Origin of the sequence: Salipiger sp. H15 (assembly GCF_040409955.1) — a bacterium.
GTDB lineage: Bacteria > Pseudomonadota > Alphaproteobacteria > Rhodobacterales > Rhodobacteraceae > Salipiger.
Genome location: NZ_CP123384.1, coordinates 2,703,675 through 2,924,410 on the forward strand (window position 1 = coordinate 2,703,675; position 220,736 = coordinate 2,924,410).

The following is a 220,736-nucleotide window of genomic DNA, read 5'->3' on the forward strand; positions in this document are numbered from 1 at the left end:
AATATGTCGCGGTCATTGAAGAAACCGTCCTGCTCTGCCCTTGTTTTCTTGGTTTTCGAGCCTAGCGGGGCTTTTACGTCTTTTCAAACTTTTAGGTTGGACTCCGGCAGCAAAGCGCGTATAAAGACATCACTGCTCGATAGGTTTCTTGCCTGTATGAAACCTGCCTCAATGACTGAACGCCGGCCTCGTGCCGGCGTTTTTTTTTCACGCGATCTTCCGGGGCTTTCGCCGACGCCGCCATCCGGCCACGCCACAGGGCCAAGGCCCGCCGGGCGGGGCCTTCGCTGGGCCGGAGTCGCTTCGCCGGCCCGAGAGGATTTGGACGAGTCCGCCGGTGTGCGACGGTGCGCCGAGCCATACAGGGCAGGGCGCGGCTTGCCTAGGGGGGCGGCCCAACTTGTTCCCTACGAATCCGTGATGACGTTGCGAACACGGGCTTGCAGCTTCCGCCCGGATCGCAGAGCAATGACCGGGGGCGGAACCGGGAGGCGTGATCATCCCCGACCCCCGGATCCCCAGGAGGCGGCGAGCCATGTCGGTGCCGCAGAAAACGAGGAGTTTACCCATGTCTCTCAAGGGCAAGACAGCCGTCGTCACCGGCTCCAACTCGGGCATCGGGCTCGGCGTCGCGCGCGAGCTGGCGCGGGCCGGCGCGTCGCTGGTGCTCAATTCCTTCACCGACCGCGACGAGGACCACCAGCTGGCCGCCGATCTCGCGAAGGAATTCGGCGTCGACGTGCGCTACATCAAGGCCGACATGTCCAAGGGCGACGAGTGCCGCGCGCTGATCGAGAAGGCGGGCGTCTGCGACATCCTGGTGAACAACGCGGGTATCCAGCACGTCTCGCCGATCGACGAGTTCCCGGTCGAGAAATGGGACGCGATCATCGCGATCAACCTCAACTCGGCCTTCCACACCACCGCCGCGGCACTGCCGATGATGCGCAAGGCGGGCTGGGGCCGGGTGGTCAACGTCGCCTCGGCGCATGGCCTGACCGCCTCGCCCTTCAAGTCGGCCTATGTCGCCGCCAAGCACGGGATCGTCGGCATGACCAAGGTCGTCGCGCTCGAGACCGCGCGCGAGCACATCACCTGCAACGCGATCTGCCCGGGCTACGTGAAGACCCCGCTGGTCGAGGCGCAGATCCCCGACACCGCGGCCAAGTACAACATGAGCGAGGAAGAGGTGATCGAGAAGGTCATCCTCGAGCGCCAGCCGTCCAAGGAATTCGCCACCACCGAGCAGATCGGCGGCACGGCGGTGTTCCTCTGCTCGGACGCGGCGGCACAGATCACCGGTACGACCATTTCCGTCGACGGCGGCTGGACGGCGCTCTGATCCGCAGGGAAACGAAAAAGGCGAGACAGCCGCGCTGTCTCGCCTGATTTCTTCAAAAGCGCCGGGGCTCAGCCCGCGCGGCGCACCGGCTCGACCTTCGGCTTGTCGCCCGGCCGGTCGGGCGGGTAGACGAGGCCCGCCGAGATGATCAGCTTGGCCGCGTCCTCGAGCGACATCTCCAGCTCGACCACGTCCTCGGCGGGGAAGTAGAGCAGGAAGCCCGAGGTCGGGTTGGGCGTGGTCGGCACGAAGACCGACACCAGATCGCCCATCACGTCCGATTTCTCGCGGATCTCGCCCTTGGCCTGGGTCGAGATGAAGCCGATCGCCCAGATGCCCTTGCGCGGGTACTGCACGAGGCAGGCCTTCTCGAAGCTGCGCTCGGACTGGACGAAGACGGTCTCGGCGATCTGCTTGATGCCCGAGTAGATCGAGCGCACCACCGGGGTGCGGTCCACCAGCGACTCGGCGAAACGGATCAGCGAGCGGCCGATCAGCCCCTTGGCCACCCAGCCGACGACGATGGTGAAGACGAGGAAGAAGATCACGCCGACGCCGCGCAGGTTTATCCCGATGTATTCCTCGGGATTGAACCGCTGCGGCACGAGCGGCAGCACGAAGCCGTCGACCCAGCCGAACAGGGTCCAGATCAGCCAGATCGTCAACCCGACCGGGGCAATGACCACCAGCCCGGTCAGGAAGCTCGCCCGGAGGCTCGCGAAAATGCCGGGGCGGCGGGGCTTGTCGTCGAAGGGCGTGTTCATTCTGGTTCCGGAAAAAGAGGCTCTCCGGAACAACCTAGGCACTCGCGCGCCGCTTCACAATGGGCACGCGAGACTGTGATGGCGCGCCGGGATCAGCCGCGGGGCAGGGCGCTCATTTCCCTAGCGATCGCAGCACCAAGCCGGGCGTTGTTCAGCACCAGCTCGATGTTGCTGTCGAGCGAGCGGCCCTCGGTCAGCTCGAAGATGCGCTGCAGCAGGTAGGGCGTGACGTCCTTGCCGTGGATGCCGTGGGCATTCGCATCCTCCATGGCGCGCTGGATGATCGGCAGCATGGTCTCGCGCGGGATCTCGGCATGGGGCGGGATCGGGTTCGCCACGAGCTGACCGCCGGGCAGGCCGAGCGCGCCGCGCATCCGGTGCGCCTCGGCGATGGCCTTGGGCGTGTCGAGCCGCAGCGGCGCGGCGATCCCGGCCTCGCGCGACCAGAAGGCCGGCAGCTGGTCCTGACCGAAGGCGATGACCGGAACGCCAAGGGTTTCAAGAACTTCCATGGTCTTCGAGAGGTCAAGGATGGCCTTGGCACCGGCCGCGATCACGGTCACGGCGGTCTGCGCCAGCTCCTGCAGGTCGGCGGAAATGTCGAAGCTCTGCTCGGCGCCGCGGTGCACGCCGCCGATGCCGCCGGTGGCAAAGACCTCGATCCCGGCGAGCCGCGCCGCGATCATCGTCGCCGCCACGGTGGTCGCGCCGGTGCCGCCGCGCGCCATGCAGACCGCCATGTCGGCGCGCGACAGCTTCGCCGCGTGTTTGGTCTGGGCCAGCGCCTCGAGCTGGGCATCGTCGAGACCGACGCAGAGCCTGCCCTCGATCACCGCGATGGTCGCCGGGGTCGCGCCGCCGTCGCGGATCGTCTGCTCGACCGTGCGCGCCATCTCGAGGTTCTGCGGCCAGGGCATGCCATGCGTGATGATGGTCGATTCCAGCGCCACAACGGGCGCGCCCTTGGCAAGGGCGTCGGCGACGGGGGCGGACAGGTTCACGAGGGTCATGAGGTAACGTCTCCGGATACGTAGGTTGCGGCGGCGGCCAGGGCCTCGTGCAAGCCGGTGGCACGGTCGGCACCGCGCAGTTCGGCGGCGATATGCGCCGCCATGAAGGTATCGCCCGCGCCGGTCACCCGGGTGACCAGCACCTCGGGCGGGCATTCCGAGATCACCCCCTCGGCCGTGGCGTCCGCGGCGGGCTGGCCGCCGTTGGTCACCAGCGCCCGCAGCGCGCCGCGCGCGACGAGGCCGGCGGCGGCATCGCCGGCGTGCTCGAAGCTCTGCATGCAGAGCAGCCCGGCTTCCTCGAGGTTCACGTAAAGCACGCCGCGGCCCGCGCGCAGGAAGGGCGTCAGCCGCTCGGCCTTGCCCGGGCTCGCCGGGGCGATGCGCAGGTCGGCGGCGGCAAAGGCGGGCAGGCGGACGATTTCCTCGAGCAGGCCCAGCGTCAGGTTGCCGTCGAGCGCGACCGGCCCGGACCAGGGGGTTTCCGAGGTGCCGAGCGGCCCGTCGATCAGCGGCGCGAGGATGCGCGCGCCGGCCTGTTCCAGCGAATGCGCGTCGGCAATCGCCGCGATCAACCCGTTCGCGCCTTCGACCGCCATGTACATGTCGGTCGGCAAGTCCTCGGAACGATAGAGATATTCTGTGATGCAGCCGAGCCGTTCGCAGGCATCCACCAGCTCGTGCCCGTTCGGGTCCTGGCCCACGGCGCTCAGCAGGCCGGGCTTCAGCCCGAAACGGGTCAGGGTCATCGCGATGTTCATCGCGACGCCGCCGGGCAGGCGGGTGATGCGGCCGGGCACGTCGGAGCCCTGGCGCATGTGGCTGGCGGAGCGGCCGATCACGTCCCAGAGGACGGAGCCGATGCAAAGGATATCCGGGGTGCTGCTCATCCTGTTCTTGTGACCGAGGGACAGGGCCGGGGCAAGAGGATTGATGCGTGGACCGGCGGCTGCTACGCCATCGGCGAAAAAGCGCGAAATACAGGGCGATAGAGGGAGGCTGAGGATGATGAACCGCAGGTGGGTGCTCGACCATTACCCGCAGGGCGCGGCGACGGAGGACGTCTGGCGGCTCGAGGAGGCGCCGCTGCCGGACCTGCAGCCGGGGCAGATTCTTGTGAAGACCCAATGGCTTTCGCTCGATCCTTACATGCGCGGCCGGATCAGCCCGGGGGCCAACTACACCGCGGGCGTGGCACCCGGCGGCGTCATGCAGGGCGGCGGCGTCGGCGAGGTGATCGCCTCGGCGCATCCCGGCTGGACCGTCGGCGATCTTGCCGAGAGCATGGAGATGGGCTGGCAGACCCACGCCGTGCTGAGCCCCGATCTTCCCGGCGCGAAGGCCACGAACCGCGTGCCCGAGGGCGTGCCGCCGCAGGCCGCGCTGTCGTGGCTCGGGATGCCCGGGCTGACCGCCTATGTCGGCCTGACCGAGATCGGCCGTCCGCTGCCGGGCGAGACGGTGGTGGTCTCGGCCGCCTCGGGCGCGGTCGGCCAGCTTGTCGGGCAGATCGCCAAGCTGATGGGCGCGCGCGTGATCGCGATCGCAGGCTCCGAGGAAAAGCTGCAATATTGCCGTGACTTGGGCTTCGACGTTGCGATCTCGCACCGCGATCCGCAGATGGCCGAAAAGCTCGCCGAAGCCTGTCCGGAGGGTGTCGACGTGTTCTGGGACAACACCGGTGGCGTGATCCACGACACGGTCCTGGCGCAGCTTGCGACGCGCGCGCGGGTGGTGATCTGCGGCCGGATCGCCGTGGTCGACAAGGCGGCGAGCGAGGACATCGGGCTGCGCTCCAGCGCGCGGCTGATCGTGACGCGCGCGCGGGTCGAGGGCCTGGTGGTCTTCGACTGGTGGCACAAGCGCGCCGAGGCGTTCCGGCACCTGCAGAAATGGCAGGCCGAGGGACATCTGCGCTACCGGGAGGACGTGCTCGAGGGCTTCGAGAAGATGCCCGAAGCTTTCCTTCGCATGATGCGCGGCGCCAACCTCGGCAAGCAGCTGGTGCGCATCTGAGAAGGCGTAAGGTCCGCGCGGCGCGACTAGAGCGCACCGCGCGGGGCTGTGGACACGATGTTTGACGCGCGTCTTGCCTGGAAACCCGGCACGGGGCAGCGCCCATCTTCGATCATCCGCATTTCTCATAATTGGTATTATGTAGTTTAAATGGATTTCCCGGCGGGTGAAGCTGGCGCTTTATCCCTTTGACTGCGCGCCGAAACCTTCGCATTCTTGGCGCATGCGCCGCAGTCCCGCCCATTACATCCTTCTCACCGTTCTCGCTGTCGCGCTGCTGGCCGCGACTGTCGTCGGCGTGCGCACCGTGCGCCACGCGCTCTACTGGGCCGATCCCGCGCACCGCAATGTCGCGCCCGAAGGCTGGATGACGCTCGGCTATCTCGAGCGCTCGCATCATCTGCCGCGCCACAGCCTTGCGCCGGCGCTCGGGCTCGAGCCGCAGCCCGGCGAGCCGCTCAGCCTCGACGAGATCGCCGAGCTGCGCGCCGAGCCGCTGCCGCGGTTGCTGACCGAGGTCACGGAACTGATCGAGGCACAGAAACAATGACCGACGTGACCGGCAGCTTCAGCGACACCGTGCTGGCGCTGCTGCCGGAACTCGGTCTGCCGGTGCTCGGCGGCACGGTCATGCTGGCCTCGTTCGGCGTGCCGATGCTGCCGGCCTCGCTCATGGTCCTCGTCGCCGGCACGCTGGCCGCCGCCGGAGAGCTGCCGGTCCTCGCGACCATGCTGACGGCGCTCTGCGCGGCGCTGGTCGGCGACCAGCTCGGCTATCTCTTCGGGCGGGTCTTCGGCGGCAGGCTTTCGCGGCTCGAGGGTCCGACCACCGAGCGCGCGCTGGCGCTGCTGGCCGCCCGCGGCCCTATGGCGGTCTTCCTGTCGCGCTGGCTGATCGCGCCGCTCGGTCCCGCGATGAACGTCGTGGCCGGCGCCGGCGGCCTGAGCTGGCCGCGCTTCTTCATCGCCGACCTTGCCGGCGAGATCGTCTGGGCCGCAAGCTACATGGCGCTCGGCGCCAGCTTCGCGCCCTTCATTCCGCAGATCGCCGAGCTCACCAGCGACGTCACCACGCTGCTCGCGGCGCTGGCGGTCGCGCTCGCCGCCGCGCTCCTGATGAAACGACACCGCCCGCACGGCCGGCGCTGACCGGGATTTCTGGACAAGTCGTTCACGCGCGCGCTATCTGGGCGCGAACGAGCCGGAGACTTTCCCATGCATTCGCTGCTGATCCTGAACGGACCCAACCTCAACCTGCTTGGCCTGCGCCAGCCCGAGGTCTACGGTCGCACCACGCTTGCCGATGTCGAGGCCATGTGCCGCGCCCATGCCGAGAAGATCGGCGTCGCGCTCGACTTCGCCCAGAGCAACCACGAGGGCACGCTGATCGACGCGATCCACGCCTCGCGCGGCACCCGGGACGGCATCATCCTCAACGCCGGCGCCTACACCCATACCTCGGTCGCGCTGATGGACGCGATCAGTTCCGCCGAGGTGCCGACCATCGAGCTGCACCTGTCCAATGTCCATGCGCGGGAGGAGTTCCGCCACGTGAGCTACATCGCCAAGGTCGCCCTTGGCGTGATCTGCGGCTTCGGGCCGCGCGGCTACACGCTGGCGATGGACGCCCTGGTCTCGCACCTGGAGCGCTAGGAGATGACCCCGGACGATCGGGCCCATCTCCTCGCGCTGACCAACGCCGAAAGCATCGAGACCGCCTGGTCGATGCACGTGGCGCGGATGGCCGGGTACGGGTTCGATCGTCTTCTCTACGGGTTCACCCGCTACCGCACGCCCACCTCGCTGGGCGATCCCAACGACTTTCTCGTGCTGACCAACCACCGCCCCGCCTACACGCGCGAGTTCATCGGCAAGGGGCTCTACCGTCATTCGCCGATGGTTCACTGGGCGCTGGAAAATGACGGCCCGCGGTCCTGGGGCGTGACCGCCGCGGCGCTCGCGCGCGGCGAGCTGTCGAGCGAGGCGCGCCGGGTCGTGGCCTTCAACGCCTCGCAGCAGGTCACCGCCGGCTACACCATCGGCTTCAAGTCGCTCTCGCGCCGCGCCAAGGGTGCCATCGCGCTGACCGCCCGTCCGGGCATGGGCCAGGACGAGGTCGAGCGGATCTGGGCGCGCGACGGCGAGACCATCCTGCTGTGCAACAACGTGCTGCACCTGCGCGTGCTCACCCTGCCCTACATCCCTCCGGACCAGTCCCTGACGCCCCGCCAGCGTGAAGCCCTGGAATGGGTGGGTGACGGCAAGACCATGCAGGACATTGCGCAGATCATGGGGCTCACGCAGGCGACCGTGGAAAAGCACCTGCGTCGCGCCAGGGACACACTCAACGTGGAAACAACCGCGCAAGCTGTCGCAAAGGCGACATTTCTTAATCAAATGTTCATTCTGGGTATATGAGAGTGGTTAAGTTAACTGTGGCTCGCCTTCGAATCGAATGGCGAAACAATTCGCGACCCTGACGCGGAAAGCATCGACAGATGTGGATTTACTTATTTACCGTTTCCAAATTCTGAAAGATGTGACGGAAAACTCACCGGATTTCGGTCTAAATCGAGCCTTCCACCTCACGCCCCCTTCCCCTTCCCGTTACGACGATGCACACTCAGACTGTTCCGTGAGTGGTGGCTTTGGCCATGGAACTCGAGACTGTCACCCCTCGTGATTTCGAGGCCCTGCCAGTCTCCCGGTATCAACCGGAGCTGAGCCGAACCCGGGAAATTTCCGTCCGGGAGCGGTTCGGCACACCTGTCTTGGCACTCCCGCCTCATCCCCAAATGTCTTGGGGTGCCGAGGTCAGCAGGTAGCGGAGCCGTCCTTCGGGGCGGCTCCGTCGCGTTTGGCGCCCCTGTCCGCATTCGGTCACATTTATCAGCCGTGCCTGCCTGCGGTCACATTTGCCGCCTGCAAAATGACCGGCGCCCCCTGCCCTTCACGACGGGACTTCCAGCTCCGGCCAGAGACGGGCGCGCTTTTCACCGCCCGAAAAGAGAAAGGGGCACCCGAAGGCGCCCCCATCCCGATCACGTTGCGAAAGGGCGATCAGCCCTGAGCGGCCTTGGCCACCTCTGCAGCGAAATCCTCTTCCACCTTCTCGATGCCTTCGCCGACCTGCAGGCGGACGAAACCGGTGATGGTGGCGCCGGCCTCTTTCGCGGCCTGCTCGACGGTCACGTCGGGGTTCACGACGAAGGGCTGGCCCAGCAGGGTCACTTCGGCGAGGAACTTGTTCATGCGGCCGACGATCATCTTCTCGATCACGGCGTCCGGCTTGCCGGATTCACGCGCGATGTCGATCTGCACCTGACGCTCTTTCTCGACGATCGCCGGGTCGAGCTCGGCTTCGTTCAGCGAGGCCGGGTTCGAGGCTGCGATGTGCATCGCGACCTGCTTGCCGAACTCGTCGCTGCCGCCGGTCATGGCAACCAGCACGCCGATCTGGCCGAGGCCAGCCGATGCCGCGTTGTGCACGTAGGTCGAGACGACTTCGCCTTCGATCTTGGCCATGCGACGCAGGGTCATGTTCTCGCCGATCTTGGCGATCTTGTCGGTGATGACTTCCGAGACCTTCTTGCCTTCGACGGTCGCGTCGTTCAGCGCCTCGACGGTGTCGACACCCACGGCGGCGCCGGCGATGTCGCTCACCATTGCCTGGAACTCGGCGTTCTTGGCAACGAAGTCGGTCTCTGCGTTCACCTCGACGGCGACGCCGACGCCACCTTCGACGCGAACGGCCACGAGGCCCTCAGCGGCGGTACGGCCCGACTTCTTGGCAGCTTTCGCGAGGCCCTTGGTGCGCAGCCAGTCGATGGCGGCTTCCATGTCACCGTCGGTCTCGGTCAGCGCCTTCTTGGCATCCATCATGCCTGCGCCGGTCATCTCGCGCAGTTCTTTCACCTGTGCAGCAGTGATCGCCATCTCGGCTCTCCTCATCTCAAATGCGGTGGGGCGGCCCTGCCCCGGGCCACCCGCTCCTGTCATGAATACGTGACGCTTTCGCGACAATGCACGTCTGGGCGCGATGGCGCCGGTGCAGTCCCTGCCGCAAGAGCGACGTCTGCGCCCGCCCCGCGATGCGCGGCGGGCGCGATCGGCTTACTTGCCGAGGTTTGCTTCGGCGAGCAGCTCTTCTGCCGGCGCGTCTTCGAGGGCACCGAGGTCGACGCCTGCGGCTTCCATCTGGCCGGTCATGCCGTCCAGGGCAGCGCGTGCGACGAGGTCGCAGTAGAGCGAGATGGCGCGTGCCGCGTCATCGTTGCCGGGGATGATGTAGTCCACGCCTTCGGGCGAGCAGTTGGTGTCGACGATGGCGACAACCGGGATGCCCAGCTTGTTGGCTTCTGCAACGGCCAGCGACTCTTTCTTGACGTCGATGACGAAGAGCATGTCGGGCAGGCCGCCCATTTCGCGGATGCCGCCGAGCGAAGCCTGAAGCTTCGTCTGGTCACGCTCCATGCCGAGGCGCTCTTTCTTGGTGAGGCCTTCGGCACCACCGTCCATGCGCTCGTCGATGGTCTTCAGGCGCTGGATCGACTGCGAAACGGTCTGCCAGTTGGTGAGCGTGCCGCCCAGCCAGCGGTGGTTCATGTAGAACTGTGCGCACTTCTCGGCCGCTTCGGCGATCGGCTGCTGCGCCTGGCGCTTGGTGCCGACGAAGAGCACCGAGCCGCCCTTGGCAACGGTGTCACGGATGGCCTTGAGGGCAGCGTCCAGCATCGGGACGGTCTGCGTCAGGTCCATGATGTGGATGCCGTTGCGCGCACCGTAGATGAACTCGCCCATGCGGGGGTTCCAACGCTGCGTCTGGTGGCCGAAGTGCACGCCTGCTTCAAGCAGCTGGCGCATGGTGAACTCGGGGAGAGCCATGTCCGTTATCCTTTCCGGTTTCATAAATCCTCAGCGGGGGTTCATCCCTTTTGGGACAACCGGTGGACGCCCGGGGATGTCTCCCCCGGAGTGCCCGACCCCGCCTGCGGCGTTCTCGTGGCCGCGCCTATATGCCGTTTCGGGCAGCGGCGCAAGGGCCGAGAGGCGTTTTTGCCCGAAGAGCCCCGGTTTCGCGCCTGCCGGGCCGTCCGCCGCCGGGCTACCCCGCCCGGGCGCGCGGCGCAAACGCAAAAGGCGCGGCCCCGATGGCCGCGCCCTTTCGTGTTCCCCGGGCCCTCTCAGCCGAGCGCGTAACCCGCGCCGCGCACGGTGCGCAGCGGGTCCTCGCCGCCATGCGTGCCAAGCGCCTTGCGCAGCCGGCCGATATGCACGTCGACGGTGCGGGTGTCGACGTAGATGTCGCGCCCCCAGACCCGGTCGAGCAGCTGCTCGCGCGACCAGACGCGGCCGGGCTTTTCCATGAAGGTCGAAAGCAGCCGGAACTCGGTCGGACCCAGCTTCAGCTCGTGGCCGCCACGGGTCACGCGGTGGGTCTCGGCGTCGAGCACGATGTCCTCGAACTCGAGCCGCAGCCCGGCGGCGGCGGGACGGGCGCGGCGCAGCTGCGCCTTCACCCGTGCCATCAGCTCGCGCAGCGAATAGGGTTTCACCACGTAGTCATCCGCCCCGGTGTCGAGCCCGCGGATGCGGTCCACCTCTTCGGAGCGGGCCGAGAGCATGATGACCGGCAGCCCGCGCGTCTCGGAGCGGGTCTTGATCTGCCGGCACACCTCGATGCCCGAGAGGTTCGGCAGCATCCAGTCGAGCACCACCACGTCGGGGTTCTCTTCCTCGAGCAGCACCAGCGCCTCCTCGCCGTTGCCGGCGGCGGCGACGCGGAAGCCCTCGGCCTCGAGGTTGTAGCGCAGCACTTCGCGTTGCGCCGGTTCGTCCTCGACGACCAGGACGGTCGGTTGATCCGCGGCCATGGGCTTACCTCAGCTCCGCGCCGGAGCTGAGCGACGGGTCGGTGGAGGTCCGGTCTTCCTTGATCCGGTCGTCCTTCGGCATCTGCCCCGTGGCGAGGAAGATCACCTGCTCGGCGATGGCGGTCACGTGGTCACCCATGCGCTCGACGTTCTTGGCGATGAAGTGCAGGTGCATGCACGAGGTGATGTTGCGCGGATCCTCGAGCATGAAGGTCAGGAACTCGCGGAAGAGCGTGTTGTACATCTGGTCGACGTCGCGGTCGCGCTCGATCACGTCCTGCGCCAGCGCCTGGTCGCGGCGGATATAGGCGTCGAGCGCGTCCTTGAGCATGTGCTCGACGTCGCGCGCCATGCGCCGGAGCGCCGCGGCCGAGCCGTCGATCGGCGCCAGCTGCGACAGCACCGCGGTGCGCTTGGCCATGTTCTTCGACAGATCGCCGATGCGCTCGAGGTTCGAGGCCATGCGCATCACCGAGAGCACCACGCGCAGGTCGCGCGCGGTGGGCGCGCGCAGGGCGATGACCCGCGCAGCTTCCTCGTTCAGCAGCTCTTCCAGCGCGTCGATCGCCTTGTCACCGGCGCGCACCTTGTCGGCCAGTTCCTCGTCGCGGGTCTCGAGCGAGAGCGCCGCGTCGCGGATCGCCACCTCGACCAGCCCGCCCATCTTGAGGATCTGCGCCTGGATCGCCTCGAGATCGCGATCGAAGGCCGAGGCGATGTGTTTCTTCAGCTCGTCGGTCATGACTTATCCGATCCGTCCGGTGATGTAGGATTCCGTGCGCGGGTCCACGGGGTTGGTGAAGATCTGGCTGGTGTCACCGTATTCCACAAGGTTGCCGAGGTGGAAAAACGCGGTCTTCTGGCTGACGCGGGCCGCCTGCTGCATCGAGTGGGTCACGATCACCACCGAGTAGTTCTCGCGCAGCTCGTCGATCAGTTCCTCGACCTGCGACGTGGCGATCGGGTCGAGCGCCGAGCAGGGCTCGTCCATCAGCAGCACCTCGGGCTCGGTGGCGACGGCGCGGGCGATGCAGAGACGCTGCTGCTGGCCGCCGGAAAGCCCGGTGCCCGGCGAGTCGAGCCGGTCCTTCACCTCGTTCCAGATCGCACCGCGACGCAGCGCCTTCTCGACAATCTCGTCGAGCTCGGCCTTGTTGCGGGCAAGCCCGTGGATGCGCGGCCCGTAGGCGACGTTGTCGTAGATCGACTTGGGGAACGGGTTCGGCTTCTGGAACACCATGCCGACCTTGGCGCGCAACTGCACCGGGTCGACGCGCTTGTCGTAGATATCCTCGCCGTCGAGCTCGATGAGCCCTTCGACGCGGCAGATGTCGATCGTGTCGTTCATCCGGTTCAGCGTGCGCAGGAAGGTGGACTTGCCGCAGCCCGACGGGCCGATGAAGGCGGTCACGGTCTTGTCGAGGATCTCGACGTTGACGTCCTTGATGGCGTGGGTGTCGCCGTAATAGACTTGCACGTCACGGGCGGAGATCTTGCTTGCGTTGGTGTCCACTTCGGTCTTCCTCAATGGCGAGTCGTACATCTTGAGTCTCCTTATACCTTACCAGCGGCGCTCGAATTTGCGGCGCAGCAGGATGGCGAGCAGGTTCATCGCCAGCAGGAAGAGCAGGAGCACGATGATCCCGCCCCAGGCGCGTTCGTAATAGGCGGGGTCCGCCCGCTTGGCCCATTCGTAGATCTGCGCGGGCATCGCCGAGTTCGGCGACAGGAAGCCCGAGAAGACCCCTTCGGGATAGTTGGTCGCGATATAGCCCACCATGCCGATCAGCAGCAGCGGCGCGGTCTCGCCGAGCGCCTGCGCCAGGCCGATGATCGTGCCGGTCAGGATGCCGGGCATGGCCAGCGGCAGCACGTGGTGGAAGGTCGCCTGCATCTTCGAGGCGCCCACCCCCAGCGCGGCGTCGCGGATCGACGGCGGCACCGCCTTGAGCGCGGCGCGGGTCGAGATCACGATGGTCGGCAGGGTCATCAGCGTGAGCGTGAGGCCCCCGACCAGCGGCGCCGACTGCGGCAGGTGCGCGAACTGGATGAAAGCGGCAAGGCCAAGGATGCCGAAGACGATCGACGGCACCGCGGCGAGGTTCGAGATGTTCACCTCGATGAAGTCGGTGAAGCGGTTCGTCGGCGCGAATTCCTCGAGGTAGATCGAGGCGGCGACGCCGATCGGCAGCGCCAGCACCAGCACGGTGATCATCATGAAGAGCGAGCCCAGCATCGACACGCCGAGCCCGGCCTGCTCGGCGCGGCTTTCCGAGGCGTCGGAACCGGTCACGAAGTCCCAGTTGAAACCCTTGTGCACGACACCCTGCGCGTGCAGCGCGTCGACGAGGTCGAGGTGCCCGGCCGAGATGTTCTTGTCCTCGGCGATGCTCTCGCGGCTGACGCGGCCCTTGAGGTAGCCGTCGACCCGGCTCGAGGCGAGGATGCGGAACTCCACGGTCTCGCCGAGGCGGTCAGGGTTGGCCAGCACCCAGTCGCGCACCTTGGCGGCGGCCGAGGCCGAGATCATCTGCTTGACGTCGCCGGCCTTCTCGAAGGGGGTCTCGGCGCCGGAATCCACGACGACCTTCCACAGCGAGTTCTCGATCAGCGGGCCATAGCCGAAGGTCGAGACCTTGGCCATCTCGGCCGGGTCGCGGTTGCCGTTCTTGTCGAGCTTGGCCTCGTCCAGGTAGACCGGCACGTCGATGAAGGTCTGCTGGAAGGCGCCGACACCGTTGCTGATGATCGCGGTCAGCAGCACCACGAGGAAGAACACCCCTGCCCCGATGGCGGCAAGCCCGTAGAGGCGGAAGCGTTTCTCGGCGGCGTTGCGTTTCCGGGTCCGGGGGTCGGCGGTCATGAGACCATGGCGGGCCGGAACGGCCGCGCCGGAATGGGTCGCGTCGGTCATCAGTCGTACTGCTCCCGGTATTTGCGCACGATGTACAGTGCGAAGACATTGAGCCCGAGGGTCATGACAAAGAGCGTCATGCCGAGGGCGAAGGCCACCAGCGCCTCGGGCGAGGCGAAGTCCGCGTCGCCGGTCAGCTGGCTGACGATCTTGGCGGTGACGGTGGTCATGGCGTCGAAGGGGTTGAGCGAGAGCCGTGCGGCGGCCCCCGCCCCCATCACCACGATCATCGTCTCGCCGATGGCGCGCGAGGCGGCGAGCAGGATGGCGCCCACGATGCCCGGCAGGGCGGCGGGCAGGATCACCTGCTTGATGGTCTCGGACTTGGTCGCGCCAAGCCCGTAGGAGCCGTCACGCAGCGATTGCGGCACGGCGTTGATGATGTCGTCCGACAGCGAGCTGACGAAGGGGATCAGCATGATCCCCATGACAAGGCCCGCGGTCATCACGGCGGTGCCCGCCTGCATCCAGTTCAGCCCGTCGCGGCCGAAGACCGACAGCAGCAGCGGGCCGACCGTCAGCAGCGCGAAGAGGCCGTAGACGATGGTCGGGATGCCGGCCAGCAGCTCGAGCGCGGGCTTGGCCAGGGCGCGGAACTTCGGCCCGGCGTATTCCGACAGGTAGACGGCGGCAAAGAGCCCGATCGGCACCGACACCAGCAGCGCGATGACCGAGATGTAGAGCGTGCCCCAGAGCAGCGGCCAGATGCCGAGCTGCGAGCCGCCGCCGAAGCTGGGCGACCAGGTGAAGGAGCCGAAGAATTCCGAGGCCGGGTAGATGCGGAAGAACTCGATCGTGTTGAAGACCAGCGACAGCACGATGCCGATGGTGGTCAGGATGGCGATCGAGGCGGCGCCGACGAGGATCATGCGGATGCCGTGCTCGACGGCGTTGCGGGCGCGGAAGTCGGGTTTCGTCTGCGCCAGCGCCAGCGCGCCGCCGCCAAGGGCGAGGCCCAGCACGACGAGGCTGCGCAGCAGGTTGCCTGTGGCGTTCGAGCCGCGGTAGCTCTGCGCCGCGGCCAGCACCTCGGGGGTGATCTCGGTGCCGACGGCGACACCTGCCGAGCCGAGCGTGGCGCGGATGTCCGAGCCGCCGACGGTCAGCGTCGCGGCGTCGCCCGAGGTCAGCAGCCCCTGCTCGACCGCGAGATCGAGCCCGTCGGCGACGCGGCGCACGTCGGACATCACGAGGCCCAGCGTCGAGCCCTCGGGGATCGCGGCCTCGGAGAGCAGGCTCGTGGCCTTGGTGTTCACGATGAAGGGTTGCGCGACCAGCCAGACGATCAGCGCGAGGAAGGCCGGCGCCATCACCTTCATGGCGACGTTCCAGCCGTAGTAGCTTGGCAGCGAGTGCAATGCGCGGCGGTCGTCTCCGGCGCCGGAGATGGCGCGCATCCGCCCCGCGACGAAGCCGAGGACGGCCAGCGCGAGAACGATCAGGATCAGCCAAAGAACAGGCATCGGGCCCCCAGATTGGTCCGGTGATCACTCACCAAAAAGGAAAACGGAGGGCAGCACGCGGCCGCCCTCCGGATGTCGGACAGGTGTCCGATTACATGCTGTCGCCCATGGTCACTTCGTCGGCGACCTTGGCTTGGGTGTCGGCCAGCTCGGGGTCCGAGACGAGGCCGTAGTTGGCGAGCGGGCCGTCCGGGCCGGCGATCTCGTCCGAGACGAAGAACTCGGCGTATTCCTTCAGGCCGGGGATGACGCCGATGTGGGCCTTCTTGATGTAGAAGAACAGCGGACGCGACACCGGGTAGTCGCCCGAGGCGATGGTCTCGGTCGAGGGCGCGATGCCCGACATGGTCGCGACCTTCAGCTTGTCGGTGTTGTTCTCGTAGAAGGCGAGGCCGAAGACGCCGACGCCGTCCGAGTTGCTGTCGATGCGGGCGAGGGTCTCGGTGTAGTCGCCGTCGATGTCGACCGACTTGCCGTCGGTGCGGACCGAGATGCAGGCGGCCTTGGCGTCGTCCTCGGACATGCCCGAGGCGACCATGGCTTCCAGCGCGCCGGTGGCTTCACAGCCGGCCGCGAGGACCTTCTCCTCGAAGACTTCGCGGGTGCCGTGCTTGGTGCCCGGGATGAAGGCCGCGATCTCGACGTCGGGCAGTTCGGCGTTGAAGTCCGACCACTTGGTGTAGGGGTTGTCGACCACTGCACCGTCCTTCACGACCTTGGCGGCCAGCGCGTTGAACCAGTCGGCCGGCTCGAATGCGGTGAACTCGGGGCCGGTCTTCTGCGAGGCGAAGACGATGCCGTCATAGCCGATGCGCACTTCGATGATGTCGGTCACGCCGGCGTCGGCGCAGGCCTTGATCTCTTTGTCCTTGATCGCGCGGGAGGCGTTCGCGATGTCGATGGTGTTCTCGCCGACGCCTTCGCAGAAGCGCTTGAGGCCGGCCGAGGAGCCGCCCGATTCCACGACGGGGGTCGGGAAATCGAAGTTCTCGCCGAAGGCTTCGGCGACGATCGAGGCGTAGGGCAGCACGGTCGACGAGCCGGCAACCTGCACGTTGTCACGGGCGGCAGCTGCGGAGGCCGACACGGCGGCAAGCGCGAGTGCGGAAACGGCGAGTTTCACGGATTGCATAGGAATGCTCCTGTTTGGTCAGAACAAGCCCCCCGGTCGGGGACCTCGAAGCGCTGCCTAGGCGCGATGAGCAATGCTTTTGTGACATCTACGTAACAGTTTCATGACACCGCCCCATAAGCCTCATTTCAAGCACCGAAGTGCTACTCTTTAATGCGAAATGGATCCGCGCCGCTCTACCGCAGGCGCGGCCAAAGACCGGGCCCGGCGTCTTCGACCGGCGAGGAAACGACAGATATGCCGCTGACACAAAAGGATTTTCTAAGGGACGCCGGAGAGCGGTCGGTGATCTGGGTGGACCCGGCGGCCGTCGACATGACCAGCGGCAGCAAATGGCCGGTCGGAAAGCGGCGCCTGAGAAAACTCTCGCGATTCCTGCCCGGACCCGTCGTCGCGTTGGTCCGGCCGTCGGTGAAACGCCGCGAACCCTTCGTGATTCCCCGCGATGTCTTCAGCCCGCCGAGGCCGATCGCCGAGACCCCGCGCTACCACCGCGTCGCCGATTTTCTGCGGCACCGGGCGGACGTCGCGCAGAGCGCCTGGCACCGTGACCTGCTCGCCGAGCTCGCGCAGGAGGGCGTCGCCCGCCACAAGGAGGTGGAGATGCGCAGCCCGGCCGAGGTGGATGCCTTCTTCGACGGCTACGTGCTGCCGCTGATCGACAGCCTCGAGCGCGACGGCTATCGCGCCGAGGCTGAGGGCTACGCCAGCACCGCGGTGATCGGCCCCGCGGGAGAGATCATCAAGACCGGCTCGGGCAACCACCGCTTCTGCATCGCCAAGGTGCTCGGGCTGGCACGCTTTCCGCTGAAGGTCGTCGGCGCGCACGAGGATTGGGTGGCGCGCGAACTCGGCGCCGACCCCTCGACCGAAGCCGTGCTGCACGCGCTTGCCGCGCTGCCGGGCGCGGCGCCGGGGGCCTAGGCCTCCTCGCCCCGCGCCGGCCAGGCGCGCAGCGGCAGGATCACCCGGAAGGTGCTGCCCTTGCCCGGCGTGCTCTCGATCCTGAGCCGCCCGCGGTGGCGGTTGACGATGTGCTTGACGATCGCCAGCCCCAGCCCGGTGCCCCCCATCTCGCGAGAGCGGTGGCTGTCGACACGGTAGAAGCGTTCGGTCAGGCGCGGGATGTGCAGCGGATCGAAGCCGGGGCCGGTGTCGGCCACCTCGATCTCGACCCCCTCGGCGCGCAGCCGCGGCTGGTAGGCGGGCGCGCTGAGGCGCAAAGTCACCGTCGCGCCGCGGCCCGAGTATTTCACCGCGTTCATCACGAGGTTCACCACCACCTGCCGCAGCTGGTCCGAATCCCCCGCCACCTCGAGCGCCGTCTCGGGCAGTTCGGGGATGAGCGTCACGCCCGCCTCGTCCGCCACCGGCGCGAGCCCGTTCAGCACCGAACGCAGCAGCTCTGGCAGGTTCACCAGCTCGGTCGGGCGCACGCGCTCCTCGGCCTCGAGCCGGCTCAGCGACAGCAGGTCACCGACAAGGCGCTCCATGCGCTCGGCCTCGCCGCCCATGATCTCGAGGAACCGGTCGCGCGCCGCCGCGTCCTCGCGCGCCGGGCCGCGCAGCGTCTCGATGAAGCCCATGAGCGCGGTGAGCGGCGTGCGCAGTTCGTGGCTGACGTTGGCGACGAAGTCGCGGCGCATCTGCCCCGCCTGCTCCATCTGCGTCACGTCCGCGAAGGTCAGCAGCACCCCCGGCCCGCGGTCGAGCGCCACCGCGCGGCAGGCCACGTCGAAGGTGGTGTCCTGCCGCCCGTCCGAGGTCAGGTAGCGCGTCTTGCGCGCCGCGCCGTCGCGCAGCGTGCCCTCGATCGCGTCGAGCAGCGCCGGCTGGCGCAGCACGGTGATGAAATGCCGCTCCTCGAGCCCGTCGCCGAGCAGCGCCGCCGCCTCGGCATTGGCGGCGTCGATCCGTTCGTCCCAGCGGATCAGCAGCGCCGGCAGCGGCATCGCGGCGATGAGATCGCGCGCTTCGGCCCTCATCGCAGCGCTTCCGCGGCCCGCAGACCGTCCGCGAAGACCTCGAGCAGCGCCTCAGGATCCTCGAGCCCGACCGAGACGCGGAAGAAGCCTTCGGAGATCCCCAGCGCCGCCCGCCCCTCGGGGGTCAGCGCGCGGTGCGAGGACGAGGCCGGGTGCGAGAGCGTGGTACCGACATCGCCCAGCGTCGGGGCAAAGGCGATGCCCTTGGCGGCCTCGGCAAAGGCATTGGCCGCGGCCCGCCCGCCCTCGAGCTCGAAGCTCAGCATGTTGCCGGGGTTGCCGCGCAGCACCGATTGCGCGCGCGCGGCGTCGGGGTGGTCGGCACGGCCCGGGTAGAGCACGCGCGCGACGCCGGGCTTGCCGGTCAGGAGCTCCGACAGGCGCTGCGCGGTCTCCTGGCTCTGGCGGAAGCGCAGCGGGAAGGTCATCAGCCCGCGCTCGGCCAGCCAGCAGTCGAAGGGGCTCGCAGTCAGCCCCGCGGTCACGGCAAAGACGCGGATGCGCTGGGTGACCTCGGGATCCTTGGCGGCGACCCAGCCCAGCGTCACGTCGGCATGGCCGGCGAGCAGCTTGGTGACCGAGTGGATCACGATGTCGGCGCCGCGCTCGACCGGCCGGATCGCGGCGGGCGTGGTGAAGGTGTTGTCCACCGCCAGCAGCACGCCCTTCTCGCGGCAGAGCGCGGCGATGCCGTCGAGATCGGCGATGCGCAGCGTCGGGTTGGACACCAGCTCGATCAGCACCAGCTTCGTCTCGGGGCGGAAGCCGGCGGCGAAGGCCTCGACATTGGTGGGATCGGCGAAGGAGCTCGCGATGCCCATGCGCGGCAGGTCGTCGGACATCATCCGCAGCGAGCGGCCGTAAAGCTGGTCCGCGCCCAGCACGTGGTCCCCGGCCCGCAGCAGCCCCAGCAGCACGGCGGCGACCGAGGCCATGCCCGAGCCCATGACCATGCCGCCGCTCATCCCCTCGAGCGCGTCGATGCGCTGCGCCAGCACGTCGGCGTTGGGATGCCCCTCGCGCGCATAGGTGTAGCCGGAGGTGACGCCGTTGTACTGGTCGTCGAGCGCATCCGGGCTGTCCGAGGCGTAGACCACCGCCGGCATGATCGGCGTGACGAGCGCCGACGAGACCGAGCTGGGAACGGGAACCGGGCGGATGAGGGTCTTTCGGGTGTCCATGCGGCCTCCATATTTCGGCCACAGGCTTTGCACAGCGCCCCCTACAGGACAAGAGCGAGATTGTCGGCGGGATTCCGCGCAACCCGGCGGCTCGACAAACATGCGGGATTTGCATGTTTTTCAGACACAAAGCCTCCAGCCACCCACCGTATTCAGCAACAATGACAGGCAATCGGCAGGATTGTTCACTGTCGTCAGATTTACACTCGCGTAAGGAGAACTTTGCAATAATTAAGGTTGCGTTTGGCCCAAATCTTAACACATCCTAAAGAGGTAGGTGGGGGCACCTACAACCCACAGGAGCGTCGATAGAGATGCAGAATGATCCTCTCGATGTACGCTGTAGTGAGTGCGGCAAGGCTGCCCAGTTCTTCGAGCCTTTCCGGTTTACCTGTGTCGTACGGCTCCCTGAAGTGCCGGAGAACTCCCACGTCTGGGGCCGTGTTGTCGTAGAAGAACTCTTTCCCGAGCAATTCCGCTGGGAACAACCCGAGTGCGAAAAGCCGAAATTCCTGCAACCGGGCGAGACCGGCGATGGGTATCGGCTGAACGAGCGCGGGATGGTCTGGTGCAAGGCCTGCAAGACCTTCGAGGCCGCCACGATCTCCTGGCCGGAAGACGCCTTCTGGAAGCTGAACGTCAAGGGTCACGAGTTGGTCGCGCGCAACCGCGAACATGCCGAGCAGATCCTCGGCTTCCTGCAGGAAACGCAGCGCGCACCGAACCGCAAGCCGGCCCTGCGCGGCATTCCGACGGCCCTGCTCACGCGGCGGCTTCAGCAGGAAGTCAGCAGCAGGCTGGAACACGCGCTGGCCACCGCCTGATCGCCAGCGCGCGATCCGTCAGATCGCCACGAGCCCGGCGCGAAAGCGTCGGGCGTTTTTCTGGTAGCCGAGCGCCGACAGGCGCAGCCCCTCGATGGCGGCCTCGTCGAGCTGGCGCACCACCTTGCCGGGCATGCCCATCACCAGCGAGCCGTCGGGGATCTCCTTGCCCTCGGCGATCAGCGCGCCCGCGCCGATCAGGCAGTTGCGGCCGATCTTCGCGCCGTTGAGGATCGTCGCCCCCATGCCCACGAGGGAGTTCTCGCCGATCGTGCAGCCGTGCAGCATCGCCTTGTGGCCGATGGTGCAGCCCGCGCCGATCACCAGCGGGTAGCCCATGTCGGTGTGGCAGACGACATTCTCCTGCACGTTCGAGCCCCGGCCGACGCGGATCTCCTCATTGTCGCCGCGCAGGGTGCAGCCGAACCAGACCGAGCTGTCCTCTTCCATGACGATCCGGCCGATGAGGTTGGCGTCGGGCGCGACCCAGGCGCTTTCGTGCAGCTCGGGCGCGATCCCGTCGAGCGTGTAGAGCGTCATGCGTCTCCCTCCTCGAATTCCGCCTGCAGCGCGCGCACATGGGTCAGCAGCCCGGGCTGCTGGGTGCGGCGCAGGCGCGTTGCGGTGATGATGCTCTTCAGCTGCGCCTCGGTCTGGTCGAGATCCTCGTTCACCAGCACGAAGTCATACGAGCCCCAGTGCGAGATCTCGTCCCAGCTCTTCTGCATGCGGCGGGCGATGACCTCGGCCCCGTCCTGGCCGCGCGCCTCGAGCCGGCGCTTCAGCTCGGCGATCGAGGGCGGCAGAAGGAAGATCGACAGCGTGTGCAGGCCCAGCTCGGAATTGGTGATCTGCTGCGCGCCCTGCCAGTCGATGTCGAAGAGCACGTCCTGCCCGTCGATGATCGCGTCGCGCACCGGCCCCTTGGGCGAGCCGTAGAAATTGCCGAAGACATGCGCGTGCTCGAGCATGTCGCCATGCGACACCGCCTTCTTGAACTCGCTCTCGGTCATGAAGTGGTAGTCCTCGCCGTCCACCTCGCCCGGGCGCGCGTCGCGGGTCGTCGCCGAGACCGAGAAGATGATCGAGGGGTCCCAGGCACGCAGCCGCTTGGCCAGGGTCGATTTGCCTGCGCCCGAGGGCGAGGAAAGGATGATCAGGAGGCCGCGCCGTCCGTTCATGTTGGTCTTACTCCACGTTCTGCACTTGCTCGCGCATCTGGTCGATGACCGTCTTGAGGGTCAGGCCGATCTGCGTCAAGGCGGCGGAGCCCGATTTCGAGCAGAGCGTGTTCGCCTCGCGGTTGAATTCCTGCATCAGGAAGTCCAGCCGGCGGCCCACCGCGCCCTCGCCGCCGAGCAGCTCGCGCGCGGCGCCGATATGGGCGGTCAGCCGGTCGAGTTCCTCGGTCACGTCCGACTTCACCGCGATCAGCGCGAGTTCCTGGGCAAGGCGCGTCTCGTCCACGCCGTGGGACTGGTCCATGACCCGCGCGATCTGGGTGCGCAGCCGGTCGGCCTGCTCGTCCCTGCGCGCCTCGACCGCCTCGCCCGCCTGCGCCACCAGCGCCTCGATCTCGGCCAGCTGCGCCGCGAGGATCTCGGCCAGCGCCGTCCCCTCGTTGCGCCGCATCTCGCAGAACTCGGCCAGCGCCTCGGAGAAGGCCGCCATCAGCTCGGCCCGCAACGGCGGGATCTCGGCGGGCGTGGCATTGGCGCTGAGCACCCCGCGCAGGGCGACGATCTGCGCCGCGCTCGACTGGGCCAGCACCAGCCCCTGCCCGGCCGCCGCGCCCTCGATCCGTGCCATGGCCGCCAGGATGCGCGCAAGCACCGCCTCGTCGAGCTCGGCCGCGACCTCCTCGCCGCCGCCCTGCACGCGGAGCGAGACCTGCACGTTGCCGCGCGCCAGCGCCTTCTGCACCTCGCCGCGCACCAGCGGCTCGAGTCCCTCGATCCAGTCCGGAAGACGGAGCCGCAATTCGAGCCCCTTGCCATTGACCCCGCGCAGTTCCCAGCCCCAGCGAAGCCCTGCCGTCTCACCGCTGCGCGACGCGAATCCGGTCATAGATTGCCGCATTTCGGCCCCTTTCAAAATCAACTCCGGGCTAAATCCCGCGCCCTCTTTTCAACGGCCTACCGTCCCGCCGCCCGACTGTCCAGCCGCAGCACTTCGCGGGCCGTTAACCGTTCAGACACAATTGAGGCGAAAACCGGTCGCATTTGAGGTAACTTCGTCTTCAATGCAAGTCAGACCGGATTTCGGGGGTTGGGCCGGGCGGCGCAGATGTTACGATTGGAGAGCGCGAAATGTTCGGATTGGGTGGCAGCGGCGATGGTGTGGTGTCGATGACGGAGCGTGACCAGGAGCGGCGCCTCGCCCCGCTCCGCCAAATCGAGGCCTATTGGCGCGGTTTGCTCGGCGAGGACGGCAAGGTTCCCCTGCGCAGCCAGATCGACCCCCGCGGCATCGAGACCGCGCTCGAGCACGCCTTTCTCGGCGAGCGCATCGCGCCGATGCTGGCCAAGCTGCGCGTCGCGGGCACACATCTCAACGAACTCATGGGCATGGACATGGCGGGGATGCCGCTCTCGACGCTGATCACCCCCGAGGACCGCGAGCAGCTTGGCGCGGCGGTCAGCAAGCTCTTCTCCGACGGTCTCGAGGTCCGGCTGCGACTGGTCGCCGAGGAAGGTTTCGGCAAGGGACGGATGACCGGCGACATGCTGCTGCTGCCGCTGCGCTCCGACCTTGGCGACATGAGCCGGATGATCGGCGCGCTGGTCACCCATGGCCGCATCGGCCGCACGCCGCGCCGGTTCCGGATCGAGAGCATCTCGATGCGCCCGCCGCTCCGCGGTGCCGGGACCGAGGCGTCGCTGCCGGTCCCGGTGAAGTCCCCGCGCCCGCTGCGCGGCCTCGCCGAAGGGGCAACGCCGTTCCGCGCCGCCCCCGCGAAGGGAACCAAGGGCGCGAAGGGCAAGCGCCCCTCCTACCTGCGCCTCGTCATCTCGAACGACGACTGAGCGCACCCCCGGACATGCAAAGGCGCGCGGACCCTGCGATCCGCGCGCCTTTCTCATTCCCGGGTCAGCTCACTCCGCCGCGATGGGCAGCGGCTGCATCTCTTGCAGTACCGGGTGATATTCCTTCTGCGATCCCGCGTAGGCGAGCGTGGCGCGCAGCATCCCGGCCTTGGAGCCGCAGTCGAAGCGGTTGCCGGTGAAGCGGAAGCCGCAGAGCCCGACCTTGCCGGCGCCGAGCGCGATGGCGTCGGTCAGCTGGATCTCGCCGCCCAGCCCGGCGGGCAGCCCCTCGAGGTCGCCGAAGATCGACCCGTCCAGCACGTAGCGCCCGACCACCGCCTGCAGCGACGGCGCCTTCTCGGCCTCGGGCTTCTCGACCATGCCGGAGGCGCGCAGGATCTGGCCCTCGGCCTCGCCCTCGGGGACGAGCACGCCATAGGCCGAGACCTCGTCGCGCTTCACCTCCATGGTGGCGACCATGTGGCCCTTCGCGCCGGTCTCGTAGGCCGCGATCATCTCCGACAGGCACCCGGGTTCGCCGAGGATCAGGTCATCAGGCAGGATCACCGCGACCGGGCCCGGCAGCGCGTGATCCGCGGCGCAGAGCACCGCATGGCCCAGCCCAAGCGGCTCGGGCTGCATGACGAAGAACACCTCTTCCTGCTCGGGGTCGATCGCCGCCTCGTCCAGCGTGTCGGCGATCTGGTGCTTGCCGCGCGCGCGCAGCGTGGCGCAAAGCTCGTGGTCGGCGTGGACATAGCGCTCGATGGCGCTCTTCGACGGGTGCGAGACGAAGATCATCCGCTCGATCCCCGCGGCGCGCGCCTCGTCGATGGCGAATTGCAGAAGCGGCCTGTCGAGCACCGGCAGAAGCTCCTTCGGCGTCGCCTTGGTGGCAGGCAGGAACCGCGTGCCGAGTCCGGCCACGGGGAAGATCGCGGTTCTGACTTTGGACGTTCCGGTCTTCGTGTCGAGCTTGCTCACGGGGGTGTCTCCTTTCGGCGACCCGGGTCGGGCCGCGTGACTTCGGAATGGGGAGCGCGCGGTGCCGGGCCTGCCGGGTTCCGCTGCGCTGCGGCGTATAGGTAAGAGGGTATGGCCAATTTTCTGCAGGTCAAATCCGCCGGTTGCAGAGATGAGCGGCGGACCGCCAAGACCCTCTTTTTGCGCCTCGAAAGGAAAACACCGAAGGTGGGGCCCGGGTTCCGTGCCTCTTTTCCGGGCATCGCGGGGATGGAAAAACATCCATTGCGCGTCAGGGGCTTGGCCGGAAATCCTCTCGCAGGTGCAGAAAAATATCGCGCCCGGCGGTGGTCATCGCGGAACATTGCCTTATTGTCAGCGTTATCACGCGAACAGAGATGGAGAGAGCCCGACGGGCCGAGAACGATGCCGTTTCCGGCAGCGGCCCCAGATGTGTCATGGACGGTCAGAGCATCCAAACCCCGCCCGCGCCGCCGCGCAGCCTCACCGGCCCGCGCCGCGCCACGCCCTACTCCCGCCTGACGGTGATCGGCATGGGGAGCTGGGGCACCGCCCTTGCCGCCACCGCCGCCCGCGCCGGATGCGAGACCCGCATCTGGGGGCGCCGCGAGGGGCTTGCCCGCGCGCTGTCCGAGACCGGCGAGAACCCCGACCACCTGCCCGGCATCAAGCTGCCCGAAACGCTGCGCCCCAGCTCGGACCTGCGGCAGGCGCTCGACGGCACAGAGGCGGTGCTGCTGGTCACCCCCTCGCACACGCTGCGCGAGATGGCGCGCGCGCTCCGGCCCTACCTGCCCGAGGGCATCCCGCTGGCGCTCTGCTGCAAGGGCATCGAGCGCGGCACCGGCTACCTGCTGAGCCACGTGGTCGAGGAAGAGCTTCCGGGGCACCCGGTCGGCGCGCTCTCGGGCCCGACCTTCGCCACCGAGACCGCGCTTGGCCATCCCACCGCCGCCACCGTCGCCTTCACCTTCAGCCACCAGGACCGGATCGAGCCCGAGAAGGCCCCGGCGGCGCGCCTCGCGGTCACCCTGCAGACCGCGGCCTTCCGCCCCTATGTCTCGGACGACCTCGTCGGCGTCGAAGTGGGCGGCGCGGTGAAGAACGTGATCGCCATCGCCTGCGGCATGATGACCGGCGCGGGCTTTGCCGAAAACACCCGCGCGGCGCTCATCACTCGCGGCATGGACGAGATGAAGTTCCTCGCCGAAGCCCTTGGCGGAAGACGCGAAACCGTCACCGGCCTTTCCGGCGCGGGGGATCTCACGCTGACCTGCTCCTCGACAACCTCGCGCAACATGGCGCTCGGCACGCAGCTCGGGCGCGGCATGGCACGGGCCGAATGTTTCGACGGCAAACCGGTGGTGGTCGAGGGCGAGGTCAACGCCGTCTCGGTGGTCGATCTCGCCCGCCGCCTCGGCGTGCGCATGCCGATCTGCGAGGCGGTGCACGCCGTCCTGCACGAGGGCGCGCCGCTCAGCGCCACCTTCCAGCAGCTCTGGGCCGCGCCGATCGAGGGTGAGCCGCGCGCGCTCGACCTCTTCCTGCATCCCCACGAAGGAGACCCCGCATGAGCCTCGATTCCACGCAGGCCCGAGACATCGCCACCTGCCGCTTCGTGCTGGCGACCGATCTCGACGGCACCTTCCTCGGCGGCTCGGACGAGGATCGCCAGACGCTCTACGACTGGATCGAGGCGAACCGCGAGACCGTCGGGCTGATCTTCGTCACCGGCCGCGACCCCCGCTTCATCCGCGAGCTCTGCGAGGGCGGCGTGCCCTGGCCCGAGTTCGTCGTCGGCGACGTGGGGACCACAATCGCCGAGGTGCTGGAGGGCGATATCCACCCCATCGAGCCGCTCGAGGCGGAGATCGCCGAGGCCTGGGGTGACGCGGGCAACAGCGTGCGCGAGGCGCTTCATGGCCATCCCGGCCTGACGCTCCAGCCGACCGAGTTCCGCTACCGCGTCAGCTACGATCTCAACGCCGAGGACTTCGACCCCTCGGCCCATGACAAGGTGCGCGGGCTGGGCCACGACCCGCTGATGTCGGACAACCGTTATTTCGACGTGCTGCCGCGCGGGGTCTCCAAGGGCCCGTCGCTGCGCCGGCTCGTGTCGCATCTGAACATCGAAGAGCGCCGCGTGCTTGCCGCGGGCGACACGCTCAACGACCTGTCGATGCTGCAATGCGGGCTGCCGGCGGTCGCCGTCGGCGGCGCCGAGACCGCGCTTCTGAGCGAGGTGAAGGACCTGCCCCATGTCCACAAGGCGCGCCGCATCGGCGCCGCGGGCATCCTCGAGGCGATCCGCACCTTCGACATGCACGACCTTCCGGAAGGAGCCTGACCCATGCCCAGCGACCTGGTGATCGTCTACCACCGCCAGCCCTACGAAGAGGTAGAGGTGGATGGAAAGATCGAATACCGCGAGAACAAGAGCCCGAACGGCATCGTCCCGACGCTGAAGAGCTTCTTCGGCTCGGTCGAGAAGGCCGCGTGGGTCGCGTGGAAGGAGGCCGAGGATCCCTCGAACCCCGGGTTCGAGCGCGTGGTCGAGATCGAGGACAGCTTCGGCAGCTACACCGTCTCGCGCCTGCCGCTGACGGCCGGACAGGTGCGCAGCTTCTACCACGTCACCTCGAAGGAGGCGTTCTGGCCAATCCTTCACGGGTTCAAGGAGAAGTACAATTACGACCCCGTCGACTGGCCGACCTTCCGCGAGGTGAACTGGGCCTTCGCCGAGGCCGCCGCCGCCGAGGCGGCCCCCGGCGCCTCGGTCTGGGTGCACGACTACAACCTGTGGCTGGTGCCCGGCTACCTGCGCCAGATGCGGCCCGACCTGCGCATCTCGTTCTACCACCACACGCCCTTCCCGGCGGCCGACATGTTCAACGTGCTGCCCTGGCGCGGCGAGATCATCGACTCGCTGCTCGCCGCCGACGTGGTCGGCTTCCACATCCCGCGCTACGCGTCGAACTTCCTCAGCTGCGTGCGCAGCCTGCGCGATGTCGGCAGCGTGCCGCGCGAGAAGGTGGCCGAGGACATGATGTCGGAGGGCTCGGCACTGTCGGATCGCACCGTGCCGACCGCGATCCACCTCGAGAGCGGCCATGTCGTGCATCTGGGCGTGACGCCGGTGGGCGTGGACGTCGGCTATATCAAGGGCCTCGCCGCGACCGAGGACACCGACCGGCTCGCCGCGCGCTTCCGGGAGGAAATCGGCGACGGCAAGCTGCTGCTCTCGGTCGGGCGCACCGATTACACCAAGGGCGGGGCCGACCAGCTGCTGGCCTTCGAGCGGCTGCTGGAACGCCGCCCCGAATTGCGCGGGCAGATCCGGCTGCTGCACGTCTCGGTGCCCGCCAACCGCAACATGACCGTCTACGAGCCGATCCAGAAGGAACTCGAAGAGATCGCCGGGCGGATCAACGGCCGCTTCGGCAGCTTCACCTTCCAGCCGGTGGCGCTGATCTCTCGCGCCATTCCCTTCGTCGAGCTGGTGGCCTGGTACCAGGTCGCCGACGTCGCCTGGATCACGCCGCTGGCGGACGGGATGAACCTCGTCTGCAAGGAATACGTGGCCTCGCGCAAGGATGGCGACGGCGTGCTGGTGCTGTCGGAATTCGCCGGGGCTGCGGTCGAGCTGGGGGCGGCGGTGCTCACCAACCCCTGGTCCACCCGCGCCATGGATTTCGCCATCGACCTCGCGCTCGACATGCCCGAGGAAGAGCGCCGGGCCCGCATGGCGCTGCTGCGCGCCGCCGTGGCGAAACGCGACACGCGGCACTGGGCGCAGGACCAGCTGTCGCTGCTCTCGCCCGAGGATTTCGGCGGCAAGCCGAAGGAGGCGGGAGAGACCGAGGCGGCCTGACCGCTCACGCGACCTTCCCCGCCGCCGCACCAAGCGGCGGGGTCATTCGGCAAGCTCGCTCCGGCGCATCGGCATCGCGTCGATCAGCGCGAAGAGCCGTTCGGGCGGCAGCACCGCGTCCTCCTCGAGCTTCACGCCGCCATCCTTGCCGACCAGCACCAGCTTGAACCCGCCGGGCGAGAAGGCCTGGCGGATCGGGCTTGGTTTGCGCGGGTCGAGATCGCTCAGAACCACGATGTCGCGGGCGCGCATCCCCTCTTCGGCATCGCGAAACAGGTTGAGCTGCGCGAGATAGGACGCGTCGTCTCCGGACGGGGCGAAGAGCAGCACCGGCCGATGCGACCAGCGCAACTCCGCAAGGTCCGGCGCCTCGGCGGGCAGGCGGCGGTAGAGATCGCCCTCGGCGCCAAGGTCGTCGGCAGCCGCGAGGCTGGCGGCGGCGGCAAGGCCGAAGGCCGTGAGCGGGATCGGGGGGCGGAACATGGGGCTCTCCTCTTGGGTCAGGAGAGATACGCGGCGGCGCGCCCTGCGGTTCGCTCACGTTTTCCCGCACGGCGGCAAATGGCCACCCGCCCGGCGGAACGGCGCGCGGAAAAGCAAAAGGGCGGACCCGAAGGCCCGCCCTTAGAAATGCGTTGAGATCGGATCAGGCCGAGGCGGCGTCCGCCGGGGTCTGGCGCAGCGCGGTCAGCTCCTCGGCGACGAGGAAGGCCAGTTCCAGCGACTGCGAGGCGTTGAGGCGCGGATCGCAGGCGGTGTGGTAGCGGTCCGAGAGGTTCTCGTCGGACACGGCGTAGAGGCCACCAGTGCACTCGGTCACGTCCTGGCCGGTCATTTCGAAATGCACGCCGCCGGGCACGGTGCCCTCGTCGCGGTGCACCGCGAAGAACTCGCGCACCTCGCGCAGGACCGAGTCGAAGGGCCGGGTCTTGTAGCCCGAGGCCGACTTGATCGTGTTGCCGTGCATCGGATCGCAGGTCCAGAGCACGTTGGCGCCCATGTCCTTGACCGTCTTGATGAGCCGCGGCAGGTGGTCGGCCACCTTGCCGGCGCCGAAACGGGCGATCAGCGTCAGGCGGCCCGCCTCGTTCTGCGGGTTCAGCGTCTCGATCAGCACCTTGAGATCCTCGGTGGTCATCGAGGGGCCGCACTTGAGGCCGATCGGGTTCATCACGCCGCGGGCGAACTCGACATGCGCGCCATCCGGCTGGCGGGTGCGGTCGCCGATCCAGATCATGTGACCCGAGCCCGCGAGCCACTTGCCCGAGGTCGAATCGACGCGGGTCAGCGCCTCTTCGTATTCCAGCAGCAGCGATTCATGGCTGGTGTAGAAGTTCACCTGGTGCAGCGCCGCCGAGCGCGAGCTGTCGATGCCCGCCGCGCGGATGAAGTCGAGCGTGTCCGACAGGCGGTTGGCCATCTCGCGGTAGCGCGCGGCCTTCTCGCCCTCGACGAAACCGAGCGTCCAGGAATGCACCTCGTGCACGTCGGCATAGCCGCCGGTCGAGAAGGCGCGGATCAGGTTCAGCGTCGCGGCGGCCTGGGTGTAGGCCTGCAGCATCTTCTGCGGGTTCGGCTTGCGCGCTTCGGGGGTGAAGGCCAGCTCGTTGATGATGTCGCCGCGGAAGCTCGGCAGCTCGATGCCGTCGATCGTCTCGGTCGGGGCCGAGCGCGGCTTGGCGAACTGGCCGGCCATGCGGCCCACCTTCACCACCGGCACCTTGGCGCCGTAGGTCAGCACCATCGCCATCTGCAGCATCACCTTGAAGGTGTCGCGGATGGAGTTGGCGGAGAACTGGTCGAAGGCCTCGGCGCAGTCACCGCCCTGCAGCAGGAAGGCCTCGCCGCGCGATGCCTTGCCCAGCTCCTGGCGCAGACGCCGCGCCTCGCCGGCAAAGACCAGCGGCGGATACTTCGAAAGCTGTGCCTCGACTGCGTTCAGATCTGCCTGGTCCTGATAGTCCGGCATCTGAATCCGCGGCTTGGTTCTCCAGCTCGATTTGCTCCACTCGGTCATGGCTTTCTCCCGACGACACTCCGTTAGCGTAAACGTCTTCGTAAAAACGTCTTGTCGCTATACCGAAGTGAGGGTCTCAAAGCCATAGGTAAAAATGCGGCAAATGCCTTTGCGGCAGGCAGCCGTGAACGCGGCGGAAAATGGCACCCGCCGATGCAGCTTATGTCATGAAAACGACATCTCTTGACGCTGCTGGGCTTTCCTGCCCATCTGGCCTTCGCCTGCCCGTCCGCGCGGCAGGTAACGTCCAAGGATCCGCGCGATGTCCGACCAGCGAGTGCCCGCCGCACCAGCCAGCGCCACGAAGCCGCGCCGCTTCGTCTTCGTCCTGCTGCAGGACTTCACCCTGCTGAGCTTTGCCGCCGCGATCGAGACGCTGCGCATCGCCAACCGCATGGCGGGGCAGAAGCTTTACGAATGGCAGCTGACCGGCTCGGACGGCGACAGCGTGCGCTGCTCGGCCGGGGTCGAGTTCCGGCTCGACTGCGAGTTGCCTGAGCTGACGCGCGACGACACGATCATGGTCTGCGGCGGCATCGACGTGCACGTCGCCACCACCCGCAAGCTGCTCAACTGGCTGCGGCGCGAGGCGCGGCGCTGCCAGGCGGTGGGCGGGCTCTGCACGGCAAGCTGGACGCTGGCCAAGGCCGGGCTGCTCGACGGCAAGCGCGCGACCATCCACTGGGAGAACCACGACGGCTTTGCCGAGGAGTTCGAGGAGGTGGAGCTGTCGAAGCGCATCTACGTGATCGACGGCAACCGGATGACCGCTGCGGGCGGCACCGCCTCGATCGACCTCATGCTGAAGATCATCGCCAACGATCACGGCTCGGAGCTGGCGAATGCCGTGGCCGACCAGCAGATCTACAGCTCGATCCGCACCGACCAGGACACCCAGCGCCTGTCGGTGCCGACGCGCATCGGCGTGCGCCATCCCAAGCTCAGCCAGGTCATCCACCGGATGGAGGCCAATATCGAGGAGCCGATCAGCCCCGCCGTGCTGGCCAAGGAGGTCGGCATGTCGACCCGCCAGCTCGAGCGGCTGTTCCGCCGCTACCTCACCCGCTCGCCCAAGCGCTACTACATGGAGCTGCGCCTGCAGAAGGCGCGCAACCTGCTGATGCAGACCGACATGAGCGTGATCAACGTGGCGCTGGCCTGCGGCTTCGCGAGCCCGTCGCATTTCTCGAAATGCTACCGGGCCCACTACCAGACCACCCCCTACCGCGAGCGCGGCACCTCGGGCGCGCGGGCCGAGGCCTAGTCGCCGCTGCCCGCCGGGACCATGCGGTAGAGCGTGCCCGCGCTCTCGGACAGGAACCAGATCGCCCCGTCCGGCCCCTGATCGACGTCGCGCACCCGCCCCGTCTCGGGCGCCTCGATCCGCTCGACCTCGGCCAGCGGATCGCCCGAGAGGCGCGAGATGAAGTCGAACTTCAGCGAGCCGACCAGCGCGTCGCCGTCCCATTCGGGAAAGGCGCTGCCCTGCAGGAAGACCATGCCCGAGGGCGCGATCGACGGGTCCCAGTAGAAGACCGGCTGCGCCATGCCTTCCTTTTCCGTGCCCTCGCCGATCTTCGCGCCGGAATACTGCGTGCCGTAGGAGATCACCGGCCAGCCGTAATTCGCGCCCTTCTCGATCAGGTTGATCTCGTCGCCGCCCTTGGCGCCGTGCTCGGCCACCCAGAGCCGCCCCGAGGCGTCGAGCGCCGCGCCCTGCGGGTTGCGGTGGCCGTAGCTCCAGATCTCGGGCTGCGCGCCCTCGGTCCCGGTGAAGGGATTGTCCTGCGGGAAGGTGCCGTCGCGGTGGATGCGCAGCACCGAGCCGTTGTGGCGCGAGAGGTCCTGCGCAGCCTCGTCCTCGCCGCGCTCGCCCACGGTGACGAAGAGCGTGTCCTCGGACCCCTCGACGAGGCGCGCGCCGAAATGCCGCCCGCCGGTCGATCCCGGTGTCATCTCGAAGATCGTGCGCACCTCCTCGAGCGCGCCGCCCGCCTCGGGCAGCACCGCGCGCAGCACCGCCGTGCCCGCGCCGCCCTCGGGCTGCGGCTTGGCATAAGTGAGAAAGACCTCGCGGCTGGTGTCGAAGTCCTGCGGCACCAGCACGTCCAGAAGACCACCCTGCCCGGTCACCGCGATCTCGGGCAGACCTTCCAGCGGTGTCGCCTCGCCGTCCCGGACCAGCAGCAGCCGGCCGTCCTTTTCGGTGATCAGCAGCCCGCCGCCCGGCAGGAAGTCGAAGCCCCATGGCATGTCGAGCCCCTGCACCACGGGCTCGATCCGCAGCGCGGCGGCGCCGGTCTCGAGCGCGGCGGCCGGCCCGGAGAGCGTCGCGGCCGCAACGAGGGCAGCGGGTACGGCGGCAAGAAAACCATGGGTCATGCGGGGGTCCTTCCTTTGGGGAACATACCCCTGAAGATGGTCCGCGAAGCGCGTCCGACCACCCCCGGGATATTTCCGCAACGACAGGGCGAGTGACGTTGCTGGAGCGTAATATTGCTTCACTGAACGCTCTTTTCTTTTGCATTTGCCCCGCATAGGCTCGCGGCCTGAATAACAAGTAACCAACTGGGAGATACCACATGAAGAAGTGGCTTCTGGCCTCTGCGCTTCCGCTCGTCACCGCCGGTGCCGCCTTTGCCGATGACGCCAAGATCGGCGTCATCCTCGGCTTCACCGGTCCGATCGAATCCCTGACGCCCTCGATGGCGGGGAGCGCCGAACTGGCGCTGGCGGAAATCAACGAGAGCGGCAACTTCCTCGAGAATGTAACGCTGGTTCCGGTTCGCGCCGATTCCACCTGCATCGACAGCGCCGCCGCCACCGCCGCGGCAGAGCGTCTCGTGACCACCGACGGCATCGTCGCCATCATGGGCGCGGACTGCTCGGGCGTGACCGGCGCGATCCTGTCGAACGTCGCCGTGCCGAACGGCGTGCCGATGATCTCGCCCTCGGCGACCTCGCCGGCACTCTCGACGGTCGAGGACAACGGCCTGTTCTTCCGCACCTCCCCGTCCGACGCCCGCCAGGGTGAAGTTCTCGCCGGCATCCTCGGCGAGCGCGGCATCAGCTCGGTCGCGGTGACCTACACCAACAACGACTACGGCAAGGGCTTCGCCGACGCGTTCGAGGCGGCCTTCAAGGCAACCGGCGGCGCGATCACGCTCGCGGCCCCGCACGAGGACGGCAAGGCCGACTACTCGGCGGAAGTCGGCGCGCTGGCCTCGGCCGGCGGCGACGCACTGGTGGTGCTCGGCTACTCGGACCAGGGCGGCAAGGGCATGATCCAGGCCTCGCTCGACACCGGTGCCTTCGACACCTTCGCGCTGGGTGACGGCATGTACTCGGACGCGCTGCTCGCCGACCTCGGCACCGCGATCGACGGCTCCTTCGGCTCGGTGCCGTGGGCCGAGGGCGAAGGCGCCGAGAAGTTCAAGGCCGTGGCCGAAGCCGGCGGCGTGAACTCGGAAAGCTCCTACACCCGTGAAAGCTACGACGCCGCCGCGCTGATCGCGCTGGCCATGGCCAAGGGTGGCGAGCCCTCCTCGGCCGCGGTTGCCGCGAACATCCTCGACGTCGCCAACGCACCGGGCGAGCCAATCCTGCCGGGCGAACTCGGCAAGGCGCTCGAGATCCTCAAGGCCGGCGGCGACATCGACTACGTCGGTGCCACCAACGTCGAGCTGATCGGACCGGGCGAAGCCGCAGGCACCTACCGCTACTACGAGATCAAGGACGGCAAGTTCGAGACCGTCTCGTTCAAGTAAGCACGACCCGAACCGGGCGCCCGGGACACCTGTCCCGGGCGCACCACAGATCAAGAGCGCGGGAGAACACGCGCCACACAAAAATAACACGGGCAAAAACGGGCCCGCTGGGGAAACAAGATTTGATCCGCGTCGAAAACCTTCACCGCCATTTCGGCGGTTTTCGTGCCGTTGACGGGGCCAGCCTGGAGATCGCCAAGGGCTCGATCACCGGGCTCGTCGGACCGAACGGCGCCGGCAAGACCACGCTGTTCAACGTCGTCGCCGGGGCGCTCGCGCCCACCTCGGGCCGCGTGCTCATGGATGGCGAGGACATCAGCGGGCTGCCGCCGCACGAGCTCTTCCACAAGGGGCTGCTGCGCACCTTCCAGATCGCGCATGAATTCAGTTCGATGAGCTGCCGCGAGAACCTGATGATGGTTCCGGGCAACCAGTCGGGCGAAACGCTCTGGAACGCCATCTTCGGCCGCGGCCGCATCGCGCAGGAAGAGGCCGCTCTGCTCAGGAAGGCGGACGAGGTGCTCGACTTCCTGACCATCTCGCACCTCAAGGACGAGAAGGCCGGCAACCTGTCGGGCGGCCAGAAGAAGCTGCTCGAACTCGGCCGCACGATGATGGTCGACGCCAAGATCGTCTTCCTCGACGAGGTCGGCGCGGGCGTGAACCGCACGCTGCTCAACACCATCGGCGACGCCATCCTGCGGCTCAACCAGGAGCGCGGCTACACCTTCTGCATGATCGAGCACGACATGGATTTCATCGGCCGCCTCTGCGATCCGGTGATCGTCATGGCCGAGGGCAAGGTGCTCGCGGAAGGCACGGTCGAGCAGATCAAGTCGAACGAGGCGGTGATCGAGGCCTATCTCGGCACCGGACTGAAGAACAAGGAGATGATCGGCGGATGAGCGGCGAGATCTACGGCGATCGCGGCAACAAGGACCGCTCGATCACCAATCCCAAGGGCATGGGCGACGCCTGGCCCGTCAAACCCGGCGGCGAGGCCCACGCGGCCCCCGGCGGCCCCTTCCTCATCGGCGAGGCGATGACCGGCGGCTACGGCCGCGGCGCCGACATCCTGCACGGCTGCACCATCGCGGTCGAGCGCGGCGAGATCGCCGTCATCGTCGGCCCCAACGGCGCGGGAAAGTCCACCGCCATGAAGGCGGTCTTCGGCATGCTCGACCTGCGCGAGGGCTCGGTGCGGCTCGACGGCGAGGACATCACCGCGCTCTCGCCGCAGGACCGGGTCCGGCGCGGCATGGGCTTCGTGCCGCAGGTGCGCAACATCTTCCCCTCGATGACGGTGGAAGAGAACCTCGAGATGGGCGCCTTCATCCGCAAGGACGACTTCCGCGAGACCATGGAGCAGGTCTACACCCTGTTCCCGATCCTCAGGGACAAGCGCAAACAGGCGGCGGGCGAGCTGTCCGGCGGCCAGCGTCAGCAGGTGGCCGTGGGCCGCGCGCTGATGACCCGGCCGAAGGTGCTGATGCTCGACGAGCCGACCGCGGGCGTCTCGCCCATCGTGATGGACGAGCTCTTCGACCGCATCCTCGAGGTGGCGCGGACCGGCATCCCGATCCTGATGGTCGAGCAGAACGCGCGCCAGGCGCTCGAGATCGCCGACAAGGGCTACGTGCTCGTGCAGGGCGGCAATGCCTTCACCGGCACCGGCAAGGAGCTTCTTGCCGATCCCGACGTGCGGCGGAGCTTCCTCGGTGGCTGACCTTCGGAGCCGACTGCCAGGCGCGGCGCTTGGCGGGGCCCTCTGCCTCGCGGCGCTGCCCGCGCTGGCCGAAGGCGCGCGCCTGACCCTCGAGTGCACGCTTGCCACCGCCTGTTCCGAGGCGGGGGACTGCGGCGCGGGGCAAGGCCCCGTCGCCTTCGTCCTCGCCCCGGTCGAGACGGACGCGGAGGGTGCCGGCAGCTACGAGGTGAGCGTGGACGGCGGCGAGCCCCTGCCCGCGCAGGCGCTCGGCTTTGCCGGCCCGTTCCTCTGGCAGCCGTCCGAGGGCACGCGCATGGCGCTCAGCCTGACCAGCGAAACCACGGCGCTCTGGACGCGCCAGATCGTCGAGAGCGGCACCGATGCGCCGCCTTCGGCGGAGATCGATTTTCTGACCTGCGGGATCCTGCCCTGATGGACATCCTCAACGCATTCGTGGCCCTGGCCAACTTCGTCATAGTCCCGGCGCTCGCCTATGGCAGCCAGCTGGCGCTCGGCGCGCTCGGCGTGACGCTGATCTACGCAATCCTGCGTTTCTCCAACTTCGCCCACGGCGACACCATGGCCTGGGGCACGATGTGCGCCGTGCTGGCCACCTGGGGCCTGCAGGCCGCGGGCATCTCGCTCGGGCCGCTCCCGACCGCGCTCTTGGCAATCCCCGTCGGCATCGCCGGCGCGGCCGTGCTGGTGCTGGCGACCGACCGCGTCGTCTACCGCTTCTACCGCGAGCAGAAGGCCAAGCCGGTGATCCTGGTGATCGTGTCGATGGGCATCATGTTCGTCTACAACGGCCTCACCCGCTTCATCATCGGCCCCGATGACCAGAACTTCGCCGACGGCGAGCGCTTCCTGGTCTCGGCCCGCGGCTTCAAGGAACTGACCGGGCTCGACGAGGGTCTCGCGATCAAGACCACCCAGGCGCTGACCGTGGTGGTGGCGCTGGTCACCGTCGCCCTGCTCTTCTGGTTCCTCAACCGCACGCGCACCGGCAAGTCGATGCGCGCCTATTCCGACAACGAGGATCTCGCGCTGCTCTCGGGCATCAACCCCGAGCGCGTGGTGACCGTGACCTGGCTGATCGTGGCGGCGCTGGCGACCATCGCGGGCGTGCTCTACGGGCTCGACAAGAGCTTCAAGCCCTTCACCTACTTCCAGCTGCTGCTGCCGATCTTCGCGGCGGCCATCGTGGGCGGCATCGGCAACCCGCTCGGCGCCATCGCCGGCGGATTCGTGATCGCCTTCTCCGAGGTCGGCGTGACCTATGCCTGGAAGAAGTTCCTCACCTATTTCCTGCCGGAGAGCATGGCGCCCGACGGGCTCGTGCAGCTGCTTTCCACCGACTACAAATTCGCGGTCAGCTTCGTGATCCTGGTGATCGTCCTGCTGTTCCGCCCGACCGGACTGTTCAAGGGGCAGACCATATGACCCGCACCCTCGGCCTCTTCGCGCTGGTCGCAGCGCTGATCCTCGGCACCGGCTTCCTGCAGAGCTGGAACTCGGCGCTGATCATCCTCAACATGGGCCTCGTGAGCGCGATCATGGCGCTCGGGGTGAACCTGCAATGGGGCCTTGCCGGGCTCTTCAACGTGGGTGTCGTGGGCTTCGTCGCGGTCGGCGGGCTGGCCGTGGTGCTGGTCTCGATGGCGCCGGTTCCCGATGCCTGGGGCGCCGGCGGGCCGCGCGTCATCGGCGCGATCCTCTTCGGCATCGGCGTCGTCTTCGCCGCCGTGCTCGCCTGGAAGAAGCTCGGCAAGGGCGTCCGCGGCTGGGCCGTGGCGGCGATCACCGTGGCGGGCTTCTTCGCCTACCGCGCCCTGCTCGACCCGGCGGTCGATGCCATCGAGGCGGTGAACCCGGCGGCCACTGGCTATCTCGGCGGGCTCGGCCTGCCGGTGCTGCTGTCCTGGCCGGTCGGCGCGGCGCTGGCGGCGGGCGTCGCCTGGGCGATCGGCAAGACCGCCCTCGGCCTGCGCTCGGACTACCTCGCCATCGCGACGCTCGGCATCGCCGAGATCATCATCGCGGTGCTGAAGAACGAGGACTGGCTGGCGCGCGGCGTGAAGAACGTCATCGGCCTGCCCCGTCCGGTGCCCTACGAGATCGACCTGCAGGCGGATGCCGCCTTCGTCGAGACCGCCAGGGGCCTCGGGCTCGATCCCACCACCGCCTCGACCCTGGCGGTGAAGCTCGGCTACTCGCTGCTCTTCACCGCGGTGCTGGTGGTGCTGCTGATCCTCGCCCAGCTGGCGCTGAAGTCGCCCTGGGGCCGGATGATGCGCGCGATCCGCGACAACGAGACCGCCGCGGAAGCGATGGGCAAGGACGTCACCCGCCGCCACCTGCAGATCTTCGTGCTCGGCTGCGCGCTCTGCGGCATGGCCGGCGCGATGATGACCACGCTCGACGGCCAGCTCACCCCCGGCACCTACCAGCCGCTGCGCTACACCTTCCTGATCTGGGTGATGGTGATCGTCGGCGGCTCTGGCAACAACCTCGGTGCGGTGCTCGGCGGATTCCTGATCTGGTTCCTCTGGGTGCAGGTCGAGCCGATGGGCCAGTTCGCGATGAACCTCGTGACCTCCGGCATGGCCGACGGCTCCTGGCTGAAGGGCCACCTGCAGGACAGCGTGCAGCACATGCGCCTGCTGACCATGGGGGTGATCCTGCTGCTGGTGCTGCGCTTCGCGCCAAGGGGCCTGCTTCCCGAGAAGTGACCCGACGACGCTGACCCCGCCCCGCGGCGGGGTCAGCGGCCTTTGGCCGAGAGGCCGTCACCCCTGCGCGGGCATTGGCCGAGCGGACGAGGTGTCGCAGCCTAACACTATGGTAATTCCCCTGTCTCATCTTAGGTGGGTGTCACCGCCGAAGTTCCTGTCCCGGCCGGTCAGAAAGACCAAAGGGACTGCCCTCCATCCGGGGGCCGGGAACATCGGTCCGGCACAATCGTTCCACCTGGTACGCGTCCACCTGGCACGCCACTGAATCCATCAGGAGTCATGAGAGACATGAATTGGCAAAGCATCACCCGTAACTGGGGCCTCACCGTCGAACACCTGGCCCAGCGTTTTCCGCATGTCGACGCCGACGCATTGCGCGCCGAGCGCGCCGACCATGCCGAGGTCGCCCGCCACATCGCCGAGCGTCACGACCTGACCCAGCTCGAGGCCGAGCGCGAACTCGATGACTGGGTGTTTGCCCAGGGTGCCACGCAGCAGCTCGACCGTCTTGCAGGCTGACGTACCCGCCGCGCCCGTCCGGGAGCGATCCCGGACCCGCCGCTCAGGTCAGCGAGGTGACCCAGAGGATCGTCGCATCCTCGGCACTGACCGAGATCACGTTGTGCCCCATCGACGCGTCGTAATAGGCTGAATCGCCGCGGCGCATCTCGATGGGCTCGTAGAACTCGGTGTAGAGCGTCACGACCCCGGTGAGCACGTAGAGGAATTCCTCGCCGTCGTGCCGGACCCAGCCGTCGAACTCGTCGATCGACCTCGCGCGCACCCGCGCTCGGTAGGGCAGCATCTTCTTGCGGGTCAGGCTCTCGGCCAGCAGTTCGTGCTCGTAGGTCGTGGTGACCTGATGCAGCCCCTCGCCGTCCTTCACATGCACCATCCGGCCCGAGACCTGCTCGCGCTTCGGCGGGGTGAAAAGCTGCGGCACCGAGATGCCAAGGCCGACGGCCAGCTTCTTCAGCGCCTCGTAGGTCGGCGACATCTGCCCGTTCTCGATCTTCGAGAGCGTCGAGCGCGCGAGCCCCGCCTGCTTGGCGGCCTGCTCCAGCGTCCAGTCGCGTTCCTTGCGCAACTCGCGCACGCGCACACCCAGATCGAGCGGCTCGGCGGTCTGTTCCTGGCCGGACTCGCGGGCAATGCGGATGAGGGTACGGGGATCGCGCGACATGAGGTCTGCCATAGCCTTCCGCCGCGGCGCTTGCAATGGCGCTCGCGCAGGCAGCCTGCGGGCTTGTGCGACTCCGGCGCCGCGCCTAAGCCTCTTTCCATGCTGTCCGTTTTCGATGAGGGCCCCTTCGCGCCCTGTCCCGCCCCGTTCAACCTCGCCGCCCATGTGCTGGCCGCCGGCGCCGCCACGCCGGACAAGATCGCGCTGTCGATCCTGCGCCCCACCGGGGCCGAGCGCTGGTCCTACGGCCGGCTCATCACCGCCGTGCGCGGCACCGCCACCGGGCTGCTGAATGCGGGGATCGAACCGGGACAGATCCTGCTCCTGCGGCTCGGCAACACGGTCGATTTTCCCATCGCCTATCTCGGGGCCATCGCCGCCGGGATCGTGCCGGTGCCGACCTCCTCGCAGCTGACCGAGCCCGAGGTGGCGCGGATGATCGCGCAGCTTGCCCCCGCCGCGATCCTGCGCGCCGAGGGTGTCACCTGCCCCGAGACCGGAACCCCGGCCCTCACCGCCGAAACCTTCACCCGCTGGCGCGAGTTGCCGCCCACGGATTACGTGCTCGGCGACCCGGACCGGCTGGCCTATGTCATCTTCACCTCCGGCACCTCGGGTTTCCCGCGCGCGGTCGGCCATGCCCATCGCGCGATCTGGGCGCGGCAGATGATGCTGGATGGCTGGTGCGACCTGCGGGCCGAGGACCGGCTGCTGCACGCCGGGGCCTTCAACTGGACCTACACGCTGGGCACCGGGTTGATGGATCCCTGGACCCGCGGCGCGACCGCGCTCATCCCCAAGGCAGGGACCGACCCGGCGCAGCTTGCGCTCCTGATGAAGCGCAACGACGCCAGCCTCTTTGCCGCCGCGCCGGGGGTGTTTCGCCAAATCCTGAAATACCCCGTGCCGCCCCTGCCGAAGTTGCGCCACGCGCTCTCGGCGGGTGAGAAGCTGCCCGAGGCGCTGCGCGAGCGCTGGCGCGAGGCGACGGGCGGCGAAATCTACGAGGCCTTCGGCATGTCAGAAGTCTCGACCTTCGTTTCGGGATCTCCCGAAAGGCCCGCAGCTCCCGGCACGCTGGGCCGTCCGCAGGCCGGACGCCGCATCGCCGTGCTCGGGCCCGATCACGCGCCGATGCCTTTGGGCGAGCCTGGAACGCTGGCGGTGCACCGGGACGATCCCGGCATGATGATCGGCTATCTCGGTGCCCCCGAGGAGACCGCCGCCCGCTTCGCCGGAGACTGGTTCCTCACCGGCGACCAGGTGAGCATGGCGTCCGACCACTCGGTCACCTATCTCGGTCGCGGCGACGACATGATGAACGCCGGCGGCTACCGTGTCTCGCCGCTCGAGGTCGAGGCGGCGCTGGCGGACCTGCCGGGGATCGCCGAACTTGCGGTCACCGATGTCGCGGTCAAGGACGGCGTGCGGGTCATCGCCGCCTTCTACGTCGCACCCGAGGAGCTTGACGCCGACGCGCTCGGACATGCGGCCGCCGAGCGGCTCGCCCGCTACAAGCAGCCGCGCGCCTGGGTCCGGGTCGAGGACCTGCCGCGCAACGCCAATGGCAAGCTGAACCGCAAGGCGCTGCACGGGTACGCGATCGACTGAGCGCCATTTCGGGAAAACCCGAAACGGCCGTGCTCCCTCCGGTGCCGCGCCGGGCGCGATGTCGCCATCGTCCCGGCGCGATATCCGCTCAGCTGCAGCCCGAGGTTCCGCCGCAGGTGTTGCACTTCATGCAGGTGCCGTTGCGCACCAGCGTGTAGTTGCCGCACTCGCCACAGGCCTCGCCCTCGTAGCCCTGCATCCGCGCCTTGGTGCGCGCGTCCATCGCCAGCGCCGAGGTGGCGGTCGTCATCGCCGTCATCGTGGGCCGCTCGTCCGAGATCAGCGTGCCGAGCGCCGAAAGCTCCTGCGGCAGGCGCTTGCGCAGGTAGCCCGACGAGGAGATGTGCTTGAGCACCTCCAGCGACCGGGTCGCGGCGCGCTCGCTCAGTTCCTCGACATTGCCGAGCCCGTCCTCCTCGCCCCGGCCGAGATCGTCGAAGCTGGCCCCCGAGGGTTTCACATGCGCCAGATCGGTGCGGTCGAGGTAGCTGACGGCCAGCTCGCGGAACACGTAGTCGAGGATCGAGGTCGCGTTCTTGATGCTGTCGTTGCCCTGCACCATTCCCGCCGGTTCGAACTTGGTGAAAGTGAAAGCGTCGACGAATTCCTCCAGCGGCACGCCGTATTGCAGGCCGACCGAGACCGCGATGGCGAAGTTGTTCATCATCGCCCGGAAACCGGCACCTTCCTTGTGCATGTCGATGAAGATCTCGCCCAGCGAGCCGTCGGCATATTCGCCGGTGCGCAGGTAGACCTTGTGCCCGCCGACAACCGCCTTCTGGGTGTAGCCCTTGCGGCGGTCGGGCATCTTCTCGCGGTGCGAGCGGACCAGTTCCTTGACCACCACCTTCTCGATGACCTTCTCGGCCAGCACCTGCGCCTTGGCGGCGGGGGTGCCGGTCTCCAGCACCTCCTGCGCCTCCTCGTCATCCTCGACCAGCGCCGCGGCCAGCGGCTGGCTCAGCTTCGAGCCGTCGCGGTAGAGCGCGTTGGCCTTCACCCCGAGCGACCAGGAAAGCTCGTAGGCCTGCTGGCACTCCTCGATCGTGGCCGAGTTCGGCATGTTGATGGTCTTCGAGATCGCGCCCGAGATGAAGCTCTGCGCCGCGGCCATCATGAGGATGTGGCTGTCGACGCTGAGATAGCGCTTGCCCTTCTTGCCGCAGGGGTTGGCGCAGTCGAAGACGCCGAGATGCTCGTCCTTGAGGAAGGGCGCGCCCTCGAGCGTCATCGTCCCGCAGACATGATCGTTCGCGGCATCGATCTCGGCCTTGCTGAAGCCGAGGTGGCGCAGCAGGTCAAAGCTCGGGTCCGAAAGCTTTTCGGCCGGGATGCCCAGCGTGCCGCGGCAGAACTCCTCGCCTAGCGTGAACTGGTTGAACACGAAGCGGATGTCGAAGGCGGTGCCGAGCGCGCGCTCGATCTTCTCGAGCTGCGCCTTGCCGAAGCCATGGCCGATCAGCGCCGTGTGGTTGACCCCCGGCGCATTGCCGAGCGAGCCGTGGCCCACCGCGTAGGAGACGATCTCCTCGATCTGGCTGGGGCTGTAGCCGAGCCCCGCCAGCGCCGCGGGCACCGAGCGGTTGATGATCTTGAAGTAGCCGCCGCCCGCGAGCTTCTTGAACTTCACCAGCGCGAAGTCCGGCTCGATGCCGGTGGTGTCGCAATCCATGACGAGGCCGATCGTCCCCGTGGGCGCGATGACCGTGGTCTGGGCGTTGCGGTAGCCGTGTTTCTGGCCCAGGGAAAGCGCCTCGTCCCAAGCGGATTTCGCAAGCGCGACAAGGGATTGGTCGGGGCAGTTCGCGTGATCGAGCGGCACGGGTTTCACCGCCAGCGCCTCGTAGCCCTCGGCTTTGCCATGGGCCGCCGCGCGGTGGTTGCGGATCACCCGCAGCATGTGCTCGCGGTTGCGCTCGTAGCCCGCGAAGGTGCCGAGCTCGCCCGCGATCTCGGCCGAGGTCGCATAGGCGGTGCCGGTCATGATGGCGGTCAGCGCGCCACAAAGCGCCCGGCCCGCGGCGCTGTCATAGCTCAGCCCCATGGTCATCAGCAGCCCGCCGATATTTGCATAGCCAAGGCCAAGCGTTCGGAAATCATAGGAAAGCTGGGCGATCTCCTTGCTGGGGAACTGCGCCATCAGCACCGAGATCTCGAGCGTCAGCGTCCAGAGCCGGGTGGCGTGCACGTAGCTGTCCGCGTCGAACCTGCCGCCCTTGAGGAAGGTCAGCAGGTTCATCGATGCAAGGTTGCAGGCCGTGTCGTCGAGGAACATGTACTCCGAGCACGGGTTCGAGCCGCGGATCGCCCCGTCCTCGGGACAGGTGTGCCAGGCGTTGACCGTGTCGTGGAACTGGATGCCCGGATCGGCGCAGGCCCAGGCGGCGTGGCCGACCTGCTCCCAGAGGTCGCGCGCCTTGATTGTCTTGGCGACCTTGCCGTCGGTGCGGCGGATCAGCTCCCAGTCGGCATCCTCGCGCACCGCCTTCAGGAAGGCGTCGGTGACGCGGATCGAGTTGTTCGAGTTCTGCCCCGAGACGCTGGCGTAGGCCTCGCTGTCCCAGTCGGTGTTGTAGGTCGGGAACTCGATGCTGGCGTAGCCCTGCCGGGCATAGTCGAGCACGCGCTTGATGTAGGTCTCTGGGATGGCGAGCTTCTTGGCCTCGCGCACGGCGGTCTTCAGCGCCGTGTTGACCGCCGGGTCATAGGCACCGGCCTCGGCCCCGTCCCAGGCGCGGATCGCGTCGAAGATGGCGTTGAGCATCTTCTCGTGCATCTTCGAGCCGGCGACGATGCTGGCGACCTTCTGCTCTTCCTTGACCTTCCAGTTGATGAAGTCCTCGATGTCCGGGTGGTCGGCGTCGACGATGACCATCTTGGCGGCGCGGCGCGTGGTGCCGCCCGACTTGATCGCCCCGGCGGCGCGGTCGCCGATCTTGAGGAAGCCCATGAGGCCAGAGGACTTGCCGCCGCCCGAGAGCCGCTCGTTCTCGGCGCGCAGGCTCGAGAAGTTGGTGCCGGTGCCCGAGCCGTACTTGAAAAGCCGCGCCTCGCGGACCCAGAGGTCCATGATGCCGCCCTCGTTCACCAGGTCGTCGCTGACCGACTGGATGAAGCAGGCGTGCGGCTGCGGGTGCTCGTAGGCGGACTTGGACCTGGTCAGCTTGCCGGTCTTGTGGTCGACGTAGAAATGCCCCTGACCGGGGCCGTCGATGCCATAGGCCCAGTGCAGGCCGGTGTTGAACCATTGAGGCGAATTCGGGGCGGCGGTCTGCGTCGCGAGCATGTGGCGCATCTCGTCATAGTAGGCCTGCGCATCCGCCTCGGTGCTGAAATAGCCGCCCTTCCAGCCCCAGTAGGTCCAGGCCCCGGCGAGCCGGTCGAAGACCTGCTTGGCCGAGGTCTCGCCGCCGCGCGGCGTGTCCTCCTCGGCGGGCACCGAGCGCCAGAGGAACTCGGGCACCCCGGCCTCCTTCACCTTCCTCAGCGCCGCCGGCACCCCCGCCTTGCGGAAGTACTTCTGCGCGATCACGTCCGAGGCGACCTGGCTCCAGCCCGCGGGAACCTCCATGTTTTCAAGCTTGAAGACCGAACTTCCGTCGGGGTTCCGGATCTCGGAACTGGTGGTGACGAAGTCGATGCCCGCGTAGGCGTCCGCTCCCGCCGAGGTGTACCGTCTTTCGATCTTCATGGTCTCTGCCCTTGCCTGCTGGCCCCGATAAAATCCGGACTGCAAGGCACAGCGGGACCGCCGACAGGCGCGCGATCTGCGTGCCCGCCCTCTATCTCTGGCGCACCCCTATGAACTGTCCCTGCGGAAGGCCACTACATATTGTGGCTCTCGGTCCGTCACCAACAAACTGTCTCACAACATCGTCATTGGTCAACGAAAAATTCCGGGGCATCCCATATATTTGGTGATGCGCGGCCGGGCGAACACCATGGGTATGTGATTTGTCGGGGTCAGGAATTTTGATCAAACCACGCCGCGCCCCATGGCCAAAGGCCGGCACGCGGCTCCGGGCGGCAAATTCCACCGGGCTGACACAAGATGTGGCCAATTGTCTTTGATACCGCCACAGTCATATTTCGCTGATGTCGGCGGTGTGGTGCTCAAAAATCACGCGGTTTGGAAGCTGACGCGCAAGGAACGCCACGTCAACGTCGCGCGGATGCGCGATGCGCCCGTCACGGGCCGGAGCGGCGGAGAATCCTGTGGGGGAGCGTTCCTGATGGTCGGGGCGAGAGGATTCGAACCTCCGACCTACGGTACCCAAAACCGTCGCGCTACCAGGCTGCGCTACGCCCCGACGGGACAGCCAATACTAGGCTCTCCCGGGATTGAAAAGCCGAAAATCCTACTCGCAGCTCCAGGCCGCATCGGTGATCGCGGGGTGCTGCATCTGGCTTCCCGCGTCGATGCCGAGACGCGCCGCCATGCCGCCGTTGATCTCGAGCACGTATTGCGCGGGCCCGCCGCTGGGGATGCTGGTCTCGTCCCCCGGGATCGCGTTCGCGTGCACCGAAATCACCACGCCCTGCGCATCCGCGAAGACCATGTCGAGCGGAATCAACGTGTTCTTCATCCAGAAGCTGACGTCATGGGGCTCGTCGTAGACGAAGAGCATCCCGGCGCTCGAGGGCATGCTCTCGACGAACATCAGCCCCTTGGCCCGCAGCGGTACGGAATCGGCGACAACGACGCCGAAGCGCGCGCTGCCCCAGTCCCCGCGAAGCTGCAACTCGCCGGGATCGCAAGCGGCCTGAGCCGCCTGCGCTCCCAGCAAGGTCAGCGCCAGAAGGCTCAGTGCACGACCGCGGTTTCCCATGCGCAGACCTCCGTGGCCATCTGGCCCCTCTTGCCCTGGATCACCCGGATGGCGAGCGCCTCCCCGGGCTGCAGATCCGCAAGCCCCGAGCGCCGCAGCACCTCGATATGGATGAACACGTCCTGGTCGCGGCCGAACACGTTGGCAAAGCCGAAGCCTTTTGCCTTGTCGAACCACTTCACCCGGGCAGGTTCAAGCGGAGCCGCCTTGATGATCTCGGGATCGATCTCCTCGAAATCTGCAAGGGGCACCCCTGCGGGTGCCTCCGGCGGTTCAATCCGGAACACTTCCGTCGCCTGAATCCCGCGCTCGGTGCTCTGGATGCTCACTTCGATGCGCGCGGCGTCGGCCACGGAGCTCTGCCCGAAATTGCGCAGCACGTTCGCATGCAGCAATATGTCGGGTCCTCCCTCGTCCGAGATGACGAAGCCGAACCCCTTCACGGGATCGAACCACTTCACCCGGCCAAGCACGCGCCGCGTTTCACTCTCTTCTTGTGTCAAATGCGTTTCCACTGGTCGTCTTGCGTATCCCGCCACCCTCTTGCGTTAGGGTGACGCGAAATTGCAAGTCATTGAAACCTGTATTTTATACCAATCTGCATTTCGTGTAACATGAAATTCAAGGGTTTAGCCGTGTCACTGTCCACTCTTCCGAAACACTTGTGCGCCGCCAGACGAACCGGTCATGCAACCTGAACGCGCCATCGGCCCAAAATTCAATTTCTACGGGAGTGATGCGAAATCCCCCCCAAAATTCAGGCCGCGGCGGGTTCGGCCCCTTTGTCGCCGTAATCTTGGCGACTTCCGCCATCAGTGATGCCCGCGACGCGAGAGGCCTGGACTGTTTGGAAGCCCACGCCCCGAGACGTGATTTCAGCGAGCGAGACGCGTAATATGCGTCGGCCTGCGGGCCATCCTCCTTCAAAACAAGTCCACGAACTCGGACCTGACGCCGCAGTGTTTTCCAGTGTAACACAAAGGCTGCCTTACCGCTGCCCAAAATTTCACGCGCCTTAACACTTTCGTAATTGGTGTAGAAAACGAAGGCATCTGCCTCGATTTCCTTCAGCAGCACCATGCGCGCGTTGGGCATCCCGGTCTCGTCCACGGTCGAGAGCGCGATCGCGTTGGGATCGTTGGGCTCGACCGCCTCGGCCTCGGCCAGCCAGCTGCGCGCGATCGCGAAGGGATCGTCACCTGCAAAAATTCCACCGCGATCGCTCATCCGCCGTCTCCTTTTCCCGCCTGCCACTGCCCGCGACACGCGTCCAAACTCTTGATGCCCTCAAGCCAATCGCCTAAAGGACACGGACAAAATCAATGCCGGGTAGAGGTGAGAGATGTCAAATACTCTGATGGCCGGGAAGCGCGGCCTGATCATGGGTCTCGCCAACGACAAGTCGATTGCCTGGGGCATCGCGAAGAAACTGCACGAGGCAGGGGCGGAACTCGCCTTCTCCTACCAGGGCGATGCGCTGAAGAAACGCGTCGATCCGCTGGCCGAGCAACTGGGCTCGGACATCGTGCTGCCCTGCGACGTCTCGGACGAGGGCTCGATCGACGCGCTGTTCGACGGGCTGAAAGAGCGCTGGGACAACCTCGATTTCGTGGTCCACGCCATCGGCTTCTCGGACAAGAACGAGCTGCGGGGCCGCTATGTCGACACCAGCCGCGCCAACTTCAACCTCACCATGGACATCTCGGTCTACAGCTTCACCGCGGTGATGCAGCGCGCCGAGAAGATGATGAACAACGGTGGCTCGGCGCTCACCCTCACCTATTACGGTGCCGAGCGGATCATGCCCCATTACAACGTGATGGGCGTGGCCAAGGCGGCGCTCGAGGCGTCGGTGCGCTATCTCGCCGAGGATCTCGGCAAGGACGGCATCCGGGTCAACGCCATCTCGGCCGGCCCGATCAAGACGCTGGCCGCCTCGGGCATCGGCGACTTCCGCTACATCATGAAGTGGAACGAGTACAACTCGCCGCTGCGCCGCAACGTGACCATTGACGACGTCGGCGGATCGGCGCTCTACCTGCTCTCCGATCTGGGCGCAGGCGTGACCGGCGAGACGCACCACGTCGACGCGGGCTACCATGTCGTCGGCATGAAGGCCGTCGACGCGCCCGACATCTCGAAGGGCTGAGCCCTTCACGCATCGAGGGCCTCGCCCTTCCGACCGACGACAGACATCCGACAGGGAGAGCCCCATGCCCGAGATGACCGACCGCCTGCCCCATGAAAAGGGCTTCCACGTCAGCTGGGACCAGCTACACCGCGACAGCCGTGCGCTGGCCTGGCGCCTGCAGGGCCACGGCCCCGAGTCCGATGACGGCAACTGGCGCGCCGTCGTCGCGATCACCCGCGGCGGCATGGCCCCGGCGATGATCGTCGCACGCGAGCTCAACATCCGCATGGTCGATACGATCTCGGTCAAGAGCTACAACCACCAGGAGCAGTCCGAGCCCAAGGTCATCAAGTTCCCCGACATGGACGTGATGGGCGACGGCACCGGCGTGCTGATCATCGACGACCTCGTCGACACCGGCCGCACGCTCGAAGTGGTGCGCCGTCACCTGCCCAAGGCGCATGTGGCCACCGTCTACGCCAAGCCGATGGGCCGCGCGCAGGTCGACAGCTTCATCACCGAGGTTAGCCAGGACACGTGGATCTTCTTCCCCTGGGACATGGCGCTGCAATACGTCAAGCCGTTCCACGGCACCGCGGACTGATCCCGCTCGGGTTTCGAACAAGGGGGGCGCGGCCATGACGGCCGCGCCCCTTTTCGATTCCGCGCTGGCGGTCGGTCCGGCTCAGGCCGCGACCGCGACCCCGGCTTCGAGCGTGTGCTTCCACGGCGTCGTCGGGCGCCCGATGAGCCGCGAGAGCGTGTGATCCGCGCTGTAGAGCCCGCCCTTCGATGCGCCGGTGTCGCTGTCGGCCAGCATCTGCGCCACCGGGCCCGGCAGGCCCGCGCCCTCGAGCGCCCCGGCGTAGTCGGCCTCGCTCATGTTCACGTAGGGTATCTGCTTGCCCGCGATCTCTGACAGCGCCGCCGCGAATTCCGCCAGCGTGTAGCTCTCGTCCCCCGCCAGTTCGTAGACGGTGCCGCGCGCCGGGGTCTCGCCGGTCAGCACGGCCACCGCCGCCGCGGCATAATCCTCGCGCGAGGCCGAGGCGATGCGCCCCTCGCCCGCGGCGCCGATCAGCGCGCCATGCGCCAGCGCGGCGCCCGCGCCCAGCACGTAGTTCTCGGTGTACCAGCCGTTGCGCAGCAGCGCGTAGTCGAGGCCCGAGGCGGCCAGCGCCTCTTCGGTCGCCACGTGCTCGCCCGGCAGCACGGTCAGCGGCGAGGCGGCGGCGTTCAGGATCGAGGTATAGGCCACGAAGCCGACGCCCGCGGCCTTTGCCGCCGCGATCACATTGCCATGCTGCGCCGCGCGCTGGCCGACCTCGCTCGACGAGACGAGCAGCAGTTTCGCCACGCCCCGAAGCGCGGCTTCCAGCGCCGCCGGATCGTCGTAGGAGGCGATGCGCACGGTGAAGCCCTGCGCTTCCAGCGCCGGTGCCGCCTCGGCCCGGCGCACCAGCGCGCCGATGCGCGCGCCCGGCACGGCGGCCTTCAGCTGCGTGAGGACAAGCGCGCCAAGCTGGCCCGAGGCGCCGGTGATCAGGTAGTCGAGAGTGTCGGACATGGTCTTTCCTTTCCGTGGCCCCCTGCTCTGGCGCAGAGTTCCGATTCGAGATATGGTCTCATAAATAGACCGACTATTCCGACCTCGTAAGGAGGCACTTTCACATGACAAGGTTACACGCAGGGAACCTCGACCTGAGCGATCCGGTCCGCGCCATGCTCGACAGCATGGCCGCCTGGACCGGCGCGCCCGAGGACGAGGCGCAATGCCCGGTGCGCGACGTGCTCGACCGGGTGGGCCAGAAGTGGACGCTGCTGATCCTCGTCGCCCTCGAACGCTCGCCAAAGCGATTTTCCCAGCTGCAACGGCATGTTGGAGACATTTCCAAACGCATGCTCACGCAGACGCTGCGGCAGCTGGAACGCGACGGGCTGGTGTCGCGGCAGGTGTTCCCGACCAAGCCGCCCTCGGTGGAATACGCCCTGACCGACCTTGGCCGCTCCTCGCTCGCGCCGATCGGCGCGCTGCTGGTCTGGGCCGATGCCAACCACGACGCGATCCGTGCCGCGCGCGAGAGTTTTGACGCGGAGGAAGCTGCCTGAGGGCTCTTCCCCCTGATCGTGCCCGCTGCTAGCGTCCGCCCAACATTCAGGGAGAGACGTGAAATGACCAGCAAGAGCCGCACCCAGACCACCTTCGCCCCGCCGGTGATGGAGGCGCGGCGCTGGCTCGACGGCGTCGAGTTCTCTGCCGATCGCCCTCTGATCAACGTCAGCCAGGCCGCCCCCATCGACCCGCCGCCCGCGCCGCTGATCGCCGCCATGGGTGAGGCGCTGTCCGATCCCGCGACGCATCTCTACGGCCCGGTGCTGGGCATGCCCGAGCTGCGCGAGGAGCTGGCGCGCCATTGGTCGGCCCATTACGGCGCAAATGTGGCGGCGGAAAACATCGCGATTACATCTGGTTGCAACCAGGCCTTCGCAGCCTGCATCAGCGCGCTCTGCGGTGAGGGCGACGAGGTCCTGCTGCCGACGCCCTGGTATTTCAACCACAAAATGTGGCTCGACATGTCCGGCGTCACCACCGTACCGCTGCCGACCGACGCCGAACTGCTGCCTCAGATCGCCACGGCCGCTTCGCTCATCACCTCAAGAACCCGCGCCATCGTGCTGGTCTCGCCGAACAATCCCGGCGGCAAGGAATACCCGGCCGAAACGCTGCGCGGCTTCTTCGAGCTTGCGCGCCGGCACAATCTCAAGCTGATCGTCGACGAGACCTACAAGGATTTCGACAGCCGCTCCGGCGCGCCGCACGACCTGCTGAACGCCGCCGAGGGCCGCGACACGCTGATCCAGCTCTACAGCTTCTCCAAGGCCTACCGCCTGACCGGCCACCGCGTCGGCGCGATCATCGCGGATGAGAGCCTGCTGCCCGAGGTCGAGAAATTCCTCGATACCGTAACCATTTGCGCGACACAGCTCGGGCAACGCGCGGCGCTCTGGGGGCTGCAGAACCTCGGGCAGTGGGTGGCGAGCGAGCGCGACGAGATCCTCGACCGCCGCGCCGCCATCGAGGACAACATGCCGCGGCTCGAGCGCAAGGGCTGGAAGCTGCTCGGGCTCGGCGCCTATTTCGCCTATCTCGAGCATCCGTTCGAGGGCAGCTCGGCGCAGCTGGCGCAGAAACTGGTGCAGGAAGCCGGGGTGCTGACCCTGCCCGGCACCATGTTCATGCCCGAGTCCGACCCGCGCGGCGCGCGGCAGTTCCGCCTCGCCTTCGCCAACGTGAACCGGGCCGAGATCGGCGTGCTCTTCGACCGGCTCGAGGCGCTCGACTGGCCGCTCGAGTCTGCCCTTGCGACCGCGAGCCTCGCCCAGTAAACCCGGGCGCATAAAACAGACGCCAATAACGGACGATCGGGAGGCAGCGCATGGCACGCGGCAAGAGCAGCTTCGGCAAGACCCTGGTATGGGGCCTGCTGATCCTCGTGGTGATGGGCTTCGGCGCCTTCGGCACGGTGAATTTCAGCGGCGGCATGCGCGGCATCGGCAAGGTCGGCGACACCGAGATCTCGGTGAACGACTACACCCGCGCCCTGCAGACCGAGATGCGCGCCTTCGAGGCGCAGACCGGCCAGCCGATGACGCTGGACCAGGCGCAGCAGTTCGGTCTCGACCGGCAGGTGCTGGCGCAGGTGGTGACCAATGCCGCGCTCGACGACGAGGCGGCGCGGATCGGCCTTTCGGCCGGTGACGACCAGGTCGCCGAGGCGCTGAGCGAGGTGAAGGCCTTCCAGGGTCCCGACGGCAAGTTCAGCCGCGAGAGCTATGCCTACGCGCTGCGCAACGCCGGGCTCACCGAGGCCGAGTTCGAGGCCGGGCTGCGCAGCGAAAGCGCCCGCAACCTGCTGAACTCCGCCGTCTATTCCGGCACCACCCTGCCCGACACCTATGTCGACACGCTGCTCGGCTGGGCTGGCGAGACCCGTGATTTCACCTGGGCGCGCCTCGACGGCGCCGCGCTGCAGACCGGCCTTCCGGAAGCGACCGATGCAGAGCTGCAGGCCTGGTACGAGGCGCATGTGGACCAGTTCACCCTGCCCGAGACCAAGGTCATCACCTACGCCTGGATCACCCCCGGCATGATCGTCGACAGCGTCGAGCTGGACGAGGCCACCCTGCGCGCCGCCTATGAAGAGCGCAGCGCCGAGTTCAACCTGCCCGAGCGCCGCCTCGTCGAGCGCCTGGTCTTCGGCAACGAGGCCGAGGCGCAGGACGCCAAGGAACGGCTCGACGCGGGCAAGATCGACTTCGAGGGGCTGGTCGAGGAACGCGGGCTGCAGCTTGCCGACACCGACATGGGCGACATGACCAAGCAGGCGCTCGGCGAGGCCGGCGACGGCGTCTTCTCGATCGACACCGGCGAGGTTGCGGGCCCGCTGCCCTCGAACTTCGGCCCGGCGCTCTACCGCGTCAACGCCATCCTGCACGCCCAGCAGACCCCCTTCGAGGAGGCCGTGCCGATGATGCGCGACGAGCTGGCGCTGGACCGCGCCCGCCGCGTGATCGAGGGCATGGCGCAGAGCCTCGATGACGAGCTCGCCGGCGGCGCGACGCTGGAAGAGCTGGCCAAGGACACCGAGATGGAACTCGGCAAGATCGACTGGACCGAGCAGAGCGACGAGGCCATCGCCGGCTACGACGCCTTCCGCGAGGCGGCCGAGAAGGTCGCCGAGGACGATTACCCGGCGATCACCGAGCTTGGCGACGGCGGCCTCTTCGCGCTGCGCCTCGACGAGATCCGCGCCCCGGCCCCGCGTCCCTTCGACGAGGTGAAGGCCGAGGTTGCCGCCGGCTGGGACAAGGACAAGACCACCGAGCTGCTGGTCGCGCAGGCCGACGGCCTTGCGCAGCAGCTGGCGGGCGGCACGGGCTTTGCCGACCTCGGCCTCGAGCCCATGCAGGAACAGGGCCTGACCCGCGACGCACAGATCCCGGACCTGCCCGCCGGGCTGCTCGAGGCGGCCTTCGAGATGAAGTCCGGCGAGGCGCGCGCGCTTCCGGGCGACGGTTCGGCGCTGGTGATCCATCTCGACGCGGTGACCCCGGTCGACCGCGAGAGCGATGCCTCGAAGCAGCTCGAGGGCCTGCTCAAGGACCGCGCCGCAAGCAGCGTCGCGCAGGATCTCTTCCGCGCCTTCGTCACCGACATTCAGGAGCGCGCCGGGGTCAGCATCGACCAGCAGGCGGTGAACGCCGTCCACACCAACTTCCGGTAAGACCATGGCCTCTCTGACCCCCACCTACGAGGATTTCGCCCGCGCCTACGAGGCGGGCGAGAACCAGGTCGTCTACACAAGGCTTGCCGCCGACCTCGACACGCCGGTGTCGCTGATGCTGAAGCTGACCGGCGCGGCCAAGGACGCCTTCATGCTGGAATCGGTCACCGGCGGCGAGGTGCGCGGGCGCTACTCGATCATCGGCATGAAGCCCGACCTCGTCTGGAAGTGCCACGGCACCGAGGCACGGCTGAACCGCCAGGCGCGCTTCGATCCCGAGGCCTTCGAGGAGGAAACGCTCGATCCGCTCGCCTCGCTGCGCGCGCTGATCGCCGAGAGCAGGATCGACCTGCCCGAGGACCTGCCGCAGGCCGCGGCGGGTCTTTTCGGCTATCTCGGCTATGACATGATCCGTCTGGTCGAGCGCCTGCCCAACGTGAACCCCGATCCGCTCGGCCTGCCCGACGCTGTGATGCTGCGCCCCTCGGTGGTCGCGGTGCTGGACGGGGTGAAGGGCGAGGTGACGGTCGTCGCCCCCGCCTGGGTGCAGTCGGGCCTTTCCGCCCGCGCCGCCTATGCGCAGGCCGCCGAGCGGGTGATGGATGCCGTCCGCGACCTCGAGCGCGCCCTGCCGCAGGCGGGCCGCGAGCTGGGCGAGGCCCGCGAGATCGGCGAGCCGGTCTCGAACTTCACGCGCGAGAGCTACAAGGCCGCGGTCGAGAAGGCCAAGGACTACATCCGCGCGGGCGACATCTTCCAGGTGGTGCCGGCGCAGCGCTGGACGCAGGACTTCCCGCTGCCGCCCTTCTCGCTCTACCGCAGCTTGCGCCGGACCAACCCGTCGCCCTTCATGTTCTACTTCAACTTCGGCGGCTTCCAGGTGATCGGCGCATCGCCCGAGATCCTCGTGCGGGTCTTCGGCCGCGAGGTCACCATCCGCCCGATCGCCGGCACCCGCCCGCGCGGCGCGACCCCCGAGGAGGATCGGGCGCTCGAGGCCGACCTGCTGGCGGACAAGAAGGAACTGGCCGAGCACCTTATGCTGCTCGACCTCGGCCGCAACGACACCGGCAAGGTCTCGAAGATCGGCACCGTGCGCCCGACCGAGCAGTTCACCATCGAGCGCTACAGCCACGTGATGCACATCGTGTCGAACGTGGTGGGCGAGCTGGCCGAGGACCAGGACGCGCTCTCGGCCTTCTTCGCCGGCATGCCCGCGGGCACCGTCTCGGGTGCCCCCAAGGTGCGCGCGATGGAAATCATCGACGAGCTGGAACCCGAGAAGCGCGGCGTCTACGCCGGCGGCGTCGGCTATTTCAGCGCCGGCGGCGACATGGACATGTGCATCGCCCTGCGCACCGCCATCGTGAAGGACGAGAAGCTCTACATCCAGGCGGGCGGCGGGGTGGTCTACGACAGCGACCCCGAGGCCGAGTACATGGAGACCGTCCACAAGTCGAACGCCATCCGGCGCGCGGCGGCGGACGCGGCGCGCTTCACCGGCTCGGGCAATGCCTGACCGCTCGGCGGTGACGATCCGCGCGGCCACCCGCGCGGACGTGCCGGGCCTTTCGGTCATGCTGCAGGAGCTTGTCGCCGCCGGAAAGCGCACGCGCCCGGCGGACGAGGATTTCGTGCTGGCGACCTACGTGGCGCATCCGGACGGGATCAGCTGTTTTGTCGCCGAGGCCGGGGACGGGCAGCTTCTCGGCTTGCAGGCGCTGTCGCTGGCCGGGGCGGTCAATCCCTACGGCACGCCCGAGGGCTGGGGCATCATCGGCACCCATGTCTCGCCCGACGCCGCCCGCCGCGGCGTCGGCAAGGGGCTTTTCGCCGCCACCCGCGCGGCGGCGCAGGCGGCGGGTCTTCCCGCCATAGAGGCCTATATCGGCGCGGCCAATGCCGAGGGCCTCGGCTATTACGACGCCATGGGCTTCCGCACCTGGCGCACGCCCGAGGGCGTCGTCTGCAAGCGCCACGACCTGCCCGCCTGAAGCTGCACCAAGATTTCCCCGCCCCGGTCTGCTAAGCTTGCCGCGAGGGGGGAACGGGCATGGCCGCCATAGATTTCTGGTATTCCATCGGCAGCACCTACAGCTACCTCACCGTGATGCGCCTGCCCGCCGTGGCCGAGGCCGAGGGCCTCGAGTTCCGCTGGCGGCCCTTCAACGTGCGGCACGTCATGCTCAGCCAGAACAACGTGCCCTTCCGCGACAAGCCGGTGAAGACCGCCTACATGTGGCGCGACATCGCCCGCCGGGCCGAGCGCTACGGACGCTCGCCGATCCTGCCCGCGCCCTATCCGCTGGCGGGGCTGGTCTTTGCCAACGAGATCGCTCACCTCGGGATGACCGAGGGCTGGGGCATCGACTACACCCGCGCCACCTACCGGCGCTGGTTCGAGAAGGGCGAGCCCGCGGGCGAGGAGCCGAACCTCTCGGAATCCCTGCGCGAGATCGGCCAGGACCCGGAGCGGGTGATCGAGCGCGCCGGGTCGGAGGAGATCGTCCACGCCCTCGCCAGCGCCACCGCCGATGCGATGACGCTGGGGATCTTCGGCTCGCCCACCTTTGCCGTCGGGCGCGAGATCTTCTGGGGCGATGACCGGCTCGACGACGCCATCGCCTGGGCGCGGCGCAAGCGCTGAGCGCGCCTTACTGCGGCTGGAACACCCCGCAGGCCAAGCGGCTGCCGGACTCGCCCGAGGGCTGGCTCTGGTAGTCGTCGGGGCCGGAATGCACGATGAAGGCCGAGCCGTCGTTGTCGAGCAGCGCCTCGCCCACCTTGAGCCCGGGCAGGAAGGCTTCGACCGTCACCGCGCCGTCGGGTCCGATATGGGCGTTGGGCAGGTCGCCCGGATGCGGTCCGTGCGCGGCCATGACGCCATGCTCGGCCTCGCCCGCGAGGTGGCCTCCCGCCGAGCTGAAATCGCTCGCAGAGCAATCGCCGGTCTCGTGGATGTGGATGCCGTGCACGCCCTCCGGCAGACCCTGCAGCTCGGCGGTGACATGGGCCATGCCCGAGGGCGTGTCGGTGACGGTGACGGTTCCGATGTCGCTGCCATCGGTGCCCGCGAGCCGGGCCGTGGCGGTGGCGGCGATCGCCGGCGCGGCGGCAAGCCCGAGAAGAGCGGTGGCCAGGGCTAGTGTCTTCATGACGTCCTCCTGTGGCGAATGGCAGGCGGCGGGGGCGCCCATGCCCCTGCGCCTTGCCGTGCAGTCCCAACGCCGGGTGAGCGCGTCGGTTGCGCCGTCACGCAGAAAAGACCCGTTGCGAGCCACCGTGTCGCGGAGATGCACCGCTGACAGGGCGCCGGGAAAAGTCTATTTCTTTCCTTGAGGGCTGCACAGTTTCGAAAATCCCGCCGGCAAGGAGTCGCCTCATGCACTGGTCCTTTCCCATCGGCCGCCTCTTCGGATCGGAGTTGCGCGTGCACGCGACCTTCTTCCTGCTGCTGCTCTGGATCGGCGTCGCCGCCTGGTCCACCGGCGGCGCGGCGGCGGCGGTGCAGAACGTGCTCTTCGTCATCGCGCTCTTCGCCTGCGTCGTTGCCCACGAGTTCGGCCACGCGCTGACCGCTCGGCGCTTCGGCATCAAGACCCCCGACATCACCCTGCTGCCGATCGGCGGGCTGGCGCGGCTCGAGCGCATGCCCGAGAAGCCCGCGCAGGAGATCGCCGTGGCCATCGCGGGACCGCTGGTCAACATCGCGATCTGGCTGGTGCTGCTGCTGCTCGGCGCGACCTCCGACATGGGCGCGTTGGCGCGGCTCGGCGAGGGCACCGGCGCCTTCCTCAGCCAGCTCGCCTCGATCAACCTCGCGCTGGCGCTCTTCAACATGATCCCGGCCTTCCCGATGGACGGCGGCCGGGTGCTGCGCGCGGTTCTGGCGCTGCGCACCGACCGGGTGAGCGCGACGCGCGCGGCGGCGGTGACCGGGCAGATCCTCGCCTTCGGCCTTGCCTTCTGGGGGCTGAGCTCGGGCAATTTCATCCTCATCCTCATCGCCATCTTCGTCTTCTTCGCCGGGCAGGCCGAAAGCCAGGAGGTCTCGGCCCGGGCGGTGGCGCATGACCTGCTGGCGCGCGACGCGATGATCACCAGCTTCGAGTCGCTGCGCCCCGAGGATGCGCTCTCGACCGCCGGGCAGACGCTGATCCGCACGACGCAGCACGAGTTCCCGGTGCTCTCGCCCGACGGGAGGCTGGCGGGCTTTCTCACCCGCGACGCGCTCTTCCGCGGCATCGCCGGCGACCACGCCATGCGCCGGGTCGAGGAAGTCATGACCGACGTGCCGCAGCTGCCGCTCTCGGCGCCGCTGCAATCGGTGCTCGACGCGCTGGCGCAGGCGCCCGCCGTGGCGGTGATCGACGCGCAGAGCCGGGTGCTCGGCTACGTCACGCGCGAGAACGTCGGCGAGCTGATGGTGCTGCGCGGACCGGCCATGACCGGCTGAGACCCGCCCGCGACGAGCGATCCGCCGCTGCCGCGGCAGGAGGGATTGCAGCCTGCGCCGGGATGTGGAATTCCCCTCCCCGGGGGAGAATTTTCCAAGAGGCATTTCATGACCGACGCGCTTTCCAAGCTGCTCTCGGAGCGGGACTGGCTGCTCGCCGACGGGGCCACGGGCACCACGCTTTTCGACATGGGTCTGGCCGCGGGCGAGGCCCCGGAGACCTGGAACGAGACCCATCCGGACCGCATCCGCGCGCTCTACCAAGGCGCGGTGGAGGCCGGGTCCGACATGTTTCTGACCAATTCCTTCGGCGCCAATGCCGCGCGGCTGAAGCTGCACGGCGCCGAGCGGCGCGCGCGCGAGCTTGCCCGGCGCGCCGCCGAGCTCGGGCGCGAGGTGGCCGATGCCGCGGGCCGTCCCGTGGTGGTCGCGGGCTCGGTCGGACCGACCGGCGAGATCCTCGAGCCGGTGGGCTCCCTGGCCCATGCGCTGGCGGTCGAGATGTTCGAGGAGGCCGCCACCGGGCTCAGGGAGGGCGGGGCCGACGTGCTCTGGCTCGAGACCATCTCGGCCCCCGAGGAGTTCCGCGCCGCCGCCGAGGCCTTCGAGCGGGTCGGCATGCCCTGGTGCGGCACGATGAGCTTCGACACCGCCGGGCGGACGATGATGGGCCTCACCTCGGCCGGGCTCGGCCGACTGGTTGAGACCCTGCCCAACCCGCCGATCGCCTTCGGAGCGAACTGCGGCACCGGCGCCTCGGACCTGCTGCGCACCCTTCTCGGCTTTGCCGCCAGCGGCACCGAGCGGCCGATCGTCGCCAAGGCCAACGCCGGGATCCCGCGCTTCGTGGACGGGCACATCCACTACGACGGCACGCCCGAACTGATGGCGGATTACGCGGTGATGGCGCGCGACGCCGGGGCGCGGATCATCGGCGGCTGCTGCGGCACCACCCCGGCGCACCTGCGCGCCATGCGCGCGGCGCTGGAGACCCGCCCGGCCGCCCAGCGCCCGACGCTCGAGCAGATTGCCGACCGGCTCGGCGGGTTCAGCTCCGAAAGCGACGGGCTCGGCGAGGACGGTGCCGCGCGCCTGCGCCGCGGCGGGCGGCGGCGGAGCTGAGGCGCTTCACCGCGCATTAACCACGGCGGCGGCAGGCTTCGGGCATGACCGAGCTGCCGCTTCCGATTCGACCCGAGGACTGGCTGGCCCATGTCTTCCTCAGCCGCGCCGCGGCAGAGCGCGGCGTGGTCCGCCGCAAGACCCGCGACATCGAGCGGATCGCCGGGCGCGCACGCTTTCTGGCAGAGCTTGAGCGGCGCGGCTTCCGGGCGGTCGAGAACGCCGGCAGACGATCATCTTCTGCAACCGCGATCCCGTGCGGATCATCAGGTAGGCAACTTCCTTCGAAGGAAGTTGCAAATCTCTTCGAAGAGATTTGCCCCTCAGAACAGCGACAGCTGGTCCCCGGCCCGCGGCGGCGCCCGGAAAAGATCGCACCGCAGCGGCGGCTGCTCGGCGTCCAGCCCCAGCCGCCGCACCGCCTTGTCGAAGCGCTGCGCGATGAGCTGGGCATAGGTGCCCTCGCCCCGCATCCGCCTGTGCCATTCGGCCGAGTAGTCCTGCCCGCCGTGCATCTCACGCAGCCGCGCCATGACCCGCCCAGCGCGGCCCGGGTAATGTTCCTCGAGCCAGGCGCGCCAGAGCGGCGCGACCTCGAGCGGCAGGCGCAGCATGATCCAGCTGGCCGAGCAGGCGCCCGCCTCCGCCCCCGCCTCGAGGATCTTCTCGAGCTCGGGGTCTGTGAGCGCGGGCACCATGGGCGAGGCCATGACACGCACCGGGATGCCCGCGGCGCTCAGCCGTCGGATCGTCTCGAGCCGCCGCGCCGGGGACGGCACGCGCGGCTCCATCCGCCGCGCGAGATCGGCGTCGAGCGTGGTGACCGAGATGCCCACGCGCGCCAGCCCCTCGGCCGCCATATCCGACAGGATGTCGATGTCGCGCTCGATGAGCGTGCCCTTGGTGACGATGGCGACCGGGTGGCGGAAGTCGCGCAGCACCTCGAGGCAGGCGCGCATGATGCCCCTGTCCCGCTCGATCGGCTGGTAGGGATCGGTGTTGGTGCCGATGGCCAGCGGCGCGGGCGCGTAGCGCTTCGCGCGCAACTCGCGCTCCAGCACGGCGGGCGCCTCGGGCCGGGCAATGAGCTTCGTCTCGAAATCGAGCCCGGGCGACAGGCCGAGATAGGCGTGGCTCGACCGGGCGAAACAGTAGATGCAGCCGTGCTCGCAGCCGCGATAGGGGTTGATCGTCCGGTCGAAGGGCAGATCGGGCGAGCGCACGTAGTTGATCAGGCTGCGCGGACGCTCCTCGCTGACCTCGGTGCGCAGGACTGGCAGCTCCTCGGGGATCTCCCAGCCGTCATGGGCATCCTCGTAGGCATAGCGCTCGAACCGCCCGCTGTCGCGGGAGGCGGCGCCGCGCCCCTTGCGGCGCTCTTTCTCGACGGATCGGGACGCTGCGCACATGCCTCAGGTATGGAACATATCAAGAACATCCGCAAGCCCCCTCCCGCCCGCGTCGCCTCCGGCCCCGGCCATGTCGCAATCGGCCATGTGGCGGGGCGGCACGAGGCGCAGGCTGAGGGCAGCGCAAGGGAGATCGCCATGGCCGAGGACACGCCCGAAGACGAGATCATCCTGTCCGAGCTTGATGACGCGGAGCTTGTCGAGCAGATGTTCGACGACCTCTACGACGGGATGCGCGAGGAGATCGAGGAAGGCGTGCGGATCCTGCTCGATCGCGGCTGGCCGCCTTACCGGGTGCTCACCGAGGCGCTGGTCGGTGGCATGAAGATCGTCGGCGAGGATTTCCGCGATGGCATCCTCTTCGTGCCCGAGGTGCTGCTGGCGGCGGGCGCGATGAAGGGCGGCATGGCCATCCTCAAGCCGCTGCTGGCCGAGACCGGCGCGCCGATGATCGGCAAGATGGTGATCGGCACGGTCAAGGGCGACATCCACGACATCGGCAAGAACCTCGTGTCGATGATGATGGAGGGCGCCGGCTTCGAGGTGATCGACCTCGGGATCAACAATTCCGTCGAGTCCTACCTCGCGGCGATGGAAGCGGAAAAGCCCGATATTCTCGGCATGTCGGCCCTGCTGACGACGACCATGCCCTACATGAAGGTGGTGATCGACACGCTGGTCGCGCGCGGCCTGCGCGACGATTACCTCGTGCTGGTCGGGGGGGCGCCGCTCAACGAGGAATTCGGCCGCGCCATCGGGGCGGATGCCTATTGCCGCGATGCCGCCGTGGCGGTGGAGACCGCCAAGACCCTGCTGGCGCGGCGCCACAATCGGCAGGCGGCGGGATGAGACGCTCTCCGCTCCGGGCCCCGCCCGACCGGGTCCGGCGGAAATTTGCGGGCCTTTCCCGGGGCGTTTCCGGAGACATGCGGATTTCTCTTTGCTTTCCCGACCTCTGGTCCCTATCTTCAAGGCAAGGGAAAGGAGAAGCCGATGCCAGTGACCACTCTTGTTGCTCTTCTGATCGCGGTTCTTGCCTCTGCTGGTTTCACCGTCTGGGCGTTCTTGGCCTGGGGGGCAAGCAAGGTCATCCCGCTGTTGCTCGGCCTTGCCTTGCTGATCCGCTGGGGCATGGCCTCGGTGCCGGCGGATGACACCCACGCCTGACACGGGCCCACCCCCTTCGATCCATCCCCCGACGGACGACGCGCTGACCGAGGCTTGCCAGCCCCCGGATGCCGCGCAAACCCCCTCCACCCGCATCCTGCTCATCGCCTGCGGCGCGCTTGCGCGCGAGGTGCTTGCCCTGCGCGCGCAGGAGGGGCTCACCCATCTCGACCTCGTCTGCCTGCCCGCCGGGCTGCACAACCACCCGGACCGCATTCCCGGCGCCGTGCGCGGGGCCGTCGCGCGGCATGGCGCGGGCTATAGCGCGATCAAGCTGCTCTACGCCGATTGCGGCACCGGCGGGCGGCTCGCCACGCTCTGCGACGCGCTCGGCATCGAGATGCTGCCCGGCCCGCATTGCTACGCCTTCTACGACGGGGTCGCGCGCTTCGCGGCGCGCGGCGAGATGACGAGCTTCTACCTCACCGATTTCCTCGTGCGCCAGTTCGACGCCTTCGTCTGGCGCCCGCTGGGGCTCGACCGGCACCCCGGGCTGCGGGATGCCTATTTCGGGAATTACCGAAAGCTCGTCCACCTCGCCCAGACCGACGATCCCGAGATCACCGCACTGGCCGCGCACTGTGCCGCCCGGCTTGGCCTCGGGTTCGAGCGGCGGGTCACCGGCTATGGCGAGCTTGGCACGGCCATGGCCGGCTGGGCGCGGGCCGGGGCCTGAGCCGGGGCCACGCTCCCCTAGGATATCTTACTTGGAAGACCGCGAGTGGATCAGTTCCCGCCCGCCTGGCGCAGCAGCAGGGCCGAGACCGGCACGAGCTCGACGCTGCTGGCGCGGTCCTGCAGCCCCCAGAGCAGCAGCGCCGAGACCGTGTCGGCGCGCAGGCGGCCCAGCATCACCACGTTCTCGTCCTGGCGCGCCCGGAAGGCCGCCTGGTCGAGGAAGCGGCGCATCACCCGTGGGTCCTGCCCGTTGCCGTCGAAATCGCGGAACACCGTCAGGCTCGGAACCCCGGCGCGGCGCGCCAGCGCCTCGGCGGTGTTGAGACCGTTCGGCATCATCACCAGCCCGTGGCCCGAGGCGGCGAGGAAGCCCGCGGCCTGCTCGGAGATGGCGCGGTTGTGCTGCAGCGCGAGATCCGCGCCCTCGAGCACGGCGATAGCCTCGGGCACGCTGGCGAGCGCCCCCTCGAGCGCCACCTCGGCATCGGCGGGCGTCGCGTTCTCGGGCAGCGCCGCCTCGGCGAGCACTTCGAAGCCGCGCGCACGATAGGCGGCGGCGGCACCGGCAGGATCGGGATGGCCCGGGGCGATGGCGAAGCTCACCGGGAAGGGGAAGGCCTCGACCGTCTCAGGGCCGAGCGGGCCGGCGCCGTCGTCGATCAGCAGGATCGACATGGCCGGCGCGCCGGGCGCGAGGTCGTAGCTGGCGGCGAAGCGCTGCAGCGGCGTCTCGCCGCGCGCGGCGGCGGGCGGCGGCGGCGCGGGTGCGGGAGAGATCGACGGCAGGCCGCTCTCGGGCGCGGTGCCGATGCGCGGCGCGGCGGCGGGGCTGTCGCCCTCGGGGGCCTCGTCCTGCTCCGGCGCGCGGTCGATCAGCGAGGTGGCGGGCGTGCCGATGGCGGGGCGCTCTGCCTCGGGCGCCGCCGCCGGGCGGTCGGGGACCAGCGCGGTGACACGGGGCGCCGGCGGCTCCTGCGGGGCGGGAACGGGTTGAGGCGTCTCCTCCGACATTTCGGGGTCTTCCGAAACGGGCGCTTCGGTACCGGCTTCCGCGGCTTCGGGTCCCGGTTGGGGGTCCGGCTCGCTGGCGAGGCCGCTGTCCTCGGCCGGTTGCGGCGGCTGCGCGGGATCGGTGGAAAGCGCGGGTCGCGCCTCGACCAGCGGCGCCTCGGGCGGCAGGGCCGGCAGCCCGGGCTGCACCGGCGCATCGCCGCCCACCGCGAAACGGGCCGCCTCGGAGGTGCCGGGCGCATCGGGCGCGAGCGGCGCGGGGATCGCCTCGGGCCGGCGCGAGGGCTGGGTGTCGGGCGCGCTGCCCTCGGCGAGCGGCGGTGCCGAAAGCGCCGGGCCCGCGGCGGCAGTGTCGACGCCCTGCTCTTCGCTCGGACGGCGGGCGGGCGGCGGCGGCGGCGTTTCGGGAGTTCCCGAAACGGCGGCGGTCTCGGAGGCCTCGGGGGTCTCCTCCGGCGCGGCTTCGGTGGCGGTCGTTTCGGGCGGGGTCGTTTCGGAAGGCGTTGCTTCGGAGGGAGTTGCCTCTGGTGTCTCGCCCGGGGGCACCGCCGGCACCGCCGCCTCGCCGGATCCCTCAGGCGGGACGGCGCCGGGCACGGGGGTCGCGCGTTCGCTCAGGCTGTTCACCGCCTCGGCCACCGGGTCGGTGGCGATCCGCGGCTCGGGCGCTGCGGGAAGGTTCGCGGGCGGCCCCATGGCCACCGAAAGCGCCCCCGCACCGATCCCCGAGACCACGAGCCCCCAGATCGCCCCTGCCAAGAAACCGCGTGCCATGTCCCTGCCCGTCCTTCCGTTGTCCCCCGGGTCCCGTTGCCGGACCCTTTGTCGCCGTGGTACGGCGCATGTGCCGGTCCCGTTCAGATGTTCGGGACATGGCCTTGACGCTGCACCACCTGCGGGCGCATGTATACCCCCACCGCGGCTCCGCCCGCCAGCCTGAAGAGTCTACCATGCTGCTTCTCATCGACAATTACGACAGTTTCACCTGGAACCTCGTGCATTACGTGGGCGAGCTCGGCGTGGAGACCAAGGTCGTCCGAAACGACCAGATCGACGTGCAGGAGGCGATGGCGCTGAAACCCGCCGGCATCCTGCTCTCGCCCGGGCCCTGCACGCCGACCGAGGCGGGCATCTGCCTTGCGCTGACCGCCGCCGCCGCCGAGACCCGCACGCCGCTCTTCGGCGTCTGCCTCGGCCACCAGACCATCGGCCAGGCCTTTGGCGGCACGGTGAAACGCCATGACGAGATCGTGCATGGCAAGATCGGGCTCATGCACCACGACGACACCGGCGTCTTTGCCGGGCTGCCCTCGCCCTTCGAGGCGACGCGCTACCACAGCCTTGTCGTGGCGCGCGACGACCTGCCCGAGGAGTTGATCGCCAACGCCTGGCTCGAGGACGGCACGATCATGGGTCTGCGCCACCGCGAGCTGCCCATCCACGGCGTGCAGTTCCACCCCGAGAGCATCGCTTCGCAGCACGGCCATGCGCTCATCGAGAATTTCCTGAAGACCATGAAAGTCCCTGCATGAGCGATCGACTGAAGCCGCTGATCGGCGCCGCCTGTACCCGTCCGCTGAGCCGGGAGGAGGCCGAGACGGCCTTCGAGATCCTCTTTGCCGGCGAGGCCACGCCCGCCCAGATCGGCGGGTTCCTGATGAGCCTGCGCACCCGCGGCGAGACGGTCGAGGAATACGCCGCCGCCGCCGCGGTGATGCGCGCCCGGTGCAACAAGGTGATCGCCCCGGCGGGCGCAATCGACATCGTCGGCACCGGCGGCGACGGCAAGGGCACGCTGAACATCTCGACCGCCACCGCCTTCGTCGTCGCGGGCGCGGGGGTCACCGTGGCCAAGCACGGCAACCGGAACCTCTCGTCCAAGTCGGGCTCGGCGGACGCGCTCGGACAGCTCGGCATCAACGTGATGCTGCCCGCCTCGGCGATCGCCCCCATCCTCAATTCGGTCGGCATCTGCTTCATGATGGCGACCATGCACCACCCCGCGATGAAACACGTCGGCCCGCCGCGCATGGAGCTCGGCACGCGCACGATCTTCAACATCCTCGGGCCGATGACCAACCCCGCGGGCGTCAAGCGCCAGCTGACCGGCGCCTTCTCGCGCGATCTCATCCGGCCGATGGCCGAGACTCTGGGCCAGCTCGGCTCGGAACGCGCCTGGCTGGTGCACGGCTCGGACGGCACCGACGAGCTGGCGATCTCCGGCGTGAGCTGGGTCGCGGCGCTGGAAGAGGACGGCTCCATCCGCGAGGTCGAGCTGCACCCCGAGGATGCGGGTCTTCCCGAACACCCGTTCGAAGAGATCATCGGCGGTGATCCGGCCGAGAACGCCGCCGCCATGCGCGCGCTTCTGGACGGCGCCAAGACCGCCTACCGCGACGCGGTGCTGCTGAACTCGGCCGCCGCGCTGGTTGTGGCGGGCAAGGCGGGCGATCTCCGCGAAGGCGTCGCCATGGCGCGCGAGAGCATCGACAGCGGCGCGGCCAAGGCCAAGGTCGAGGCGCTCGCCAAGGCCACGCAAGCCGCCGCATGAGCCTGCCTGCCAGCTGGGGCCACCTGCCCTTCTTCGCCGAGGATTTCCCGCGCATCGCCGCCACGCTGGCCGCCGAGACGCGGGACATCCTGCCGCCCGAACCGCAGCGCTTCGCCGCACTCGACGCCTGCGCGCCGGAGAAGGTGCGGGTGGTGATCCTCGGGCAGGATCCCTACCCGACGCCCGGCCACGCCCACGGGCTTGCCTTTTCGGTAGAACCCGAAGTGCGCCCGCTGCCGCGCTCGCTGACCAACATCTACAAGGAACTGCAGGAGGAATTCGGCGCCGTGCCGCCGGATGGCGACCTGCGCTTCTGGGCAAGGCAAGGCGTGCTGCTGCTCAACACCGCGCTCTCGGTGCCCGCCGGCAACGCCGGGGCGCATGCCAAGCTCGGCTGGTCGAAGCTGACCGCGCAGGTGCTCGAGGCGCTTTCGGACCAGCCCCGCGCCTTCATCCTCTGGGGCGGCCATGCGCAGAAATTCGCGCCGCATATCCACGGCGACGGGCACCTGATCCTCGCCTCGGCGCATCCGTCGCCGCTCTCGGCCCGGCGCGGCTTTTTCGGCTCGCGCCCCTTTTCCCGCGTCAACGACTGGCTTAAAGCCAGAGGGGAGACGCCGATCAACTGGACCACGCCCGGCGCGGCCTGACGGACCGGCGCGAGAACGATACGGAGCCCGCCATGACCCAGACGATCCTCGACAAGATCAAGGCCTACAAGCTCGAAGAGGTCGCCGCCGACAAGGCCGCCAAGCCGATGAGCGAGGTCGAGGCCGAGGCCCGCGCCGCAGGCCCCGTGCGCCCCTTCGCGCAGGCGCTCTTCGATGCGGCAAAGACCGGGTACGGCCTCATCTCCGAGGTGAAGAAGGCCTCGCCCTCGAAGGGGCTGATCCGCGCCGACTTCGACCCCGCGACGCTGGCGCAGGCCTACGAGCGCGGCGGCGCGACCTGCCTCTCGGTGCTGACCGACACGCCCTCCTTCCAGGGCGCGAAATCCTTCCTCACCGAGGCACGCGCGGCCACCAACATGCCCGCGCTGCGCAAGGATTTCATGTACGACCCCTACCAGGTCGCCGAGGCCCGCGCGCTTGGAGCCGACTGCATCCTGATCATCATCGCCTCGGTCTCCGATGCTCTGGCCGCCGAGCTCGAGGACGCCGCCTTCCACTGGGGCATGGACGCGCTGATCGAGGTGCATGACGCAGAGGAACTGGAGCGCGCGCTCGAACTGAAATCGCCGCTGATCGGGGTCAACAACCGCAACCTCAAGACCTTCGAGACCTCGCTCGACACCACCCGCGTGCTGTCGCAGGGCGTGCCCGAGGGCCGCTTCCTGATCTCCGAGTCCGGGCTCAACACCCCCGCCGACCTTGCGGGTATGGCGCAGTTCGGCGCCCGCGCCTTCCTCATCGGCGAGAGCCTGATGCGGCAGGAGAATGTTGAACAAGCGACCCGCACCCTTCTCGCCGACCCGGTGCCCGCATGAGCGGCCTCACCCATTTCGACGCCAAGGGTGACGCCCATATGGTCGACGTTTCGGATAAACCCGTAACGTCGCGCATCGCCACCGCCGGGGCGTGGATCCGCATGGAGCGGGCGACCTTTGACCTCGTCACCGAGGGCAAGGCCAAGAAGGGCGACGTCATCGGTGTCGCGCGCCTCGCGGGGATCATGGGGGCCAAGAAGACCTCCGAGCTGATCCCGCTCTGCCACCCGCTGCCGATCACCAAGGTCACCGTCGAGATCACCCCCGACGCCGAGCTGCCGGGTCTTCAGATCGAGGCCACGGTCAAGACCACCGGCCAGACCGGCGTCGAGATGGAGGCGCTGACCGCCGCCTCGACCGCCGCGCTCACCGTCTATGACATGGTCAAGGCCGTGGACCGCGCGATGGAGATCGGCGGTCTGCGCGTGCTGCTGAAGGATGGCGGCAAGTCCGGGCGCTACGAGGCGAAATGATCCCCGTCTCCGAAGCGCTCGACCATCTCTTCGCCCTCGCCGGACCGCTCGAGGTCGAGGAAGTGCCGCTGCGCGAAGCCGGGGGCCGCGTGCTCGCCCGCCCGGTCGCGGCGCGGCGCGACCAGCCGCCCTTCGCCGCCTCGGCCATGGACGGCTACGGCGTGGCGACCGCCGCGCCCGGCCTCTCCTTCACGGTGATCGGCGAGGCAGCCGCGGGGCGCGCCTTCTCCGGCAGCGTCGGCCTCGGCCAAGCGGTCCGCATCTTCACCGGCGCCCCGGTGCCGGATGGCGTGAAAACCGTTGTCATTCAGGAAGATGTCACGCGCGACGGCGACGTGATCACCATCACCGACCGGCTGGGCACCGGGGACAACATCCGCCCCCACGGCAATGACTTCCGCGCCGGGATGACCATCGAGGCGCCGCGTCTGCTCGGCCCGCAGGAGATCGCGCTGCTGGCGGCGATGAACATCGCCCGCGTGCCGGTCACTCGCCGCCCGAAGGTCGCGCTGATCTCGACCGGGGACGAGCTGGTGATGCCCGGCGAGGAGCCCGGGCCCGACCAGATCATCGCCTCGAACACCTTCGGCCTTCACGTGCTGCTGCAGCAACTCGGCGCCGAGCCGCGCCTGCTGCCCATCGCCCGCGACAACGAAGCCTCGCTGCGCACGATCTTCTCGATGGTCGGCGACGCCGATCTCGTGGTGACCATCGGCGGCGCCTCGGTCGGCGATCATGACCTCGTGGCGCGCGTCGCCGAGGGCATGGGCCTCGAGCGCGCCTTCCACAAGGTCGCCATGCGCCCGGGCAAGCCCTTGATGTCAGGCCGTTTCGGCGAGGCGATGATGGTCGGCCTGCCGGGCAACCCGGTCTCGGCCATGGTCTGCGGCCATGTCTTCCTCGCCCCGGTGATCCGCGCCATGCTGGGGCTCGGCGCCGCCCCCGCGCCGCGCGAGACGCTGCACCTCGCGGCCCCCGTGGGCGAGAATGGCCCGCGCGAGCATTACATGCGCGCGGAGCTCACGCCCGAGGGCGTGCGAGTGTTCGAGCGCCAGGACAGCGCCCTGCTGAGCGTGCTCGGCGCGGCCGACCTGCTGGCCGTGCGCCCGCCGCGCGATCCCGCCCGCGCCGCCGGGGACGCGATCGAGGTCATCCGCCTCTGAGCCATTTCGGGTTCATCCGAAATGCAAGGTTTGCCGCCGAAAACCCTTGTGTCGCCGCAAGAATTACCAGCGCGTTAACCTTGCATTAAGGTTTTCGGGGATTGACACAAAACGGGAACATGGCTAGAACAAAGTCGAACATCTCATCAGTCAAAGACCCGGGAAAAGGCGCATGCTGACCAAGAAACAGCTCGATCTGCTGGACTTCATCAACAAGCGCATGGCGCGCGATGGCGTCCCGCCCAGCTTTGACGAGATGAAGGATGCGCTCGACCTGCGCTCCAAGTCCGGCATCCACCGGCTGATCACCGCGCTGGAAGAGCGCGGCTTCATCCGCCGCCTTGCCCACCGCGCCCGCGCCATCGAGATCGTGAAGCTTCCCGACAGCCTCGCGGGCCGGCCCACCGGCTTCGTGCCGCAGGTGATCCAGGGCGCGCGCGGCGCCGCACCGAAGGCCCCGGCGAACGACGCGCTCGAGGCGGTCGGCGCGATGGAACTGCCGCTGATGGGCCGGATCGCCGCCGGTGTGCCGATCGAATCCATCTCGGACATCCCGCCCAACGTCGCGGTGCCCTCCTCCATGCTCTCGAATAGCGGCCGCCACTACGCGCTCGAGGTGAAAGGCGACTCGATGATCGAGGCAGGGATCAACGACGGTGACGTGGTGATCATTCGCGAGACGAGCTCGGCCGAGAACGGCCAGATCGTCGTCGCCCAGGTCGAAGGCTACGAGTCGACCCTCAAGCGTTTCCGGCGCAAGGGCAGCAGCATCGTGCTCGAGGCGGCGAACCCGGCCTATGAGCCGCGCGTCCTGCCCGCCGGGTCGGTGTCGGTGCAGGGCCGCCTCGTCGGGCTCATCCGCTCCTACTGATCGGCGGCCTGATCGGCGGCGGCGCCGTCCCACAGGCGCGGCGTCGCGCTCCGGACGGTCTTCATGCGCAGACCCTCGGGCGTCGGCCAGAAAGCTACGGCACCGGTGCGGGCAAGCCGCTCCGGGTCGAATATCTCGCAGCCCTTGTCGGGCGGCATGGGGGCGTTCGACACAAGGATCGCGGCGCCATCGCAGCCGCTGACGCCCGCCGCGGCGCGGCTGCCCGAGACGTGCAGCACCTCATCCGTCCCGACGACTGCGCGCCGGACACGGCCTTCGGGACCCGGCCAGAGCGCGGCGGCGCGCGCCTGGTCCCCGGCCTGACCATCATTCTCCAGCCAGAGCCCGGCCACGAAACCCTCTCCCGCGGGTTGCGACAGCGCGCGCCCCTTTGCGGTCATCACCCCGACGAGGGCGCCGCTCTCGGAAATCAGCAGCGCCGGCCGCTCGGCCTGCACCCAGAGCCCAATGCCAAGGAAGAGCGGCGCCGCCCCGGCCCAGCGGCCGCTGCCCTGCCAAAGCAGCAGGACAAGCCCGCCGAGCGTGACGAGGGGCAGAACCGCCGGTCCCGGCGCCACGACCTGGCCGACCGCGCCCTCCCAGCCCGCGATCTCCTGCGCCACGCCCAGGATCCAGCGCAGCCCGAGCGCCATGCCCTGCAGCGCCGGCCCGTCCAGGCCCAGCGGCAGGAGCAGCGCCGCGAGCACCGCCATCGGCACCGCGACGAGCCCCATCGCCGGGACTGCGAGCAGGTTCGCCAACAGCCCGTAATGCGACACGAGGTTGAAATGGGCCATCGAGAAGGGCGCCGTGGCGAGCGAGGCGACGGAGGACGAGACGAGCAGCGCCAGTCCCGGCCGCGCCCAGCCCGGCAGCGCCCGCGCGCCCCAAGCGGTGCCGAACACGCTGACCAGCGCCGTGGTCGCGGCGAAGGACATCTGGAAGCCGGGGCCGAGCAGCGCCTCGGGCCTGAGGCCGAGCACCAGCAGCGCCGCGAGCGCCACGGCCCTGAGCGACAGCGCCCGCAGGTCCGCGAGGACCGCGCCCAGCATGACCGCGACCATGATGAAGGCGCGCTGTGTCGCGACATTGCCCCCAGAAAGCGCGAGGTAGCCCGCCGCCGCCGCGAGAGCGGCAAGCGCGGCGATCTTCTTGCCCGGCCAGCGGTGGCGGCTCCGCGGAGGCAGCAGGAGCAGCAGCCGCACCGCCCCGAAGACGAAGCCGGTGAGCAGCCCCATGTGCAGCCCGGAGATGGCCAGCAGATGCGCGAGGTTGGTGCGGCGCAGCGCCTCGACCGTCATCTGACCCATGCCGCTGCGGTCGCCGGTCATCAGCGCCGCGGCGAAGGCACCCACCTCTCCCGGCAGGCGCTGCTGGACGTGGAGCGAGAGCGCGAGCCGCGCGCGCGGCAGCCATTGCCCGCCGCCGGCCTCCGCGCTCAGCAGCACGGGGGTGCGGCTGTAGCCCACCGCGCCGATCCGCTCGAACCAGGCGTGGCGACGGAAGTCGAAACCGCCGGGCTCGACCGGCCCGCCGGGCGGCGCGAGATGGCCGGTGAGCATCACCCTCTGGCCAAGCTCCGGCACCAGCGCCCGCGCCTGCAGCGCGCCATCGCCATGCAGCGCAACGCGGATCCGCTCGGGCGTTCGCTCCGGCGCAACGCGCTGCAGCGCAACCCGGTCGAGCGTCAGGCGCGGCGCGTCCGAGCCCGAGCGGTCGATCGCGACGACCCGCCCCTCGATCGCGCCGTAGTAGCGGAACGCCAGCTGCGGCGCGGCGACGAGATGCGCGCGGCCACCGGCCAGAGCCAGCCCGGCCAGCAGCAGCGCCGCGCCGATGCAGGGGGGCGCCCAGTCCTCCGGCAGCCATGGGCCTAGCGCCAGCAGCGCCGCGCCGAGGAGCCCGCAGCCCAGCAAGACGAGCGGCCCCGGCTCCAGCGGCAGGGCGAAATAGCCGCCGATCCCGGCGCCGAGGCAGACCGGCACCCAGGCGAAGAGATGCCCGCGCTGGCCGCGCAGCGCCGCGCCCGCCCGCAGCGGCCCGCGTGTCAGCAGCAAGGTCAGCAGCCGGCCCATGCTTGCCCCCGCCCCCAGTGCTGTTTAAGGAACCTGCAAAACCCTAGGCCCACCACGGTTACCGCGAGGTTAATTCCCATGACGAGCGCTCAGGCAGTCGTTACCCGTTTCGCCCCTTCCCCCACCGGCTACCTCCACATCGGCGGCGCCCGCACCGCGCTCTTCAACTGGCTCTACGCCCGCGGCCGCGGCGGCAAGTTCCTGCTGCGCATCGAGGACACGGACCGTGCCCGCTCGACCCCCGAGGCGACCGCGGCGATCCTCAAGGGCCTCGACTGGCTCGGGCTCGACCATGACGGCGAGGTGATCAGCCAGTTCGACCGCGCGCCCCGTCACGCCGAGGTGGCGCACGAGCTCCTCGCGAAGGGCGCGGCCTACAAGTGCTTTGCCAGCCAAGAGGAAATCGAGGCATTTCGGGAAAAGGCGAAGGAAGAGGGCCGCTCGACCCTGTTCCGCAGCCCCTGGCGTGACGCCGATCCGGCGACCCACCCCGACGCGCCCTTCGTGATCCGCCTGCGCACCCCCGAAGAGGGCGAGACGGTGATCGAGGATCAGGTGCAGGGCACGGTGCGCATCCGCAACGACCAGCTCGACGACATGGTGCTGCTGCGCTCGGACGGCACGCCGGTCTACATGCTGGCCGTGGTCGTGGACGACTACGACATGGGCGTGACCCACGTGATCCGCGGCGACGACCACCTCAACAACGCGGCGCGGCAGATGGGCATCTACACCGCCATGGGCTGGCCGCTGCCGGTCTACGCGCATATCCCGCTGATCCACGGACCGGACGGCAAGAAGCTCAGCAAGCGCCACGGCGCGCTCGGCGTGGACGAGTACCAGAAGCTCGGCTACCCTGCCGCGGGCATGCGCAACTATCTTGCGCGACTGGGCTGGAGTCATGGCGATGACGAATTCTTTACCGATGCTCAGGCAAAGGAATGGTTCGATCTGACGGGAATCGGGAAATCGCCGGCGCGTCTCGATTTCAAGAAACTGGAAAATATCTGCGGCCAGCACATCGCTGTCGGGGACGATGCCGCGCTGCTGCATGAAATCGAGGCATATCTCGAGGCCAGCGGCTTGCCTGCCCTGACGGAAGCGCAACGGTCCGGGATGGAAAGGGGCATGTACTGCCTGAAAGATCGCTCGAAAACCTTCCCGGAACTGCTTGAAAAGGCACATTTCATCCTGACGGATACGCCCATTGTCCCGGATGAGAAGGCGGCCGGAAACCTCGATGCTGTATCCCGTGGTATACTGGCCTCGTTGACGCCGCAGTTGCAAAGTGCTAGCTGGGCGCGTGAAGAGCTCGAGGGGGTAACGGCGCGTTTCGCCGAGGAGCATGACACGAAATTCGGCAAGCTTGCCGGGCCGCTGCGCGCGGCTCTCGCGGGCCGGTCCGTGACCCCGAGCGTGTTCGACATGATGCTGGTTCTCGGCCGCGAGGAGACGCTTCTCCGGCTCGAACAGGCAGCGGCTTCCGAGGCGGCGTGACGGGCCTTTCCGACCCCGCCCCGGGCCATGTGTGACAGATACCGACCGGGCGCGCCCGACGCGCCTGGCCTTTTCCAGATGAAGGGACAAGCAAGCATGGCTGACACAGCGAAAAGCGCGAAACTGACCATCGGCGAGCAAACCTACGACCTGCCGATCTATTCGCCCACCGTGGGCCCCGACGTGCTCGACATCCGCAAGCTCTACGGCCAGGCCGGGGTGTTCACCTACGATCCGGGCTTCACCTCGACCGCCAGCTGCGACAGCACCATCACCTTCATCGACGGCGACGAGGGTATCCTGCTGCACCGCGGCTACCCGATCGACCAGCTCGCGTCGAAGTCGCACTACCTCGAAGTCTGCTACCTGCTGATGTACGGCGAGCTGCCGACCGCGGCCGAGCTCGAGGACTTCGAGAACACGATCACCCGTCACACGATGATCCATGAGCAGATGCACAACTTCTTCCGCGGCTTCCGCCGCGATGCGCATCCCATGGCAACCATGGTGGGCGTGGTCGGCGCCATGTCGGCCTTCTACCACGACAGCACCGACATCTCGGACCCGCGCCAGCGCGAGATCGCCTCGCACCGCCTGATCGCCAAGATGCCGACCATCGCGGCCATGGCCTACAAGTACTCGATCGGCCAGCCCTTCGTGTACCCGCGCAACGATCTCGACTACGCGGCGAACTTCCTGCACATGTGCTTCTCGGTCCCGGCCGAGAAATACGAGGTGAACCCGATCCTCGCCCGCGCGATGGACCGGATCTTCACCCTGCACGCCGACCACGAGCAGAACGCCTCGACCTCGACCGTGCGCCTCGCCTCCTCCTCGGGCGCGAACCCGTTCGCCTGCATCGCGGCCGGCATCGCCTGCCTCTGGGGCCCGGCCCACGGCGGCGCCAACCAGGCCTGCCTCGAGATGCTGAAGGAGATCGGCTCGGTCGACCGCATCCCCGAATTCATTGCCCGCGCCAAGGACAAGAACGATCCGTTCCGCCTGATGGGCTTCGGTCACCGCGTCTACAAGAACCGCGACCCGCGCGCGACGGTGATGAAGCAGTCCGCGGACGAGGTGCTCGACCTGCTCGGCGTCGAGAACAACCCGATCCTGCAGGTGGCGAAGGAACTCGAGAAGCAGGCGCTGGAGGATCCGTACTTCATCGACAAGAAGCTCTTCCCGAACGTCGACTTCTACTCGGGGATCATCCTCGAGGCGATGGGCTTCCCGACCTCGATGTTCACCCCGATCTTCGCGCTGTCGCGCACCGTGGGCTGGGTCTCGCAGTGGAAAGAGCAGCTTGCCGATCCGCAGCACAAGATCGGCCGTCCGCGCCAGCTCTACCTCGGCTCGACCCTGCGCGACTACACCGACATCGAAAGCCGCTGATCCGGTTTTCTGCCAGACGAAAGGCCCCGCTCGCGCGGGGCCTTTTCTCGTTTCGGCGGGATGGGTGTCAGCCCGGGACCCGGTAGCGCGCGCGGGGGCGGATCAGCTCGGCGCTCCGCGCCTGTTCGGCCGCATGGGCGATCCAGCCCGCGAGCCGCCCGGCGGCGAAGATGGTGAAGGGCGCCTCCTCCGGCAGTCCGCGCGCCAGCGCGAGGGCCGCGAGCCCGGTGTCGACGTTCGGCGCCAGCCCCAGCCGCTCCGAGAGGCACAGCGCCGCGCGGCGGGCCGGCGCTTCGGGGTCGATGCGCCCGAGCAGCAGCCGGGCGCGCGGGTCCCCCTCCGGGTAGAGCGGATGGCCATAGCCGAAGCCGTAGGGCGCTGTGCCCGCCTGTGCCGACAGGAACGCCTCTGCGCGCCCCGCCATCGCGGCGACGAGCGCCTGCCGCGCAAGCACCGAGGCGCCGCCATGGCGCGGTCCGCTGAGCGTCGAGAGACCGCAGAGCAGCGCCGCGGGCAGGCTCGCGCCGGTCGAGGCGGCGATGCGCACGGCGAAGGTCGAGGGGTTGAGCTCGTGGTCGCCCAGCAGCACCAGCGCCCGGCGCAGGTCTTCCGCCCCCTGCGCGTCCTGTCCCCAGGCCCGCGCGAGGCGCAGGTGGATCAGCCCGCCGCCGGCCTGCCCGAGCAGCGCGTTGGTCACGCCCGAGATCAGCCTGCCGGCCTCCTCCGCGATCTTTCCCGCGTTCATCCCGGTCAGCGGAGGGGCCGCCTCGACCGCGCCGGCCAAGTGGCTCAGTGCGCGCCCCAGCGGCGTGGCAGGGCCCTGCGGCGCGCCCGCCTCCGGGCAGGTCACGCTGCTGACCGCGCAGAGATGCGCCGCCATCTCCTCGAGCGTCATCGCCCCGGCGCAGTGCTCGACCGAACGGCCGCGCAGCCAGAGCATGCCGTCCCGCACCTCCGAGATTTCCGTCTCCAGCACCGGATCGCCCCAGCGGATCGCCTGCTCGGCCACCTCGGCCCGCGCGCGCGGGCGGCGGTTCTGCCGCAGCAGCGCCTCGACATCGGCGCGGGCGTAGAGGCTGCGCCGCGCGTCCCCGGCATCCGCCTCGGCGCGCACCTGCCCGCGGCTGACATAGGCACAGAGCGTCTGGGGCTTCACCCCGAGCACCGCGCAGGCCGTTCCGGCGTCGATCCAGTCCGATGAATTCATATTGATTATATTGATCAAGATTTACAGGTGGTCAATCCGGGCGCCAGATACCGGCCAGACACGCATGGAGGCCGCGATGACACCCAGTTTCGACCAGCAGATCGCCGAGGCGATTGGACGTGACCCGGCCCCCGGCCCCGAGGTGCGCGAACGCGCGCAGGCGGAGCTGCCGTCCTGCTTCCACGTCTCCGCCTTGGCCACGGCGTCGATCAAGGCGGCGGCGGGCGAGCTTGCGGCGCTGCTCGGCGCGCCGGAGGCGGCGGTCGACCGGCGCCTCGCCTCGCTCTGGTTCGACAGGACACTGCGCCCCGAAGGCTGGGATCTGCCCTCGGCATGGGACCCGATCGCCGGGGACTATGCGGCCTCGGACGGCTGGATCCGCCTGCACACCAACGCGCCGCATCACCGCGCCGCGGCGCTCTCGGTGCTCGGCTGCGCGGCCGAAAAGGCGCAGGTCGCCGAGGCCGTGGCAGCATGGGCGAAATCCGAGCTCGAGGCGGCGGTGGTCGCGGCCGGGGGCGCCGCCGCGGCGATGCATTCGCTCGCGAATTGGGCCGGGCATCCGCAGGGCATGGCGGTGGCTGCCGAGCCGCTGATCGACTGGCGCGAGAGCGGCGAGGGCACCGGCACCGCCCGGCTACAGGGCCTGCGCGTGCTCGACCTGACGCGGGTGCTCGCGGGGCCGGTGGCGACGCGCTTCCTTGCCGGGTTCGGCGCCGAGGTGCTGCGCATCGACCCGCCGTGGTGGAGCGAGCCGGGTGTCGAGCCCGAGGTCACGCTGGGCAAGCGCCGGGCGGGGCTGGACCTGACGCACGCCGCCGACCGGCAGACCTTCGAGGACCTGCTCAGAGAGGCCGACGCGCTGGTGCACGGCTACCGTCCCGGCGCGCTCGACGCGCTCGGTTACGGCGCGGAGGCGCGGCGCCTGCTCGCACCCGGGCTCATCGACGTGAGCCTCTGCGCCTATGGCTGGAGCGGGCCATGGGCTGGGCGGCGCGGCTTCGACAGCCTCGTGCAGATGAGCTGCGGCATCGCGGACGAGGGGATGCGGCGCAGCGGGGCCGTCCGCCCCGTGCCGCTGCCGGTGCAGGCGCTCGATCACGCCACGGGCTACCTGATGGCCGCCGCCGTGCTGCGCGCGCTGCGGCTGCGGCTGGCGGAGGGGCGTGTACTGTCGGCGCGGCTGTCGCTGGCGCGCACCGGCGCGCTGCTGGTCTCGGCCGGGGCAAGGGCCTTCACCGGCGCGCGCATCGAGGCGACGCCCGGCGACCTTGCCCCCGGGCACGAGCAGACCGGATGGGGCCCGGCGCGGCGGCTCGACTTCCCGGTGACGCTGGACGGCACGCCGCCGCGCTGGGATATCCCGGCCGGGCCGCTGCGGGTCGACGCGCCGCGCTGGCAGGTCGCGACCCCGGCCGCCGGCTGAGGCTCAGCGCCCCTCGAACTTCGCGGGGCGCTTTTCGTGGAAGGCGACGACGCCCTCCTTGAAGTCCCGCGTCATGCCGCATTCGCCCTGCAGCTGCGCCTCGAGCACGAGCTGGCTGTCGAAATCCTTCTCGAAGGCGCCGCGGATGGCGCGTTTGATGCGGGCATAGGCCTCGGACGGGCCCTGCGCCAGATGCGCGGCGCGGGACTTCCAGACCGCCTCGAACTCGGCATCGGGAACGGCCTCCCAGATCATCCCCCAGCGCTCAGCCTGCGCCGCGCTGATGCGGTCGGCGAAGAGCGCCGCGCCCATGGCCTTGGCGATGCCCATCTGCCGCGGCAGCAGCCATGTCCCGCCCGCGTCGGGCATGAGGCCGATGCGGGTGAAGGCCTGCATGAAGAAGGCGCTCTCGGCGGCGATCACCACGTCGGCGGCCAGCGCGAGGTTCGCGCCCGCGCCTGCGGCGGCACCGTTCACCGCGGCGATGGTCGGCCGTGGGCAATCGACGATGGCGTTGAGCATCGGCATGTACTCGTCGCGCAGCACCCGCTCGAGGTCGATGCTGGCGGCGGTCTCGCGGTCGCCGAGATCCTGCCCCGAGCAGAAGGCGCGCCCTTCGCCCGTCAGCACGACCACGCGCGCCTCCTTGCCCCCTGCCTGGATCGCATGGGTCAGCTCGGCGCGCATCGGGGCCGAGAGGGCGTTCATCACGTCGGGCCGCGCGAGGGTGATCAGCGCGATGTCGCCTTCGATCTCGTAGCGGATGGTCTCGTAGTGCATGGGCTCCTCCGGGCTGCGGTCTGCGCGCGGGAACTCTCTCCCGCGCGCGCCCGGGGTGCAAGCCCCGGCCCCGGTTTCAGCGCCGCGCCAGCGCCGCGATCAGCGCCAGCGCCTCGGCGGGCGGGCGGGTCTCGACGCGGGTGTAGACCGCGCCGTCGGCGGTGCGGTCCAGCATCCGGTTCTCGACCATGCTGCGGCGGATCTGCGCGGCGTCGCGAAAGGCGCTGAGCGCGTCGATGCGGGCGCTGATCCCGCGCTCGGTGAAGCTCTGGCGCGGCGGGATGCGGGCCCAGAGCGGCCAGAGGCAGAGCGCCTGCATCGCCGTGCGGCCGGGAAAGCGCAGCAAGAGCCCCTGCCCGTCGAAATGGCGCAGCGCCCGGGCAACGTGCTTCGGGTCCGCCTTGGGCGCAGGCGCCACCACGGCGCGCAGGTGCTGGTAGTTGCGATAGCCCGCGGCCTTGGCGATCAGCCCCAGCATCTCTTGGTGCGAGGGCGGCGCGTCGAGCTCGGCGCGCAGCGCACGGGCAAAACCCGACAGGTCGTCGATGGCAAGCGGGATATATTCCCGTTTCAGGGAATCACTCATCGGATCCTCCAGATCCTCCGGCGCTGCTGCCCGACCCCTGCGGGGCTGGAGATCCGCCCTTGTCCGTCGGGCATCGCCGGAACGTCCGGTGAGATCCACGATCCGAGAGGCAGGTTCAGCGTGCCCGGAAGACCCGGACGGCGGAGACTGGGTGGACTGCCGACCCTCCGCCCGAGGCTATCAGGAGGAGCTGCCCTCGTCCAGAATCCGCTTGAGCCGCGCCGCTTCCTCTGCCGAGAGCCCGGCCTCGGTGCTGGCCTCGGCGCGCGAGCGGCCGCGCAGGTAGACCGCCGCGAGGATCAGCGCCAGCACGAAGAGGATCGGCCCCGCGGCCCAGAGCAGCCAGTTCCAGCCGCGCGTGGTGGGCTGGAGCAGCACGAACTCGCCGTAGCGGTCGACGAGGTAGGCCACCGCCTCGTCGTCCGTATCGCCGGCCACCAGCCGCTCGCGCACGAGAAGGCGCAGGTCGCGGGCGAGCGCGGCGTTGGAATCGTCGATGTTCTCGTTCTGGCAGACGAGGCAGCGCAGGTGCTTCGAGAGGTCCCGCGCCCGCGCCTCGAGCGCGGGATCCGAGAGCATCTCGTCGGGTTGCACGGCGAAGACCGGCAGGGCCTGCGCCAGCGGCAGCGCGAGCAGCGCCAGCAGCAGCAGCGCGCGGAAGGGCTTCAGCAGGGTCATTCCGCCGGCACTCCGCGCGCCGGGGCCTGTTTCCGCGCGCCGGCGGCAACACGGAAGCGACGGTCCGACAGGCTCAGCGCGCCGCCGATCGCCATGAGGATCGCCCCACCCCAGATCCAGTTGGCCAACGGCTTGACGTAGACCCGCATGGTCCAGCCGCCGCCCGCCTGTGCGTCGCCGAGTACGACGTAGACATCGCGCAGGAAGCCGCCGTCGATGGCCGCCTCGGTCGTCGGCATCCCGGCAACCGGATAGGTGCGCTTCTCGGGGTAGAGATGCGCGATCTCGGCGCCGTTCTTCCGCAGCGAGACCTCGCCCATGTCCGAGAAGTAGTTCGGCCCCTGCACGCGCCTGACGCCGAGCAGCTCGAGCTCGTAGGCGCCGACGGTGTAGGGCTCGTTCAGCTGGGTGACGCGGATGTCCTCCTCCTGCCAGGCCATGAGCCCGGCAACGCCCAGCATGGTGATGCCAAGCCCGCCATGCGCCACCGCCTTGCCCCAGTCGGCGCGTGGCAGCCGCGCGAGACGGCGCCAGTCGCGGCTCTGGCCGATGCGGGTGAGCAGGTCGGTAATCGCGCCCGCCACCAGCCAGGTGCCGAGGAAGACGCCGATCGGCCCCATCAGGCTGCGGCCGGTCTGCATCGCCCAGACCAGCCCCGCGAGCGCCAGCGCCAGACCCAGAGCGGGCAGCAGCTGCTGCACGGCGCGGCCGATCTTGCCGCGCTTCCAGCTGATCATCCCGCCGATCGGCAGGATCAGCCCCAGGAGCACCATAAAGGGGGTGAAGGCCATGTTGAAGAAGGGTGCCCCGACCGAGAGCTTGCGGCCGAACAGCATCTCGGCGACGAGCGGCCAGAGCGTGCCGGTGAAGACGACGAAGCAGGCGACGGCGAGCAGGATGTTGTTCACCACCAGCGCCGACTCGCGACTGACGAGACCGAAGACCCCCTTGGCCTGCATCACCCCGGCGCGCGCGGCGTAGAGCGTCAGCGCGCCGCCGGTGAAGAAGACGAGGATGCCGAGGATGAAGACGCCGCGCTGCGGGTCGGAGGCGAAGGCGTGGACCGAAGTGAGCACGCCCGAGCGCACGATGAAGGTGCCGATCAGCGAGAAGCCGAAGGCGAGGATCGCCAGCAGGATCGTCCAGCTCTTCAGCGCCTCGCGCTTTTCGACCACGATGGCGGAATGCAGCAGCGCCGCGGCCAGCAGCCAGGGCATGAACGAGGCGTTCTCGACCGGGTCCCAGAACCAGAAGCCGCCCCAGCCCAGCTCGTAATAGGCCCACCAGGAGCCGAGCGCGATGCCGATGGTCAGGAACACCCAGCTGAGCAGCGTCCAGGGCCGCACCCAGCGGCCCCAGGCGGCGTCGACCCGGCCCTCGATCAGCGCGGCGACCGCGAAGCTGAAGCAGATCGAGAGGCCGACGTAACCGAGGTAGAGGAAGGGCGGATGGAAGGCGAGCCCCGGGTCCTGCAGCAGCGGGTTCAGGTCCTGCCCGTCGAAGGGCGGCACGGCGAGGCGCAGGAAGGGGTTCGACGTGAAGAGGATGAAGGCGAAGAAGGCCACGCCCACCGCCGCCTGTACCGCGAGGACGCGCGCGCGCAGGGTCGGCGGCAGGTTGCCCCCGAACCAGGCGGCCATCGCGCCGAAGAGCGACAGGATCAGCACCCAGAGCAGCATCGAGCCCTCGTGGTTCCCCCAGACGCCGCTGATCTTGTAGAGCATCGGCTTGGCGGAATGCGAGTTCATCACCACCAGGCGCAGCGAGAAGTCCGAGGTGATGAAGGCGTGCATCAGCGCGCCGAAGGACAGCGCGACAAGCAGGAACTGCGCCGTGGCGGCGGGCTCGGCGACGGCCATCCAGCCGGGCCAGCGTTTCTGCGCCCCGATCATCGGCACCACCGCCTGCACGCAGGCGACGAGGAAGGCGAGGATGAGCGCGAAATGTCCGAATTCGGTGATCATGTGTCCGCTTATACGAGGCAAGCGAACGCCCGGCCAACGGAATTCGTCGGCCGGGCGGGATCACTTTGTCGCGGGCGGAGCCGGGCTCAGTCCATGCGGCGCAGGTAGGTCCATGTGGGCACTGCGGAATTGCGCGCCACCGAGAAGGCCTCGGCGTCGCCGATGTACTCGAAACCGCAGTTGGTCAGCACCCGCGCCGAGGCGGCGTTGTCCTGGAAGACCGAGGCGAACATCGTGTCGCTGCCGAAGGGGTTGGCCTGCACCAGCGCGCGCACCGCTTCCGAGGCATGGCCGGTGTTCCAGAACGGCGGCGCGACCCAGTAGCCGATCTCGGCCTGGTTGCCGTCGGTGAGACGCTCGAGCGAGATCAGCCCCATCACCTCGGCGCCGCCCTGCTCGGAGGCGTCCATCGCCCAGACGTCCTCGACCCGCTTGGGATCGGTGGCGCGGCTGATGAAGGCCTCGGTCGCGCCCGGCGGAAGCGGGTGCGGAATCGAGGTGGTCATGCGCGCGAGGCGCACCTCCGAGGTGTAGTGTGCGATCATGCCCGCATCCGAGCGGCGCAGCGGCCGCAGCAGGAAGCGGGGTGTCTCGATGACCGGTTGCGCGGTCAGCTGGTCGTCTTCGGCCAGACTCATCGTCTTTCTCCTCTTGTCGCGAGAATTCCCGCGGGCCGCTTCGTCTCCTCCCCGAAACGGAGAAGGGGACCGGCCCGTGCCGATCCCCCCCAATTTTTTCGATCCGGGATCGGCTTACTCAGCAGCCTCCGCCACCGGCAGGACGGATACGAAGGTGCGGCCCTTCAGGCCCTTGTGGAACTTGACCGAACCTTCGGCCACGGCAAAGATCGTGTGATCCCGGCCCATGTCCACGCCTTCGCCCGGCCAGAACTTGGTGCCGCGCTGACGGATGATGATGTTGCCCGGAATGGCCGCCTGGCCACCGTAGAGTTTCACGCCGAGACGGCGGCCGATCGAGTCGCGGCCGTTACGGGAGCTACCGCCTGCTTTTTTATGTGCCATGGGTTTGTCTCCTTAATGTCTATCAGGCCAGGGTCTTGGCCTGCTCGACCCACTCGGGCTTCACCTTCACGGCGTCGAAGCTCTCGGGGTCAACGGCTGCGAGCTGTGCGAAGGTGGTGATGCCAGCTTCGTTCAGCTTCTTGGCGGCGGCGGGGCCGACACCGGTGATCTGGGTCAGATCGTCGCCTGCGGCGGCTGCAGCTGCCTTCGGAGCAGCGGCTTTCGGTGCGGAGGCGGCGCCAGCGGCGGCCTTCACGCCGGTGCCTTCGGCGCCGGATGCGAGGATCTCGGTCACGCGCAGCAGGGTGAGCTGCTGGCGGTGGCCGCGGGTACGCTGCGAGCCGTGCTTACGGCGGCGCTTGATGAAGCTGATGACCTTGTCGCCCTTGATCTGGTCGATCACGGTCGCCTGGACGGCTGCACCGGACACCAGCGGAGCACCGACGGTGACCTTGTCGCCGCCGAGGATCAGGATTTCGTTGAACTGAACGGTTTCACCCGCATCTGCAGCCAGCTTTTCCACGCGGAGCACGTCGCCCGCCTGGACCTTGTATTGCTTGCCGCCGGTTTTCATCACCGCGAACATCTGCGTCTTCCTTTGTCTACCGCGTCCTGAGGCGCCCCGGTATGTCGGGGACTTCGTGGTGCGGGTCGGCCCGCTCCGCCGTCGAACAGCGCGCCCTTTCGGGCTGTATGGATGTAAGAATCGAAAGCGGGGCGCGCAATGGCCCCGTCACGAGGCCCGGCTTATCGGGGCAAATTGCCCATGTGTCAACCCGCGCAGGGCGGTTTTTCCACCGGTTTGCACCGGTTTTCGCGCCCCGTGCGCCTGCGCCCTGCCCGGCGCGCCGCGCTCAGAGATCCTGCGCCATCATCTCGCGCGCCGCGGCGAGCCCCAGCCCGTAGGAGATTTCCTCGTACATGTGGTTGAACCCGGCAAAGAGCGCGCGGTTCAGCGCCATGCCTTCGGGAGTCGCCGAGATGTCGGTATAGGCGTCGAGCTCCGCGTCCGAAAGCGGCTCGTAGGCCTTCAGCAGGTAGGCATAGAGCCATTCACGCGTGTCGCTGCGCGTGGCCTCCTCCTGCATCCAGACCTCCTCGACGATTTCCGGCTCGGTCATCTCGAGCCCGCCGCCATCCACCAGCCCGAGGTAGAACTGGAAGCTGGAGTTGAGCGCGCCGACCACGTTGGTCTCGAGCAGGTCGTTGGCCGCGACGAAGCGGTCGAGCCGGTCGAGTCGCGAATCCTGCCCGACCTCGCGCCTGCGCAGCGCGTCGCGCGCCTCGGCCTCGACCGCCTCGTCGATCATCTCGCGCCGCGCGCCGAGCTCGAGATCGACCACCTTCTGCCCCTCGTCGCTGGTGAAATAGGCCAGCAGGGGCGTCACGTCGGTGTCGCCGAGGCTCTGCGCGAATCCGGTCCGCACCACCTCCTCCATCGCCTCGGGCGCATAGAGCCGGTCGATCGACTGGCGCCAGTTCGCGCTCTCGCCGGCCGGAAGCATGTCCTTGGCGAGGTCGGCGGCATAGCCGCGCCCCTCCTCGCGCATGATCTCGACCAGATCGTGGATCTTCATCGCGTCCAGCAACGCATCGACGGGATCGGCGTGAACGGGCATGGCGCAAAGGAAGACGGCGGCGCAGGCGGCAAGGCGCGAGAACATGGGCAGGGGGTACTCCGGGTCTGACAGGCCTGAAGCCTAGGGCGCGTCCCGGCCAATTGAAAGGTGACCAAAACCGCCGGTGGCGGAGCTTCGCCGGAAAAGATTTTCGTCCGGATGAAGAAAGTTGAATTTTCCCTGTTGCACCCCCCCGAGCTTGTCGTTAAACGGCCCCCCACGACCCCCGCGGAGAGGTGCCGGAGCGGTCGAACGGGGCGGTCTCGAAAACCGTTGACCCTGCAAGGGGTCCCAGGGTTCGAATCCCTGTCTCTCCGCCACTTTCCCTTCAACGCCCTGAAAGCGTTGGGAAAGTGACGACCCCGGCGAAAGCCGGAACAGTCTTCCGAACATCGGTGACAAAGCAAGGCTCCCCTTCCGGGGAGCTCTTTGCTTTTGTGCATCCGGCATCTGCCTCGCCCCGCGAAACCCCTGCCCCGAAATGACAAGGCGGCGCGCGGTTTCTTCCGCGCGCCGCCTGGGCCGGGCATGGTCCGCCTAGCCGGGGATGTCCGCGGATCAGGCCACCACGTCGGCTTTCGACCCTTCGCTTCCAGATTCCGTCGCGGCACGCGTGGCCGCGTAGGATTCGGCGCCGCGACGCAGGCGCAGGGCGAGGTCATCCTCCTCGGGCGCCGCCCCCATCTGCGCGATGACCAGCGATTTGACGAAGCTTTCCTGGGTCGAGATCGCCTTGGCGCGGGCCTCGGCCAGCGTGTCCGCCGCGGCGGGCTCCGCCTCGGCCTCGGGCGCGGTGATGGTGATCGAGCCGCCCGCCGCGGACGTGCCACCCCCGGCAGCCTCCGCATCCTGCACCTTCGCGGGCGCGAGGGCCGCGGGCTCGCCGGCCTCGGGCTCGGACCCGGAGTCGGGCGCCGCAGCGAGCGGCGCGATGTCCCCGGCGCCGGAGACCCCGGTCTCCTCGAGTGCCGTTTCCTCTTCAACGGCGGTCGTGCCACCCTGCCCCGAACCCGTGGCGCCCGCGCTCGCGAGCCCGCCGAACAGACCCGAATAGCTGCCCGAACCGAGCCCCGAAATCAAACCGAACATTACATGGACCTTTCTAGTCGATACCCGGCCCTTCTGGGTGCGAAAGAAGGAAGAAATGCGGCGCGGGCGCGGACTCAACACGGCGAGGCCGGGGAGTTTTGACGACAGGTCAACACCTTGGCGCATCCGTACGATGCCTCTGGGCAGCGCGCGTGACGTTTCGGGTCGTCATGTTGAGTGTAGCCCCAGGCCGATCCCGACGCGGCATGACCTCACCACCCCGAGCCGCGCGCGGCAGAGATCGTTTCGGGCGGTTTCGCCTCGTATCAACGCTGCTGGAACGTGCCGAAAATGACCTGAGGAAATCCCCGCAAGTCATTGGTACCCAAGGCCGGACTCGAACCGGCACGCCTCGCGGCGGGGGATTTTGAATTGGGCCAAAAGTGATTTCTTACAATGACATATCTGTGACCCGCTCACTGCAACAAAGCATGAACGAAACTGAAAACCGTGAGCCACATCGGGAAGGTTTGGCGGTAGGAGTTCGACATCCACGCGGACTGACCGAAACCCGAAATCTCAGAATAAAATCAACGCTCATGGGTCCCATTGAGGATGTTACGCGCGCCTAGGAAAATCAATGAGTTACGGAGAAGGTGTCCCACGCCCCTGTGAACCGTAGAGAACTTCGGCGTAAATGAGAGGACATACAACCTAACACTCTGAAGGTATGTGATAACCTCTTCCCACAGGCACCGCGGAACGTCCCAGACAAAACCATAACAAAACACGAACTTTGGAAAAGCTAGAAGACAACCTATAAGCACCTTGAACCACCCACACGCTTTCGTCATTTACTCGTTTCACAAAAGGTGTTTGGTGGAGGGTTCAGAGCGCAAATGGAGTATTTGGAAGATGTTTTCGTAACCGAAGGCGTTCCTCAGTTCACGTTCGTGAAGCCGCCGAACTACACCGCGCTGCTTGTTGACCTGCGCCGCAAGGGCAAGCCTGTCGTCGTCGAAGGGCAATCGGGCACAGGCAAGACCACGACCGTCAAGAAGGCGCTCGCCGAGATTTTCCCCGACAACACTCCCACGCTTCTTACTCCCCGCGAGCCCGCCCACCTTCCGATCATCCAGAGCATCGACGAAAGCTCCGGGGACAAGACTTTCGTCGTCGATGATTTCCATCGGCTCGACAAAGCAACGAAAGGGCGCCTAGCCGACCTCGCAAAGGTGATCGCCGAGCGGGACAACCGCGACGGCCTGCCTAAATTGGTCATTATCGGAATCAACAATGTCGGCTCTGACTTAATCCAAATGGTCCCGGACATCGCGAAGCGTATGGCCATTCACCGCATCGCCCCTGGCACGCCCGATGTGATCACCGAGATGATCACGCTGGGCAGCGGACTGCTGAACATCGAATTCTCTGCGCCCGAAGCGATCATCGAAGATAGCCGGGGCGACTACTGGCTCACCCAGCAGATCTGCCGCACTATCTGCATTGCTTCCGGCGTAGACAAAACTCAACCTGAGAAGCTCGGTATCGAATGGGATCCGGACGAGATCAAGAAGCAGGTCGTAGATACGCTGCATCACAACTACGATCCGGCAGTCCGAGAGTTTTGCCGCGGCCGACGCTTCCGCCCGACGAACGATCCGTACTACAAGCTCCTTAGAGCCGTCTCCGAGCAAGAGCGGTCGAACGTCGATCTGAACGAACTCGCGAATGCTCGACAGGACATCAAGGGCAGCATTAACAACGTCAAAGACCACAGGCTTCGCGTTCTACTTGAACAGAAGGAGGCCTGCGCCCGACTGTTCTACTATGACGCCGACACCAAGAACTTCGCGATCGAAGACCCCGCGCTTTTCTACTACATCCAGAACCTGAACTGGGAAGGGCTGCGCCAGCGTTGCGGCTTCCGCGATGACCCGCGGGATTTTGAGTGGGACGTTGCCATCTCCTTTGCCGGCGAGAACCGCCCACTTGCTGACTTCATCGGCCAGCAACTCCGAGAACTCGACATCTCGGTGTTTTACGACCGCAACTACGAGGACAACTATCTGGGTGGCGTATGGTCACAGCAGTTCAATGAAATTTTTGTAGAGAAATCGCGTATGATCGTCGCCATTCTAGACAATCATCACAAGGAAAAGGTCTGGCCCACCTTCGAGCGCGACTGTTTCACAGTGCGAGTTCCTGCGAAAGAGGTGATCCCCGTGTTCCTTGATAAAACGATCTTCCCAGGCATCCCGACGGACCTCGTGTCTATCCATTTTCAGTATGACGGGGACGTTGACGCACAGAAGGATGCGATCATTGACGACGTCGTCTTGCGCATCGCGGGCAAACTCGACGGCCTTTGAAGCCTAGCAGGCTGCTAAAGAAGTCACGGATACCACCGCCGGAGCCGCATCGAGACAAAGATGCACTGTGTGAAGTTTCTGGGGCAGCGCCTTATGGCGCGGGCCTTCGCCCGTCAGGTCGTTGAACTCCAGGTCCGCATCGCCGTCCTGAACGGATACACCGCGCTCGGCATACCCGTCACGGAAGCTGCGGGATAAGTCCCTCCGGGGAAAGGGGAACCTCGGCCAACACCCGATTTGTCAAACAGAGTCGCCTTTACATACGGACGACCGCGACCTCGACACTACTTGAAAAAGTAGCTTGCCAGAATCGAGCGTGAGACGCAGGCTCGAATGGATACAAAACATTCAGCTGTGTCCAACCTCCCGTGGATTGCAAGGCGATTACCAATCACGGTCAGCACTTGTTAGAACGCCGGGCAAGGAGCGAACACCCTCTCGGACTAAAGGCAATGAGCCCTTCATCGTGGCGCGTAACCTTTGTCAACCGAGAATGGCGTGAAAGTTCCTATATTGAGGAAAGCGCTGGGTGCGGCGAGAGAAATTCCAGTTCATGACGCCAAGATACTATCAAGTCAGTTAATTCCGAAAAAATTACGTAAAAATCTCCAAATCTCTCCAATCTTGAGTTTCACAATAGAGAATTCATCAGGGAAAACCATGGGTGATCACGTTACGCCGATCGATATGAAAATGCCAAACGGCCGTCCGGTTTTGGAGATTCCGTTTGGCACCACTGTAACTGAGATCGAATCAGTTCGCTTTGAAATTGACTCATTGCGGGCCAACGACAGTAGTGAAACCTTTGAGCGCGATCTGCTTGCGCTCGAGACCAAGCTCCGGGACGCATATGCGAAACTCGCCGCCAAAGCAGCAACGAAGGTGGCAATGTGGAAGCCCGGACCTAAGCTTAAATAATGCCACCGACCGCCGAACTAAGGGACGTAGAATTCGTCCGCGCCTTGCGAAAAGAGCTTTGGTTGCCAGCTCTCTCGTTGCGCTTGCCAGAAATTAATGTGCTGCACGTACCACTCATTTATGCGTCGCGCAGCGATCATATATTAAGAGCCTATGTGCTTGCCGTACGCAGTTTTCTCAAACAGGAGTGGGATCAATCTGATCCCACGCTAGTGGTAGATGATCTGGTGCTGCACTTTACACATGCAGCCCTTGAAATCGCGATAACTGCGCGACGAGGAAAAATATATCGCAACGCCGCTCTCATTTCCAAGTTATTGAAGGCTATAGCTGATGCAACACCGCTTCCAGAACACGTTCTGACATTTGAGGCAATGCTTTCAGAAGGAAAAGTCATTAGCGAGACAGACATAAATCAAGCCATCTTCGTTCTCTCGCGCGCGATCGAAGTCAATCTCGCTAATCCTTTCATAGCTGAAGATGCGGCGGACGCCGCAGATCAAGGCTGCCCGCTAAACTTGCCGAAATTTAATCACCTCAGTCTCTACTTGAAGGCCAGAGGACTTCTCCTCGACTCGCCCGATAGCAGCCGAGAGACAAGAGATTTATTCACTGAGCACTTCGGATTTCTAGACCGCGAAACTAGGCATCGAACTAGCTTAGCCGAGGTCGCAACCTATCGAGGAATCCCATCAATCGATACAAGCTCTACGCGGCATGGGGTACTTGATGACGTTTTGATGTTGATGCAGCCTGTAATTTCAGAACTTGACCCATTGGTTTGGATCGACAAACCCGGAGCATTGCTGGAACTCCTCCAATATCAAGAGGAATGGCGCCACTACTGGCAGACCCGCCTCGAGAGAGTTCTCCTAATTACTTTTCGGCAACACGACGAGCGCGTTTCTTGAATACACTCGAGGAATCACCTAAGGCGACCGGCCTGGCGCGGATGGCGGAACTAGGGCTGGACGTACCAACCTTCACCGTTATTAAGTGGCAAGATTTGTGCGATATTGCCGGCGGGAGCAATCCAATTAATACCTTGTCAGCGAGAATAGATTCCGCCTTACCTCCGCTGAGGCCTTCTGAGAATTACCCAGTGAGCATTCGATCCGCATCGCTCCGCGAAGGCGGTGAAAAGTCATCTGCTACCGGCCACTTTAAATCGTTTAATGGCATCACAAATTCAGTGATTGCCGCTCGAGCGGCACTAGAAATTTGGCTCGATCACCAAGAGATTACGGGTGGCGACCCGCGTTGCAGCGTAATTATACAGGAGACAGTGTGCGCCGCTATTTCTGGATTATTACGGATTGATGGAGGCAATGACTTCTATGCTGAGGCTTTCCCTGGCAGCTGTCGCAACATCACAGCCGGAAATGTTAATCCATTCGTATTGAATTTCGTCGGAAAGCGCTGGTCTGTAAACTTACCACAAATCGGAAGCAGGGAAATTTTCTTCGCTGACTGGCGTTTATTTAAAGAAGATGGTCGCTACCTTCCGCCAGGAAGCTCTCTAATTCCCACGACGTGGTTCCCTGTTAGTCGAGTGCGCCTCTACCATAACACAAGAGATGGTGAACTGGTTGTCTACGGCGAGCCGAGAGCAACACATAGGGAAATTCTGGAATTTATTGGGGAAAGACTGACAGTTCTGGGCGCCCAAATCTCATCAGCCCACACCGCTGTCGGATTGGAGTTGGAATGGGCATTTGATCCAAATGGCCGACTGCGCATTCTTCAATTAAAGAAAATCTCTAGAACCACCAAGGGTCACAATAAGGATGGCCCAGTGCAAATCTTGCAGCCGACAGCGTCGGCGGTGAGTAGCAAAGAGAAATGCCTGCTCCAAGGCTTGGCCGGCTCACCCGGGAAATTAAGGGGCGTAATATTCCACGATGACGCGCCAATCGGTGCCGGTGACGTTCTATTCCTGTATGAAGCCAGCACTGCCAATCTCGAGAGAATTCTCTCTAGCAGCGCTATTGTTTCTGCGAAAGGCGGGAGATTGTCACATGTAGCTAGCCTCTGCCGCGAACTCGGAAAGCCCTGCGTGACGGGCATCATTCACGAGTTCATTACCGGAGACGAAGTGGAGGTAGATGGAACGGCGGGCACCGTCCGAATTCTGCGGCGTTGATTAGCGTCGCGCTCTTGGCCTGTGTGTCATAGAATTTTCCAGATGCTCGAACTCAGGTATCAAACTGAGTATCATGAGAAAAAAATCATAACGACGGCTTTTGACTGATTTCTGCCGGCGCAATGTTGCAGTATTGCAGGTAGCTCTTTGCGCCGCGTGTCCCGTCCAAGTGTTATGCTGGGCATATGCTTCTAGCCAATTAGTAGGCCACTGAAAAAGTCAGCTGGGAGCAACGATGTCCCTTGAGCTGGAGCTCGATGCACCCAGGTGTGCGAGGAGGCAGTCCGAGTAGCCGCTTTCCGGCTCAGGTGGCGAGCAGTTTCGGCAGCCTCGCGAGGTTGCGGGCCGCCATGGCCAAGGTGAAGCGGGCCCGCACACGTTCGATGCCGCGATACAGGGTCTGCGCCATGCCGCCCACGGTTTCGACCCAGCCGAAAGGTTCCTCGATCTTCTTCCGGCGCCGCTGCGATTGGGCGTAGCCGGGGTGCTGGGCGGTTCTGCCGTCGATGGCGGAGTGTCGGGACTTCTGGGCGACATGCGGCGTGACCACCATTTGGCGCAGCTCGGCGACGAAGTCCGCGCTGTCGTAACCGCGGTCCGCTGCCAGGGTTAGGCGCCGGGTCGATCCCGGCGAGTGGCGGTGAAGCATGTCGATGGCAGCACGCCGCGCGGCGTGGCCGTCCGCCCGCGTCAGGTCGGACTGCACGATCAGGCCGGAGCGGTTCTCCATCAGGCGGCCTTCGCCCGTTCAGTGCTGCGAAAGCGGTGCTTTCGCGGACGCATCTCACCCATGAAGCACAGCATGGCGCTGGCGCCGGGGGACTTCTTGAACAGGCGGGCCTCCGGATTGGTTATCGAAGCATGGGTCGCGTTCGACCGTCGTTCGCCACGGAGGTCGACTTCGGCGTTGCGGTTACGGCGTGTGGGGCGGGTCATCGGGTCGGGCTCGGCGTTGGACTGGTCAGAGGAGGATGCGGGCGGCGCCGCTGCCATCTGGTGGATCGCCGGGACCCTCGCCCTGCCCGACGTCGCTTCTTCCTTCGGCTGGAAACTCTTCATAGACGCCCAGGCCTTCACCAGGGTTCCGTCGACCGCGAAAAGATCGTCCAAGAGCAGCGGCGCCACCTCGCGATGCGCCAGGATGGCGGCCATGATCTTGCGCAGCGGGTGTCGCGCCAGAACGCGCTCCTCGAGATCGACGCAGCTGAATAGCGAGCCCGTCGCCTGATCTGATCCACGCATCCCACACTCCGACTCATCGTAGTGGCGACGGTGAATCATGTACCACGTCAGACGTCGAGGAAGGAGTTTTTCAGCGGCCTGTTAGGCCTGGCTGAAGGATTCACTGCGCTAGCCACGAAAAGTAGCCCAGAACTGCAAGCGTTTGAACGGTCCTAGTCCAGAAGTTCCGGATCACTCATCCCGCCGCCGTACTTCGTACAGCGCCGCCTCCATTCACTCAGCGAGGCCCTGCTCCGGCGCTCCAGACTGCGCGAGCCACATCCAACTGCGCTCGAAACCCTGAAGCATGGCCGCGTAGATGCGACCGACCGGACGCTCATCCCTGAGTATTTCCCAGTCGTTATAGACGTCGTCCCGGCTCGCCACCATCGTTCGTCTGCGCGTCCATATGGGAGATGAGATAAAGGCAGCGCAGAAAGGAAAAGCCCGGCGGAAGGCCGGGCAGTCTGGGAAGTAAAAGGACATGGTCCTGTCTTTGCCGGAGATCAGCGTGGCCCCAGTCAAGTCTTCCCGCCAAGCGCCTTGACCCAGCGCGACCAGGCGAAGGTGCTGCCGGAGACCAGCCCCCAGATCACCACCGCCGCGGCGATCGAGGCGGCGTTGACGTCAATGCTGAGGATTCCGCTCGCCTTGTCGAAGTCGGCGAAGGGCAGCGTGGCCGCGAGGCCGGCCAGCGGCAGGAGGATGAAGACGCGCAGCAGCAGCGCGATCTGTCCGGTGAGGTTCAGCATGGGAATGTCCTTTCGGGTAGCGCTCTCGGCGCGGAGGGAAGCGGCGCGCGGCCGCGGAACGCACCAGCGCCAGTCGCCGGTCAGTGATCGGGATAAGGATCAGCACGGGCGCCAGACTCCCGCCTGGAGCCAGCCGTGCCAGTGGCTTTGCCAGTTGACCGAGGGCGCGAGCTCGGGCGCCTCGCTCGAGCCGTTCCAGCACCAGCTCGGACCGTGCCTCGGCTTGAAGCCGTTGCCGATCTTCAGCACCGAGGTCTCGCCGCAGCCGCAGGGGCAGAAGAAGAGGAATCTCTGCTCGCCATCCTCTTCCGGCCCGCTGATCCAGAACGAGCCAGGGAGCCGATCCTCGAGGAAACGGTTGCGGTCGCGGTAGTGGGCGGCCCGGGTCATGCCGGAACCGCCTTGCCGAAGACGGAAGAGAGAAAGCGCAGGAGCGCGGCTAATAGGTCGGTCTCACCGAAGGCCTTCGCGTGGGCACCGTCCTCAAAAGCCTTGGGCGCGGGGATGCTGGCCGAGCTGCGCGCGAGCATCACGCCCCGGTCGACCACGCCGTAGTCACTCTCCTGCACGCCCTCGTGCGCGCCCATGACCCGGCGGGTCCAGCCGGTGCCAAAGGTGGCGAAGGCCCTCAGGGTGCGCATCCAGCGCAGGCGCCTGGAGCAGAGCGCCACGACGAGCTGCGCGGGGTCGCGCTCGAGGATCGCCGCGAGGGTGCGCATCCCCATGACCCCATCCGCCTCAGTGCCGACGAGCTCCTGAACGAAGCGCACCGCGCGCGCCGGGCCGGAGTTCACCGCGAAATCGTAGAGCGCGTAGTCGACGCCGGCCGGGAGCCGGTCGCCCCAGACCTTGTCCCAGTATTGCTCGCGATAGATCGCGTCGCGTTCGCGGGCCTCGAGGAGGCGCACGTCGCGCGCGGGCAGACCCATGACCTTGCGCCAGGCGTCATAGGTCCGCTGGGTGATGCCCTGGTTGGTGGCGCCGCCCGGGTCTTTCGGGTGGTTCACGAGTCCTCCCTCGTGGATCAGGAGCCACGGCTGGCAGGTGTCGAAAGTCGCGCGCATGTGGTTCTCCCATGCGAATGGGCCCGCGCCATGGCGGGCGTGAAGAAAGCGAAAAAAGTCGTGGGATGTGGCGGTGATCGCGGCGGGTGAGCGTGACTTCTGGGAGGGTGTGCAGCTTCAGCTGCCCCGGATCTTCACCGCCCAATGCTCCGCCGCGCTCGCCCTGCCCTGAGGTAATCGCTTGATAACCGGCATCCGAGCCGCACCTTTGGCTTGGGCGTGGCAACCAATCCGCCTCGGCTTCGCGTCAAGTTGACGAGGCACATGCCACGCCCACCCTCGACAAGCGGCTCTCTGCTCACCGCGCCTGTTCGCAGGAACCCGACGCGGTCCCGCGGGTTTGCCCGTGGAGCGCGGCCTGAACTCTGCCAGCAGGTTCCTTCACCCCCAACCAGGGCATTCCCTGTTCCTGGAAAGCGAAGGCGGGCCGCGTTCACCTCCCCTGCTGAGACAGCCGGTCGAGCTTGCCGTCGATCTTCTGGAGCGTTGCCTGGATGCTGCGAAGGTCAGAGGCCTGTCCGGCCTGGGTGAGCTCGGCCGCCCGGAGGCGCCCGTCCATCCCCCGCCAGCCCTCCTCGAGCCGGGCGATCGACAGCGCCTGGGTCTCCTGCGTGTTCGTGAGCGTCACGTAGCCCGCCGTCACGGTGACCATCATCGCGAGGATGGAGAGGATATTGCCGGTGCTCACCGTGCTGTCGAACTTGATCTGCGGCATCATGAAGTCCCCAAAGAAAGGCCCGCCTGAAGCGGGGTCACGTCGTCTCGATTTCCGCCAGGGTCAGGCCAGCGGCCGGGCCCAGTCGATGTCCGGCAGCGCCGCGAGGATCTCGGCCGCGCTCACCTCCGCGTCCGCGTCCTGCATCTGTACCGCGCGCAGCCAGACGTCGTCGCGCCAGAGCGCGAAACGCGCGGCCTCTTCCTGGAAGCTGACCTGGTTGCTGAGCGCCCAGGAGATCAGGCTGTCGGCCGAGCTGTAGCCGCGCGCCTGCGCGGTCTGGTCGAGCCGCGCCTGGATGGCGGCGTCGATCTCGCGCCGGCGCCGGGCGGCCGCCTCCGCCTGCCGCACCTCGGCGGTGATGGCCCGTGTCCAGTCGATGGTCATTGCGCGCCCTCCGCCTGGTCTTGCGGCAGCGCGAAGGGCGGCACGTCGATCGCACCCTCCGGGGCGTCGAGCACCGGCTCGGGGAAAAAGTCCGGCCGCGCCGCGTGCGGCAGGTTGAGCGTGAGGCTCAGCACGCCGGCCTCGTCGCGCTCGATCATGCCGAAGAAGAGCCCGCCCTCGATCGCCTCGGCCGGCAGCGCCGCGCCGGCGCCGAGCTGCGCGAAGTCGAGCGCCTCGCCATTCACCGTCAGCACGTCGCCTTGCCTGTGCAGCGAGGTGATCCGGCGGAAGTCGTTCATCGCGGGCACGATGGGGTTCCAGTAGATGTTCATGGTGATGCCTTTCAGAACCAGCGGCCGACGGCCATCCAGTAGAGAACCTGGGTGCCGGTGGTGGAGGTGGCGGCGAAGAAGACCGGGGTGAAGCTCGAGGCGGTGACAGCCGAGACCGAGGCCCAGGTGCTGTTGCCGCGCAGGTTCACCTGTACCGAGGGCGCGACCGTGAAGGAGGCGGGGAAGGAGATCGCCGGCTGCGCCGTGTCGTTGAAGACGGTGCCCGTGGCGGTCGAGATTGCGATCGCCTGGCTGTCGATCCGGTTCCAGCAGAGTTGCGTGCCGTCGGCGAAGCGGACGTAGGACCCGTTCGCGTTGCTGCCGTAGGTCGGGATCAGTGGCACCCATGTCGACCAGGTCACGCCGTTGTCCTGCGAGCGCCGGATGAAGGCGACCGTGCTGTTCGCCCCGAAGACGATCTGGGTCAGCCAGCTCGCCCCGTACCGGATCACCAGTACCGCGCCGCCCGTGCTGATGGGGTTCTCGGGATCGGTCGACGCGAACTGATGCACGCCCGAACTCAGGGCCTCGCTCAGAAGCTTGGCGGTCTGCTGATTGCCGGGCTGTCCCCAGCCATATGCCCCAGCGAGAAGTCCGCGCCCGGCGGTAGTGTCGTGAATTCCGGACTGGAAGGTGACGGTGCTCGGCCCCTGCAGCAGCAGCGCCCAGTACTCGGCGTTGGAGCCGGGTGCGATGCCCTGCGACGGCTGCAGCGCCTGCCAGAGCGAGCCGTTGTGCGCGCGCGTCTCGGACATGGCGATGAAATCCCCGGCCAGCCACGCCGGGCTCTCCGGATTGTCCCTCGGGAAGTATTTCCCGGTGTTCCACATCGCGAGCCAATCGGCCTTGGAGAGCGGCGACTCCCCGGCGCCGGTGACGATCTCGACATAGGCCTGGTAGCCCCGGTCGGGCGGCGCCACCGCGCCGCCGCCGATCAGATCAACGAGCGCCATGCTCCACCTCCTTCTGCGTGGTCATGTCGGGCCCCTCAGACGAACTTGTTCATGCAGGCGCGCCAGTCCTGCGCGACGATCTCGGCGACCGGGCGGTCATAGGCACCACCGAGCTTGCAGGCGGCAGTCTTGTAGATCGTCGCCACGTGGTTGCCGGCGAGCTTGGTGCTGACCGGCCCCGAGGCCTGCAGCGAGGCTGGGCCATTGGGGTTCACATCCATCAGCACGCCGTTGACGAAGAGGCTGAGCTTCGTGCCCTCGCGCGCGAAGGCGATCTGCCGCGGCGAGCCCTGCCCCACGCCTTCGGTCCCGAGGACCGACTGGCCGGCGCTGCCGGTTCCCACGGCCCCGCGCGGGACGGTGCCGCCGAGCCCGAGGTCCATCCAGAGCGAGGCCGCGTTGGCATTGCTGATGCTGTCCCAGAGGATCGGCGCGTAGTTGGCGGTGTTGAACCCGGTGAGCGTCTGCTTGTCCCAGACCACAGCGAGGAAGTCGTCGTTATCGAGGTAGAAGTCCTGCGAGCCGTAGGTGAACTCGACGAAGTCCGTCACGTTGTGGGTGCCCGCGGGGAACACGAGGCCGCCGCGGCCGGCCACCTGCGTGATCGTCGCGCCGGCGTTGCGCAGCGTGCCGCCCCGGCCCTGCAGGGTCGGATCGCCCGGATCGCGCGCGAGGCTGACGAACTTCGTGCCGGTTGCCGGGATCGGCGCCTCGGTCGGGTTGCAGAACGGGTTGGTGAAGTCGAGGCACCAGACCCAGTCCTCGAGGCCAAGGATCGGGTCGCGCTCGATGCGCTGGCGGGAGGGGTCGGTGATCCGGTTGTCCGAGCGGAGGATGGTGGAGTTCATGGCATGCCCTTTCAGAGAACCCAGCCGCGCGCGCGCAGCTGCTCGGCGACGATTTCCGCGACGACCTGGTAGCCCGCGGCGTTGAGGTGGAGGTTGTCCGTCCGGAGGCTGGACGGCGGGACGTCGTTGGCGATGTCGGTCAGGTCCTGCGCGGTGGGCGCGATCCAGGCCCGGGTCAGCCCCTCGCTGATCAGCAGGCGGCGGATGTCGACGAACTCGCCCGGATAGGTGGCCTCGAGGTCGGCGTTCAGCCCGGTGATCGTGGCGTAGCGCGCGCCGCCAACATGCTCCTCGGCATCGTAGTCGCCGTTCAGCACCGACAGCACGAGGAAGCGGCGGTTCCCCCGGTCGAGCTGGGACACGCAAAGGGCGATATGCGCCTTGATCGTGTCCGGGTCGGCGTTGTTGTTCCGGCCGAGCCAGAGGATGTCGATGCCGCCCTGCTTCAGCGCCTCGGTAAAGCGCATCGGCGATTGCGCCGGGCAGGTCACCGGAAGGTTGGTGCTGCCCGTCGGGGTGAAGGTGTAGACTTCGGCCGTCGAGGGCGGCCCGCCCGTCGCCGTGCGCCTGAGCACGCCCTCGACGCCCTGGATCGTCACGATGGCCTTGCGCTCGAGATTGCCGGACTGGGACGAGAGCGGGAATGGCTGATCCTTGTCCGGCGCCATGCCGCCCGAGGTCGCGAGCGTCACGCCCTCGATGGCGGTGATCGTGTTGGCCCCGTTCACGATCTGGTTGCCGGCGAGCGTCACGCGCGGCACCTTCCCGCCCTGGCGCATCGAGATCTGCGTCGAGGTCTGCGCGCCGATCCCGTTGTTGAAGACCGGGATACCGAGGATGTCCGAGAGCGCTGCCGGGTAGTCGACGGTGAACCCGCCCTGGCGGCCGTAGGTCAGGCTGTCGCCCCAGGCGTTGATGCGCGCCCCCGCGACGACATCCGCCGCCGGCGCGATGAAGCTGCCGTCGGCGAGCATCGCGTACCAGGCGCGGCCGTCCGCATCGACCATCGCGTCACTGACCAGCTTGCCGGCAAAGTAGAAGGCCGCGCCGGTCTCGACGGTGAGGCCGCCGCCGAGGGTCGCACCTTTCTCGGTCTGGACGTAGGACGGGCGGTCATCCGTTCCCACGGCAGCGGTGACCACCTTCTCGCCCCGGTAGAACCACTCGCTTGCGAAGTCGACCGGCGCCCCGTCACGCCCGACCCGGGCATCGAGCGCGGCGGTGTAGTCCGCGGCAAGCGCATCGTCGGCGGCAAGCCGGGTCGCTGCCTCGCTGGCGACATCCCCCGAGAGCGCCTCGTCCGCGACCTGGCGGTTGGCGATCTCGGCAGCGGGCGCGAAGACCCCGTCAAGGCCGAGCTTGGTCTTCAGGGTTCCGTAGGAGAACTTGAACATCCCCGCGCCGGTCGTGCCGTCGATCGCGGTCAGCACGTCGCCGTTCTCGGGATACCGGCCCTCCAGCCCATAGCCGAGCGTCGAGAACTTGGTCAGCATGTTGGCATTGAGCCAGGCGACGATCGCCTGCCTGACGCGCTCCGCCGTCCAGGCGCGTCGCGTCGTCGCGGCCCCGGCCTCCGCCTCGCCCTGCGGGACCGTGAGCAGGTCCGCCTTCTGCACCACGTCGTTGTAGACATAGGTGAACGCGCCGTTGACCTGTGCCTCGAGGTTTTCCTTGGTCGCAACCTTGGGATCGCTCCCGGTGGTCGAGAGCGAGATGGTAGGCGGTAGAGCCATGATGGAGCCTCTCAGGTGATCGTGAAGGTGCCGAGCGCGGTCGGCGTGCCGTTGGCGCCGCTCGCGGTGTAGGGAACCAGCCAGAACCGCGCCTCGCCGCCCGGCAGGGCGTCGGGGGTCTGCGCTACCACCGAGAAGCTGTTGACGCTCAGGAGCTGGTTCGTCGCCGCGACGAGGCGCAGCGTGGCCGGGCTGGTCGGCGCGGTGACGGTCGAGACCTTCCTGCCGGTGCTGGTGAAGAGATCGCCGGAAACCACCGTGTCGCCGACGAGCTGGCAGGCCGCCGCGCCCGCCCCGGAGATCGCCGTGACATGCGCCGAGAGCCGGTACTGCGCCCCGGCGACCAGCGCGCCGGACGCCTGCCCGAGCGTGCCGCCCGAGGAGGCGCCATCATGCGTGGCAATGCCGCCCGAGATGCTCCAGCCGCCCCCGAGCGTCCAGCCCGAGCTGTCCGCGAAGTCGCCGTTGCTGACGAGATCGACCGCCTCCGGATCGCCGAAGACGATCGAGAAGGCCGCGTCCGGCGCAACCGGGATGTCCTCGCCCACCTGCACCGCATCGTTGAACACCCCGCCGACCGGGGCCCGGTAGAGCCGCATCCCGGCTAGGTAGCCCTCCGAGGAGGCCGTGCCGGCGACCTCGAGCCGCGCCGGGCCCGCCGTTGCCGTCACGCCCGCGACGCCGACCCCGGCGATGATGCCGAGCACGTAGGACCAGAGACCCTCGCTCGTGGGGCCCACGCCGCGCACGCGCAGGTCGTAGGAGGTGCCGAACCCGACCGGTCCGAAGCGCCCGGACACCTTGCCGGAATCGCCGATGGCCGAGCCCGGGATGTCGGGCAAGGGCGTGAACTCGGTGCTCGAGCTCGCGCGCCACGCGACCTCGTACTCGTCGATCGCGTAGCCCGTCACCGGGTCGAACTCGAAGGCGACCATGAGGATCACCGCGCCGCCCGAGTTCACCTCGACCGTCTGCGCCGCAAGGCCGGTCACCGTCCCGAGAAAGACGTTCTCCTCGGTCAGGCTCTGGGTCTGGATCTCGAGCTCGTCCGCCGCAGGGTCCCAGGCGTAGATCGCGGGCGCGTCCTCCCTCAGGGTGACCGGCACGCGGAACGCCACGCGGCCCTCCTCGCCGTCCTGCAGCCAGACGCCCGGCTGCGCCTCCTGCACCTGCCAGGTCCCATTCAGCCGGGTGAAGGGCGCAGGCAGTGCCGCCGCGACCCCCGATCCGGGGATCAGCCTCACCGCCGAGGGCGGCAGAATGCAGGTGAGGCGTTTCTGCGCCGCGCGGCGCAGGGCGTTGATCTTGACCACGCGCTGGCACTGCGTGCCGCTCGGGACCATCGGCAGCGCCAGGTCCTCGACCTCGTCGCTGCGCGTCGATCCGCCCGGAACGAGCCAAGGCTCGAGCTCGGCCGTCCCGTACTCCTGTTCCTCCGAGGTCCAAGCGCCCTTGAGCGCGAAAGGCACCTCGCGGCGCGAGCCGAGGCGCTGGAACTCCACCCCGCTGTCGCCGAGGATGTCGGTCATCGTGTAGACCGGCGCCTGGTAGCTGCCGGGGATGTAGGAGAGCTTGCCGCCCACGACGGCGAGTTGCCCTGCCCCGGCATCCGCCAGCGGCTGGATGAGATCGAGGAGCTCGCCCTTGGACCAGTCGATGACGCCGGCCACGCGGTAGCGCTGCTCGAAGACGTCCGAGCCGGCCGCCTGCGTGTCGAACCAGCGCAGCACCGCCTCGTCCGCCAGCGGCACCGCGTCGAGGAAGGTTTCCTCGAGCAGCTGCGCGCTGGTGTAGGCGCGCAGCGGGTTCTGCCGCACGGCATCGAGCAGGCAGCGCGCCTGGTTGTCGGAATAGGTCCAGCTCTCCGGATCATCCTTGTCCTGCACGGAGTCTTGCGGGTCCCAAACCTTCGACCAGTCCATCTCGAGCTCGACCATCGGCTCGGGATTGGGCCAGCGCTTCACCCTCTTCTCGAGGTTGCCCCCGGCCTGCATCCGGACCCAGAGCACCGTCTGGCCCTTCCAGGCGTCGGAGGCCTGGAAGAACTCCGGCACCTCCGAGACGATCCGGGCCGGCGGCGCGTCCTGGTCGCCGAGGCCGAGCCAGCAGACGAACTGCTCCTCGTCCCTGTCCCAGTCCGGGAACTTCTCCTTGATCTTGACCAGCTGCCCGGCGCTCCCGAAGTCGAAGAGCTCGGCCCAGTCCGCCGGGTCGGTGAGCTCGGTGCCCGAGCCGTGGTTCACGAAGGCGCAGTCCCGGCCGTCGAGCGTGAGCGACAGGTTCCCGCCATCCGAGGGTCGCGAGTTGAAGAGGATGCAGCCGTAGAGCACCCTGCCCCGGACCCGCCACGGAACCGGCGTGCCGGTCAGGCGGGTGTGACCATAGGCATAGCGTTTGCCGGGCAGAGAGGTGCGCACCGGGAACTCGCGCTTCAGCTCGGGCGTGCTCGGCATCTGCCGCGTGAGCGCCGCCCCGACCGAACTCAGCACCACCGAGGTGCCGACCTGCAGGGCCGCGGTTGCGAAGGCGCCGTAGGTCGCGGTGATCGCGCTCCAGAAGCCGACGCCATTCGCCATCAGCGCCGCCACGGTGGTGATCGGCTCGGCAGAGGCCCCTCGGGGCGCCCCGGCCAGGCCGATCACCGCAACACTCAGCAGCAGCCACTTACGCATTCCAGCATCGCTCCATGATTGCGGGGGTCAGCGCCGCCCCCTTCGGTGACTTTGCCGCCCAGAGACCCGGGCGGACGCAGAGGCCGAGCGCGCGCCCGGCCATGGTCTCGGTACGAATGACGCCGATGGCGCCGGTTTCGGGCGCCCCCGCTGCGAGCCCGCAGAGCGCGGCCTGCGCGCTCCAGAGGGCGAGGAACCCGCCCCGCGCCCGGATCAGCGCCAGCGCCTCGGCCTGCGTGCCGTAAGCGCCCCTCAGGCCGCGCATGAGGTCGAGGCCGGTCAGCGTCTCGAAGGCCGCGCAGGCGGTGGCCGAGCAGTCGCTCGCGCCGTCCCATCCGAAGGGACCCGCCATCGCGTCGAAGGCGGCCGCGACCACCTCCTCCGCCGTGATCACTCGGGCCAACGGTGCCGCAGCCCCTCGCGCTCGGAATTGATCAGCAGCCGCCCCGCGGTGTCGCCGAGGAAGCGCGATGACTGGTCCTGGAAGCTGTGACAGACCCCCGCCGTGGCGCGTTGCGACGGCCCCGAGGAGAGCGGCACCTGCACGCCGCGCGCACGCCCCATGTCCGAGGGATCGGTGAGATCGCGAAGCCCGTTGATCGTGCCCGAGAAGACCTCGAAGGGCGCGCCGATCAGGGTCGCACCGTCCCGCGAGGAGACCGCGCCGAAGTAGACCCGCGCGTCTCGGTCGCGCGCATCGACGTCGAGATAGGCGTCGAGCTCGTCGCCGAACCCCAGGAGCGCGAGCGAGGCTTCCTGCGCCGCCATGCCCGGCAGATCACCCGGCAGGCTCACCTGCCCCACCCGTCCGACCCCGGCCCAGCTTTTCCCGTCCCAGGAGACGGTGCCGAGGTTGGTGTGCGCGTAGAGCGGCGCGCCCGGCCAGTCGACGAAGAAGAGCACGATCGGGAAGAAGCCCGCGGGGTTGCCGATCGCCGCGAGCGTGGCGCTGTCGATCGCCCGCTCTAGTGCCATGGGTCGATCTCCACGAAGCCGCCCACCTCGTCCGCGAAGACCTCGCGGAACTCCCAGGTGTAGGACCAGTCACCGGCGAGCGGCTGCACCGCCCGCGGACAGGACCCCACGGGCCTGAAGACTCCGGTGTCGCTGGTGCCGATGTTCACCCGGGCAGCGGTGAAGCTCCCGGGTGCGCTCACCAGCCGGACCACGGCCGCGCCGCTCCCGTCCGAGGTCGCGGGCCGCGCGATCATCACGCGAGCAACTTCGGTCAGGCGGTCCGGGCCGAAGACGGTGACGAACTCGCCCGGACGCGCCACCGGCGTGTTGGCGGGCAGACCGTCGATCGTGATGATCGGGAAGCCCGCCGCATCCGTGCCGGTGGTGCCGCTCAGCACCGCGCCAGCGAACCAGATCATCTCGGTTCCGCCCGCCGTCCAGTCGAGGCCGGCGCTGCCCGCGGTCCAGTCGAGGAGCGCGGCGGCGCGCGTCTCCTCCTCGCCGAGCCCGGCCAGCCACCAGTTGATCGGATAGCTGTGCAGCTGGACGGCATGGATCCCGGCCAGGTACTTCTTCAGCACCTCCATGTAGCCGGCGCCGTTCATGTCCTTGCCGATGCCGCGCGCCTCGATCGTGGCAAAGCGCCGGGTGCGCTGCGCCGCCGAGCGGTACTCGGCGCCGGTGATGATCGAGCGGCTGACCTGGACCGGCGCCACCTCGGTCCATTCAGACCCGATGGCATGGACCGGCGGCCACGCGTAGACGTTGATGCTCATCGGATACGCTGCTCCTGGTTCCGCGCGTAGACGCCCGCGACCGATTTCTGCACGATGCTCTGCTCGCGCTGCGCGACCACGTTCCCGGCCTCGTCCCGGATCACCGCGCGCAATCCGCCCGTGTCCCCGAACGACAGCTCGACGCCGAGCCGCGATGGGCCGTATCCGTCCATCGTGCTGCCGAGCTCGTGATTGGGGATGACCTGCGCGCCGCGCGGCAGGTTCACCAGCTCGCGCCCCCGCTCGCCCACCCAGGCGAGCCCGCCGGGGTGATTGTCCGTCCCGTTCGCATAGGCGGGGATGCCCCCGGCGAAGACCGACCCGAGCGAGAGCGACAGCCGGCCGAAGATCGCGTTGCCGGCGTTCTCGAGCAGCATGTCGCCGAGCTTGCCGAGGACGCGCCCGACCGCCGCGCCCATGGTTTCCGCGCCGGTCACCACGCTCTTGAACGCATCGGTGAGGCTGCCCCGGATCGTGTCGGCCGCCGCCTCGGCGCGCTTCTGGACCTCGGTCAGCTCTTCCTTGACGGTCTTGTCGGGCATCTCCTTGCCATCTGCGCCGGTGCCGGCACCGTTCAGCGCCTCGGCGATCCGCCGCGCCGCACCGGCCGCGTCATCGGCATCCTCCTCGGCCACCTTGAAGACCTCGCGCAGCGCGGCAACGCTCTCGAACGGCGCCGTCATGCTCTTCTTCAACGCGAACTGGCTGTCGAGCAGTGTGCCGTAGGCATCGTTGATCTGGCCGAGCGAGGCGTTGAGCGACGCGACGGCCGCCGCCTCGTTCCCGCTCTTGACCCCCAAAGCCTCGCCGATCGACGTGCCGGACACCATGTCGAGGAACTGGCCCCACTTCACGCCCATGTTCCCGACCATGCTCGTCCACTGGAAGGCGATGTCGTTGAACACGACCTGCAGGGAGACGACAAGCCAGTCGCCGCCGATCTTGATCCGCTCCCAGACCTCGAGCGCCACGTCCTTCAGCAGGTCCATGGCCGCGCCGAACCCGCCGGCCGCCGAGACGAGGCGCCCGAACTGGTAGACCAGCTCCCCCGCCGCGACGATGAGCGCACCGATGCCGGTGCGGATCAGCGCGCCGCGCAGGAAGGTCAGGGCCCCCGTAAGGGTCAGCGTCGCAAGTTTCGCGGCGACCAGGCCGCCCACCAGGTGCACGCCGAAGGCCGCGGCCGCCGTGGCGCTGTAGCTCGCCAGCCGCGCAAGGTTGTCGAGGATGGCGGTGAAGGCCGTGCGCAGCGGCTGGCCCTCGGTCGCGAGCGCGGTGAAGGCCGTGGCCAGGCTCTCGAGGACCGGCGTCAGGCTCCGCGCGATGTCATAGGCGAAGCCCTTGAACACCAGCCCGATCTCGGAGATCGCCACCTGCGCCCGGCGCATGGTCATGATCGTGTCCGCGTCTAGCACTGCCCCGAGCGCCTCGGCCCGGTCGCCGAGCCGGTCCATCTCGGCGGCGCCGTCCTGCAGCAGCGGCAGCATCATCGTCAGGTCCGAGGCCATCGCCTCGAGATAGAAGGTCATCTCGCCCTGACTGACCCCGGCCTTCTGCAGGCTGTCCACGTAGAGCTGCAGCGCCTGCGGCCCCGAGAGGTTGCGGAACTGCTCGGCCGTCACCCCGACCTTGGGCGCGATGGTCTCGAAGAAGTCCGCCATCGGCCCGCCGCCGGTGGTGAGGAAGTCCCCGACCCGGTCGTTCACGTCCTTGAGGATGTCGGCGAGCTTGTCCTGCTCGATGCCGACACTCGCGCTCGCCGCCGCCATCTTCTGGAACTCTTCCGGCGCGGCGTTGGCGACCTGCGCGAACTGCTGAAGCTCGTTCGCGCCGGCGATGACCTGCCGCGTGATGCCGAGCATGGCGGTCCCGACGGCCACGCCGGTCGCCGCGACCGCCGCGCTGATCGCCCGGAACTCCGCCCGGGCCTTCGAGAGACCGCGGTCGAGCTCCGAGGAATCCGCGCCGAGAATGACGCGCAGCCGGCCGATGGTGGTGTTTGCCATGTCACTTCCCCTGGCGCGCTTGCCAGTCCGCAAGCGAGACCTTCGGCAGGGCCGAGGACATCGCCGCGAGCTTGGCCTTGAACTCTTCGCGGCTCTCGGCGGGACTTCTCCGCCGGAGCAGCTTCTTCAGGTCCGGGATCTTCTTCGCCCGCATCAGCGTGGCGGTCAGCCAGGCCTGCTGGACCGAGAGCATTTCCTCGGCCTCCAGGCGGCGGCGGGCGCCGCGCATCTGGGCAAGGTAGAGCCGGGGTGTCAGCGACCAGAACGCCGCGGGATCGAACCCCGCGGCGACATGGTCCTCGAGCATGTCGAGGTAGCTCAGGCCGCCGTCCCCGGCGCGGCGTTTCCCTCCGCACCCCCCTGATCGGTGCCCGGCCCATCGCCCGCCGCGGGCGCGGCGGCGCGCATCACCTTCATCACCGCGCTGAGGTCGTGGCTGATCAGGTCGCCCGCCTCCTGCAGCGTGGCCTCCGGATGGTGGCGGAGCATGCAGGCCAGCGTGAGCAGACGCAGGTCGCGGATCCCGATCTTCCCCGCCTCCACCGCCTCGAAGGCCTGCATCGCATCCTTGCCGCTGTGGTCCTCGAACTCGCACATGGCGTTGAAGTCGAAGCGCAGCTTGTAGGCCTTGCCGTCGACCGTGACGTCGACCTCGCCCAGGAACCGGTTCGACATCAGGCCACCACCTGCGCGCTGAGCCGGAAGGTCGCGACCGCCGTCATCTTGTCACCGATCGGCGCGGTGCGGCTGTAGCCCTTGAGAAAGCCCGAGTAGGTTTCCGGCGTGGCATCCTCGTCGTCGGTGAGTGTGATCTCGACGAGCACCTCCTCGCGGCTCGCGCGCAGCGAGATCAGCAGGATGTCGCTGGCGCTGCCGGGGATATAGTTCATCGGCACCGCCAACTCGCCGCTGTCGACGAGACCCGCGATGAACTGCTTGCGCCGCCCGGGCGATTTCATGTGCGTGACGTCGACCTCGTCGACCTGCTCGTCGGGCATTTCGAGATCGCCGACGAGGTCGAGGGGTGTCCAGGTCGGCGTTGCACCAACACCGATGCGGACGAGGCTTCCGTAGCCGATCTTTCCATCGGGCATCTTCTCTCTCCATGTTCAAGAGGTGTGGGGACCGGCGGCGGAGGCCGCGCGAAGGGAGGGGCCGGGATCGGCCCCTCAGGGGGTCACGGACGGGTCGTGACGGGGAAGGATGAGCGTGGCCTCGTAGCTCACGCGGCGGGCGGCGAAGACCACCTCGCCGCGCTGCACGTTCACCTCGGAGCCGACGGGCCGGATCATCATGACCAGCCCGCCGAGGTTGCCGCTCGCGGCGAGCGCACGCTCGACCTCGAGGTGCATGTCGTCGACCTGGTCGAGTGCGGTCTGTTCGAAGCCCTGCGCCTGCAGGACGAAGTCGATCAGCACCTGCCGCTTGTCGGTGCGCATGCTGTCGGGCTCGATCCGCTCCGACCGGCAGTAGCAGTAGATCGCCGGAAGCAGCTCTTCGGGCACCGCCGCGTCCGCGGGCGGATGCTCGAGCACGGTGACCTCGCGGGTCTCGCCGCCGACGATGACGGAAAGGCCCGCCGTCGAAAGGATCTCGGCCGAGGCGATGCGGAGGGCTTTAAGAGGATGCACCGATCATCTCCAACTCGAGGGTGAGCCGCGAGTCCTCCGCGGGGCTGCCCGAGGGCAGGCTCGAGAGGACGCGGTAGGTCTTGCCATTGCCCGGCGCCACCCTGCTGCCGCGCACCAGGTCCGCGAGGGCCCGGCGATCTCCCGAGAGCGTGGGCAGGACCGTGGGGACCTCCTGGCCATTCTGGCCAAGGACGAGAACGGGCCCTTCCCGGAAGACGGCCCGCTCCGTCCGCTCCGCGCCGCCCTTCGGCTGCACGGTCACGGCATCCCCGAGCACGGCGTCGAGGATCCCGGTCATGCCCGCGAAGACGCTGGGCATGGGCTCAGCGGATCGCGCCGTCGAGCAGCACCGTGCCCGTCTCGGACGGGTTCGCCGCCGCGGCAAGCGCCACGCCGCAGAGCGTGTTGCTGGTCGCCGTGGTGGTGAAGAGCTTGTTGGTGTCGTCCCAGTAGATTTTGGCACCAATGGTCCAGGCCTGCGCCGAGGTCTTGGCGACCTCGAAGACCCCGCCGCGCACCATCACGACGTCGCCGCCCGAGGCCGCGGCATCCTGCGCGATGCCGAAGAGCGCGCCGACCAGCAGCCCTGCCCCGGCGGACACGTCGTAGGGCGCCGCGACCGTCAGGTTCGCGCCCGGCTGAATGAAGTTCTTCATCTGTCATCCCTTTCGGATTGGCCGTGTTCCAGGCCGCCATGAAAGACGGGCGGCGGTGCCGCCCGCCACAAACTCGGATCGGCGCCCGATCAGGCGCCGGCGTTCTTGTAGGCGCCGCGGAACTCGCTCGCCGCCGCGCCGAAGATGTGGCGGGCGTTCATCGTGACCTTGTCGGGGTTCATGCCCTCGATCGTCTGCACGGTCGGCGCCTCGTAGCCCTCGAGGTAGGCCACCGAGATCGGCGGCAGGTCCTCGGAGACCAGGTACCAGGCGGTGTCCGAGCCACCCGCCGCCGCGCCGATGTTCGGCACGGTGATCGGGCGCAGCGTGCCTTTGTAGGGGTTGATGTCGCCGTCCCTGGCCGGAGTGGTCGCGGTGGCGAACTGCAGCGCATCAACCTCGAGAGCGGGCGGGACGATCAGCAGGTTCGGCTCGACCTGCAGGAAGTCATCCTTATCCTTGCTGCCGAAGGCGGTCTGTTCCCAGAGCGCCTTGCGGCCCGCGCCCACGGTCGTGACCGAGATCGCGCCGGCGCTTCCCGCGAGGTTCTTGTGAGTCGCGTGGAAGAGCGCCACGTTGTCGGACTTCAGCACGGCGTTGGTGCGGATCAGCGACCACACCATGCTCGACTCCATCACCCGCGCCGCCATCGCGAACTCGCGCGGGATGCGGTCGAAGGCGCCCATGTCGTCGTTCACCACCGCCTCGAAGGTGAGGTTGATGGTGCGCCCGCGGCGCTCGACCTTCAGCCCCTCAGCCTGGTCGTTCAGCGTGGCTTCCTGGTACTCGCCGTTTTCCTTCACGGTCTTGAGCTGGAAGTCCCCGCCGAACCGCACCGCGTGCAGCTCGCGGAAGTCGGCAGCCGTCATCGGCGCGCCGGTGACCACCTGCCAGTTCGCGCCGCGCCGGGCGTACTCGGCGATCAGCGAGCGGTTCATCACCTCGGTGGTGATGTAGGCGAAGTCGCTGACGCCGAGGGCGCCGCCGAGCATCGTGGTCGCGCGCATGCCGAGGCGGATCGACTCGGTGTCCGAGTAGGACCGGCCGGCCCCGGAGAGCTCCATCGCAAGGCCGCGCAGGCGCATGCCGCGGAACTGCGCGCCCGGGCCCTCGTAGTTGCGCATCATCGCCTGCACGAGGCCCTCGCGGCGGGCCTCGGTCTCGTCGCGGGTGATCTGCGCGGTCGGCGAGCTGCTGCGCCCCACCGGCTCGGCCGCAGCCATGATCGACATGAAGCGGGCCGAGGCATCGGCGACCGAGGTGCCGTCGTCGATCAGCGTATCGACGTCGGCCTGGGCAAGACGGCCCGAGGCGACGAAGGCCGCGGACATCTCGCGGATGCCGCGGGCGCGCGCACGCTCGGCCGCGACGACATCGGGCGCGGTCATGACCGGCGCCGGCTCGACGGCCGGGGTGGTCGGGGTGACGGCGTGTGCCGCCGGGTTCGGCTTGGTCATGATGATCTCCATTTCAGAGGGATTGGCCGAGATGGCCGAGGTGCCGCCATCCGGCTCGGAGCGTGCGGCGGTGGAATTGTTCGGAGGCAGGTAGCCTTCGCGCTTACGGACGTGCATAGCCCGGAAGGATTTCGCCGAGAGCGTATAGGCCTCGAGCGCGGCCTCCATCGTTGCGTACGCGGCGACCGGCACCCGATCGTCCGTCGAAGCGCCGTCGATGGAGTCGGCAAATCCTTCGGCAACCGCCTCTTCGGGCGAATACCAGGTCTCCGCCTTCATAATCTCGCGCACCTCTTCCGGGCTCTTTCCGGAGGCGGAGGCGTAGACGGATGCGTAGAGGTTCGCGGCGCGATCGAGATCGTCGGCGGCCTTGCGCAGCTCTTTCTCCGTGCCCCAAGCGTAGCCCGAGGGATCGTGGATCATCAGCTGTGAACCACTCGACATGCGCCGCGAGGTGCCGGCCATGAAGATCAGCGAGGCAGATGACGCCGCCAGACCCTCGACCACGATGTCGGTGCCGCCCGGATGTCCGGCGAGGATGGCGCGAACTTGCTCGCCGCCCCAGACATGGCCACCATCAGAGTTGAGGCGCACCGTCACGCGGCCCTCGCCCAATTCCTGCAGCGCCTCGCGCACCATGCGCGGGCAGAAGAACACTTCCTCTTCGTACATCCACGAGGCGTATTCGTCCAAAAGGACGGGGCCGCTGAGGATGAGTTCCCCCGCGACAATGAGGTCACTGGCCTTCATCGGTCTCTCCTTGGTCGGTGGTCGGTGCCGCCTTGGGCTTCGGCGAGGTCTTCAGACCCGACGCCTTGTCAGCCTCGGCGTCCTGTGCGCGCTCCTGGCGGATGGTGTCGGGGTCGCGGCCCAGCTCGCGCTGCGTGCGCTGCCGGCTGTTGAGGCCCGCGCCGATCTCCTCGATCATCGCGGGGATTTCCTTGGTCGGATCGACGAGGATCCGGCGCGGCGGCGTCCAGTCCATCTCGAAGGTGAGACCGCGGTGCCCCGCCAGCGCCAGCCCCTCGCGGAACCAGCGCTCCATGCCGAGGCAGAACTGCCCGATCATCAGGTTGCGCTGCCACATGCGCACCAGCCGGTCCATCTCCATGCGGCCCATCCGGCCCGAGGAGAAATTGACGCTGCGCAGGTCCCCCGCGAGGCTCTCGTAGGTGATGCCGAGCCCCACCGCGACGGTGGCAAGCCCGCGGCGCATGAAATCGTCGTAGCCGTCGACCGTCGGCGGCTCGGTGAAATGCGGCTTGGCGCCAACCGGCAGGTCGACCACCGCGCCCGGCGCCAGTTCCTCGAGGCCCTGCCCCGCGTTTGCCGGCCTCTGCGCGCCGTCTTCCCATTCGACCACCACCGCCATCAGCGCCGCCATGCGCTGCTTGAGGATCTGCGCCTCCTGGTAGTCCGAGAGCTCGCCCAGGGTCATCATGACCGGCGCAAGCCAGGGCACGCCGCGCAGCTGGCCGGGCCGGTCGAAGCGGCGCACGTGGATCACGTCCGACCAGTGGACCCGGGTCGAGGTCAAAGCCTTGCGGGTCTGCACCGCGCCGGGGTGCTCGTTGAAGAGGTGGTAGGCCTCGATCGCGCCCGTGGGCCCGTACTCGACGCCCTCGACCACGAGGTTGTCACCCCAGCTCTGGATCGTGGTGTCCAGCAGGTCCGCCTCGATCAACTCGACCTGGTAGGGCAGCCTCAGGTTTCGGCTGAAGCGCGTGTTGCGCATCCGCCGGCGCACCAGCACCTCGCCGTCGGTGAAGACCGTGGACATGACGATGCCCTGCATCTCCGAGAGGTCGTATTCGCCGAGCGCGTCGATGTCGGTGCTGGTCAGGTGCGCCAGCAACTCCGCCACCGTCCCCTTGGCGTTCTCGCCCGCGCGGATGCTCGGGGTGATCCCCTCACCCACGACGTTCGCGACGATCACGTCCTTGCCCCGGGCGGCATAGGCGCGGTTGCGCACGAAGTCGCGGCTCATGTTCCGCAGGCGCACCCGCGAGCCGTAGGCGGCGGCATCCGCCGAGGAGCCGGGTGCCTTCCAACCGTAGGTCCGCCGCCCGCGCGAGGCGGCGTCGTAGTTCATCAGCACCTTGGTCTGCGCCCGGGCCCGCGCCCGGCGCAGGCCGGCGCCCGGGTTGAAGAACCCGATCATGCTGTCGAGCGGGTTCATCTCAGAGCCCCCGCGACGCGCGCGGATAGGAGACGCGAAAGGCGCCCGTCGCCCGGCCCGAGACCTCGTCCTCCATCATGCGCAGCGTGGACTTCATCTCCTCGAGCGTGCGGTACTGCACCTCCTCGCCATTGAGGCGTACCCGCGTCACGCCCCTGGCGATTGCGGCCTTGATCGTGTCCACATCGGCCTGCGTCCATGCCATCGGGTCTATCTCCTCTTGAGTCAGCCGATGCTGCGGCGGGGCGCAGGCGGCGGCGTGTCTGGCCGCGCGGGCGCGGTCTCTGGTGCGGCTTGCTCGGGCGCCCCGGCGTCCTGCGCCACGGCGAAGGCGTTGCCGGGCCCGAGCACCGCCCAGTCCGGTGGCGCTTCGGGGTTGATCCGGTTGAGCCCTTTATGCTCGGCCGTCGCGAGCGCCTGGACCGAGAGGTCCAGCGTCTCGTTGCGCGTGACGCCCTGCTTCTTCTCGTAGCCCTTGGCGGTGCGCTGCTCGGCGAGCAGTTCGGCCAGCGCCTCGGTCTCCATCCAGTCCGGCACGTGCTGCGCGCCGATCCCGCGCTCGAGACGGCCGAGCGCCGACAGGACGCTGTCCTTCAGTCGGTCGACCGCCATGTTGAGCAGCTTGATGCCGCGCGCCTTCTTGCCCTTCGAGCCGCGCTCCGGGGCCTCGAGCCAGACGCGGTCGCGCTGGTGAAACCCGCCGCGCCCGATCGACAGGAACCAAAGGTGCCCCTGCCCGGCCCGGCGCCGCCCGCGCCAGAACTTCTCGGCATTGTCCGACCAGCCGGCCGGGCCGTTGAAGTCGATGGTCAGCGCGCAGGGCTTCAGCGCCCAGCTCTCGCCCTCGACCGGGAAGGCCCGATCGGCGAGTTCGAGCAGCACGTCCGCGTCCTCGGCGTAGCGGCCCGGATCGATCAGCCGGTAGCGGCCATCCTCATTCTTTGCCCGCGGCGCGTGGTCGGGCGGCTGCGAGATCGCGAAGCGGTCGATCACCGCCCGCTCGCCCTGCTCGCCCCAGCCCATCGCCAGGACCTCGAAGCGGTTGCCCTGCACGTCGATCGAAACCGTGACGAACCGGCACCAGTTCGGCGCCACGCCCTTCGGTAGCGTCACCGCCGCCTCGCGCAGCTTCGTCGTGGTCAGCTCGTCCTCGTCACCCTGCGCCGGCCGCTTGAAGGGCTCGGCCCGCTCGGTGAAGAACACCCGCGAGAGCTCGGTGTAGTCGCCGAACTGCTCGGCCTGGCGCATCGCCGCGAGGTAGGAGCTGACCAGCCCCTCCCAGCTCGCGAAGGCCGCCGCCGCGCCGTTGAGGCTGTAGCTCGCGATGTCCGTCGCGCGCAGGTCAGGATCATCGATCCGCACCAGCGCCCGCTTGCCGTCCTCGAGGCGCGAGCTTTCGTGCAGCCAGCCGCCGTGCCCGGCGAGAGCGCGGCGGTTGAGTTCGAGCTTGTGCCGGTGCGCGTAGAGCTCGCCGCAGTCCGGGCACTCCATCTGCGCCCTGGCACCGGCCTCGGCGGGCTCGAGCGCGTCGTCGTAGACCAGGCGCTCGAAGTGCGGCTCGAAGAGCTCGCCGCAGTTGCGGCATTCCCAGTACCAGCGCCCGCGCGTGCCCTCGTTGTAGATGCGCACGATCCCGCCAGAGACCGGCGGCAGCTCGTGCGGGTTCATCGGCCCCGCCTTCCAGTCTTCCTCGATCACCGGGAAGGCGGGCGAGCTTTCGAGCAGCACCCCGCCCCGGCTCATGAAGGTCCGGATTCGCTGGCGCGCCATGCCGTAGGGACTGCCCTCGGGCGCGTCCTTCGGACCCAGCACTTGCTTCATGTGGTCGTAGTCGGTCATCAGCACGAGCCGCTGGCTGCGCGACGAGAGCTGGTTCGCCACCGGGTAGCCGATGCTGAGCCGCATGCCGCGGAAGCGCTTGCGGCTGAAAGTGTCGTCATCGCGGCCCCGACCAAGCCGGTCGAAGACCTCCGGGCTGTGCCGGATCGCCGGGTTCAGCTTCTCCTCGACCCAGGCGTCGGCGTCGGTCTTGGTCATGTGGATCACCTGCACCGGGTCCGGCGCCGAGGTGATCGCGTGGAAGGCCACCGTCATCAGCAACTGTGTCTTGCCGGACTGCGACGGGCCCACGAAGCAGACCGTCTTGAACCGGCGCGACTGCGAGGTGTCGGCGGGCTCGACCGTGTAGGGCGTGACCATCCGGTCGAACGGCCGCCAGTCGCCCGCGACCGGCACCCGCATGTAGCGCTCGGCCGCATCCGTCACCGTGATCCGCGAGGGCGGATCGAGCAGCGGCAGGCAGTCGCCGAGGATCTCCGACGGCTGCCGCCAGGACGGCAGCGGCGGGATGTGCCGGACCGAGCTGGTCCGGTCGGACATGACCACCATCAGAGCAGCCCGGCCCGATCGCCGCGGCCGGGCAGCTGCGCGACCTGCGCGCCGCCCAGCATGTCGGTCTCGATGCGCTCTCGCATCTTCAGCAGCAGCGCGTCGCAGTGGCGCTGCACCATGGTCACCTCGCCCGCGTTGAGCCCGAGTTCGCGCTCGAGGTGGTCGGGCAGCGTGCTGAGCGAGGTGCGCGTGACGCCGATCAGGTCCTCGAGCAGTTCCTGAACCCGGCTGGCGCGCACCAGGTCGCCGCGCTGCTCGGCCACGCGGTTGCGGTGGTACTCGGCCTCGGACCACTCGCGCAGTTCCTTGGCGGTGAGGCCGGATTCCTCCGCCTCCTGCCCGTCGTCGAGGTTGCGGAAGAGCAGCGCGTTCTGCGCGTTGCGCTCGTCGCGGCGCAGCCGGGTGTTGCGATCCTCGCTTTCCCGGTGCTGGCGCCAGGCCCAGCACTCGGTGAGGCTGAGCTCGTAGGCGACGCCGTTGCGGCCGCCGGCGAGCACCGGCATGCCCTTGCCGATCCAGTCGGTGATCGTGTTCTCCGACACGCCGAAGACGCGGGAGAGGTCAGCGCGGTTGAGCGGCTCGCCGTCGTCGACCACGCCGTCCGGAAGCGGGTAGCGCGCGACGTCGAGCACGCTCCCGTCCGGAAGCGTGAGCCGGTCCTGCATCTCGATGTCCTCTGCAACAACAACAGGAACCCCAACAATCAGGGCTCGCCGAATTTGGCCTCTTGGATGTAACGGGGTGCGAATAACCCCTGTGCGGGGGCATGGGGGGAAGGACCCACGCCTAGATTTTTGCCTTCAGCACCCGCCAGAGCGCCCGCTCGTAGGCCGCCGGCGCCGCAGCGGTCGCGACCTGCCGGCCGTGCTCCTCCATCGGGAACCGCGCCGAGTAGCTCGGCACCGTGTCCGAGAAGGCGAGCACCTTGCGGACCGTCTCGCCCCGCCGCTCGTAGACCCCCGGCGACAGCGCGCTCTCGGCCTGCGGCACGAAGTAGCCCGCGCGCCGCCTGCCCGCCCGGCGCCGCGCGGCCGCCGTCGTGTTCTGGTGGGCGTCGCCCTGCGCCCTGACCGCCGAGAGCACCTGCTGGATCAGCCCGGGCGAGAGGTTGCCGTAGCGGTTCCGCCGGGCCGCCGCCGTCGGCAGCACCGACTGGATGATCCCCTCGTACTTCATCCGCCGCGACAGCAGCTTCTCGAAGCCGGTCTGCGGGCGCCGCCCACCGGCCTCCTGCACCTCGAGGTAGTGCCTGCCGACCGGCTTGTCCTTGCGCTGGACCGTCGCCACCTGCGTCTGCGGCGAGGCCTTGCGCACGAAGAAGGCGTTCCGCGTGTAGGGCACCGGGCTGTCGAAGACCCGCGCCATCAGCTTCCTGTTCTCGCCGAAGACCGCGAAGGCCATGTCGTTCAGCGCCCAGGCGTTGAGCTTGGGAAGATCGGTGCGCAGGTTGTCGAGGTTGCGGTTCAGGCTGCGAAGCTCGGAGGCGTCGATCCGCATGCTGACCTCCAGACATGGAAACGCCCGGCAGCGGATATGCCGCTCCGGGGGAATCTCTTGAGCCGAGGACGCCGGTCTATAGGTCGATCAAAGCGCCTTCCGAAAAGAAAGGTTGATTACTACGCGCGTCGGTGAAGAAGGAAGCGTAGCGCGGCACGAATAGGAAAGAAGATCGCGATTGCGGCGATCAGAACTCCGAAAAGGCCTGCGTACTGTACATCGAACGAACTCGGGTTTCTCAGGAACGCGACCAATTCGAAAGTGACGCCACCGAAACCACCAATGACGCCCCCAGCCAACACGCCCAAGCCAACAACCGCGAAGGCTGGGACTGCGAAGGCGGTGCCCATTGCAGCGACGCCGATACCACCCACAGTAGCCGCCCAACCGCCGCCAATGATCGCTCCGCTAAAGAACCCCGCTACCGGAGCAATTAGGCGGGAAAGGAAGCTCTTTTGTTCAATGAAGAACCCTGCCACCAAGAAAACAAAGAGCATCGATAGAAACGTTGCGAAGACAGTGGGCAGGTGTTGCCAAGACCAACTCAAGACCTTTTGCCACAGACCAGAGAACATTTTCACCTCGCCACCTAACCAAGCCAATGATCTTGGTAACTTTAAAGGACTCCGCGATCCTGCCAGCAAGTCCCAAAAGCTGTTTCGCGAGAGATTTCTTTATCGTGTCCACCGCCCACAACAAAGCATAGGTAACCGCGTCAGTTTGTGCTCGTGTACGTCGACTTTTGACCTACTACGGTACCCATGAAGACATCGCGGCCGTCTCCCGATCAATCCGGGCGCAATTGGTGATGATGACATAGTGCTACGGCCCGGTGAGGCTAAGGGTCAAGCGCCCCTTTCACATGCCATCTCATATCCCTGCATACGGTTGAGTGCGGCCCGCAGCGCCGCGCGCAGGGCATCCCGGCTCTTTGCATCGACCTTCCAGCCGTGGGCCTGGAGCACTTGGGTCAACGAGAGGCCGCCGAGACAGACCTGGTCGACGAGTGTCCTCGACCGGACCGCCATGCGCTTGACGCCGCCGGGGCGAACACGGCGCACCTCTTTCGCGAGTCCGTCGCCGATCCGGCGATGGAATTGGTGCAGGCGCTCCATGTCGCGAAGCACCGCTACCTCGCGTTCTCCGCCGCCGGAGCTCGAGGTCCGCGTTGTCTCGAGGCTCGAGCACTTGAGCCCGCTGGCGTTGCAGCGCTCGGTCAGCGCCGCATAGTCGCGCGCCGCCGCGATCTGGCCCGAGGTGAAGGGCGGAACGTAGCGCGGCTCCTGCCAGGTCGGCTCGCGCCATCCTCCTGCCGATGCCTCGGCGCAGCGCTCGAGATGCGTGCGCCGCGCCTGCGCCACAACGCCCCTGTGACGCCGCCGCGCCTGGTCATCCATCAGGTCGAAGGCATCGCCGAGCCGCGCCCGATCGCCAAGGCCCTCATCGTCGCGGACCACACGCGGGCCGCTTTCGGTCATCACGGCCTTTCGCGGCACCTCGGCGATCACGGTCTTCCGTGCCGGCGCAACGGGGATCGCCGGGCTGCATCGACGCGGCGGCGTGGCCGTGGCGATGATCTCGCGGCATGCCGCATCCGACATGGAGAGCCGATCAAGCGCGGCCGAGAGCGCCGAGCGACCGGCACTCACCATGTGAAACGCCCGCCCGACCCATGCCGCTCCGCGACTGTTCACGTAAACCACCGTCATGCTCTTACCTCCGGCAGCAGGGCCATTGCCCGCCGCTCCATGCCATCAAACCAGCGTAGCCATTGCGCATCGCCGTCCCGCGCCATGCCGCGCCGTCCCCGATCGAGCATCAACTCGCGCTGCCGCGCCCATTCCTCCGAGCGCTCACGGATTGCCCGCCGGTCACCGTCGGTGAGTGGCGGGCGCTTGCGCCTTTCGAGAAAGGCGAACTCGGCAACGAGCACCCCTTCCTCGAGAGCCTTCGGCCCACGCGCGGAGCCGAACCAGCTGAGGATGGTCGGGTGCTCCTCGACCGGACGCGGCGCCACCGCCTCGGCCAGCGCCGAGATCGTCGCCATCGACGGCCAGGCATCTCGTGCCTTGCCCTCGCCCCGGTAGCGAAGCATGTCGCGCAGCGTCCCGAGCTGCGTGTCGCTCATGTAGGCCAGCGCGTCGGCGAGCTTCACCAGGAAGCCCTCGTGCTGATCGAGCTTCACGTTGCCCGGTTTTCGGAAGCCGTGCTCGGCCAGTGGCTCGATCAGGAGGCGCCGCACCCTGCCCCGCTTGGTTTCGGTGGTGATCTGCTCTTCGGTCATGGCCAGCTCCTCTTCTCGGCCAATCCTGGGTTATCCACAGGTGGGGTCGGCGGGATCGGAGCGAACCGGAAGTATTCTTTCATTTTTTTCTCATCTCCTTTCCTCTCTGGTGACGACAGAACTTCGCAAGTTCTGTCACGCGTCTGATCGGTTCTGTCACACGTGACAAAACCGGTTGTTTGCTCATCTTCTGAAATCGGTGGTTCCGAGGTACTCCATTCCCTCGAGGATGCGCCCGGCCGTGCGGTTGCCGTGCGGATAGGTGTCTTCGAGCCAACGATGCAGTCGGACGACGTAGCGCTGGTCGGAGGCGAGCCGCTCCGAGCCGATCTCAGCGACGGCCTTGCGCAGCCGGCTGATCGCCTGCCGCTCGCGATCCGCGTCCGCCCGATCCTTCGCCTTCTGCTTCCAGTCGAGCGCATCGACGGCAACCTCGGTGACGGTCCGGTGCATCAGCCGGATTTCCCCCGAGCCGATGATGCGGCAGCGCACCCAGCCGTAGAGCGGGCTGGGATCGCGGCGCAGGTAGCCCTCCCATGTCTCGATCGGCATGCCGAGGATCCACGCCTGGCGCTTGGGCTCGACGGGCAGCGTGCCGACAGGGTCCTGCAACTGCGCCTTGCACCAAAGCGCCATGGCGAGCCCCAGCACGTCCCAGTCACCACGGCTCTTGCTGGCGAGGAAGAAGTCGCTCTCCAGGAGGCTCTGGTGATGCATCTTGAAATAGCTGTGCGCCTCCAGGCGCTCGCCGGCCGGGATCGGGTATTGCGGCAGGTCGGTCACGTCCGACACGCGGGTCAGGCTCAATGTCATGCGAGCGCCCTCCGCATTTCCTCAGCGACGAAGGGCTCGAGCATCGTGAGCACGCGCGGGTCTGCCGGGGTCATCGCGAAGGCACGGCGGGCAGCCTCGCGCAGCATGCACGTGCGCGGATCGTCCCCACCGTCCTCGAGGGTCATCTCCGCGCGCGCGTTCAGTGCCAGGCCGAAGCGCAGCCGCCAGCGCTGCACCGTGTAGGCGGACACGTTGAGGCACGCGGCGATTTCGGCGTCCTTGAGTCCCTCGGAGTGCTTCGCGCGGAGCTCGTCCTCAGAAAAGGCGATCGGGCCCTTGGGACGTCCGACGCTGCCCTCGGTCAGGTTCGCGGCCAGCCCGAGCGCCCTGCGCCGCCTTGCGATGGTCGACAGGGCGACCCCTAGCGCATGAGCGAGATCGGCGTCCGAGCGCCCTTCGGCATGGAGCGACTGAAGCTGAGCATCGTCGAACCTCTGGGCCGTGGCCACCGCCGGCAACGCGAGTTCGAGCCGCAACTTCCTGACGAGGCTCCGACCGCACCCGAGCTTCCCTGCGATCGCGCCATCGGACAGGCCGGCTCGCCAGTGCTTCCGCAACTTGCGTTTCATCGCCGCGTGGTCCGACCTATCCATGACAAACCTCACAAGAGATCATGCGCGGTGCCTGCGGACGGCGATCTCCGAACATTACAACACACAAAGAAGACGGAAGGCCGGTCATGCCGCGCACCTGTTGGCCAGAATGGCCGCCTTGGCGCGGAGCAGCGCCGCGACCGCCTCGTCGATCTCGCGCTCTGCGTCTGCGATTGACCGGCTCGAAGCCTTTTCTGCCGCCCGGATCGCCGCCGCCTGCGCCTCGCCGCACTCCCGCGCGATCTCGCCGCAATGCGCATAGAGCGAGGTGACATTTGTTGCGCTCACGACCGGCTGGAACACTCCGCCGGCCAGCCCGGCGAAGTGCCGAGCCAAGGGCACCGCGGCCGCAGGGCAGTCCATCGCCAAGCGGTGCAGATAATTGACGCCGATCCCGCCTGGGCGGTCCTCGTTGTCCTCCATCCCGTAGGACAGGGTTGAACCGCGGATGCCGAGGAAGGCCGCAACGTCCTGATGGCGCTTGCCGGTCGCCTCGACCGCCTCGCAGACCGCGTTCTGGATCGTCGCGTAACGCTGGGGTCTCATGTGAAGAGCCTCGTTTCGTTTAGCTGGAGAAATTTGCGGTGCTGACCCATGGTCACAACAAATGTCAGCACGGGTTCAGGCAGCGGTTTCAGTGGGTGGGATGAAGTCAGTGGGCTCAAGTTCGACCCCTTTCTTCCTGGCCAGCGCCACGAGTCTCGGCACGTGCCGATAAGGAATGAGTCCGTTGGTACCGCCCTTCGAGCGAGGTGCTTGCCACATCGAGACGCGTGTTCGGTGGATGCCAATCGCCTCGGCTACTGCGGTCGGGCCACCGAGGGCGGCGATTATTCGGCTTGCGGGTTCCATGTCGCAAACGTAGCGTTTTTAGCTACACCTCGCAACATGCTTTGTAGCGAATTTCGTTACAGATGAGCGCTGCGCGCACCGATAAACTGCGCTGGAACATGCTTTCGCGAACACCCATATCAACGCCACTTCACGCGTGGCTCAACAAAGCTCTGGAATTCTCAGGGCTTAGCCAAACTGCGCTCGCAGAAAAACTCGACGCGGTGGTCCCCAAGAAAGTTGATCGATCGACCATCAACAAGATGGTCCTCGGGAAGCGCGCAATTTCGGCCGAGGAGCTCCTCCGCATTTCGGAGATTACGGGCTTTGCGGTGCCCGGCGAAACGCCCATGACACCGACCATTGCCATCGCAGGAAGGGTTGGTGCTGGCGCTCAGGTACCAGTTTTCGATGCCTACTCGAAAGGTGCTGGACCCCAAGTGGAATGCCCGCCGGGCCTATCGCCACATGGAGTGGTCGCAGTTGAGGTCGAAGGTGACAGCATGGAGCCCGTGTATAGCGCCGGGGATCTTTTGTTCTACACTCGCGAGGCGCACGATGGCGTACCAGCCCAAGTGATCGGCCACAGATGCGTGGTGGAAGACGAAAATGGTATGGGCTGGGTCAAACAAGTGAAGCCAGGAGACGAGCCAGGTCTGTTTCACTTGATCTCATTGAACCCTGGCGCCAACACAATGTGGAACAAGCGCTTGAAATGGGCCGCGCGCGTTCGTCTTCACTGGCCGGCGGAGCTTGCCAGAAGGGTCTAACGATTGGCTTAGGGAGCGCTCTTCACAGCGAGGTTCGGCCTTCCACGCGGACGCGACATCGGCCTTAAGTTGCCGTTCAGGCTCTGTGAAGCAGATGACCGAAGGCAGCCCAAAGTTGCCGGTCGTGTCAGACGCGGAATGCGCCTAGTGACAGCCCAAATCTGCCGTCCATAATGGGCGCGGAGGAGTTCCACTACAAATTCAATGTCGGCGCTTGCTCGAGGAAGCCCGTATAGCTCGTCGGAGCGCATGCATGCCACAGTCAGAGTCCTGGAGCCGTCGCCAGCTTTGTGCCACCTTTCGGAAGGCACCGGTACTGCTTAGTGTTGGTATATGGAACTCATCATTTCTGACGATCATGGCCTTGGCTTGGATGCAACTGTGGAAGTTGAGCCGGGCATCATCATACTCCACAGTCGAGGGGGAGCAATTGGCTCTTCCAATGCGAGAAATCGTGATTACAGTGTCGGCCTACGCCTCATCCTCAAGCGCATTCTTACGAGTCACATCCAAATAGTCGGTGCGTGGGTAGATAGCAGTCGCGTCCAGATATTGCCTCTCACCGAGCGAGCGATATTGCATCCCAGTGATCTTCCAGAAAACCCTGATAACCTCTTCACACTTGTGAGTCGGCGCATGCAGGCTGTGGGCCGCTCGCCTCACACCGGTCGACGATACGGAAATTCCAACCGACGCATCAAGATATCGGTCGAGGTCCAGTCAATAGCCGAAATCGTTAAGGTAATCGGAGCGATAGAGAAGACCGATACCTTTAAGATGACGACACGACTTCCCACGGAACAGCTCAGAAAAATTACGCCTGAGCACATCTGGCAAGCCATTACGGAGACGGAAGAGTTCGACCCGAGTGGCGTATTCGGACCGTCCACCGATTATGATCTACTTTCTGAAACGGGAAGTCGTTTGCCGCCTAAGGCAGTTTTCGGCCGCGCAGCCAGCTTGGCTCTCGGAATTTCGGTTGGACCTCAACAATTTTCGGCTGGGAAAGGAACGCCTTGTTTCAAAATTCTGGAAGAAGCCGGCTATCGTATCGTTAGAAAAAGTGATCCAGTAGTTCTGACCGAGCTTCTCTCTGAAGAAGACAGAGTATGGGCGGAGGGAAAACCTCGTCTCGTCAGTCATCTGCGGCGCGAACGAGGGCACGGCTTGGCAAAGGCAAAGAAGGCAGAGTTCCTGCGCCTGCATGGCCGCCTATTCTGTGAGAAATGCGAAATGGACCCTATTGAGGTCTTCGGGAGCGAAGACGGGGAAGCATGTATTGAAGTCCATCACCATTCGACAGCCGTATCCGAAATGAGGGACGGGCACAAAACGCGACTCGAAGATCTGCAATGCTTGTGTGCAAACTGTCATCGATACATCCACAGAGTGATGAAAAAAAATGGCCTTAGCGAATGATGGCCTGGGAAGAGAAATAAGAGCAAGAAACTGTCTCGTTTTTTATCTACCGCGTCGCCAGAGCATGTCTGCAGTATATTGGCTGGTGACGCGGCAGCTGTCTGAATTCTGATTAGCAAGGGATTGGCGGTACGGTTCGACTGCCGAACTATGAAATGCCCGAGCTTAGCTAGGCCTTGGCGCGGATGGATAAGAAGTGAACATTCGCCGGGGGAAGTGTTGCACTATACCAGCAAATTATGCTGCTTCCGCATCTCTAATGGCTCAAGTCCGAAGGTAGCTAAAGCGGCCTGTCGCAACTGAGGCGCCGATCGGCTCGAACGCCGGAATGAGGACTCTTGCTGCGGGTTCGTAAATATTCCCGTCTCAAGGCGTAGTCGGACTGTCGGGTAGGCATACGGAGTCGGTGCCAGAAGAAGCAACGCGCAGGGTGGAAGAGTAAGAATTCGCCACTCTATTGGATGACAGCCTAACCAGCAAACGCCAGAAGGTCGCGCTCGCGATAGTAATGCGCAAGTAGACCAACTGGAAGACGCCGTGATCGCGGGCACCCGAATCTACGATCCATCGTGGGTAAATCGTATCGACTGTCGGGGCCGGAATGCATCCGGCCCCGACAGCCCGTTTTCTACAGATCGAGCGCAACCCCGAAGGTCGCGTTTCCGGTGGCGGGATCGGATTGCCCTACCATGCCCGGCAGAAGGTCGGCCACATCCGCCAACAAACCCAGTTCTGCAATCGGAATCCGTGTCGTCTTGACTACTTGGCGCGACAGGATCGGCAGTAGCTTTTTAACCACTTGTTCGAGAATCCAGCCGGCGACCGAAGAAATCGGCCATGGCAGGCTGTTGGTGAAATGGAAGTCGTGGGCCTTTGCGTGCTCCACGCGTGAAACGAAGACAATGTCTCTGCGGCGATGGTCGTAAGATATCGAGAATTTCACATCCAGATGCACACGCCCGTCGAACTGTACGCCGATCGCCTCGTGCCATATGCTGCCAATCTTGATCCCGGCCCCGGCCTGACCAGCGGCAAAGACACCGGTGGTCAGCCGGAAGACGATGGGCCACGGCTTCACCAGATTAAGGTCTAGTTGCCCATCCAGCGCGGCGGTCAGTGAATAATGGGTGAAGAATGGCCCATTGCGACTGCGGTCATTGGTATTGACGGCAGGCTTCAAGACTCCATCAAAATTAGCCCTCAACAGGTTTACGGGAGTGAACAAGAAAACGTGGCCCACATTGCTCGGTTCCTCGTTGGGCAGGGGGACCGGCCATTGGTAATCAGGATGGCCTTCGGAGATTTGCCCGGACACGTTCAGAGCTTCGGGCAAGGCTTCAAGAGCTTCGACGTTGCTTGCCGACAGGGGTTCGACGACGGCGCCGTCGAATGTAGTCCACGTCTGCACGGCACCGCTAAAGGCGGGCTTGTGGGACGGGCAATTACCGAAATTCAACGATGTCGTGGCCGTGAACATCAGAAGATTGTCTTTTGCCGCAAAACGCGAATCATTGCCGAAGGTGATGCCGACGAACATTTCAAGGAAATCCGGGAACTCGAGAGCTTCGACGACCGAACGGGCCATCGCCGGTGCGGCATTGAGAATGGCCGCACGCACCAACAGCTTCAGATCATCCCAATCGGCGTCTGAAAATTCGTAAGGATTAGATTCCAACTGAGTTTTGAGTGCATCGTCAGTTTCCCAAAGATGCTCGACGCGATCGGTGGCATGGGTTTCGCTTTGCGGCGTGATCACGATCCGACGGTCGAGGAATCCGAACAGTCCGATAACTTCGGAATAGTTCAGGCGGACCTTGGCGACGGCTTTGGCGTCGACCTTCAGTGTAAATGAGATGAACAGATTTCCAAGCGTCAGACCGGGCCGGTCCGCGCCCTGCGGTTCCTGGATATCGATAAAGGCTAGCGTGATCGCGCTCATATCGACTTCAGCATCGAATGTGACGCGGTATTTCGACTTAAACAACTCGCTGGACGGCATGTCCTGGACAGCGCTGCTGGATTGAGAGATCTGGCGCAGCAGAACGCGCCGAATGACGTCTATTGAAATACCGATCCCGGCGTTATCTTTGCAGAACGGTTCGAGGTTTGCGTGGGCGTCTTTAGGATGCATGCATCAAACTCCTTAAAAGAAACAGGCCGACATACTTAAAACGGCGTATGGCCCGAAATTAGCTTTGCTTGCATTTGCCCGTTGAACAAGTTTTTTCCGCTTCCAGGGCTGTCTACGGTCACCCAGACGGCTGCGGCCGGCCGGATGAAACTGCGAAGTGGCCTCCTCGTGGCGTTGCGGCGTCTTTTCACAGCGCGGTGGTGGTGGATTTCAATGCCAGTGAATAGATTTCTGATCGGAGTAGCCGATATTCTCTTACTGGGCTCAGGACTCATAGCCAGAAGGTCACAGTAGCGGCGAGAGCGACGGCTGACAGGAAGATCTTCGGGCATCGGTCATAGCGAGTGGCAACGCGGCGCCAGTCCTTGAGCCTGCCGAACATGATCTCGATCCGGTTTCGGCGTTTGTAGCGGCGCTTGTCATACTTCACCGTCGCCTTGCGCTGTTTCCGTCCGGAGATGCAGGCGCGTATCCGTTTGTCTTTCAAAGCTTCCCGAAACCAGTCGGCGTCGTAGCCGCGATCCCCGAGCAGCCAGTCGACATCCGGCAGACTGTCGCGAAGCGCCCGCGCGCCGACGTAGTCGCTCACCTGGCCTGCTGTGACGAACAGGTTGAGGGGACGCCCTTGGCTGTCGCAAATGGCAGGCAGTTTCGCGTTCATGCCGCCCTTGGTCCGTCCGATCAGGCGGCCAGGCCCCCCTTTTTGGCGGCCGAACTGGACGCCGTTCGGTGAGCCTTCAGGTAGGTTGCGTCAATCATCACGGTCTTTTTCTCGCCGTGCCCGGCAGCCAGTCCCGCCATCATCCTCGCGAAGATGCCCTTGTCGCTCCAACGCTTCCAGCGGTTGTAGAGCGCCTTGTGGTGGCCGTATTCCCTTGGCGCGTATCTCCAGCGCAACCCATTGCGATTGATCAAGATAATCCCGCTGAGAACGCGCCGATCATCAACGCGAGGTTTGCCGTGGGACTTCGGGAAGTAGGGCTCCAGACGCGTCATCTGCGCATCGCTCAGCCAGAAGAGATCAGACATATCACCGCTCTGTTCTCGCGCGGTGCATCATGCCCCCCGGCACAATCAATGGGTCTTGAGCCTAGTCCCTCATTCTTAGTTCAGCCGAAGTGGTCCGCACCCCGCTGCCCGCAAGCCGAAAACCTCGTATTAACAGAGATTTACGCAATTTGTAGCTAAATAAGTTACACGGTGGTTGCTTTGTGTAGCGTTTTTCGCTACATTGTGCACATCCCGCATGTTAGCCTAATGTTCCGCGGGTTCTACTTTTAGGGAGACAGCCCAGTGCCAGCTCGCACACCTGACCGCGCGCATAATAGATTTGCCCTGCATCTCACTAACCCCGGCCTTGCAGTCGATTTCCCAGATATCTGCCAGGAATCTTGGCTCGATGCCAAAGAGGCCCAAGGTAAGCCAATCATCAGTGAGCGCCTCGCACGGCTCGAGGCGATGACCTCGCACTATCCGGCCCCACCGGTGGTGGCCGATCGCGAGGATGATCTCGCTGCCGTGCTCGAGCGGGCCCGCCCCGCCATCACCGCCGCATGCGAGCGGGTGAAGGGCGAGCGGGCCGCCAGGCGCGCTCGCCTCATCCAGCGGCTGCTCGGCCAGCCCGAAGGCGCGGCCTAACCCATCCCCGTCGGTCCCATGCCCGGCGCCATCCAGCCACGGGCGCTGCCAGCCGTCCGGCGCGAAGAGACGACGACCAAGAAGAAGCCACCACTCACGCGGTCGCCGGACTCTCTACAGGCCCGCGCCCGCTGGATGCCGCCCAACATGGAACCGATCACACCGAATGCCGGGCATGAGGCCCGCATCCCCTCGCCGCGCCCAACCATGGAATCTGCGTATGCCCCGCGAATGAACGCGGCGAGGGGGCCAGTTTCTTCAACGAGGACCGAGCATGTTGATGCCTCACGAGAACGACTTTCAGCCCGACGACGTCGGCGCCGACATGGCCCGATCAGCGTCGAAGAAGCACACCCCGATGAAGGAAACCGCCGAGGACATCGAGGTGAAGAACGACGCGTATGGCGTCGCCGCGGGCGAACTGAAGCAGTTCATCGAGCGCTTCGAGCGCCTCGACCTCGAGAAGAAGGAGATCGCCGACCAGCAGAAGGCGGTGATGGCCGAGGCCAAGGGCCGAGGCTACAACACCAAAGTCCTGCGCAAGGTCATCGCCCTACGCAAGCGCGACAAGGCCGACATCGCCGAGGAAGAGGCGGTGCTCGCGATGTACAAAGCCGCGCTGGGGATGGATTGATGCAGGACGTCCTTTCAGCACCTATCGCGCCGCCGCCATCCATGGGCGAGCACGCTCATCGCAAGTCGGCCGACCTGCCCCCGCTCAAACCCCAAAGCACCGTGCGCCGCGAGCCGCTGCTGCCCGAGGGATGGTGGGTCGGCGTCCTGGTCTTCGCGATCATCGTCATCGGCGGCGTCTCCCTGCTCAGCTTTGTCCTTTCACTGCTCGCATCGGCGATCCGCTCCTTTTCGGAGGTCTACTGATGCGCGACACCTTCGACTTCCCCGAGCTGCCCGACCGCGCCCTCAACGGCCTGCCGCTGATCGTCGACAGCTTCGCCGGCGGCGGCGGGGCGAGCACCGGCATCGAGCAGGCGCTCGGCCGCGGGCCCGACATCGCGATCAACCACAACCCGGCGGCGCTGGCGCTGCACGCAGCGAACCACCCCGAGACGCTGCACCTCTCCGAGAACGTCTATCGCGTCGATCCGCTCGACCATCTCGCGGGCAAGCACATCGGCCTCATGTGGTTCAGCCCGGACTGCAAGCACTTCAGCAAGGCCAAGGGCGGCAAGCCTGTGGCGCGCAACATCCGCGATCTCGCGTGGATCATCCCCGGCTGGATCGAGCGCATCCAGAAGAGCGGCGGGCGCGTCGACGTCGTGCTGATGGAGAACGTCGAGGAGTTCGCCGGCTGGGGCCCGCTGATCGAGACCGAGCGCGGCCTGATGCCCTGCCCCGACCGCAAGGGCGAGACCTTCGCCACCTGGTGCAAGGCTATCCGCAAGCTCGGCGGCAAGATCGAGCGCCGCGAGCTGCGCGCCTGCGACTACGGCGCGCCGACCATCCGCAAGCGGCTCTTCGTCGCCATCCGCTTCGACGGCCAGCGGATCGTCTGGCCCGCGCCCACGCATAGCGCGCCGGATTCCCCCGAGGTGAAGGCGGGCAAGCTGCTGCCGTGGCGCACAGCGGCGGAATGCATCGACTGGTCGCTGCCTTGTCCGTCGATCTTCGACAGCAAGGCCGAAGTCATGGAAAAGCACGGGCTGCGCGCCGTGCGCCCGCTGGCCGACAACACGCTCGCCCGTGTCGCCAAGGGGCTGCGCCGCTACGTGCTGGACGCCGGGCACCCCTACCTCGTGAGCATCGCCCACGGCGACAGCGGCGGCCGCCGGGAATACCCGCTCACCGAGCCGCATGGCGTCGTGACCGCAGGAGGCATCTCGCACGCGGTGGTCGCGCCCACGCTAATGCGGCAGTTCAAGTGCTCGAGCGCCGCCGACATCGACATGCCTTCGCCCACCATCACCGCCGGCGGCGGCGGGAAGACCGCGCTCATCGCTCCGTCGATCGCGAAGTTCATGACCGGCGCCACTGGCAGCGACATCGCCGCCCCGCTCCCCACGGTCACCGCCAACAGCTACCTCAAGCGCCCCGGCGGCGCGGCACCGCTCGGCATCCTCGCGCCGCTGCTGGCCAGCCTGAAGGGCACCACGCGCCGTATGGACCCCGTGGCGCAGCCTCACCCCACCGTCTGCGCCGAAGGCAACCACGGCGCCGTCGTTGCGCCGGTGCTGACCTACGCGCAGCAGGGCGGCCGCTGCCGGTCGATCGAGGATCCGCACCACACCATCTGCGCGAGCAAGAAAGACCAGAACAGCATGATCGCCGCGACCATGGTGCATGTCGGGAACGGCGAGCGGAAAGGCCAGGCGCCCCGCGCGCTCGACATCACCGCGCCGCTCAACACCGTCGTGGCGGGCGGCGTGAAGCAGTACCCGGTCGCGGCCTTCCTCGCCCAGCAGAACAAGGACGGGCGCGGCGTTCACCCGGGCCGCCCCGCTGGTGAGCCGATCTCGACCGTCACCAGCTCGGGCAGCCACCAGACGCCGGTCGCCGCATGGCTTGCGAAATACTACGGCACCGGCGATGGCGCGCCCGCCACCGAACCGATGCACACGATCACCACCAAGGATCGGATCGTGCCGATGCAAGCCGCGCTCGCGGCCCCACCCTTCGACGATAGCCACGCGCCACGCGCCCGCCAGGTGGCGGAGTTGCTGCGCGAGCACGGCCTCTGGGATGACCGCGAGTTCGTCACCGTCGAGATCGGCGGTACGTCCTTCGTCATCGTCGATGTCGGCATGCGGATGCTCACCCCGCGCGAACTCTTCAACGCGCAGGGCTTCCCGTCCGACTACGTGATCGAGGGTGTCTGGCACGAGCGCGGCGGCGAGTGGGACTTCGAGGCCTTCCCGAAGGACGTGCAGGTGTCCTGCGTCGGGAACAGCGTCTGCCCGCCGTTGGCCGAGGCGCTGGTGCGGTCGAACTGCGCGCACCTGGTGACCGCGATGAAGGAGCAAGCCGCATGAGTGAGTTCGCCACACCAAATGCCCCGGAAAGGGACGAGGCCCTCACCGAGGCAGATGCTAATCAAGAAATAAAGCTTGAAATACCTACACTCCCAAGGACCCAGTCAAATGGACCGGCGAATTCCATGGAGCACTCGGACCAACGCGTCCACTCACAGACAGCACCCATGCTGTCGGCCAAAACCGAGTCTGTCGATACTAAGGGATTAGCCCATGCGGGTAGGCCTCTATCCTTTTGGGTAGGTCGGGACCCTATAGCAGCAGCCGAGATCGAGCGGCTGGGGGCGGCAGTTCGACGGGAGGCAACATGTTCGGAGGCATAGAGATCATCGCCGTAGAGCCGGGCACCGAGATCGAGCACGAGGGCGAGAAGCTCACCGTGACCGAGACCAGTGCCGTGCATCTCGGGAACCGCATGTACATGACCGAGAAGCAGGTGGCGGCGCTCAAGGCCCACCCCTCGGTGAAGACGGAGGCACCATGACTCACAGCCAGCCCCTCGCCGTCCGCGAGTCCCGCGCCGCCCAGCTGCTCGACATGCCACCGGCCTGCTTCCGCGCTCTCGTCGCCCAAGGCGCGCTCCCGCCGCCGGTGATGATCGGCGACCAGAAGCGGTGGAGCGTGGCGCAGATCGAGGCCATCCTGTCCGGCAAGAACGCCATCCCGAAAGAGGACTTTGAACTTTGAAGCCCCCGAAGCCCCGCATCCAGCGCAAAGGACTCATATGGCGCTGGGAGCGCGGAGCGTGGCAACCCTACCATCGGTCGTACTGGACCGAAGACGGCAAGCCGCGCCAGAAGGAAGTCTTCCTCGCGTGGGGCGGTGACGAGGTGGAGCTCGACCGGATGTACTGGCTCGCGCGGAGCGGCAAGCACGCGACGCAGGTACGGCCAGCAACGCACACCTGGCGCGAGTGCATCGTCGAATGGCGGTCTGACCTGACCATCCAGGGCGAGCTCGCCCCGAGCACCAAGAAGAGCTACCGCCGGGCGATGGACACCATCCTCGAGAAGAACGGCGGCAAGGATATGCGCGACCTCACGCGCAAGCAGATGCGCGCCGCTCTGAGCAACCTTGCCGCCACCCCGCGGAAGGCCAGCCGCTACGCGCAAACCATTTCCATCCTCTGGAACTACGCCGCGAAGGAACTGGACTGGCCGCTCGGGCCCAACCCGGCCTCAGGGCTCGCGAAGTACAAGCCCGCGCGCGAGTATGAGCCGTGGCCAGACTGGATGATCGCCAAGCTCAATACGGCCCCCGAGCGCGTGCAGATCGCCGCCGAGCTTATCCGGGGCACCGGCCAGCGCCCGAGCGCGGCCATCACCATGCGGCGGGACCAGTTCGCCGGGGAATGGATGACCGTGGTCGACGAGAAGAGCGACGAGATGTTCCCGGTCTACTGCCCAGACCGGCTGCGCGTCTTCGTCGACGGCCTGCCGAAGCGCGGGGCCCACATGCTGGCGAAGAACCTGACCGAGCCCGTGGGCTATTCATCGATCGAGCACGCGTTCCGCACTTGGCGCAAAGACCTCGGGGAGCGCGCAAAGCCGTTCACGCTGCATGGGCTGCGGAAGCTTGCGATCGTCGAGTTGGCCGAGGCCGGCGCGTCTGACGCCGAAATCCAAGCCGTCACCGGGCAGAGCGCGCAGATGGTGGCGTTCTACCGGAAGAAGGCGAACCGCAAGGCGCTTTCGAAGGCGGCGCAGAAGCGGCGCGAGTGACGGAGAACGAACAGGGGGTGAACAGGGAAACCGTGAGTTCACACCGTGAGTGTGTGAATTTCAGGGGTTTCTGCGAAGGTTGTGAAATCGCGGAAAGCTGAATGATTTCAGCTTGGTACCCAAGGCCGGACTCGAACCGGCACGCCTTGCGGCGGGGGATTTTGAATCCCCTGCGTCTACCATTCCGCCACTTGGGCACGGGCACCGATTTAGCCGCAGCACCGCGCCGCGTAAAGCGGCAATCGTCACGGCCCGGCGTCACACTGACGGAACTGTCAGGGCAAAAGCCCGGTCAATGGCTTGCACCCTGCCGCCGCCCGTGCTTCCTGCGGGAGACACAACCGCCGGAGACCGACCTGCCGATGCTGCGCCGCCTCTACGACTGGACCATGTCGCTTGCCGATCACCCCAAGGCGCTCTGGGCGCTGGCAGCGGTCTCCTTCATCGAAGCCTCGGTCTTCCCGATCCCGCCCGACGTGCTGATGATCCCGATGATCCTCGCGGCGCCGCGCCGGGCCTGGCTGATCGCGCTGGTGGCCACCGCCGCCTCGGTGATCGGCGGGCTCTTCGGCTACGCGATCGGGCATTTCTTCTTCGACAGCATCGGCCGCCCGATCCTCGAGACGCTCGGCAAGGCCGACGCGATGGAGAGCTTCAACGCCCGCTTCAACGGGGTGGGCTTCTGGGCCGTGCTGATCGCCGGGATCACCCCCTTCCCGTTCAAGGTGATCACCATCATGTCGGGCTGGACCTCGATGTCGCTCGGCATCTTCGTCACCACCGCCATCATCGCCCGCGCCTTCCGCTTCTTCATCGTCGCGGCGCTGCTGCGCGCCTTCGGGGCGCCGATCCGGGATTTCATCGAAAACCGGCTCGGCCTGGTGTTTACTGTCTTCGTGCTGCTGCTCGCCGGCGGCTTCTTCCTGGTGAAATACCTCTGAGACCATGACTGACCTGCGCAAGTTCCTCATCCTGATCGCCGCCGGCGGATCGGCCGCCGTGCTGCTCGGCGCGATCGGCTCGCAATACATCGGCGGGCTCGCACCCTGCCACCTGTGCATCCTGCAGCGCTGGCCGCATGCCGCGGCCGTGTTGATCGGCGCGCTGGCGCTGGCATTCCGGGCGCGGATCCTGCCGCTGCTCGGCGCGGCCGCGGCGCTGACCACCTCGGGCATCGGCCTCTACCACACCGGCGTCGAGCGCGGCTGGTGGGAAGGCCCGACCACCTGCACCTCGGGTCCGGTCGGCGGCATGTCCACCGACGATCTGCTCAACCAGATCATGAACGCGCCGCTGGTGCGCTGCGACGAGGTCGCCTGGCAGTTCCTCGGCCTCTCGATGGCCAGCTGGAACGCCTTGATTTCGCTGGGACTTGCGCTGGTCTGGATCGCCGCATGGCGGCACACGACCCGGGCCTGAGGGCGCGGAAAACCGCTCTCAACCAAAGTTGCAGGGGGCGGTATCTGCCCCCCGCGGTGCATGGCGAGCCCGCCGGCGCCACGTCAGATCGGTCCTCGTGGCACGGATGTCCCGTGCCGCTCATACAGGAGACCGATCGATGACCTACCGCCTTCTGACCACCGGCCTTGCGGCCGCCCTGCTCTCCGCCACCGCCGCGCTGGCCTCCCCCTCCGTCCCCGTAGCAACCCAGGCCCAGGTGCGCGAGAAGCTCACGGCCGAGGGCTACGAGGTGCGCCGCATCGACAGCGAGGACGGGATGATCGAGGTCTATGCGCTGAAGGATGGCAAGAAGTTCGAGCTCTACCTCGACGAAAGCCTGAAGATCGTCCGCAGCAAGTCCGAGTGATGCCTGCCGGCCCCGCCTCGCGCGGGGCCGGCGCATCCCTGCTCCCCTGAGAGAGGACCACGCCGATGCCCGACCGCATGTCCCGCCATTTCATCTGGGATCCCTTGCTGCGGATCTTCCACTGGAGCCTGGTGAGCTTTTTCGCCGCCAACGCGCTCTTCGACAATCCCGAATCCCGGCTGCACCGCTGGATCGGCTACGCCATCGGCGCGCTGATCCTGCTGCGGCTGGTCTGGGGCTTCACCGGCCCCTATTCGGCGCGCTTCGCCAGCTTCATGCCGACCCGCGCCGGGCTCGCCGAGCAGATCACCGACATGGCCACCGGCCGCCGCCGCGTGCACCTGCTGCACACCCCGCTCGGCGCGCTGATGATCTTCAACCTGCTGCTGACGCTCTGCGCGATCATCGCCACCGGCGTGATGATGACCACCGACACCTACTGGGGCGTGGGCTGGGTCAAGGAGCTGCACGAGGCGCTGGTCAGCTGGGCCGAGGTCTCGGTCGTGCTGCACGTCGGCGCGGTGCTGTGGGAAAGCCGCCGCACCGGGGTAAATCTGCCGAAGGCCATGGTTACGGGTGTCAAATGCGTCCCGGATGACGCAAAGATCGAGGCATGACGCCGCAAAGCCCCGACAGACCCCTCGTCCTCACCCTCCTGATCGCCGTGCAGCTGCTCTGCACGGCCTTCTTCGTGGTCGACGTCGTGTTCGACGCGACCGAGGCGGGCTGGAACCCGATGACCGACCCCGAGGCCTTTCTCGAGGGCAGCATGGTGCTCTGCCTCGCCGCGGCGATCTGGGTCGAGCTGCGCTTCCTCTTCAAGCTGCTGCGGCACAACGCCCATCTCGAGCAGCAGGTCTCGCTCGCCACCGGCGCCTTCCACGAGATCGTCGAGACGCAGTTCTCGGCCTGGGGGCTGACCGGGTCCGAGCGCGACGTGGCGATGTTCACCCTCAAGGGCATGACCATCCCCGAGATCGCCGCGCTGCGCGGATCGGCCGAGGGCACGGTGAAATCGCACCTCAACGCCATCTACCGCAAGGCGGGGGTGGCGGGGCGCGGCGCATTGTTGAGCCTCTTCATCGAGGAGCTGATGACCGGCGCAGCCCCCGCGCCACAGCCCGTCCCCGTTGCCGCAGAAGACAGGTGACAGCGGCGCAAGGCTCTGGCATCACGACAAAATGACCAATCGCATCGCCCTCTGGATCGGAGCCCTGCTGATCATCGCCGTCGCGGTGGATCTGACGCTGTTCGACAGCCGGCACCTGCTCTACCTCGGGCGCAAGTTCTTCATTCTGCTCGATTGGATGGCATTCTGGCGGTGAGCGCTAACAGTCCCAGTATTGACTTGCCCCGCGTATCCTGTTGACCTCTGGACAACCCAAGACTCTCGGACAGCGAGGAGACATCATGACCGTCAAGGTAGCGATCAACGGCTTCGGCCGCATCGGGCGCAACGTGCTGCGCGCAATCATCGAATCCGGCCGCACCGACATCGAGGTCGTGGCGATCAACGATCTCGGCCCGGTCGAGACCAACGCGCACCTGCTGCAGTTCGACAGCGTCCACGGCCGCTTCCCGCACCGCGTCTCGGTCTCGGGCGACACGATCGACGCCGGCCGCGGCCCGATCAAGGTGACCGCCGAGCGCAACCCCGCCGACCTGCCCTGGGCGCATGTCGACGTGGTGATGGAATGCACCGGCATCTTCACCGACCGCGAGAAGGCCGCCGCGCACCTCGCCAACGGCGCGAGCCGCGTGCTGGTCTCCGCCCCCTCGGCGGGCGCGGACAAGACCATCGTCTACGGGGTGAACGACAACACGCTGACCAAGGACGACCTCATCGTCTCGAACGCGTCCTGCACCACCAACTGCCTGTCGCCCGTCGCCAAGGTGCTGAACGACACCGTCGGCATCAAGAAGGGCTTCATGACCACGATCCACAGCTACACCGGCGACCAGCCGACGCTGGACACGATGCACAAGGATCTCTACCGCGCCCGCGCCGCGGCCATGTCGATGATCCCGACCTCGACCGGCGCGGCCAAGGCCGTCGGCCTCGTGTTGCCCGAGCTCAACGGCAAGCTCGACGGCGTGGCGATCCGCGTGCCCACGCCGAACGTCTCGGTCGTCGACCTGGTGTTCGAGGCCGAGCGCGAGACCACCGTCGAAGAGATCAACGACGCGGTCCGCGTCGCGGCCAACGGCAAGCTGAACGGCATCCTCGGCTACACCGACAAGAAGAACGTCTCGATCGACTTCAACCACGACCCGCACAGCTCGATCTTCCACACCGACCAGACCAAGGTCATGGACGGCACCATGGTGCGCATCCTGTCCTGGTACGACAACGAGTGGGGCTTCTCGAACCGCATGTCCGACACCGCCGTGGCGATGGGCAAGCTGATCTGATCCGCCGCAGGATCGGAGCGATACCGGAAGGCGGGGCCAGCGTGCCCCGCCTTTTTCCTTGCGGTCGGCCCCGTCGCCAAAGCTCAGTCGCGCACGATCCCCAGCGCCGCGCCATAGCCCTCCTGCGCGACGAGCCCGGCGGGACGCTCCTGCGGCCGGACCTGGGACAGGAGGGCGAGCGGCAGCATCTGGGTGGTGACCGGCACCGGGGGCGGCAGCGGCCCGGTCGGCGGCGTGCCCGCCGCCTCCGCCGGGGCCGGGCCCCGGGATGCCACCTGCCGCGGGCGGCCGGGCCGGGCGAAACCGGTCATGTCGCGCGGAATTTCCATCGCCTGTCTCCCTTCTGGCACTGACTTCAGGCATCGAGTCGGTCACGCTTCTGCAGCGGCCGGGAGGGGCGCGCGCCGCGCCGCCGTCCGGCAACAGGGTTAATCGACAATGGTTTACAAAGACTTGCCGCCACTGCCCCGAAAGGCCGCCGCTGCCATGCACCGTGTGCAAGGCGGGTGTGGAATTCCGTCAATTGTTCTGCGCTGCAGCAAGGCCTAGGTTAGCGCCAACGGCAGGGTGACCTTCGCATCGCCCCGACCCGGAATTTCGACCAGACCGACCCGCAGATGCGGCGCCTTCCCGATGGAGGCGTCCGCCGATGAAATGGAACAGAGCCATGACCAAAGCCATCAATGCCGTCCGTGACAGCTTCGCCCGCCGTTTCGCCTATCGCCGCACCCGCCAGGCGCTGATGTCCCTGCCGCTGCGCACCCGCATCGACTGCGACATCGCCGGCCGCGAGGCCGAGACCGCGCGCATCGCCGTCTACGGCCACTGAGAATCGAAGGCTGGTCCGCCGCCGCGGATCAGCCCTTTGCGAAGCGCGCCTTCAGCGCTTCGTTGACGGTCGGCGTGACGAACTTGCTCACGTCGCCGTTCAGCCGGGCGATCTCCTTCACCAGCTTGGACGCGATCGCCTGGTGCCGGGCCTCGGCCATCAGGAAGACCGTCTCGATGCTGGTGTCGAGCGCGCGGTTCATCCCGACCATCTGGAATTCGTATTCGAAATCGGCCACGGCGCGCAGCCCGCGGATGATGATCTGCGCCCCCACGTCGCGGGCGCAGTCGATCAGCAGGTTCTCGAACGGATGCGCGACGATCTCGGTGCCGGTCTGCTCGGAGAGCCCGGCGCATTCGGTCTCGATCATCGCGACGCGCTCCTCGAGGTTGAACAGCGGGCCCTTGTCGCGGTTGATCGCGACCCCGATCACGAGCCGGTCCACCAGCGCCGAGGCGCGGCGGATGATGTCCATATGGCCCAGCGTGATCGGATCGAAGGTTCCGGGATAAAGGCCGATGCGCATGTGGTCCTCCAGGGTCGCCAGCGGGGGCATGTCCGGCGCACGCAACGATATTGCGTCCGGGAATGCAACCCCGAAACCGGCCTTCCCTGTGTGGAGCCCCGGCTCAGAACCCCATGATCATGCCCTGGAGCGCGTCCTTCTCCATGGCCAGCTCGGCGATCTGCGCCTTCACCACGTCGCCGATCGAGATGATGCCGACCAGCATCCCGTCCTCGACCACCGGCATGTGGCGGAATCGCCCCTCGGTCATGCGGGCCAGCACGACGTTGGTGTCCTCGTCACGGGTGCAGACCTGCAGCTTGCGCGTCATCAGCTCCTCGCAGGCCATGCTCAGGACGCTGGCGCCCTGCGCGGCAAGCGCGCGCACGATGTCGCGCTCCGAAAGGATCCCCACCGGCCTCTGCCCGTCTTCCGAGATCACCACGCCACCGATCCGCCGTTCGGAAAGAACCTGCGCGGCGTCGCCGACGCTGCTGCCGGGGGTGACGGTGACCACGCCGTCGTCGGACTTGTCCTTGAGAATCTGTTGTACCTGCATGCGGCTTTCCTCCTAAGCGCTGCTGACACCTTCCAGCGTCCGCCCGCCGCGGAGTTCTGTCAACCGCGACGTCCGGTTTATGCGTCGGGCTGGCACGCCCGCGCCTTCCGCAGGGTCAGGACGCGGCCGCCTCGAGCGCCGCCAGCTCGCGGCGCATAGCCTCCGCCAGAAGCGCTGCGAATCCGTTAAGGCGGGCGTGGCGGCGGTCGTCGGCGTGGCGCACGAGGTAGAAGCTGCGGGTGAGAGAGACCTCGCCGGGCAGCACCTTGCGCAGCCCCGGCGCGGCGGGCAGCGCGAAATCGTGCACGATCCCCAGCCCTGCCCCCAGCCGCAGCCAGTGGAACTGCACCGCCACCGAGTTCGAGGCGAGCCGCACCCGCTCGAGCCCGAGATCGCTGAGGTAGTCGAGCTCGCGGTCGAAGATCATGTCGGGGATGTAACCGACGATCCGGTGCCCCTGCAGGTCGGCGCGGCTGCGGATCGGGGCGTGCCGGGCGAGGTAATCCTCCGAGGCCGCGAGGTGCAGCCGGTAGTCCGAGATCTTCTGCACCACCAGCCGCCCCGCCGTGGGGGCCGAGACGGCGATCGCCATGTCCGCCTCGCGCCGCGACAGGTTCACCACGCGCGGCAGCGAGACGATCTGCAGGTCGAGCCCGGGGTTGGCCTCGGCGATCTTCGCGCAGACCTGCGGCAGCAGGAAGTTGGCGCAGCCGTCGGGGGCGCCGATGCGAATCTGCCCGGCAAAGCCCTCGGACGCGCCCATCAGCGCCTGCGCGCCCTGCCCCAGCGCCGCCTCGGCGCTTTCCGCATGGACCAGCAGCCGCGCCCCGGCCTCGGTCAGCGTGTAGCCCTGCGGCGACTTGGCAAAGAGCGGATGCCCCAGCGCCTGCTCGAGCCGCGCGACGCGCCGCCCCACCGTCGCCGGGTCCATGCGCAGCACCCGCCCCGCCGCCGACAGGCTCTCGCCCCGCGCCACGGCAAGGAAAATCCGCAAATCATCCCAGTTCTCCCGCATGGCGCACCTGAATTTTTGCAAAACCTTTTTGCCGGATTACCCCTGTCCGCTGCATTTCCGCAAGGCTAGAGTGCCGGCCAACAGAAGGAGGCTGCAATGCAGGAACTTACCCATTTCATCAACGGCGCGCATGTGAAGGGCACCTCGGGCCGTTTCAGCGACGTCTTCAACCCCGCCACCGGCGAGGTGCAGGCCCGCGTCCCGCTGGCGACCGTGGAAGAGCTGAACGACGCCGTGGCCAAGGCCGCCGAGGCGCAGAAGGGCTGGGCCGCGACCAACCCGCAGCGCCGCGCCCGCGTCATGATGAAGTTCGGCCAGCTCATCAACGAGCACATGGACGAGCTCGCGGAGCTGGTCTCGCGCGAGCATGGCAAGACCCTGCCCGACGGGCGCGGCGACGTGCAGCGCGGTCTCGAGGTGGTCGAGGTCTGCATGGGCGCGCCGCACATGCTGAAGGGCGACTTCACCGATGACGGCGGCCCGGGCATCGACCTTTACTCCATGCGCCAGCCGCTCGGCGTGGTCGCCGGCATAACCCCGTTCAACTTCCCGGCGATGATCCCGCTCTGGAAGATGGCCCCGGCGCTGGTCTGCGGCAACGCGATGATCCTCAAGCCCTCCGAGCGCTGCCCCTCGACCTCGCTGCGGCTTGCCGAGCTGCTGATCGAGGCCGGCCTGCCCGAGGGCGTGCTGCAGGTGGTCAACGGTGACAAGGAAGTGGTCGACGCGATCCTCGACAACGAGACGATCCAGGCCGTGGGCTTCGTCGGCTCGACGCCGATCGCGCAGTACATCTATGGCCGCGCCGCCACCAACGGCAAGCGCGCGCAGTGCTTCGGCGGTGCCAAGAACCACATGATCATCATGCCCGACGCCGACCTCGACAAGGCCGCCGACGCGCTGGTCGGTGCCGGCTTCGGCGCGGCGGGCGAACGTTGCATGGCGATCTCGGTGGCCGTGCCGGTGGGCGCAGAGACCGCCGATGCGCTGATCGAGAAACTGGTGCCGCGCATCGAGAAGCTGAAGGTCGGCCCCTACACCGCGGGCGAGGACGTCGACTACGGCCCGGTCATCACCGCCGCCGCCAAGGCCCGGATCGACGGTCTCGTCAGCTCGGGTGTCGAGCAGGGCGCGAGTCTCGTGATCGACGGCCGCGACTTCTCGCTGCAGGGCTATGAGGACGGCTTCTTCGTCGGCCCGTCGCTCTTCGACAACGTGACGCCCGACATGGACATCTACAAGGAAGAGATCTTCGGCCCGGTGCTGAGCACGGTCCGCGCCGGCTCCTACGAGGAAGCGCTCGAGCTGGTGATCGACAACCCCTACGGCAACGGCACGGCGATCTACACCGCCGATGGCGACACCGCGCGCGACTTTGCGCACCGGGTGAACGTGGGCATGGTCGGCATCAACTTCCCGATCCCGGTGCCGCTCTCGTACCACACCTTCGGCGGCTGGAAGAAATCGGCCTTCGGCGATCTCAACCAGTACGGCCCCGACGCCTTCCGCTTCTACACCAAGACCAAGACCGTCACGGCGCGCTGGTTCTCGGGCATCAAGGACGGCGCGGCGTTCAACTTCAAGGCGATGGACTGACCTTCTTCCTGCCGGTGCGTGGCCCCGAGGCCACGCCGGCAGGATTTCCGCAGCCTTCAGGGCCGTCCCCATATGCGGGGCGGCCCTTTTCCATTGCTGGACGCCGGGCGCGCAGAAAAAGATGTAAATGAGAGTCATCGTTGACGCTGACAGGTGAAATAGACAACGCTCTGACGAAACAAGAAAAAAACTTGGGAATATGACAGTCAGCTTTCGCATCCTGCAAAAACACGGTCTCGTCTTCGTGCGATACGAGGGGCGCGCCCGGCTTGCGGAGACGATGGCGGCCTTCGGCGAATATGCCACCCATCCGGATTTCCGCCCCGGCCAGAAGCAGCTCGTCGACCTTTCCGGCCTGACCGGCTGGGATGGCGATTTCCTCGAGCTGATGAAGATACAGGCCCGCAAGGCCGAGGCGCTCACCTCGGTCGAGAGCCAGACCCTGCTGGTCTATTACGCCCCCACCCCGATCAGCTTCAAACTCAGCAAGCTGGTGCTCAATTCCTGGGACGGTCTCGACGGGATCGTGACGCTGGTGCAGCAAAGCGAGATGGGCTGCCTGACGCTGCTGGGGGTGGCGGAGCGGAGCTTCGCGCAATTGCTGGAAAACGCCGGGTAGACCCGCTGCCGCGGGGTCAGCCACGGGCCGAAAGTCGCCAAGGCGACATATCGTTTGACAGATCCGCCGGGACGTAGCACATGACTCCAAGGCGCGTCAGCACATTTGTCCTTCGGGGAGAGCGATATGTCGGGGGATTTCAGGATTCTTGCAGACCGCAATATGGTCTACCTGAAGTTTTTCGGTGACACCTGCATCGACGAATGCAACCGGACCGTCGCCAGCCTCATCTCCGACCCGGAATGGCGGAGCGGTCTGGGACTGCTGATCGACAATTCCGGGATTACCTCCTACCGGGGAGGTTTTTCGAAATTGCAGTGGCTCTGCGCGCAGATCGAGGAATCCGGCGCATTCGACGACTGCGCCGCTCCGGTGGCCTATTACTCGCCCTCCGATCTTGGATTCGGCGTCGCGCGCATGGCCCAGCAGGTGCTGTCCTCGCGCCTGCCGCTCGAGATCCACGTCTTCCGCGACGAGGCCCAGGCGCTCGCCCGGCTCGGCCAGCGCGAGACCCGGCTTGCCGATCTCTTCGCCGCCACCGCCTGAGGCAGGCCCTGCGCGCCGCGCGCAGATCTCCCATTGAAAGCCCCGCGCCGCCGTCCTATATGTTGGATGTCCCGCAAGGGACTATGGGCATAAACGCGCATGGAATAAACGGATCGGACCCGGGGGCGGTACCCGGCGGCTCCACCAAAAAACCCGTCGTTGGGGTTCATGGGGCCGAAATAGGATCGACGAACGCGTAAAGATGTAGCTTTGTCCCGGTGAGATACCACCGTTATCGGTTCATTAAGCATAATTGCCAACGACAATCGTGCTCCGGTTGCTCTGGCTGCGTAAGCAGTCCGAAAAACCGAACTTTAAGCCCTTGGGCCTAGCAGCTTAAGGCGGGGTTCGCAGGTACCTGGCAACAGAAACCTGCACTTCCTCCCCCCCCAGAATTCCCCCAGAATTCCCCCACCATCCCCCGACGATCAGCGGGATTGACCCCGCGTAATGCGGCTGTCAGCATCGCGCATGGCCCCTGTTCACGTCGCAAGTCTTGCCCTGCTCACGGCGCTCTGCGCCGCCCAGGCCCGCGCCTGCGAAACCGCGCTGCTGCTGGCCATGGACGTGTCGAACTCGGTCGATCCCGCCGAATATGCCATCCAGGCCGAGGGGCTTGCGCTTGCCCTGCGCGATCCGCAGATCGCCGAGATCATGGTCGAGGACCGCGTGGCGCTGGCGGTGATGCAATGGTCGGGCCCCGGGCACCAGGCGCTGGTGCTGGGCTGGACCGAGATCGCCGAGCCCGCCGATCTTGCCGCCTTTGCCGAGGCCGCGCTTCGCATGGAGCGGGTCTTCGTCCTCTCGGACACGGCGCCCGGCGCGGCACTGCACGCGGCGCTCGACGCGATCGAGATCGCCCCCGCCTGCGAGCGGCTGGTGATCGACGTCTCGGGCGACGGCACGCCCAATTCCGGCCCGCCCGCCTCTGCCGCGCGGGTCCGCGCCGAGCGCATGGGCGTGACGGTCAACGGGCTTGCCATCGAGGGACCGGGCCATGGCCTGCCGGTCACCAACTACTACCGGCAGGTGCTGGTCACCCGCGACGGCTTCGTGATGACCGCCCGCAGCCACCAGGGCTACGCCGAGACGCTGCGCCGCAAGATCCTGCGCGAGATCGCGCGCGTGCTGGGCTGAGAACGTCGTGAAACCGTCACGGGAGCCAAGCCAAATACCTGCCATGACGCCGTTTTCCCAGCTCTTCCTCACCTTCCTGCGCATCGGCCTGCTCAGCTTCGGCGGCCCCGCGGCGCAGATCGCCCTGCTGCACCGCGAGATCGTCGAGGAGCGCGGCTGGCTGACCGAACGCCAGTACCTGCAGGCGCTCTCCTTCTGCATGCTGCTGCCCGGACCCGAGGCGATGCAGCTTGCCACCTGGGCCGGCTGGCGCCTGCGCGGCGTGGCGGGAGGGCTGCTCGCCGGCGGGCTCTTCGTGCTGCCCGGGGCGCTGGTGATCGCGGTGCTGGCGCTGCTCTACTCGAGCTACGGCACGCGCCCCGAGATCGCGGGGCTGATGCTCGGGGTCAAGGCGACGGTGATCGCGCTGGTGGCGCAGGCGCTGCTGAAGCTCGCGCGCAAGGTGCTGACCAGCCGAAGCGCGCTGCTCATCGCGGTCTCGGCCTTTGCCGCGCTCTACGTGCTGCACGCCCCCTTCCCGCTGGTCATCGCCTGCGCCGCGCTGGTCGGCTGGCTCGGCACCGACCGGGCCGCCCCCGCCGAGGTCCAGCCGGTGCCCGCCCCGGTGACCGAGCGGATCTGGGTCTGGCCACTCTGGGTGACGCTCTGGTTCGCGCCCATGGTGATCGCGGGTCTTGCCGGGCAGACGCTGCTCTACGAGATCGGCATGCTCTTCTCGAAGCTCGCGGTGTTCTCCTTCGGCGGCGCCTACGCGGTGCTCGCATGGCTCGCGCAGGAGGCGGTGACCGCGCGCGGCTGGCTAGCGCCCGCGCAGATGGCCGATGCGCTGGGGCTGGCCGAGACCACGCCCGGTCCGCTGATCCTCGTCACCCAGTTCGTCGGCATGATCACCGGCTTTGCCGCCGGCGGCTGGCCGATGGCGCTGGCGGCCGGGGCGATGGTGCTCTGGGTCACCTTCATCCCCTGTTTCCTGTGGATCTTCGCCTTCGCGCCGCATCTCGAGCGGCTGCTCGCCCGGCCCCGCCTGCAGGGCGCGCTCGGCGCGATCACCGCCGCGGTGCTGGGCGTCATCGCCAATCTCACCCTGTGGTTCGCCCTGCACGTGCTCTTCGCCGAGACCCGGATCCCCGCCTTCGGCCCCCTTGCCCCGGAACTGCCGGTGCCCGCCAGCCTGCGCCCGGGCGCGCTCGCGCTGACCCTGCTTGCCGCCGTGCTGCTTGGTCCGCTGCGCCGCTCGGTGCCGCTCACCCTTGCCGTTACGGCAGGCGCGGCTTTTGCGCTGATCCATTCCTCGGCTTATTCGATAAGCTTTTATTAATTAATGCATTACCCCGAAACGGACATACCCGGCGATTTTTCGCTCCATGTCCCCTTTTCCTCGCTGTCAAATCTAATATGGTGAAACGAAAGCGACGAGGAGCAGCACATGCCCGCCGGCATCGACTACGGCAATCTCATGCACCGCGCCATGCGCGGGCTCATCAATGACGTGCTCGCGGGGGTCCAGGAGACCGGCCTGCCGGGCGACCACCATTTCTTCATCACCTTCGACACCCAGCACCCGGACGTGGAACTGGCCGACTGGCTGTCGGACCGCTACCCGGGCGAGATGACCGTGGTCATGCAGCACTGGTACGAGGACCTCGACGTCACCGAGGACGGCTTTGCCGTGACGCTCAATTTCGGCGACGCGCCCGAGCGGCTCTACATCCCCTACGACGCGATCAAGACCTTCGTCGACCCGTCGGTCGAGTTCGGCCTGCGCTTCGAGACCCACGAGGAAGAGGATGACGACGACGAGCCGACCCCGCCCGATGGCGGCTCGGACGAGTCCTCGCGCGAGCCGGTCAAGCACGACGCCGAGGTTGTCCGCCTCGATTCCTTCCGTAAATGAGCCCGCGGGGCGCCCGCCCCGCAGAGCCATGTCCGACGCGCCGGTGCCCGACAGCCCCGGCGCGTTCGCGTTTCTCGCGGTCATGCACCCGGAAAAGCCGCGTTTTCCCGGCGCTAACACCCGGTCTGCCCGCCGCTTGCCCGTTGCTCCCGGACCGCGACGCGGCTAAACGGCACACAATGGTATGCTTTGCAGGAGGCACAGATGGCCAACACCCGCACCGAGACCGATAGCTTCGGCCCGCTCGAGGTTCCCGCCGACAAGTACTGGGGCGCACAGACCCAGCGGTCGATCATGAACTTCCCGATCGGCTGGGAGAAGCAGCCGGTTCCGATCATCCGCGCGCTCGGCGTGGTGAAGAAGGCCTGCGCGATGGCCAACAAGGAACTCGGGGACATGGACGCCGGCACCGCCGACGCGATCATCGCCGCCGCCTCCGAGGTCATCGAGGGCAAGTTCGACGACAACTTCCCGCTGGTGGTCTGGCAGACCGGCTCGGGCACCCAGTCGAACATGAACGCGAACGAGGTGATCTCGAACCGCGCCATCGAGATGCTGGGCGGCGTGATGGGCTCGAAGAAGCCGATCCACCCCAACGACCACTGCAACATGGGCCAGTCGTCCAACGACACCTTCCCGACCGCCATGCACGTGGCCATCGCCATGCAGGCGCGTGACGTGCTGCTGCCCGGCCTGCGCAAGCTGCACGCCGCGCTCGAGGCGAAGTCCGAGGAATTCAAGGACATCATCAAGATCGGCCGGACCCACACGCAGGATGCCACCCCGCTGACGCTGGGCCAGGAGTTCGGCGGCTACACCCACCAGGTGAAGAAGGGCATCGAGCGCGTCGAGGCCTGCCTCGGCGACATCTACGAGCTGGCGCAGGGCGGCACCGCCGTCGGCACCGGCCTCAACACCAAGGCCGGCTGGGCCGAGATGGTCGCCCGCAACATGGCGACGATCACCGACCTGCCCTTCGTCACCGCGCCCAACAAGTTCGAGGCGCTCGCCGCGCATGACGCGATGGTCATGTTCTCCGGCGCGCTGAAGACCGTGGCGGCCTCGCTCTTCAAGATCGCCAACGACATGCGCCTGCTCGGCTCCGGCCCGCGCTCGGGTCTCGGCGAGCTGATCCTGCCCGAGAACGAGCCCGGCTCGTCGATCATGCCCGGCAAGGTCAACCCGACCCAGGCCGAGGCGCTGACCATGGTCTGCGCGCATGTGATGGGCAACGACGCCGCCGTCGGCTTCGCCGGCAGCCAGGGCCACTTCGAGCTCAACGTCTACAACCCGATGATGAGCTACAACGTGCTGCAGTCGATGCAGCTGCTCGGCGACAGCGCCTCGGCCTTCACCGACAACATGGTGGTCGGCACGCAGGCGAACGTGGCGCGCATCGACAAGCTGATGAAGGAATCGCTGATGCTGGTGACGGCGCTGGCGCCGACCATCGGCTATGACAACGCCACCAAGGTCGCCAAGACCGCGCACAAGAACGGCACCACGCTGAAGGAAGAGGCGATCGCGCTCGGCTTCGTCGATGCCGAAACCTTCGACCGCATCGTGCGCCCCGAGGACATGATCGGCCCGAAGGGCTGATCGCGACCTCACCGCGACCTGATCGAGACAAGGACGGGGCCCGCGCGGCCCCGTTCTCTTTTCCGCCGACCGGCGCGCCTCCCCGCGGAAAACCCCGCGCTTTGCCCATTGCCCGGCCCGCGCGCCACGCTATTCTCCGCTGCCATGAGCAACGTCATCAACCTCAACCGCTTCCGCAAGGACCGCGCCCGCGCCGACAGGCGCGCGCAGGCCGACGAGAATGCCGCGCGCCACGGCCGCAGCAAGGCCGAGAAGCAGCGCGAGGCGGCCGAGGCCGCGAAGTCCGCGCGCGATCTCGACGGGCACAGGCGCGACGCCCCGGCAGATCCCAAGCCCGAAACATGACGGGCCGCCCGGTCAAGCACTCGCTCACCATCCGCGGCCACCGCACCTCGGTGTCGCTCGAGGCGCCGTTCTGGGACGAGTTCCGCCGCATCGCCGAGACAGAGGGCAAGACGCTGAACGCGCTCGCCACCGAGATCGACGCCGGCCGCGGCACCGAGGCGGGGCTCGCCTCGGCGATCCGCGTGCACGTGCTCGGCCACCTGCGCGCCCGCCTCGACCGGCTGGGCTGAGCGCCGCGCCCGCCCCTTCTTCTCTTTGAAAATACGCCGGGGGTGAATTCGCCGCAGGCGAAGAGGGGGCAGCGCCCCCTCGCTTCCGCCGCCGCTCCCGCGTCCCGCAGCCGGCGGCGAGGCTCAGCGCCCTTGCCGCCGCGCCACTTCCGCCCTATGACGCCCGCGTCTGCCCTGCATGAGACGGAAGGTTAGCCGATGATCCCCCGCTACGCCCGCCCCGAGATGACCGCCATCTGGGAACCTGCCACCAAGTTCCGCATCTGGTACGAGATCGAGGCGCATGCCTGCGACGCCATGGCCGAGATCGGGGTGATCCCGAAGGAGAACGCCGAGGCCGTCTGGAAGGCCAAGGACGTGGAATTCGACGTCGCCCGCATCGACGAGATCGAGGCCGTCACCAAGCATGACGTCATCGCCTTCCTCACCCACCTCGCCGAGCACGTGGGCAGCGAGGAAGCCCGCTTCGTGCACCAGGGCATGACCAGCTCGGACGTGCTCGACACCTGCCTCAACGTGCAGCTGGTGCGCGCCGCCGACATCCTGCTCGAAGGCGTCGACAAGGTGCTGGCCGCGCTCAAGAAGCGCGCCTTCGAGCACAAGATGACCGTCCGCGTCGGCCGCAGCCACGGCATCCACGCCGAGCCGACCACCATGGGCCTCACCTTCGCGCGCTTCTACGCCGAGATGGACCGCAACAAGAACCGCCTCGAGAAGGCCCGCTGGGAAGTCGCCACCGGCGCGATCTCGGGCGCCGTCGGCACCTTTGCCAACATCGACCCGGCGGTTGAAGAGCACGTCTGCGAGAAGCTGGGCCTCCGCCCCGAGCCGATCTCGACGCAGGTGATCCCGCGCGACCGCCACGCGATGTTCTTCGCCACGCTCGGCGTCATCGCCTCGTCGATCGAGAACGTCGCGATCGAGATCCGCCACATGCAGCGCACCGAGGTGCTGGAAGGCGCCGAGTTCTTCTCGATGGGCCAGAAGGGCTCGTCGGCGATGCCGCACAAGAAGAACCCGGTGCTGACCGAGAACCTGACCGGCCTCGCCCGCCTCGTGCGGATGACGGTGATCCCGGCGATGGAGAACGTCGCCCTCTGGCACGAGCGCGACATCTCGCACAGCTCGGTCGAGCGCGGCATCGGGCCGGATGCGACCATCACCCTCGACTTCGCGCTGAACCGCCTCGCGGGCGTCGTCGACAAGATGATCATCTACCCGCAGAACATGCTCGACAACATGAACAAGTTCCCCGGCCTCGTGATGTCGCAGCGCGTGCTGCTGGCGCTGACCCAGGCCGGCGTGTCGCGCGAGGATGCCTATTCCATGGTCCAGCGCAACGCGCTGAAGGTCTGGGAAGAGCGCGTCGACTTCCGCGAGCAGCTGCTGGCGGACGAGGAGGTGGTCAAGGCGCTCGGTGTCGAGCAGATCAACGAGAAGTTCGACATGGGCTACCATACCAAGCACGTGGACACGATCTTCCGCCGCGTCTTCGGCGAGAGCTGATCCGCCGGGGATTTGGGGGCGCTGCCCCCGCCCGCGCTGCGCGCGGACTCCCCCGGGATATTTGAGCCATGTGGAAGGGGCCGGCGCGGCGCTCGCGTGAACGTGAGCCGGGGCGCCGGCCCCTTTCCCTTTGGTGCGCGGGCGGCGTCGTGCTAGCCTTGCGGCATTCGACACGGAGGATGACGCATGACGATCAAGACCCTGTTGACCGCCGCGGCGCTTCTGGCCGCGCCGCTTGCCGCCTGGGCGGAATGCGGCTCCCACAGCGAGGCCAAGATGACCTGCGCCGCCGGCTCGGAATACGATTCCGCCTCTGGCACCTGCAAGGTCGTTTCGGGCTGACGAGGCGCGTCCGCGCGCCACATCACGCGAAGGGGCGGCCCGGCACGGCTGCCCTTTTTTCATGCCCGCGCCCCCGCGCCTGCCGGAATGGCGGGCAGAGGCGCGGAAGGGACCCGCGGCACGGGTCGGGTTTCGGGGCGCGGATGAGGGATCGTTAACCTCGCTGCGCTAGCTCTGGGACCTGCAAGAGCCCGGGCCAGCCACCATGTCGCACCTGCCGTCGCGTTCCAACCCTTCGCCCCCCGGCGGGCAGCCGCCGCTGTCGCGCCGCGCCAAGGCGGCGATCATCGTGCAGTTCCTGCTCAACGAGGGGGCGGACGTGCCGCTCGCCTCGCTGCCCGAGGAGCTTCAGGCGGAGCTGACGCTGCAGCTCGGGCGCATGCGCTACATCGACCGCGCCACGCTCAACGCCGTGGTCGAGGAATTCTCCGAGGAGCTGGACGGGGTCGGCCTCGCCTTTCCCGGAGACATGGCCGGGGCGCTCTCGGCGCTCGAGGGCAAGATCAGCGCCCGCACCGCGGCGCGGCTGCGCAAGGAGGCGGGAGTGCGGCAGAGCGGCGATCCCTGGGAGCGCATCGGCGCCCTGCCCGAGGAGCGCGTCGCCGCCATCGCCGGGGCCGAGGCGACCGAGATCGCCGCGGTCATGCTCTCGAAGATCGCCACCGCCAAGGCCGCCGCGGTGCTGGCGCTGCTGCCCGGCGACCGGGCGCGGCGCATCGCCTACGCCGTGTCGATGACCGCGGGCGTCTCGCCCGAGGCGGTGGACCGGATCGGGCTCAGCCTTGCCGCGCAGCTCGACGCCGAGCCGCCGAGGGCCTTTGCCAAGCGCGCCGACGAGCGGGTGGGCGCGATCCTCAACTACGCCGCCTCGGCCAAGCGCGACGAGGTGCTCGAGGGGCTCGAGGAGACCGACAAGGCCTTTGCCGAGGCGGTGCGCCGGGCGATCTTCACCTTCGCCGACATCCCTGCCCGGCTGAAGAAGCAGGACGTGCCGAAGATCACCCGCGACGTGCCGCCCGAGCAGCTGACCCTCGCCATCGCCGCCGCCAGCGCCGCGGCCGACCTGCCCGCGGCCGAGTACCTGCTCGAGAACATGTCCAAGCGCATGGCCGCCGCGCTGCGCGAGGATGCGGCGGGGATGAGCGTCAAGGGCAAGCGCGGCGAGGCGGCGATGAACGCCGTGGTCAGCGCCATCCGCGAGCTTGTCGGCGTGGGCGAGATCGAGCTGAAGAGCGGCGAGGAGGAGGACGAGTAGACCCGGAACTTGTGCTGCGCCCCGGGTGGGCCTAAATCTGCCCTTCAGGAAAGCGGAGCGGGTTTTGACCGAGGGCAAGAAGAACAGGGCCGGCAATGAGCGGCCGCGCGGCGGCGCCGGCGACTACCTGTCGGACAAGGCGCTGCGCGCGATGATCAAGGCGGCGCTGCTGCTGCCTCCCGCCGCGCGCGGCGGGATGATGGCGGCGCTGATCTCGAAGCTGGTCGCGCCGCTCGCGGGCTACCGCGACCGTGCCATGGCGAACCTTGCCCATGTCTGGCCCGAGATGCCCGAGGCCGAGCGCCGCCGCATCGCCGATGAGGTGGCGCAGAACGCCGGGCGCACGATGATCGAGAATTACGACGTGCCGGGGCTGCTGGCGCGGATGAAGGACACGCCGATCACCGGCGAGGGCGTCGCGGCGATCGAGGCGGCCCGCGCCGAGGGCCGGCCGATCCTCTTCGTCACCGGGCACTACGGGAATTTCGAGGCGCCGCGCGCCGCGCTGGTCGCCCGCGGCTGGCGCATCGGCGGGCTCTACCGGCCGATGGCCAACCCGTTCTTCAACGAACATTACGCCGCCAACATGCATGCCCTGAGCGATCCGGTCTTCGAACAGGGGCGGCGCGGCACCATGGGGCTGCTCAAGCACATCCGGGGCGGCGGCATGGGCGTGCTGCTCTTCGACGTCTACGACAGCGCCGGCGTGCCCATCGACTTCCTCGGCCAGTCCGCGCCCACGCTGACCTCCGCCGCCGAGATCGCGGTGAAGACCGGCGCGCTCTTCGTGCCCTTCTTCGGCATCCGCAGGGCGGACGGGGTGAATTTCGACGCAGTCTTCGAGGCGCCGATCCCGCATGGCGACCCGGTCGAGATGATGCGCGAGGTCACCCGGCGGCTCGAGGCGCGGATCGAGGCGGACCCGGGTCAATGGTTCTGGATCCACCGGCGCTGGAAGCCCAAGCGCCAGCGCAAGCGGGCGGAGAAGCGCGCACGGCAGGAAGGCAAGGCCTGAGCCGGCGGCAAGGCGCTTGATCCAGGGCGAGCCCCCGCCCTAGGCTCGGCGCATTGCCTTGGTTCATCAATTTCCGGGAAATCCCACATGCCCCTTCTCAGGACAGTCTCCGCCATCGCCGCGATCGTGATCGTCCCGGCCTGCGCCGAAACCGACATGGCGCCCTCGGGCGCGACCATGGCCGCCGCGCCGGACGGCCCGCCCTTCATCGAGACAATGGCCCCCGAGGTCAGCAATGCCGCGGTCGCCTCCTGCCAGTCGGCACTCGAGAGCCAGACCAGCGGCGGCGTGTCCGTGCTCGGCAGCGAGACCTCCGAGGCCGCGACGGCGATCTACATGCGCGTCGGCGCGAACGGCGCGCCCTGGCGCTGCCTCGTGGCACCCGACGGCAGCGGGCCCGACCTGATGTTCATGGGATCCGAAGGCGCGGCCTGACCGCCGCGCCGGGGGCTCACTCGCGCCAGCGCGCCGCCGCCAGCACCGGGCCGAAGGGCGGCTCCTGCAGCAGCACGACCGCCGGATCGTCGCCCTCGAGCGGCACCGAGGTCTCGAAGGCGCCCTGCCCGTCCCAGCTGCCGATCACGCGCCAGCCATGGGCGATGTTGGTATAGGTCATCTCGAGCCCGGCATTCTCGCCGTCCTCGATCGCCACGGTCTTCTGCGGCGCGTAGCGCACGAGATGCACCACCGTCTCGGGCGGCATGCTGGCGATCGGCTCGGCCCGGATCACCAGCTGGTCGCCGTCGCGGGCGAGCAGCAGCTTCACCGGCGAGGGCGTCTCGGCGGCGGCGCGGATCGCGTCGACCACCTTCATCGGGCGCGAGCCGACCACGTCGAAGCGCCCGGCGACGATCATCTGCGGCGTGTAGAGCGAGCGGCGCCCGGCGGCGCGGGCGTAGCCCTTCTGGCGCTTGGTGAAGGCGGGATCGGCGAAGTCGTCCTTCCAGCCGATGTAATCCCAGTAGTCCACGTGCAGCGCCAGCGGGATCACGTCGTCGCGCGAGCTGAGCTCGGAGAGGACGGCATCGGCGGGCGGACAGGCGGCGCAGCCCTGCGAGGTGAAGAGCTCGACCAGAACCGGAGTGTCCTGCTGTGCCTGGGCCACGCTGCCAGCCAGCAGCATGGCGATGGGTGCCATCCAAGTCGTGAGTCGGAACATCTGGCCAGTTTTCCCCCTAGCTCTGCCATTCTTGGGGTACAAAACCCGCTCTGAAATAACCAATCAAGGTTTTGCGAGAGCGGGTGAAGCAAGTTTTTCGCGTTTTGTATACCGTAGAATACAAAAAGCGGCTCCCCCCTCTTGAACCAAGCCCTGCCATGGGGCAGATAGCCTGCGAGCGAACCCCTTTTCTCCAGCCTTTGATAGGGAGCCAGATATGCCCATTACAGTCGGTCAGGACACGTCCAAGACGCGCAAGACGCTCGAGGTGAATGGCAAGACCATCGCCTACTACTCGATCCCTGCCGCGCAAGCCGCCGGCCTCGGCGACTTCTCCAACCTCCCTGCCGCCCTCAAGGTGGTGCTGGAAAACATGCTCCGCTTCGAAGACGGCAAGACCGTCTCGGTGGACGACATCAAGGCCTTCTCGGACTGGGGCAAGCTGGGCGGCAAGAACCCGCGCGAGATCGCCTACCGTCCGGCCCGCGTGCTGATGCAGGACTTCACCGGCGTTCCCGCCGTCGTGGACCTCGCGGCGATGCGCGACGGCATCAAGGCGCTCGGCGGTGACCCGCAGAAGATCAACCCGCTGAACCCCGTCGACCTCGTGATCGACCACTCGGTGATGATCGACGAGTTCGGCAACCCGCGCGCGTTCCAGATGAACGTGGACCGCGAGTACGAGCGCAACATCGAGCGCTACGAGTTCCTGAAGTGGGGCCAGTCGGCCTTCAACAACTTCCGCGTGGTTCCCCCGGGCACCGGCATCTGCCACCAGGTGAACCTCGAGTACCTAGCGCAGACCGTCTGGACCGACGTTGACCAGAACGGCCAGGAAGTGGCCTACCCCGACACGCTCGTCGGCACCGACTCGCACACCACCATGGTGAACGGCGCGGCAGTGCTGGGCTGGGGCGTGGGCGGCATCGAGGCCGAGGCCGCGATGCTGGGCCAGCCCGTGTCGATGCTGATCCCCGAGGTCGTCGGCTTCAAGCTGACCGGCGAGATGGTCGAAGGCACCACCGGCACCGACCTCGTGCTGAAGGTCGTCGAGATGCTGCGCGCCAAGGGCGTGGTCAACAAGTTCGTCGAATTCTACGGCGAAGGCCTCGACCACCTGCCGCTGGCACAGCGTGCGACCATCGCCAACATGGCCCCGGAATACGGTGCGACCTGCGGCTTCTTCCCGATCGACGCGGAAACCCTGCGCTTCCTCGAGCAGACCGGCCGTGACAAGGACCGCATCGCGCTGGTCGAGGCCTATGCCAAGGAAAACGGCTTCTGGCGTGGCGCGGGCTACAACCCGGTCTACACCGACACGCTCGAGCTCGACATGGGCACCATCGTTCCGGCAATCTCCGGTCCGAAGCGCCCGCAGGACTACATCGCGCTCGACGCGGCTGCCCCGGCCTTCTCGAAGTTCGTGGCCGGCCAGCGCAACGGCAAGGACGCGACCGCCAAGGCCGAAGCCCGCTGGGAATCCGAGGGCGGCGCTCCCGAGCCCGTCGCGATCCCGGGTGACGAAGGCCACCACAACAAGGGTTGGTACAAGACCGAGGACGGCGCCTACCAGCTGCACGACGGCTCGATCGTGATCGCCTCGATCACCTCCTGCACCAACACCTCGAACCCCTACGTGATGATCGGCGCCGGCCTCGTCGCCCGCAAGGCGCGCGCGCTCGGCCTGAACCGCAAGCCCTGGGTGAAGACCTCGCTGGCACCGGGCTCGCAGGTCGTGTCCGAGTACCTCGAGGCCGCCGGCCTGCAGGAAGATCTCGACGCCGTGGGCTTCAACCTCGTCGGCTACGGCTGCACCACCTGCATCGGCAACTCGGGCCCGCTCGACGCTCCGATCTCAAAGGCGATCAACGACTACGACCTGATCGCGACCGCGGTGCTCTCGGGCAACCGCAACTTCGAAGGCCGCATCTCGCCCGACGTCCGCGCCAACTACCTCGCCTCGCCGCCGCTCGTCGTGGCCTACGCGCTGGTGGGTGACATGAACGTCAACATCGCCGAGGACGTGATCGGCACCGACAAGGACGGCAACGACGTCTACCTCAAGGACATCTGGCCGTCGAACGCCGAGATCGCCGAGCTGGTCGAAAAAACCGTGACGCGCGCCGCGTTCCAGTCGAAATACGCCGACGTGTTCAAGGGCGACGAGAAGTGGCAGTCGGTCGAAGTCAACGGCGGCGAGACCTACTCGTGGCCGGCCACCTCGACCTACGTGCAGAACCCGCCGTACTTCCGCGGCATGTCGAAAGAGCCGGGTGTCATCACCAACATCGAAGGCGCACGCGTCCTCGCGGTTCTCGGCGACATGATCACCACCGACCACATCTCGCCCGCCGGTTCCTTCAAGGACACCACCCCGGCCGGCAAGTACCTCGTCGAGCGCCAGGTGCCCGTCCGCGAGTTCAACTCGTACGGCTCGCGCCGCGGCAACCACGAGGTGATGATGCGCGGCACCTTCGCCAACATCCGCATCAAGAACGAGATGCTGGACGGCGTCGAGGGCGGCTACTCCAAGGGTCCGGACGGCCAGCAGACCTCGATCTACGAGGCGGCCATGGCCTACCAGGACCAGGGCACCCCGCTGGTCATCTTCGGTGGCGAACAGTACGGCGCGGGCTCCTCGCGTGACTGGGCTGCCAAGGGCACCGCGCTGCTCGGCGTGAAGGCCGTGATCGCCGAGAACTTCGAGCGTATCCACCGCTCGAACCTCGTCGGCATGGGCGTCATTCCCTTCGAGTTCACCGGCGGCGACACCCGCAAGTCGCTCGGCATCACCGGCGAGGAAACCGTGACCATCGAAGGTCTCGACACGGTGACCCCGCTGGCCGAAGTGCCCTGCACGATCACCTTCAAGGACGGCTCGTCCAAGACGATCCAGCTCAAGTGCCGCATCGATACGGCGATCGAGAAGGAATACGTCGAGCACGGCGGCGTGCTGCAGTACGTGCTGCGCGACCTCGCGGCCTCCTGATCCGGCCGGGGCCCCTCGGGGCCCCTTCCACCAGGCAGGCGGCCCGCAAGGGTGCCGAGTTGATCAAGGAAAGCCGCCCGGAGCCTGCGCTCCGGGCGGCTTTTCGTTGCGGGCGCGCAACTTTGCGGCAGGTTTCGTGGCATGAATGCCACAGCGCGACGGAGAATCGCGGAGTTGGAGGGCATTTGAGCCAAACTCGCCGCTTGCGTCGCATTCCGGACACCTGGCTTGCCGCTACGTGATGTACTCTTGCTGCAAGCTCTCCATCCAAGGGGGCAGGACAGGATGCGGGGCAACGACCCCGGACAAGCATCCGGACGAGGCAGAAGATGAAACGCATGACCCTGATACAGCTGGGCGCGCTGGTCGCCCTTGTCGTCTTTGGCGCCTATCACGGCGCGCGCGCGCAGCAACCGGCGCCGCAGCCGCCCTGCGCCGCCGGCGCAGACGCGTCCGCCGCGCAGGAGGGCTGCACCCTCTGACGCGCCGCCCCCCGGATCATTCCCGCGCGCAGGACTCCCCGGAAGCGCGACGTGTCAGGCGCTGGCGACCTGTCGGCGGGCCGGGATCGGGAAGACGAGGTCGTAGGCCCAGTTGAAGGCGAAGGCATAGACCAGGTAGAAACCGGCAAAGCCCAAGTCCATCACCAGCGCATGGCCAAGGCTCACGCCCAGTTCCCAGGCGATGTAGGGCGCCAGCCCCAGCAGCAGGCCAAGCTCGAACAGCACCGCGTGGACCACGCGCTGGCGCAGGGTCTTCTGCGTATGGCCGTGGCGGCGCGTCATCCAGAGGTCGAACAGCAGGTTGTAGAGGTAGTTCCAGCCCGTCGCGACGGTGGCGCAGACCAGCGCGACAAGGCCGATCTCGTGCATGTCGCGGTCGAAGGCCCAGGCGCCGAGCGGGGTGACGAGGGCGAGGCCGATCAGCTCGAAGCTGAGGGCGTGACGGATACGATCGGACCGGGTGCGCATGACACTCTCCATGGCATCGGGCCGTCCCGTCTGATTTCCCGTCATGGGGGAGGTCGTCCTCTCTCGGACCCGCGATCTAGGCGCTCCGGCGCGGGAAATCAAGCGCGCCGGAGGCCATGGCGGCATTGCGCCGCGGGCAGGTCAGCCCGCCTTGCGCAGCTCGGGCGCGACCTTGGTGCCAAGCACCTCGATCGCCTTCAGCATCTCGCGGTGCTCGATGACACCGATCGCCATCTGGATCGTCACCCGGTCAAAGCCAAGATCCTCGCGCAGCCCGAGGATCTTGTCGACCACCTGCGCCGGGCTGCCGACGAACATCGCGCCCTCGGGGCCCATGCCCGCGTCGTATTGCGCGCGGCTCTGCGGCGGCCAGCCGCGCTCGCGCCCGATCTGGTCCATCACCTGCTTCTGCGCCGGGAAGAAGAGGTCGGCCGCCGCCTTGGCGTCCTCGCCGACGAAGCCGTGCACGTTGAGCGAGACGCGCGCCTTGTCGGCATGACCGGACTGCGCCGCGGCCCGGCGGTAGAGATCGGCGAGCGGCGCGAAGCGGCGCGGCTGGCCGCCGATGATCGCCAGCGCCAGCGGCAGGCCGAGCGCCCCGGCGCGGACCATGCTCTGCGGCGTGCCGCCCGCGGCGATCCAGATCGGCAGCTTGTCCTGCGCGGCGCGCGGGTAGACCCCGGCGCCGTCCACCTTGGGCGTGTGCGCCGTGCCGGGCCAGCTCAGCCGCTCATGCTCATTGATCGCCAGCAGCATCGAGAGCTTTTCCTCGAAAAGCTCGTTGTAGTCGTCGAGATCGTAGCCGAAGAGCGGGAAGCTCTCGATGAAGCTGCCGCGGCCCACCATCAGCTCGGCGCGGCCGCCGGTCAGGTTGTCGAGCGTCGCGAACTGCTGGTAGACGCGGATCGGATCGTCCGAGCTGAGCACGGTCACCGCCGAGCTGAGCTTGATGTTTTTCGTCGTGCGTGCGGCACCGGCCAGCACCGTCGCGGGTGACGAGATGGCGTAGTTCGGCCGGTGATGCTCGCCGAGGCCGAAGACGTCGAGCCCGACCTGATCGGCCAGCTCGATCTCCTCCATCAGCTCCTGCAAGCGCTTGGCCGCATCGACCTTCTCGCCGGTGACCGGGTTCGTGCCGACATCGCCGAATGTGTAGAGTCCGAGTTCCATTGCACTCTCCTTGCGTTGGAGCGGAACGTAAGGCGCAAAGTCCCCGCGCGACAGTCCCCGCTGCGCCGGTCCGGCGCACAGCCGATGTGCAGGGATCCGGGGGCTGTGGTCCTGGGTCAGGCGGCAGGCAGGTGCAGCTCGGCGCGCTGGCCCGTCCCGTCGCTCGGCGGCAGCTCGATCCGCCCGCCGAGCCGCTCCATCGCCGCGCGCGCGATGGCCAGTCCCAGCCCGCTGCCGTCGCCGCCCTGCGTGCCGCGCACGAAGCGCTCGCAGGCGCGCGCGCGCAGCGCCTCGGGGATGCCCGGACCCGCGTCCTCGACCGCCAGCACCGCGCCCTCGAGGCGGATGCGCACCGCGCCGCCCTCGGGCGAGGCCTGCACCGCGTTCTCGACGAGGTTGCGCAGCGCGGCGTGCAGCAGGAAGGCGCTCGAGCGCAGCGGCACAAGCGCGCCACCCGGCACCTCGGGCAGCAGGTCCACGCCCCGCGCCTCGGCGAGCGGCGCAAGATCGGCGCAGACCTCGGTACAGAGCGCGCCAAGGTCCACCGGCTCGGCCGTGTCGCCCTCGCGCTCGACTGCGGAAAGCTCGAGCAGCTGGCGCACCAGCCGGTCGGTGCGGTCGACCGAGCGCTCGATATTGCGCAGCGCGCGGGCGCGGGTCGCCTCGTCGGGCGCGATGCGGGCGATCTGCGCCTGCGTGCGCAGCCCGGCCAGCGGCGTCTTCAGCTCGTGCGCGGCAAAGGCGGTGAAGTCGCGCTCGGCCTCGCGCGCCTGTGCCAGCCGCGCGAAGAGCCCGTCGAGCGCGCCGCGCATCGGGCGCATCTCGGACGGCACCGGCCCCGCGGGCAGCGGCCCGAGGTCGGACGGGCTGCGCAGACGCAGCGCCTCGGCCAGCCGGTGCATCGGCGCGAGCCCGCGCCCGACGCTGAGCCAGATCGCCGCCGCAAGCAGCGGCAGGATCACCGCGAGCGGCAGCAGCAGCCCCTCGATCACCCCCGAGACCAGCCGGTCGCGCACGCCGAGGCTGTCGCCGACCATCACCCGCACGCCAAGCGCCGCGTTCTCGACCGTGTAGACCCGCCATGTCTCGCCGCCGACGGTGCTTTCGGAATAGCCCGTGCCCGCCGCGCCGGTGAGCCGTGTCTGCGGCGCGCCCTCGGACTGGCCCACCAGCGTGCCCTGCAGCGACCAGATCTGGCACGAGAGCTGGTGCGCGTAATCGTGGTGCGGATCGAGCGGGATGGCGACCGGCGCGCCCTCTCCGGCCATGGCGATGCGCCGGTCCTCGAGCAGCGAGGAGACCATGCGCGCCGCCTCGGCAAGCCGGGCATCGAGCACCTTGGTCACCTGCGCGCGGGTCGAATGCTCGATCCACATCACCGCCGAGAACCAGATCGCCCCGGTGGCCAGCGCAAGGATCAGGAAGAGGCGCAGGCGCAGCGACACCGGCTCAGCCCTCGGCCGCGACGCGGTAGCCAAGGCCCCGCACCGTCTCGATGAAGCCGCGGCCGAGCTTGGCGCGCAGGTGGTGAACGTGGACCTCGACGGCGTTGCTCTCGATTTCCTCCTGCCAGCCGTAGAGCCGTTCCTCGAGCGCGGGTTTCGACAGGATCTGCCCGGGCCGCTCCATCAGCGCGTGCAGCACCGCGAACTCGCGGCGCGAGAAGGCCAGCGGCGCGCCGCGCAGTTCGCCGCGCATCCGCGCCGGGTCGAGCTCGAGCCCGTTCCAGCGCAGCACCGCGGCAGAGCGCCCCTCGGCGCGGCGCAGGATCGCGCGCAGCCGCGCCGCCAGTTCCTCGAGGTCGAAGGGCTTCCCGAGGTAGTCGTCGGCCCCGGCGTCGAGCCCGGAGATCCGGTCGCGCACCTGGTCGCGGGCGGTCAGCAGCAGCACCGGCAGGTCCGAGCCGCCGCGCCGGATCTCGGCCAGCAGGTCGAGCCCCGAGCCATCGGGAAGCATCACGTCGAGCACCATGCCGGCAAAGCCCGGCCCGGCCAGCGCCGCGCGGGCGTCGGCAAGCGTCGCCACCGGATCGGCGGTGAAGCCCGACAGGCCCAGGCCCACCGAGAGTCCCTCGGAGAGCACAGGATCATCCTCGACGATCAAGATGCGCATGAAACCTCCTTGCGCGCGGGGCATTGCTGGTCAACCTTAAGACTTACTTAAGTACCAATTCCTAGTCGCCCCAGATGACCCAGCACCGATTGCAGCGCCCTGCCGCCCCTCACGCCGGCCCAACGCCTGTTGCCCGGCGAACACACTCCCCGCTCCGGTGGCAGACAAGCGCCGATGACACGCTACCTCTGTCCCCGCGACGTGACTCCCGGCCCCAGCCGCGCCACACGCATTCCCGCGCGCAGCCGTCCTGCGCCCCAACTCAAAAGAGCAACGGAAAAGCCAGATGACCGATTTCCCCAGTCCCCGGCGCATGTCTCGCCGCCTTCCCCTCGCCGCGCTCTCCCTGACCCTCGCCGGCCTGCTTGCCGCCTGCGCCACCACCGCCGTTCCGCCCGACACGCCCGGCGCGATCTCGGACGAGACGCGGATGATGTATGCCGAGGTGCAGGATGGCGACATCACCATCCCGGCGATCGAGGACAAGTACCTCACCGAAGAGAAGAAGCGCCAGGTCGTCAGCTATTATTCGGACGAGAAGCCCGGCACGATCATCATCGACCCGGCCGCGCGCTGGCTCTACCAGGTGCTCGATAGCGGCAGCGCGATGCGCTACTCGGTCGCCGTGGGCGCCGAGGGGCTGGCCTTCTCCGGCAATGCCAGCATCGCGCAGAAGCGCGAATGGCCGCGCTGGACGCCGACCGCGAACATGATCCGCCGCGACCCCGAGACCTACCGCCCCGTCGCCAGCGGCCTGCCGGGCGGGCTCGAGAACCCGCTGGGGGCGCGCGCGATGTACCTCTACAAGGGCGGGCGGGACACGCTCTACCGCATCCACGGCACGCCCTCGCCCTGGACCGTCGGCCACGCCACCTCGTCGGGCTGCATCCGAATGTTCAACCAGGATTCGCTCTACCTCTACGACCGCACGCCCAACGGCACCAAGGTCGTCGTGCTGCCGCCCGCGCGCTCGGGCGAAGGCACGCTCGCGCCGGCGCAGGACCTGCCGCTGACCTCCGAGGTCTCGGACGCGACGGCGGGCGGCAACGCCTGATCCCGGCCCACGCCGGATCGCGTTCGCGTGAGCCGCGGCGGGTGGGGGTGATTGCTTAAGCTCCGGTTAAGCCGGGGCCGGTCTCAAGCGGCGAGAACGGGGCGTACCCCCGCCGCAAAGGAGACCTCATGAGCAAGACCTTCACCCGCCGCGCCGCGCTCGGCAGCGCCCTCGCCAGCGGTGCGCTGCTGTCCACCCCGGCGCTGCTGCACGCGCAGGAGATGCCGCGGGACATCACCCGCCGCAACACCTCGGGCTGGGTGCGGCAGGACTGGCGCGACCATTTCGAGACGCTGGGCAAGGCCACGCTGGTCGCCGACACCGCCTCGCGCACGCTGCACTACTGGAATTCCGACGACACGGATTACCGCGCCTACCCGACCTCGGTGCCGCTGACCGACGAGCTGACCAAGCGCGGCTACACCTCGATCGTGCGCAAGAAGGTCGGCCCCTCCTGGACGCCCACCGCCTCGCAGATGGAGCGCTATCCCGACTGGAAGCCGATCGGCCCCGGCCCCGAGAACCCGCTCGGCACCCATGCCATGTACCTCGGCTGGCCCGCCTACATCATCCACGGCACCCATGACACGCGCAAGATCGGCCGCCCCTCGTCGGACGGCTGCATCGGGCTCTACAACGAGAAGATCGCCGAGCTCTTCGAGCTCTGCCCGGTCGGCACGCAGGTGCGGGTGATCTGAGGCCCCGCCTCTGGTGAGGCCGCGCCCGTCCCCGCCGTACGGCTCCCTGCGCCTCCGGCGGGGATATTTTCGACATATGGAAGCGGGTGGCGCGGCGCCTTACTGGATCTCGCGGATCGCGCGGTAGGCCGGGCCGAAGCGCTGGTAGGCCTCGTCATAGGCGGCGACGAGCTCGGCCACCGGCTCGATCACCTCGGCGGTGGCGGGCGGGGTGATCACCTCCTCGGGGGCGGCGTCGGTGGCGGCGAGCCGGCCGAGCCGGGCTGCGCCGAGCGCCGCGCCGAACTCGCCCGAGGCCGGCAGGTGCAGCGGCATGTCCAGCACCGTCGCGATGAGCCGCAGCCAGTAGCGCGAGCGGCTGCCGCCGCCGATGGCGAGCATGTGGCCCAGCTGCGCATGGGCGCCGCGCAGCGCCTCGGCGCTGTCGCGCAGACCGAAGGCGACACCCTCGAGCACCGCGCGAGTCATGTCGTCGCGCCCGGTCTCGGCGCCGAGCCCGGTGAAGGCGCCGCGGATCGCGGCATCGTTGTGCGGCGTGCGCTCGCCCGAGAGATACGGCAGGAAGCGCACCCGGCCCGGCGCCATCAGCGCCTCGCCGAGGGGCGCGGTCAGCTCGGCCGGGCGCATCCCGGCGATGCGCGCCAGCCAGTTGAGGCTGTCGGTGCAGGAGAGCATCACCCCCATCTGGTACCAGCGCCCCGGCACCGCGTGGCAGAAGGTGTGCAGCGCGCTCTGCGGCAGCGGGTGGTAGCCGCCTCTCGCCGCCAGCAGCACGCCCGAGGTGCCGAGCGAGACGAAGCCCTGCCCCTCCTGCAGCGCGCCGGTGCCGCAGGCGGCGGCGGCATTGTCGCCCGCCCCGCCCGCCACGGTCACCGGCAGGCTGAGCCCCCAGTCCGCCGCGAGCCCGGCGCGCAGCCTGCCCGCCGCCTGAGACCCCTCGACCAGCCGCGGCATCTGCGCGCGGGTCATGTGCCCGGCCTCGAGCAGCGCGTCGGACCAGTCGCGCGCGCCGGTGTCGAACCAGGCGCTGCCGGCGCTGTCGGACATGTCGGCGACGTGCTCGCCGGTCAGATAGAGGTTGAGATAGGCCGCCGGCAGCAGCACCTTGGCCACCTGCGCGAAGACCTGCGGCTCCTTGGCACGCACCCAGTCGAGCTTGGGCGCGGTGAAGCCGGGGAAGACGATGTTGCCGGTGATCGCGCGGAACTCCGGCAGCGCGTCGAGCCGCGCCGCCTCGGCGTGCGAGCGGGTGTCGTTCCAGAGGATGCAGTGCCGCAGCACCGCGTCATCCGCCCCCAGCAGCACCGCGCCATGCATGTGCCCGGCGACGCCGATGCCGCGCAGCGCGGGCCACGCCGCGTGGTCCCTGAGTTCGCCCACCGCCCCCTCGAACGCGGCGATCCAGTCCGACGGGTCCTGCTCGGACCAGCCGGGATGGGGATGGCGCGCCTCGTAATGGCGCTCGGCGCTGGCGATCGGCGCGCCGCCGTCATCGGTGAGCAGCGCGCGCAGGCCGGAGGTTCCGAGATCGATGCCGAGGTAGGACATGGGTCAGCCGTTCAGGTAGGTTTCGATGCTGCGCCGCGCGCCCTGCGACCAGATCATATCGAGCCAGCGCGCGAAACTCTCTTCGAAGCGGGTATCCCCTTGAATCTCTCCGTAAACCGCGCGCTGTGTCAGCCAGAGCGCAGGTGTCTCGCGGGCCTTGGCGGCAAGGTCTGTCAGCGCCTCCCAGCTGGGGTCGTTGGGCTCGATCACCGTGCCGTCCTCGAAACTTCCGGCGCAGTAGCGGCACCAGAGCGCGCTTTCGAGCGCCAGCCCCTCGATCGGCGTGCCCTTGCGCAGCCCGTCGGCGATCGAGGGCACGATGAACTTCGGCTGGCGGTTCGAGCCGTCGAGGCAGAGCCGGCGGATCGTGTCCTTGACCGCCGGGTTGGCGAAGCGGCTTTCGATCAGCTGAAGGTAGGCGGGCGGGGTGAACTCGGGCACCGGATCGACGTGCGGCAGGATCTCGTCTTCCTCGACCTTGCGCAGGAAGGCGCTGACCAGCGGGTGCGCCATGGCGTCGTCGGCGAACTCGCAGCCGAGCAGCGCGCCGGCATAGGCGATGATCGCGTGGCCGCCGTTGAGGATGCGGATCTTCATCCGCTCGTAATCGTGCACGTGATCCGTGAAGGTGACGCCCACCTCCTCGAGCCGCGGCCTGCCCTGCGGGAAGTTGTCCTCGAGCACCCATTGCCGGAACGGCTCGCAGGTGACGGGGACCGGATCGTCGAGGCCGAACTCCCGCGCCAGCGCCCGCTCGCCCTCGCCCGTCGCGGGCGTGATGCGGTCGACCATGGAGTTCGGGAAGGCGACACTGGCGGCGATCCAGTCGGCGAACGTAGGGTCCGACAGCCGCGCCGTGCCCGCCACCGCGTCGCGCGTCACCGCGCCGTTGCCGGGGATGTTGTCGCAGCTCATCACGGTGAAGGGCGGCAGCCCTGCGTCCTTTCGCGCCTTCAGCGCGGCGACGATGGCACCGAAGACGGTCTTCGGCGCGTCCGGTGAGGCGCCATCCGCCACGATGTCGGGATGGGTGGGATCGAAGGTGCCGGTGGTGGCGTCGACGTAATAGCCGCCCTCGGTCACGGTCAGCGAGACGATGCGCGTGGCGGCATCGGCCATGCGGGCGATGAGGGGGCCATTCTCGGGATCGACCTCCACGAAATCGACCATGGCGCCGATGATGCGCGGCCGCGGCCCCGAGGGGTCGAGCTCGATCACCGTCGAGAGGTAGTCCTGCGCCGCCAGCGCCTCGCGCATCCGCCCGTCGGGCGCGCGCACCCCTGCGCCGCAGATCGCCCAGTCGTGGTCGAGCCCCTTGGCGAAGAGATCGTCGAGATAGACCGCCTGGTGCGCGCGGTGGAAATTGCCGAGCCCGACATGGACGATGCCGGCGCGCAGCTGCGCGCGGTCGTAGCCCGGAGCGGTGATGCGGGGATCGAGCGCGCCGAGCGCGCCGGTGTGGAGTTTCATGGGGGCCTCCATCAGCTCATCCATTGGCCGCCGTCGACGTTGTAGGTCTGGGCGACGATGTACTCGGCCTCGTCCGAGGCGAGGAAGACGGCCATGCCGGTCAGATCCTCGGCGCGGCCCATGCGGCCATAGGGGACGGCGGCGCCGACCTCGCGTTTCTTCTGGCCGAGCGGCTTGTTTTCATACTTGGCGAAGAAGGCGTCGACCCCGTCCCAGTGCTCGCCATCGACCACGCCGGGGGCGATGGCGTTGACGTTGATGCCATGCGGGATGAGGTTCAGCGCCGCCGATTGCGTCAGGCTGATCACCGCCGCCTTGGAGGCGCAGTAGACCGCCACCAGCGGCTCGCCGCGGCGGCCGGCCTGGCTCGCCATGTTGATGATCCTGCCGCCGCCGCCGCGTTCGATCATGTGCCGGGCCACCGCCTGCATGGTGAAGAGCACGCCCGCGACGTTGATGTCGAAGACCCGGGCATAGTCGGCGCGGGTGATCTCGACCAGCGGCGCGGCGGTGAAGAGCGCGGCATTGTTGATCAGGATGTCGATCCGCCCGAGCCGCGCGACGGTCTCGGCCACGGCGCCCTCGATGCTCGACTGGTCGGTGACGTCCATGTGCACCGCGGTCGCCCCCGCGCCGAGCGCGGCGGCGGTGGCCTCGGCGCGGGCAAGGTCGATGTCGGCGATCGCCACCGCCGCGCCCTCGCGCAGGTAGGCCTCGGCGAATGCCGCCCCGATCCCGCGCGCCGCGCCGGTGATCAGGGCGCACCTGCCCTGCAGACGTCCGGTCACAGGCGCAGCCCCTGCTTGTCGAAGCGGTGCAGCTTGCTCTCGTCCGGGGTCAGGAAGATGCGGTCGCCGTGGCGCACCGCCATCTCGCCATCCACCCGCACGGTCAGCGGCTCGGCGCCGAGCCCATGGTCATGCACGTGCAGGAAGGTGTCCGAGCCGAGGTGCTCGGCGACGCCCACCGTGCCCTGCCAGAGCCCGCCTTCGGTCGAGGCGGCAAGATGCTCGGGACGGATGCCGATGGTTGCGGCGCCCTTCGCCGCAGCCGTCTCGCCGCGGATCAGATTCATCTTCGGCGAGCCGATGAAGCCCGCGACGAACTCGTTGCGCGGCGTCTTGTAGAGCTCGAGCGGGCTGCCCACCTGCTCGATGTTTCCGGCGCGCAGCACGACGATCTTGTCGGCCATGGTCATCGCCTCGACCTGGTCGTGGGTCACGTAGATCATCGTGGTCTTCAGCGCGTTGTGCAGCTCCGAGATCTCGAGCCGCATGTTCACCCGCAGCGCCGCGTCGAGGTTCGAGAGCGGCTCGTCGAAGAGGAAGGCCGAGGGCTCGCGCACGATGGCCCGGCCGATGGCGACGCGCTGGCGCTGGCCGCCCGAGAGCTGGCCCGGCCGCCGGTCGAGGTAGTCGGTCAGGTTGAGCGATTTCGCCGCCGCCTCGATGCGGCGGTTCTGCTCGTCCTGCGGCATCCCCGCCATCTTCATCGGAAAGGCGATGTTCTTGCGCACCGACATGTGCGGGTAGAGCGCGTAGCTCTGGAACACCATGGCCAGCCCGCGCTTGGCGGGGGGCATGTCGGTGGCGTCCTCGCCGTCGATGCGGATCTGGCCCGAGGTCACGTCCTCGAGCCCGGCGATCAGCCGCAGCAGCGTGGACTTGCCGCAGCCCGAGGGGCCGACGAAGACCACGAACTCGCCATCGTTGATGGTCAGGTCCAGCGGCGGGATGACGTTCACTTCGCCGAAGCTCTTGGTCACCTTGTCGAGGGTGATGCGTCCCATGTCTGGCTCCTATCTTATTTGACCGCGCCGAAGGTCAGGCCGCGGACGAGTTGCTTCTGGCTGAACCAGCCCATGATGAGGATCGGCGCGATGGCCATGGTCGAGGCGGCCGAGAGCTTGGCGTAGAACAGGCCCTCGGGCGACGAATAGCTGGCGATGAAGGCCGTGAGCGGGGCCGCCTTGGCCGCCGTCAGGTTCAGCGTCCAGAAGGCCTCGTTCCAGGCGAGGATGATGTTGAGCAGCAGGGTCGAGGCGATCCCCGGCACCGCCATCGGCGTCAGCACGTGGATGAGCTCGTTCTTCAGCGAGGCGCCGTCCATGCGCGCGGCCTCGAGGATCTCGCCGGGGATTTCCTTGAAGTAGGTGTAGAGCATCCAGACGATGATCGGCAGGTTGATCAGCGTCAGCACGATCACGAGGCCGATGCGCGTGTCGAGCAGCCCGAGGTTGCGGAACAGCAGGTAGATCGGCACCAGCACCCCGACCGGCGGCAGCATCTTGGTGGAGAGCATCCACATCAGCACGTCCTTGGTGCGCTTGCCCGGCACGAAGGCCATGGCCCAGGCCGCCGGGATGGCGATCAAGAGGCCGATCAGCGTCGAGCCGAGCGAGATCACCACCGAGTTCCAGAAGTGCCGGAAGTAGTTCGACCGCTCCTGCACCGTGGCGTAGCTCTCGAAGGTCCAGCTCGAGGTCAGCACCTCGATCGGCGTCTTGATCGCGTCGCCCTCGGACTTGAACGACAGGATGAAGATCCACAGGATCGGGAAGAAGATCGCGATCCCCACGGCCCAGGCCAGCACGGTCACCACGGCCTTGCGCCGGGTCGTCACTTTGCGTGCCATCTCAGCCCCTCCCTTTCATTTTTCCTAAAATACTCCCGCCGGAGGCGTCAGCGGCCGCAGGCCGCTCCATGCCGCGATCCCTCATCGCTCAGGTCTCCAGGTTCTTGCCGATCATCCGCATCAGGAAGACCGCGACGATATTGGCGAGGATGATCGCCACCACGCCCCCGGCCGAGCCGCCGCCGACGTCGAACTGCAGCAGCGACTGCATGTAGATGAGGTAGGTGAGGTTGGTGGAGGCCACGCCCGGCCCGCCATTGGTGGTCACGAGGATCTCGGCGAAGACCGACAGCAGGAAGATGGTCTGGATCAGGATCACCACGGTGATCGCCCGCGCGAGGTGCGGCAGCATGATGTAGAAGAAGCGCGAGAGCGCGCCCGCCCCGTCCATCTCGGCCGCCTCGAGCTGCTCCTGGTCGAGCGACTGCAGCGCGGTCAGCAGGATCAGCGTGGCGAAGGGCAGCCATTGCCAGCTCACGATGAAGATGATCGAGCCGAGCGGCGCCTGCGCGAGGAAATCGTAGGGCTGCAGCCCGAGGAACTTGGCGAGATGCGCGAAGAGCCCGTTCACCGGGTTCATGAACATGTTCTTCCAGACCAGCGCCGAGACGGTCGGCATCACGAAGAAGGGCGCGATCACCAGGATGCGCACGATGCCCTGGCCCCAGAACGGCTGGTCCATCAGCAGCGCCAGCAGCGTGCCGCCGACCGTGGTGATGAGCAGCACGCCCCCGACCAGCTTGAGCGTGTTCCACAGCGCCGTGGTGAAGGCGGGATCGGTCAGGAAGAACCTGTAGTTGGTCCAGCCTGCGAACTCCTCCATCCCCGGCATCAGCAGGTTGTAGCGCAGGAACGAGAAGTAGAGCGTCATCGTCAACGGGACGATCATCCAGCCCAGCAGCAGCAGGACGGCGGGCGAGATCATCATGCGGGCGGCGGCGCGCGAAGCTTTGGTGGCCATGGGCTCTCTCCCTGGGATTGGAGCGCTTCGGGGGTGAAGCGCTTCCGGGGCCGTGTCGCCCGGGTGGGCGGGCGGGCAATGCCCCGGAAGCAGGAGAACCCGGCCGGATCCGCGCCCCCGGGTGAGGACGGGTGGCGCTGCGCTCCGTCGCGCGATCTTGCGTCGCGGCGTCGTTGCGCGTCCGGAACCGGCCGGGCTGGCCAGGGAAGGTGGAGGTGACGGGCCCCTGCCGATCCCCGGAGGGCCCGCCCGATCCCCTGGCCGTCGGTCGCGAGACTTACTTGATGTAGCCGGCTTTCATCATCTCGCGCTCGGTAAGCTGCTGGGCCGACTGCAGCGCCTGGTCGGCGCTCACCTGCCCGGCCAGCGCGGCCGAGAACTGCTGGCCCACCGCCGTGCCGATGCCCTGGAACTCGGGGATGGCGACGAACTGGACGCCCACGTAGGGCACCTCGTCCACGGTCGGGTGCTGCGGGTCGGCGGCGTTGATCGAGTCGAGCGTCATCTGCGCGAAGGGCGCGGCGGCAAGGTACTCGGCATTCTCGTAGAGCGAGGTGCGGGTGCCCGGCGGCACGTTGGCCCAGCCCTCCTTCGAGGCCACGAGGTCGATGTACTCCTTCGAGGTCGCCCATTCGACGAAGGCCTTGGCCGCCTCTTCCTTCTGGGTGCCGGCGGGGATGCCGAGGTTCCAGGCCCAGAGCCAGTTGCCGCGCTTGCCGAGCCCGTTGTCCGGCGCCAGCGCGAAGCCGACCTTGTCGGCGACGGTGGAGTCGGTCGGGTTGGTCACGAAGGAGGCCGCGACGGTGGCGTCGATCCACATGCCGCACTTGCCCGACTGGAACAGCGCGAGGTTCTCGTTGAAGCCGTTCGACGAGGCGCCCGGCGGGCCGTAGTTGTTCATCAGGTCGAGGTAGTCGGTGAGCGTCGCCTTCCACGCCTCGCTGTCGAACTGCGGCTTCCAGTCCATGTCGAACCAGCGCGCGCCGTAGGAATTGGCCATGGCGGTCAGGAAGGCCATGTTCTCGCCCCAGCCGGCCTTGCCGCGCAGGCAGATGCCGTAGACCTCGGAGCCCTTGTCGGTCATCGCCGCCGCGGCCTGCTTGATGAACTCCCAGGTCGGCGCCTCGGGCATCTCGAGCCCGGCCTTCTCCATGAGATCCTTGCGGTACATCACCATCGAGCTCTCGCCGTAGAAGGGCGCGGCGTAGAGGTGGCCGTCGACGGTCAGGCCGCCGCGGATGGCGGGCAGGATGTCGTTCGCGTCATAGCTCTCGGGCAGGTCGTCGAGGCTCACGAGCCAGCCGCGCTCGCCCCAGATCGGAACCTCGTAGGTGCCGATGGTCATCACGTCGAACTGGCCGCCCTTGGTGGCGACGTCCTGCGTCACGCGCTGGCGCAGCACGTTCTCCTCGAGCGTCACCCACTCGACCTTGATGTCGGGGTGCGCCTCGTAGAAGGCGTCCATCAGACCCTGCATTCGGATCATGTCGCCGTTGTTCACCGTGGCGACGGTGATGGTGGTCTCGGCAAGCGCAGCGGTGCCGAGGGCACCGATGGCGCACGCGCCCATGAGCGCGCGGATGGTAACTGACATGAGAAATCCTCCCTGAATTCCGACACTGGACAGACCGACCGATCTCCTCTCGGTGAGCAACTGCCCGCGTGATGGGCAAATGCTCACCTTAGGTCACGAGTCGAGTCAAGCTCATTTTGAGCGCAATGCCTTTAGGAAGTGCTGAGGATTTCGGCGGCGGTGAGCTCGTCGGTGATCAGGCCCTGGATCAGCCGCCCCTTAAGAGCGGCGCGCAACGCCTTGATCTTGCTCACACCTCCAGCAACGCAGATCACCGGATTCTCGTTCTGCGGCACCCGCACACCGACCATGAACCGGTTGACAGGGTGATCGAGATAGCGCCCCTCGGAATCGAAAACGTGACCGCCGAGTTCGCCCGCGGCCCCCGCTTCGCGCAGGCTGGCCAACTCCTCGGCGGTGATGAACCCGTCCACGAAGAGCGGCGCGTCATCCGCCATCTGGCCGATTCCGACCACGGTCACGTCCGCCTCCTTGGCCAGCGCGCGCGAGCTCTTCACGTGCGGCAGGCTGCGGTAGGTGGCGAATTCCTCGGCGTCGCGCGCCATCACCGGCACCGACATCGGGTAGTGCGGCGCGCCGGTCTTGTCGGCGATGCGCATGATCACCTCGTAGAACGAGGCCGAGCCGTCCGGGGCGACGTTGCCGATCAGCGAGACCATGCGGTGATGCCCGGCCGAGATGGTCTGCATCTGGTCGATCATCGCGCGCAGCGTCCGCCCGGTGCCGAGCGCGATCAGCTGCGGCGTCTCCTGCGCGAAGAGCCGCTCCATCTCGGCGGCGGCAAAGGGAGCGATGGCGCGCAGCGCGTCCTGCCCGGCGTCGGCGCGCGGCGCGACCCGCGCCCGGACCAGCCCGAAGCGCTGGCGCAGCCTGCGCTCGAGCTCGAGGCACTCGCCGATCGGATGGTCGATGCGCACCTTGACCAGCCCCTCGGCCACCGCCCGCGCCACCAGCCGCTGCGCGCGCTGGCGCGAGATGCCGAGTTCGTCGGCGATCTGGTCCTGCCGCAGCCCGCCCACGTAGTAGAGCCAGGCGGCCCGCGCCGCGAGGTCCTGGGGAGAGGCGTCGCTGTCGTCGATGCTGCGAAGGGCCATGGTCACTTGCCTGCGAGGAAGAGGTCGGGCGCAAGATGCGGGAGTTCCGCGAAACTTGCAAATTGACGGTGCGGCACCGCCTGCGGGTCCTCGGGCAGCGGCCCGTCCGCGAGGTGGCTTCCGCCGGTGAACTGCCAGACCTGCATGCCCGCCGCCAGCCCCGCGCCGATCCCGGCCAGCGAATCCTCGATCAGCAGGCAGCGGTCGGGGTCGATCCCGGCCTTCTCGGCGGCGCGCAGCGGCAGGTCCGGCGCGGGCTTGCCGCGCGTGACCTCCGAGGCGGTGGTGATCCGCCCCGCGAAGGCCTCGGTCAGCCCGGTCATCGCAAGGCTCGAGGCGACCCGCGCCGGGCTCGAGCTGGTGGCAAGGCAATAGGGCACGGCCAGCGCGCCCAGCACCTCGCGCAGGTGCGGCATGACCTGCAGCCCCTCGGCCTCGAAGGCGGCGATGAGCCGGGCACGGTAGTCGGCCTCGAAGCCCTCGGGCAGGACGATGCCGAATTCCTCGCGGATCTGCGCGATCACCGTGGGATAGCTGCGGCCGAGGAAATGCCGGGCGACGTAGGGGATGTCGACGGTGACGCCCTGCTGCGCCAGCTCGGCCACCAGCATGCGCAGCGAGATGATCTCACTGTCCACCACGACGCCGTCGAAATCGAACAGCACCAGTTCAATCTGCTTGGTCATTCCCGCTCCCCCGGTCCTCGCGCGCATCTCGCCCGAAGCCGCCCCCGGCCGCAACCTCGGAGTCGAGTATTTTTGGAAAGATGAAAGCGCGGCCGCGATGGAAAAAGGGCCGGGGAAGATCCCCGGCCCTTTCATCTTTCCGCAAATACTCAAATTCCCGGCTCAGCCCAGGGTCACGCCCTTGCGGCCCGCCAGATCGAGGAAATACTGCCAGGCGACCCGGCCCGAGCGCGCGCCGCGCGTGGCCTGCCACTCGATCGCCTCGGCCCGCATCGTGTCGTCGTCGATCGTCACGCCGTACTCGGTGCAGTAGCCGCGGATCATCGCCAGGTACTCGTCCTGCGAACAGGGGTGGAAGCCCAGCCAGAGCCCGAAGCGGTCCGACAGCGAGACCTTCTCCTCGACCGCCTCGGAAGGGTTGATCGAGGTGCTGCGCTCGTTCTCGATCATGTCGCGCGGCATCAGGTGCCGGCGGTTCGAGGTGGCGTAGAAGAGCACGTTCTCGGGCCGGCCCTCGATGCCGCCGTCCAGCACCGCCTTGAGGCTCTTGTAATGCTGGTCGTCATGGCTGAACGAGAGGTCGTCGCAGAAGAGCACGAAGCGATGCGGCGCGCCGCGCAGCAGGTTCAGCAGCCGGCCCACCGAGGGCAGGTCCTCGCGCTGCAGCTCGACCAGCTTGAGCCCCTCGCCCCGGCTGCGAACCTCGGCGTGCACAGCCTTGACGATGCTGGATTTTCCCATGCCGCGCGCGCCCCAGAGCAGGGCGTTGTTGGCGGGCAGCCCTCGGGCGAACTGCAGGGTGTTGCCGAGCAGCGTGTCGCGGCTCCGGTCGATGCCGACCAGCAGTTTCAGGTCGACCCGGCTCACCTCGGCCACCGGCTCGAGCCGGTCCGGATCGGTGTGCCAGACAAAGGCATCCGCCGCGCCGAACTCCGGTGCGGCAAGAGGCGCCGGAGCCATCCGCTCCAGCGCCTCCGCGATGCGTTTCAACGCTTTACTCTTCACGTGGTGCGGTCCTCCTGACCTTCTTCCGCGTCATCCTCGAACCACAGGCCCTCGGCGCGCAGTTCCTTCTCGCGCTTCTTCTCAACCATGCGGACGAGGAAGATCGAGATCTCGTAGAGCCCGTAGACCACCACGAAGAGGATGAGCTGCGTGGTCACGTCCGGCGGCGTCACGATCGCCGCAAGGATGAGGATCGCCACCACCGCGTATTTGCGCACCGAGGCAAGACCCCCGGCCGAGACCAGCCCCGCCTTGCCCATCAGCGTCAGCAGCACGGGCAGCTGGAAGCAGAGGCCGAAGGCGAGGATGAACTTCAGCGTGATGTCGAGGCTCTCGTTCACCTTGCCGAAGAAGGTGATCTTCATGCCCTCGGCGGTCTCGGGCACCACGGCGGCGTCGACCGGAAGGTCGGACGGCAACCCGTCGGTGGCCCGCTGCAGCAGATCGGCGAAGATCGAGCTCACGTCGGCGAAGCCGAGGAAGAACTGCATCGCGAGCGGCGTCACCACGAAATGCGCAAAGCTCGCGCCCAGCAGGAACATGATCGGCGAGGCGATCATGAACGGCAGGAAGGCGTTCTTCTCGGATTTGTAGAGCCCCGGGGCGACGAAGCGCCAGAGCTGGAACGAGATCACCGGGAAGGCCAGCGCGAAGCCGAACACCATCGAGATGCGGAACAGCGTGAACAGGTATTCCTGCGGCGAGGTGTACTGCATGGTCGGCGAGGGATCGCCAAGCGCCCGCAGCGTGTGCTCGATCGGGCCGAGCAGGAACTGCAGCAGCGGCTCGGCCACGAAGAAGGCCAGCACGATGCCCACGATGAAGGCCCCGACGGCCCGGATGAGCCGCGTGCGCAGCTCCGCCAGGTGCTCGATCAGCGGCGCGGAGCTGTCGTCGATTTCGTCATGGTCCGCCTGGCTCATGCGTCACCATCTTTCTTCAGTTGCGCTTCCAGCTCCTCGGCCTTCTTCGCGGACTCCTCGGCGCGCTTCATTGCCGCCTCCGCCTCGCGCTTCTGGCGCTCGGCGGCGGCGCGGGCGGCGCCAGCCTCGATCTTCTGCTTGTTCGCGGCCCGCTCGGCATCGAGCGCGCCGGGATCTTCCTTCAGCCCCTCGGTCTTCTTCGGGGGGGTGGGGTCGGTCATCGACTTGGCGGCGTCGCGCACCCCGTCCAGCGCCGAGCCGACGGGGTTGGTTGCCGCCTTCAGCGTCTTGGCCACGTCGCGCACGCCCGCCTCGTCCGCCGCGTCGTTCATCGCGCGGGTGAACTCGCGCGCCATGCCGCGCGCCTTGCCCATGAAGCGACCCACATTGCGGAACAGGATCGGCAGGTCCTTGGGGCCCACGACGATGAGCGCCACGATGCCGATGACCATGAGTTCCGACCAGCCAAGATCGAACATGGGATCAGACCTTGTCTTTCTCGCTCTGCGGGGTCACGTCCTTGGCCTCGGCAGCTTTTTCGTCCTCGAGTTCCTTGGCACCGTCGCTCACGCCCTTCTTGAAGGCGGTGATGCCCTTGCCGACCTCGCCCATGAGGTTGGAAATCTTGCCGCGGCCGAACAGAACCAGCACCACGACGGCGATGAGCAGAAGGCCCGGAAGGCCGATGTTGTTGAGCATGTCCTTAGTCTCCCTTGGGCCGCTCCAACCCATCATGGGTGTCCCCGAAGCGGCGCGTCGAAATCTGTTCCCGGGTTCTAGGATCCTTCGGCGCGGCGCGGAAGCGGCAAAGCCCGGCCCGGCGGGCGCCGGAGGGGGTTTTCTTTCCGCTTTCTGACGGTATTCTGTCAGGTGACATTATTTTGTCAGTTGGGGCCGCGGGGCCGCCCCGCTGAGGACCCGAATCGCCCCCGGCCCGGAGCGCCACGGATGAAGAAGTCGGACCGGCTCGCCGCCCTCATGCAGCGGCTCAAGGATGGCACGCTGCACACCGCAGAGGCGCTGGCCGAGGAGCTGGGCGTCTCGGTGCGCACCATCTACCGCGACATGGACACGCTGGCCGCCTCGGGCGTGCCGGTCGGCGGAGAGCGCGGCCGCGGCTACACCGCCCGCGCCGCCTTCACCCTGCCGCCGCTCAACCTCAGCGAGCTCGAGCTCGAGGCGCTGCACCTCGGGCTTGCCGCGGTCGGACAGGGCGGCATGGCCGACCTTGCCGAGGCGGCCGAGCAGCTCTCGGCCCGGATCGACGCGCTGCTGCCCGAGGACGGCAGCACCGGCGGGGCCTTCGGCTTTGCCACCTACCCGTTCCGCGACGCCGCCGAGGGCTTCCGCTTCATGCCCGACTTCCGCGCCGCGATCCGCGCCCGGCAGAAGCTGCGCGTCACGTTGAAGGACCGGCCCGCACCGCAGGACCTGCGGCCGCTGCACATGGACTACTGGGGCCGGATCTGGACCTGCATCACCTGGAACGAGACCGCGCGCGGCTTCGAGACGATCCGGATCGAGCAGGTGCGCGCGGTAACGCCCCTGCCCGGGCTCTTCGTCGACGAACCGGGCAAGAGCCTCGCCGACTTCCGCGCCCGGCAGGGCTGACCGCGCTTCGCGCTTGACCGGCGGGTCGCGGCATGGCGACGCTGGTGCATGGACATGCGCGCGCCTTCCCGGGGCTTCGGCCCGTCCGAATACCGCGCCCGGCTGGCCCGGGCGCAGGCGCGCATGGCCATGTCCGGCATCTCGGCGCTGCTGCTGACCACCGAGCCCGAGGTGCGCTACTTCACCGGCTTCCTGACCCGGTTCTGGGAGAGCCCGACGCGGCCGTGGTTCCTTGTCGTGCCGGCAGAGGGCGAGCCGGTGGCGGTGATCCCCTCGATCGGCGCGCATCTCATGGGGCAGTGCTGGATCCGCGACATCCGCACCTGGCGCTCGCCCGACTACGGCGACGACGGCGTCTCGCTGCTGGCGGGTGCGCTCGCCGAGGCGGTGCCGCCCGGCGAATGGGTCGGCGTGCCGAGCGGCGGCGAAACTCACTTGAGAATGCCGCTCTCGGACTGGGAGGCGCTGAAGCACCGCCTGCCCGACCGGCTCTTCGGCCCCGACGCCGGGATCATGCGCGCGCTGCGCATGGTGAAATCCGAGGGCGAGATCGCCCATATCCGCGCCGCCTGCGACATCGGCAGCCGCGCCTTCGCCCGCCTGCCCGAGATCGTCCGCCCCGGCCTGCCGCTGGCGCAGGTGTTCCGCCGCTTCCAGATGCTGGCGCTCGACGAGGGCGCGGACTGGGTGCCCTACCTCGCGGGCGCGGCGGGTCCGGGCGGCTACGGCGACGTGATCTCCCCCGCCACCGAGACGCCACTGCGCGAGGGTGACGTGCTGATGCTCGACACCGGGCTGATGCTGGACGGCTATTTCTGCGACTTCGACCGCAACGTCTCGCTCGGCCGCGCCGGGGCCGCGGTGCTGGAGGCCCACGCGCGCCTCATCGAGGCGGTGCAGGCCGGGTTCGCCGCCGCGACGCCCGGCGCGCGGGCCTGCGATCTCTTCCACGCCATGGCGGCGATCTGCGGCGGCTCCGACGTCGGGCGGCTGGGCCACGGGCTCGGCATGCAACTGACCGAGCCGCCCTCGCTCATCGCCGGTGACGACACGCGGCTCGAGCCCGGCATGGTGCTGACGCTGGAGCCGGGGATCGAGCTTTCGCCGGGGCGGATGCTGGTCCACGAGGAGGACATCGTGATCCGCGAGAGCGGGGCCGACTGGCTGACCACCCCCGCGACCCACCTGCCGGAGCTTCCGACATGACCGGACATCACTTCCCCCACGCGCTCGAGGCCACGCGCCCCGCTCAGGTCGGGCTGATCGTGCTGCAGTCGGACGAGACCATCGAGCCCGACCTGCGGCGCCTGCTGCCGCCCGAGCTGGAGCTGCTGGTCAGCCGCATACCCTCTGGCGCCGAGGTCACCCCCGCGACGCTGGCGGCGATGGAAAGCGAAATGACCGCGTCGGCCGCGCTCTTCCCGGCGGGCGCGCAGCTGGCGGTCGTGGGCTACGGCTGCACCTCGGGCACGGCGCAGATCGGCGCGGCGGAGGTTGCGGCGCGGATCCGCGCGGGGGTGGAGGTGCAGCACGTGACCGAGCCGGTTACCGCGCTGATCGCCGCCTGCGCCGAATTGGGCCTCAGCCGCCTTGCCCTGCTCTCGCCCTATGTGGCGCCGGTCTCGGAGCGGCTGCGCGCGGTGCTGGCGGAAGCGGGGATCGCAACGCCGGTCTTCGGCAGCTTCCTCGTCGAGGAGGAGGCGCGGGTGGCGCGCATCTCGGCCACGTCCATCCTCGCCGCCGGGCAGCAACTGGTCGCGGCGAGCGCCGAGCCGGTCGAGGCGCTGTTTCTCTCCTGCACCAACCTGCGCGCCCTGCCGGTGATCGAGCCGCTCGAGGCCGCGACGGGCCTGCCGGTGCTGGCCAGCAACACCGTGCTCGCCTGGCACATGGCGCGGCTGGCGGGCACGCGGGCGCAGGGGCCGGGCCGCCTGCTGCGCGGGGACGGCGGCGCGATGCGCGCCGCCGGGTAGATCTCAGAGCAGGGTCTTGGCGTAGGCCTCGAGCTGCGTCACCACCGTGCCCCAGCCGTCGTAGAAGCCCATCTCCTCGTGCGATTTCTTCGCCTCGGCGCTGCGGTGGCGGGCGGTCGCGGTATAGGTCGTGCCACCCTTGCCGTCATCCTCGAACTCGACGATCGCGGTCATGAACGGGTCGGGCGCGGGCTTCCACCCCTCGGAATAGGCGTCGGTGAAGACCAGCCTGCGGTTCGGCACGACCTCGAGCCAGACGCCATTGTTCTGCATCTCGTTGCCCTCGACGTTGAAGGTCGTGTTGAACTTCCCCCCGACCCGCAGGTCGATCTCGCAGGAGGTGACGCTGTGCGGCATCGGCACGAAGAAATGCCGGATGTGCTCGGGCGTGGTCCAGCACTCGAAGAGGATCTCCGGCGGTGCCGCGACGGTTCGGGTGAAGGACAGGTCGGTTTCGGGATCGAGGGTCATGTGTTTCTCTCCTTCATGAGCCTTGTCACGTAGTCGTCGAGCCGGTCGAGCCGGCCCTCCCAGATCGCGCGCTGTTCGCCGAGCCAGTCCTGCACCGGGGCGAAGGCCCCGGGCGAAAGCTCGCAGTGGCGCACGCGGCCCTGCTTCGTCGTCACGACGAGCCCGGCCTCTTCCAGCTTCCTCAGGTGCCCCATGAACGACGGCAGGGCCATGTCATGTGGCGCGGCCAGCTCGGACACGCTGGCCCTGCCCCGCGCCAGCCGCGCGAGGATCGCGCGCCGGGTCGGATCGGCGAGGGCCGAAAAATGCAGGTCGAGCTGGGAATCAAACTTAGCCATACGCCTAACCATACGCCACTCCGGCGCCCTGCCAAGATAAAACTTAGGAAATCGCCTAAGCAATAACGCAAGGCCGGTCGCGCTTTCCCGGCGAGGGTGATCGCGGCCCGGGCGATGCAACCAGGGCCACCCCCTGCCGCAAACAAGAAACAACCCCCGGAGCCATGGACTCCGGGGGGCACTGGTACTGCTCTTGACGCGTCACTCGTTACACAGACGCCCCTGTGCCCGCGGGGACAGGAAAAATCCGGCTCACTCGGCCTTCATCGCTTCGATCGAGATCTCGACCTCGACCTCGTCGCTGACGTAGGGCGCGAACATGCCGAGGTTGTAGTCCGAGCGGATCAGCGTGGTGGTGGCGTGGAAGCCGAGCCAGGGCTTGCCTTCCATCGGGTGGTCACCGGCCTGGGTCAGGACCGCGTCGAGCACGACTTCCTTGGTCACGCCGTTCAGGGTCAGGTCACCGGTGATGAGGCCGGTGCTGTCGCTGGTGATCTCGATCGACTTCGAGGTGAAGGAGACGGTCTTGTCCTCGGAGCCGCCGAAGAAGTCGCCGCTCATGAAGTGGTCGTAGCGCGCTTCCCAGCCGGTCAGCATGGTGGTCACGTCCCACGAGGTCTTGACGGTCGAGGCGGCCGGATCCTCGGCGTCGTACTGGATCTCGCCGTCGAAGCCGCCGAACATGCCGTAGCCGGTCGAGAAACCGAGGTGGTTGTAGGAGAAGACGATCTGCGTGTGGCTCGCATCGAAGACATAGGTCTCGGGCGCGGCGGCGGCGGCAAGGGGGGCAAGCGCGACGGCGCCGGCGAGCAGGAGGGATTTCATGACGGATATCTCCGGATGGATGCGTTTCGATGCCCGACCATGTCGTCATTCGCCGCGCCGCGGCAATTGGGGCTGCCTCCACAGGGTATGTGGAAAATCGAACACTTGCGGGATGCAGGACTGCACAGGGTGCTGCACCGCCAAAGAAAAGGGGCCCGGGAAGACCCCGGGCCCCGCGCGGGACCTGCCCCGCCGAACCGTGCTCCTAGCGCCGTTCGGCGCAGCCGAGCACCGAGGCCATGCCGCCGAGCAGCAGCACCAGCGACAGCGCGAGCCGCGCCAGCGACAGCCCCTCGCCCGCCTCGGGCACCAGCCAGAGCGCAAAGGCCGCAAGCGCGAGCGTGAAGCCGACCATCTGCCCCAGCACCCGCAGCAGCTGTCCGCGCAGCGCGCCCTCTTCGTGACTGTGGGTCTCTCCCATGGACATTGCTCACCTCCTGCGCAGTCTGTCATTCCGTCCGCCGATCTGATCCCGAAACCGGACAGAATTTGGGCGCTGCCGGGGAACTCCGCGGGCCTTTTCCGGCCCCGCCGCAAGGTCACCCGTCGCGAGTCTTAAGATGTGGTTAATCGCCCTCGCCCCGGCCCTTCGAGGGTTGTATCCCCGGCGGAACGGTGTATAGAGCCCCATCCCTCCGCGCGATCATGTGAACCGCGCAGACTCTCGTGGGCAGGAGCGGAGAGGATTGCCTGCCCTATGAAATGCGCCCCGATAGAAATGGAGCACACATGCCGCTTTATGAGCATGTTTTCATTGCGCGTCAGGATCTTTCCAACGCGCAGGCTGAAGGTCTCGTCGAACATTTCGGCACCGTCCTCTCGGACAACGGCGGCAAGGTCGTCGAATCCGAGTACTGGGGCGTGAAGACCATGGCCTACAAGATCAACAAGAACCGCAAGGGCCACTACGCCTTCCTCAAGTCCGACGCACCCGCGGCGGCCGTGCAGGAAATGGAACGCCTGATGCGCCTGCATGACGACGTCATGCGCGTTCTGACCATCAAGGTCGAAGAGCACGCCGAGGGCCCCTCGGTGCAGATGCAGAAGCGCGACGAGCGCGAGGGCCGCGGCGAACGCCGTCCCCGCAACTGATCTGAACCAGAGGAGCTAAACCAATGGCTGCAAAACCGTTTTTCCGCCGTCGCAAGGTGTGCCCCTTCTCCGGTGAGAACGCACCCAAGATCGACTACAAGGACACCCGTCTGCTTCAGCGCTACATCTCCGAGCGCGGCAAGATCGTCCCGTCCCGCATCACCGCAGTGTCGGCAAAGAAGCAGCGTGAACTGGCCCGTGCCATCAAGCGCGCCCGCTTCCTCGCCCTGCTGCCCTACGTCGTGAAATAAGGAGAGAGACCAATGCAAGTCATTCTTCTGGAGCGCGTGGCCAAGCTCGGCCAGATGGGCGATGTCGTCGACGTGAAGCCCGGCTATGCCCGTAACTACCTGCTGCTGCAGGGCAAGGCGCTGACTGCCTCGAAAGAGAACATCGCCTCGTTCGAAGCGCAGAAAGCCCAGCTCGAGGCCCGCAACCTCGAGTCCAAGCAGGAAGCCGAAGCTCTCGGCGCGAAGCTTGGCGGCCAGCAGTTCGTCGTGATTCGCCAGGCATCCGACGGCGGCAACCTCTACGGCTCCGTCACCACCCGTGACGCCGCAGATGTCGCCACCGAGGAAGGCTTCTCGCTCGACCGCAAGCAGGTCGTCATCCGCCAGCCGATCAAGGAACTGGGCGTGCACGAAGTCGAGGTGCACCTGCACCCCGAGGTGATGGTCACCATCAACCTCAACGTCGCACGTTCGCCCGAAGAGGCAGAGCTGCAGGCATCGGGCAAGTCGATCCAGCAGCTGGCGGCCGAGGAAGAGGCACAGGCCGAATTCGAGATCTCGGAACTCTTCGACGATCTCGGCGCGGCAACCTCCGACGAGGACGACGCGGAAGCAGGCGACGAGAACGCCTGATCCCTTCCCGGATCACCAAGACATCGAAGCCGCGCCGGTTCCCCCGGCGCGGCTTTTTCCTTTCCGGGGCGCCGCGCGCTTGCGGCCGCCCGTCCCCGCGCCTAGCCTGACCCGGCGGCAGACCGGAGACGCGCATGAACATCGGCCTCGTCCTCTTTCCCGACCTCACCCAGCTCGACCTCACCGGCCCGCTCGAGGTCTTCTCGCGTATGCCCGGCGCGCGGATCGAGCTCTTGTGGAAGACGCTGGACCCCGTCGCCTCGGACCGCGGCTTCGCCATGCTGCCGACCTGCCGCTTCGACGACTGCCCGCCGCTCGATCTCGTCTGCGTGCCGGGCGGGCCGGGACAGATCGCGCTCATGTCCGACGACGAGACGCTGGGCTTCCTGCGCCGCATCGCGCCGGGATGCCGGCTGGTGACCTCGGTCTGCACCGGCTCGCTGGTGCTCGCGGCCGCGGGCCTGCTCGAGGGGTGCCGCGCCACCTCGCACTGGTCCTCGATCGACCAGCTCGCGCTCTTCGGCGTGACCCCGGTCGCCGAGCGCGTGGTGCGCGACGGCAATCGCATCACCGGCGCGGGCGTCACCTCGGGAATCGACTTCGCGCTCGCGGTGGCGGCCGAGATGCTCGGCGCCGAGGCGGCGCAGGAAATCCAGCTGCAGATCGAGTACGACCCGGCGCCGCCCTTTTCCTCCGGCAGCCCGCGCAGCGCCGATCCGGCGCTTCTGGCGCGAATCGAGGCGCGGATCGCCCCCTTCATCGCCCGCCGCCGCGCCGCCTCCGAGCGCGCCGCCGCAAGGCTCGGGCCCTGAGCCGCTGAGCCGCCCGGCCTAGCCCATGCTGGTGCGGTTGCGCCTCAGCCGCGCGCGGCGCGCGTCGTCGCGCCAGCTCCAGAGCGCGGCCGCGCCCCAGACGAGGCAGTAGAGCACCCCCGCCGCCAGCACCAGCGCGCCGGGGATCGGCCCCACCGCCGCGCGCTCGACGAACTCGGCGCCCGAGGTCAGCGGCTCGGGATGGACCAGCAGCTTGCCGATGTAGGCGACGCTCTGGATCAGCAGGATCCAGACGTAGTTGCGCCGGATCCGCCGCCCGATCGCCACCCAGACCGTGACGTGGTAGCGCGGCCGCCAGTAGTCCTGCGCCAGCACCTCCTGCCAGCCCTCCTCCATGTGCAGGTCGCCATCGTGCAGCATGGGGGCGAAGAAATGCGTCTCCATCCAGCGGCAGCGCGCACGCCAGACGTTGAAGTAGCGGTAGCGCCGCGCCTCGAGCATCAGGAAGAACAGGATCAGGATGCCGACGAGGATCAGCGGCAGCGGCGAGGCCGCGGGCGAGCTGTAGGAGATCGAGAGCGCGATGCCCAGCGTCACCACCGCCCAGTTGGTCGTGGTGTCGAGCCGCGTGCGCCAGATGGTCGAGCGGTAGACCTCGCCGCGGTAGAGATGCGCCACGGCGCCGATCTCGGCCGCCTCCAGCACCTTGCGCCGGCTCTCCTCGCTGGGCTGCGCGCTGTCCATCGCGGGATCCTCCCGCGCTCAGGATCACACGCGGGCACATATTCCAGCAAGGCAATTCCTCGCCGCGGCTGCATCGCGTCATGCCGCACATGCAAAGCACGCCGCACATATGCAAAAGGGGCCGCCCTTGCAGGCGGCCCCCCGGGTCCGGCGTTTCCGCCCGGACTTATTCTTCGTCGAGTGCTTCGACGGCCTTCTGGAGGTCTTCTTTCGAGACTTCCTTCTCGGTCACCTTGGCGCCTGCGGCGATGTGATCGATGACCTTGTCCTCGAAGATCGGCGCGCGCAGCTGCTGCTGCATCTGGGCGTTCTGGCGCACGAAGTCGAAGAAGGCACGTTCCTGGCCCGGGTACTGACGCGCCTGCATCAGGATCGCCTGGGTCATCTCCTGGTCGGTCACCTCGATCTCGGCCTTCTGGCCGATCTCGGCGAGCAGCAGGCCAAGGCGCACGCGGCGCTCGGCGAGCTTGTTGTGCTCGTCGGTGGGCTCGATCTCGCCGTGGTTGTGGCCGTGATCGTCCGGGTGCTCTTCGTGATAGAGCTGGTGCGCGATCTGCTTGGCTTCCGCCTCGACGAGGCTCGGCGGCAGCTCGAAGCTGACTTCACCGTCCAGCGCGTCGAGCATGGCGCGCTTGAGCACCTGGCGTGCGGCACCGGCGTACTCGGCTTCGAGGCTCCCGCGGATTTGGGTCTTCAGACCTTCGAGATCCTCGGCACCGAACTTCTTGGCCAGCTCGTCGTCGATCTCGGCCGCAACCGGCTCCTTGACGGCCTTGACGGTCACGTCGAAGACGGCGGGCTTGCCGGCGAGATGCGCGGCGCCGTATTCCTCGGGGAAGGTGACCTCGACGGCCTTCTCTTCCTCGACCTTGAGGCCGATCAGCTGGTCTTCGAAGCCGGGGATGAACGAGCCCGAGCCGAGCAGCAGCGGGTAGTCCTCGGCGGAGCCGCCCTCGAAGGCCTCACCGTCGACCTTGCCGACGAAGTCGATGACGATCTGGTCGCCTTCCTTCGCCTTGGAGCCCTTGCGGCGGTCCTTGAAGTCCTGCGCGTTCTCGGAGAGCTGCTTGAGCGCCTCGTCGATCGCCGCGTCATCGGCCTTCACCACGAGCTTCTCGAGGGTCAGTTTCGACGCGTCGATTTCCGGAACTTCCGGCAGCTTCTCGTAGCTCATCTCGACCGAGACGTCGTCGCCTTCTTTCCAGTCCTCGTTGGTCATCTTGACCTGCGGCTGGAGCGCCGGGCGGTCGCCGGTCTTCTCGAAGTGCTCGTTCATCGCGGCGTCGATGGCTTCCTGCATGCTTTCGCCCAGCACGCGCTGGCCGAACTGCTTCTTCAGCAGCGGCATCGGAACCTTGCCCTTGCGGAAGCCCTTCATCTCGATTTCCGGACGTGCCTCGACGAGCTTCTCGTTCACCTTCGCATCGAGCTCTTCGGCGGTGAGGATGAGTTCGTAGGCGCGCTTCAGACCTTCGTTCAGCGTCTCGTTGACCTGCATGCCAATTCCCTTGTGGTCGTGATGCGAGGGCACGGAATCCGGCCGCCCGCGAAATTCGAATTTGCGGTCTTCTATGCGCCTCGGGGGGTCCTTGCAAGGCGGAAACGCGCCGCGCGGCACCTCATCTCGGCGCGGGCCGGGGCAAACCGCCGCTTTCGCGCCCCGCCCCGGCCCCGCGCCCGTGGCCGCCGCCGGATTTGCGTATTTGGAAAGAGAAGAAAACCCGCCCCTTCTTCTCTTTCCAAATACGCACTCAGGTCCCGCCAGCCGCGCCGGGCCGGGGCGGCGCGCGGCGCAGACAGGGGCCAACGGAAAAGGGGCCCGCCGGGATGGCGGGGCCCTTCCTTGTCTTTCACGTCCGCGCGGCGTCAGCCGATCTTGGTCAGCAGCTCGCCGATCGACTGCTTGGCGTCACCGTAGTACATCCGCGTGTTGTCCTTGTAGAACAGCGGGTTCTCGATGCCCGAGTAGCCGGTGCCCTGGCCACGTTTGGAGACGAAGACCTGCTTGGCCTTCCACACTTCCAGCACCGGCATGCCGGCGATGGGCGAGTTCGGGTCTTCCTGCGCGGCGGGGTTCACGATGTCGTTCGAGCCGATGACGATGACCACGTCGGTCTCGGGGAAGTCCTCGTTGATCTCGTCCATTTCCAGAACGATGTCATAGGGGACCTTCGCCTCTGCCAGCAGCACGTTCATGTGGCCCGGCAGGCGGCCCGCCACGGGGTGGATGGCGAAACGCACCTCCTTGCCCTGCGCGCGCAGCTTGCGGGTCAGTTCCGCGACGTTCTGCTGCGCCTGCGCCACCGCCATGCCGTAGCCCGGCACGATGATGACGCTGTCCGCGTCCTCGAGCGCCGCGGCGACGCCCTCGACGTCGATCGCCACCTGCTCGCCCTCGACCTCCATCGCCGGGCCCGAGGTGCCACCGAAGCCGCCGAGGATCACCGACACGAAGCTGCGGTTCATCGCCTTGCACATGATGTACGACAGGATCGCACCCGAGGAGCCGACCAGCGCGCCGACGACGATCAGCAGATCGTTCGACAGCGAGAAGCCGATCGCCGCCGCGGCCCAGCCCGAGTAGCTGTTCAGCATCGAGACCACCACGGGCATGTCGGCGCCGCCGATGCCCATGATCAGGTGGTAGCCGATGAAGAGCGCGCAGAGCGTCATGATCAGCACCGGGACGAGCCCGCCGCTGTTCATGTACCAGATGAGGCAGATCACCGAGAGCGCCGCGGCGGACGCGTTCAGGATGTGCCCGCCCGGCAGTTTCTCGGCCTTCGAGGTCACCTTGCCGGCCAGCTTGCCATAGGCGATCACCGAGCCGGTGAAGGTCACCGCGCCGATGAAGATGCCGAGGAAGAGCTCGACCTGCAGGATGCTGAGCTCGACCGGGGTCTTGTGCGCGACGAGCTCGGCGAAGGTGCCGTGCACCGCCTCACCGGCGGCGCGGGCCTTCTCGACCGTGCGCATGGTCAGGTGCGCGTTGAAGCCGACGAAGACCGCCGCGAGGCCGACCAGAGAGTGCATGGCGGCGACCAGCTGCGGCATCTCGGTCATCTCGACCTTCTTCGCCACGTAGGTGCCGATGATGCCGCCCGCCGCGATCAGGATGACCGCCAGCAGCCACAGGCCCGAGCCCGGGCCGATCAGCGTGGCGAAGACCGCGAGGCCCATGCCGACGATGCCGTACCACACCGCGCGCTTGGCGCTCTCCTGCCCCGAGAGGCCGCCGAGCGACAGGATGAACAGAACGGCCGCGACCACGTAGGCCGCCGTCGTGAATCCGAATTCCATTGTCCCCACCTCTCCTTACGATTTCTGGAACATGGCGAGCATGCGCCGTGTCACGAGGAAGCCACCGAAGATGTTGATCCCGGCCATGAAGACCGAGAGCGCGGCAAGGATGATCACCAGCCAGTTGCCCGAGCCGATCTGCATCAGCGCGCCAAGGATGATGATCGAGGAGATGGCGTTGGTGACGGCCATCAGCGGGGTGTGCAGCGAATGCGAGACGTTCCAGATCACCTGGAAGCCGACGAAGACCGAGAGCACGAAGACGATGAAGTGCTGCATGAAGCTGGCGGGCGCAACGAGGCCCACGCCGAGCAGCAGCACCGCGCCGACGGTGAGCAGGGTGACCTGGCTCTTCGTCTGGGCCTTGAAGGCGGCGACTTCCTGCGCGCGCTTCTGTTCCGGCGTCAGCTCGGGCAGCTTCTCCTTCGGCTTCTGCGCGGCGATCGCCTTGGTCTTCGGCGGCGGCGGCGGGAAGGTGACGGCCTTGCCATGCGCGATGGTCGCGCCGCGGATCACGTCGTCTTCCATGTTGTGGTTGACCGTGCCGTCCTTGCCGGGGGTCAGGTCCGCCATCATGTGCCGGATGTTGGTGGCGTAGAGCGTCGAGCTCTGCGTCGCCATGCGGCTCGGGAAGTCGGTGTAGCCGATGATGGTCACGCCGTTGTCGGTGACGATCTTCTGGTCCATCACCGTCAGCTTGCAGTTGCCGCCGCGCTCTGCCGCGAGGTCGACGATCACCGAGCCGGGTTTCATCGCCTTGACCATGTCCTCGGTCCAGAGCTCGGGGGCTTCCCGGTTCGGAATGAGGGCGGTGGTGATGACGATGTCCATCTGCGGCGCAAGTTCACGGAACTTGGCAAGCTGGGCCTCGCGGAACTCGGGGCTGGAGACCGAGGCGTAGCCGCCCGACGATGCGCCGTCGGCCTGCTCTTCCTCGAAGTCGAGGTAGACGAATTCCGCGCCCATGGATTCGACTTGCTCGGCCACTTCCGGGCGCACGTCGAAGGCATAGGTGATCGCGCCCAGAGAGGTCGAGGTGCCGATGGCCGCAAGACCCGCGACGCCGGCGCCGACGATCAGCACCTTGGCGGGCGGCACCTTGCCGGCGGCGGTCACCTGGCCGGTGAAGAAGCGGCCGAAGTTGTTGCCCGCCTCGATCACCGCGCGGTACCCGGCGATGTTGGCCATGGAGGACAGCGCGTCCATCTTCTGCGCGCGGGAGATCCGCGGCACCATGTCCATCGCGATCACGCTGGCGCCGATATCGGCGGCCTGCTTCATCAGCGCCTCGTTGGCGACCGGGTAGAAGAAGGAGATCAGCAGTTTCTCGGGCGTGAGGTACGCCACTTCCTCTTCGCTCGGCGGGCGCACCTTGGCAACGATGTCCGACTGCGCCCAGAGCGCCCCGGCATCCGCCACCACGGTCACGCCAGCGGCCTCGTAGGCCGCGTCGGCAAAGCCTGCCTTCGCGCCGGCGCCTGACTGGATCAGGCAATCATATCCCAGCTTCTGCAGTTGCAGCGCCGAGTCCGGGGTCATGGCGACGCGCGCCTCTCCCTCGAAAATCTCTGTCGGCGTTCCGATCTTCACGTAATTCGTCCCCCTTTTAGGCCGAGTCTCCGACCCTTCATGGTCTCGTGTTGGTGTCCGGTTGACGTATGGTCTACCCGTGCGGTGCCATGCTCACAACCGGAACGACCCGGTTAAACACATGGCGAAGAAAAATCAAAGCCACCTTCTAGTTTGTGTCTCATAGTTGCGGAATGCCGCAACAAACTTTCGTCTCAAACGCGCCTCTTCGGGCTCGATGAAGCGCTTTTCCAGCAGCCAGACGAAGATCGGCAGCAGGACAAGCGACAGCACCGCATCCCAGTAGAAGATGAATCCTGCAAGAATCATCACGTCTCCCAGGTAGATGGGATTGCGCGACAGGCGGAACACGCCCGAGGTCACCAGCCGGTCCGGCTCGGCATGGGGCATGAAGGTGGTGCGCGCGCGCCGCATCTCGAGCAGCGCCAGCGCCGCGATCAGCACGCCGCCGCCCACCAGCAGCCCGCCCAGCAGGTCCGCCCAGACCGGGCCGAAACCCAGCCCCAGCGGCAGCGAGGCCTTCTGCGCGCGGGCGAGGCAGAGGCAGGCCAGCAGCCAGACGGGAGGCAGATCGAATTTTCCTTGCATCGCGCCTCACCTCCTTTGCCTGGACCGGACCAACCCGCAGGTCCAACTCACGGTGCCGATAGGGCTTTTCGATGTCTAGCGCGGCGTTGCCGCGACGTCGCGCGGGCGATATGCCGCAGCCCGATCTTGCCTCCTCCGCAAATCCCCGCCACTTTCCCCGCCGACACACGGGGGCCGCTGGAGGACCCGGGCGGCGACCGGCACCCCGGCCCGCGCCGGAGACCGGCCCCGCATCGCAGGAGGCATGACTTGACCACCCCCACAGGCTCCATCTTCGACTGGACCAAGGAGCAGTTCCACATCCCGCTCGGGATGCTCTATCTCGACGGCAACTCGCTGGGCCCGCTGCCCAAGGCGACCCCCGCGCGCATCCAGAAGATGCTGACCGAGGAATGGGGCGATCACCTCGTCACCGGCTGGAACGCCTGCAACTGGATGGAGATGCCGACCCGGCTCGGCGACCGCATCGGCCGCCTGATCGGTGCCGAGAAGGGCCACACGGTGGTCGGCGACACGCTCTCGATCAAGGTCTTCCAGGCGCTGGCCGCCGCCGTGGCGCTGAACCCCGGGCGCAAGGTGATCCTGTCGGACACCGGCAACTTCCCGTCCGACCTCTACATGGCCGAGGGGCTGATCGAACTGCTCGGGGACGACTACGAGCTGCGCCTCGCCGAGCCGCACCGACTCGAGGAGGAGATCACCGAGGAGGTCGCCGTGCTCTTGGTGACCGAGGTCGACTACCGCACCGGCCGCCGCCACGACGTCGCGGCGCTGACCGCCAAGGCGCACGAGATGGGCGCGCTGGCGATCTGGGATCTGGCGCATTCGGCGGGCGCGCTGCCGGTCGACGTGGCGGGCGGCAAGGCCGATTTCGCCGTCGGCTGCACCTACAAGTACCTCAACGCCGGCCCCGGCGCCCCGGCCTTCATCTACGTGGCGCCCCGCCACGCCGCCCATGCCGAGCCCGCGCTCTCGGGCTGGCTCGGCCATGACACGCCCTTCGCCTTCGAGCGCAGCTACCGCCCCGCGCCGGGGATCGAGCGGATGCGCGTCGGCACCCCGCCGGTGATCCAGATGGCGGCGCTCGACGCCGCGCTCGACGTCTGGGACAAGGTGGACATGGAGGATGTGCGCAAGCGCTCGCTGGCGCTGACCGGGCTGATGATCGAGGAGGTCGAGACCCATTGCCCGGGGCTCAAGCTTGCCACCCCGCGCGAGAACGAGCAGCGCGGCAGCCAGGTCAGCTTCCGCTTCGAACATGGCTATGCCGCGATGCAGGCGCTGATCGACCAGGGCGTGATCGGCGATTTCCGCGCGCCCGACATCATGCGCTTCGGCATCTCCCCGCTCTACATCGGCGAGGACGAGGTGCGCGAGGCGGTCGAGATCCTCGCCCGCATCCTGCGCGGCGCGCTCTGGGACCAGCCGAAGTACCAGCAGCGCAGGCGCGTCACGTGATCAGGCGGACTTGACCCGGGGGGCCTCCTGCCCCTCGGCCCTGCCCGCCCAGGCCCGCACCGCGTCGCCGAAGGCGGTGAAGAGCGGGCGCGAGACCGGATCATTGGCGGCATCCCACTCGGGGTGCCACTGCACCGCCAGGGTGAAGCCCGGCGCGCCTCGGACGTAGAGCGCCTCGGGCGTGCCGTCGGGGGCGAGCCCCTCGATCTCGATCCGCGCGCCGGGGCGGTTGATGCCCTGCCCGTGCAGCGTGTTGGTCATCACCTCGGTGGCGCCGAAAAGGTGGTGGAACCGCCCGCCCGGCGTCAGCGTCACCTTGTGGCGCAGCGCGAACTTCTCCTCGAGCGTGCCGTCGGGCGGCATGCGGTGGTTCATCCGTCCCGGCAGGTCGCGGATCTCGGGGTAGAGCGTGCCGCCCATGGCGACGTTGACCTCCTGGAAGCCGCGACAGATGCCGAGGAAGGGCTGGCCGCGCTCGACGCAGGCGCGCACCAGCGGCAGCACGATAGCATCGCGGGCGCGGTCGAAGGCACCATGCGCCTCGGTCGCCTCTTCGCCGTATTCCTCGGGGTGCACGTTCGGCCGCCCGCCGGTGAGCAGGAAGCCGTCGCAGGTCTCCATCAGTTCCTCGACCGAGACGAAGCGCGGGTCCGCCGCGATCAGCAGCGGCAGGCAGCCCGCGACGCAGGACACGGCCTCGGTGTTCATCACCCCGCCCGCGTGGGCGGGGTAGGTCTCGTTGATCAGGTGCTGGTTTCCGATGATGCCGACGACGGGACGGGTCATTTGCATGCCTCTCCTTGCCTGTTTAGGTCAAACATAAGGCACGGAGAGGCAGTTAGAAAGGTGGCTCAGATGAGTGCGGTCAGCCCCACCGCCTCGATGCCCGCTTTTGCGGCAGCCGCGTCATTGTCCGAGGAATCCCCGGTCACCCCCACCGCGCCCAGCGTCCGGCCCTTGGAATCCTTGACCAAAACGCCACCCGGCACGGGGATCAGCTTGCCGCCGAAGGCGCCGTTGGCGGCGGCGATGAAATAGGCCTGTGCCTCAGCGCGCGCCATCTGTGCAGAGCCGGGCATGCCCAGCATGACCGCGCCGTAGGCTTTGCCGAAGGCGATCTCGAACCGCCCCGGCGAGGCGCCGTCCTGCCGCTCGAAGGCCTGCACGTGGCCGCCCTCGTCCAGCACCACCACCGACAGCGGCGCCATGCCCGCCGCCTTGCCGGCCTCCAGCGCCTTGCGGATGATGGTCCGCGCGCGGCTCAGCGAAATTCCCGCCATGATCCTTCTCCCTCATCACGGACAGACGCGCCGCGCCCGCCCCTTCCATATGTCTCAAATATCCTCGGGGGAGCGCGAGGGGGCAGACAGCCCCCTCGCTCCGGCGCGGATCACCCCGCGCCTGCCTCCCACAAGCCCGATCAGCCCGCCTTCAGCTCCAGCCGCCGCTTGTGCAGCACCGGCTCGGTATAGCCCGAGGGCTGCACCCGGCCCTCGAACACCAGATCGCAGGCGGCCCTGTAGGCCACGCTGTCGAAGCCCGGCGCCATCGGGATGTAGGCGGCATCCCCGGCGTTCTGGCGATCGACCACGGCGGCCATCTTCTCCATCACGCCGCGAACTTCGCCTTCGGAGACCACCCCGTGGTGCAGCCAGTTGGCAAGGTGCTGCGAGGAGATGCGGCAGGTCGCGCGGTCCTCCATCAGGCCGACATCGTGGATGTCCGGCACCTTCGAGCAGCCGACGCCCTGGTCGACCCAGCGCACCACGTAGCCGAGGATGCCCTGCGCGTTGTTCTCGATCTCCTCGCGGATCTCGTCTTCCGACCAGTTGGCCCCGGCGGCGACCGGGATGGTCAGCAGGTCTTCCAGAGTCCCGCGCGGACCGCCCGCGGCGATCTCGGCCTGGCGGGCGAGCACGTCGACCTTGTGGTAATGCAGCGCGTGCAGCGTCGCGGCGGTGGGCGACGGCACCCAGGCGCAGTTGGCCCCGGCCTTCGGATGGCCGATCTTCGCCTCGAGCATCGCCGCCATCAGGTCGGGCATGGCCCACATGCCCTTGCCGATCTGCGCCTTGCCGCGCAGCCCGCAGGCGAGGCCGATGTCGACGTTGCGGTCCTCGTAGGAGGCGATCCACTTCGTGCCCTTGATGTCGCCCTTGCGCAGCATCGGCCCCGCTTCCATCGCCGTGTGCATCTCGTCGCCGGTGCGGTCGAGGAAGCCGGTGTTGATGAAGGCGACGCGGTTCTTCGCGGCGCGGATGCATTCCTTGAGGTTGGCCGAAGTGCGGCGCTCCTCGTCCATGATGCCGAGCTTGACGGTGTATTGCGGCAGGCCGAGCGCGCTCTCGACGAAGCTGAAGACCTCGTTCGCGAAAGCCACTTCTTCCGGCCCGTGCATCTTCGGCTTCACCACGTAGACCGAGCCTTGGGTCGAGTTGCGCGGCCCGCCCGTCTTGGCAAGGTCGTGCCTGGCGATGAGCGTGGTGACCATCGCGTCCATCAGCCCTTCGAAGATCTCCGAGCCGTCCTTCAGCAGGATCGCCGGGTTGGTCATCAGGTGGCCGACGTTGCGCACCAGCATGAGCGCGCGGCCCTTCAGAACCAGCTCCGATCCGTCGGGCGCGGTGTAGGTCCGGTCCGCGGCGAGCGTCCGGGTGACCTGCTTGCCGCCCTTCTCGAACGTGTCGGCAAGGTCGCCCTTCATCAGGCCGAGCCAGTTGGAATAGGCCAGCGCCTTGTCCTCGCCGTCGACGCAGGCGACCGAGTCCTCGCAGTCCATGATCGCCGAGATGGCGGATTCCATCAGCACGTCCGCGAGGCCCGAGGCATCGTCCTTGCCGATGAAATGGCTGCGGTCGATGACCAGCTCGACGTGCAGCGCGTTGTTCACCAGCAGCACCGCCTCGGGCGCGGCGGCATCACCCCGGTACCCGACGAACTGCTCCGGCCTGGCGAGGGGCTTGCCGCCGACCAGCAGCGCGCCGCCCTCGACCGAATAGCCCGCCGCCCCGGCATGGCTGCCGCCCGCGACCGGGAAATTCTCGTCGAGGAAGGCCTTGGCGGCCGCCACCACCTCCTTGCCGCGCGCGGCGTCGAAGGCGCCCTTCGGCGGGGTCGAGCCCATCGCGTCGGTGCCGTAGAAGGCATCGTAGAGCGAGCCCCAGCGGGCGTTGGCGGCGTTCAGCGCGTAGCGGGCGTTGGTGATCGGCACGACCAGCTGCGGGCCCGGGATCGAAGCGAACTCGGGGTCGGTGTTCTCGGTCTCGATGTCGAAGTCCGGGCCCTCGGGCAGCAGGTAGCCGATCTCCTCGAGGAATTCGGTATACGCCACCATGTCCGGCTGGCCGGGGTTGGCCTTGTGCCAGGCGTCGAGCTGTGCCTGCAGATCGTCGCGCTTGGCCAGCAGCGCCGCGTTGCGCGGGCCGAAGTCATGCGCCAGTTCCGACAGCGCCGCCCAGAACGCATCCGCCTCCACGCCGCTGCCCGGAAGGGCCTTTTCCTCCACGAACTGGAAGAGAACCGGGTCGATCTGCAGGCCGTGGCGGTCAATGCGTGCGTTCATGGGACATCTCCTTCGGAATCGTCGTCACGTCACGTTTAGGAAACAAGTTTCCGATAGGCAACACGCGTGGTCATATAAACTAACCAAAATCCACGACAGACTATTTGCCGTGCCGATAGTCGTCACCCGGTGGGCCGAAACGCCGCCCCGCCTGCCCCCAGCCTAGGCCCCGGACAGCGCCCCGGCCAAGCCCGCAACCGCCCGGGGGCCGCGGCCCGACCGCCGCGACGCGAAAAAGGGGCGCCCGCTCCCCGCGCACGCCCCTGTTTTCATCTTTCCTTAAATACTCAAATCCAGCGGCTCAGGCAGCGCGCTCCTCGGCCTGCTGGAGTGCCCAGAGCTGGGCGTAGCGCCCGGCCCGCGCCAGCAGCGCCTCGTGGGTGCCAACCTCGACCACCTCGCCCTTCTCGAGCACGACGATGCGGTCGGCGTCGGCGATGGTCGAGAGCCGGTGCGCGATGGTCAGCACGGTGCGCCCCTCGCCCGCGCGGCGCAGCGCCGACTGGATCGAGGCCTCGGTCTCGGTGTCGAGCGCCGAGGTCGCCTCGTCGAGCAGCAGGATCGGCGGATCCTTGAGCAGCGTGCGCGCGATGCCGACGCGCTGCTTCTCGCCGCCCGACAGCTTCAGCCCGCGCTCGCCCACGGTGGTCTCGTAGCCCTCGGGCAGCGAGGTGATGAAGTCGTGGATCTGCGCGGCCCTTGCGGCGGCGATGACCTCGGCCTCGGTGGCATCGTCCTTGCCGTAGGCGATGTTGTAGCGGATCGTGTCGTTGAACAGCACCGTGTCCTGCGGCACCACGCCGATCGCGCCGTGCAGGCTTTCCTGCGTCACGTCGCGCAGGTCCTGCCCGTCGATGCGGATCGCCCCGCCCGAGACGTCGTAGAAGCGGAAGAGCAGCCGCCCGATGGTGGACTTGCCCGAGCCCGAGGGCCCGACCAGCGCCACGCTCTCGCCCGCGCCGACGGTCAGCGAGATGCCCTTGAGGATTTCCCGCTCGCGGTCGTAGCCGAAGCGCACGCCGTCGAATTGCACCGCGCCGCCGCCGACCCGCAGCGCCGGGGCACCGGGCTTGTCCGAGACCTCGGCGGGCTGGTCCAGCAGGTCGAACATCTGCCCCATGTCGACGAGGCTTTGGCGGATCTCGCGGTAGACCGTGCCGAGGAAGTTCAGCGGCATGGTGATCTGGATCATGTAGGCGTTGACCATGACGAAATCGCCCACGGTCAGGCTGCCCTTCTGCACGCCCATCGCCGCCATCACCATGACCGCCACCAGCCCGAGGTTGATGATCAGCGCCTGCCCGAAGTTCAGCATGGCCAGCGAGGTCGCGGTCTTCACCGCCGCCTCCTCGTAGCCTTCCATCGCATGGTCGTAGCGCGCCGCCTCGCGGCCCTCGGCGTTGAAATACTTCACCGTCTCGAAGTTCAGCAGGCTGTCGATGGCCTTCTGGTTGGCGTCGGTGTCCTGCGCGTTCATCCTGCGGCGCAGGCGCACGCGCCATTCGGTCACCGCGAAGGTGAACCAGACGTAGAGCGCGATGGTCACCGCCACCACTGCGAGATACCAGATATCGAAGAGCCAGAAGAGCACGATGCCGACGAGCAGCAGCTCGAGCACCAGCGGGCCGACCGAGAAGAGCAGGAAGCGCAACAGGAAGTCGACGCCCTTCACCCCGCGCTCGATGATCCGGCTGAGCCCGCCGGTCTTGCGCGTGATGTGGTAGCGCAGCGAGAGCTTGTGGATGTGGGTGAAGGTCTCCAGCGCCAGCTTGCGCAGCGCGTGCTGGCCGACCTTGGCGAAGATGCCGTCGCGCAGCTGCTGGAAGGCGGCGTTGAGGATGCGCGCCATGCCATAGGCCAGCGTCAGGCCGACCGCGCCAAGGAGCATCGGCGAGGCCTCGCCCCCGAGGCTGTCCACCGCCTGCTTGTAGAGCAGCGGCGTGCCCACGGCGATGAGCTTGGCGGCCAGCAGCAGCAGCAGCGCGATGACCACCCGGTGCTTCACCCAGGGCTCGGCGTCGGGCCAGAGATAGGGGGCGACGCGGCGGATGGTGCGCAGGCCCGAGCGGCGCTCGGCGTCTTCGATGGTGGGATCTTGGGTCTCGGGAGGCATGGCTCGGCTCTCTTGGCTTGGCGGGTCATGCCCTTATCCTGCCGGGCTCGCGAAGGCCAGAGGACCGAAACGCACAGGCCCCTGTGCGGCCTGCATCCGCGGCGGGTTGCGGGGGTCCGGACTGATCGCGCCGAGAGGCGCCCCGCCGGGCGGGGCGCCGCCGGGTCGCGGTCAGTCGGGGAAGGCGAAGACCTGCCCCGGGTAGATCAGGTCGGGGTCGCGGATCTGCGTCTTGTTCGCCTCGAAGACGCGGACATAGGCCATGCCGTCGCCGTAGCGGTCGCGCGCAATGGCCCAGAGCGTGTTGCCCGGCTGCACGGTCACCGCGGTGACCGACTCGGCGCTCGGCAGGTCGGCGGTGGCGGCGGCCAGCGTCTCGGGCGCCTCGCGGCGGAACGGGCTCTCGGCCCGGGCCGTCACCTCGCCCTTGCCGTCGAGCTGGTCGACGCGCAGCGTGTAGGTGCCCGCCGCGATGCCCGGCAGCGCCACCTGCCAGCGGCCGTTGGCAGCGACCTGCAGCGTGGTGACCTCGCTGTTGTCGAGGTAGACTCGCAGGAAGGCCTCGCCGCTGCCGCGGCCCGAGAGTTCCACCCCGCCCGCCGCATCATAGGTGATCGCCTCGATGGCGACGCCGCCCGGCGCGACGGACTCGGCGCTCTGCATGACCTCGACCCCTTCCGCATCCGACAGCAGCACGGTCGGCGCGGCCTGCTCGGGCGCGGCCCCGGCCGCGGTGCCCGCGGCGGCAATCTCGGTGCCTTCTTCCGGGGTGCCCTCGCCCTCTTCTGCCACCAGCGGCGGCTCGGGCGGGGTGAGGATGACCTCCTGCTCGGACTCGATCTGCCTGCCCTGCCAGAGCATCCGCAGGCGCAGCACCTGCGGCGCGTCGGAGCGGGGCAGATCGAAGAAGGCGGCGAAGCGCCCGTCGGTGCCCACGGGGCTGGTCAGTTCCTCGCGGCCGTCGAGCAGCAGCACGACATCGCTGCCGGGCTCGGCCCGGCCCGCGACGGTGATCAGCCCTCCGGGCTCGGCGCGGACGAGATCGAAGCTCGGCGCGGCGGGCCAATCCGCCTGCGGCGCGGTCTTCGCGGCGGGGGCCTCCGTGGTCGCCCCGGCAAGAGCGGTTGCGGTCTCGGTCGCGGGCTCTCCCTCGGCGGGAAGCGCGAGGGCGATCTCGCCCTTGGTCCCGGTCTCGGCCGTGGTGCCGGTCGCGCCGGCGACCTCGGGCTCCGCGGTTTCGCCGGAAGACTCGCTGGTGGCTTCGGTCGTCGCGGCCGCGCTTTCCCCGGCCGTCCCCGCGGCTTCGGATGCGGCGGTTGCCTCCTGCGCGGCTACGGCGGGCGCCGCGCCGGTGTCGGTCTTTGCGGGCTCGGTCTTGGCGGTTGCGGCGGCGTCCGGTGTCGTGGTCACGGGCGTGACCGCGGGCAGGCTCAGCTCGGCGGGTTTCGGGCCGATCACACCGCTCACGTAGAGCGCGCCGAGCACGGCTGCTCCACCCAGTCCGATCCAGACCCAGAGTTTGTTATTCATCTTCTTTTATCCCCAGAACGGCGCTCGAACTGTCCCCAACGAGCGCGGTTGAGAACCTATAACAATCCCGCTATCACCGGTCAAAACAGCATTTTTTCGGATTATCCACATGACCGCCAAATCTGTCTGCATTTATTGCGGCTCACGCCACGGCTCTGCATCCAGCTATGCTGCCGATGCCGCAAAGCTCGGCACTTCCATTGCACATCAAGGTTGGCGTCTTGTCTACGGCGCTGGCGACGTGGGGCTGATGGGAGAGGTCGCGCGCGCCGCCCAGCAGGCCGGCGGCGAGACCTTCGGGGTGATCCCGACGCACCTTCTGTCGCGCGAGGTGGGCAAGACCGACCTCACGCGGTTCGTGATCACCGAGACCATGCACGAGCGCAAGAAGGTCATGCTGATGAACGCCGACGCGGTGGTGCTGATGCCGGGCGGCGCGGGCAGCCTCGACGAGTTCTTCGAGGCGCTGACTTGGCGCCAGTTGGGGCTGCATGACAAGCCGATCGTGCTGCTTGACACCGACGGGTTCTGGGGACCGCTGAAGGCGCTGCTGGGTCACGTGGTGGCGCAGGGCTTTGCCGACGCCTCGCTGCTGGACTTCATCCACAGCGCCGACACCCCTGAGGGGGTGATGGAGATCCTCGCGCGGGAACTGGCCTGAGGACGTATCTCAGGTTCACCCCGCAAGAGGCTGAAACAAAAGGAAACGCCGCCCGGACGGGCGGCGTTTCGCGTTCCATGGACCAGCGATGTTCAGGCCGGCGCGAACTCTGCGCGCAGCAGTTTCTCGATCTTGTCGAGCGGGTGGTTGGTCAGCGTCTTGTCGAGCTCCGCCACCACCTTGCCGGCCACCTCCTTGTGCAGCTTGCTGCGCAATTCGCCCAGCGTGGCGGGCGGCGCGACCAGCACGAGCCGCTCGAAAGCGCCCTTGTGGGCCTGCCTGTAGAGGATCTCGGCAAGCTCGTCGGCGAAGCGTTCCTTGGCCAGCCGGTGCCAGTCGGTGTCGTCGAGCGCCGACTTCTGCCCGGACACGCCGTCGGACATTCTGCCCGGCCGATTGGCCGCCTGATCGCGGTTCGGCGGGTTTTCCTGCGTCTCGATCCGCACGACGTTCAGGTCCGGGTCAAGCGCGTCGACGTCATTGCGCAGGAACAGCGCTTTTTCGCCGTCCGCGACCAGAACCCAGGTTCCATTGGTGAGAATCGCCATGGTTGGCCCTCCTTTTCCTTGCGCGACTCAACGCCCCGCCCTCGCGCGGCGTTCCATGGAGCGGGCCCGCAGGTCCGCAGCCGGAAAGGAAAACGCCCGGCCTCGATGAGGCCGGGCGTGTCGGGCCACGGGGGCCGGACGGGATCAGATCAGGCTCAGAGCGAGGCCTGGTAGATCTTGTCGATGTTGCTGCCGAGCGCGGCGTTGAAGTCGCCGTCCGACTGCTTCTTCGACAGGCCCTCGGCCAGCGCGCGGCTGAAGGAAGCGATCATCTTGGTGTTCTTCGACAGGCGTTCGCAGGCATCGTCGGTGCTGTAGCCGCCCGACAGCGCCACGACGCGCACGACGCGCGGGTGATCGGCGAGACCGTCGTAGAGGCCCGGAACCGAGGGGATGGTCAGCTTGATCATCACGTCCTCGCCCTCGGCCAGCGTGTCGAGGTGCTTGGCGAGCGCCGCCTCGAGGATCGCCTCGGCCTCTTCCTTGGTCGCGGAGTGGATGTTCACTTCCGGTTCCAGGATCGGCACCATGCCCGCCGCGATGACCATGCGGCCGATCTCGAACTGCTGCGCCACGACGGCCTCGATCCCATCGGCATTCGCCTCGTGGATCACCGAGCGTTCCTTGGTGCCGAAGATGCCGAACTCCTGCGCGGCCTCGTTCAGGAACTCGGCGAGGCCCGGCATCGGCTTCATCAGCTGCACGCCGTTGGCCTCGTCCTCGAGGCCCTTGTCGATCTTCAGGAAGGGCACAACGCCGCGCTTTTCCCACAGGTACTGCGCCGTCGGCAGGCCCTCGATCTCGCCGCGCATGGTGCGCTCGAAGAGGATGGCGCCCAGCACCTTGTCGTTGGTGAAGTCAGGCGCGGTGATGATGCGGGTGCGCATCTTGTGGATCTCGCCGTACATTTCGGCTTCGCCGTTGTATTCGCTCTCCTCGACGCCGTACTGGAGCAGCGCCTTCGGGGTCGAGCCTCCGGACTGGTCGAGCGCGGCGATGAAGCCCTTGCCCGATGCCATCTGGTCTTTTTGCTTTGCAAAAACGGCCTTGTCCTGTGCCATGGAAGATCCTCTTCAAGATCGTTAAAATCGCTTTGCCAAAGGCTTAGACCAAGCGGATGCGGATGGGTAGATCGAAGCGCAGCTTTAACGCTACCATTAGCGCTAGCGGGCGGAGATGCGCAGCCATATGCCGTCGCGCGCCCTCACGGTGAGGAAGGCGACCGGCTCGGGGATGCGGTCGGGCAGGATGTCCAGCCTCAGGTCGCGCAGGATGAGCGAGAGCAGCAGCACCCCCTCGACCATGGCAAATCCCGCCCCGGTACAGACGCGCGGCCCGGCCGAGAAGGGCATGTAGGCCTCGCGCGCGCAGGCCCTGCCGTTCTCGGTGCCCCAGCGCGCCGGATCGAAGCCGTCGGGATTGTCCCAGAGCCGTTCGTGCCGGTGCTGGTGCCAGGGGCTCAGCACCACCTGCGCGCCCTTCGGCACGTCACGTTCGCGGAAACGCACGGGACAGGTTGCCTCACGCACCATCATCGGCACCGGCGGGTAGAGCCGCAGCGCCTCGCGGAAGACGTCGCGCGAGAGGCGCAGCCTGGCGATGTCGGAGAAGTCGGGCGCGTCGCCGAGCACCTGCGCCTCCTGCGCCAGCCGCTCCTGCCACTCGGGATGCGCCGCCACCAGCCAGAGCGCCCAGGCCAGCGCCGAGGCCGAGGTCTCGTGCCCGGCGAGGAAGAAGATCGCCACCTGGTCGACCATCTCGGAGGTCGAGAAGGTCTCGCCGGTCTGCGGGTCGGGCGTGGTCATGATCTTGGTGGCAAGATCATCCGGCGCCCGCCCCGCCGCGATCGCCGCCTGCCGCTCGGCGGTCAGCCGGGTGATGAGCGCGCGGATGCGTTTCGCCGCCGCCCTGGTGCCGCGCCGGTGAAAGCGCGGCATCCAGCGCGGCAGCGGCAGGAAGGCGGCAAGGTTGAGGATCGGCTGCGTGCGCTGGTAGGCGCGGAACTCGTCGAAGACCGCCTGCGCAACCTCGTGCTCGATCGGCAGCGAGAAGAGCGTGCGGAAGATCACGTCGGCGGCGGCGTGGCTGGTGTGCGCCTCGATCTCCACCGCCTGCCCGGCCTCGGCCTTCAGCCGCGCCAGCGCCGCCTGCGCGGCGTCCCACATGGCGGGATAGGTCTCCTTCAGCCGCCCGCCCTCGAAGGCCGGGTCGATGATCCGCCGCTGCCGCAGCCAGGTCTCGCCATTGGTCAGGAAGACCGAGTTGCCGAGCAGCGGCCTCAGCCCCTCGGCGATGCGCCCGGATTTCGGGAACTCCATCGGCCGATCCTTCAGCACGGTCTTCACGAGGTCCGGCTGGTTGACGAGGAAGGAGCGGAAGAAGGGCGTGCGGAATTCGGCCATCCACGCCCGGTAGAGCCGCGCCGGCTGCGCCGACAGCAGGTCCGCCCGGAAGAGCCGCAGGTAGCGCAGCAGCGAGACCCGGTCGGGCCGCGACGGGGGCTTCGGCGGGATCATGCGGCGCGAGCCGGAGCAGGCGTCGTCGAGGTGAAGCGGTTCACCGGTGCCTCGAGCCGGCTCGCCGAGGGCGGGCGCTGCGCGTAGCGCGCCGCCAGCGTCAAGGGCCCGGCGGTGATGCGGAAATAGTCATAGTCCAACGGCGCGTCGAAGGCGCAGAGATACTGGAAATGCAGCCGGAAGAAGCGCCAGCGCAGCGCCTTCCAGCGCGCCGGGCTGAGCGAGCGGGTGAACTGCGCCGAGAAGACCAGCGGCCAGCGCTTGCCTTCGGGCGCGACGCCCGAGACCGCCACCGGATCGCAGAGCGCGAAGGCGCAGCCGTCGCCGGGCGCGGTGACATCGACCCAGGTGAGCTCGTCCCGCGCCGAGAGGTAAGCCAGATCCGCCCGCAACCGCCACGCGCCGCGCAGGAAGGACACCATCGGCACCACCTGCCCGAGGCTGAGGAAGCCGAGCCTCGGCCCCGCCGCCGGCACTCGCCCCGCGCGGATGAGGTCGGCAAGCACCGAGACGGCCAGATGCGCCCCCGAGCTGTGCCCGACCACCAGAACCTCGTCCACCTCTTCGGTCAGCGCCGCTGCGATCGCCGCGCCGAACTCGGCCATGCGCGCCTCGAGCTCGGGCGGGTTGGCGCCCCGGTGCCGGGCGGAATAGGCGTAGTCGTGCATGAGGTAATAGGCAAAAACCCGGCCGTCCTGTTTCTGGAACCAGCGCAGCAGCCCCCAGACCAGCCCGAGCCCGCCGATGCCGCCCAACAGCCGCGCCGCGCTCCCCAGCAACGGCACGGTCAACGCCGCCAGCGCGTAGAGCGCCCAGCCCGCCAGCAGCGCCAGCAGCAGTTGCAGAAGCAGCATGCCCACCGGGTAGAGCGCCGCGATCACCGGCCCCTTGCGCAGCTTCATCAGCCGGAAGAGCGCTCCGGTCGAGATGTATTCCCACGCCGTGCGCAGGAGTTGCAGGTAGGTCGCGGGGATCGAGTTCGACATGCTCGTCCGCACGATGTCGGACCAGACCAGCACCTCGACATCGGCCGAGACCTCCGCCCCGTCCATCTCCGCCTCGACGTGCCAGCCGTAGGGACCCTTGCTGGTCTTCGGGCTCAGCGCCAGCGCATAGCCCGAGATCGCCGCCTGCGCCGCGCCCTCCTTGCGGTAGAGCTCGCGGTAGCGGCGCGGATGAATGGGATCATAGCCGGGGATGTAGAACACCCGCCTGCGCGTCACCGCTCCGCTGTCACTCATACCAAGGCCCCCGTTCCCCTGCCCGCGACGATGCCCCTAGCAGGCGTGAAGGGCAAGAGTGAGGCAGCGGCAAGGCAGCGCGCTTTCATCTTTCTCCAAATACTCATGCCGCGCGGGCCGAAAGCGCCTCCGGCGGGAGTATTTGCGGAAAGATGAAAGGCTCAGCCGAGACTGCCAAGCGCCGGGAAGGTTTCCAGCAGCCAGAAGGAGAAGGCCGAGAAGGCGCCGGTGAGCAGCGCGAAGCCGACGACGATGAGCAGAAGACCCATGATCCGCTCGATGGTCTTCATGTGGCGCTTGAGCCGGTTCATCAGCCCCATGGCGCGGCTGAGGAACACCGCCGCCAGCAGGAAGGGCAGCCCCAGCCCCAGCGCATAGACGCCGAGCAGCAGCGTGCCGCGCGCCACCGAGGCCTCGGTCGCCGCCAGCGACAGGATCGCACCGAGCTGCGGGCCGATGCAGGGCGTCCAGCCGAAGGCGAAGGCGAGGCCCAGCAGGTAGGCGCCGAAGGCCGAGCCCCCCGCCTCGCCCGCGTCGAGCCGCGCTTCGCGGTCGAGGAAGGGAATGCGGAAGACGTGCAGGAAATGCAGACCGAAGACGATCACCACCACGCCCGAGATCCGCGCCAGCAGGATCTGGTTCTGCAGGAAGAAGGTGCCGAGCCAGGAGGCGGTGAAGCCGAGCAGGATGAACACCGTCGAGAGCCCCAGCACGAAGAACAGCGCCGCGACGAAGGCGCGCCAGCGGGCGCTGCCGCCGGCCTGCATCTCCTGCAGCGACACCCCCGACATGAAGGCGAGGTAGGGCGGCACGATCGGCAGCACGCAGGGGCTGAGGAACGAGATGACGCCCCCGAAAAGCGCCACGATCATGGCGGGGAGCAGGCTTGCGTCGATGATCTCGATTCCGAACATGCCTTTCGAATAGGCGATCGCGGCGCCTCCGTCACCCGCCGCGCTCTCACGTCTGCGTTCCCCGGCTGACATGATGTGTCCGCGCCACGCCGCTGCCCGCATCTGCGCGGCTCGGAGAAAAGGAAAACGCCCCGGCGCGGCGGCCGGGGCTTTCTCTCATCTCGTGTGGCACGTGCCTTTTGGGCGGTGCCTCAGCGGTTCCACCAGCCGCGGCGCTTGGGCTTGGAGGCGTCGTCCGCCTCGGCGGCGACGGGCTCCGGCACGCGCTCGGGCTCGGGCTCAACCGGGGCTTCCTCGGCGGCGGGCTCGGCCGCGACCGGGGCTTCCACCGGCGCCTCGGCAACCGCTTCGGGCGTTTCCACCGCCGGTGCCTCGGGGGCCTCTTCGACCACCGGCTCGATCACCGGCTCGGCGACCGGAGCTTCGGCAACCTCGGCGGGCGCTTCGGGCTGGGACTCGGCGACCGGCTCCGCAGGAGCTTCCTCGGTTGCCTCGGGCTCGGCCTTCTTGCGGCTGCGCGAGCGGCGGGCGCGCTTCGGCTTCTCGGCCGGGGCCTCCTCGGCGGCGGGCGCCTCGGGAGCGACTTCGGCTTCGGCTTCGACCGGAGCCTCGACTGCGGCCTCGACGGGCGCTTCCGCGGCCTCGACCGGAGCCTCTTCGGTCACCGCGTCCGCGTCCTCGACTTCGTAGCCGGCGTCGTCGCCAGCTTCGTCACCGGATTCTTCGCCCGCCTCGTCCCCAGTCTCGTCCCCGGTCTCGCCGTTCTGGCCATCGCGGTTCTTCGAGCGCGAGCGGCGACGACGGCGGCGGCGCCTCTTGGGCTTGCCCTCGCCATCCACCTCGACCGCACCGGAACCGGCCTCGGCCTCGGAGCCTGCCTTGGCTTCGGCTTCGGCTTCGGCCTCCGCCTCGATCAGCTCTTCCTCGTCCTCTTCCTCGCCGGGGTAATCCTCGTCGACCTGGTCCATCAGCGAGGCCGTGGCCGAGACCACGGGCGTGACGACCTCGGGGACGTTGCGCGTCGCGGTCTTGAACTTCTCCATGGTGAAGTCCGGGCTCACGAGGTGCAGGTCGCCCTCGATGCGCACGGCCATGCCGTAGCGCGCCTCGATCTGGGCGACGTGCTCGCGCTTCTGGTTCATCAGGTAGTTGGCGATGCCGACGGGGCACTTCACCAGCACCTCGCGCGAGCGGCGGCGCACGCCCTCTTCCTCGATCTGGCGCAGGATGTTCAGCGCCATGTTGTCATCCGAGCGGATGAGGCCGGTGCCGTGGCAGGCCGCGCAGGGCTGCGTGGTGGCCTCGATCATGCCCGGGCGCAGGCGCTGGCGCGACATCTCGAGCAGGCCGAAGCCGGAGATGCGGCCGACCTGGATGCGGGCGCGGTCGGTCTTGAGCTTGTCCTTCAGCTTCTTCTCGACGGCGGCGTTGTTCTTGCGCTCTTCCATGTCGATGAAGTCGATGACGATGAGCCCGGCGAGGTCGCGCAGACGCAGCTGGCGGGCCACTTCTTCGGCGGCCTCCAGGTTGGTCTTCAGCGCGGTTTCCTCGATCGAGCCTTCCTTGGTGGCCCGGCCCGAGTTCACGTCGATCGCCACCAGCGCCTCGGTGACGCCGATCACGATGTAACCGCCGGACTTCAGCTGCACGGTCGGGTTGAACATGCCGCCGAGGTAGGTCTCGACCTGGTAGCGCGCGAAGAGCGGCATCGGGTCGAGGTAGTGTTTCACGTTCTTCGCGTGGGACGGCATGATCATCTTCATGAAGTCCTTGGCGTTGCGGTAGCCGCGTTCGCCTTCCACGTGAACCTCGTCGATCTCGCGGTTGTAGAGGTCGCGGATCGAGCGCTTGATGAGGTCACCCTCTTCGTAGATCTTGGCGGGCGCGACCGACTTGAGCGTCAGCTCGCGGATCTGCTCCCAGAGGCGCTGCAGGTATTCGTAGTCGCGCTTGATCTCGGTCTTGGTGCGCTTGGCGCCCGCGGTCCGGATGATCAGCCCCGCGCCCTTCGGCACGTCGATGCTCTGCGCGATTTCCTTCAGCTTCGAGCGGTCGGCGGCATTGGTGATCTTGCGCGAGATGCCGCCGCCACGGGCGGTGTTCGGCATCAGCACGCAGTAGCGGCCGGCGAGCGAGAGATAGGTGGTCAGCGCGGCGCCCTTGTTGCCACGCTCTTCCTTGACGACCTGCACGAGCAGGATCTGGCGGACCTTGATGACTTCCTGGATCTTGTACTTCCGCGCGCGCGGCTTGCGCGCCGGGCGGATGTCTTCCTCGGTGTCGTCGTCGGCGACCGACTCGATGCTGTCGTCGGACTTGACCGCGTCGAGCTCGTGCTCGTGGTCATCGTCGTGATCGTCGGCCTCGGGGGCGCGCGCCTCGGTGCCCTCTGCGGGCTCCTCGACGGGCGTTTCGGCAACGGTTTCCATCGGCGACAGGCCTTCGCCGTCGCGCGCGTCGAGGACGTCGTCCCCGAGATCGATGGTTTCCATGCCCGAGATGCTCTCGGACACGTCGCCCTCGGCCACGACCTCGCCGGTCACCAGCTTGTCGTCGGTGCCTGCCTTCTCGGCCTTGCTGCGGGTGCGCGAGCGGCGGGTGCGCGAGCGGGAGGATTTCGAGCGCGACTTCTCGCGGTCATCCTCGTCCTCTTCGGCGGCGAGCGCGGCCTCTTCCTCCATCAGCGCCTGACGGTCGGCGACGGGGATCTGGTAATAGTCGGGATGGATTTCCGAGAAGGCGAGGAAGCCGTGACGGTTTCCGCCGTAATCCACGAAGGCCGCCTGCAGCGAGGGCTCGACCCGCGTGACTTTCGCGAGGTAGATGTTGCCTGCTAGCTGGCGCTTGTTTTCAGATTCAAAGTCGAATTCCTCGACCTTGTTTCCGTCCACCACCACGACGCGGGTCTCTTCCGCGTGGGTGGCATCGATGAGCATTTTCTTTGCCATGTTTTCCGTATGCACGGCACATGCGCCAAGAGCCCGGGCGGAGCCGGGCTGCGGGGCGATGGGGCGTGGCTTGTCTGGGCGTTGAGCGGCGCGCAGGCACGGGAAGACAATCTGTCTTCGCCCGGGTGCCTCACTTGCGTCGCGCGCTTCATCGCGGTTCTTCTCCGACACCTTCGCGGCAGGATGCCCCACGGTGCCTTGTTGCGGCCCGTCGCCTTGGGCGGTCCGGGCAATGTGCTTGGCCTTGCGGCCTGATCGGTCTGCCCGAGGTCCGTTTGCGGACGGCTCAGAAGCAGCGAAACTCTTTGGCAACGCGACGCGCATCGTCGGCGTGAACGCACGTGCCTGCAGGTAGCATAGGGGCATCGCGACCCCAATGACAATATGGAATGTGACGGGTGCATGAATTCATCCACAGGGCGCCCCCTGCGCAGGCAACTGTGGACAACCCCATGACGCGCTTGCCTTGTCGGGCGCGGCGCGGTGCCCGCGACGCCCCTGCCCCGGGCATGGCCAGCGCCGCCGAGAGGCTTCGGCGAAATTGGTATACCATTTCCATTGACCTTGCGTCGCGCCCGGTATTCAACTCGGCCCTGCCCGCCCCGGCAACGGAACCGGGGCACAGACGTGGAGGATTTCATGACCGGAAGAAACAAGCTCAAGGCGCGGCTCAAGGCCGGGGAGACGGTCACCGCCGCCTGGTTCGAGCTGGGCTCGCCCGAGGTGGCCGAGCTGCTGGTCTACAGTGGCTGGGACGTGCTGGTGATCGACTGCGAGCACGGCTCGGCCGGGCTCGAGGCGGGGCTGAACCTGCTGCGCGCGGTCGAGGGCGCGGGCGGCGAGGCGGTGATCCGGGTGCCCGACGCCTCCGAGGCGACGCTGAAGCGGGCGCTCGACCGCGGCGCGCGCTCGATCATGGTGCCGATGGTGCACAGCGCCGCGCTGGCGCGCGAGATCGCCTCCTACTGCCTCTATGCGCCGCGCGGGCGGCGGGGCTACGCCGCGCCCATTGTGCGCGCCACCAACTGGGGCAACCTGCCCGGCTATGCCGCCGCCGCGCATGAGGAGCTGCTGCTCATGGTGCAGGTCGAGCACGTGGACACCGTGGGAGAGATCTCCGAGATCGCCAAGGTCGAGGGCATCGACATGGCCTTCGTCGGCCCGAACGATTTTGCCGCCTCGATGAACCTGCTCGAGCAGACCGAGCACCCGGAGGTGCGCGCCCGGATCGCCGAGGCGGAGACCGCCGCGCTCGCGGGCGGGCTGCTTCTGGGAACGATCACCGGCGTCGCCGGGCCCGGCCGCAGCTATTCCGACCTGCGGAGTGCGGGCTACCGCTTCATCGTCGGCCCGAACGACGTCGGCCTGCTGGCCGGGGCCGCCCGCGCCGCGAAGGCGCAGGCCGCCAAGGATCTGGGCGAGGCGGACACCGAGGCCGCCCCGCTGCCGGGCTACTGAGCCTCAGCCGAAGGCCTTGAGCCGCTTGATCAGCGAGGACGTGTCCCAGCGACCGCCGCCCATCTTCTGGACGTCCTTGTAGAACTGGTCCACCACCGCCGTCACCGGCAGCGAGGCGCCGATCTCGTTGCCGGTGGCAAGGCAGATGCCGAGGTCCTTGCGCATCCAGTCCACCGCGAAGCCGTGCTCGAACTTGTCGTCGAGCATCGTCTGGTAGCGGTTCACCATCTGCCAGGACCCGGCCGCGCCGCCGCCGATCACCTCGACCACCGCGCGCCCGTCGATCCCCGCCTTCTCGGCGAAGGCGAGCCCTTCGGAAAGGCCCTGCACGAGACCCGCGATGCAGATCTGGTTGACCATCTTGCACAGCTGGCCCGCGCCGCTGTCGCCGATGCGCTTGCACATCTTGGCATAGGCGTCGATCACCGGCGCGGCCATGTCGTAGTCGCCCTGGTCACCGCCGCACATCACCACGAGCTGGCCGTTCTCGGCCCCCGCCTGCCCGCCCGAGACCGGCGCGTCGACGAAGCCGAAGCCGTTGTCCTTGGCCACTTCCCAGAGCTCGCGCGTCACCATCGACGAGACCGTGGTGTGATCGACGAAGATCGCCCCCTCGCCCATCCCGGCAAAGGCACCGTCGGCGCCGAGGCAGACCGCGCGCAGGTCGTCGTCATTGCCGACGCAGGCCATGACGAACTCGGCGCCCTCGGCCGCCTCGCGCGGGGTGGCGGCCATCCTGCCGCCGAACTCGCCCACCCATTTGTCGGCCTTCGCGGCGGTGCGGTTGTAGACCGTCACCTCGTGACCGGCCTTGGTCATGTGCCCCGCCATGGGGAATCCCATCACGCCGAGACCCAGGAATGCGCATTTTGCCACGGATCAACCTCCCGTTACCGTTGTCGTTCGGGAAGGTTGTCGCCGCTCGCCCGCCCCTTGGCAAGGGGGCGGGTCTTGGGTAATCCCGTCGAAAGCGCGCAAACTCGGGACGGCTCATGGCAACTCTCTTCCGCTGGCTTCTCAGGCTCGTCAGCGTGGCGATCCTGCTGACCATCATCGGCGTGGCGCTGGCCTATTACCTGGCCTCGCGCTCGCTGCCCGAATACGACAAGACGCTCGAGGTCGCGGGCACCGCCGGCGACATCGAGATCGTCCGCGACAATGCCGGGGTGCCGCATGTCTTCGCCCCGGTCGATCGCGACGTCTATTTCGGGCTCGGCTACGCGCATGCGCAGGACCGGCTCTGGCAGATGACGCTGCTGCGCCGCACCGCGCAGGGCCGCCTGTCGGAGCTCTTCGGCCGCCGCACGGTCGAGACCGACACGCTGATGCGCCGGCTCGACCTCTACACCCACGCCCGCATGTCGGTCGAGGCGCAGGACGGCGAGACGCTGGACGCGCTCGAGGCCTATGCCGCCGGGGTGAACGCCCGGATCGAGGAGATCAACTCGGACAGCCTCGGCCGCGGCGCGCCGGAGTTCTTCCTCTTCAACGCCCCGATCGCGCCCTGGCAGCCGGCGGACTCGCTGGCGATCGTCAAGCTGATGGCGCTGCAGCTCTCCGGCCAGTTCCGCGACGAGATCCTGCGCGCGCGCACCTCGCTCGCCCTGCCCGAGCCCGAGATGATCCGCGACATCCTGCCCGACATCCCCGGCCCCGGCGTCGCCGAGCTGCCCGAATACGCCGCGCTCTTCCCCGAGCGCCCGCTGCCGCGCTTTGCCGCGGCGAGCAGCCCGCAGCCCGACCTGATGCCCGTCGCAAGGCCCGGCATGGGCGGCGCCTCGAACGCCTGGGCCGCCGCGCCGAGCCGCTCGGCAGGGGGCGGCACGCTGCTGGCCAACGATCCGCACCTCGGCTTCACCGCGCCTTCGACCTGGTATCTCGCGCGGCTGCAGCTCTCGACCGGCGGCGTCATCGGCGGCACCATCCCCGGCGTTCCGGCGGTGCTGCTGGGCCGGTCCGAGCACATCGCCTGGGGGTTGACCTCGTCCTACCTCGACGACCAGGACCTCTACATCGAGGAGCTCGACCCCGAGAACCCCGAGCGCTACCGCACGCCGGACGGGTACAAGCCCTTCCGCACGCGCCGCTCGATCGTCAGCATCAAGGGCGCGCCGCCGGTCACTCTGACCCTGCGCTGGACCGAGAACGGCCCGGTGCTGCCGCGCAAGGCATTCGATCTCGACCAGATCACCCCGCAGGGTGACGTGGTCTCGCTGAGCTGGACCGCGCTCTCGGACGGCGACAGCTCGATGAGCGCCGCGATCGGGCTGATGAAGTCGCAGACCGTCGACGAGGCGCTCGAGGCGAGCAAGCGCTTCGTCGCGCCGTCGCAGATGCTGACCCTGATCGACGACGAGCATATCGCGATGAAGCTGATCGGCGCGATGCCGAAGCGCGATGCGCAGAACCAGACGCAGGGCCGGATGCCGAGCCCCGGCTGGATCGCCGCGAACCGCTGGCAGGGCATGCTGCCGGACAGCGACAACCCGCTCTTCAAGGATCCGCTCGGCGGCATCCTCGGCAACACCAACAACAAGGTGATCGACCGCCCCTTCCCCGACCACGTGAGCTTCAACTGGGGCGACAGCCAGCGGGTGACGCGCTGGCTGGCGCTGATGCAGGGCCGCGAGGTGCACACCCGCGACAGCTTCATCGAGGCGCAGCTCGACACCGTCTCTCCCGCCGCCCGCACGCTGCTGCCGCTGATCGGCCGCGACCTGTGGTTCACCGGCGAGGCCGCGCCCGAGGGCACGCCGCTGCGCCAGCGCGAGCGCGCGCTTGACCTTCTGGCCGAGTGGAACGGCGAGATGAACGAGCACCTGCCCGAGCCGCTGATCTACGCCGCCTGGCTACGCGCGCTGCAGGACCGGCTGATCCGCGACGAGATCGGCCCGCTCGCCGACGAGTACACCCATGTCGATCCGCTGTTCATCGAGCGCGTCTTCCGCAACATCGACGGCGCCGGCAAATGGTGCGACGTGCTGCGCTCGGCCCCGGTCGAGACCTGCACCGACATTGCCCGCATGGCGCTCGACGATGCGCTGGTCTGGATCGGCGAGCGCTACGGCACGCAGCTTGAATCGCTGCGCTGGGGCGATGCGCACCAGGCGACGCACAAGCACACGGTGCTGGGCGACGTGCCGCTGCTGAACTATTTCGTGAACATCCGCCAGACCACCTCGGGCGGCGATTTCACCCTGCAGCGCGGCGTCACAGCGGGCGAAGGCCCCGATCCCTTCGCCAACGTGCATGGCGCGACCTACCGCGGCGTCTACGACTTCGCCGATCCCGACAGCTCGGTCTTCATCATCTCGACCGGCGAATCCGGCCACCTGCTGTCGCGCCACTACGACGACATGGGCACGCTCTGGCGGCGCGGCGAGTACATCCCGATGTCGCTGGACGAGGACCTCGCCCGCGCCGCCTCGGTGGGGATCACCCGGCTGGTGAAACCTTGAGCGATCCCGCGCGCCTCACCCGTTTCGAGGCGCAGGCGCTGGCGCGCGAGGTTCTGGCGAACGAGCGCGCCGGCCGCACCTACGGCCTCGGCTGCCTGAAGAACGAGGACCGGCCGATGCGCGCGCAGGTGTTCTGCGCCGCCCATCCCGGCGAGCACCTCGTGGTGAAGGTCTTCGCACCCGCGCAGGCGGACAAGGCCCGCGCGCAGGCGGCGCGCCAGCGCGCCGTCGCGGCACAGATGCGCGAAGGTCCGTGGCGCGCGCCCGAGGTGCTGTTCTTCGACGCCGGGCGCCTCGTGCTCGGCATGGGCTACGCCGCCGGCCCCAGCCTTGCCGAGCTCTGGCAGCAGCTGCCCGAGGCACGGCGCGACGTGCCGCTCGAGGCGGCGGGAAGCTGGCTCGCCGCCCTGCACCGCCCGACGCTGGAGCCGCGCAAGCTGCGCCCGCGCGGGCAGCTCGACTGGCTGGCAGCGCAGCTGCAGGAGGCCGGCGATGGCATGGCCGATCCCGAGGGGTTCGCGCGCGATCTGGCGGCGCTCGAGGCGCTCTTTCCCGCCGCGCGCGGACAGGCGGCGACGCGGGCGGTCACCCACCGCGACCTGCACCTTGCCAACCTCGTCAGCGCCGGCGGCGCGCTCTGGGGGCTCGATTTCGAGAACGACAGCCCGGATGCGCCCTACCGCGACCTCGTGGCGTTGCTGATCGACGCGCTGGCGCTGGCGCCCGAGCCCGACGCGGCCCGCTTCGGCGCGGCGCTGGCGCGCGGCTATGGTGACAGGGTCACGGCGCCCGATGCGCGGCTCTTCCAACAGCGTGCCTATGCGCTCGGCAGCTGGGCGCGCACCCCCGCCGAGCCGTCGCTGCGCCAGCGCGCACGGCTCGCGGCGGCGAAGATGATCCTCGCCGCCGACAAGTCGCTTTTCTAGGAAGACAACGTCCTTCGAGGGACGTTGCAAATCTCTTCGAAGAGATTTGCCTCAGACCGTCTCGAACTGTGCGCGGTCCTTGGGCGTCCAGCGCAGGTGCAGAAGGTAGCCCTCCTCGTCCTGCTCCTCGGACAGCACCAGCCCCTTCTGGAAGAGCCAGGCGCGGCGCTTGCCCTCGCCGAAGCCGAGCCGCAGGTCCTCGTCGATCGAGGCGCCCTGCAGCCGTTCGGTCACCGCCTCAAGCAGCCCGTCCAGCCCCTCGCCGGTGATCGCCGAGACGGCAAAGATGCCCTCGTCGCGCGACGCGCGCGCCAGCGCCGCCTCGCGGTCCTCGGGCTCGAGCCGGTCGATCTTGTTCCAGACCTCGATCTGCGCCACGTCGTCGCCCACGCCGAGCGAGCGCAGGATGGCATAGACATCCTCGGCCTGCTCCATCGTGCCCGGGTGCGAGATGTCGCGCACGTGCAGCACGAGGTCGGCCGCCAGCACCTCTTCGAGCGTGGCGCGGAAGGCCGCGACCAGCTCGGTCGGCAGCTCCGAGATGAAGCCCACCGTGTCGGACAGGATCACGTCCATGCCGGTCGGCAGCTTCACCGCGCGCATGGTCGGGTCGAGCGTGGCAAAGAGCATGTCCTTGGCCAGCACCTCCGCCCCGGTCAGGCGGTTGAAGATCGTGGACTTGCCGGCGTTGGTGTAGCCCACCAGCGCGACGATCGGGTACGGCACCTTGGCGCGCGCCTTGCGGTGCAGCTCGCGGGTCTTGACCACCTTGTCGAGCTGGCGGCGCAGGCGCACCAGCTGCTCGTCGATGGCACGGCGGTCGGCCTCGATCTGCGTCTCGCCGGGACCGCCGACGAAGCCGAGCCCGCCCCGCTGACGTTCGAGGTGGGTCCAGGCGCGCACGAGGCGGGTGCGCTGGTAGCTCAGCGCCGCCATCTCGACCTGCAGCACACCCTCGCGGGTGGCGGCGCGGTCCGAGAAGATCTCGAGGATCAGCCCGGTCCGGTCGAGCAGCTTCACCTTCCACTCTTTTTCGAGGTTGCGCTGCTGCACGGGAGAGACGGGGCCGTCGACGAGCACCAGCTCGACTTCGGCCTCCTTCAGGCGGTCCTTCAGCTCGGCGATCTTGCCGGAGCCGAAGAGCGTGCCGGGATGCGGGTCGCGCAGCGGCACGATTTCACTGCCCACGACCTCGAGGTCGGGAAGCGCGGCCGCGAGGGCCACGCCTTCTTCGAGCGCCATCTCCGCATCGCGGCGATCACGGTCGGACTTGAGGTCGGGATGCAGGACCCAAGCGCGGGTCACATGCGGGTCATGTTCGTTCAAGCGTTATCGTCGCCGTCATAAAGGTTGATCGGCTGCGACGGCATGATGGTCGAGATCGCGTGCTTATACACGAGCTGCGACTGGCCGTCGCGGCGCAGGAGAACGCAAAAATTGTCGAACCAGGTGATGACACCCTGCAACTTTACACCGTTGATCAGGAAAACCGTAACCGGAACCTTGGTTTTCCGAACATGGTTAAGAAATGCGTCCTGTAGATTTTGTCTGTCCGAAGCCATTAAATTAGCCTTTTTTTCTTGCTGTAGCCGTTCTCAGGCGCTCCCTCGTTCCGGGCGAGTATGTATCGCAAGTGGCGGAACTTCCAGAGCAAAAATATCGCCCTCGCGGGGCCCTCAGCGAGGCTTCGCACATGCGTCTTCCGGAGGCGAGATCAATCTCGCCAGATGTCCGGGGTCAGCAGCACGATGATGCCCAGAACTTCGAGCCTGCCCAGTACCATCGCGGCGACGAAGAGCCCCTTGGCGGCATCGCCCATCTCGCTCAGCGGCACCGGGGTTTCGGCGGCGGCGCGGATCAGCGGGCCGCAGTTGGTGAGCGCCGCGACGGTGGTGACCATGGCATTCTCGAAGTCCAGCCCCGACAGGGAGAAGAGCAGCGAGAAGACCGCGATGGTCATCGCGAAGAGCATGAAGAAGACCCAGGCGACAAAGGCCCCCTGCCGGCGGATGCGCCGCGCCATGACGCCCGACCGGCCCAGCGAGTGTGGGTGCACCAGCCGTTCCATCTCGCGCACGCCGGCGAGGTAGAGCGCGTAGATTCGCAGCAGCTTCACCCCGCCCGCGGTGGTCGCCACGCCCCCGCCCATGATGGCGAGCCCCATCAGAATCACGCCCGGGGTCTGCAGCCCCGACCAGCCGCGCACCGCGCCCCAGTCGGCGCTCTGGAAGCCGGTGGTCGACAGGAAGGACAGCGCGGTGAAGAGCCCGCCCCAGAGCGAGCGCAGCCCGGCCGCGAGGTTGGTCTCGGTGCCGATGTCGAAGGAGGCGATCCAGTGCCGCAGGAACAGCGCCGAAGGCAGCATGAAGACGATGAGCAGCCCCATGCGGAACTCGGGGTCGTTGCGCAGCTTGGAGCCGGTGAGCCCCTTGGTGTCGCCCGAGAAGGTCAGGCGCGACAGGGCGAAGAACAGGAAGAGGAAGATGATCATCTCCCCCGCCATGCCGCTCTGCGCGGTCTGCGGCCCTCCGATGGGCGAGATCCCCGACGTCGAGAGCGTCGACATGGCGTGGCTCAGCGCCACCAGCGGCTGGTCGCCCGACATCAGCAGCATGATCCAGAGCGCCAGCGTCAGCCCGACGTAGATCGGCGCCAGCACCCGCGCCGAGGCGGCGAGCCGCAGCGCCGGGTCCGAGGCGTCGTGCCGCGCCGCGCCGGCGTCGACGCTCTGCCCCGGCTCGCCCGAGGCGGTGACCTCGAAGCCGCCGAGCGTCAGCGGCGCCAGCAGCGCCGCCGAACTGACCCAGATCAGCAGCCCGCCCATCCAGCCGACCTGCGCCCGCCACAGGTGCTCGGCGGCCGAGAGCCGCTCGGGGGCGAAGAGCGTGGCGCCGGTGGTCGTGAGGCTCGAGACCATCTCGACATAGGCGTTGAGGAAGCTGGTGGTGCGCACCGCCTCGTGGAAGGGCACGGCCAGCATGGCGGGCAGCAGCAGGAAGGCCGCGAGCAGCGCCAGCAGCTGGCGCGGCGCCGAGCGGTAATGCGGGCGCGTCGCCTGCGCGATGCCGATCAGCGTGGTCAGCACCAGCCCGACGATTGCCGCGTAGAAGAAGCTGCGCGCATCGTGGAAATCCTCGTGCGCCAGCGCCACGGCGGCGGGGGCGATCATCGAGGCGCTGGCGATGCCCGCCAGCAGCAGCAGAAGGGGCGTGCGGCTGAGCGCGATCATCGGTCAGAAGAAGTCGATGGAGACCTGCAGGAGCCGCTCGACCTCCGGCACGTCCTTGGCCAGCGCGAACATGACGATGCGGTCGCCCTCCTCGACCCGCAGGTCGCCGGTGATCTTGACCACCTCGCCATCCTTCATCACCGCGCCGACCAGCACCCCCTCGGGGAAGTCGATCTCGCGGATCATCCGCCCGGAGATGGAGGAGGTCGAGAGCACCTCGGCCTCGATCACCTCGGCCTCGGCGTCGCCGATCGAGTAGACCGAGCGCACGCGGCCATGGCGGATGTGGCGCAGGATCGAGCTGACGGTGGTGGCGCGCGGGTTGATGTGGGCGTCGACCCCCATCGGCTCCATCAGCGGCACCAGTGTCGGGTCGTTGATCAGCGCGATCGCCATGGGGCAGCCCTCGGCCTTCGCGCGCACCGCGGCGAGGAGGTTGGTCTTTTCGTCATCGGTGACGCAGAGCACCGCGTCGGCGCGGGCGATGCCCGCCTCGCGCAGCAGCGCCGTGTCGAGCGCGTCGCCATGCAGCACGATGGTCCGCTCGAGCGCGTCGGCGGCGCGTTCCGCCGCGGCGCGGTCCTTCTCGATCACCTTGGCGCGGATGCGCTCGGGGCGGTTCTCCAGCGCGCGGGCCACGGCGAGGCCGACGTTGCCGCCGCCAAGCACCACGATCCGCTCCTGCTTGCGCTGCGCCTTGCCGAAGATCTCCAGCGTGCGCTGGATGTCGTCGGCATGGACCAGCACGTAGCAGGCGTCGCCGGCGAAGATCTGGTCGCCCGGCTCGGGGGCGAAGAGCGTGCCCTCGCGGCGGATGCCCACGACCACCGAGCGCAGCGTCGAGAAGAGGTCCGAGAGCTGCCGCAGCGGCGTGTTGATGATCGGGCAATGCTCGTCGATGGTCAGGCCCAGGAGCTGCGCGCCGCCGTCGAGAAAGCGCTCGGTGTCAAAGGCCGCGGGGGCCGACAGGCGCTGCAGCGCGGCCTCGGCGACCTCCTTCTCGGGCGAGATCACCACGTCGATCGGCAGGTGGTCGCGGCGGTAGAGGTCGGAGTAGATCGCCGTCAGGTAGCTCTGCGAGCGCAGGCGGGCGATCTTGCGGGGAATGGCGAAGATCGAGTGGGCCACCTGGCAGGTGACCATGTTGACCTCGTCCGAATAGGTGGCGGCGATGATCATGTCGGCGTCGCGCGCACCGGCCTTGTCGAGCACGTCGGGATAGGAGGCGAAGCCCGCGATCCCCTGCACGTCGAGCGTGTCGGTCGCGCGCCGCACGAGGTCGGGGTTGCTGTCGACCACGGTGACGTCGTTGCGTTCGCCCGAAAGGTGGCGGGCGATCTGCCAGCCCACCTGGCCCGCGCCGCAAATGATGACCTTCATGTCGTCTGCCCAAGTTGCTGGCCCGAGGCCCGGAGTGCGCCCGGCATGACATGCCGGGTGCGAGCGGTCAATGCACAGGGCCCCCTCCCGTGATTGCGGCCCCGCCGAAAAGGCGAGGCTGCAACGGAATTTGCCCGGCGCTCTTCGCGGGATGCGCGTCCCGGCCTCAGGAGGCCTCGGACACCTGGTCGTCGTCGATATAGGCGATCCTGCCGCCGGATTTCGCCCCGGTGACCACGCCCAGCGACTTCAGCTTGCGGTGCAAGGCCGAGCGCTCCATGCCGACGAAGGCGGCGGTGCGCGAGATGTTGCCGCCGAAGCGGTTGATCTGGGTGAGCAGGTACTCGCGCTCGAAGGCCTCGCGCGCCTCGCGCAGCGGCAGGGTCGCCAGCGTGCCCGAGAGCACCACGCGCCCCTCCTCGTCCTCGCCGACCGGCCCGTCCTGCGGCAGCTCGCGCGCTTCGATCGGGCCGCTGCCGTCGCCGAGGATCAGCACGCGCTCGATGAGGTTCTTCAGCTGGCGCACGTTGCCCGGCCAGATCATCGTCTGCAGCAGCGCCACCGCGTCGTCCGACAGGTCGCGCAGCGGCAGGCCCTGCGTGCGGTTGAACATCTCGATGAAATGCCGGGCCAGCAGCGGGATGTCCTCGCGCCGGTCCTCGAGCGAGGGCACGTGGATCGGCACGACGTTGAGCCGGTGGTAGAGCTCCTGCCGGAAGGTGCCGGCGGCGATCTCGGTCTCGAGGTCGCGGTTGGTCGAGGAGATCACCCGCAGGTCGACCCGCACCTTGTCCGAGCCGCCGACACGGGTGAAGCTCTGGTCGACCAGCACGCGCAGGATCTTCGACTGGGTGCCGAGCGGCATGTCGGCGACCTCGTCGAAATAGACCACGCCGCCATGCGCCTGCTCGAGCAGGCCGGGCTCGATGCCGCGGTCGGCGCTCTCGCGGCCGAAGAGCATCTGCTCCATGTTGTCGGGCGCGACACCGGCGCAGTTGACCGTGACGAAGGGCGCCGAGGCGCGGCCGGAGTTGGAATGGATGTAGCGCGCCGCCACTTCCTTGCCGCAGCCCGCCGGGCCGGTGAGCATGACGCGGCCATTGGACTTGGTGACCTTGTCGATCTGGCTGACGAGGCCGCGGAACATGGCGCTCTCGCCGACCATCTGCGCCACCTCGGTCTCGCGGCGGCGCAGCTGGCTGTTCTCGCGGCGCAGGCGCGAGGTTTCCATCGCGCGGCGGATCACCACCAGCAGCTGGTCGATGTTGAAGGGCTTCTCGATGAAGTCGTAGGCCCCCTGCTTGATCGCCGCCACGGCGATCTCGATGTTGCCATGCCCCGAGATGATGATGATCGGGATGTCCGGGTTGTCGCGCTTGACGGTCTTGAGGATGTCGATCCCGTCCATCTTGCTGTCCTTCAGCCAGATATCGAGGATCATCAGCGCGGGCGGTTCGGAATTGACCTCGTTCATCGCCTCGGTGGAGTTGCCTGCAAGCCGGGTCGTATAGCCTTCATCCTCGAGGATGTCCCCGATCAGCTCGCGGATGTCGCGCTCGTCATCGACGATCAGGATGTCGCTCATGTCTGCCTCTCCAGTTCCGAAATGCTCTTGTCCGAATTATCCGGCATCTCACCGGTGGTGCCGAGCGGCAGGCGGATCACCGCCATGGCCCCGGCATGGTCCGCGCCGCCGAACAGCGGCGCATCCTCGAGCGCCAGCGTTCCGCCGTGCTCCTCGATGATCTTCTTGACGATGGGCAGGCCGAGGCCGGTGCCCTTGTCGCGGGTGGTGACATAGGGCTCGAAGAGCCGCGCGCGGTCCTCGGGAAGGCCGATGCCGTTGTCCATGATGCGGATCACCGCGCGGCCGTCCTCCTCGGTCAGGCTCACGCGGATCTCGGGGCGGTGCCCCTCGGGCGCACCGCGCTCGGCAAGGCTCTCGATCGCCTCGCCGGCGTTCTTGATGAGGTTGGTCAGCGCCTGCCCCACCATGGTGGCGTCGAGCTCGGCGGGCATGGCATGGGCCGGCAGGTCGCTGACGAAGCGGATGCCGGGCTGGCCGGTCTCCTGCAGCAGCACCGCGCCGCGCAGCAGCGCCACCACGTCCTCGGGCTTGCGCACCGGCTCGGGCATCCGGGCGAACTTGCTGAACTCGTCGACGATGCGGCGCAGGTCCTCGGTCTGGCGGACGATGACCTCGGTCATCTGCGCCAGCTTCTCGGCATCCTCGGCCTCGAGCTGGCGCGAGAACTTGCGGGTGATGCGCTCGGCCGACAGCCGGATCGGGGTGAGCGGGTTCTTGATCTCGTGCGCGATGCGCCGCGCCACGTCGCCCCAGGCGGCCATGCGCTGCGCGCTGACAAGGTCGGTCACGTCGTCGAAGGCCACCACGTAGCCCTCGAGCGCGCCATCCTGCCGCCGCCGCACGGACAGCCGCACGAGCAGGTGCTCGAGCCGGCCCTCGCGGCTGACCTTGACCTCTTCCTGCGCCGTCTCGAGCCCGGTGTCGCGCAGCCGCTCGTAGAGCGCGCCGAACTCGGGAACCGCCACGGTCAGCGGCACGTCGGCGCGCGGCTCGCGCCAGCCGAGCAGCCGCTCGGCCGGGCGGTTGACGAAGGTCACCCTGCCCTCGGCGTCGAGCCCGACCACGCCCGAGGTGATCGACGACAGCACCGAATCGAAGAGCCGCTGGCGGCGCTCGATCTGGCGGGTGTTCTCCAGCAGCGTCTCGCGCTGGCCCTTCAGCTGGCGGGTCATCTGGTTGAAGTAGCGGCCGAGCATGGCGATCTCGTCATCGCCCTCGCCCTCGATCACCTGCACGTCGAGATCGCCGGCGCCGACCCGCTGCGCCGCCCCGGTGAGGCGGCCCACCGGCAGCGCCATGCGCTCGGCGAACCACAGGCCCAGCCAGACCGCGGCAAGGATCAGCAGCAGCGCGAAGCCGAGATAGACCAGCGCGAAATCGAAGAGCCGCCGCCCGCGCTCGGTTTCCTGCTGCTGGTAGAAGCGCGCGGTCTCCTGGGTTTCGTCCAGCAGGTTCAGCAGGTTGCCGTCGACCACGCGGCTGACGTAGAGGAACCGGTCGGCAAAGGCCGAGAGCGGCACCAGCGCGCGCAGCTCGTGATTGTCCCAGTCGGGCACCAGCACCAGGCCCTCGGCCCGGGCCTGGGCGAACTGCGCCCGGGTCGGCTGCTCGTAGTAGAAGAGATAGGACCGCTCGCCGCGGGCGCGGATCTCGCCGCCGCCGTCGATCACGTAGGCCTCGCGCAGCCCGCGCTGGATCTGGCCCTGTCCCTGCCCCAGCACCTGCCGCACGTCGCCGTCGTCCAGCGCGAAATTCGCCCGCCGCGCACCGTCGATGAACCGCGCCAGCGCCTGCACGTCCTCGGTCAACCCGACGCGCTGCTCTTCCTCGTAGGCCTCGGCCGCGGCGAGCGAGGCCCCCACCACGTTCTGCACGCGGCTGGAGAACCATGTCTCGAGGCCGATGTTGATGGTGAGCACCGCGAAGATCGCGACGGTGACCGTGGGCAGCAGCGCCATGAGCGCAAAGAGCCCGGTGAGGCGCAGGTGCAGGCGCGAGCCGGCGGATTGCGCGCGCCGCTCCGAGATCATCCGCACGAGCCGAGCCAGAACAAGCGTCGCGATCAGCAGCACGTAGACCATGTCGGCCAGCAGCACGAGCCGCAGGCTCAGCTGCGTCGCACGCTCGCCGCTGCCGAGGGGGCCGAGCACGAGGAACGTCAGACCGGCGAGCACCGGTCCGAGCAGGACCAGCCCAAGGGTCGCCACGTTCTGAACGCGCCGCTGCCGGCGCAGCCTGTTCAGACGCGCCCAAGTCGAGCTCCGTGCCCGGGTGGCCACAGATTCACCTCACACTGATACGCTGCTCGAGGCAGCATCGCCAAAGGCTGTGGCTTCTCATGAATGCGCCGCCCCGAAGGCGGCGCATTGCGGCCACATGCCTGTGACGGTTTTACATCAGTTTGCGACGCCGTGTCACGCGAATATCAAGATCGGTGATCTTCTTGCGCAAGGTATTGCGGTTGATGCCGAGCAGATCCGCACATTTTGCCTGATTTCCGCCGGTGGCTTCGAGCGCGATCTCGATGAGCGGCGCCTCGACCTCCTTGAGAATGCGGGTGTAGAGCCCCGGCGCCGGCAGCATGTTGCCGTGCAGGTCGAAGTAGCGGCGCAGATGGCGGGCCACCGAGGTGCTGAGCTTCTCGCTGTCGCCGCCGCGCAGGATCGGGCCGGTGTCGGGCTGGTTGCCCAGCACCGCCTCGACCTCGGCGCGGCTGATCTCTTCGGCGCGCGAGGTCAGCGACAGGCGGCGCACGGCGTTTTCCAGCTGCCGCACGTTGCCCGGCCAGCTGTAGGCGCGGAAGAGCTCGGCCGCGTCCTTGGACAGCCAGCGCTTCGAGGCGCCCTCGCGCTCGGCGCGCTGCAGGAAGTGCTCGGTCAGCAGCGCGATGTCCTCGACCCGCTCGCGCAGGCTCGGCACGTTGATGGTCGCGCCCGACAGGCGGTAGTAGAGGTCCTGGCGCACCGCCCCCTCTTCCATCGCCTGCGCAAGGTCGCCCTGGCTGGTGGCCATGAAGCGCGGCACGTGCTCGCCGGGGATGTCCATCATGCGCACGATGCGCGCCTGGATCTCGTCGGGAATGTCGGTGATCTCGTCGATCAGCAGCGTGCCGCCCTTGACCCGCGCCAGCACCCGCGCCGGGCCCTCGAGGTCCGACAGGTCCGCGCCGGTGACGGTCACGAAGGGCAGCGTGCGGCGGTCCGAGAAATCGTGGATCGCGCGCGCGATCAGCGACTTGCCCGTGCCGCTCTCGCCCGAGATCAGCACCGGCAGGTCGGTGTTCATCACCTTGGCGACAAGGCGGTAGAGCGCCTGCATCGCCGGGGTCTTGCCGACCAGCGGCAGCTCGTCCGGGCCATCGGCGCCGATGGTCGAGACCTCCTCGCGCTTGGCCGAGCGGTTGCGGTTGTCGAGCGCCTTGGCCGTCCGCTTCATCAGGTCCGGCAGGTCGAAGGGCTTGGGCAGGTAGTCGTAGGCCTCGGCCTCGGCCGCCTGGATCGCGGTCATGATGGTGTTCTGCGCCGAGATCACGATCACCGGCAGGTCGGGCCGGTCCTGGTGGATCTTGGGCAGCATCTCGAGGCCGTTGCCATCGGGCATGACGACATCGGAGATCACCACGTCGCCCTTGCCCTCGCCGACCCAGCGCATCAGCGTGGTCAGCGACGAGGTGGCGTGAACCTTGCACCCGGCGCGGGTCAGCGCCTGGGTCAGCACGGTGCGGATCGTGCGGTCATCGTCCGCGACAAGTACGGTGCCGTCCATTTACCTGTTCTCCTCTGTCTCGCGCGGGGCGCGCGGCAACGAAATCCGAAAGACCGTGCGGCCGGGGACGGAATCCACCGAGATCCAGCCATCGTGGTCGGAAATGATCTTGGACACCAGCGCGAGGCCGAGCCCGGTGCCGTTCTCGCGGCCCGACACGAAGGGGTCGAACACGTCGCCCTTGATGTCCTCGGGCAGGCCGGGGCCGTCGTCGATCACCTCGATCTGCAGCGGCAGCTTCTGGGTCGACCCGTCCGGGCGGCGCATGCGGAAGCTGTGCTCGAAGAAGGTGTGCAGGCGGATCGTGCCGCCCTCCTTGGGATCGGCCGCCTCGGCGGCGTTCTTCAGCAGGTTCAGCACCACCTGCAGCAGCTGGTCGGGATCGCCGTAGGCCAGCGGCAGCGAGGGGTCGTAATCCTCGATGAACTTCATGTGCGCCCCGGCGCCGAGCTGGGTCGAGCGGCGCGCGCGGTCGAGCACGTCGTGCAGGTTGACCGGCTTGCGCTCGGGCGCCGAGAGATTGCCGAACTGTTCGACCTGCTCCAGCAGCTTCACGATGCGGCGGGTCTCGGCGACGATGAGGTCGGTGAGCTCGAGGTCGTCCTTGGTGAGGTTCATCGACAGCAGCTGCGCCGCGCCGGTGATCCCGGCGAGCGGGTTCTTGATCTCGTGCGCCAGCATCTCGGCCATGCCGATGGCCGACTTGGCGGCGGATTTCACCGAATGGCTCTGGGTCATCCGCCCGGCGAGCTCGCGCGGGCTGATCAGCATGATGAACCAGCCCGGGTAGTTCTGCACCGGCGCCAGTTGCAGGTTGCAGACCAGCGGCGGGCGGTTGCCGGTGCCGACGTCGACGTCGTTGACGAAAAGCGGCGTGCCGTGCTGGCGGGCCCGGGCAAGGCTTTCCTCGAGCGGCGCATCCACCGCGAGGCGGTCCCAGATCGGCTGTCCGACGAGCCATTTCGCCGAGTTGTTCATGAAGCCCTCGGCGGCGGGGTTCATGTCGGCGATGCGCTCCTCGGCATCCAGCAGCACGGCGGGCACCGGCAGCGAGGACCAAAGCTGGGTCAGAAGTTCGGTGTTGGTGCTCATGCGGCGATCCGCAGGTCGTCGCCAAGCGCCTCGTGCAGGAGCGTCAGCGTTTCGGCGGGCTCGCGGGCGGTCAGCACGCGCTTGCGCAGCTCGGCGTCCGGGGCGGCATGATCCATGTACCAGCCCAGGTGCTTGCGCGCGACGCGGCCGCCCAGCTCCTTCCCGTAAAAATCAAGCATTGCCTCGTAATGCTCTGCGACCATTTGATAAAACGCCTTTCCTGTCGGCACGTCGGGTGCCGGTGTTCCGTAAAGCTCCGCGGCGATCTGGGCCAGTTTCCACGGCGCGCCCTGCGCCCCGCGGCCGACCATGACGCCCGCCGCGCCGGAGGCCTTCAGCGCCGCCCGCGCGCTTGCCGCATCGACGATGTCGCCGTTGGCGACGACCGGGATCGACACGGCCTCGACCACCTCGCGGATTGCCGCCCAGTCGGCCGAGCCCTTGTAGAACTGGCAGCGGGTCCGCCCGTGGATGACGATCATCCGCACCCCGGCCGCCTCGGCCCGTTTCGCGATCTGCGCGGCGTTGAGGCAACCCTCGTCCCAGCCGAGCCGCATCTTCAGCGTGACCGGCAGGTCAACCGCCTCGACCACCGCCTCGATCAGCCGCAGTGCGTGGTCCGGCTCGCGCATCAGCGCCGATCCCGACCAGCCGCCAGTGACCTTCTTGGCCGGGCAGCCCATGTTGATGTCGATGACCTTCGCGCCCATGTCCGCCACGT

General features: G+C 67.7%; 223 protein-coding genes, 3 tRNA genes, 1 other RNA gene and 2 pseudogenes (1 of these 229 only partly in view). 98 read left to right on the top strand and 131 right to left on the bottom strand.

Features of this window, described 5'->3' with window-relative positions; all coding sequences use genetic code 11:
- The first annotated feature begins 568 nt into the window (after nt 1-568).
- A complete protein-coding gene (locus PVT71_RS13075; protein ID WP_353472224.1) occupies nt 569-1,342 on the top strand; it encodes a 3-hydroxybutyrate dehydrogenase in 774 nt (257 codons plus the stop codon).
- Nucleotides 1,343-1,410: 68 nt separating this feature from the next.
- On the opposite strand, the gene PVT71_RS13080 is transcribed toward PVT71_RS13075, so the two are convergent.
- From PVT71_RS13080 to PVT71_RS13090, 3 genes are all read right to left on the bottom strand, one after another.
- Nucleotides 1,411-2,106 carry a DUF502 domain-containing protein gene (locus tag PVT71_RS13080; protein WP_353472225.1) on the bottom strand — a complete coding sequence of 232 codons (696 nt, stop codon included), beginning with the start codon at nt 2,104-2,106 and terminating at the stop codon, nt 1,411-1,413.
- A 92-nt stretch (nt 2,107-2,198) separates the two neighbouring features.
- Nucleotides 2,199-3,116, bottom strand: a complete 918-nt coding sequence (locus PVT71_RS13085) for a pseudouridine-5'-phosphate glycosidase (protein ID WP_353472226.1) — start codon at nt 3,114-3,116, stop codon at nt 2,199-2,201.
- Nucleotides 3,113-4,006, bottom strand: a complete 894-nt coding sequence (locus PVT71_RS13090; RefSeq protein WP_353472227.1) for a PfkB family carbohydrate kinase — start codon at nt 4,004-4,006, stop codon at nt 3,113-3,115. Before PVT71_RS13090 ends, PVT71_RS13085 begins: the two co-directional genes overlap by 4 nt.
- Before the next feature lie 115 nt (nt 4,007-4,121).
- Between PVT71_RS13090 and PVT71_RS13095 the strand changes: the two genes are divergently transcribed.
- From PVT71_RS13095 to PVT71_RS13115, 5 genes are all read left to right on the top strand, one after another.
- The gene (locus tag PVT71_RS13095) at nt 4,122-5,132 is read left to right on the top strand and encodes an NADP-dependent oxidoreductase (protein WP_353472228.1); all 1,011 of its coding nucleotides are present in this window, start codon (nt 4,122-4,124) and stop codon (nt 5,130-5,132) included.
- Nucleotides 5,133-5,355: 223 nt separating this feature from the next.
- Nucleotides 5,356-5,682 carry a hypothetical protein gene (locus tag PVT71_RS13100; RefSeq protein WP_353472229.1) on the top strand — a complete coding sequence of 109 codons (327 nt, stop codon included), beginning with the start codon at nt 5,356-5,358 and terminating at the stop codon, nt 5,680-5,682.
- Nucleotides 5,679-6,281 carry a VTT domain-containing protein gene (locus tag PVT71_RS13105; protein ID WP_353472230.1) on the top strand — a complete coding sequence of 201 codons (603 nt, stop codon included), beginning with the start codon at nt 5,679-5,681 and terminating at the stop codon, nt 6,279-6,281. The genes PVT71_RS13100 and PVT71_RS13105 overlap by 4 nt, the downstream gene beginning before the upstream one ends.
- A 66-nt stretch (nt 6,282-6,347) precedes the next feature.
- Entirely contained in the window at nt 6,348-6,785 is a 438-nt protein-coding gene (gene aroQ / locus PVT71_RS13110) for a type II 3-dehydroquinate dehydratase (protein WP_353472231.1), read from the top strand.
- Nucleotides 6,786-6,788: 3 nt separating this feature from the next.
- Nucleotides 6,789-7,550, top strand: coding sequence for a LuxR family transcriptional regulator (locus tag PVT71_RS13115; protein WP_353472232.1), 762 nt, complete (start codon nt 6,789-6,791; stop codon nt 7,548-7,550).
- Nucleotides 7,551-8,192: 642 nt separating this feature from the next.
- On the opposite strand, the gene tsf is transcribed toward PVT71_RS13115, so the two are convergent.
- From tsf to PVT71_RS13155, 8 genes are all read right to left on the bottom strand, one after another.
- Entirely contained in the window at nt 8,193-9,068 is an 876-nt protein-coding gene (gene tsf / locus PVT71_RS13120) for a translation elongation factor Ts (RefSeq protein ID WP_353472233.1), read from the bottom strand.
- A 177-nt stretch (nt 9,069-9,245) separates the two neighbouring features.
- Entirely contained in the window at nt 9,246-10,016 is a 771-nt protein-coding gene (gene rpsB / locus PVT71_RS13125) for a 30S ribosomal protein S2 (RefSeq protein ID WP_353472234.1), read from the bottom strand.
- A 299-nt stretch (nt 10,017-10,315) separates the two neighbouring features.
- Complete coding sequence (gene phoB, locus PVT71_RS13130) at nt 10,316-11,005, bottom strand: phosphate regulon transcriptional regulator PhoB (RefSeq protein WP_353472235.1); 690 nt, start codon at nt 11,003-11,005, stop codon at nt 10,316-10,318.
- Nucleotides 11,006-11,009: 4 nt separating this feature from the next.
- The gene (phoU, locus tag PVT71_RS13135) at nt 11,010-11,747 is read right to left on the bottom strand and encodes a phosphate signaling complex protein PhoU (protein ID WP_353472236.1); all 738 of its coding nucleotides are present in this window, start codon (nt 11,745-11,747) and stop codon (nt 11,010-11,012) included.
- 3 nt (nt 11,748-11,750) lie between these two features.
- A complete protein-coding gene (gene pstB / locus PVT71_RS13140; RefSeq protein WP_194133163.1) occupies nt 11,751-12,548 on the bottom strand; it encodes a phosphate ABC transporter ATP-binding protein PstB in 798 nt (265 codons plus the stop codon).
- Between the two features lie 18 nt (nt 12,549-12,566).
- Entirely contained in the window at nt 12,567-13,919 is a 1,353-nt protein-coding gene (gene pstA, locus PVT71_RS13145; protein ID WP_353472237.1) for a phosphate ABC transporter permease PstA, read from the bottom strand.
- Nucleotides 13,919-15,382 (bottom strand): phosphate ABC transporter permease subunit PstC, encoded by a 1,464-nt coding sequence (gene pstC, locus PVT71_RS13150; RefSeq protein WP_353472238.1) that lies wholly within the window; start codon nt 15,380-15,382, stop codon nt 13,919-13,921. Before pstC ends, pstA begins: the two co-directional genes overlap by 1 nt.
- A gap of 91 nt (nt 15,383-15,473) precedes the next feature.
- Nucleotides 15,474-16,514 carry a substrate-binding domain-containing protein gene (locus PVT71_RS13155; protein ID WP_353472239.1) on the bottom strand — a complete coding sequence of 347 codons (1,041 nt, stop codon included), beginning with the start codon at nt 16,512-16,514 and terminating at the stop codon, nt 15,474-15,476.
- Between the two features lie 237 nt (nt 16,515-16,751).
- On the opposite strand from PVT71_RS13155, the gene PVT71_RS13160 reads away from it, so the two are divergent.
- Nucleotides 16,752-17,438 (top strand): hypothetical protein, encoded by a 687-nt coding sequence (locus tag PVT71_RS13160; RefSeq protein ID WP_353472240.1) that lies wholly within the window; start codon nt 16,752-16,754, stop codon nt 17,436-17,438.
- On the opposite strand, the gene PVT71_RS13165 is transcribed toward PVT71_RS13160, so the two are convergent.
- Nucleotides 17,435-18,499 (bottom strand): ATP-binding protein, encoded by a 1,065-nt coding sequence (locus PVT71_RS13165; protein ID WP_353472241.1) that lies wholly within the window; start codon nt 18,497-18,499, stop codon nt 17,435-17,437. The genes PVT71_RS13160 and PVT71_RS13165 overlap by 4 nt on opposite strands.
- Nucleotides 18,496-19,680, bottom strand: a complete 1,185-nt coding sequence (locus PVT71_RS13170) for an aminotransferase class I/II-fold pyridoxal phosphate-dependent enzyme (RefSeq protein WP_353472242.1) — start codon at nt 19,678-19,680, stop codon at nt 18,496-18,498. Before PVT71_RS13170 ends, PVT71_RS13165 begins: the two co-directional genes overlap by 4 nt.
- Nucleotides 19,681-19,994: 314 nt before the next feature.
- On the opposite strand from PVT71_RS13170, the gene PVT71_RS13175 reads away from it, so the two are divergent.
- Nucleotides 19,995-20,504: a hypothetical protein gene (locus PVT71_RS13175; RefSeq protein ID WP_353472243.1), complete on the top strand. Its 510-nt coding sequence runs from the start codon at nt 19,995-19,997 to the stop codon at nt 20,502-20,504.
- Nucleotides 20,505-20,522: 18 nt separating this feature from the next.
- On the opposite strand, the gene PVT71_RS13180 is transcribed toward PVT71_RS13175, so the two are convergent.
- The 3 genes from PVT71_RS13180 to PVT71_RS13190 are packed head-to-tail and all read right to left on the bottom strand — an operon-like array spanning nt 20,523 to nt 22,583.
- The gene (locus PVT71_RS13180) at nt 20,523-21,044 is read right to left on the bottom strand and encodes a gamma carbonic anhydrase family protein (protein ID WP_353472244.1); all 522 of its coding nucleotides are present in this window, start codon (nt 21,042-21,044) and stop codon (nt 20,523-20,525) included.
- A complete protein-coding gene (gene gmk, locus PVT71_RS13185) occupies nt 21,041-21,685 on the bottom strand; it encodes a guanylate kinase (protein ID WP_353472245.1) in 645 nt (214 codons plus the stop codon). The genes PVT71_RS13180 and gmk overlap by 4 nt, the downstream gene beginning before the upstream one ends.
- Before the next feature lie 7 nt (nt 21,686-21,692).
- A complete protein-coding gene (locus PVT71_RS13190; RefSeq protein ID WP_353472246.1) occupies nt 21,693-22,583 on the bottom strand; it encodes a YicC/YloC family endoribonuclease in 891 nt (296 codons plus the stop codon).
- A 230-nt stretch (nt 22,584-22,813) separates the two neighbouring features.
- Between PVT71_RS13190 and PVT71_RS13195 the strand changes: the two genes are divergently transcribed.
- Nucleotides 22,814-23,530, top strand: a complete 717-nt coding sequence (locus tag PVT71_RS13195; protein WP_353472247.1) for a PAS domain-containing protein — start codon at nt 22,814-22,816, stop codon at nt 23,528-23,530.
- 69 nt (nt 23,531-23,599) lie between these two features.
- On the opposite strand, the gene PVT71_RS13200 is transcribed toward PVT71_RS13195, so the two are convergent.
- Nucleotides 23,600-24,514, bottom strand: coding sequence for a UTP--glucose-1-phosphate uridylyltransferase (locus PVT71_RS13200; RefSeq protein WP_353472248.1), 915 nt, complete (start codon nt 24,512-24,514; stop codon nt 23,600-23,602).
- Between the two features lie 437 nt (nt 24,515-24,951).
- Here PVT71_RS13200 and PVT71_RS13205 point away from each other — a divergent pair, with 437 nt between their 5' ends.
- From PVT71_RS13205 to ggpS, 3 genes are read left to right on the top strand one after another with little or no spacing between them, the layout of a single operon-like run.
- Nucleotides 24,952-26,088 carry an NAD(P)H-dependent glycerol-3-phosphate dehydrogenase gene (locus PVT71_RS13205; RefSeq protein ID WP_353472249.1) on the top strand — a complete coding sequence of 379 codons (1,137 nt, stop codon included), beginning with the start codon at nt 24,952-24,954 and terminating at the stop codon, nt 26,086-26,088.
- Nucleotides 26,085-26,861: an HAD-IIB family hydrolase gene (locus PVT71_RS13210; RefSeq protein ID WP_353472250.1), complete on the top strand. Its 777-nt coding sequence runs from the start codon at nt 26,085-26,087 to the stop codon at nt 26,859-26,861. Before PVT71_RS13205 ends, PVT71_RS13210 begins: the two co-directional genes overlap by 4 nt.
- Before the next feature lie 3 nt (nt 26,862-26,864).
- Nucleotides 26,865-28,385 (top strand): glucosylglycerol-phosphate synthase, encoded by a 1,521-nt coding sequence (gene ggpS, locus PVT71_RS13215; RefSeq protein ID WP_353472251.1) that lies wholly within the window; start codon nt 26,865-26,867, stop codon nt 28,383-28,385.
- Between the two features lie 42 nt (nt 28,386-28,427).
- On the opposite strand, the gene PVT71_RS13220 is transcribed toward ggpS, so the two are convergent.
- Both PVT71_RS13220 and PVT71_RS13225 read right to left on the bottom strand, forming a co-directional pair.
- Nucleotides 28,428-28,868 carry a DUF4174 domain-containing protein gene (locus tag PVT71_RS13220; RefSeq protein WP_353472252.1) on the bottom strand — a complete coding sequence of 147 codons (441 nt, stop codon included), beginning with the start codon at nt 28,866-28,868 and terminating at the stop codon, nt 28,428-28,430.
- A 163-nt stretch (nt 28,869-29,031) separates the two neighbouring features.
- Entirely contained in the window at nt 29,032-30,402 is a 1,371-nt protein-coding gene (locus tag PVT71_RS13225) for a class II 3-deoxy-7-phosphoheptulonate synthase (protein WP_353472253.1), read from the bottom strand.
- A 262-nt stretch (nt 30,403-30,664) separates the two neighbouring features.
- Between PVT71_RS13225 and PVT71_RS13230 the strand changes: the two genes are divergently transcribed.
- Nucleotides 30,665-31,666, top strand: coding sequence for a GlxA family transcriptional regulator (locus PVT71_RS13230; RefSeq protein WP_353472254.1), 1,002 nt, complete (start codon nt 30,665-30,667; stop codon nt 31,664-31,666).
- Here PVT71_RS13230 and PVT71_RS13235 read toward each other — a convergent pair.
- A complete protein-coding gene (locus PVT71_RS13235) occupies nt 31,663-32,784 on the bottom strand; it encodes a PQQ-dependent sugar dehydrogenase (RefSeq protein WP_353472255.1) in 1,122 nt (373 codons plus the stop codon). The genes PVT71_RS13230 and PVT71_RS13235 overlap by 4 nt on opposite strands.
- Before the next feature lie 200 nt (nt 32,785-32,984).
- Between PVT71_RS13235 and PVT71_RS13240 the strand changes: the two genes are divergently transcribed.
- From PVT71_RS13240 to PVT71_RS13270, 7 genes are all read left to right on the top strand, one after another.
- The gene (locus PVT71_RS13240) at nt 32,985-34,169 is read left to right on the top strand and encodes an ABC transporter substrate-binding protein (protein ID WP_353472256.1); all 1,185 of its coding nucleotides are present in this window, start codon (nt 32,985-32,987) and stop codon (nt 34,167-34,169) included.
- 122 nt (nt 34,170-34,291) lie between these two features.
- A complete protein-coding gene (locus PVT71_RS13245; RefSeq protein ID WP_353472257.1) occupies nt 34,292-35,074 on the top strand; it encodes an ABC transporter ATP-binding protein in 783 nt (260 codons plus the stop codon).
- On the top strand, nt 35,071-35,895 hold the full coding sequence (locus PVT71_RS13250; RefSeq protein ID WP_353472258.1) for an ABC transporter ATP-binding protein: 825 nt from the start codon (nt 35,071-35,073) through the stop codon (nt 35,893-35,895). Before PVT71_RS13245 ends, PVT71_RS13250 begins: the two co-directional genes overlap by 4 nt.
- Complete coding sequence (locus tag PVT71_RS13255; protein ID WP_353472259.1) at nt 35,888-36,310, top strand: hypothetical protein; 423 nt, start codon at nt 35,888-35,890, stop codon at nt 36,308-36,310. Before PVT71_RS13250 ends, PVT71_RS13255 begins: the two co-directional genes overlap by 8 nt.
- On the top strand, nt 36,310-37,320 hold the full coding sequence (locus PVT71_RS13260) for a branched-chain amino acid ABC transporter permease (RefSeq protein ID WP_353472260.1): 1,011 nt from the start codon (nt 36,310-36,312) through the stop codon (nt 37,318-37,320). The genes PVT71_RS13255 and PVT71_RS13260 overlap by 1 nt, the downstream gene beginning before the upstream one ends.
- Nucleotides 37,317-38,609, top strand: coding sequence for a branched-chain amino acid ABC transporter permease (locus PVT71_RS13265; RefSeq protein WP_353472261.1), 1,293 nt, complete (start codon nt 37,317-37,319; stop codon nt 38,607-38,609). Before PVT71_RS13260 ends, PVT71_RS13265 begins: the two co-directional genes overlap by 4 nt.
- Nucleotides 38,610-38,900: 291 nt before the next feature.
- The gene (locus PVT71_RS13270) at nt 38,901-39,131 is read left to right on the top strand and encodes a hypothetical protein (protein ID WP_353472262.1); all 231 of its coding nucleotides are present in this window, start codon (nt 38,901-38,903) and stop codon (nt 39,129-39,131) included.
- A gap of 43 nt (nt 39,132-39,174) precedes the next feature.
- On the opposite strand, the gene PVT71_RS13275 is transcribed toward PVT71_RS13270, so the two are convergent.
- Nucleotides 39,175-39,795, bottom strand: coding sequence for an XRE family transcriptional regulator (locus tag PVT71_RS13275; protein WP_353473882.1), 621 nt, complete (start codon nt 39,793-39,795; stop codon nt 39,175-39,177).
- A 99-nt stretch (nt 39,796-39,894) separates the two neighbouring features.
- Here PVT71_RS13275 and PVT71_RS13280 point away from each other — a divergent pair, with 99 nt between their 5' ends.
- The gene (locus tag PVT71_RS13280; RefSeq protein ID WP_353472263.1) at nt 39,895-41,406 is read left to right on the top strand and encodes a class I adenylate-forming enzyme family protein; all 1,512 of its coding nucleotides are present in this window, start codon (nt 39,895-39,897) and stop codon (nt 41,404-41,406) included.
- Nucleotides 41,407-41,494: 88 nt separating this feature from the next.
- On the opposite strand, the gene PVT71_RS13285 is transcribed toward PVT71_RS13280, so the two are convergent.
- The 5 genes from PVT71_RS13285 to pdxH form a co-directional block, all read right to left on the bottom strand.
- The gene (locus tag PVT71_RS13285) at nt 41,495-45,097 is read right to left on the bottom strand and encodes a vitamin B12-dependent ribonucleotide reductase (RefSeq protein WP_353472264.1); all 3,603 of its coding nucleotides are present in this window, start codon (nt 45,095-45,097) and stop codon (nt 41,495-41,497) included.
- 542 nt (nt 45,098-45,639) lie between these two features.
- Nucleotides 45,640-45,716, bottom strand: a tRNA-Pro gene (locus PVT71_RS13290).
- A 48-nt stretch (nt 45,717-45,764) separates the two neighbouring features.
- Nucleotides 45,765-46,235: a DUF192 domain-containing protein gene (locus tag PVT71_RS13295; protein WP_353472265.1), complete on the bottom strand. Its 471-nt coding sequence runs from the start codon at nt 46,233-46,235 to the stop codon at nt 45,765-45,767.
- Nucleotides 46,211-46,738, bottom strand: a complete 528-nt coding sequence (locus PVT71_RS13300) for a cold shock domain-containing protein (protein ID WP_353472266.1) — start codon at nt 46,736-46,738, stop codon at nt 46,211-46,213. The genes PVT71_RS13295 and PVT71_RS13300 overlap by 25 nt, the downstream gene beginning before the upstream one ends.
- Before the next feature lie 118 nt (nt 46,739-46,856).
- Entirely contained in the window at nt 46,857-47,462 is a 606-nt protein-coding gene (pdxH, locus tag PVT71_RS13305) for a pyridoxamine 5'-phosphate oxidase (protein ID WP_353472267.1), read from the bottom strand.
- Between the two features lie 115 nt (nt 47,463-47,577).
- Here pdxH and fabI point away from each other — a divergent pair, with 115 nt between their 5' ends.
- Together fabI and gpt are read left to right on the top strand one after the other, a co-directional pair.
- Nucleotides 47,578-48,384 carry an enoyl-ACP reductase FabI gene (fabI, locus tag PVT71_RS13310; protein ID WP_353472268.1) on the top strand — a complete coding sequence of 269 codons (807 nt, stop codon included), beginning with the start codon at nt 47,578-47,580 and terminating at the stop codon, nt 48,382-48,384.
- A 73-nt stretch (nt 48,385-48,457) separates the two neighbouring features.
- The gene (gpt, locus tag PVT71_RS13315; RefSeq protein ID WP_353473883.1) at nt 48,458-48,970 is read left to right on the top strand and encodes a xanthine phosphoribosyltransferase; all 513 of its coding nucleotides are present in this window, start codon (nt 48,458-48,460) and stop codon (nt 48,968-48,970) included.
- 81 nt (nt 48,971-49,051) lie between these two features.
- On the opposite strand, the gene PVT71_RS13320 is transcribed toward gpt, so the two are convergent.
- Nucleotides 49,052-49,933, bottom strand: a complete 882-nt coding sequence (locus PVT71_RS13320; RefSeq protein WP_353472269.1) for an SDR family oxidoreductase — start codon at nt 49,931-49,933, stop codon at nt 49,052-49,054.
- Nucleotides 49,934-50,037: 104 nt separating this feature from the next.
- On the opposite strand from PVT71_RS13320, the gene PVT71_RS13325 reads away from it, so the two are divergent.
- From PVT71_RS13325 to PVT71_RS13350, 6 genes are all read left to right on the top strand, one after another.
- Nucleotides 50,038-50,475 (top strand): helix-turn-helix domain-containing protein, encoded by a 438-nt coding sequence (locus PVT71_RS13325; RefSeq protein WP_353472270.1) that lies wholly within the window; start codon nt 50,038-50,040, stop codon nt 50,473-50,475.
- Nucleotides 50,476-50,538: 63 nt separating this feature from the next.
- Nucleotides 50,539-51,753: an aminotransferase gene (locus PVT71_RS13330; protein ID WP_353472271.1), complete on the top strand. Its 1,215-nt coding sequence runs from the start codon at nt 50,539-50,541 to the stop codon at nt 51,751-51,753.
- A gap of 50 nt (nt 51,754-51,803) precedes the next feature.
- Nucleotides 51,804-53,651, top strand: coding sequence for a peptidyl-prolyl cis-trans isomerase (locus PVT71_RS13335; protein WP_353472272.1), 1,848 nt, complete (start codon nt 51,804-51,806; stop codon nt 53,649-53,651).
- 4 nt (nt 53,652-53,655) lie between these two features.
- Nucleotides 53,656-55,170 carry an anthranilate synthase component I gene (trpE, locus tag PVT71_RS13340; protein ID WP_353472273.1) on the top strand — a complete coding sequence of 505 codons (1,515 nt, stop codon included), beginning with the start codon at nt 53,656-53,658 and terminating at the stop codon, nt 55,168-55,170.
- Entirely contained in the window at nt 55,163-55,645 is a 483-nt protein-coding gene (locus PVT71_RS13345) for a GNAT family N-acetyltransferase (protein ID WP_353472274.1), read from the top strand. The genes trpE and PVT71_RS13345 overlap by 8 nt, the downstream gene beginning before the upstream one ends.
- A 59-nt stretch (nt 55,646-55,704) precedes the next feature.
- On the top strand, nt 55,705-56,298 hold the full coding sequence (locus PVT71_RS13350) for a DsbA family protein (RefSeq protein ID WP_353472275.1): 594 nt from the start codon (nt 55,705-55,707) through the stop codon (nt 56,296-56,298).
- A gap of 7 nt (nt 56,299-56,305) precedes the next feature.
- Here PVT71_RS13350 and PVT71_RS13355 read toward each other — a convergent pair whose 3' ends face one another.
- Nucleotides 56,306-56,806, bottom strand: a complete 501-nt coding sequence (locus tag PVT71_RS13355) for a superoxide dismutase family protein (RefSeq protein WP_353472276.1) — start codon at nt 56,804-56,806, stop codon at nt 56,306-56,308.
- A 227-nt stretch (nt 56,807-57,033) separates the two neighbouring features.
- Between PVT71_RS13355 and PVT71_RS13360 the strand changes: the two genes are divergently transcribed.
- The gene (locus PVT71_RS13360) at nt 57,034-58,107 is read left to right on the top strand and encodes a site-2 protease family protein (RefSeq protein WP_353472277.1); all 1,074 of its coding nucleotides are present in this window, start codon (nt 57,034-57,036) and stop codon (nt 58,105-58,107) included.
- A gap of 108 nt (nt 58,108-58,215) precedes the next feature.
- Nucleotides 58,216-59,229, top strand: a complete 1,014-nt coding sequence (gene bmt / locus PVT71_RS13365) for a betaine--homocysteine S-methyltransferase (protein ID WP_353472278.1) — start codon at nt 58,216-58,218, stop codon at nt 59,227-59,229.
- A 323-nt stretch (nt 59,230-59,552) separates the two neighbouring features.
- Here the strand turns inward: bmt and PVT71_RS13370 are convergent, their stop codons facing one another.
- A complete protein-coding gene (locus PVT71_RS13370) occupies nt 59,553-60,638 on the bottom strand; it encodes a PA0069 family radical SAM protein (RefSeq protein ID WP_353472279.1) in 1,086 nt (361 codons plus the stop codon).
- Between the two features lie 138 nt (nt 60,639-60,776).
- On the opposite strand from PVT71_RS13370, the gene PVT71_RS13375 reads away from it, so the two are divergent.
- The 3 genes from PVT71_RS13375 (at nt 60,777) to PVT71_RS13385 (ending at nt 62,481) form a co-directional block, all read left to right on the top strand.
- Entirely contained in the window at nt 60,777-61,487 is a 711-nt protein-coding gene (locus PVT71_RS13375; RefSeq protein ID WP_353473884.1) for a B12-binding domain-containing protein, read from the top strand.
- Nucleotides 61,488-61,631: 144 nt separating this feature from the next.
- Nucleotides 61,632-61,805, top strand: coding sequence for a hypothetical protein (locus PVT71_RS13380; protein ID WP_353472280.1), 174 nt, complete (start codon nt 61,632-61,634; stop codon nt 61,803-61,805).
- Entirely contained in the window at nt 61,789-62,481 is a 693-nt protein-coding gene (locus PVT71_RS13385; RefSeq protein ID WP_353472281.1) for a DUF1638 domain-containing protein, read from the top strand. The genes PVT71_RS13380 and PVT71_RS13385 overlap by 17 nt, the downstream gene beginning before the upstream one ends.
- 50 nt (nt 62,482-62,531) lie before the next feature.
- Here PVT71_RS13385 and PVT71_RS13390 read toward each other — a convergent pair whose 3' ends face one another.
- Nucleotides 62,532-64,268: a divergent polysaccharide deacetylase family protein gene (locus PVT71_RS13390; protein ID WP_353472282.1), complete on the bottom strand. Its 1,737-nt coding sequence runs from the start codon at nt 64,266-64,268 to the stop codon at nt 62,532-62,534.
- A gap of 176 nt (nt 64,269-64,444) precedes the next feature.
- Here PVT71_RS13390 and PVT71_RS13395 point away from each other — a divergent pair, with 176 nt between their 5' ends.
- The 7 genes from PVT71_RS13395 (at nt 64,445) to lexA (ending at nt 70,038) form a co-directional block, all read left to right on the top strand.
- Nucleotides 64,445-65,026 (top strand): aminodeoxychorismate/anthranilate synthase component II, encoded by a 582-nt coding sequence (locus PVT71_RS13395; RefSeq protein WP_353472283.1) that lies wholly within the window; start codon nt 64,445-64,447, stop codon nt 65,024-65,026.
- Nucleotides 65,023-66,045: an anthranilate phosphoribosyltransferase gene (gene trpD, locus PVT71_RS13400; protein ID WP_353472284.1), complete on the top strand. Its 1,023-nt coding sequence runs from the start codon at nt 65,023-65,025 to the stop codon at nt 66,043-66,045. Before PVT71_RS13395 ends, trpD begins: the two co-directional genes overlap by 4 nt.
- Entirely contained in the window at nt 66,042-66,695 is a 654-nt protein-coding gene (locus PVT71_RS13405; RefSeq protein WP_353472285.1) for a uracil-DNA glycosylase, read from the top strand. Before trpD ends, PVT71_RS13405 begins: the two co-directional genes overlap by 4 nt.
- 32 nt (nt 66,696-66,727) lie before the next feature.
- Nucleotides 66,728-67,531, top strand: coding sequence for an indole-3-glycerol phosphate synthase TrpC (gene trpC / locus PVT71_RS13410; RefSeq protein ID WP_353472286.1), 804 nt, complete (start codon nt 66,728-66,730; stop codon nt 67,529-67,531).
- A complete protein-coding gene (gene moaC, locus PVT71_RS13415; protein ID WP_353472287.1) occupies nt 67,528-68,004 on the top strand; it encodes a cyclic pyranopterin monophosphate synthase MoaC in 477 nt (158 codons plus the stop codon). The genes trpC and moaC overlap by 4 nt, the downstream gene beginning before the upstream one ends.
- Complete coding sequence (locus PVT71_RS13420) at nt 68,001-69,167, top strand: molybdopterin molybdotransferase MoeA (RefSeq protein ID WP_353472288.1); 1,167 nt, start codon at nt 68,001-68,003, stop codon at nt 69,165-69,167. Before moaC ends, PVT71_RS13420 begins: the two co-directional genes overlap by 4 nt.
- Nucleotides 69,168-69,339: 172 nt before the next feature.
- Nucleotides 69,340-70,038: a transcriptional repressor LexA gene (lexA, locus tag PVT71_RS13425; protein ID WP_353472289.1), complete on the top strand. Its 699-nt coding sequence runs from the start codon at nt 69,340-69,342 to the stop codon at nt 70,036-70,038.
- Here lexA and PVT71_RS13430 read toward each other — a convergent pair.
- The gene (locus PVT71_RS13430) at nt 70,032-72,113 is read right to left on the bottom strand and encodes a ComEC/Rec2 family competence protein (RefSeq protein ID WP_353472290.1); all 2,082 of its coding nucleotides are present in this window, start codon (nt 72,111-72,113) and stop codon (nt 70,032-70,034) included. The two genes, lexA and PVT71_RS13430, sit on opposite strands and share 7 nt — an antisense overlap.
- Nucleotides 72,114-72,191: 78 nt before the next feature.
- Here PVT71_RS13430 and gltX point away from each other — a divergent pair, with 78 nt between their 5' ends.
- Both gltX and gltA read left to right on the top strand, forming a co-directional pair.
- Entirely contained in the window at nt 72,192-73,610 is a 1,419-nt protein-coding gene (gltX, locus tag PVT71_RS13435) for a glutamate--tRNA ligase (RefSeq protein WP_353472291.1), read from the top strand.
- 96 nt (nt 73,611-73,706) lie between these two features.
- On the top strand, nt 73,707-75,002 hold the full coding sequence (gene gltA / locus PVT71_RS13440) for a citrate synthase (RefSeq protein ID WP_353472292.1): 1,296 nt from the start codon (nt 73,707-73,709) through the stop codon (nt 75,000-75,002).
- Between the two features lie 67 nt (nt 75,003-75,069).
- Here the strand turns inward: gltA and PVT71_RS13445 are convergent, their stop codons facing one another.
- Nucleotides 75,070-76,209 carry a citrate synthase gene (locus PVT71_RS13445; RefSeq protein ID WP_353472293.1) on the bottom strand — a complete coding sequence of 380 codons (1,140 nt, stop codon included), beginning with the start codon at nt 76,207-76,209 and terminating at the stop codon, nt 75,070-75,072.
- A 76-nt stretch (nt 76,210-76,285) separates the two neighbouring features.
- Between PVT71_RS13445 and PVT71_RS13450 the strand changes: the two genes are divergently transcribed.
- Nucleotides 76,286-77,635 (top strand): CoA transferase, encoded by a 1,350-nt coding sequence (locus tag PVT71_RS13450; protein WP_353472294.1) that lies wholly within the window; start codon nt 76,286-76,288, stop codon nt 77,633-77,635.
- Between the two features lie 3 nt (nt 77,636-77,638).
- On the opposite strand, the gene PVT71_RS13455 is transcribed toward PVT71_RS13450, so the two are convergent.
- The 8 genes from PVT71_RS13455 to PVT71_RS13490 form a co-directional block, all read right to left on the bottom strand.
- The gene (locus PVT71_RS13455; RefSeq protein ID WP_353472295.1) at nt 77,639-78,415 is read right to left on the bottom strand and encodes an enoyl-CoA hydratase-related protein; all 777 of its coding nucleotides are present in this window, start codon (nt 78,413-78,415) and stop codon (nt 77,639-77,641) included.
- A 76-nt stretch (nt 78,416-78,491) separates the two neighbouring features.
- A complete protein-coding gene (locus tag PVT71_RS13460) occupies nt 78,492-79,001 on the bottom strand; it encodes a DUF2087 domain-containing protein (RefSeq protein WP_353472296.1) in 510 nt (169 codons plus the stop codon).
- 180 nt (nt 79,002-79,181) lie between these two features.
- A complete protein-coding gene (locus tag PVT71_RS13465; protein WP_353472297.1) occupies nt 79,182-79,679 on the bottom strand; it encodes a cytochrome c-type biogenesis protein in 498 nt (165 codons plus the stop codon).
- On the bottom strand, nt 79,676-81,643 hold the full coding sequence (locus PVT71_RS13470; RefSeq protein WP_353472298.1) for a heme lyase CcmF/NrfE family subunit: 1,968 nt from the start codon (nt 81,641-81,643) through the stop codon (nt 79,676-79,678). The genes PVT71_RS13465 and PVT71_RS13470 overlap by 4 nt, the downstream gene beginning before the upstream one ends.
- Nucleotides 81,644-81,729: 86 nt before the next feature.
- The gene (locus PVT71_RS13475; RefSeq protein ID WP_353472299.1) at nt 81,730-82,281 is read right to left on the bottom strand and encodes a GNAT family N-acetyltransferase; all 552 of its coding nucleotides are present in this window, start codon (nt 82,279-82,281) and stop codon (nt 81,730-81,732) included.
- 114 nt (nt 82,282-82,395) lie between these two features.
- A complete protein-coding gene (rpmA, locus tag PVT71_RS13480) occupies nt 82,396-82,665 on the bottom strand; it encodes a 50S ribosomal protein L27 (RefSeq protein ID WP_353472300.1) in 270 nt (89 codons plus the stop codon).
- Between the two features lie 22 nt (nt 82,666-82,687).
- Nucleotides 82,688-83,251 carry a 50S ribosomal protein L21 gene (rplU, locus tag PVT71_RS13485; RefSeq protein WP_353472301.1) on the bottom strand — a complete coding sequence of 188 codons (564 nt, stop codon included), beginning with the start codon at nt 83,249-83,251 and terminating at the stop codon, nt 82,688-82,690.
- A 268-nt stretch (nt 83,252-83,519) separates the two neighbouring features.
- Nucleotides 83,520-84,329 carry a DUF2059 domain-containing protein gene (locus PVT71_RS13490; RefSeq protein ID WP_353472302.1) on the bottom strand — a complete coding sequence of 270 codons (810 nt, stop codon included), beginning with the start codon at nt 84,327-84,329 and terminating at the stop codon, nt 83,520-83,522.
- Nucleotides 84,330-84,514: 185 nt separating this feature from the next.
- Between PVT71_RS13490 and PVT71_RS13495 the strand changes: the two genes are divergently transcribed.
- Nucleotides 84,515-84,604 (top strand) — tRNA-Ser (locus tag PVT71_RS13495).
- Nucleotides 84,605-84,842: 238 nt separating this feature from the next.
- On the opposite strand, the gene PVT71_RS13500 is transcribed toward PVT71_RS13495, so the two are convergent.
- On the bottom strand, nt 84,843-85,373 hold the full coding sequence (locus tag PVT71_RS13500) for a hypothetical protein (RefSeq protein ID WP_353472303.1): 531 nt from the start codon (nt 85,371-85,373) through the stop codon (nt 84,843-84,845).
- Nucleotides 85,374-86,212: 839 nt separating this feature from the next.
- Here PVT71_RS13500 and PVT71_RS13505 point away from each other — a divergent pair.
- From PVT71_RS13505 to PVT71_RS13525, 5 genes and pseudogenes are all read left to right on the top strand, one after another.
- Nucleotides 86,213-87,685 (top strand): TIR domain-containing protein, encoded by a 1,473-nt coding sequence (locus PVT71_RS13505; RefSeq protein WP_353472304.1) that lies wholly within the window; start codon nt 86,213-86,215, stop codon nt 87,683-87,685.
- Nucleotides 87,686-87,712: 27 nt separating this feature from the next.
- Nucleotides 87,713-87,883, top strand: a pseudogene (locus tag PVT71_RS13510) (IS5/IS1182 family transposase); the annotation flags it as partial.
- 300 nt (nt 87,884-88,183) lie between these two features.
- Nucleotides 88,184-88,603, top strand: a complete 420-nt coding sequence (locus tag PVT71_RS13515; RefSeq protein ID WP_353472305.1) for a hypothetical protein — start codon at nt 88,184-88,186, stop codon at nt 88,601-88,603.
- Nucleotides 88,603-89,514, top strand: coding sequence for a hypothetical protein (locus PVT71_RS13520; RefSeq protein WP_353472306.1), 912 nt, complete (start codon nt 88,603-88,605; stop codon nt 89,512-89,514). Before PVT71_RS13515 ends, PVT71_RS13520 begins: the two co-directional genes overlap by 1 nt.
- A complete protein-coding gene (locus PVT71_RS13525; protein ID WP_353472307.1) occupies nt 89,511-90,746 on the top strand; it encodes a PEP-utilizing enzyme in 1,236 nt (411 codons plus the stop codon). The genes PVT71_RS13520 and PVT71_RS13525 overlap by 4 nt, the downstream gene beginning before the upstream one ends.
- Nucleotides 90,747-91,050: 304 nt before the next feature.
- Here PVT71_RS13525 and PVT71_RS13530 read toward each other — a convergent pair.
- The 35 genes and pseudogenes from PVT71_RS13530 to PVT71_RS13700 all read right to left on the bottom strand — a co-directional run bounded on the left by PVT71_RS13530 (nt 91,051) and on the right by PVT71_RS13700 (nt 119,536).
- Nucleotides 91,051-91,988: pseudogene (locus PVT71_RS13530) on the bottom strand (transposase).
- A gap of 213 nt (nt 91,989-92,201) precedes the next feature.
- Nucleotides 92,202-92,453, bottom strand: a complete 252-nt coding sequence (locus PVT71_RS13535) for a hypothetical protein (protein WP_353472308.1) — start codon at nt 92,451-92,453, stop codon at nt 92,202-92,204.
- A gap of 35 nt (nt 92,454-92,488) precedes the next feature.
- A complete protein-coding gene (locus PVT71_RS13540) occupies nt 92,489-92,719 on the bottom strand; it encodes a hypothetical protein (protein ID WP_353472309.1) in 231 nt (76 codons plus the stop codon).
- A gap of 99 nt (nt 92,720-92,818) precedes the next feature.
- Nucleotides 92,819-93,109 carry a DUF6527 family protein gene (locus PVT71_RS13545; protein WP_353472310.1) on the bottom strand — a complete coding sequence of 97 codons (291 nt, stop codon included), beginning with the start codon at nt 93,107-93,109 and terminating at the stop codon, nt 92,819-92,821.
- On the bottom strand, nt 93,106-93,783 hold the full coding sequence (locus PVT71_RS13550) for a glycoside hydrolase family 108 protein (RefSeq protein ID WP_353472311.1): 678 nt from the start codon (nt 93,781-93,783) through the stop codon (nt 93,106-93,108). The genes PVT71_RS13545 and PVT71_RS13550 overlap by 4 nt, the downstream gene beginning before the upstream one ends.
- A 433-nt stretch (nt 93,784-94,216) precedes the next feature.
- On the bottom strand, nt 94,217-94,498 hold the full coding sequence (locus tag PVT71_RS13555) for a hypothetical protein (RefSeq protein WP_353472312.1): 282 nt from the start codon (nt 94,496-94,498) through the stop codon (nt 94,217-94,219).
- A 63-nt stretch (nt 94,499-94,561) separates the two neighbouring features.
- Complete coding sequence (locus PVT71_RS13560) at nt 94,562-94,885, bottom strand: hypothetical protein (RefSeq protein WP_353472313.1); 324 nt, start codon at nt 94,883-94,885, stop codon at nt 94,562-94,564.
- On the bottom strand, nt 94,882-95,217 hold the full coding sequence (locus tag PVT71_RS13565; RefSeq protein WP_353472314.1) for a hypothetical protein: 336 nt from the start codon (nt 95,215-95,217) through the stop codon (nt 94,882-94,884). The genes PVT71_RS13560 and PVT71_RS13565 overlap by 4 nt, the downstream gene beginning before the upstream one ends.
- A gap of 11 nt (nt 95,218-95,228) precedes the next feature.
- Nucleotides 95,229-96,170, bottom strand: coding sequence for a pyocin knob domain-containing protein (locus PVT71_RS13570; RefSeq protein WP_353472315.1), 942 nt, complete (start codon nt 96,168-96,170; stop codon nt 95,229-95,231).
- 35 nt (nt 96,171-96,205) lie between these two features.
- Nucleotides 96,206-97,018, bottom strand: a complete 813-nt coding sequence (locus PVT71_RS13575) for a hypothetical protein (RefSeq protein WP_353472316.1) — start codon at nt 97,016-97,018, stop codon at nt 96,206-96,208.
- 11 nt (nt 97,019-97,029) lie between these two features.
- Nucleotides 97,030-98,751 (bottom strand): hypothetical protein, encoded by a 1,722-nt coding sequence (locus PVT71_RS13580; RefSeq protein WP_353472317.1) that lies wholly within the window; start codon nt 98,749-98,751, stop codon nt 97,030-97,032.
- Between the two features lie 11 nt (nt 98,752-98,762).
- A complete protein-coding gene (locus PVT71_RS13585) occupies nt 98,763-101,423 on the bottom strand; it encodes a phage tail protein (protein WP_353472318.1) in 2,661 nt (886 codons plus the stop codon).
- Nucleotides 101,416-101,826 carry a hypothetical protein gene (locus PVT71_RS13590; RefSeq protein WP_353472319.1) on the bottom strand — a complete coding sequence of 137 codons (411 nt, stop codon included), beginning with the start codon at nt 101,824-101,826 and terminating at the stop codon, nt 101,416-101,418. Before PVT71_RS13590 ends, PVT71_RS13585 begins: the two co-directional genes overlap by 8 nt.
- Complete coding sequence (locus PVT71_RS13595) at nt 101,814-102,398, bottom strand: hypothetical protein (RefSeq protein WP_353472320.1); 585 nt, start codon at nt 102,396-102,398, stop codon at nt 101,814-101,816. The genes PVT71_RS13590 and PVT71_RS13595 overlap by 13 nt, the downstream gene beginning before the upstream one ends.
- On the bottom strand, nt 102,389-103,156 hold the full coding sequence (locus PVT71_RS13600; RefSeq protein ID WP_353472321.1) for a hypothetical protein: 768 nt from the start codon (nt 103,154-103,156) through the stop codon (nt 102,389-102,391). Before PVT71_RS13600 ends, PVT71_RS13595 begins: the two co-directional genes overlap by 10 nt.
- Nucleotides 103,153-105,162 (bottom strand): hypothetical protein, encoded by a 2,010-nt coding sequence (locus PVT71_RS13605; RefSeq protein WP_353472322.1) that lies wholly within the window; start codon nt 105,160-105,162, stop codon nt 103,153-103,155. The genes PVT71_RS13600 and PVT71_RS13605 overlap by 4 nt, the downstream gene beginning before the upstream one ends.
- A 1-nt stretch (nt 105,163) precedes the next feature.
- The gene (locus PVT71_RS13610) at nt 105,164-105,469 is read right to left on the bottom strand and encodes a hypothetical protein (RefSeq protein WP_353472323.1); all 306 of its coding nucleotides are present in this window, start codon (nt 105,467-105,469) and stop codon (nt 105,164-105,166) included.
- Nucleotides 105,470-105,480: 11 nt separating this feature from the next.
- On the bottom strand, nt 105,481-105,837 hold the full coding sequence (locus PVT71_RS13615) for a hypothetical protein (RefSeq protein ID WP_353472325.1): 357 nt from the start codon (nt 105,835-105,837) through the stop codon (nt 105,481-105,483).
- Nucleotides 105,837-106,256 (bottom strand): phage tail tube protein, encoded by a 420-nt coding sequence (locus PVT71_RS13620; RefSeq protein ID WP_353472326.1) that lies wholly within the window; start codon nt 106,254-106,256, stop codon nt 105,837-105,839. Before PVT71_RS13620 ends, PVT71_RS13615 begins: the two co-directional genes overlap by 1 nt.
- A 75-nt stretch (nt 106,257-106,331) precedes the next feature.
- Complete coding sequence (locus PVT71_RS13625) at nt 106,332-106,793, bottom strand: hypothetical protein (protein WP_353472327.1); 462 nt, start codon at nt 106,791-106,793, stop codon at nt 106,332-106,334.
- Nucleotides 106,780-107,112, bottom strand: a complete 333-nt coding sequence (locus PVT71_RS13630) for a hypothetical protein (protein ID WP_353472328.1) — start codon at nt 107,110-107,112, stop codon at nt 106,780-106,782. Before PVT71_RS13630 ends, PVT71_RS13625 begins: the two co-directional genes overlap by 14 nt.
- 4 nt (nt 107,113-107,116) lie before the next feature.
- Entirely contained in the window at nt 107,117-107,449 is a 333-nt protein-coding gene (locus tag PVT71_RS13635; RefSeq protein ID WP_353472329.1) for a DUF2190 family protein, read from the bottom strand.
- Nucleotides 107,450-107,538: 89 nt separating this feature from the next.
- Complete coding sequence (locus PVT71_RS13640; protein ID WP_353472330.1) at nt 107,539-109,656, bottom strand: head maturation protease, ClpP-related; 2,118 nt, start codon at nt 109,654-109,656, stop codon at nt 107,539-107,541.
- Nucleotides 109,643-111,085, bottom strand: a complete 1,443-nt coding sequence (locus PVT71_RS13645) for a phage portal protein (RefSeq protein ID WP_353472332.1) — start codon at nt 111,083-111,085, stop codon at nt 109,643-109,645. The genes PVT71_RS13640 and PVT71_RS13645 overlap by 14 nt, the downstream gene beginning before the upstream one ends.
- 1 nt (nt 111,086) lies before the next feature.
- Nucleotides 111,087-111,290, bottom strand: a complete 204-nt coding sequence (locus PVT71_RS13650; RefSeq protein ID WP_353472333.1) for a hypothetical protein — start codon at nt 111,288-111,290, stop codon at nt 111,087-111,089.
- Nucleotides 111,291-111,310: 20 nt separating this feature from the next.
- Entirely contained in the window at nt 111,311-113,464 is a 2,154-nt protein-coding gene (locus PVT71_RS13655) for a terminase gpA endonuclease subunit (RefSeq protein ID WP_353472334.1), read from the bottom strand.
- A gap of 8 nt (nt 113,465-113,472) precedes the next feature.
- The gene (locus PVT71_RS13660; RefSeq protein WP_353472335.1) at nt 113,473-114,141 is read right to left on the bottom strand and encodes a DUF1441 family protein; all 669 of its coding nucleotides are present in this window, start codon (nt 114,139-114,141) and stop codon (nt 113,473-113,475) included.
- Between the two features lie 121 nt (nt 114,142-114,262).
- Nucleotides 114,263-114,973: a hypothetical protein gene (locus PVT71_RS13665; RefSeq protein WP_353472336.1), complete on the bottom strand. Its 711-nt coding sequence runs from the start codon at nt 114,971-114,973 to the stop codon at nt 114,263-114,265.
- Nucleotides 114,974-115,092: 119 nt separating this feature from the next.
- The gene (locus PVT71_RS13670) at nt 115,093-115,548 is read right to left on the bottom strand and encodes a hypothetical protein (RefSeq protein ID WP_353472337.1); all 456 of its coding nucleotides are present in this window, start codon (nt 115,546-115,548) and stop codon (nt 115,093-115,095) included.
- A 270-nt stretch (nt 115,549-115,818) separates the two neighbouring features.
- Complete coding sequence (locus PVT71_RS13675) at nt 115,819-116,682, bottom strand: hypothetical protein (RefSeq protein ID WP_353472338.1); 864 nt, start codon at nt 116,680-116,682, stop codon at nt 115,819-115,821.
- Nucleotides 116,679-117,257 carry a hypothetical protein gene (locus tag PVT71_RS13680; protein WP_353472339.1) on the bottom strand — a complete coding sequence of 193 codons (579 nt, stop codon included), beginning with the start codon at nt 117,255-117,257 and terminating at the stop codon, nt 116,679-116,681. Before PVT71_RS13680 ends, PVT71_RS13675 begins: the two co-directional genes overlap by 4 nt.
- A 183-nt stretch (nt 117,258-117,440) precedes the next feature.
- On the bottom strand, nt 117,441-118,070 hold the full coding sequence (locus tag PVT71_RS13685) for a hypothetical protein (RefSeq protein ID WP_353472340.1): 630 nt from the start codon (nt 118,068-118,070) through the stop codon (nt 117,441-117,443).
- Nucleotides 118,067-118,660: a hypothetical protein gene (locus tag PVT71_RS13690; RefSeq protein ID WP_353472341.1), complete on the bottom strand. Its 594-nt coding sequence runs from the start codon at nt 118,658-118,660 to the stop codon at nt 118,067-118,069. The genes PVT71_RS13685 and PVT71_RS13690 overlap by 4 nt, the downstream gene beginning before the upstream one ends.
- A 108-nt stretch (nt 118,661-118,768) precedes the next feature.
- Complete coding sequence (locus PVT71_RS13695) at nt 118,769-119,230, bottom strand: hypothetical protein (protein WP_353472342.1); 462 nt, start codon at nt 119,228-119,230, stop codon at nt 118,769-118,771.
- A gap of 75 nt (nt 119,231-119,305) precedes the next feature.
- Complete coding sequence (locus tag PVT71_RS13700) at nt 119,306-119,536, bottom strand: carph-isopro domain-containing protein (RefSeq protein WP_353472343.1); 231 nt, start codon at nt 119,534-119,536, stop codon at nt 119,306-119,308.
- A 62-nt stretch (nt 119,537-119,598) separates the two neighbouring features.
- On the opposite strand from PVT71_RS13700, the gene PVT71_RS13705 reads away from it, so the two are divergent.
- A complete protein-coding gene (locus PVT71_RS13705) occupies nt 119,599-120,285 on the top strand; it encodes a S24 family peptidase (RefSeq protein WP_353472344.1) in 687 nt (228 codons plus the stop codon).
- A gap of 333 nt (nt 120,286-120,618) precedes the next feature.
- Nucleotides 120,619-121,704: a hypothetical protein gene (locus PVT71_RS13710; RefSeq protein ID WP_353472345.1), complete on the top strand. Its 1,086-nt coding sequence runs from the start codon at nt 120,619-120,621 to the stop codon at nt 121,702-121,704.
- A 628-nt stretch (nt 121,705-122,332) separates the two neighbouring features.
- Here PVT71_RS13710 and PVT71_RS13715 read toward each other — a convergent pair.
- Complete coding sequence (locus PVT71_RS13715) at nt 122,333-123,835, bottom strand: hypothetical protein (RefSeq protein ID WP_353472346.1); 1,503 nt, start codon at nt 123,833-123,835, stop codon at nt 122,333-122,335.
- Between the two features lie 271 nt (nt 123,836-124,106).
- Nucleotides 124,107-124,864 (bottom strand): IS5 family transposase gene (locus tag PVT71_RS13720; RefSeq protein WP_353472347.1). Its coding sequence is split into 2 segments (ribosomal slippage): nt 124,107-124,528 and nt 124,528-124,864, totalling 759 coding nucleotides; the frame shifts between segments, so codons are not numbered across the junction.
- Between the two features lie 264 nt (nt 124,865-125,128).
- Here PVT71_RS13720 and PVT71_RS13725 point away from each other — a divergent pair.
- From PVT71_RS13725 to PVT71_RS13755, 7 genes are all read left to right on the top strand, one after another.
- Nucleotides 125,129-125,473, top strand: a complete 345-nt coding sequence (locus PVT71_RS13725; RefSeq protein ID WP_353472348.1) for a hypothetical protein — start codon at nt 125,129-125,131, stop codon at nt 125,471-125,473.
- Between the two features lie 358 nt (nt 125,474-125,831).
- Nucleotides 125,832-126,107 (top strand): DUF2312 domain-containing protein, encoded by a 276-nt coding sequence (locus tag PVT71_RS13730; RefSeq protein WP_353473885.1) that lies wholly within the window; start codon nt 125,832-125,834, stop codon nt 126,105-126,107.
- Nucleotides 126,107-126,352: a hypothetical protein gene (locus PVT71_RS13735; protein WP_353472349.1), complete on the top strand. Its 246-nt coding sequence runs from the start codon at nt 126,107-126,109 to the stop codon at nt 126,350-126,352. The genes PVT71_RS13730 and PVT71_RS13735 overlap by 1 nt, the downstream gene beginning before the upstream one ends.
- Nucleotides 126,352-128,460: a DNA cytosine methyltransferase gene (locus PVT71_RS13740; protein ID WP_353472350.1), complete on the top strand. Its 2,109-nt coding sequence runs from the start codon at nt 126,352-126,354 to the stop codon at nt 128,458-128,460. Before PVT71_RS13735 ends, PVT71_RS13740 begins: the two co-directional genes overlap by 1 nt.
- A gap of 307 nt (nt 128,461-128,767) precedes the next feature.
- Nucleotides 128,768-128,944: a hypothetical protein gene (locus PVT71_RS13745; protein ID WP_353472351.1), complete on the top strand. Its 177-nt coding sequence runs from the start codon at nt 128,768-128,770 to the stop codon at nt 128,942-128,944.
- Complete coding sequence (locus PVT71_RS13750; RefSeq protein ID WP_353472352.1) at nt 128,941-129,147, top strand: hypothetical protein; 207 nt, start codon at nt 128,941-128,943, stop codon at nt 129,145-129,147. Before PVT71_RS13745 ends, PVT71_RS13750 begins: the two co-directional genes overlap by 4 nt.
- Nucleotides 129,144-130,181 carry a tyrosine-type recombinase/integrase gene (locus tag PVT71_RS13755; protein WP_353472353.1) on the top strand — a complete coding sequence of 346 codons (1,038 nt, stop codon included), beginning with the start codon at nt 129,144-129,146 and terminating at the stop codon, nt 130,179-130,181. Before PVT71_RS13750 ends, PVT71_RS13755 begins: the two co-directional genes overlap by 4 nt.
- A 113-nt stretch (nt 130,182-130,294) precedes the next feature.
- Here the strand turns inward: PVT71_RS13755 and PVT71_RS13760 are convergent.
- Nucleotides 130,295-130,378 (bottom strand) — tRNA-Leu (locus PVT71_RS13760).
- A gap of 165 nt (nt 130,379-130,543) precedes the next feature.
- Here PVT71_RS13760 and PVT71_RS13765 point away from each other — a divergent pair.
- The 7 genes from PVT71_RS13765 (at nt 130,544) to gap (ending at nt 134,400) form a co-directional block, all read left to right on the top strand.
- Complete coding sequence (locus tag PVT71_RS13765) at nt 130,544-131,122, top strand: YqaA family protein (RefSeq protein ID WP_353472354.1); 579 nt, start codon at nt 130,544-130,546, stop codon at nt 131,120-131,122.
- Nucleotides 131,123-131,126: 4 nt separating this feature from the next.
- On the top strand, nt 131,127-131,600 hold the full coding sequence (locus tag PVT71_RS13770) for a disulfide bond formation protein B (RefSeq protein WP_353472355.1): 474 nt from the start codon (nt 131,127-131,129) through the stop codon (nt 131,598-131,600).
- A gap of 139 nt (nt 131,601-131,739) precedes the next feature.
- Nucleotides 131,740-131,988, top strand: coding sequence for a PepSY domain-containing protein (locus tag PVT71_RS13775; RefSeq protein ID WP_353472356.1), 249 nt, complete (start codon nt 131,740-131,742; stop codon nt 131,986-131,988).
- A 65-nt stretch (nt 131,989-132,053) separates the two neighbouring features.
- The gene (locus tag PVT71_RS13780; RefSeq protein ID WP_353472357.1) at nt 132,054-132,605 is read left to right on the top strand and encodes a cytochrome b/b6 domain-containing protein; all 552 of its coding nucleotides are present in this window, start codon (nt 132,054-132,056) and stop codon (nt 132,603-132,605) included.
- Entirely contained in the window at nt 132,602-133,138 is a 537-nt protein-coding gene (locus PVT71_RS13785) for a LuxR C-terminal-related transcriptional regulator (protein WP_353472358.1), read from the top strand. Before PVT71_RS13780 ends, PVT71_RS13785 begins: the two co-directional genes overlap by 4 nt.
- A gap of 31 nt (nt 133,139-133,169) precedes the next feature.
- Nucleotides 133,170-133,313 (top strand): hypothetical protein, encoded by a 144-nt coding sequence (locus PVT71_RS13790; RefSeq protein ID WP_353472360.1) that lies wholly within the window; start codon nt 133,170-133,172, stop codon nt 133,311-133,313.
- 85 nt (nt 133,314-133,398) lie between these two features.
- A complete protein-coding gene (gap, locus tag PVT71_RS13795; protein WP_353472361.1) occupies nt 133,399-134,400 on the top strand; it encodes a type I glyceraldehyde-3-phosphate dehydrogenase in 1,002 nt (333 codons plus the stop codon).
- 83 nt (nt 134,401-134,483) lie between these two features.
- On the opposite strand, the gene PVT71_RS13800 is transcribed toward gap, so the two are convergent.
- Complete coding sequence (locus tag PVT71_RS13800) at nt 134,484-134,729, bottom strand: hypothetical protein (protein WP_353472362.1); 246 nt, start codon at nt 134,727-134,729, stop codon at nt 134,484-134,486.
- A 338-nt stretch (nt 134,730-135,067) separates the two neighbouring features.
- On the opposite strand from PVT71_RS13800, the gene PVT71_RS13805 reads away from it, so the two are divergent.
- Complete coding sequence (locus PVT71_RS13805) at nt 135,068-135,229, top strand: glyceraldehyde-3-phosphate dehydrogenase (RefSeq protein WP_353472363.1); 162 nt, start codon at nt 135,068-135,070, stop codon at nt 135,227-135,229.
- Nucleotides 135,230-135,257: 28 nt separating this feature from the next.
- Here PVT71_RS13805 and coaD read toward each other — a convergent pair whose 3' ends face one another.
- The 3 genes from coaD to PVT71_RS13820 form a co-directional block, all read right to left on the bottom strand.
- The gene (gene coaD, locus PVT71_RS13810) at nt 135,258-135,755 is read right to left on the bottom strand and encodes a pantetheine-phosphate adenylyltransferase (RefSeq protein WP_353472364.1); all 498 of its coding nucleotides are present in this window, start codon (nt 135,753-135,755) and stop codon (nt 135,258-135,260) included.
- A gap of 103 nt (nt 135,756-135,858) precedes the next feature.
- Nucleotides 135,859-136,293, bottom strand: a complete 435-nt coding sequence (locus tag PVT71_RS13815; protein WP_353472365.1) for a CBS domain-containing protein — start codon at nt 136,291-136,293, stop codon at nt 135,859-135,861.
- Nucleotides 136,294-136,408: 115 nt separating this feature from the next.
- Nucleotides 136,409-137,308: a LysR family transcriptional regulator gene (locus tag PVT71_RS13820; RefSeq protein WP_353472366.1), complete on the bottom strand. Its 900-nt coding sequence runs from the start codon at nt 137,306-137,308 to the stop codon at nt 136,409-136,411.
- A 96-nt stretch (nt 137,309-137,404) separates the two neighbouring features.
- Here PVT71_RS13820 and PVT71_RS13825 point away from each other — a divergent pair, with 96 nt between their 5' ends.
- The 15 genes from PVT71_RS13825 (at nt 137,405) to PVT71_RS13895 (ending at nt 149,827) form a co-directional block, all read left to right on the top strand.
- Complete coding sequence (locus PVT71_RS13825; RefSeq protein WP_353472367.1) at nt 137,405-138,904, top strand: CoA-acylating methylmalonate-semialdehyde dehydrogenase; 1,500 nt, start codon at nt 137,405-137,407, stop codon at nt 138,902-138,904.
- Between the two features lie 199 nt (nt 138,905-139,103).
- Nucleotides 139,104-139,523: a hypothetical protein gene (locus PVT71_RS13830; RefSeq protein WP_353472368.1), complete on the top strand. Its 420-nt coding sequence runs from the start codon at nt 139,104-139,106 to the stop codon at nt 139,521-139,523.
- Between the two features lie 162 nt (nt 139,524-139,685).
- A complete protein-coding gene (locus PVT71_RS13835; protein WP_353472369.1) occupies nt 139,686-140,069 on the top strand; it encodes a hypothetical protein in 384 nt (127 codons plus the stop codon).
- 29 nt (nt 140,070-140,098) lie between these two features.
- Nucleotides 140,099-140,448: a transfer-messenger RNA gene (gene ssrA, locus PVT71_RS13840) on the top strand.
- Nucleotides 140,449-140,540: 92 nt separating this feature from the next.
- Nucleotides 140,541-141,206: a DUF1194 domain-containing protein gene (locus tag PVT71_RS13845; protein WP_353472370.1), complete on the top strand. Its 666-nt coding sequence runs from the start codon at nt 140,541-140,543 to the stop codon at nt 141,204-141,206.
- Between the two features lie 43 nt (nt 141,207-141,249).
- Nucleotides 141,250-142,524 carry a chromate efflux transporter gene (gene chrA, locus PVT71_RS13850; protein WP_353472371.1) on the top strand — a complete coding sequence of 425 codons (1,275 nt, stop codon included), beginning with the start codon at nt 141,250-141,252 and terminating at the stop codon, nt 142,522-142,524.
- Nucleotides 142,525-142,632: 108 nt separating this feature from the next.
- Entirely contained in the window at nt 142,633-143,100 is a 468-nt protein-coding gene (locus PVT71_RS13855; protein ID WP_353472372.1) for a ClpXP protease specificity-enhancing factor SspB, read from the top strand.
- 204 nt (nt 143,101-143,304) lie between these two features.
- Nucleotides 143,305-144,699: a class II fumarate hydratase gene (fumC, locus tag PVT71_RS13860; protein ID WP_353472373.1), complete on the top strand. Its 1,395-nt coding sequence runs from the start codon at nt 143,305-143,307 to the stop codon at nt 144,697-144,699.
- A 144-nt stretch (nt 144,700-144,843) separates the two neighbouring features.
- Nucleotides 144,844-145,044, top strand: coding sequence for a DUF4169 family protein (locus PVT71_RS13865; RefSeq protein ID WP_353472374.1), 201 nt, complete (start codon nt 144,844-144,846; stop codon nt 145,042-145,044).
- Nucleotides 145,041-145,274: a ribbon-helix-helix domain-containing protein gene (locus PVT71_RS13870; RefSeq protein ID WP_353472375.1), complete on the top strand. Its 234-nt coding sequence runs from the start codon at nt 145,041-145,043 to the stop codon at nt 145,272-145,274. The genes PVT71_RS13865 and PVT71_RS13870 overlap by 4 nt, the downstream gene beginning before the upstream one ends.
- A gap of 198 nt (nt 145,275-145,472) precedes the next feature.
- Nucleotides 145,473-146,780, top strand: a complete 1,308-nt coding sequence (purB, locus tag PVT71_RS13875) for an adenylosuccinate lyase (RefSeq protein WP_353472376.1) — start codon at nt 145,473-145,475, stop codon at nt 146,778-146,780.
- Nucleotides 146,781-146,966: 186 nt separating this feature from the next.
- The gene (locus PVT71_RS13880) at nt 146,967-147,122 is read left to right on the top strand and encodes an adenylosuccinate lyase (RefSeq protein WP_353472377.1); all 156 of its coding nucleotides are present in this window, start codon (nt 146,967-146,969) and stop codon (nt 147,120-147,122) included.
- 205 nt (nt 147,123-147,327) lie between these two features.
- Complete coding sequence (locus PVT71_RS13885; RefSeq protein ID WP_353472378.1) at nt 147,328-148,377, top strand: FliG C-terminal domain-containing protein; 1,050 nt, start codon at nt 147,328-147,330, stop codon at nt 148,375-148,377.
- A 64-nt stretch (nt 148,378-148,441) separates the two neighbouring features.
- On the top strand, nt 148,442-149,392 hold the full coding sequence (locus PVT71_RS13890; RefSeq protein WP_353472379.1) for a lysophospholipid acyltransferase family protein: 951 nt from the start codon (nt 148,442-148,444) through the stop codon (nt 149,390-149,392).
- Nucleotides 149,393-149,479: 87 nt separating this feature from the next.
- Nucleotides 149,480-149,827 (top strand): hypothetical protein, encoded by a 348-nt coding sequence (locus PVT71_RS13895; RefSeq protein WP_353472380.1) that lies wholly within the window; start codon nt 149,480-149,482, stop codon nt 149,825-149,827.
- Nucleotides 149,828-149,843: 16 nt separating this feature from the next.
- On the opposite strand, the gene PVT71_RS13900 is transcribed toward PVT71_RS13895, so the two are convergent.
- Nucleotides 149,844-150,551 carry a DUF1223 domain-containing protein gene (locus tag PVT71_RS13900; RefSeq protein ID WP_353472381.1) on the bottom strand — a complete coding sequence of 236 codons (708 nt, stop codon included), beginning with the start codon at nt 150,549-150,551 and terminating at the stop codon, nt 149,844-149,846.
- 217 nt (nt 150,552-150,768) lie between these two features.
- Between PVT71_RS13900 and acnA the strand changes: the two genes are divergently transcribed.
- Together acnA and PVT71_RS13910 are read left to right on the top strand one after the other, a co-directional pair.
- On the top strand, nt 150,769-153,540 hold the full coding sequence (gene acnA / locus PVT71_RS13905) for an aconitate hydratase AcnA (RefSeq protein ID WP_353472382.1): 2,772 nt from the start codon (nt 150,769-150,771) through the stop codon (nt 153,538-153,540).
- Nucleotides 153,541-153,869: 329 nt separating this feature from the next.
- On the top strand, nt 153,870-154,022 hold the full coding sequence (locus PVT71_RS13910) for a hypothetical protein (RefSeq protein ID WP_353472383.1): 153 nt from the start codon (nt 153,870-153,872) through the stop codon (nt 154,020-154,022).
- A gap of 54 nt (nt 154,023-154,076) precedes the next feature.
- Here PVT71_RS13910 and PVT71_RS13915 read toward each other — a convergent pair whose 3' ends face one another.
- The 4 genes from PVT71_RS13915 to PVT71_RS13930 form a co-directional block, all read right to left on the bottom strand.
- Nucleotides 154,077-154,511, bottom strand: coding sequence for a PACE efflux transporter (locus tag PVT71_RS13915; protein ID WP_353472384.1), 435 nt, complete (start codon nt 154,509-154,511; stop codon nt 154,077-154,079).
- A gap of 141 nt (nt 154,512-154,652) precedes the next feature.
- Complete coding sequence (locus PVT71_RS13920; RefSeq protein ID WP_353472385.1) at nt 154,653-155,681, bottom strand: LLM class flavin-dependent oxidoreductase; 1,029 nt, start codon at nt 155,679-155,681, stop codon at nt 154,653-154,655.
- 116 nt (nt 155,682-155,797) lie between these two features.
- Complete coding sequence (locus tag PVT71_RS13925) at nt 155,798-157,126, bottom strand: ATP-binding protein (protein ID WP_353472386.1); 1,329 nt, start codon at nt 157,124-157,126, stop codon at nt 155,798-155,800.
- 4 nt (nt 157,127-157,130) lie between these two features.
- Nucleotides 157,131-157,793 (bottom strand): response regulator, encoded by a 663-nt coding sequence (locus PVT71_RS13930; RefSeq protein WP_353472387.1) that lies wholly within the window; start codon nt 157,791-157,793, stop codon nt 157,131-157,133.
- A 286-nt stretch (nt 157,794-158,079) separates the two neighbouring features.
- On the opposite strand from PVT71_RS13930, the gene PVT71_RS13935 reads away from it, so the two are divergent.
- On the top strand, nt 158,080-158,847 hold the full coding sequence (locus PVT71_RS13935; protein ID WP_353472388.1) for a L,D-transpeptidase: 768 nt from the start codon (nt 158,080-158,082) through the stop codon (nt 158,845-158,847).
- 128 nt (nt 158,848-158,975) lie between these two features.
- The gene (locus PVT71_RS13940; RefSeq protein ID WP_353472389.1) at nt 158,976-159,545 is read left to right on the top strand and encodes a L,D-transpeptidase; all 570 of its coding nucleotides are present in this window, start codon (nt 158,976-158,978) and stop codon (nt 159,543-159,545) included.
- A gap of 99 nt (nt 159,546-159,644) precedes the next feature.
- On the opposite strand, the gene xylB is transcribed toward PVT71_RS13940, so the two are convergent.
- The 13 genes from xylB to PVT71_RS14005 form a co-directional block, all read right to left on the bottom strand.
- Complete coding sequence (xylB, locus tag PVT71_RS13945) at nt 159,645-161,093, bottom strand: xylulokinase (protein ID WP_353472390.1); 1,449 nt, start codon at nt 161,091-161,093, stop codon at nt 159,645-159,647.
- A 3-nt stretch (nt 161,094-161,096) separates the two neighbouring features.
- Nucleotides 161,097-162,563, bottom strand: coding sequence for a mannitol dehydrogenase family protein (locus PVT71_RS13950; protein WP_353472391.1), 1,467 nt, complete (start codon nt 162,561-162,563; stop codon nt 161,097-161,099).
- A gap of 11 nt (nt 162,564-162,574) precedes the next feature.
- Nucleotides 162,575-163,351, bottom strand: a complete 777-nt coding sequence (locus PVT71_RS13955; protein WP_353472392.1) for an L-iditol 2-dehydrogenase — start codon at nt 163,349-163,351, stop codon at nt 162,575-162,577.
- Complete coding sequence (locus tag PVT71_RS13960; RefSeq protein WP_353472393.1) at nt 163,348-164,352, bottom strand: ABC transporter ATP-binding protein; 1,005 nt, start codon at nt 164,350-164,352, stop codon at nt 163,348-163,350. The genes PVT71_RS13955 and PVT71_RS13960 overlap by 4 nt, the downstream gene beginning before the upstream one ends.
- A gap of 14 nt (nt 164,353-164,366) precedes the next feature.
- The gene (locus PVT71_RS13965) at nt 164,367-165,197 is read right to left on the bottom strand and encodes a carbohydrate ABC transporter permease (protein ID WP_353472394.1); all 831 of its coding nucleotides are present in this window, start codon (nt 165,195-165,197) and stop codon (nt 164,367-164,369) included.
- 88 nt (nt 165,198-165,285) lie between these two features.
- Entirely contained in the window at nt 165,286-166,158 is an 873-nt protein-coding gene (locus PVT71_RS13970) for a sugar ABC transporter permease (protein WP_353472395.1), read from the bottom strand.
- A gap of 277 nt (nt 166,159-166,435) precedes the next feature.
- Nucleotides 166,436-167,752: a sugar ABC transporter substrate-binding protein gene (locus PVT71_RS13975; protein WP_353472396.1), complete on the bottom strand. Its 1,317-nt coding sequence runs from the start codon at nt 167,750-167,752 to the stop codon at nt 166,436-166,438.
- 131 nt (nt 167,753-167,883) lie between these two features.
- Nucleotides 167,884-168,846, bottom strand: a complete 963-nt coding sequence (locus PVT71_RS13980) for a sugar-binding transcriptional regulator (RefSeq protein WP_353472397.1) — start codon at nt 168,844-168,846, stop codon at nt 167,884-167,886.
- A 2-nt stretch (nt 168,847-168,848) separates the two neighbouring features.
- Nucleotides 168,849-169,532, bottom strand: a complete 684-nt coding sequence (locus PVT71_RS13985) for an HAD-IA family hydrolase (RefSeq protein WP_353472398.1) — start codon at nt 169,530-169,532, stop codon at nt 168,849-168,851.
- A gap of 162 nt (nt 169,533-169,694) precedes the next feature.
- Nucleotides 169,695-170,492 (bottom strand): ATP-binding protein, encoded by a 798-nt coding sequence (locus PVT71_RS13990; protein WP_353473886.1) that lies wholly within the window; start codon nt 170,490-170,492, stop codon nt 169,695-169,697.
- Nucleotides 170,493-170,533: 41 nt separating this feature from the next.
- A complete protein-coding gene (locus PVT71_RS13995) occupies nt 170,534-171,460 on the bottom strand; it encodes a twin-arginine translocase subunit TatC (protein WP_353472399.1) in 927 nt (308 codons plus the stop codon).
- Nucleotides 171,457-171,939 (bottom strand): Sec-independent protein translocase protein TatB, encoded by a 483-nt coding sequence (gene tatB, locus PVT71_RS14000; RefSeq protein WP_353472400.1) that lies wholly within the window; start codon nt 171,937-171,939, stop codon nt 171,457-171,459. Before tatB ends, PVT71_RS13995 begins: the two co-directional genes overlap by 4 nt.
- Before the next feature lie 4 nt (nt 171,940-171,943).
- Complete coding sequence (locus PVT71_RS14005) at nt 171,944-172,159, bottom strand: twin-arginine translocase TatA/TatE family subunit (protein ID WP_353472401.1); 216 nt, start codon at nt 172,157-172,159, stop codon at nt 171,944-171,946.
- A gap of 249 nt (nt 172,160-172,408) precedes the next feature.
- On the opposite strand from PVT71_RS14005, the gene PVT71_RS14010 reads away from it, so the two are divergent.
- Genes PVT71_RS14010 through PVT71_RS14020 form a run of 3 tightly spaced genes read left to right on the top strand, consistent with a single transcriptional unit; the run spans nt 172,409 to nt 175,044 of the window.
- On the top strand, nt 172,409-173,071 hold the full coding sequence (locus PVT71_RS14010; RefSeq protein WP_353472402.1) for an HTH domain-containing protein: 663 nt from the start codon (nt 172,409-172,411) through the stop codon (nt 173,069-173,071).
- Nucleotides 173,072-173,125: 54 nt separating this feature from the next.
- Nucleotides 173,126-174,277 carry a Xaa-Pro peptidase family protein gene (locus tag PVT71_RS14015; RefSeq protein WP_353472403.1) on the top strand — a complete coding sequence of 384 codons (1,152 nt, stop codon included), beginning with the start codon at nt 173,126-173,128 and terminating at the stop codon, nt 174,275-174,277.
- On the top strand, nt 174,274-175,044 hold the full coding sequence (locus tag PVT71_RS14020) for an Asp/Glu racemase (RefSeq protein ID WP_353472404.1): 771 nt from the start codon (nt 174,274-174,276) through the stop codon (nt 175,042-175,044). Before PVT71_RS14015 ends, PVT71_RS14020 begins: the two co-directional genes overlap by 4 nt.
- 3 nt (nt 175,045-175,047) lie before the next feature.
- Here the strand turns inward: PVT71_RS14020 and PVT71_RS14025 are convergent, their stop codons facing one another.
- The 4 genes from PVT71_RS14025 to PVT71_RS14040 all read right to left on the bottom strand — a co-directional run bounded on the left by PVT71_RS14025 (nt 175,048) and on the right by PVT71_RS14040 (nt 177,105).
- Nucleotides 175,048-175,515 carry an SRPBCC family protein gene (locus PVT71_RS14025; protein ID WP_353472405.1) on the bottom strand — a complete coding sequence of 156 codons (468 nt, stop codon included), beginning with the start codon at nt 175,513-175,515 and terminating at the stop codon, nt 175,048-175,050.
- Nucleotides 175,512-175,853, bottom strand: coding sequence for a metalloregulator ArsR/SmtB family transcription factor (locus tag PVT71_RS14030; protein WP_353472406.1), 342 nt, complete (start codon nt 175,851-175,853; stop codon nt 175,512-175,514). Before PVT71_RS14030 ends, PVT71_RS14025 begins: the two co-directional genes overlap by 4 nt.
- A 252-nt stretch (nt 175,854-176,105) precedes the next feature.
- Nucleotides 176,106-176,678 carry a YceI family protein gene (locus tag PVT71_RS14035; RefSeq protein ID WP_353472407.1) on the bottom strand — a complete coding sequence of 191 codons (573 nt, stop codon included), beginning with the start codon at nt 176,676-176,678 and terminating at the stop codon, nt 176,106-176,108.
- A gap of 205 nt (nt 176,679-176,883) precedes the next feature.
- On the bottom strand, nt 176,884-177,105 hold the full coding sequence (locus PVT71_RS14040) for a hypothetical protein (protein WP_353472408.1): 222 nt from the start codon (nt 177,103-177,105) through the stop codon (nt 176,884-176,886).
- Nucleotides 177,106-177,407: 302 nt separating this feature from the next.
- Here PVT71_RS14040 and rpsF point away from each other — a divergent pair, with 302 nt between their 5' ends.
- The 4 genes from rpsF to PVT71_RS14060 all read left to right on the top strand — a co-directional run bounded on the left by rpsF (nt 177,408) and on the right by PVT71_RS14060 (nt 179,445).
- On the top strand, nt 177,408-177,770 hold the full coding sequence (gene rpsF / locus PVT71_RS14045) for a 30S ribosomal protein S6 (RefSeq protein WP_353472409.1): 363 nt from the start codon (nt 177,408-177,410) through the stop codon (nt 177,768-177,770).
- A gap of 23 nt (nt 177,771-177,793) precedes the next feature.
- Nucleotides 177,794-178,021 (top strand): 30S ribosomal protein S18, encoded by a 228-nt coding sequence (gene rpsR, locus PVT71_RS14050; protein WP_194132906.1) that lies wholly within the window; start codon nt 177,794-177,796, stop codon nt 178,019-178,021.
- A 12-nt stretch (nt 178,022-178,033) separates the two neighbouring features.
- Nucleotides 178,034-178,633, top strand: coding sequence for a 50S ribosomal protein L9 (rplI, locus tag PVT71_RS14055; RefSeq protein WP_353472410.1), 600 nt, complete (start codon nt 178,034-178,036; stop codon nt 178,631-178,633).
- A gap of 134 nt (nt 178,634-178,767) precedes the next feature.
- A complete protein-coding gene (locus tag PVT71_RS14060; RefSeq protein WP_353472411.1) occupies nt 178,768-179,445 on the top strand; it encodes a DJ-1/PfpI family protein in 678 nt (225 codons plus the stop codon).
- An 18-nt stretch (nt 179,446-179,463) separates the two neighbouring features.
- Here PVT71_RS14060 and PVT71_RS14065 read toward each other — a convergent pair whose 3' ends face one another.
- The 5 genes from PVT71_RS14065 to PVT71_RS14085 form a co-directional block, all read right to left on the bottom strand.
- Nucleotides 179,464-180,150 (bottom strand): DUF2270 domain-containing protein, encoded by a 687-nt coding sequence (locus tag PVT71_RS14065; protein WP_353472412.1) that lies wholly within the window; start codon nt 180,148-180,150, stop codon nt 179,464-179,466.
- Between the two features lie 166 nt (nt 180,151-180,316).
- On the bottom strand, nt 180,317-181,648 hold the full coding sequence (tig, locus tag PVT71_RS14070; protein WP_353472413.1) for a trigger factor: 1,332 nt from the start codon (nt 181,646-181,648) through the stop codon (nt 180,317-180,319).
- 368 nt (nt 181,649-182,016) lie between these two features.
- Nucleotides 182,017-183,450, bottom strand: coding sequence for an NAD(P)(+) transhydrogenase (Re/Si-specific) subunit beta (locus tag PVT71_RS14075; RefSeq protein WP_353472414.1), 1,434 nt, complete (start codon nt 183,448-183,450; stop codon nt 182,017-182,019).
- Nucleotides 183,451-183,465: 15 nt separating this feature from the next.
- The gene (locus PVT71_RS14080) at nt 183,466-185,040 is read right to left on the bottom strand and encodes a Re/Si-specific NAD(P)(+) transhydrogenase subunit alpha (RefSeq protein WP_353472415.1); all 1,575 of its coding nucleotides are present in this window, start codon (nt 185,038-185,040) and stop codon (nt 183,466-183,468) included.
- A gap of 135 nt (nt 185,041-185,175) precedes the next feature.
- The gene (locus tag PVT71_RS14085; RefSeq protein WP_353472416.1) at nt 185,176-185,628 is read right to left on the bottom strand and encodes an isoprenylcysteine carboxylmethyltransferase family protein; all 453 of its coding nucleotides are present in this window, start codon (nt 185,626-185,628) and stop codon (nt 185,176-185,178) included.
- A 312-nt stretch (nt 185,629-185,940) separates the two neighbouring features.
- Between PVT71_RS14085 and kynU the strand changes: the two genes are divergently transcribed.
- Nucleotides 185,941-187,086 carry a kynureninase gene (gene kynU, locus PVT71_RS14090; protein ID WP_353473888.1) on the top strand — a complete coding sequence of 382 codons (1,146 nt, stop codon included), beginning with the start codon at nt 185,941-185,943 and terminating at the stop codon, nt 187,084-187,086.
- Here the strand turns inward: kynU and PVT71_RS14095 are convergent, their stop codons facing one another.
- From PVT71_RS14095 to PVT71_RS14115, 5 genes are all read right to left on the bottom strand, one after another.
- Nucleotides 187,087-187,872, bottom strand: coding sequence for a gamma-glutamyl-gamma-aminobutyrate hydrolase family protein (locus tag PVT71_RS14095; protein ID WP_353472417.1), 786 nt, complete (start codon nt 187,870-187,872; stop codon nt 187,087-187,089).
- Between the two features lie 65 nt (nt 187,873-187,937).
- Nucleotides 187,938-188,366 (bottom strand): heme-binding protein, encoded by a 429-nt coding sequence (locus tag PVT71_RS14100; protein WP_353472418.1) that lies wholly within the window; start codon nt 188,364-188,366, stop codon nt 187,938-187,940.
- A gap of 140 nt (nt 188,367-188,506) precedes the next feature.
- A complete protein-coding gene (locus PVT71_RS14105) occupies nt 188,507-190,648 on the bottom strand; it encodes a malate synthase G (RefSeq protein WP_353472419.1) in 2,142 nt (713 codons plus the stop codon).
- 301 nt (nt 190,649-190,949) lie between these two features.
- Nucleotides 190,950-192,761: an ABC transporter ATP-binding protein/permease gene (locus tag PVT71_RS14110; protein WP_353472420.1), complete on the bottom strand. Its 1,812-nt coding sequence runs from the start codon at nt 192,759-192,761 to the stop codon at nt 190,950-190,952.
- Nucleotides 192,762-192,932: 171 nt separating this feature from the next.
- Nucleotides 192,933-194,291: a LysM peptidoglycan-binding domain-containing protein gene (locus PVT71_RS14115; RefSeq protein WP_353472421.1), complete on the bottom strand. Its 1,359-nt coding sequence runs from the start codon at nt 194,289-194,291 to the stop codon at nt 192,933-192,935.
- A 109-nt stretch (nt 194,292-194,400) separates the two neighbouring features.
- Here PVT71_RS14115 and PVT71_RS14120 point away from each other — a divergent pair, with 109 nt between their 5' ends.
- Entirely contained in the window at nt 194,401-194,952 is a 552-nt protein-coding gene (locus PVT71_RS14120; protein WP_353472422.1) for a TIGR00730 family Rossman fold protein, read from the top strand.
- A gap of 92 nt (nt 194,953-195,044) precedes the next feature.
- Here PVT71_RS14120 and PVT71_RS14125 read toward each other — a convergent pair whose 3' ends face one another.
- The 6 genes from PVT71_RS14125 to PVT71_RS14150 form a co-directional block, all read right to left on the bottom strand.
- On the bottom strand, nt 195,045-195,500 hold the full coding sequence (locus PVT71_RS14125; protein WP_353472424.1) for a host attachment family protein: 456 nt from the start codon (nt 195,498-195,500) through the stop codon (nt 195,045-195,047).
- Between the two features lie 155 nt (nt 195,501-195,655).
- Nucleotides 195,656-196,561, bottom strand: a complete 906-nt coding sequence (locus tag PVT71_RS14130) for a fructose bisphosphate aldolase (protein ID WP_353472425.1) — start codon at nt 196,559-196,561, stop codon at nt 195,656-195,658.
- 102 nt (nt 196,562-196,663) lie between these two features.
- Complete coding sequence (locus PVT71_RS14135) at nt 196,664-198,016, bottom strand: cytochrome P450 (RefSeq protein WP_353472426.1); 1,353 nt, start codon at nt 198,014-198,016, stop codon at nt 196,664-196,666.
- Nucleotides 198,013-199,257, bottom strand: a complete 1,245-nt coding sequence (locus PVT71_RS14140) for a hypothetical protein (RefSeq protein ID WP_353472427.1) — start codon at nt 199,255-199,257, stop codon at nt 198,013-198,015. The genes PVT71_RS14135 and PVT71_RS14140 overlap by 4 nt, the downstream gene beginning before the upstream one ends.
- Before the next feature lie 161 nt (nt 199,258-199,418).
- A complete protein-coding gene (locus tag PVT71_RS14145) occupies nt 199,419-200,171 on the bottom strand; it encodes a cytochrome c biogenesis protein CcdA (protein WP_353473889.1) in 753 nt (250 codons plus the stop codon).
- 191 nt (nt 200,172-200,362) lie between these two features.
- The gene (locus tag PVT71_RS14150; protein ID WP_353472428.1) at nt 200,363-203,119 is read right to left on the bottom strand and encodes an Rne/Rng family ribonuclease; all 2,757 of its coding nucleotides are present in this window, start codon (nt 203,117-203,119) and stop codon (nt 200,363-200,365) included.
- Between the two features lie 639 nt (nt 203,120-203,758).
- Between PVT71_RS14150 and PVT71_RS14155 the strand changes: the two genes are divergently transcribed.
- A complete protein-coding gene (locus PVT71_RS14155) occupies nt 203,759-204,577 on the top strand; it encodes an aldolase/citrate lyase family protein (RefSeq protein WP_353472429.1) in 819 nt (272 codons plus the stop codon).
- Nucleotides 204,578-204,580: 3 nt separating this feature from the next.
- Here the strand turns inward: PVT71_RS14155 and PVT71_RS14160 are convergent, their stop codons facing one another.
- On the bottom strand, nt 204,581-205,453 hold the full coding sequence (locus tag PVT71_RS14160; protein WP_353472430.1) for an NAD(P)-dependent oxidoreductase: 873 nt from the start codon (nt 205,451-205,453) through the stop codon (nt 204,581-204,583).
- A 116-nt stretch (nt 205,454-205,569) separates the two neighbouring features.
- On the opposite strand from PVT71_RS14160, the gene PVT71_RS14165 reads away from it, so the two are divergent.
- Nucleotides 205,570-208,035 (top strand): penicillin acylase family protein, encoded by a 2,466-nt coding sequence (locus PVT71_RS14165; RefSeq protein ID WP_353472431.1) that lies wholly within the window; start codon nt 205,570-205,572, stop codon nt 208,033-208,035.
- On the top strand, nt 208,032-208,961 hold the full coding sequence (locus PVT71_RS14170; RefSeq protein WP_353472432.1) for an aminoglycoside phosphotransferase family protein: 930 nt from the start codon (nt 208,032-208,034) through the stop codon (nt 208,959-208,961). Before PVT71_RS14165 ends, PVT71_RS14170 begins: the two co-directional genes overlap by 4 nt.
- A 51-nt stretch (nt 208,962-209,012) precedes the next feature.
- Here the strand turns inward: PVT71_RS14170 and hflX are convergent, their stop codons facing one another.
- The 9 genes from hflX to dusB all read right to left on the bottom strand — a co-directional run.
- On the bottom strand, nt 209,013-210,266 hold the full coding sequence (hflX, locus tag PVT71_RS14175; RefSeq protein WP_353473890.1) for a GTPase HflX: 1,254 nt from the start codon (nt 210,264-210,266) through the stop codon (nt 209,013-209,015).
- Between the two features lie 17 nt (nt 210,267-210,283).
- Nucleotides 210,284-210,523 carry an RNA chaperone Hfq gene (hfq, locus tag PVT71_RS14180; RefSeq protein WP_066100377.1) on the bottom strand — a complete coding sequence of 80 codons (240 nt, stop codon included), beginning with the start codon at nt 210,521-210,523 and terminating at the stop codon, nt 210,284-210,286.
- A 152-nt stretch (nt 210,524-210,675) separates the two neighbouring features.
- A complete protein-coding gene (locus PVT71_RS14185) occupies nt 210,676-212,190 on the bottom strand; it encodes a potassium transporter TrkG (RefSeq protein WP_353472433.1) in 1,515 nt (504 codons plus the stop codon).
- Between the two features lie 3 nt (nt 212,191-212,193).
- Nucleotides 212,194-213,570 (bottom strand): Trk system potassium transporter TrkA, encoded by a 1,377-nt coding sequence (trkA, locus tag PVT71_RS14190; protein ID WP_353472434.1) that lies wholly within the window; start codon nt 213,568-213,570, stop codon nt 212,194-212,196.
- Nucleotides 213,571-213,736: 166 nt separating this feature from the next.
- Nucleotides 213,737-215,155 carry a sigma-54 dependent transcriptional regulator gene (locus tag PVT71_RS14195; RefSeq protein WP_353472435.1) on the bottom strand — a complete coding sequence of 473 codons (1,419 nt, stop codon included), beginning with the start codon at nt 215,153-215,155 and terminating at the stop codon, nt 213,737-213,739.
- Nucleotides 215,152-217,365, bottom strand: coding sequence for a PAS domain-containing sensor histidine kinase (locus PVT71_RS14200; RefSeq protein ID WP_353472436.1), 2,214 nt, complete (start codon nt 217,363-217,365; stop codon nt 215,152-215,154). Before PVT71_RS14200 ends, PVT71_RS14195 begins: the two co-directional genes overlap by 4 nt.
- 184 nt (nt 217,366-217,549) lie before the next feature.
- Nucleotides 217,550-218,923, bottom strand: a complete 1,374-nt coding sequence (locus PVT71_RS14205; RefSeq protein ID WP_353472437.1) for a sigma-54 dependent transcriptional regulator — start codon at nt 218,921-218,923, stop codon at nt 217,550-217,552.
- Nucleotides 218,924-220,015 (bottom strand): ATP-binding protein, encoded by a 1,092-nt coding sequence (locus PVT71_RS14210; protein WP_353472438.1) that lies wholly within the window; start codon nt 220,013-220,015, stop codon nt 218,924-218,926.
- Nucleotides 220,012-220,736, bottom strand: the 3' portion of a protein-coding gene (dusB, locus tag PVT71_RS14215) for a tRNA dihydrouridine synthase DusB (RefSeq protein WP_353472439.1). 259 nt of this gene lie beyond the right edge of the window; only the last 725 of its 984 coding nucleotides appear in the window; its start codon lies beyond the right edge, outside the window — the gene reads right to left on this strand; the stop codon is at nt 220,012-220,014. Before dusB ends, PVT71_RS14210 begins: the two co-directional genes overlap by 4 nt.

Bases quoted from the DNA above. Each gene is read 5' to 3' on its own strand.
- PVT71_RS13075 (WP_353472224.1), top strand. From the start codon at position 569: ATGTCTCTCAAGGGCAAGACAGCCGTCGTCACCGGCTCCAACTCGGGC.
- PVT71_RS13080 (WP_353472225.1), bottom strand. From the start codon at position 2,106: ATGAACACGCCCTTCGACGACAAGCCCCGCCGCCCCGGCATTTTCGCG.
- PVT71_RS13085 (WP_353472226.1), bottom strand. From the start codon at position 3,116: ATGACCCTCGTGAACCTGTCCGCCCCCGTCGCCGACGCCCTTGCCAAG.
- PVT71_RS13090 (WP_353472227.1), bottom strand. From the start codon at position 4,006: ATGAGCAGCACCCCGGATATCCTTTGCATCGGCTCCGTCCTCTGGGAC.
- PVT71_RS13095 (WP_353472228.1), top strand. From the start codon at position 4,122: ATGATGAACCGCAGGTGGGTGCTCGACCATTACCCGCAGGGCGCGGCG.
- PVT71_RS13100 (WP_353472229.1), top strand. From the start codon at position 5,356: ATGCGCCGCAGTCCCGCCCATTACATCCTTCTCACCGTTCTCGCTGTC.
- PVT71_RS13105 (WP_353472230.1), top strand. From the start codon at position 5,679: ATGACCGACGTGACCGGCAGCTTCAGCGACACCGTGCTGGCGCTGCTG.
- aroQ (WP_353472231.1), top strand. From the start codon at position 6,348: ATGCATTCGCTGCTGATCCTGAACGGACCCAACCTCAACCTGCTTGGC.
- PVT71_RS13115 (WP_353472232.1), top strand. From the start codon at position 6,789: ATGACCCCGGACGATCGGGCCCATCTCCTCGCGCTGACCAACGCCGAA.
- tsf (WP_353472233.1), bottom strand. From the start codon at position 9,068: ATGGCGATCACTGCTGCACAGGTGAAAGAACTGCGCGAGATGACCGGC.
- rpsB (WP_353472234.1), bottom strand. From the start codon at position 10,016: ATGGCTCTCCCCGAGTTCACCATGCGCCAGCTGCTTGAAGCAGGCGTG.
- phoB (WP_353472235.1), bottom strand. From the start codon at position 11,005: ATGGCCGCGGATCAACCGACCGTCCTGGTCGTCGAGGACGAACCGGCG.
- phoU (WP_353472236.1), bottom strand. From the start codon at position 11,747: ATGACCGACGAGCTGAAGAAACACATCGCCTCGGCCTTCGATCGCGAT.
- pstB (WP_194133163.1), bottom strand. From the start codon at position 12,548: ATGTACGACTCGCCATTGAGGAAGACCGAAGTGGACACCAACGCAAGC.
- pstA (WP_353472237.1), bottom strand. From the start codon at position 13,919: ATGACCGACGCGACCCATTCCGGCGCGGCCGTTCCGGCCCGCCATGGT.
- pstC (WP_353472238.1), bottom strand. From the start codon at position 15,382: ATGCCTGTTCTTTGGCTGATCCTGATCGTTCTCGCGCTGGCCGTCCTC.
- PVT71_RS13155 (WP_353472239.1), bottom strand. From the start codon at position 16,514: ATGCAATCCGTGAAACTCGCCGTTTCCGCACTCGCGCTTGCCGCCGTG.
- PVT71_RS13160 (WP_353472240.1), top strand. From the start codon at position 16,752: ATGCCGCTGACACAAAAGGATTTTCTAAGGGACGCCGGAGAGCGGTCG.
- PVT71_RS13165 (WP_353472241.1), bottom strand. From the start codon at position 18,499: ATGAGGGCCGAAGCGCGCGATCTCATCGCCGCGATGCCGCTGCCGGCG.
- PVT71_RS13170 (WP_353472242.1), bottom strand. From the start codon at position 19,680: ATGGACACCCGAAAGACCCTCATCCGCCCGGTTCCCGTTCCCAGCTCG.
- PVT71_RS13175 (WP_353472243.1), top strand. From the start codon at position 19,995: ATGCAGAATGATCCTCTCGATGTACGCTGTAGTGAGTGCGGCAAGGCT.
- PVT71_RS13180 (WP_353472244.1), bottom strand. From the start codon at position 21,044: ATGACGCTCTACACGCTCGACGGGATCGCGCCCGAGCTGCACGAAAGC.
- gmk (WP_353472245.1), bottom strand. From the start codon at position 21,685: ATGAACGGACGGCGCGGCCTCCTGATCATCCTTTCCTCGCCCTCGGGC.
- PVT71_RS13190 (WP_353472246.1), bottom strand. From the start codon at position 22,583: ATGCGGCAATCTATGACCGGATTCGCGTCGCGCAGCGGTGAGACGGCA.
- PVT71_RS13195 (WP_353472247.1), top strand. From the start codon at position 22,814: ATGTTCGGATTGGGTGGCAGCGGCGATGGTGTGGTGTCGATGACGGAG.
- PVT71_RS13205 (WP_353472249.1), top strand. From the start codon at position 24,952: ATGGACGGTCAGAGCATCCAAACCCCGCCCGCGCCGCCGCGCAGCCTC.
- PVT71_RS13210 (WP_353472250.1), top strand. From the start codon at position 26,085: ATGAGCCTCGATTCCACGCAGGCCCGAGACATCGCCACCTGCCGCTTC.
- ggpS (WP_353472251.1), top strand. From the start codon at position 26,865: ATGCCCAGCGACCTGGTGATCGTCTACCACCGCCAGCCCTACGAAGAG.
- PVT71_RS13220 (WP_353472252.1), bottom strand. From the start codon at position 28,868: ATGTTCCGCCCCCCGATCCCGCTCACGGCCTTCGGCCTTGCCGCCGCC.
- PVT71_RS13225 (WP_353472253.1), bottom strand. From the start codon at position 30,402: ATGACCGAGTGGAGCAAATCGAGCTGGAGAACCAAGCCGCGGATTCAG.
- PVT71_RS13230 (WP_353472254.1), top strand. From the start codon at position 30,665: ATGTCCGACCAGCGAGTGCCCGCCGCACCAGCCAGCGCCACGAAGCCG.
- PVT71_RS13235 (WP_353472255.1), bottom strand. From the start codon at position 32,784: ATGACCCATGGTTTTCTTGCCGCCGTACCCGCTGCCCTCGTTGCGGCC.
- PVT71_RS13240 (WP_353472256.1), top strand. From the start codon at position 32,985: ATGAAGAAGTGGCTTCTGGCCTCTGCGCTTCCGCTCGTCACCGCCGGT.
- PVT71_RS13250 (WP_353472258.1), top strand. From the start codon at position 35,071: ATGAGCGGCGAGATCTACGGCGATCGCGGCAACAAGGACCGCTCGATC.
- PVT71_RS13260 (WP_353472260.1), top strand. From the start codon at position 36,310: ATGGACATCCTCAACGCATTCGTGGCCCTGGCCAACTTCGTCATAGTC.
- PVT71_RS13265 (WP_353472261.1), top strand. From the start codon at position 37,317: ATGACCCGCACCCTCGGCCTCTTCGCGCTGGTCGCAGCGCTGATCCTC.
- PVT71_RS13270 (WP_353472262.1), top strand. From the start codon at position 38,901: ATGAATTGGCAAAGCATCACCCGTAACTGGGGCCTCACCGTCGAACAC.
- PVT71_RS13275 (WP_353473882.1), bottom strand. From the start codon at position 39,795: ATGTCGCGCGATCCCCGTACCCTCATCCGCATTGCCCGCGAGTCCGGC.
- PVT71_RS13280 (WP_353472263.1), top strand. From the start codon at position 39,895: ATGCTGTCCGTTTTCGATGAGGGCCCCTTCGCGCCCTGTCCCGCCCCG.
- PVT71_RS13285 (WP_353472264.1), bottom strand. From the start codon at position 45,097: ATGAAGATCGAAAGACGGTACACCTCGGCGGGAGCGGACGCCTACGCG.
- PVT71_RS13295 (WP_353472265.1), bottom strand. From the start codon at position 46,235: ATGGGAAACCGCGGTCGTGCACTGAGCCTTCTGGCGCTGACCTTGCTG.
- pdxH (WP_353472267.1), bottom strand. From the start codon at position 47,462: ATGAGCGATCGCGGTGGAATTTTTGCAGGTGACGATCCCTTCGCGATC.
- fabI (WP_353472268.1), top strand. From the start codon at position 47,578: ATGTCAAATACTCTGATGGCCGGGAAGCGCGGCCTGATCATGGGTCTC.
- gpt (WP_353473883.1), top strand. From the start codon at position 48,458: ATGACCGACCGCCTGCCCCATGAAAAGGGCTTCCACGTCAGCTGGGAC.
- PVT71_RS13320 (WP_353472269.1), bottom strand. From the start codon at position 49,933: ATGTCCGACACTCTCGACTACCTGATCACCGGCGCCTCGGGCCAGCTT.
- PVT71_RS13325 (WP_353472270.1), top strand. From the start codon at position 50,038: ATGACAAGGTTACACGCAGGGAACCTCGACCTGAGCGATCCGGTCCGC.
- PVT71_RS13330 (WP_353472271.1), top strand. From the start codon at position 50,539: ATGACCAGCAAGAGCCGCACCCAGACCACCTTCGCCCCGCCGGTGATG.
- PVT71_RS13335 (WP_353472272.1), top strand. From the start codon at position 51,804: ATGGCACGCGGCAAGAGCAGCTTCGGCAAGACCCTGGTATGGGGCCTG.
- trpE (WP_353472273.1), top strand. From the start codon at position 53,656: ATGGCCTCTCTGACCCCCACCTACGAGGATTTCGCCCGCGCCTACGAG.
- PVT71_RS13345 (WP_353472274.1), top strand. From the start codon at position 55,163: ATGCCTGACCGCTCGGCGGTGACGATCCGCGCGGCCACCCGCGCGGAC.
- PVT71_RS13350 (WP_353472275.1), top strand. From the start codon at position 55,705: ATGGCCGCCATAGATTTCTGGTATTCCATCGGCAGCACCTACAGCTAC.
- PVT71_RS13355 (WP_353472276.1), bottom strand. From the start codon at position 56,806: ATGAAGACACTAGCCCTGGCCACCGCTCTTCTCGGGCTTGCCGCCGCG.
- PVT71_RS13360 (WP_353472277.1), top strand. From the start codon at position 57,034: ATGCACTGGTCCTTTCCCATCGGCCGCCTCTTCGGATCGGAGTTGCGC.
- bmt (WP_353472278.1), top strand. From the start codon at position 58,216: ATGACCGACGCGCTTTCCAAGCTGCTCTCGGAGCGGGACTGGCTGCTC.
- PVT71_RS13370 (WP_353472279.1), bottom strand. From the start codon at position 60,638: ATGTGCGCAGCGTCCCGATCCGTCGAGAAAGAGCGCCGCAAGGGGCGC.
- PVT71_RS13375 (WP_353473884.1), top strand. From the start codon at position 60,777: ATGGCCGAGGACACGCCCGAAGACGAGATCATCCTGTCCGAGCTTGAT.
- PVT71_RS13380 (WP_353472280.1), top strand. From the start codon at position 61,632: ATGCCAGTGACCACTCTTGTTGCTCTTCTGATCGCGGTTCTTGCCTCT.
- PVT71_RS13385 (WP_353472281.1), top strand. From the start codon at position 61,789: ATGACACCCACGCCTGACACGGGCCCACCCCCTTCGATCCATCCCCCG.
- PVT71_RS13390 (WP_353472282.1), bottom strand. From the start codon at position 64,268: ATGGCACGCGGTTTCTTGGCAGGGGCGATCTGGGGGCTCGTGGTCTCG.
- PVT71_RS13395 (WP_353472283.1), top strand. From the start codon at position 64,445: ATGCTGCTTCTCATCGACAATTACGACAGTTTCACCTGGAACCTCGTG.
- trpD (WP_353472284.1), top strand. From the start codon at position 65,023: ATGAGCGATCGACTGAAGCCGCTGATCGGCGCCGCCTGTACCCGTCCG.
- PVT71_RS13405 (WP_353472285.1), top strand. From the start codon at position 66,042: ATGAGCCTGCCTGCCAGCTGGGGCCACCTGCCCTTCTTCGCCGAGGAT.
- trpC (WP_353472286.1), top strand. From the start codon at position 66,728: ATGACCCAGACGATCCTCGACAAGATCAAGGCCTACAAGCTCGAAGAG.
- moaC (WP_353472287.1), top strand. From the start codon at position 67,528: ATGAGCGGCCTCACCCATTTCGACGCCAAGGGTGACGCCCATATGGTC.
- PVT71_RS13420 (WP_353472288.1), top strand. From the start codon at position 68,001: ATGATCCCCGTCTCCGAAGCGCTCGACCATCTCTTCGCCCTCGCCGGA.
- lexA (WP_353472289.1), top strand. From the start codon at position 69,340: ATGCTGACCAAGAAACAGCTCGATCTGCTGGACTTCATCAACAAGCGC.
- PVT71_RS13430 (WP_353472290.1), bottom strand. From the start codon at position 72,113: ATGGGCCGGCTGCTGACCTTGCTGCTGACACGCGGGCCGCTGCGGGCG.
- gltX (WP_353472291.1), top strand. From the start codon at position 72,192: ATGACGAGCGCTCAGGCAGTCGTTACCCGTTTCGCCCCTTCCCCCACC.
- gltA (WP_353472292.1), top strand. From the start codon at position 73,707: ATGGCTGACACAGCGAAAAGCGCGAAACTGACCATCGGCGAGCAAACC.
- PVT71_RS13445 (WP_353472293.1), bottom strand. From the start codon at position 76,209: ATGAATTCATCGGACTGGATCGACGCCGGAACGGCCTGCGCGGTGCTC.
- PVT71_RS13450 (WP_353472294.1), top strand. From the start codon at position 76,286: ATGACACCCAGTTTCGACCAGCAGATCGCCGAGGCGATTGGACGTGAC.
- PVT71_RS13455 (WP_353472295.1), bottom strand. From the start codon at position 78,415: ATGCACTACGAGACCATCCGCTACGAGATCGAAGGCGACATCGCGCTG.
- PVT71_RS13460 (WP_353472296.1), bottom strand. From the start codon at position 79,001: ATGAGTGATTCCCTGAAACGGGAATATATCCCGCTTGCCATCGACGAC.
- PVT71_RS13465 (WP_353472297.1), bottom strand. From the start codon at position 79,679: ATGACCCTGCTGAAGCCCTTCCGCGCGCTGCTGCTGCTGGCGCTGCTC.
- PVT71_RS13470 (WP_353472298.1), bottom strand. From the start codon at position 81,643: ATGATCACCGAATTCGGACATTTCGCGCTCATCCTCGCCTTCCTCGTC.
- PVT71_RS13475 (WP_353472299.1), bottom strand. From the start codon at position 82,281: ATGAGTCTGGCCGAAGACGACCAGCTGACCGCGCAACCGGTCATCGAG.
- rpmA (WP_353472300.1), bottom strand. From the start codon at position 82,665: ATGGCACATAAAAAAGCAGGCGGTAGCTCCCGTAACGGCCGCGACTCG.
- rplU (WP_353472301.1), bottom strand. From the start codon at position 83,251: ATGTTCGCGGTGATGAAAACCGGCGGCAAGCAATACAAGGTCCAGGCG.
- PVT71_RS13490 (WP_353472302.1), bottom strand. From the start codon at position 84,329: ATGTTCTCGCGCCTTGCCGCCTGCGCCGCCGTCTTCCTTTGCGCCATG.
- PVT71_RS13500 (WP_353472303.1), bottom strand. From the start codon at position 85,373: ATGTTCGGTTTGATTTCGGGGCTCGGTTCGGGCAGCTATTCGGGTCTG.
- PVT71_RS13505 (WP_353472304.1), top strand. From the start codon at position 86,213: ATGGAGTATTTGGAAGATGTTTTCGTAACCGAAGGCGTTCCTCAGTTC.
- PVT71_RS13520 (WP_353472306.1), top strand. From the start codon at position 88,603: ATGCCACCGACCGCCGAACTAAGGGACGTAGAATTCGTCCGCGCCTTG.
- PVT71_RS13535 (WP_353472308.1), bottom strand. From the start codon at position 92,453: ATGTCCTTTTACTTCCCAGACTGCCCGGCCTTCCGCCGGGCTTTTCCT.
- PVT71_RS13540 (WP_353472309.1), bottom strand. From the start codon at position 92,719: ATGCTGAACCTCACCGGACAGATCGCGCTGCTGCTGCGCGTCTTCATC.
- PVT71_RS13545 (WP_353472310.1), bottom strand. From the start codon at position 93,109: ATGACCCGGGCCGCCCACTACCGCGACCGCAACCGTTTCCTCGAGGAT.
- PVT71_RS13550 (WP_353472311.1), bottom strand. From the start codon at position 93,783: ATGCGCGCGACTTTCGACACCTGCCAGCCGTGGCTCCTGATCCACGAG.
- PVT71_RS13555 (WP_353472312.1), bottom strand. From the start codon at position 94,498: ATGCCGCAGATCAAGTTCGACAGCACGGTGAGCACCGGCAATATCCTC.
- PVT71_RS13560 (WP_353472313.1), bottom strand. From the start codon at position 94,885: ATGACCATCGACTGGACACGGGCCATCACCGCCGAGGTGCGGCAGGCG.
- PVT71_RS13565 (WP_353472314.1), bottom strand. From the start codon at position 95,217: ATGAACATCTACTGGAACCCCATCGTGCCCGCGATGAACGACTTCCGC.
- PVT71_RS13570 (WP_353472315.1), bottom strand. From the start codon at position 96,170: ATGGCGCTCGTTGATCTGATCGGCGGCGGCGCGGTGGCGCCGCCCGAC.
- PVT71_RS13575 (WP_353472316.1), bottom strand. From the start codon at position 97,018: ATGAACTCCACCATCCTCCGCTCGGACAACCGGATCACCGACCCCTCC.
- PVT71_RS13580 (WP_353472317.1), bottom strand. From the start codon at position 98,751: ATGGCTCTACCGCCTACCATCTCGCTCTCGACCACCGGGAGCGATCCC.
- PVT71_RS13585 (WP_353472318.1), bottom strand. From the start codon at position 101,423: ATGCGTAAGTGGCTGCTGCTGAGTGTTGCGGTGATCGGCCTGGCCGGG.
- PVT71_RS13595 (WP_353472320.1), bottom strand. From the start codon at position 102,398: ATGGCACTAGAGCGGGCGATCGACAGCGCCACGCTCGCGGCGATCGGC.
- PVT71_RS13600 (WP_353472321.1), bottom strand. From the start codon at position 103,156: ATGAGCATCAACGTCTACGCGTGGCCGCCGGTCCATGCCATCGGGTCT.
- PVT71_RS13605 (WP_353472322.1), bottom strand. From the start codon at position 105,162: ATGGCAAACACCACCATCGGCCGGCTGCGCGTCATTCTCGGCGCGGAT.
- PVT71_RS13610 (WP_353472323.1), bottom strand. From the start codon at position 105,469: ATGCTCGAGGACCATGTCGCCGCGGGGTTCGATCCCGCGGCGTTCTGG.
- PVT71_RS13615 (WP_353472325.1), bottom strand. From the start codon at position 105,837: ATGTCGAACCGGTTCCTGGGCGAGGTCGACGTCACGGTCGACGGCAAG.
- PVT71_RS13620 (WP_353472326.1), bottom strand. From the start codon at position 106,256: ATGCCCGATGGAAAGATCGGCTACGGAAGCCTCGTCCGCATCGGTGTT.
- PVT71_RS13630 (WP_353472328.1), bottom strand. From the start codon at position 107,112: ATGCCCAGCGTCTTCGCGGGCATGACCGGGATCCTCGACGCCGTGCTC.
- PVT71_RS13635 (WP_353472329.1), bottom strand. From the start codon at position 107,449: ATGAAGAACTTCATTCAGCCGGGCGCGAACCTGACGGTCGCGGCGCCC.
- PVT71_RS13640 (WP_353472330.1), bottom strand. From the start codon at position 109,656: ATGAAGGCCAGTGACCTCATTGTCGCGGGGGAACTCATCCTCAGCGGC.
- PVT71_RS13645 (WP_353472332.1), bottom strand. From the start codon at position 111,085: ATGAACCCGCTCGACAGCATGATCGGGTTCTTCAACCCGGGCGCCGGC.
- PVT71_RS13650 (WP_353472333.1), bottom strand. From the start codon at position 111,290: ATGGCATGGACGCAGGCCGATGTGGACACGATCAAGGCCGCAATCGCC.
- PVT71_RS13655 (WP_353472334.1), bottom strand. From the start codon at position 113,464: ATGTCCGACCGGACCAGCTCGGTCCGGCACATCCCGCCGCTGCCGTCC.
- PVT71_RS13660 (WP_353472335.1), bottom strand. From the start codon at position 114,141: ATGCAGGACCGGCTCACGCTTCCGGACGGGAGCGTGCTCGACGTCGCG.
- PVT71_RS13665 (WP_353472336.1), bottom strand. From the start codon at position 114,973: ATGCGGATCGACGCCTCCGAGCTTCGCAGCCTGAACCGCAACCTCGAC.
- PVT71_RS13670 (WP_353472337.1), bottom strand. From the start codon at position 115,548: ATGTTCTCTGGTCTGTGGCAAAAGGTCTTGAGTTGGTCTTGGCAACAC.
- PVT71_RS13675 (WP_353472338.1), bottom strand. From the start codon at position 116,682: ATGACGGTGGTTTACGTGAACAGTCGCGGAGCGGCATGGGTCGGGCGG.
- PVT71_RS13680 (WP_353472339.1), bottom strand. From the start codon at position 117,257: ATGACCGAAGAGCAGATCACCACCGAAACCAAGCGGGGCAGGGTGCGG.
- PVT71_RS13685 (WP_353472340.1), bottom strand. From the start codon at position 118,070: ATGACATTGAGCCTGACCCGCGTGTCGGACGTGACCGACCTGCCGCAA.
- PVT71_RS13690 (WP_353472341.1), bottom strand. From the start codon at position 118,660: ATGAAACGCAAGTTGCGGAAGCACTGGCGAGCCGGCCTGTCCGATGGC.
- PVT71_RS13695 (WP_353472342.1), bottom strand. From the start codon at position 119,230: ATGAGACCCCAGCGTTACGCGACGATCCAGAACGCGGTCTGCGAGGCG.
- PVT71_RS13700 (WP_353472343.1), bottom strand. From the start codon at position 119,536: ATGGAACCCGCAAGCCGAATAATCGCCGCCCTCGGTGGCCCGACCGCA.
- PVT71_RS13705 (WP_353472344.1), top strand. From the start codon at position 119,599: ATGAGCGCTGCGCGCACCGATAAACTGCGCTGGAACATGCTTTCGCGA.
- PVT71_RS13710 (WP_353472345.1), top strand. From the start codon at position 120,619: ATGGAACTCATCATTTCTGACGATCATGGCCTTGGCTTGGATGCAACT.
- PVT71_RS13715 (WP_353472346.1), bottom strand. From the start codon at position 123,835: ATGCATCCTAAAGACGCCCACGCAAACCTCGAACCGTTCTGCAAAGAT.
- PVT71_RS13730 (WP_353473885.1), top strand. From the start codon at position 125,832: ATGAAGGAAACCGCCGAGGACATCGAGGTGAAGAACGACGCGTATGGC.
- PVT71_RS13735 (WP_353472349.1), top strand. From the start codon at position 126,107: ATGCAGGACGTCCTTTCAGCACCTATCGCGCCGCCGCCATCCATGGGC.
- PVT71_RS13740 (WP_353472350.1), top strand. From the start codon at position 126,352: ATGCGCGACACCTTCGACTTCCCCGAGCTGCCCGACCGCGCCCTCAAC.
- PVT71_RS13745 (WP_353472351.1), top strand. From the start codon at position 128,768: ATGTTCGGAGGCATAGAGATCATCGCCGTAGAGCCGGGCACCGAGATC.
- PVT71_RS13750 (WP_353472352.1), top strand. From the start codon at position 128,941: ATGACTCACAGCCAGCCCCTCGCCGTCCGCGAGTCCCGCGCCGCCCAG.
- PVT71_RS13765 (WP_353472354.1), top strand. From the start codon at position 130,544: ATGCTGCGCCGCCTCTACGACTGGACCATGTCGCTTGCCGATCACCCC.
- PVT71_RS13770 (WP_353472355.1), top strand. From the start codon at position 131,127: ATGACTGACCTGCGCAAGTTCCTCATCCTGATCGCCGCCGGCGGATCG.
- PVT71_RS13775 (WP_353472356.1), top strand. From the start codon at position 131,740: ATGACCTACCGCCTTCTGACCACCGGCCTTGCGGCCGCCCTGCTCTCC.
- PVT71_RS13780 (WP_353472357.1), top strand. From the start codon at position 132,054: ATGCCCGACCGCATGTCCCGCCATTTCATCTGGGATCCCTTGCTGCGG.
- PVT71_RS13785 (WP_353472358.1), top strand. From the start codon at position 132,602: ATGACGCCGCAAAGCCCCGACAGACCCCTCGTCCTCACCCTCCTGATC.
- PVT71_RS13790 (WP_353472360.1), top strand. From the start codon at position 133,170: ATGACCAATCGCATCGCCCTCTGGATCGGAGCCCTGCTGATCATCGCC.
- gap (WP_353472361.1), top strand. From the start codon at position 133,399: ATGACCGTCAAGGTAGCGATCAACGGCTTCGGCCGCATCGGGCGCAAC.
- PVT71_RS13800 (WP_353472362.1), bottom strand. From the start codon at position 134,729: ATGGAAATTCCGCGCGACATGACCGGTTTCGCCCGGCCCGGCCGCCCG.
- PVT71_RS13805 (WP_353472363.1), top strand. From the start codon at position 135,068: ATGACCAAAGCCATCAATGCCGTCCGTGACAGCTTCGCCCGCCGTTTC.
- coaD (WP_353472364.1), bottom strand. From the start codon at position 135,755: ATGCGCATCGGCCTTTATCCCGGAACCTTCGATCCGATCACGCTGGGC.
- PVT71_RS13815 (WP_353472365.1), bottom strand. From the start codon at position 136,293: ATGCAGGTACAACAGATTCTCAAGGACAAGTCCGACGACGGCGTGGTC.
- PVT71_RS13820 (WP_353472366.1), bottom strand. From the start codon at position 137,308: ATGCGGGAGAACTGGGATGATTTGCGGATTTTCCTTGCCGTGGCGCGG.
- PVT71_RS13825 (WP_353472367.1), top strand. From the start codon at position 137,405: ATGCAGGAACTTACCCATTTCATCAACGGCGCGCATGTGAAGGGCACC.
- PVT71_RS13830 (WP_353472368.1), top strand. From the start codon at position 139,104: ATGACAGTCAGCTTTCGCATCCTGCAAAAACACGGTCTCGTCTTCGTG.
- PVT71_RS13835 (WP_353472369.1), top strand. From the start codon at position 139,686: ATGGTCTACCTGAAGTTTTTCGGTGACACCTGCATCGACGAATGCAAC.
- PVT71_RS13845 (WP_353472370.1), top strand. From the start codon at position 140,541: ATGGCCCCTGTTCACGTCGCAAGTCTTGCCCTGCTCACGGCGCTCTGC.
- chrA (WP_353472371.1), top strand. From the start codon at position 141,250: ATGACGCCGTTTTCCCAGCTCTTCCTCACCTTCCTGCGCATCGGCCTG.
- PVT71_RS13855 (WP_353472372.1), top strand. From the start codon at position 142,633: ATGCCCGCCGGCATCGACTACGGCAATCTCATGCACCGCGCCATGCGC.
- fumC (WP_353472373.1), top strand. From the start codon at position 143,305: ATGGCCAACACCCGCACCGAGACCGATAGCTTCGGCCCGCTCGAGGTT.
- PVT71_RS13865 (WP_353472374.1), top strand. From the start codon at position 144,844: ATGAGCAACGTCATCAACCTCAACCGCTTCCGCAAGGACCGCGCCCGC.
- PVT71_RS13870 (WP_353472375.1), top strand. From the start codon at position 145,041: ATGACGGGCCGCCCGGTCAAGCACTCGCTCACCATCCGCGGCCACCGC.
- purB (WP_353472376.1), top strand. From the start codon at position 145,473: ATGATCCCCCGCTACGCCCGCCCCGAGATGACCGCCATCTGGGAACCT.
- PVT71_RS13880 (WP_353472377.1), top strand. From the start codon at position 146,967: ATGACGATCAAGACCCTGTTGACCGCCGCGGCGCTTCTGGCCGCGCCG.
- PVT71_RS13885 (WP_353472378.1), top strand. From the start codon at position 147,328: ATGTCGCACCTGCCGTCGCGTTCCAACCCTTCGCCCCCCGGCGGGCAG.
- PVT71_RS13895 (WP_353472380.1), top strand. From the start codon at position 149,480: ATGCCCCTTCTCAGGACAGTCTCCGCCATCGCCGCGATCGTGATCGTC.
- PVT71_RS13900 (WP_353472381.1), bottom strand. From the start codon at position 150,551: ATGTTCCGACTCACGACTTGGATGGCACCCATCGCCATGCTGCTGGCT.
- acnA (WP_353472382.1), top strand. From the start codon at position 150,769: ATGCCCATTACAGTCGGTCAGGACACGTCCAAGACGCGCAAGACGCTC.
- PVT71_RS13910 (WP_353472383.1), top strand. From the start codon at position 153,870: ATGAAACGCATGACCCTGATACAGCTGGGCGCGCTGGTCGCCCTTGTC.
- PVT71_RS13915 (WP_353472384.1), bottom strand. From the start codon at position 154,511: ATGCGCACCCGGTCCGATCGTATCCGTCACGCCCTCAGCTTCGAGCTG.
- PVT71_RS13920 (WP_353472385.1), bottom strand. From the start codon at position 155,681: ATGGAACTCGGACTCTACACATTCGGCGATGTCGGCACGAACCCGGTC.
- PVT71_RS13930 (WP_353472387.1), bottom strand. From the start codon at position 157,793: ATGCGCATCTTGATCGTCGAGGATGATCCTGTGCTCTCCGAGGGACTC.
- PVT71_RS13935 (WP_353472388.1), top strand. From the start codon at position 158,080: ATGACCGATTTCCCCAGTCCCCGGCGCATGTCTCGCCGCCTTCCCCTC.
- PVT71_RS13940 (WP_353472389.1), top strand. From the start codon at position 158,976: ATGAGCAAGACCTTCACCCGCCGCGCCGCGCTCGGCAGCGCCCTCGCC.
- xylB (WP_353472390.1), bottom strand. From the start codon at position 161,093: ATGTCCTACCTCGGCATCGATCTCGGAACCTCCGGCCTGCGCGCGCTG.
- PVT71_RS13950 (WP_353472391.1), bottom strand. From the start codon at position 162,563: ATGAAACTCCACACCGGCGCGCTCGGCGCGCTCGATCCCCGCATCACC.
- PVT71_RS13960 (WP_353472393.1), bottom strand. From the start codon at position 164,352: ATGGGACGCATCACCCTCGACAAGGTGACCAAGAGCTTCGGCGAAGTG.
- PVT71_RS13965 (WP_353472394.1), bottom strand. From the start codon at position 165,197: ATGGCACGCAAAGTGACGACCCGGCGCAAGGCCGTGGTGACCGTGCTG.
- PVT71_RS13970 (WP_353472395.1), bottom strand. From the start codon at position 166,158: ATGGCCACCAAAGCTTCGCGCGCCGCCGCCCGCATGATGATCTCGCCC.
- PVT71_RS13975 (WP_353472396.1), bottom strand. From the start codon at position 167,752: ATGTCAGTTACCATCCGCGCGCTCATGGGCGCGTGCGCCATCGGTGCC.
- PVT71_RS13980 (WP_353472397.1), bottom strand. From the start codon at position 168,846: ATGGCCCTTCGCAGCATCGACGACAGCGACGCCTCTCCCCAGGACCTC.
- PVT71_RS13985 (WP_353472398.1), bottom strand. From the start codon at position 169,532: ATGACCAAGCAGATTGAACTGGTGCTGTTCGATTTCGACGGCGTCGTG.
- PVT71_RS13990 (WP_353473886.1), bottom strand. From the start codon at position 170,492: ATGGCTCCGGCGCCTCTTGCCGCACCGGAGTTCGGCGCGGCGGATGCC.
- PVT71_RS13995 (WP_353472399.1), bottom strand. From the start codon at position 171,460: ATGAGCCAGGCGGACCATGACGAAATCGACGACAGCTCCGCGCCGCTG.
- tatB (WP_353472400.1), bottom strand. From the start codon at position 171,939: ATGTTCGATCTTGGCTGGTCGGAACTCATGGTCATCGGCATCGTGGCG.
- PVT71_RS14005 (WP_353472401.1), bottom strand. From the start codon at position 172,159: ATGCTCAACAACATCGGCCTTCCGGGCCTTCTGCTCATCGCCGTCGTG.
- PVT71_RS14010 (WP_353472402.1), top strand. From the start codon at position 172,409: ATGAAGAAGTCGGACCGGCTCGCCGCCCTCATGCAGCGGCTCAAGGAT.
- PVT71_RS14015 (WP_353472403.1), top strand. From the start codon at position 173,126: ATGCGCGCGCCTTCCCGGGGCTTCGGCCCGTCCGAATACCGCGCCCGG.
- PVT71_RS14020 (WP_353472404.1), top strand. From the start codon at position 174,274: ATGACCGGACATCACTTCCCCCACGCGCTCGAGGCCACGCGCCCCGCT.
- PVT71_RS14025 (WP_353472405.1), bottom strand. From the start codon at position 175,515: ATGACCCTCGATCCCGAAACCGACCTGTCCTTCACCCGAACCGTCGCG.
- PVT71_RS14030 (WP_353472406.1), bottom strand. From the start codon at position 175,853: ATGGCTAAGTTTGATTCCCAGCTCGACCTGCATTTTTCGGCCCTCGCC.
- PVT71_RS14035 (WP_353472407.1), bottom strand. From the start codon at position 176,678: ATGAAATCCCTCCTGCTCGCCGGCGCCGTCGCGCTTGCCCCCCTTGCC.
- PVT71_RS14040 (WP_353472408.1), bottom strand. From the start codon at position 177,105: ATGTCCATGGGAGAGACCCACAGTCACGAAGAGGGCGCGCTGCGCGGA.
- rpsF (WP_353472409.1), top strand. From the start codon at position 177,408: ATGCCGCTTTATGAGCATGTTTTCATTGCGCGTCAGGATCTTTCCAAC.
- rpsR (WP_194132906.1), top strand. From the start codon at position 177,794: ATGGCTGCAAAACCGTTTTTCCGCCGTCGCAAGGTGTGCCCCTTCTCC.
- rplI (WP_353472410.1), top strand. From the start codon at position 178,034: ATGCAAGTCATTCTTCTGGAGCGCGTGGCCAAGCTCGGCCAGATGGGC.
- PVT71_RS14060 (WP_353472411.1), top strand. From the start codon at position 178,768: ATGAACATCGGCCTCGTCCTCTTTCCCGACCTCACCCAGCTCGACCTC.
- PVT71_RS14065 (WP_353472412.1), bottom strand. From the start codon at position 180,150: ATGGACAGCGCGCAGCCCAGCGAGGAGAGCCGGCGCAAGGTGCTGGAG.
- tig (WP_353472413.1), bottom strand. From the start codon at position 181,648: ATGCAGGTCAACGAGACGCTGAACGAAGGTCTGAAGCGCGCCTACGAA.
- PVT71_RS14075 (WP_353472414.1), bottom strand. From the start codon at position 183,450: ATGGAATTCGGATTCACGACGGCGGCCTACGTGGTCGCGGCCGTTCTG.
- PVT71_RS14085 (WP_353472416.1), bottom strand. From the start codon at position 185,628: ATGCAAGGAAAATTCGATCTGCCTCCCGTCTGGCTGCTGGCCTGCCTC.
- kynU (WP_353473888.1), top strand. From the start codon at position 185,941: ATGCTCTATCTCGACGGCAACTCGCTGGGCCCGCTGCCCAAGGCGACC.
- PVT71_RS14095 (WP_353472417.1), bottom strand. From the start codon at position 187,872: ATGACCCGTCCCGTCGTCGGCATCATCGGAAACCAGCACCTGATCAAC.
- PVT71_RS14100 (WP_353472418.1), bottom strand. From the start codon at position 188,366: ATGGCGGGAATTTCGCTGAGCCGCGCGCGGACCATCATCCGCAAGGCG.
- PVT71_RS14105 (WP_353472419.1), bottom strand. From the start codon at position 190,648: ATGAACGCACGCATTGACCGCCACGGCCTGCAGATCGACCCGGTTCTC.
- PVT71_RS14110 (WP_353472420.1), bottom strand. From the start codon at position 192,761: ATGCCTCCCGAGACCCAAGATCCCACCATCGAAGACGCCGAGCGCCGC.
- PVT71_RS14115 (WP_353472421.1), bottom strand. From the start codon at position 194,291: ATGAATAACAAACTCTGGGTCTGGATCGGACTGGGTGGAGCAGCCGTG.
- PVT71_RS14120 (WP_353472422.1), top strand. From the start codon at position 194,401: ATGACCGCCAAATCTGTCTGCATTTATTGCGGCTCACGCCACGGCTCT.
- PVT71_RS14125 (WP_353472424.1), bottom strand. From the start codon at position 195,500: ATGGCGATTCTCACCAATGGAACCTGGGTTCTGGTCGCGGACGGCGAA.
- PVT71_RS14130 (WP_353472425.1), bottom strand. From the start codon at position 196,561: ATGGCACAGGACAAGGCCGTTTTTGCAAAGCAAAAAGACCAGATGGCA.
- PVT71_RS14135 (WP_353472426.1), bottom strand. From the start codon at position 198,016: ATGATCCCGCCGAAGCCCCCGTCGCGGCCCGACCGGGTCTCGCTGCTG.
- PVT71_RS14140 (WP_353472427.1), bottom strand. From the start codon at position 199,257: ATGAGTGACAGCGGAGCGGTGACGCGCAGGCGGGTGTTCTACATCCCC.
- PVT71_RS14145 (WP_353473889.1), bottom strand. From the start codon at position 200,171: ATGTTCGGAATCGAGATCATCGACGCAAGCCTGCTCCCCGCCATGATC.
- PVT71_RS14150 (WP_353472428.1), bottom strand. From the start codon at position 203,119: ATGGCAAAGAAAATGCTCATCGATGCCACCCACGCGGAAGAGACCCGC.
- PVT71_RS14155 (WP_353472429.1), top strand. From the start codon at position 203,759: ATGACCGGAAGAAACAAGCTCAAGGCGCGGCTCAAGGCCGGGGAGACG.
- PVT71_RS14165 (WP_353472431.1), top strand. From the start codon at position 205,570: ATGGCAACTCTCTTCCGCTGGCTTCTCAGGCTCGTCAGCGTGGCGATC.
- hfq (WP_066100377.1), bottom strand. From the start codon at position 210,523: ATGGCTTCGGACAGACAAAATCTACAGGACGCATTTCTTAACCATGTT.
- PVT71_RS14185 (WP_353472433.1), bottom strand. From the start codon at position 212,190: ATGATCGCGCTCAGCCGCACGCCCCTTCTGCTGCTGCTGGCGGGCATC.
- trkA (WP_353472434.1), bottom strand. From the start codon at position 213,570: ATGAAGGTCATCATTTGCGGCGCGGGCCAGGTGGGCTGGCAGATCGCC.
- PVT71_RS14195 (WP_353472435.1), bottom strand. From the start codon at position 215,155: ATGAGCGACATCCTGATCGTCGATGACGAGCGCGACATCCGCGAGCTG.
- PVT71_RS14205 (WP_353472437.1), bottom strand. From the start codon at position 218,923: ATGGACGGCACCGTACTTGTCGCGGACGATGACCGCACGATCCGCACC.
- PVT71_RS14210 (WP_353472438.1), bottom strand. From the start codon at position 220,015: ATGAGCACCAACACCGAACTTCTGACCCAGCTTTGGTCCTCGCTGCCG.